The organism is Pseudomonas sp. MWU16-30317 (genome assembly GCF_020515695.1).
GTDB lineage: Bacteria > Pseudomonadota > Gammaproteobacteria > Pseudomonadales > Pseudomonadaceae > Aquipseudomonas.
The window spans coordinates 170,032-398,284 of record NZ_JAIWJA010000001.1 but is presented as its reverse complement, the minus strand read 5'-3'; the positions used below and the strand labels follow the sequence as shown (position 1 = coordinate 398,284).

The following is a 228,253-nucleotide window of genomic DNA, read 5'->3' as shown; positions in this document are numbered from 1 at the left end:
GTGTCGTAATGGCGCGCGAGCGGCGCGCTGCCAAGCTCTCGATGAGCCAGCGTCCCTTGCACCAAAGACACGGGCACACGCCGAGCATGCAGCAGGTAAATCGCGGCGCCGCCGAGCATCAGCAGGACGACCAACAGCGCAAGCACAATCCACATCGTCGGGTGGCTCTCCTCGCGGGGCGATTGTCGGGAACATACAGCCAGTGGCGATAACTTAACTATACGTCGCACGCCGCACGCCAAACGCCGGGCCCGAGACAGACGAGCCGTACTTCTGTTTGGCGGACTGTAGGCCATGGTAGTTCAAGCGCGCCACGAAAAAATATTCAGTTGAAAGACAACGCCGCCTCGGCTACAAGTTTGCCTCGGGCGCCCACCGCTGATGGGGGCGGCGTCTTTCGGATCGACACACCCACGCCGCGACAAGAATAATCCTGTCCTTGAGACCTGCGGTGTCGATCGATTTCAACCGCATTGATCCTGCAAAAAAAGGTAAACCGATGAAAGTGCTCATGCTCCACGGCATCAATCACAACATGTTCGGCAAGCGCGATCCAAAGCAGTACGGCACCATCACCCTGGCCGAGATCGACGACCAGCTGCGCGCCCTGGGCAAGGAGCTGGACACCACGGTCGAGACCTTTCAGACCAACCATGAAGGCGAGATGTGCGAGCGCATTCACCAGGGCTACCTGGACAAGGTCGATGCCGTGTTGATCAACGCTGGCGCCTGGACTCACTACAGCTACGGCATCCGCGATGCGCTGGCGATTCTGGAAGTGCCGGTGATCGAAGTGCACATGTCCAACATTCATGCCCGTGAAGAATTCCGCCATCACTCGGTATTCGGCGAAATCGTCACGGGGCAGATCTGTGGCCTTGGCGTCGACAGCTACCTGTTGGCCCTGCGCGCCGCCGTTTCGGCCAACCAGCGCAAGTAAGCATCCGCGTGCGGTCGTGCTCAGCCTATCTGGCGGCTGACGAAGTCCACGAACGCGCGACTTTTGGTGGGGGGTTGCATGCGTGGCGGCAGCAGTGAATACAGGCTCAGCCGCTCGTCAGGCCAGTCGGGGAACAGCTCGACCAGGCAGCCCTGCGCCAGCAGCGCTTCGTTGCCCAGTGCCATCAACTGGGCGATCCCCTCACCCGCCAGGCAACAACTGTGCAAGGTGTTCACGTCGTTGACCGTCAATACGCCTTCGGTGGTCACGTCCAGGCGCTGACGGCCACGATGGAACGCCCAGTCATGCAAACGCCCAAGCTCGGCATCGCGATACTGAATGCAGCGATGCTCGGCCAGCTCCTGCGGGGTGCGCGGCCGGCCATGAGCGGCCAGATAGCCGGGTGTGGCGACGGTCAGCAGCCGAGTGTCCATTAACTGACTGGCCTGCAAGTGGCTGACGGGCGGCTCGCCAAAACGCAGGCCCAAGTCGAACCCTTCGCCGACCAGGTCCCCGAGGCGTTCGCGGGTCACCAGCTCGAGCTGGACCTCAGGGTAGGCGCGCAGAAATTCCCCGATCAGAGCGCCGGACAGCAACCGCGCCAGACTAGGGTCGATGTTGACCCGCAAACGCCCACGCACTGCCGCCGCGCCGCGGGTAGTACTGTCGGCGGCTTCTTCGAGCCCGGCGAGCAACGGCATCACCAATGAATGAAAGCGCAGACCGTCCTCGGTGAGGCTCACCGTGCGGGTGGTGCGGTCGAACAAGCGGACCCCCAGGCGTGCCTCCAGCCGGGCTATGGCGCGGCTGACGCCGGGCTGTGACATATCCAGAATGTCACCTGCCGCTGCAAAGCTGCCTTGCTCGACAATGGCGACAAATACACCCATTCCATTCATTGAACGTTCGTCAAAAGCCATGACACATGCTGTTCCGTCATCAGTCAGAGGAGGGCCATGTTATCTGTTAATGGATTCTTTGCCACCCCACAATCGGCGTCGCCTGTGTGTTTCATCAGGTCGCAGGCAGATTCCTGGCCAGCGCGGAGCTCTGCTACGATGCCCCAAGCCTACGCTGACGCACCAGCGCGGCCCCGACCAGCGAGCCCTACCGCCCCATGGATTCCAACTCCTCACCGCCCCCGGCGGCCAAGCCTCACGCAAATAAAACACCGCCAACGCCGCGCAGCAGACGCACCCTGGATCTGCTCGGCGGCGGCAGCGAACCCGATCCACGCTTTACCTTGGCCAACGAACGCACCTTCCTGGCGTGGATTCGTACCGCGCTGGCGCTGATGGCGGGTGGCATTGCCGTCGAGGCCTTCACCGCCGATGTGTTCATGCCTGAATTGCGCAAGACGCTGGCCATTACCCTGCTTGTGCTGGGCATGCTTATCAGTGTCAGTGCTTGCCTGCGCTGGCTGAATGTCGAACGCGCGATGCGCCAGCGCAATCCGTTGCCCTTGCCGCTGCTGGTGCCGTTGCTGTCCATTGGCGGCGCACTGGTGACGGCGGTGCTGATCGCTTTCGTTGCTTTGCGCCAGGTGTGAGCCGCGATGACCAGCCTGCACCATGACGTCGGCCTGCAACCGGAACGCACCCTGCTGGCGTGGCGGCGCACGCTGCTGTCATTGCTGGCGGTCAGCACGTTGTTCTTGCGCTGGATCCCCCACCACGGCGCGTTTGCCTTCGGCCTGATCGGCGTGGCGATGTTCAGCGTGGTGACGATCTGGCTGGGGCAATGGCGGCGTTACCGGGTCAGCGCCCGCGCGATCAGCGAGAACCGTACGCCGGTGGCGCTGCCGGAAATCGCCGCCTTGGGGCTCGCCTGCAGCGTGCTCGGCGCGCTGGGACTCTATGTAGTCTTAAGATTTTGACCGCCGCTGTAGCGAGGGGGCTTGCCCCCATCACGGTGGATCAGACACTGCTGCAGTGATTGGCAGCCCCTATTGGGGCAAGCCGCCGCTTTTAGAGGAGCGATGAGTGACGTTGCCCCTTGGTAGCCTGCCCCAGCACGCGGGATAGCTGATCCACCGAGTAAGGCTTGTGCAACAGCTCGAACCCCGCCAGGCCACTTTCCTCAAGGACATGACTGTAGCCACTGGTGAGGATCACCGGTAGTTGCGGAAACAGCTCACCGATACGCGTCGCCAGCTCGATACCGTTGATGCCCGGCATGACCACATCGGAAAACACGACGTCGAAACGCCCCGGCGCCGATGTCAGCTCGACCAAGGCGCGCTCGGCGGACTTCACCCACACCGGCGCATACCCCAGCTCCAGCAGCGACTCGGCAGCAAAGGCGCCGACCTCTTCGTTGTCCTCGACCACCAGCACACAAACGCCCCCGCCACTCACCTGCGCCAGCTCGCCGATCACAGCCTCGGTGGCCGTGCGCGCCTGCACGCTGGGCAAGTACAAGGTGAAAGTCGCGCCTTGGCCTGGGACGCTGTGCACTTGCACGTCGCCGCCCGACTGCCGGGCGAAGCCGAAAACTTGAGACAACCCCAACCCGGTGCCGTCGCCAAAAGCCTTGGTGGTAAAGAAGGGCTCGAAGATCCGCGCCAGATCTGCAGGATCGATACCCGCCCCCGTATCGCTGATCGCCACCGCGACGAATTGACCCTTGGCCGCATGCTGCCCGGGGATCGCATCGACCTTGGCGACCGTGATCGTCACCCTGCCCTGCCCGGCCATGGCGTCTCGGGCATTGACCGCCATATTGATCAGTGCGGTATCGAACTGGCTCGGGTCGGCATGGATGAAGCACACCTCGTCCGGCAACTGCAGGTCGATGTTCACTCGCGAGCCGACCAGGGTATTGAGCATGCCGATGACGGCACTGACGCTGGCGCCGACATCAAAGGCTTCAGGCTTGAGGGTCTGGCGTCGCGCAAAAGCCAGCAACTGGCCAGTGAGGCGCGTGGCGCGGTTGACCGTCTCGGAGATCGCCTCAACGTAACGCTGGCGCCGCTCGGGCGCCAGATTAGGCCGCCCGAGCAGATCGGTGGAGGAGCGAATCACGGTCAGCAGATTATTGAAATCGTGGGCCACACCACCGGTCAGTTGCCCCACGGCTTCCATTTTCTGCGCCTGGCGCAGCGCTTCTTCAGTATCGAGCAAGGCGCGAGTGCGGCTCTCGACCTGCTGTTCCAGGGAGGCCGTCAGGGCCCGCAAGCGATGTTCGGCGCGGCGCCGCTCCACCGCCATGCGGGTTCGGTGAGCCACTTCGCGCACCAGCGCGAGATCCGCCGGGTGCCAGACCCGTTGTTCGGCATGGTTGAGGTAAAGCAGCGCCACCATGCCGCCCTCTTCATTGACCGGCATGTTGACGAAAGCCTGGGCGCTGATGGCCTTGAGTGCGGCCGCGGTGGCGGCCGTCATTGGGTCTTTCTCGGCATCGGCTATCACGATGGTCTCACCACGCTTGAGTGGTTCGATGTAAGAGCCGTAGTCGCGAAAACGCAAAACCCCGGCCAGCGTCTTGATACGCGGGGCATTCCAGTCGCGTTCGATAGTGATGGTTTCGTTGAAGGTATCGACCAGGCCATAGCCGGCCCGACTGACTTCGAGGTGGCGGCCGAGGATCTCGGCGGCGGCATACGCCAGCTCTGCCGGATCGGCCAGGTCGCGGATACGATCGCTGAGCTGCGCCAACGCCTGGCGCCGGCCCTCTTCGGCCATGCGCTCGGTGATGTCCTGAGAAATACCGGTGATGCGCAGCGCCTGGCCCTGTGCATCACGCAGAGTACGGCCGCGCACATTGATCCAGCGCAGCTCGCCCGCCGGGGTGAACAGCCGGTAGTCGATCCTGTAATCGCTGCCACCGACGACACTCGCTTGCAGCGCCGCCTGCCGGCGCTCACGATCGTCGACATGAACGGCTGCAACCAGTTGCGCGTAGCTGAAAGCTTCGTCAGGGCCACGGCGATAGTGCTCCCGACAGGTCGCCGAGGTCGTCAGGATTTCAGACGCCAGGTCGAGGCTCCAATGGCCGACGTCGCCGGCCTCCAGGGCTTCACGCAGCTCCAGCACGCTCGCCTGCAACGCGGCGGTCTGTGCGCTGGGGCTGCCCTGCTGCGCCGGGTTGGAGGGATCGAGCGCATCGTTCATCAATATCGCCGTAGTCACGCTTTCGCCTTACATGGATTAGCGGTGGCCAACCGTCGGCTCGACGGGGCCGCAAAGGTACGACCCTCAGGGCTCGCAAGCGTTCAGCGATTGTGCCGCTATGTTTGCCCATTGATAGCAACTTTCACGCAGAGCGCCCGGCGACACGGTAGACTTTTCGCCTTCGCGCCCTTTTCAGGCCTTTCCGGAGCCCGCTTCATGTCTTCTTCGCCCGCCGTGGCACCCAGCGCTGCGCCGCAAATGACGCAGGGCCTGATCACCCTGTTCGCCTTTTGCTGCGGGGCTATCGTTGCCAATATCTATTACGCGCAACCGATCATCGACCTGATCGCCCCGCAGGTGGGCCTGTCGGCCCACGGCGCCAGCTTGATCGTGTCACTGACCCAGATCGGCTATGCCCTGGGCTTGTTGTTCTTGGTGCCGCTGGCCGATCTCCTGGAAAACCGCCGCTTGATGCTCGCCACCCTGGGGCTGTCGACGCTTAGCCTGCTGGCGATCAGCTTCACCACGTCGGCGCCGGCGCTGCTGGCGATGTCGTTGCTGGTGGGATTCAGTTCGGTGTCGGTGCAGATGCTCATCCCGCTGGCCGCCCACCTGGCACCCGAACAGACTCGCGGGCGCGTGGTCGGCAGCATCATGGGCGGCCTGCTGCTGGGCATCCTGCTGGCCCGGCCGCTGTCCAGCCTGATCGCCGACCATTTCGGCTGGCGTGCGGTGTTCATGACGGCCGCCGTGGTGATGCTGGTGATCATCGCAGTGATGGCGCGAACCATGCCACAGCGCCGACCCGACCATCACGCCAGCTACGGCGAATTGTTGCTGTCGCTGTACCACTTGATGGCCCGACACGCGCTGCTGCGCCAGCGCTCCTTGTATCAGGGCCTGATGTTCGGCGCGTTCAGCCTGTTCTGGACGGCGGTGCCACTGGAGCTGTCCCGCCAGCATGGCCTGAGCCAGAGCCAGATCGCCATTTTCGCCCTGGTCGGCGCTATCGGCGCAGTGGCCGCACCGCTGGCCGGGCGCTTGGCCGACGCGGGCCATACCGCCCGAGCATCACTGCTGGCCATGGTGCTGGCACCGCTGGCGTTCTGGTTAGCACTGGTGCATCCCGCCTACAGCGTGGTGGGCCTGGCGATCACCGGCGTGTTGCTGGATTTCGCCGTACAGATGAACATGGTGCTGGGCCAGCGCGCCATCTATGCGCTCGACGCCAATAGCCGCGGGCGCCTCAACGCGCTGTACATGACCAGTATCTTTATCGGCGGCGCGGTGGGCTCGTCGCTGGCCAGCAGCCTTTACGAACGCGGCGGCTGGGGCGCAATCGTGATCTGCGGCAGCGCCTTGCCGCTGGTCGCGCTGGCCTGCCTGCTGGTCAATTCGCGCCGCCGCTAGCCGCAAGATCACCCCCCATGCGGGAGCATCAGCCCCAGGTGTGCACCAACAGGTAGGTGGCCACCGTCAGACACACGCCAGCGAACAGACGCTGCAACGCCTGGGCGGGCACCCAGGGCGCCAGCAGCCTGCCGCAGAGCATGCCGACCAGGCAGGCGGCGATAAACCCGCCGCCAGCCGCCGGGATGCTCACCCCGGTGCGCAAGGCACCCACAATCGCAACTGTCGACACCAGCGCCACCACCATCAACGATGTGGCGACGACCCCATGCACACGGATGTCGGTCAGTTGCCGAAAGGCCGGCACCAGCAAAAAACCGCCGCCTACGCCCAGCAAGCCACTCAAGAAGCCGCAACAGGCGCCCAGTATCGCCAAGGTGGCCGCGCATTTGCGCGTCCAGTGCAGGCGGCCGGTGGCAGGATCGAGCATGCAGTTCTTCTGTTGCCAGCCACCGGACTCCTCGGTGCTGCCATTTGCCTTGATCATCCGCACCGCGACGACCACCAGCACCACGCTGAACAAGGTCGCCAGGGTGGCACTGGACAGACGATGGGCGACATAGAGCCCCCATGGCGCCATCATCGCGCCCAGCGCCGCCATCAACAGCGCCGCGCGGTAGCGCACCAGGCCCTTGCGCAAGCCATCGATGGCGCCCAATGCCGCCGCGCTACCCACCGCCATCAATGCCACCGGCGCCGCCTGAGTGATAGGCCAGCCCAGGCCGAGCACCAATGCCGGTACCGCCAGCACGCCACCGCCGGCCCCGGTCAGGCCGAGCAACATGCCGATCAGGACCCCAAATACCAGCGCCTCGATCATCCCGCGTGACCCAGCCCGAGCACCCGCCCGCAATAAAGCCCGGAGAGAGTTTTCATCACCTGGATCACCTCGTGACTGGCCAGGCCGTAAAAAATGTACTTGCCTTCACGGCGGGTGGCCACCAGGCCTTCATCGCGCAGTACCCCCAATTGCTGGGACAGGGTCGGTTGGCGCACGCCGGTCATGGCTTCGAGTTCGCCGACATTGCGCTCCCCCTGGGTCAATTGGCACAGGATCAGCAAACGGTCCTCGTTGGCCAGCGCCTTGAGCAGCGCACAGGCCTTGGAGGCCGACTCGCGCAGGCGGCTGACGTCTTCGGCAGTAAGGGAAAAGTCCATGGGGATGCTCTTGTTGGCAGGCATCGGCGGATTATCTTTGAACACACTATATAAAACAATATATTGTGTTTGCCTTGAATGATCACCAGGAGCTGAACATGTCAGCGCAAATAGAGTCATTCTTCGACGCCGACTCTTCGACCTTCAGTTACGTAGTCCACGCCGGCCCCCACAGCGCCTGCGCCATCATCGACCCGGTGCTCTCCTACGATCCACGTTCGGGGCGCACCAGCAAGGTCCGCGCCGACGAGATCGCCGCCTTCGTGCGTACGCACCAGTTGCAGGTGCAATGGCTGCTGGAAACCCACGCGCATGCCGATCATCTGTCTGCGGCGCCCTATCTGCGCGCGCAACTGGGTGGGCGCATCGCTATCGGCGAGCACATCTGTCAGGTGCAGAAGGTGTTCAAGACGGTGTTCAATCTCGAACCCGAATTCCACCTCGACGGCTCTCAGTTCGATCACTTGTTCAGCGCCGATGAATGCTTTCAGATCGGTGAGCTCAAAGCCCAGGCCCTGCATGTGCCGGGGCATACGCCTGCCGACATGGCGTTCGTGATCGACGGCGACACGTTATTCGTCGGCGATACGCTGTTCATGCCCGACGTCGGCACTGCGCGCTGCGACTTCCCGGGCGGCAATGCCCATCAGCTGTACCGCTCCATCAGTCGCCTGCTGGCCTATCCGCCGGCCACCGCGTTGTACCTGTGCCACGACTACCCGCCCGCCGGGCGTAGCGCGCGCTGCCGCAGCAGTGTTGGCGAACAGCGCGCGCACAACATCCACGTACGTGACGGCATCAGTGAGGAAGCGTTCGTGCAAATGCGCGAAACCCGTGACCGGGGCTTGCCAATGCCAGTACTGATGATGCCTGCGGTGCAGGTCAATATCCGGGCGGGAGAGTTGCCTCCTGCCGAAGCCAACGGCGTGCGGTATCTGAAGATCCCGCTGGACAATCTGTAGCGAGGAGGTTTGCCGGCAACAGCGTTTTGCAAGCTGACGCAATGGGACGTGACGCGCTGCCATCGGCAGCGAGCGCCCTCGCTACAGGGCAGGGGTCATGCTCAGTTCTGCTGCGGGCATTCACCTTGTACGCGGTAGTCCAATTCGTGCTCGACGCCCTCATGGTTGAGATAGAGCATCTTGGCCTTGTCGATGCCGCAAGGGCTGCCGGTGGTGTTGTCGCTGATCACCCGGGCCACATCGAGATGGACGAATGCCGCGTCCTTGTCCATCACCGGTTTGGTCTGCGCGGCAGTGGCGGCGAACACCGAAGAAGAGGCTACCAGCGCAAGGCCGAGGGCAAGTGTCTTGAATGACAGGTTCATGGTTTATCTCCGTAAGATATCCGAGGTTGAAGCCGTTGCCTGGCACTGTAAAAGCACGGTGCATCAGGGCTGCGGTTATCAGTATGACGCCTGCCAACCCTTGGCATTGCTCCCCTAAAGTTAGTTTCACCCCTTTGACCAAGGCCTATATCAGGGTTCATCCACAGTTTAATGTGTGCACATTGCCGATAATGCCACTGGCCCTGTCGAGTAAACCGATTCAGTCGCCCACCTGACTCAGACGGTTTAACTTGACACGCCCCTAAATAAACTTTTGTTAATATTCCTTTTCATCTGTAGCAAAGGCATAACGCTCCCAAACGCCCTGTGCGCTTCAGTGCGCTATAGTCAAGGCATCACCCGCCATCGGTAATCGCCATGCCCCAGGTTGAAACTCCGCACCAACTCGCCCTGCAACTGTTTCTGCGCCAACACCCGGAAGTGGCCCACGATCTTGATCGTCTCAATCCGTTGCTGGCCCAGGTCGCCGGCCTCACCCTCCAGCAATATCGCGAGGAACGTCTGCACGAGGCCTTCGAGCAAGAAGCCGAGCGCCTGGGCCTGTTCGCCTGGGAACTGACCTTGCAATTCACCAGCTCGACTCCGCAGGCCTTCGAAGAACAGCGCCGCGAAGTTCACCGCGAAGTCGCGCAGATGGCGCATATGGGCTGGGAAGAATATTGCGAGCTTAATAATCTGCCGAAATGAACCTGGCCGGACTGGTTATAAGGCCTCTGATAAATGTTATGACCAAGGGCACCCCTGCGCTCATTGCATTTTTGTTAACATCGTCGCCCCGACGTACCCACAACAAGACATTGCCCCTTGAACTTGTCTCGCTCCCCCACATCGATCTTCGCCCAACCCGGTTTCAGCGCGTTTTTGTGTGTGCGCCTGGCCGCCGTATTTGCTCAGCAGATTCAAGCGATCGTCATCGCCTGGCATATGTACGACCTGACTCGCGAGCCGCTGTCATTGGCCTATGTGGGCATGGCGCAGTTCATTCCGATGGTCATCCTGCTGTTGCCAGCGGGCGACTTGCTGGATCGCTACAACCGCCGCCGCATCCTGCAGATCAGCTGGACCGTGGCCACGTTCTCCAGTGGTGCTCTGTTGTGGCTAACGCTCAGTGGCACCCAGGAAACCCTGCCCTACTACCTCGCCATGCTGGTGTTCGGGTGCACCCGCGCCTTCACCGGCCCGGCGCTGCAAAGTCTGCTGCCGCAGATCGTCGCCCGCGCATACCTGGCCCAGGCGATTGCCACCAACAGCATGATCATGAAGATCGCCACCATCGCCGGCCCGCTGCTGGGGGGCTTGCTATACGCCGGCATCGGCGGCTGGACCTACGGCGTCTGCCTGCTGGGCTTCGCCACCGGTGTGATCCTGCTGCAATGGGTGCCCACCACCCACACGCCACCGCCCAAGCCGGACGACGGCACCACCGCGGTTACGCGCTTTACCGCCGGGATCCGCTTCATTACCTCGCAGCCGATCATCCTCGGGGCGATCTCGCTGGACCTGTTCGCGGTATTGCTCGGCGGCGTGGTTGCCCTGCTGCCGATCTACGCCCAGGAGATCCTGCACGTGGGGCCTGAAGGCCTGGGGCTGCTGCGCAGCGGCATTGCCGTGGGCGAACTGTGCATGGGCCTGTACCTGAGCATCCGCCCGGTCAACGCGCACATGGGCCTGCGCATGTTCGCCGCCGTCGCGGTATTCGGCCTGGCCAACATGGTGTTCGCCTTGTCGAGCTGGTTCTGGCTGTCGTTCGCGGCATTGATGGTGGCCGGGGCGGCGGACATGATCAGCGTGTACATCCGTTCGTCGCTGATCCAGTTCGCCACTCCGGATGCCATGCGCGGTCGGGTGAGCGCGGTCAATATGCTGTTCATCGGCTCTTCCAACGAGCTGGGCGAATTCCGCGCCGGAGTCAGCGCCACCGCGTTGGGCACTGTGCCGGCAGCGATATTCGGCGCGGTGAGCACGCTGGTCATCGTCACCGCCTGGACCCGGTTGTTCCGCCCGCTGTGGTTGGTGCAGAACAACGAAGCAGTGCTGCCGAAAAGCGCCCCAGTCGCGGAGCAGGCTGGGGCCTAGGGGCAAGCTGCAAGCAATTTGGGGGCGTTGGCCAGGGGTGTTCCATCAGGCCTGTCTGAATGGCGTCTAGGGCGCCAGCAGCGGATGACGCTTGAGATCGTCCAGCGCCAGCGGCCGCGCGAAGTAGTAACCCTGCGCGTGCCCGGCACCCATCTCCTGTAGCAGCCGCAGCGACTCGGCATCTTCGACGCCCTCGGCCACCACCGGCAGACCCAGCGATTCGGCCATGCGCACGATAGCGCGCACGATTGCCCGGCTACGGTCGCTGGCGGTCAGTTCAAGAATGAACGACTTGTCGATCTTCAAGCCGCTGAACTGAAACTGATGCACATAGCTCAAGGACGAGAAGCCCGCACCGAAGTCGTCCAGCACCACCGACATGCCCTGCTCCGCCAACTGCTGCATTGCCCGGCGGGCCTGATCCGGCTCGGCCACCAAGGCGCCTTCGGTCAGCTCCAGGCAGATGCGCGACGGCGCTACGCCATGGCTGGCCAGCACCGCCAGGGCCTCATCGGCAAACTCCGGGCGGGTGATGCTGTAACTCGAACAGTTGACGTGCACGATTGGCCAGTGCGCATGCTCCGGGTCCGCGAGGATCATCGCCACCGCCGCCAGCATGTACAGGTCCAGGCGCCCGATCAGGCGCAAGCCCTCGAGGGCCGGCAGAAAGTGCACCGGCGCGAGAATCTGGCCGTCAGGCAGACGCCAGCGAATCAATGCTTCGAGGGCGACCAACTGGCCGCTTTCGACATCGACGATGGGCTGGAAATACGGCAGCAGCTCATCCTGGCGCTTCAGCGCATTGCGCAGCGCACCTTCGCGCTCGACCTGATCGGAGAACTCGCGGCGCAGCTCCTGATTGAACACCGCAAAGCTGTCGCGGCCGGCATTCTTGACCCGATACATCGCGGTATCGGCGTCGCGCAGCAGGTCGGCAGGCTCGTGATGGAACTCGGCATCGGCACCGACGATACCGATGCTGCAGGACGAAAACACCACATGACCGTCGATATGGAACGGCAGGTCGAATGCCTCCAGGATCCGCTCGGCGATACTCACCGCCACTTCCAGCGGCGCGTGGGGCGCCAGCACGGCGAATTCATCACCGCCCAGACGCGCCAGCAGGTCTTCGTCGCGCAGGCAACTGCGCAGGCGCGCGGCCGCCTGCATCAGCAGCTGATCGCCGAAGTGGTGACCGCGGCTGTCGTTGATCAGCTTGAAGCGATCGAGGTCGAGGAACATCACCACCAGGTCGTTGCCGTCGCCGCGAAACGCCTCCCAGGCCGATTGCAGGCGCTGCTGCAAATGGCTGCGATTGGGCAGCGCGGTCAGGGCATCGTGAGCGTTTTCGTATTGCAGGCGGGCGTTGAGTTGATCGAGTTCGCGGGTGCGGCTCTGCACCCGCGCTTCGAGCTTGAGATTGGCGGCCAGCACTGCCTCCGCGGCGCTGCGGCGGGACAAGGCCGTATCGATATGGCGGGAAACGAACGTCAGCAGTTCCTGATCGCGGGTGCTATAGCTGACCAGGCGCGAATAGCTCTGCACCACCAACACGCCGCGCACCACATCGTCATCGAACAGCGGAATGCCCAGCCACGACTGCGACCGGATCGGGTCGCTGGTGCGCTGGATCTCGCCCGAGGCCATCAACAGGCTGGCGTCGTTGAAATCGATCAGACAGGCGCGGCGCTGGCGGATCACGTACTCGGTCAAGCCGCGATTGCTGCGACGCGGAGCCGGCGCGGCGCTTTGGTGTTCGTCGACGTAATACGGGAACGTCACTTCCTGGGTGGTGACGTCGTACAGCGCGATATAGAAGTTACGCGCTACCAGCAGCTCGCCGACGATGCCGTGCAGGCGCCGAAACAGCTGCTCCATGTCGCCGCTCTGGCTGGATAGCTCGGCGATCTGGAACAACGCGCTGTGCAGATGCTCGGCACGCTCGCGCTCGGCCACTTCCTGGCGCAATGCGGTGTTGAGCTGAGACAGCTCGCGGGTGCGCTGCGAGACGGTCTCTTCAATATCGGCGCGGTGCAGAATGCGGTCCAGCGCCATGGCCACGTGGCGGGCGACCACGAGAAACAGCGCGCGGTCTTCGGCACTGTAGATGCGCGGCACATCGTAGACCTGCATGGCGATCATGCCGAACACCTCGTCAGAGGCATTCTTCAGTGGCGCGCCCATCCAGAACTCCGGCCGGTCGCCCACGCAGAAGAACCGTTGTTGCGCCTGGGCCGCAGCGATACCGGCAGCATCGATCAGCAGCGGGGCTCCGCTGGTCAACACCTGGGCAGTCAAAGACAGGTGATCGCGGTCCAGGTACTCGTAAGTCTCGGCCTCCAACGCATCGACATCGATCTTGTCGACGTAATAGGGATAGCTGATCTTGCCAGTGGCCGAATCGTACAAGGCCAGGTAGAAGTTCTCGGCGTCGATCAACTGCGCCAACTGCTGGTGCACCGCCACCAGGAACTCAGAACGCTCGCGGGTAGTGCTGGCCAGATAGATGATGTCGTAGAGCACTCGCTGGGTGATCTGCGCACGCGCCAGGGCGTCGGTCTGCAGGCGCTGCCCCAGGCGGTAGGCCAGTTCGGCCAAGGCCGGGTCATGGGTTTCACTGATCGGCGCCAGCAGCCAGCCGAGCACGAACTCGCCGCGGCCCGCCGGCCAGCGATGCAAGCGGCGCGAGGCGCAAAAACTGTCGAACTGGTCGTTGTCGATACTGGCCGGCCAATCCAGTCGCGCGTCGCCCTCACCTACCCGGTGCAGCTGTTCCCCCGCCCGATAGATCACCCAGGCCTGGGTGTGCGCACTCCGGCGCGCGGCGCGCAGCAAGACGGACAGCTCGTCGGCAGCGAACTGATCATCAAAGGTATCGATGGTCCCTGATGACAGGGAACGGGACTCGAATGGCTGTCGCGGCGAAATCATGAGCACTCCATGGCGTAACACACTCGCTGCCCATCATCATGTGCTATCACCGCTGATGGCAATAGCCGCTCAGGCTTTACATGAAATACTGTGAAACTTATTTACATAAATCCTGGGTTTTCAACAACCTTGCCCAAAAACGGCGTCGCTTAGCGCTCAACCGCTCAGCCGTCGCGCTGGTCCTGATGAGACTTGAGTACCCGCGCTCGGCTATTGGCCAGGTGCACACGCATGGCCGCTCGCGACGCGTCGAAGTCCTGGCGGGCAATGGCGTTGTAGATGTGTTCGTGCTCACGCACCAGGCGGCTGTGCGCCAGCTGGCGGTCGAGGCGCGCGATGGAGGCGGTGCTCAGGCGTGCCCGGGGGAACATGCTGGTGCCGAAATGGGTAATGATTTCGATGAAATAGCGGTTGTTGGTGGCGTGGGCGATCTGCAGGTGGAACTGAAAGTCGGAGATGATCGAGCCACCGGTATCACTGGCCAACTCGAACCGCGCCAGCGACTCGCCGATGGCGCCAAGCTGCTCGTCGGTGCGCCGCAGCGCGGCCATCCCAGCGCCTTCGACCTCGAAGCTCATGCGTACATCGATGATCGCCAGCACGTCTTGCAGAGTGACGATAGTGGTCGGGTCGAGGCGCGATATCGCCGAACCTGGCGTATTGAGGACGAAAGTACCAATGCCGCGGCGAGTCTCTACCAGACCGGCCACCGCCAGGCGTGACAGCGCGTCACGCACGACCGAGCGACTGACGCCGCCCGCATCCATGAGTTCGACTTCGCTGGGCAGCTTGTCGCCGGGCTTGATCAGGCCATCGACGATCTGCTTCGAGTAGTCATCGACCAGGGTCTGGGCCAGGTTTCGCGACTTGCGCCGCGGGCTCTTTGGATCGAGGGGTTCAAACGCCAAGGGAATCAATCTGTCAGCGGAAAAGAACCCAATCATATAGCAGCGATGAGCGCTGTGACAGCCATGGCGCACTCCATGGAACGACCCGCAGGGCCGCCGGTCCATTCAATATGACCCATGCTGCGGCGATAGAGCGCATCAATGGGACAATCGGCACAGACGATTAGACGCCACCGGTGCCGGGCAGTACCGTACAAGGCACAGGCCGTGAAGCTTTAGCTGGCAGGGCCGATACAGAGTCTGCAGCAGGCCCGTGGCACTGGCGGCGCCACAGGCGTAATCTAGAGCCATCCATAACCCCTCAGCTTTGCGGCGCGGTATGCCACCATGGCAGCCACCGCCTCGCTTCCCCGCGAAGCCTCACATCTGGAGTCAAGGTGCAGGACAGTTATTCACGCAAAATCGATTATCTGCGCATTTCGGTCACCGACCGTTGCGATTTTCGTTGCGTCTATTGCATGGCCGAAGACATGCAATTCCTGCCCCGCGCGCGCATCCTCACCCTTGAGGAAATCGAAGCACTGGCCGCGCAGTTCGTCGCTCTGGGCACTCGCAAGATCCGTCTGACCGGCGGTGAGCCGCTGGTGCGTGCCGGCATCGTCGGTTTGTGCGAGCGTCTCAAGGCCCTGCCCGGGCTGCAGGAACTGTGCATGACCAGCAATGGCTCGCAGTTGGGCAAACTGGCGCAGCCGTTGTTCGATGCCGGCCTGGACCGTCTCAACATCAGCCTCGACAGCCTCGACCCTGCGCTTTTCCGGGAATTGACCCGTACTGGCGACCTGCATCAGGTGATCGCCGGCATCGATGCCGCCCGCGCCGCCGGATTTCGCCACACCAAGCTCAACTGCGTGGTGCTCAAGGGGCGCAACGACCACGAGATCAACGACCTGCTGCAGTTCGCCCTCGATCGCGAGCTGGATCTGACCTTCATCGAAGAGATGCCCCTGGGCACCATCAGCGAGCACAGCCGCGCCGAAGCGTTCTTTTCCAGCGAGCAGGTACGCGAGCGAATCAGCGAGCGCTACACCCTGATCAGCTCCGCCGAGAGCACCTCCGGGCCCTCGCGCTACTGGCGTGTGGCCGAGGCGCCGCACAGCCGCATCGGTTTCATCTCGCCCCACAGCCACAATTTCTGCGCCACCTGCAACCGCGTGCGCCTGACCGCCGAGGGCCGCCTGCTGCTGTGCCTGGGCAACGAGCACTCCGCCGATCTCAAAGCCGTGTTGCGCGGTCACCCCGGCCAACCGCACAAACTCGAGAAGGCCATCCTCGCGGCCATGGCCATCAAACCGTGGAAACACGAGTTCCGACTCGACGATGAAGTGCAGGTAGTACGCTTCATGAACATGACTGGCGGCTGAAAAAGGGAACGTCCGGGCGTCTGCGCCGTCTGTGCCTTATACCGCCACGACGCCGAGAGTCGCCCCATGAAATCCACGCCGCTGCTGTTTCTTGTCGCTGCCGCCCTGTCGACCTACCTTTGGGCCGCAGATCCCGACGCCAATCCCAACATCGAGCAGATGCACAAGGACTATATGGCGCCGATGAGCCAGATGAGCGAATCGATGCACAAAGGGGTGATGGCCGACGACCCCGACGTCGCCTTCGCCTCTGGCATGCTTGCCCATCACGAAGGCGCCGTCGCCATGGCCAGGGTCCAGCTCAAATACGGCAAGGACGCGCAGATGCGCAAATTGGCAGAAAACGTGATCAAGACCCAGGAAGCAGAAATCGTCGAAATGAAGGCCTGGCTGGCCAAGCATCCCACCTCAGGTCACTGAGTACCGCCAGCCGCTCGCTGCATGCCCGCAAAAAGGACTCATCGCTCATGGACGCCAGCGAGATCAACGGCAACGTCGCCAAGACGCTCATCGTTATCGGTGCCTCGGCCGGTGGTATCGACGCACTCAAGCAAGTGCTGTCCAAGCTGCCGGCCGATCTCCCGGCGGCAGTCGCCATCGTCCTGCACAGCGGCCCCAACAGCCCGCGCCTGCTGGCAGACATCTGGAATCAGCACAGTAGTTTACCGGTCAGCTATGCCAGCGGTGGCGAGGCAGTGCAAGCGGGACGGGTGTACATCGCCCCGCCCGATCAGCATCTGGAGGTCATCGACGGCGGCCGACTGCATCTGGACGACGGTCCGCGGGTCCTGCATTCGCGTCCCAGCGCCGACCGGCTGTTCGAAACCGCGGTGAAGGTGTTCGGTAAGCGCACCATTGGCGTGATTCTGACCGGCGGCGACGGTGACGGCGCCGCTGGCATGCGCGCCATTCATGCCGCAGGCGGCATTGGCGTCGTGCAGGAGCCCAGCGATTCAGTCGACCCGAGCATGCCGCTGACGACCCTGCGCACCGATCACCCACGCTACTGCGTGCCACTGCGGGATATAGGTGCGCTGCTCGGTGAGCTGGCGCTGAGGCTGGGATAGCTCGTTAGCTGCCCCGGCGGGTCAGTCCTTGTAATCCGTGCCGTGGCGATCCAGTTCGCGGATCAGGGCGTTCCAGTGGCGCTGGACACCTGGCCCGGTACCGCTGCTGAATACCTTGGCTTGTTCCTCGACCTTGGCGACAACTTCGGCTGGCGGGAAAATCAGTTCGGCATTGCCAGCCGTCTGCGCGGCGATCTGGATATTGCAGGCGTATTCCAGGCGATGCAGCTGCTGAAAGGCGTGTTCGACACTGACGCCCGCCGTGAGCAGGCCATGGTTGCGCAGGATCATCACGCTCTTCTCGCCCAGGTCGGCGACCAGGCGTTCGCGCTCGTCCAGGTCCAGCGCCACGCCTTCATAGCCGTGATAGGCCACTCGCCCGGAGAAGCCCAGAGAATGCTGAGAGATCGGCAGCAGCCCACCTTTTTGCGCGGACACCGCGATACCGTCGCGCGTATGGGTATGCAATACCGCCTTGAGGTCGGGACGCGCGGCGTGGATGGCACTGTGGATCACGTAGCCGGCGTAGTTGATGCCCAGGCCGGTCGGATCGTCGACGATGGTGCCGTCGATATCCACCTTGACCAGGTTGGACGCGCTGATCTCATCGAACAGCAGCCCGAAAGCGTTGATCAGAAAGTGTTCCTCAGGCCCCGGCACCCGCGCCGAGAAATGCGTATAGATGTGGTCGGTCCAACGCTTCAGCGCGGCCAGCCGATAGGCCGCAGCCAACGTGACACGCACTTCCCATTCTTCCGCCGACACGCGGTCGCGTACGGAAGTATCGAGGGACTCGTTGCTGACGGGCAAGGCACTGACATTGCTCATGGGTATCTCCGTATTCGAGGCTATCTGCTTTCAAGGCGCTGTGAGGGTGGCCATGCATCGCTGGTCAGGCATCGATGGCCAAGCATGGAACGCAGCCTAAAGCTACGGGGCATTGAAGGAAAAGCACTTTTCGGTCTAAGCTAATCATTAAAAATTAGCATATTAAAAAACCTCTTTATGCTTATATTCGTACCAGCCGCGACACCGTGAACCTGCTGGATGGAAAACCACCATGACCGATAATTCGAACCCCGAGCGCCTTCGCACCTTTATTGGTGCCCTGGCCGAACTCATTGACCGCAATCCCAGCCAGGAGCAGTTGCTGCAACAAGGCGGCGAATTGCTGGGCCGTCTGGTCAGCGTAGACGACTGGCTGCCCGACGCCTTTGCCGTGCCGGATCCGCAGCGCTACCAGCAGTTCCTCCTGCACGCCGATTCGCGCCAACGCTTTTCAGTGGTCAGTTTCGTCTGGGGTCCAGGCCAGACCACACCCATCCACGATCACCGCGTGTGGGGCCTGATCGGCATGCTGCGCGGCGGTGAATACTCCCAGGGCTATGCCCGCGCCGCTGATGGGCGGTTGCATATCGAAGGCCCGGCGGTCCATCTGCAACCGGGGGATGTGGAGCACCTGGCACCCGACAGCAACGATATTCACCAGGTCACCAATGCCTTCGCCGACCAGGTCTCGGTCAGCATCCACGTGTACGGCGCCAATATTGGCGCCGTACGCCGCGCCGTCTATCAGCCTGACGGCAGCGAAAAACTGTTTATTTCCGGCTACAGCAACACCGTCTTGCCCAATATCTGGGACCTGTCCAAGGACCTTGCCGCCCCTACCTCCTCGACACCGGAGCACGCTACACGATGAGCCTGACTGCCACCCGATCCTTTGCCGACATACGCCGGGCCCTGCTGGCCCGCACTGAAGTGGCATTGGTCGATGTCCGTGAAGAAGATCCCTACGCCAAGGGCCACCCACTGTTCGCGGTGAATGTCCCGCTGTCGAAGCTGGAACTCGAAGTGTTCGACCGGATACCGCGGCGTGACACCGCCATCACCGTCTATGACGATGGTGAAGGCCTGGCCGAATTGGCCGTGCACCGCCTCGAAGCCCTCGGCTACAGCGATGTGCGCCTGCTGGAAAACGGTTTGCAGGGCTGGCGCGACGCTGGCGGCGAGCTGTTCATCGACGTCAACGTGCCCAGCAAGGCCTTTGGCGAGCTGGTCGAACACGAGCGCGACACGCCCTCGCTGCCTGCCGAAGAAGTACGCGCGCTGCTCGACCAGAACGCCGATGTGGTGATCCTCGATGCGCGTCGCTTCGATGAATACCAGACCATGAGCATCCCCAGCGGCATCAGCGTGCCCGGCGCCGAACTGGTACTGCGTGCCCGCGAACTGGCGCCCGATCCTAAGACCCGCATCATCGTCAACTGCGCCGGCCGCACCCGCAGCCTGATCGGCACTCAGTCGCTGATCAACGCCGGCCTGCCAAACCCGATTGCCGCCTTGCGCAACGGTACCATCGGCTGGCTGCTGGCCGGGCAGACGCTGGAGCATGGCCAGGCGCGCCGCTTCGCCGAAGTCGACGAAGCCACCCGGGCCCAGGCCGCGAGCGCTGCGCGTGAAGTGGCCGACCGCGCCAGCGTGCAACGCACGACCCTGGCGCAGTGGCAGCAATGGCAGGCCGACGCCACCCGCACCACCTACCTGTTCGACGTGCGCACGCCTGAAGAATTCGCCCTCTCGCACCTACCGTCGGCGCGCTCGACGCCCGGCGGCCAGTTGGTCCAGGAGACCGATCACTTCGCCAGCGTGCGCGGCGCGCGGATCGTGTTGGTGGACGACGATGGCGTGCGTGCCAACATGTCAGCCTCGTGGCTGGCGCAGATGGGCTGGGACGTTTCGGTCATCGACGACGCCCAGCACAGCGACTTCACCGCCAGCGGCGAGCGGCGGCCCAACGACCCCGAAGTGAGCAACTTCGAGACCATCAGTGCCCAGACGCTGCAGCAATGGCAGGCCGAGGGCAGCGTGGCCGTGCTGGACTTCACTACCAGCGCCAACTACGTCAAGCAGCACATCCCCGGCGCCTGGTGGGCACTGCGCTCGCAATTGCAGGACGTGCTCTACAACGTGCCGGACGCCGAGCGCTATGTGCTGACCTGCGGCACAAGCCGTCTGGCGCGCTTCGCCGTGGCCGAGGTAGAGGCGCTGACCGGTCAGCCGGTGTTCCTCCTCGAAGGCGGCACCGCCAGCTGGAAAGCCGCCAACCTGCCGCTGGAGGGCGGTGACCAGCGCCTCGCCGCCGCGCGTACCGATCGCTATCGCCGCCCTTATGAAGGTACCGAGGCACCGCCTGAGGCCATGCAAGCCTATCTGGACTGGGAGTTCGGTCTGGTCGCGCAACTGGGTCGCGATGGCACCCACGGCTTCAAGGTGATCTGATATTCGGGGGGCGCTGCGGCATTGGCGTCGATACGGCTGGCGCTTTCGCGGGCAAGCCTTGCTCCCACCGTATGCGACTGTCAATCCTGTGGGAGCAGGGCTTGCCCGCGAAAGCGTCAGTGGCTTCACTGTAGATCGTGTGCCGCCCCCCCTTCCATAAGCTAAGACCCCTTCGCATTTCACGGACGAACCTGAAACGCCCGCAACACATTCAGCGTCACCTGCCCCACCGAATTCGCCTCACCCCACGCGGGCAGCGCCGCACCCCAGCACACCGACCCTACCGCGAACACCAACCCACCCGCCTCGGTGCGGCGGATGCACAGGTCAGCACGGCGGCGCGGTCCTTCGTGAGGCTCCTGCTCGCCGGTGTCCAATTCATAGCTGTCGTCGAAAGACTCGGCACAGGCCAGCACTACGGTGTTTGCCGGGGTCCCCCAGTGGCGACTGGTACGGTCTATTTCATAACCGGCCGCACCGCCCAACAGGATTCCCGCAGCGTCGATGCGCTCACCCGTGACGCCCTCGAACACCCAGGCCCAGGCAGGCTCGTAACTGGCCGGCGTTCGTGCATAGGGCTGCGCCCGAGTGAACCCCATGGCCGCCGTGCCAACGCCCAGCAGACGGTGCTCGGGGCGCCCGCGCCAGCGCCACAGGCCGCCCGGTTCGCCGGTGATCGACAGATGATTTTCGCCCGGCGCGCTCTCCCAGGTGCGTACCCCGCGCTGGCCGCGGCGCACCTCCAGCGTGCCCTGCTCGTCCAGCGCCGCCACCCAGTAGAAACCGTTGCCGCCCAGGTAGGCGAGGTTGCCGGCGCCGTCGATGTAAGCCTGCAAGGCACCGAGCATTGGCGTGGTCCAGTACTCCGGATGGCTGCCGGTGATGACCCCGGTGCAGCCGTCGAGCAGGTTTGGATCGCGGTGCAGGTCATGGTCGCTGATCACCTCTACGGCCACGCCGTTGTCGGCGAAAAAGCGCAGCATGTGCAAGTCGACAGGCAAGCCGTGGGGGCCGCCGCACAAGGGGTACTGGTAGTCCTCGCGAACCGTGGTCCAGGGGCATGGCCAGGTCGCGAGGGACACGCCGGAGCCGTCCTGATGGCTGTCGTAGAGGCTCAGCCAGCGATTCTGCTGCGCAGCCCGATGGCCGGGGTCTTCGAGCTGCCACGGGTAGAGGGCTTCGGGCAGCGCCTCGTTGGCATAGGCCTGATAGGTCAAGGTCGGCAGCACGAACAGCAATCCTCGGGCGGGCTGCGCGGGTAGCACTACAAAGGCAATGTCCGCCTGCCCCGGGGCGCTTCGGACACGCAGCGCGTACACGCCGGACGGCGTCTGGGCAGGAATCCTCAGAGACAGGCTCTCGGGCCAGTCGAATGCCGGTCGATCATCCTCGTGCAGATGCACCGCCGCGTACTGCTCAGGCGCACCGCGCGGGTCATGGTAATCACCGGTCCATGCCGGCCCTCGCGCGGCCCAGGTGGGCGCGCCATGGATGATCAGCGCAGCGCGATGGCCGTGCTGATCGGCGACGCGATCGACGGGCTGGATCGGCAACGACCAGACGGAGACGCCGTCGATTCCGGCCGCAGTGATCGTGGCCACGCGGGCATTCAGCGTCGGTGAGCGCTGCGCCCAGTCGGTGGCGATATTGATGCCGTCGATGCCCCCACGGGCCCCTGAGCACTGCTGATCGCAGAGCACTCGCGCCCCCTCGGTGATGCAGATCCGTCGAACCTGCTCGTTCCATTCGAAACGCATCGTCAGCCAGATATCCCTGGGCAAGGCCACCGCCGCGAAGGCGCGCTCAGCGCCGCTGATCAGGCTCACCCCAACCTGTGGCAGATAGCGGCATTCGAAATCAGCTGTGGACAGCACCACCCGCTCGCCCTGATTGGCCGTCAGCAGCAGATCGAACGTCATCCACCCGCTCGCCTCGGCAACCGGCACCTCGATCCATGACCCTAGCTCGAAACCCTGCACGCCAGGCGCTTGCCCCATGCCTTGCAACGGCCAGCGCAGCGCCGGTTGCTCCAGTCGATCCAGGCGCACTACCTGGGTGTCGAGCACTTGCGTGACGCAGGACAGATGAAACCCCAGGCGCTCGCCGGGCCGAGCGCTGAGGGTGCTGGGGTAGCCCATGATCGGCAAACTGGAATGGTCGGTGAGTCGATGCATGCTGCGTCTCCAATAACGGCCCCGGCAGTTTCGCTGGCGCGCCGGCCAAGGTAAAGTCTCGGCCATCGTTGCTCAAGAAGAGCCGCGCGCCCCAGACAATCAATCTCGACAACGGACTGCCCCGCCATGCTCGACGTCTTCCACGCCCTGCCCTTCACGCCGCTGAACTGGGGCCTGATGCTGGTCGCCATTGCGATCGCCTATATCGTCTTCGGTATCGCCGGTTTCGGCACCGCGCTGGTGGCCGGGCCGATTCTGGTCAGGCTGATGCCGCTCTCGCAGGTGATACCGCTGCTGGTGCTGCTGGATTTCATCGCCGCTTTCGGCAATCTGCTGCCCTCGCGTCAAGCCGTGGTCGGCCGGGAGTTGCTGCGACTATTGCCCTGCATGGCGGTGGGCTGCACCTTGGGCGTGGTGTTTCTGCTCAAGCTGCAATCGGATCGGCTGCTGCTGCTGATGGGCTTGTTTCTGGTGGCCTATGCCATTTACATGCTGGCGGTGAAGGTCAAGCCGGCGCGGCTGTCGGCGTTGTGGTCGATCCCCCTGGGTACGGTGGGCGGTTTGTTCGGTGCCCTGTTCGGCAGCGGTGGGTTTCTCTACGCCATTTATCTCAGTGCGCGTCTGGAAGACAAACAGCAAGTACGGGCGACCCAGAGCGCGCTGATCAGCTGCAGCACCCTGGTGCGCCTGACCCTGTTCATCGTTGCCGGCGTGTATGCCGACTTGCGCCTGCTGGCCCTCGCCGTCTGCCTGCTGCCGGCCATGGCCGGCGGCTTGTGGCTGGGCCGCCGCCTGACCTTGCGCATGTCCCGCGAAGCCTTCGTGCGCTTGGTGACCTGGCTGGTGCTGGCCAGCGGAGTGACCTTGCTGTACCGCTATTTCAGTGGCTGATACGGGCCGGCATCACGCCAGGCGCCGGTAGCGCAGCCACACACCACCGCCTTCCTGCACCTCGGCGCTGGTCAAGGTCAGATAATGCGCATCGCGCCAGTCCTGCTGCTTGATCTCGAACGAAGCCGGGTGTTCGCCACGGCCATCGATCAGCGGCAGGATCACCACGCTGACCTCATCTACCAGCCCGGCATTGACGAACGAGCCACTGACCGCCGGACCGCCCTCGACGATCAATCGCTCCGTGCCCAGCTCGCGACCGAGTGTTTCGACCACCTGATGCAGGTCGATGTCAGTCTTGCCGGCGAAGAAATACGACACTTCGATGGACTGCAGATACGCCAGGTAGTCATCGGACACCGCTTCGGTCAGCACTTCGACCACATGGGAGCCCAGCGCCTCGTTGCTCTTCCAGGCAACCTTGCCGTGGGGGTCGATGGAGATCGCATACTTGTCCGCATCGCGCTTGGCAAACCATGCGGTGCGCGGGATCGGCGCCTTGGCCAGCCCAGTCGGATAGCCCTCGCCGTGCGCGATCTCCTCCATGGTCACCCGCCCGCAGATCCACGCATCGAAGGCAAAGCCCTCGGCGAGTTTCTCGTACAGCTCGCCTGCGGCCTTCTTGAACGGCCGGTCCCAACCGTCGGTCAAGGCGTGGCCGTCCAGAGAGGACATCATGTGACAGATAACGTAAGGCTTCATCGCGGGGCTCCGGGTCGGGATATTGATCTAATGCCGACCCGGGATCGCCCTTAATAGTTCAGCTGGCTGGATGATCTAGACCCGGCGCACGGGGCCGGGATATTGGGCAACCAGGCCATCGGAGGTCAACAGCGTAATGCCCTCGACGGTCGCTTGAGATACCAGAATTCGGTCGAAAGGATCTTTGTGAATGGCGGGCATGCCCTCTACGCCCACGGCGTGCTCGCTGGCGATCGGCAGTTCGCTGTAGCCGTTGTCCAACAGGCAACGGCGCAGCACACGGGCATCGACTTGGAAATCAGCCCGCCCCAAGCCCTTCTTGATGGCGATCTCCCAAAGACTGGCGGCACTGAAAAACAGCTCATTGCGCGGATCGTCAATCAACTCGCGCGCCAGCGCGGAAAGAGCCGGCGAATCCGCCGCTACCCACAGCAACAAGTGCGTATCAAGCAGCAGTTTCACGCCTCGCCACCGAATAGGGCTTCGATTTCATCGGCGCCCATACGATCGAAGTCATCCGGCACCTGGATTTGCCCTGCCATGAAGCCAATGCGTCTGGTCTCGCCAGCCTCTGGAGCCCCCAATGCCATAACTTTGACCAGCGGCTTGCCGGCCTTGGCGATGATGAACGACTCGCCTTTGCTTGCAAGATCGATAAGCCGCGACAAGTGAGTTTTCGCCTCGTGAATATTGACGGTATGCATAAAACCTCCAACGGACTAAGTCCGGTTAGTCTGGTCTTAATTGGCAGCATCCGCAACCACTGCGCCCGCTTCGCGCGAGCGCAGCAGATCAACGGGTCGATAGCGCCCTATTTGACGAAATTATCCACCAGCAGGTGCGCCACATCGCTGCCCCGCCCGCTCAGCACCGCCTTGGCCGAATACAGGGCCATGTTGGACACCTGCGAGAACTCCACCTTGGGCGGCATCACCAACTCTTCAGGGTTGACCTTCACGTCCAGCAGCGCCGGCCCCGGATAGGCCAGGAATGCCGCTACCGCTTGCTCCAGCTCAGCGCCTTGGGTGACCTGCTGACCATGGAAGCCGATGACCTGAGCCAACTGCGAGAAGTCCGGATTGAGCAACTCGGTGTAATTGTCCAGGAGGCCCTCGACCTTCTGCTCGATCTGCACGAAGTTCAGCGAGGCGTTGTTGTAGACCACCACCTTGATCGGCAGCTTTTCCTGCACTGCGGTGAGCAGATCACCCAGCAGCATCGCCAGCCCGCCATCGCCCGACAGCGAGATGACCTGGCGCTGCGGGTAGGCCTTCTGCAAGCCCAGAGCCTGGGGCATGGCGTTGGCCATGGTGCCGTGGCGCAGGCTGGTGAGGGTGCGGCGCTGGCCGTTGACGTTGATATGGCGCAGCAGCCAGACCATCGGCGAGCCGCCGTCCGCGGTGAACAGCGCATCGGCGCTGGCATGCTTGTCGAGCAGATGCGTCAGGTACTGCGGTGGATCAGCTCGCCGTCGGTGTGGCGCTGATCGTGAGCCAGGGTCTTGAGGGTCTTCTGCCGGACCTTCAGGCACTCTTCCAGATAATCGTGCTCGCTGCGCTCCGGGATCAGCGGCAGCAGCGCTTGCAGGGTCGCGGTGATATCGCCGACTACACCCAGATCGATCGGATGACGACGGCCCAGGTGAGCACCCTTGCGGTCGACCTGAATCACCGTGGCCTTGGCCGGGTAGAACTGCTGCCAGGCAAAGTCAGCCCCCAGCAACAGCAAGGTGTCGCAGTTCATCAGGGCGTGATAGCCCGACTCGACCCCGAACACACCGGTCATGCCCATGTTGTAAGGATTGTCGTACTCGACGAAATCCTTGGCCCGCGACGTGTGGGCGATAGGCGCCTTGAGGCGACTGGCCAACTCGACCAGGTCGTCGTGGGCACCCTCGCAGCCGTAGCCGGCATAGATGGCGATCTTCTTGCCCTTGGCGAGCAAATCGGCGATCTGCGCCAGTTCGTCGTCATTGGGCCGCAACACGGGGCGTGGTTGATGGGCGGTGAACGGGCGATCGCCTTTGACTTCCATGCTGCTGATGTCGGACGGCAGGATGATCACCGCCACACCGCCTTCATTGAGCGCGGTCTGCGCAGCCATCATGGTCACCCGGCGAGCCTGCTGCGGGGTGTAGACCTGTTCGCAGAACACCGTGCAATGACCATAGACCGCCTTGAAATCCACTTCCTGCGGGAAGTCCATGCCCAGCTCGCTGGTCACTACCTGGCTGGCGATCAGCACCAAAGGCGCGCCATTGCGTTGCGCTTCGAAGATACCGTTGATGAAGTGCAAGCCACCTGGGCCACAGGAACCGGCGCAGGCGGTGAGGCGGCCACTGATCAGCGATTCGGCGCCGGCAGCGAAGGCGGCGACCTCTTCGTGGCGCACGTGCACCCAGTCGATGTCGCTGCGGTGGATGGCGTCGGTGACGTAATTGAGGGTGTCACCCACAATCCCGTAGCAATTGCGCACACCGGCAGCGTGCAGGGTTTCGACGACGATATCGGCAACTTTCTTGGCAGCCATGGGGTGCTCCTTTCGATTTTGGCGCGACGGGTTCCATGGTTAGTGGGCCGTGCCAGACACGAGTTCAGAGCGATTGGCGCGGGTGGTCATGAAGAAAATCTCATGGCCCACCGCTGGACCGGACGTTACAGCCCCAAGTCGCTCAACCCCGGATGATCATCCGGGCGTCGCCCCAACGGCCAGTGGTACTTGCGCTCACCCTCCTTGATCGGCAGATCGTTGATGCAGGCGAACCGCCGCTGCATCAGGCCATCGGTATCGAATTCCCAGTTTTCGTTACCGTAGGAGCGAAACCAGTTACCCGAGTCGTCATGCCACTCGTAGGCATAGCGCACGGCAATCCGATTGCCCTCGAAGGCCCACAGCTCCTTGATCAACCGATAGTCCAGTTCCTTGGCCCACTTGCGTGCCAGGAAGGCTTGCGCCTGCTCGCGACCATGAACGAACTCGGCGCGGTTACGCCACTCGGTATCCGGCGTATAGGCCTGCGCCACCTTGGCGGCATCTCGGGAGTTCCAGCCATCCTCGGCCAGCCGTACTTTCTGGATCGCTGTCTCGCGGGTAAAGGGCGGCAGCGGCGGGCGTTGTGTATCGCTCATATTCGGTCTCGCTCAGAAGGGTTTGTAGGGCAGGAATTTGCCATCGAGGGTGATCACCGCGCGGCTGCCGCCCTCGGGATCGTCGACCTTTTTCAGGTCGAGCTTGAAGTTGATGGCGCTGACGATACCGTCGCCGAACTGCTCGTGGACCAGGGCCTTGAGCGTGGTGCCATAGACCTGCACCATTTCATAGAACCGATAGATCGTCGGGTCGGTGGGGATGCGCTCAGGGATGCTGCCGCGCAACGGGATGGCTTGCAGGCGAGCGATGTCGTCGTTGTCGAGGCCCAGGCGCTCGCCAACGATTTCTGCGCAGGCGGCTGGCAGGGGATGCTGCCCGAGCAAGGCCGCAGTGACATAGACCAGGCTCAATTCGGTGCCTTGAGCGAGGGCTTCCCAAGTGAGGTTTTTATCCAGCTTGGCAGCGAGGATACGTTCGGTCAGGGGTTGACGCTGGGTTTGGCTTGCATCGGCGTGCATGGTGTCACTCCTTCATCGAGATGGGTTACCTAAACCCATAGCACAGCACGTACCAACTTCATTTATCATTTAATCCATTGATAAACATAGTAATTTTAAATTTTTAGATAAACGATATTTCGTCATTAACGACACTTCGTACTAATATCGACGATATATCGTCATATCCGGCTCCCCCGCCGTTCGAGGATCACCATGAAAGCCCTGACTCCGCAACTGATCCTCGGCGCCGCCGGTGAAGGCATCTATGGCATCGACCGTCGCGGTCACGCCACCTTCGTCAACCCCGCGGCCGAGCGCATCCTCGGCTGGAGCGCCGCCGACATGGTCGAGCGCAACACCCACGACCTCATGCACCATCACCACGCGGATGGCAGACCCTATTGCGGCACCGATTGCCCGATCTATGCCGCCTTCAACGACGGCGAAGTGCACCACGTCACCCACGAAGTCTTCTGGAACCGCGACGGCCAGCCGATCCCGGTGGAATACACCAGCACGCCGATGCGCGATGGCGACGAACTGGTAGGCGCGGTGGTGGTGTTCCGCGACATCAGCTCGCGGCTCGAAACCGAGCGGCAATTGCGTCAGGCGCTCAGCGAAGTGCAGCAGCTCAAACAGCAACTCGAGCAGGAAAACGCCTATTTGCAGGAGCAGATCGCCGTGGACCAGGGTGGCCATGACCTGATCGGCAGCAGTGCCCCCTTGCAACGCATTCACCAACAGATTCGCCTGGTGGCGCCGACCGACGCCAACGTACTGATCTGCGGCGAGTCGGGCACCGGCAAGGAGCTGCTGGCCCGCGCCATTCACCAACAGAGCCTGCGCCGGGACCGCCCGCTGATCCGCGTCAACTGCGCGGCCATCCCGCGCGAGCTGTTCGAGAGCGAATTTTTCGGCCACGTCAAAGGCGCCTTCACCGGCGCCATCAACGAGCGTGTCGGGCGCTTCGAGTTGGCCCATGGCGGCACCCTGTTTCTCGATGAAGTGGGCGAAATCCCTCTGGACCTGCAAGGCAAGCTGCTGCGCGTGCTGCAGGAACAGCAGCTGGAACGCGTCGGCGACAGCGTCACCCGGCAGGTCGACGTGCGGGTCATTGCTGCCACCAACCGCGACCTGCAAAGCGAAGTCAGCCAGGGACGCTTTCGCGAGGACCTGTACTTTCGTCTCAACGTCTTCCCGATCGAGTCCGTACCCCTGCGCCGCCGGCCCGAGGATATCCCCGGCCTGGCCAAGCACTTTCTCACCCTCGCCTGCCGCCGCCTCAAGCGCCGCGAACCGGTCCTCAGCCTGGCCGATATCCAACAGCTGCAGCGCTATCCGTGGCCGGGCAACGTCCGTGAGCTGGAGAACCTGCTGGAGCGCGCCGCGATCATTTCCACCGGCGCGCGCCTGCATCTGGAAATGCCCAATGCGCCAGCGGTAGCCCATCAGCCGCTGCCCAGTCGCGCCGGCATGCGCATCCTCACACAGACCGAACAGCGCGACCTGGAGCGCGACAACCTCATCGCGGCGTTGCAGGCCTGTCAAGGCAAGATCGCGGGTGCCGGGGGCGCTGCCGAGCTGCTGAACCTGCGACCGACCACCTTGCGCTCGAGGCTGGATGCGTTCGGGTTGCAGCCGGCGGCGTTCAAGAGCAAGGGCTAGACCAAGAGCCGCCGCGGTCACGAGTTGCCTCACACGGTGTTCGCCGATCCGCCCATCGCTTCATGCGCCCGAACGATATCGGTTCAGGCGCCCGCAAGATGATCGCAACAAGGCTGGCAGCTATTGAACAACGGCGGCGCCTCTCCTATGGTTAGCGCACTTGACCGGGCGCCTCCGGTTTTTTGACCTTGCAGAGATGGATCACTCATGCGCTATTCCCCGTTCACCGACCGCATCGCCGGCAAAGGCGTCGCCGCCTGGGACATTCACCACGCCGCAGTGGTGGCCGAGCGCGAAGGGCGCGATGTGATCGTGCTGAGCATCGGCGATCCGGACTTCGCCACGCCAGCCGCCATCACCGAGGCTGCGGTTCAGGCACTGCATGCCGGAGATACCCACTACGCCGAAATTCCCGGACGTCCGGCGTTGCGCCAAGCGCTGGCCACCCGCTACGCCCGGCTGTGGCAACGGCCGCTGGCGGCCGAGAACGTCTGCACCGCAGTCGGCGCCCAAAACGCCTTGTTCGCCACCTCGATGTGCCTGTTGCAGCCTGGCGATGAAGTCATCGTTCTGGAGCCGATGTACGTGACTTACGAAGCCACCATCCAGGCGTCCGGGGCGACACTGGTGCGGGTGCCCTGCCCGGCAGCCAACGGCTTTCGGCTCGATCCGCACGCGGTCACTGCCGCCATCACCCCACGCACACGGGCGATCTTTATCGCCAACCCGAACAACCCCACCGGCGTGGTGCTCGATGCGAGCGAGGTGCATGCCTTGGCGGAACTGGCCATCGCCCACGATCTATGGGTCATCGAAGATCAGGTCTACGAAAGCCTCACCTATGGCGTGCCGCACCTCAGCATCGCTGCCCTGCCCGGTATGGCCGAGCGCTGCGTGGTCGTCGCCAGCCTCTCCAAGTCCCACGCCATGACCGGGTGGCGGGTCGGCTGGGTGATCGCCGAGCCAGGGCTGATCGGCCATATCGAAACCCTGATGCTGTGCATGACCTATGGGTTGCCGGGTTTTCTGCAGACTGCGGCCCTGGCAGCGCTTGACTGTCACGATGAAGTCACCACACAGATGCGCGCCGTCTACCGCCGTCGTCGCGACCTGGTGATCGCAAGCCTCGGTGATTGCCCCCACCTGAACGTGCTCAAACCCGATGCCGGCATGTTCGTGCTGGTGGACGTACGCCGCACTGGCCTCAGCTCGTTGGACTTCGCCTGGCGGCTATTCCACGAAACCGGCGTGGCGGTGCTGGATGCCGAAGCCTTCGGCGCACCGGCAGCGGGTTTTGTACGGCTGTCGTTTACCTTGGGGGATGACAAGCTGGCCGAGGCGTGTCGACGCATTCGCGGGTTTGTGGAGGGGCTTTGAGGGCATTGCCCTTTGCGGTCAAGTCGCAGCAGAGGCGAAAGCGCCCACGCGACGGCCCTGATACGCTGGGCGCAGCAATTCCCTGAAACCGTCACGCCTCGCGCCGCGCTGGGTCAAGGGACAAAGTTCGCCGAAAGACAGGCTGCGTCGATGCTTGAACATCGACGCAGACTCTCAGCGACCCGGTAGAAACAGCAGGGACCGGCGCCCTGTCAGATCGCCCAATCCACCCCCACGCTGTAACGTCGACCATCCAGCACTTTATGGTACTCGTCGTAGCCGATCCGCTTGTCGAACACGTTGTACACCCCGGCCAGCAGCTTGAGGTCAGGGGTCACTTTGTAAGCCGCGCCCAGGTCGACAAAGGTGTAGGCCGGCGTGTATTCAGAATCCCCATTGCGCAAATACTCCAGGCTGCTGGAGCGGTAGTTCAACCGTGTCCAGGAGGCCAGCCGGTCGGTGGTTTGCCAGTTCAGCGTGGTGTTGTACATATGCCGTGGCGTGTCGTTCAACGGCTTGCCTTTGAGCGCACCCGTCTTCTGCTCGGAGCCCGTGAAGGTGTAGTTGCTGGCCAGCGACAGGCGCTCGGACAATTGCCAATCCAGGGTCGCCTCGATGCCTTGCAACTGCGCCTCATCAATGTTGATGCGGTCACTGATGAACTTGTACGCGGTGGCGCCGATCATGCACTGGCCCGAGGCGTTGCCGGTGCTGTCTACGCAGCGCCGCTGCGAGGTGATCCGGTCCTTGAAGTCGGTGCGAAACAGCGTCAGCCCGCCGCTGACGCCTTGCTGGCCGTCCCAGATCACTGCCAGCTCCTGGCTGATGGTGGTTTCAGGTTTGAGCTTCGAATTGCCGACGATGATCGCCGGGTCGCCACCGCCACCCGTGATCTGCCCCCAATTGTCGACGGCCGCGCGGATATCGGGCGAACGATAGCCGGTGGACACCCCGCCTTTGACCGTCCACTGGCTGTCCAGGTGATAGACCCCGTACAGCCGCGGCGACCAGTGCCCGCCATAGTTCTCATCCTGATCCAGGCGCAATCCGGCAGTGAGTGCAAAGTCCTCGGTGAGGCGCCATTCATCCTCGGCGAACAGCGCCCAGGACCAGCGTGTCAGCGTGCTCAGGCCAGCGCCCGCCTCCAATTGATTGCCCAGGTCGGTCAGGTCTTCGTACAGATACTGCCCCCCGACGGTGGTGACATGACGATCGCCGAAATACGACATCTGCGAGTTGACCAGCGTGGTCCGCAGGTCCATCTCACGGCCGGGGTTGGTGCTGCGATCGGCCTGGATGTAGCTGTCGCTGTGCAACGCGCTCCAGCGCCCGGAATGGCTGAGGGCGACATGGGTGCGCGCGTAGTTGTTGTGATCGTCCTTGGTGCCCGCGCGCCCGCGGTGGCTGTCGCGCTGCTGCAACGTATGCCCGCCTTCCAGCATGAACGTGTTGAACGCGTCCGGGGTCAGCGCCAGCTTGGCGGTCCCGCTGTCAGTGGACTGCTCCTTGAAACCGCGGATGAAGCGATCCTCGTCACGCCGATTGCGTTGCCCGTAGAATTGCAGCCCCAGCAACCCGTCGATGAGCGGCCCGGCGGCGAATACATCGGTGTTGTTGGCATTGCCCGAGGCGGAGTGCTCCTGCAGGGTCAGCTCGCTGCGGACATTGCCATACCATTGTTGCGAAACCTTGCGGGTGATCACGTTGATCACCCCACCCATGGCATCGGAGCCATACAGCGACGACATCGGCCCGCGTACCACCTCGATCCGCTCGATGGCGGCCAGCGGCGGCAACCAACCCTGCTCGATGCCGGAGTTGTCGCTGTTAGGGCGCGTAGCCCGTGAGTCCTGCCGCTTGCCGTCCACCAGGATCAGCGTGTACTGCGACGACATGCCGCGAATCCTGATATCACTGGTACTGCCGCCGCCGGTGACCTCTACTCCGGGTACGTCGCGCAAGGCGTCGGTCACGTCACGGTAAGACTTGTTGGCGAGCTGCTCCTGGCTGATCACCGTGATCGACGCCGGGGCGTCCTTGAGTTGCTGGCTGAAGCCCGAAGCGGTGACTACCTGGTTGGGCAGTTCCATAGGGGTAATTTCGGCACTGACGGCCACGCTGTAAAGCGAGCAGCAGCCAAGGGCAAGGGTCGATGGAGCGAGGAGACGAGACATGGCAAATCCTGAAGGCCAGGCACCGCGAACGGCGCGAAGCCACCCATGGTAGTGAGAATCATCCGCACTAAAAGCCGATTTACGATACTTACGTTTTTCCTGGGAATGGTTTCCCCCTTGTAAATCCAAGGGCCAATTGCCACTTTTTTTGAAATTTCTTGAAACATCCCCAGCCCCCATCCCCCTTGGCCTCGAGCGCCGACAACCGGGCGCAATGTCGCACCCCAGAGCCTTTGCAGCGGTTGCGCTGAACCGGTTCAGGTGCGATAACAAAAAGGCAACCTGCTCGAACATCTATAAAAAACATAGATTCACAGGGCATCGGACGTCGACCCTCGGCGATCCTGCAACGGTTGTCATTTTGCTCGCGCGCCCCGACCGCACACCCTGTGGATCGCCGTGTCATCGAGTCTGCCCAACAACCTCATAGAGGCCATTCATTCGGCGTACGCCAACGCCGTGCAACAAAAAGGAACGTGACATTGAGCGATCAATCCACTCCGAACACCCCCCTTTCCCGCTTCTGCAAGATGCTGGGCATTCCCTACCCCATGTTCTGGGGTTTCGTCGGCTTGCTGATCTTCATGATCGGCGACGGTGTCGAACTCGGTTACCTCTCCCCCTATCTCAGTGATCACGGCATGGCCGACGACCGCATCGCGGTGGTCTTCACCCTGTACGGCGTGACCGTGGCAATCTCCTCCTGGCTGGCCGGTGCCCTTTCCAGCCTCTGGGGCCCCAAGCGCGTGATGATGCTTGGCCTGCTGATCTGGAGCGTGTTCGAAACGTTGTTCCTGATCTACGGACTGGAGAAAGTCAGCTACCCGATGATCCTGCTCACCTATGGCCTGCGCGGCTTCGGCTACCCGCTGTTCGCCTACGGCTTTCTGGTGTGGATCGCAGCCGCTACGCCGTCGCGCAAGATGGGTCTGGCGGTAGGTTGGTTCTGGGTGGCCTATGCCGCTGGCCTGCCGACCCTGGGTTCGCTGGTGGCGAGTTTCGCCATTCCACTGATCGGCGCCCTGCAGACGTTCTGGCTATCGTTCGCGCTGGTGGTGTTCGGTGGGCTGGTCGGATTGATCGGCATGCGTGAAGCCCACGGCATGCAGCGCCTCGCCCCCGAGGGCGAGAAACCGCTGCGCTCGATGACCAAGAACATCACGATCATGTGGACCAACCCCAAGGTCAGCCTGGTGGGCCTGGTGCGGATCATCAATACCTCGTCGATGTTCGGCTTCCTCATCGTGATGCCGGGGTTCTTCATGGACACCGTCGGCTTTACCCTGGAGCAATGGCTGCGCCTGCTGACCATCGTCTTCGTGTTCAACATCATCGGCAACCTGACGTCCAGCGTGATCAGCACGCGCATCGGTTATCGCAACACCATCCTGTGGCTGGGCGCAGTCGGCAGCACCATCAGTACGCCGCTGTTCTTCTTCATGCCTCAGGCGTTCCCGCACAACTTCATGCTGGCCGCGGTGTTCGGCGCGTTCTATGGCCTGACGCTGGCGTGCTTTGTGCCGTTGTCGGCTCTGGCACCGGCGCTGGCGCCGCAGAACAAAGCTGCGGCGCTGTCGGTGTTGAGCCTGGGCGCAGGCGCTTCGACCTGGGTCGGGCCCGCGGTGGTGGCGATCTTCAACGAAAGCTTCGGCCTGGGCGGTGTGGTCTGGGCGTTTACCGGGCTCTATGCATTGAGCGCGGTGATGATGACCTTCCTGCGCGACCCGGAACCGGTGCATGAGCCGGTGCTGACCAAGGCCAAGTCGCGGATCAAGATAAAAGCCCCGCGTCAGGACCTGCGCTGGGCACATGCTACCCGCGACTGAGGTAACACTCGTGTGAAGCGAGGGGGCTTGCGCCCGATGGATTTTGCAGACACCACCACGTCTGAAAGTTCATTGGGGGCAAGCCCCCTCGCTGCATTTGCGACAGGCCACACAGATTTGCAGCCCGCAGAGCGCAATGCTCAACTCCCCCTGCTAATTTGTAACAAATGGCACATAACCTGCTATAAATTTAAACAACTTTTCACTTGACCCTTTTATCCGCTAGGGATTTCCAGCACCACTGCGCAACGCTTGCCCATCGATGGTGCACTGCGCAAACCGCAAGCACGGTCACCCGACCGCAGGACCAAAAAGAGCGCCTGTTCGATAGTGAACGCCCGGCGCCAGGACAGAAGGCTTTTCACCATGAATGCCCGTACGCCGACCTCTGCAACTTCCGTCGACCTCGTCGCGCCGGCCACGGACCTGGCCGAAGCCCCGTTGTGTTTCGGCCCCTTTGCGCTGTACTCGCGCCAGCATCTGTTGTTGCGCGACGGTCAGCCGGTGAACCTCGGCAGCCGCGCCATGGCCCTGCTGGTCGCCCTCGCCAGCCGCCCGGGCGATCTGTTCGAAAAGCACGAATTGCTGGCGCTGGCCTGGCCACGGGCGGTAGTCGAGGAGTGCAATTTGCGCGCGCAGATTGTCAGCCTTCGGCGAGTGCTTGGCGCCGAGGGCAACTTCAGCTGTATCAGCACCGTGCCAGGGCGCGGTTACCGCTTCAGCGCGCCTCTGCGTGCAACGCCCAGCGCGCCGCCGGCGGCTGCAGTCGATGCGCCAATGGCTGCGACGCCCGCCACCCCGACACTGTCGCCCAGCGCCATCACGAACATGCCGCAGCCTTTGGCGCCCCTGACGATCACAAACAGCACCGCCCAAGGCATGCCCAGCGCGGTCACCGCCGTCGGCCGTGAAGCGTTGCTCGAGGCCCTGAGCACGCAGGTCCAGGTGCATCGACTGCTGACGCTCACGGGCGCCGCAGGCATGGGCAAGACCACTGTCGCCCTGGCCCTCGCCGACCGCTTGCAGCCATACTTTGCCGATGGCGTACGCTTTATCGACCTGGCCCCTATCGACGCCCCGCAACCGGTGCAGGGCATGATCGCCTGCGCGCTGGGCATCGCGACCGAAACCGCGACGCCCTTGCAGGAGCTGGCCGACACCCTGGGCGACAGCCACCTGCTGCTGGTGCTCGACAACGCCGAGCATGTACTTGAGACCACCGCAATGGCGGTAGAAACGCTGCTGCTGCATAACCCGCGCATCCATGTGCTGGTCACCAGCCGTGAGCCGCTGCGCGCTGCCTGCGAGTACGTGCATGAACTCGCGCCCTTGCCGGTCCCTGCCGAGCACCAGCGACTGCGTGTCGAGGACGTCGAGCAATACCCGGCACTACAGCTGTTCATGCAACGGGTGCGCGGCTTCGATGCCGATGTCGTCTTCAGCGCTGGCGACCTCGACGATGTCGCCTGTATCTGCCGCAAGCTCGATGGCAACCCGCTGGCCATCGAACTGGCGGCGGCGCGAGTGCGGGCGTTCGGCCTGCGAGATCTGGTCGGATTGCTGGACGGCAGCTTTCGCTTGCAGATGACTGGCCGGCGCACCGCACTGGCGCGTCAGCGCTCGTTGAGTGCTGCGCTGGACTGGACCTACGCCATGCTCGGCAGTGATGAGCAGGCACTGTTGCAACAACTGGCAGTGTTCAAGGGTTCCTTCAGCCTGGAGGCGGTCAAGGCCGTCATCGATCTCGGCCTGGACGATGTGCGCGATGCCCTGCCACTGCTCGAAAATCTGATCGACAAATCGCTGCTGAGCCTGGCCGAACACCCCCATGGCAAACGCTATCGGTTGCTCGAAACGACTCGCCTCTATGCCGTGCAAAAACTCGATGAGGCAGGCACCGGCCGCCAGGTATTCCATCGCCACGCCCTGTGGGCGCTGAAGCTCATGCACCGTGCCAACCAACAGTTGGACCGCCTGCGCCCCGAGCACTGGCTCAACCAATATGCCGTGGAGATCGACACCCTGCGCGGCGCACTGCAGTGGGCCTATGCCGACGTCGGCGATCGGCCATTGGCGGTCGAGCTGACTTTGTTGAGTGCGCCGCTGTTGTTGCGTTTGTCGCTGATCGGCGAATGCCACGAGTGGGTCAAACAAGGCCTGAGCAATGCACCACTGGCGCCCCCGGTCACGGCACGCCAACGCATGCGCCTGCTGACCGTCAGCGCCAGCTTGCTGATGCTCACCTATGGGGCCAGCAGCCAGATGCGCGAAGCCTGGGCCCAGGTGCGTATCGACGCCGACGCATTGGGTGACACCGACAGCGCCCTGCGCGCGATCTGGGGCCTGTGGAACGACCGTATCTGCACCAACCAGCATCGCCTGGCGCTGACCCTGGCCGAGCAGTTCTTGACCCATGCGCGCAATCCGTTGCAAGACGATCGGCAGATGCTCGGGATGCGGATGCGCGCCGTACCGTTGTTCTACATGGCCGACCTTGCCGGTGCTCGTCAGGCCGTGGCGCAAGCGCTGAGCTCACCGCTTTGCGCCCGCTCGCACCTGGTGGAGATGCATTTCGACCAGCGCATCGCCACGCGCTCGCTGCTGGCCCAGGTGCAACTGCTGGAAGGCAATATCGGCCAAGCGCTGCTGACTGTCGACGCCAACGTCCAGGACGCCATCAACCTCTGCCACCCCGCCAGCCTGTGGTACACCCTGTGCCTGAGCGCCATCCCTATCACCCTGATGGTGGGCAGCCTGCACAAGACCCGGCAATTGATGACCCTGCTCAAGGACAGTTCACAAGGCCGCGAGCTGCACTTGTGGCGGCAACTGGCGCGCTGTTTCGACAGCATTCTGGCGATTCGCGACGGCGCACCACAGATTGGCGTGCCGCAGCTTGGCGAAGCCCTTAACCAGCTGCGCGACCAGGGCCATTCGCCGCTCTACAGCCTGTTGCGCTGCGAGTACGCGCAAGGCCTGGCGCTGCTGGGGCTGGAGGAGCTGGGGCTGGAAATGCTCGAAGAAACCCTCACGCTGGTCCGCAGCCGCGAGGAGTTATGGTACGTGCCGGAATTGCTGCGCGTGCAGGCGCAACTGCTGCGCCGCCAAGGCCCGGCGGCCAGTACCGAGCGCTTGCAAGGCTTGCTCGCCCAGGCCGACGAATGCGCACAACGCCATGGCCTGAGTTTCTGGACCACGCGCATTGCCGCCGACACGCAGCGCATCGACGAACCGCTGCCGCTGCGCCGCCTTCAGGGCAACCTGGCAGGCTAGATCAAGCGCGCCGCCACCAGCAAGTCGGCCACCGCCTGAAAACAGTGGTCCGGGATCGGATCACCGGCCACCGCACGCCGAGCGATATCCGCTGCCAGCGCCTGGTCAGCAGCGATGGCGATCCCCAGCCCGGTAGCCTCCAGCAAGCTGGCCTGGGCCTGGGTCGGCTCGACCCGGAACACCACCACCGGCACCGGGGTTTCGCCGCGTACATAGCGCAGCCCCACCAGCCAACCGCTGCCGTCACCGATCATCAATGAGGCACGCCCCAGGCCCAGCTGGGTCGCGAAGGCCTGCATTTCCTGGCGCTGACGGCGCCGCTCGCGCTTGATCAACGGGTCGCCGTCAGTGTCCTTGCGTTCGCGTTTCTGTTCGCTGCGGGTCATCTTCATGTCCCGGCCGAACAACCAGCGCTGCATCATCACGTCCACCGCGCCGAGCAACAGAAACGCCGCCAGCACGGTAAACACAAGCGGCTTGAGCACCGCGTAAAAGGTCGATTCGATGCAGCCCGCGCCACACCGCGAGGCCTCCATCAGTGCCTGCAACGCCTGACGCCCGACCACGTAAAACGCCAGGCCCAACAGGCTGACCTTGACCAGCCCCTTGATGCACTCGACGAAGTTGCGCATCGCGAACAGGCGCTTGAAGCCTTCGCCCGGATTGATCCGTTTGAAGTCCGGCTTGATCGGTTCGACGGCGAACACCACGCCCTTCATGGTGATCAGATTGGTGAGGATCACCGCCCCTACCGTGACCGCCACCACTGGCAGCGTCAGGTCGAGCAGAATCTGCTCGGCCAGGTCGATGACCCGCGGCCAGACACCCGCGAACGGCTCGATATACAGCTGCGCGACCAGATCGACCAGCGCAGTCACCTGGGCCTGGGCGCGGGTCACCAGCAGGGCGATGCACAACGTGCACAAGAGGATGACCATGGCCGAGACCAAGTCCTGACTCTTGGCGACCTGGCCCTTGGTGCGGGCCTCGCGCAGCTTCTTGTCGGTGGCCGGCTGGGATTTCTCTTCGCTGGTATCAGCCATCGCCGCACCTCTTCATCCGCCCACGCCCGACAGCGTCTTGAGCACCTCGACGGTACCGCGAAAGGCCGCCAGCTGGTCGAGCATCACCGGGATCAAAAAGCCGATGTAAATCACCATCAGCACCGAGAAAAACAGGTTCTTGACCGGCAACGACAAATCGAAGATGTGGAAGTTGGGCGCCATGCGCGACAGGTACGCGAGCATCAGGTCCGTAATCAGCATGGCGATCAACAGCGGCGAGACCATCAACACGCCAATGCGCATCACCTGGTCGAGAATCGACAGAATCGCCATCAACGCCGAGCTGGCGAACAACGGGGTGAAGGCGGTCACCGGCCACAACTGATAGCTGTGGTAGTAGCCGCCGACCATCATGATGAACCCCCCGGACATGAAAAACAGGGTGATCAGCATCACCGTCAACAAGGTCGCCATCACACTCGACTCCCCCGAGCCACTCGGGTCGAGAAGTTGCTGCATGGTCGATCCCCGTTGCAGGTCTACCAGTTCGCCGGCCATTTCCGCCGCCCAAAACGGAATGCCGAACAGCAACCCGATCAACACGCCAATGAGAAACTCCTTGACCATCAGCCCGGCGATGAAAAACCCGTTGTGCTCGGGCATGGCGGTGAAGGCCTGGAACACCGGCAGCAGCATCGGCACCGACACCGCCAACGCCACACAGGTGCGGATCATCCCGGTGAGCCCCAGACGATTGAACGCCGGGGTGACCATTACCAGGCCCATGGCGCGGCTGGCCGCCAGCGACGCGGAGCTGATGGTCGGGTAGGCCAACTCGACGAAAGCACTGGGCAAGCCGATATCCATCGGGGCTCAGCGCGTCCACAGCGCAAAATTGTCGAGCACCTGGCTGCCCAGCGCGGCGACCTGCCCGGCCAACAGCGGTCCGACGAAGACGATCACCAGCAAGACCGCCACCAGCTTGACCACCTGCGGCAGGGTCTGGTCCTGGATCTGCGTTAGCGCCTGCAACAGGCCGACACTCAAGCCGACGATAATGGCCACCGCCAACGCCGGTGCCGACAACAGCAGCACGGTCATCAGCGCCTGTTTCATCAACGAAAGAAAAACGTCCTGCCCCATGGTGTCACCCGTAGCTAAGAATGAGCCCGTGCATCAATCGCGACCAGCCGCTGATTGCCACGAACAGGAATATTTTCAATGGTATGGAAATCAGTGTCGGCGAGACCATCGACATGCCCATGGCCATCAACACATTGGCCACCAGCAGGTCCACCACCAGAAACGGGATGTACAGCAGAAAGCCGATCTCGAAGGCGCGGGTCAGCTCCGAACTGACGAACGCCGGCACCAGCACCACCAGATCGTCGTCACGCAAATCGGCGCGGGCTTCAGGCGACCAGAGGGTCTCGGTGGCCTGCACGAAAAAGCCGCGCTCGCTTTCGTTGGCAAAGCGCGATAGATGCGCCTGTAAAGGCGGACGCAAGGCATCGCCTAACTCTTTGAGCTGTTCGACGTTCTGCATGTCCAGCTGCCGACCCTGCACCTGGTGATACATCTCGCCAATCAGCGGCGTGGTCACGTACACCGACAGGATCAACGCGATGCCATACAGCACCAGGTTGGGCGGCGTCTGTTGCACGCCCAAGGCGTTACGGATGAGGAACAGCACCACGGAGATTTTCATGAACCCGGTGAGGGTGACCACGGCCAGCGGAATCAGGCCGATGGTCGCCACCACCAGAATGATTTCGATCAGATTGGGCTGATAGCCGTTCATGGAGTGGCCAGGCTCAGCAGGCGTACGCCCAGGCCACTGCCGATGCGCACCAGCTCGCCATGACCGACGCGGCGGCCATTGATTATCAACTCGACCCGTTCGCTGTCGGTGGTCAGCGGCAGGACACTGCCGGGGCCCATCTCCCGCAATTGCGCGAGGGTCAATTCATGGCTGCCCAGTTGGCAGGTGAGCGTCAGGGGCAGGCTGTCGAGGGTGCCGTCCGTTGCTTGGAGGGTACTCATGGGGTGGTTCCTGTTCACTGGAAAAGGGACTGTTTTCAGCGGCTGGCGTAACCGTAAACGGCCGCCGTCGACTTGCACCGACGCGTGCAACCGCTCGCCGATCACCAGGCTGGGGTCGGCATCGGCAGGTTGGTCGAGCATGACCACATCGCCCGGCTGCAGGCTCTGCCACTCGGCGACGGTCAACGGCGCGTCACCGGCGTTCAGCTGTGCGGCGACGGGCAGCGTATCGAAGGCCAGAGGAGCCCTGGGGCAGCAGCGGTCGAGGACGTCGACAATCAAAGCGGCGCTGCTTGCGTCCATGACCAGGCAAGCGGATTGCGCAGCGTGGTCGCCCAGTCGCAGGGTCAGATCTAACCGCAAGTGCGCCTCGAAAGACGCGCTGGGGAGGATGCGTAGCGGCTGCTCAAGCAACGTTTCCAAGGATTCGAGCAGTGGCAGCCAGGTGTACTCGATCAGCAGGCTGGTGGCGAGGTCGACGGGGCTGGGGCGCTGCGGTGAATGCTGCGGCCCCTTCGCGGGCAAGCCTTGCTCCCACGCATCTACGCCGCTGGCAGACCGTGCACTGTGGGAGCAAGGCTTGCCCGCGAAGACACCTTCACTGCCCGCGAAAATCTCCGGCATATCCCCCGACTCTACACCGCTGTCAGGCCGTGCACTGTGGGAGCAAGGCTTGCCCGCGAAGAGGCCTTCACTGCTCGTGAAAATCTCTGGCATATCCCCCAATTGCCGAGCCACTGACCTGGGCAGGCTCAAGCCGAACCGAGCCTCGCCCAACGCGCACAGCAATAGCAGATGATCACCGTCGAGCGCGGTCTCGTCTTTGCCCCACTGGACCCTGAGTGACTGCCCCATCACCTCGCCTTGCCACGGCTGGCGACGCAGGTGCAGGCGATTGTGCAATGTGATCTCGGCAGGCCCTGACGGCCACTCTGGCACATGCAATGGGCGAACATCGGCAGACTCTGTCGGTATCCCACTGCCTGGGGCAGCGGCCCTTGCCTGTCGTGATCGCTCTGGCAATTCCTGATTCATCGCGGTGCTCCCAGTGCAGCGTGGGGCAATTCGTCATCGCGTAGCTCGACGGCGCGGCGCTGGTCTTGCAGATGCCGGTCCAGCAGGTCCTGGCACTGGTCGGCCTGCTGTTGGCGACGCAGGCGCTGCTGGCTCAAGGCGTCACGCTGTTGCTGCTGGAGCTGCAGGCCCTGTTCGATATCACCGAGGTCGGCCTGCAGGGCGTGGCGGTCCTGTTCGAGGCTGTGCAAATGCTCCTGGGCGTTTTGCCAGGCCTTTACCGACAGGCCTTCGGAGAACTTTCCATACAACGCCTCGGCTTCGCCGGCCAATGCCTGGCGATGCTCGAACAGGCGCTGGCGAGCGGCATCACGCTCGCTCTCGGCTTCGCGACACAGCTGCTGCTGGGCCGCCAGCTCTCGGGTCGCACGCTGCTCACGCAGCACCCGCAACGCACGTAATTCCCGCAATTGGTTGGCGTTCATGGCGGCGTCTCCATCAATAGCTCCTGGCAACGGACATCAAGCGAACACCTTGCGCATTTGCTCCAGCGCGTCGGCGTGATCATCTGGCGCCTGACGCAAAAAAGCTTGAATGGCGTCGTGACGGGCGATCGCCTCGTCGGCCAACGCGTCACTGCCGGCAACGTACTCGCCAACCTGAATCAACATCTCGATATCCCGCCGCCGGGCAATGAGCTCGCGCATGCGCGCCGCCAATTGCCGCTGTTCGGCACTGGCCACCTGCTCCATCAAGCGGCTGCGGCTGCGCAACACATCGATGGCGGGGAAATGGTTGCGCTGCGCCAGCTCGCCGCTGAGGACGATGTGGCCGTCGAGAATCGAGCGGGCCTCCTCGGCCACCGGGTCGCTGGCCACGTCACCATCGGTCAGCACGGTATACAGCGCTGTGATGGTGCCCGAAGGTCCCGGCCCGGCACGTTCGAGCAGGCGCGGCAAGGCCGAGAACAACGACGGCGGATAGCCTCGCCGCGTCGGCGGCTCTCCTGCCGCCAGGCCGATCTCGCGCTGGGCACGGGCAAACCGCGTCAGGCTGTCGAGCAACAGCAGCACGTTGCGCCCCTGGTCGCGGTGATACTCGGCCAGGGCGGTGGCCACATAAGCGGCACGTACACGCTCGGCTGCGGGTCGATCCGAGGTCGCTACCACCGCCACGGTGCGTGCTCGGGCCTGGGAGTCGAGCTGCACATCGAGCAGTTCGCGCACCTCGCGACCACGCTCGCCGATCAAGCCGATGACGATCACATCGGCATCACTGTGGCGAATGATGCTGGCCAGCAGCGACGACTTGCCCACCCCGGGTTCGCCGAAAATCCCGACCCGCTGCCCCTGAGCGACGGTGAGCAAGCCATCGATGGCGCGCACGCCCAACTGCAGCAGACGCTCGATCAGCTGGCGAGTGAAGGGCGCCGGCGGTTCGGCATACAGTGGGCACGCGTGCAGCAAGCCCAGAGCCGGCTCGCCGTCCAGATAGCCGCCCATGGCATCGATCACCCGGCCCAGTTGCGCGTCCCCGGCCTGCACCGCCAGGGCCTTGCCGGTGGCGGTGATCCAGGTGCGGCTGGACAGCCCTTGCAGCGAGCCGATGGGCGAGAGAATGGCCTCGTCCTCGTCGAAGCCGATGACCTCTGCGCTCAGGCGCTGCGGGTTGTCCGGGTCATGCAACTGGCACAGTTCACCGATACGCACACCGGCCAGATTGGCTCGCAGCAGGACCCCGCGGACGCTGCGCACCGTACTTTTCAGCGGCCGTGGGCGGGCATGGCCAAGACGCTCGTGAAGACACTGGATCAGCGGATCGGCGCCATCTTGCGGCTGTATCAAGGTCGTCATGGGCGTACTTCCCCGCCCTGCTCGTCATGCCCAAGCAAGCTGGCGCGAATATGCTGCAACTGCGCCTCCAGACCCAATTCAACGCGACCGACCGGGCTGCACAGGCATGCGTCGCCTGGCGCCAGCTGGTCGTCGGCGGCCACACCAATATGATCGAGCCCATCCTGGTCCAGGCGGCGGCGCAACGCGTCGACCTCGGCGCGGGGCACCTGCAAGGTCAAGGTTTGGTCGTGGCGAAACGCTGACAAGGCCTGGCGGGTGCAACGCGCGACACGCTCGTCGCTCGGCAGCTCGCCAATGATCTCCCGGGCGATGGCCACGGCCAGTTGCGCGATCGCCGGCTGCAGGGACAACAGCCAGGCATCCGCGCGGGTGGCGGTGCGTGCAAGCAAGGCGGCGACCTGCTCGTCCCCCTCCCGACGGGCCTGCTCGAAGGCCTCGCTGCGCGCCTCGCGCAGGGTCGCTTCGCTGTCGTCGCGCAGACGTCGCGCGTGCTGCTCGGCGGCCTGTACGAAGGCGTAGCCATCGATCCACTGCGCCGTCTGGGCGGCTCGCAGGATACGGACGCCGGGCTGCGGCGGCAGGCTGTTGGCGAGGTCATCAGGCAGGGACATCGGCAGGCTCCATGGAGGGTTGATCGAGGGTCGCCTGGAGTACGACGGCCAGGCGGCGGACCAGCTCGATACGTTGAGGGTCCGGGGCTTCGTTGCGCGCCTTGCCGGCCCCTTCGCAGGCAAGCCTTGCGCCCACGGGTGTATGGCGCAGATGCTGCTCGTGCTGTGGGAGCGAGGCTTGCCCGCGAAGAGGCCGACGCTGCTTGCCCACAGCCACAGAGTCTCCCACAGCGTTGGGCAACACTGTGGGAGCAGGCTCTGCCCGCGAAGTTTGCGAGTCCAGCGCCGCCTGTGGCAGGCGCAACTGCAACCACGCCTGCAACGGCGCAGGCTGCGCGGCAAACCAATCGGCCACGCAGGCCTGGCCGTCGCGATCGATGGCCACCAGCAACGCCGACGGGCTGTGCAGCAGATTCGCCGCGCCAGCCCATTCACGGTGTTGCAGCGCCAGATTGAATACCTCGGGGCCCAGTTGCTCACGCCACTCGCTGACCACCGCCCCGCGTACCTCACGGCTCAGCGCGGCGGCATGCCAGACCGCCCCACACAAGCGCGGCAAACGGCTGAAGGCCGATGGTGACAACAGCAATACCGGCAGATCGTCTTCACTGACGGGCGTCAGGCTTGCCAAGGGCGCAAGCTGGAAGTGCGCCATCAGCAGCTTCAGCAACCGAGCGCTAAAACGCGCCGACTCGGTCATCTCGCCAATGGCCCGATCCGACAGCACCTGGGCGAAACAGCCGCGCAGTGACTGGTGATCGACGAAGCGCAGCGGCTGTGCGGTCAAGGCCCGCCAGGCCAGCAGGTGGTTCATGGGGTCTGCTCCAGTGCATACAGCGTCTGCGCGCGGCGCCGCGACCACGCCTGCCAACCGACAAAGCCGCCCAGACCCAACGCCAACACCAGCAGTACACCGAACAACCAGCGCGCCCGGCTGACGTCCTGCTCGAGCATCCACAGGCCCATGAAACTCGCCATGACCGGCTGCGTGCCGCTGCTGGCGGGCATCCGTGCCTTGATTGCGGTAACCGACACGCGGTCGTAATCGAGCCCGGAAATACCGTTGGCGATCAGTGTCTTGATCTGCGGCACCAGCACATTGATGTCGGTCTGCGGGTCGTAACGCACCAGCACCGAGGCGGAGGATGGCGAGATCACTCGCTTGAGCAAGTCGTTGTCCGGCAGCACCACGTGCACCCGGGCGGACAGAATTCCGTCGACCTCGGACACGCTATGGGACAGTTCCTCGCTCAAGGCAAAGACCATCTGCGCGCGCTCCTGCACAGGCGAGGAAACCAGGCCATTGCCCTTGAACACTTCGCCCATGTTGGAAAAACTCTGCGCCGGCAGACCGGCGTCATCGAGCACCGCCATGGCCTGGGCGAAGCGCTTTTCGTCGACCACCAGCTTGAGCTGACCGTTGTCCTGAATCTTGCGTTGCGCCGGGATGCCATCGCGCAGCAACACCGCGAGCATGGCGTTGGCATCGCGCTCGCCGAGGTTAGTGTAGAGGTCGATGTCGCAGGCCTGCAGCAGGCTGGTCAAGACCACCATCAGGGTCAGGCGCAAGGCGCGGCGGGTCATGGTCATTGCCCCTTGATCAAGGTGTTGGCGGAGCCGGAAATCTGCGTGGCGCCGCGTACCACCATCTGAGTTTCGATGGAGTAGTCGAACATGCGCCCCAGCGAATGAACGATCTGGTCGATCTGGCCATCGCCGACCCGCGCTGTGGGTTGGCCCTGAGCGACGGTGACCGGCGCGGGCGGGCTTGCAGCACCCGCAGTGGTTGCCGGACTGGCGCTGGGCGCACTGCTGCGCGTCAGCGAATCGGCCTGCTGCGAAAAGGTGCGCTGGCGATCGATAAAGCCATTGAGGCGCTCCATCAGGCTGTCGCCCAGCTGCGTCGGACTCGCCCCTTGCGGCGCACCCTTGGCGGTTTCGGCCATGTGCTCGAAGAGATTCTGCGAGGCCCCAGGGGCTCCGGTCGACGCCGCCGGTGGCACGGCAGCGGCCGCGGGTGCAGCAGCAAGGCTGACTGTCATGGTAGGGACCTCGGGTTATTCTTCGTCGTCGTCCGACTGGGCGTCGTTCAGCATTTCCTGGGCCCGCGGCATGATGATGAACTGGCCGCCGACGATCACCGCCTGGGAGATCAGCTCGTTGGTGAACTCTTCATCGGTCATGTCGCTGCTCTGGGCATTGTCGACTGCGGCGTTGAACTGGGTTTCGCTGCTGGTGCTGACATCGGTGTTGGTATCGACGGGATTCACGGCCATGGGTAGTGCTCCTTTTTACGTGGTCTCTGCCGCTCGGCAGAGGGGACTGAAGGGATTCATTGCTGGCTCACCGTGCTGCCACGGAACACTCGCACGCCGCGCTCACGGGTAGCTGGGGGCGCCGGGGGCGGCACGCTGTTATCAACGTGTTGCTGGACCAGCGCCAGGTACGGCGGCGGGCCGCTGACCAGCAGCTCGTCGTGCTCGGGCCCATCGCGCTGCTCGAGACGCGGGCCGCTGACGTCGAGTTCGCTCAGGTAACCGCGCAAGGCTTGCAGCCGCGCCGGGCTGGCCTGGAACAGCCGCGTGGCGATCTCGTCATCGCTGTTGAGGTACAGCACGCTGCCGTCGAAGTACCAGGTCAACCCGTTGCTGTCGCACAGCTGGGTAAGGAAGTCGCCAGCGGTTTTGGCGTGGACAGTGCTGCGCGCCTTGCCGCGGACCTTGTCGGAGAACACCAGGGCGAAGCCGAGGTTGTGACCGAGTTCCTGCAGGGCGGCGCGCACGTCCTGCTCCACCAGCACGTAGGCGTAGGGTTCGTCGAACCATAGCGGTTGGCTGGCCGACGCCTCGCGGGCAGAACCCGCTCCCACAGGGAGTTCGGCATGCGCCATGTGGCTAAGACCGAGCAGCAGGATCAGGCAGGTGCGGATCAGGGGCAGCTTCATCGAGCCGCCCCCTGACATTCCTGAACATAGGGGTCGCTATTGCCTGCCAAGCCGATAAAATGGCCGCTTCGTTGCGTCCAAGAGTGCTGTTCATGACCCACCGCTACGCGCCTCCCCTGTTGCTGCTCGGCTCGCTGTTGTCCGGCGCCCTGCTGCTCAGCGCCTGCAGTCACACGCCCGCGCCACCGGCCGCGCCCGCCAACAGCTACCAGCGCCTGATCGGCCTGGCCGGCGACCTTGAACAACGCGGTGATCCGGCTTCGGCCGCCTCGCTTTACCAGCGTGCCACCGAGCAGCCCGAAGCGAATGTCGATACCTGGCTCAAGCTCGGCCACGCGCTGCTCGCCGCCCATGACGAACGCGGCGCCGAACGCGCCTACCAACAAGCACTGGAACTGCAGACCGACAACAGCGACGCGCTGCTGGGGCTGGGTACCGCGCAATTGCGTAGCGGCAAGCTCGATCGCGCCGTCACCGTGCTGACCCAGGCCGCCGTCGACGCGCCCCAGGCGCTGACCTTCAACCGCCTGGGCGTGGCGCAGATTCTGCGTGGCCAGGCGGCTGCGGCGCAGTCGGCGTTTCGCAGCAGCCTGAAGCTGGCACCCAACGACCTCGATACCCAATGCAACCTGGCCCTCGCCTACGCCCTCGGCGGTCAGCACGAACAGGCCCTGAGCACCATCCGCAGCGTCGGCCTGTCGCCCCGCGCCCTGCCCCGGCACCAGCGCAACCAGTTGCTGGTGACGGTGCTCGCCGGCCATGACAAGGACGCAGCGGCACTTACGCTGGAAGACATCTCCGCCAGCGAACGCCAGACCCTGCTGGTCGAGGCGCGACGCATCAAGGCCATCAAGGACCCGATCCAGCAAGCCCGTGAACTGGGGCTGGTCGACAGCGCTCACTGAGCGATTCACTTGCCGCCCCCCTGAGTGCCGGCAGCGGCCTGCTGCTCGGCCTGGCGGCGGCGCAGCTCTTCGCGGTCATAGCCGTCGATGTATATCTGCGCAGCGCGACCCACCGGTGCGGCCATGGTCGGGCCGGTGGCGCGGCCCTGAGTCAGGTCGTCGCGCTGCTCGACCATCTGCATCAGCAGCAGGTTGTTGGCGCAGCCGGGGGCCAGTAACGGCTTGAAGTCGTCCCCCAGACCAATGCTGTCTTCGGCCGGTGGCTTGAGGCATTCGCGTGGCAGCATCTGGGTACGGCCGTCGGCACCGGTGAACGCGGTGTAATCCGGTGAATAGGAAGCCGGCGGCAGATGGGTCTGGCAGCCGCTCAGGGTCAACAGCAGCATCAGCATGGCGGCTGCGCGACGGCGGGCTGCACGTTGCGCCGTTCGCGGGCAGAGCCCGCTCCCACAGGGGAGTGTGTGCATCGGATGGCCCCTCAATTTAGATAGAACCCGAACGCTCCACCGCTGCGCGGACCGGCGGCGGCGGTGGTCGGCTGCGCATCCAGTGGCGTGGCCAAGGTGCGACCGCGCACCGGCTCGACCAGATACGGGGTAATCAGGATCACCAGTTCGGTTTCGTTACGCTGGAAGCGTTTGGAGCGAAACAGATTGCCGAGGATCGGCATGTCGCCGAGCATCGGCACCTTGTCGATGTCCTGGGAGCTGTCGCGCTGGAACAGCCCGGCGATGGCGAAGGTCTGGCCGCTGCCCACCTCGACTCGGGTGTCGGCACGGCGCACGCGAAACGAAGGCACCAGGTAACCATTGACCGTGGCGGCATTGGTGGTGACCACGCTGCTCACCTCGGGGCGCACCTGCAAGGCGATGCGACCGTTGGGCAGCAGGGTCGGGCTGAACAGCAGCGACACACCATAGGGCTTGTACTCGACCCCCACCAGGTCGCGATTGACCGGCACCGGCACCGGGACTTCGCCACCGGCCAGAAAGCTCGCCGTCTGCCCGGTCATCGCCGTGATATTGGGCTCGGCCAGCACCTCCAGCACGCCGTTGCTCTGCAAGGCTTCGAGCATCGCATCGATATTGACGTTGCCCGACGCCAGGCCGGCGCTGATCACATTGGAGGCGCCGCTGGCGGCATCGGCGGCCAGCGCGCCGCCCGTCAACAGACCGAATGAAAACGTGCCGTTGTTGAACATCGCGTTCCAGTTGACGCCGTAGCGCAGCAGCTCGTTGCGCGAGACTTCGGCGAAGCGCACGCGGATATTGACCTGGGCGGAGCCGCTGTATTCGGCGCTGTTGATCGCGCTCTGCAAGCCCTGCCCTTCAGTGCTCAGCAAGGCGTTCAAGTCCGTGGCCTCGCCGACGTCCTTGACCTTGCCACGCGCGACCAGGCGGTTACCAGCGGCACTCACCTGAGTCTGGCTGCCGGGATGCAGGTTCTGCAGCGGCCGGCTTACGGCCTGGGCGCCAGCGCCCACCGCCAGGGTCAGAGCGGCGGTCTGTTCACCGTTGTCGCCCAGAGCAATCAGGCTGGTCTGCCCGGCATTTTTGCCAAAAATATAGATCACCCCGGGCGACACCACCTGCAGATCAGCGATGTTCGGGTCCGCCACCAGCACCGATTCCACCGGCGCAGCGAAATGCAGGATGCGCCCCTCGCCGGTGGCCAGGTCGAGGGTGCCGCGGGCGCCTTTGGCAATGTTGTCGCCCAAGGCTTCAGCGCTGGCCGTTAACGCCAATAGCCACAGACAGAACATCGGAATACGCAATCGAATCATGAGGCACTCGCCAGGCTAGTGACTGCGCCGCCATTGCCGGCCCGGCGCGAAGAGGTATCGACGGGGTGCAAGGTGCCGACCGCTTGCAGGTTGTATTCGCCGGCCAGTTCGCGGAACGACAGCACCGCCAGCTCCAGCTCGCCGCGCACGGTCAGGCGCCGCAGTGCGCGGCGCAATTCGGGATGGCTGAGCAGCACGCTGCGGTCGTCATCCTGGCGCTGGCCGCAGAGGCCGCGCAGTTGGGTCAGCAAGGCGCGGCCCAGGTCATCGGGCAATATCGCTTCGCGGCCTTTGTCCTGGCGGCGCACGGCATTGCGCAGTTGTTCTTCCAGGGCAGGCGCCAGCACGAAGGCGCTGATCACCCGCTGGCGATCGGCATGTTGATGGCTGATCTGCCGCGCCAAGGCCGCGCGCAAGTGTTCGGCCAAGCGCCCAGGATCGGCTTCGCGGCTGCCCCACTCGACCATCGCCTCCAGCAATGCGCGTTGATTGCGTAGCGAAACGCCTTCGGCGACCAACTGCCGCCAGGCCTCGGCAACACGCTGCAAGGGCACGGTACGCAACGCCTCCTTGACCAGCTCCGGGTACTCGGCTTCGACCCGTTCGAGCAACACGCGGGTTTCCTGGATGCCGAGGAAGTCGGCCGCGTAACGACGCAAGGTGCGTTCAAGCAGGGCCACCAGGACTTCCTCGGTGGTCAGATAGCCGATGCCAGCCTCGTCAAGGCGCGCCTGTTGTTCGCGTGGCAGCCATTGCCCTTGCTCTTTGCCCAGGGGGGCAGGTGCTGGCAGGCAGTCGAGGTCGAGCAATTGCGCATGCACGGGATCGTCCTGCAGCAGCAGGTGCCCGGCCGGCAACTCGCCTTCACGGACCGGCACGCCTTCGAGTTCGACGCTGTAGGTACCAACGCCCTGTTGGCGATCGATGCACAGGTCAGGGACAGGCACCTCGATGCCCAACTCACCGCGCAAGTCGTGGCACAACGCTTCGATGCGTTGGCGCAGGGGTTGCGGTGGCGCTTCGGCGGCCAGGGTCGTACCAAGTGTCAGGAGCACACGACTGTGCAGCGGGCGTGGGAACGCATCAGCTGGATTGAGGCCGTCGGTCGAGTGTTCGGCCTGCGTGGTGAGGCCTTCTGTGCTGGCGTCTTCGCCAGCAAGCGATGCTCCCACAGGATCGAGGGCCAGCTCGCGGGTGCGGCGCTCGCGGCGCCAAAGCACGAAGGCCGAGCCGCCGAGTATGGCCGCCAGGCTGAGGAATACCACTGCGGGGAAGCCCGGCAGAAAGGCCACGCCCAGCAGAATCAAGGCGGTCAGCGACAATGCCCGGTGGCTGGTACCCAGCTGGCGGACGATCTCGGTGCCCAGGTCGTGCTCGGTGCCCTCGCTGTTGACCCGGGTGACCACCGTACCGGCGGCGACCGAAATCAACAGCGCCGGAATCTGCGCGATCAGGCCGTCGCCGACGGTCAGCAACGAATAGGTGTGCACGGCCTGAGCGAAGGGCATGTCGCGTTCGAGCATGCCGATCAACATGCCGCCCAGCAGGTTGACCGCGAGGATCACCAAACCGGCGATGGCATCGCCCTTGACGAACTTCATGGCACCGTCCATGGCGCCGAACATCTGGCTTTCGCGCTCAAGGCGCGAACGCCGGCGACGGGCCTCGGCCTGGTCGATATCGCCGTTGCGCAGGTCGTTGTCGATGCTCATCTGCTTACCGGGCATGGCGTCCAGGGTGAAGCGTGCGGCCACCTCGGCGACCCGCTCGGCGCCTTTGGTGATGACCACGAACTGCGCCACGGTGATGATCAGAAACACCACCAGGCCGACCACCACCTGGCCGGCGATGACGAAGTCGCCGAACGCCTTGACGATGTGCCCGGCATTGCCGTCCAGCAAGATCAGGCGCGTAGTGGTGATCGACAGCGACAGGCGGAACAAGGTGCTGAGCAGAATCAGCGGCGGCAATGCCGAGAACTCCACCGAGTGATGGATATAAAACGCAACGACCAGAATCAGCACGCTCAGAGCGATGTTGACGCCGATCAGGCTGTCCACCAGATAGGTGGGCAGCGGGATGATCATCATGGCGATGGCCATGAGCATGAAAGCGACGATGATCACGTCGCTGCGTTGCGCGGCGATGCGCGCCAAGGCATTGAGGCGGGCGACGAGCATCATGCCGCCACCTTGCGCAAGGCCAGGTAATGCTTGAAGCATTGCCGTGCTTCATCACGCTGGGCGGCTCGCCACAACGCGCGGCTGCGCAACAGCAACAGCGGCGCCGACTCGCCCTCCAACCGCTGCAAACGATCCAGTGCGGCGAGTGCACGTGCGCTGTCACCGCTGTCGGTAAAGGCCAGTGCCAGGCTGTGCAGCAGTGGCCCGTCGTCCGGGGCCAGGTGGGCGGCGATCAACAGCATCACTAGCGCCCGCTGCGCCTGACCGCTGCGGCGGTAGCGCTGGCCCATGCCCTTGAGCAACTCGATGCTGTCGCGGCGATCGCTTTGTCGCTGTGGGGAGGTGCTCATGCGGGGACCTCATTCATGCGCTGTTGATCGAGCCATTGGCGGGTGTCGATTTCCTCGCCGAGCAACTGCTCGGCCAGGGCCTTGATCTGCGGTTCGGCATCCAGCGTCGGCAGCACTTCATCGAGCAGGTAGTGCAGAACCTGTACCGAGCGCGCCGGGCTGAACAGCTGGGCGCTGATTTCATCGCTACCGGCGCTGCGCTCCAGTTCGCCTTGCAGGGAGCGCCGGGTGCGCACTTCGCGGCGATTGAGCAAGGCCTCGAAACGTTGCTCGGCCCGCGGTTGCAAAGGCCGCAGGGCCTCGACCGCAGGCGTTCGTTCGCTGCTGGCGCCCTGTACGGCAGGCACATCGGGGCGCGGATCGACTTTCATGGATGGCTCGTCACAGGGTGAAGGTAAAGCGTTCGGTGCCGCGCGCGAGGATCACCTGATCGGCCTCGATGCGCTCCAGCACCCAGTCATCGGCCACTGCGGAGCCTGGGTACAAACGCTTGCCGGTATCGCTGATCACATAGGGATGGGGCCCGAAAAACACAGCCTGAAAGCGAACTCGCGGGGTCGCCGGCACGCTGCTGACGGACACCTGCGGATGCAGCACGATGGCCTGACCAAAACGCCGATCGAAGGCCTGTTGGACGCTGGTCCAGGCGCTGCGCTGTGCTGGGGTGACGCTGCCTTGAGCGCTGAGGCCGCCGTCGCGCGGACCGATTTCAATACGGGTCAGCTGCGCGGTTTGCAATTGTTCGGCCAACCAAAGCTGCGCCTGTTCGACCGTGGCCGTGTTGGTCGCTGCCAACGCCACCGGGGCCTCTGCACCTCCAGCCTTGGCCCGCATTGCCATTGCGCTGTGATCGCGCTGCAGGCTGAACGAGCCGAACGCCGCCGCGCACAGGCCCATGAACAGCGCAGCGCAAAGCCACTGGCCATGGCGGCGCGAGAGCAATGGCGCGGTGTGCGCCTTGGCTGCCGCCTCCCGCAGGCGCAGCTGCGCGGTGCCAAGCTGTAAATCGACCGGCAAGTGCGCGCGGTGTCCGTTGCCCATGGGTACCCGCAACGAACGGCCCGCCGCGTCTATAACGTGCACATCGCCACCCCGGGCCTCGATTGCCAAGGTGCCGCGCTCCAGACGCAGCAACAGATGCGCAGCAGCCACCCCGGCATCGCTGAGCAGCAGGTCGGCACCGGCGCCGCTGCCGATCAGGTACGCCGGCAGATCCAAAGCCAGGCAAACGCCCTGGTGCAGGCCCGCGGTTATTTCAAGCTGGATTGCACTCGCCGCAGCGGCTGCCTGGCGAGGTAACGAAGTCGGTGAAATCAATGCTGTCATGATCAGTCGACCACCCTGTGAGGCACGCGAGCAGTGCGAACACTGCCCGCATGAACGACGTCAGTTCTGCGGACGTTGTTTGGTCGCGTCGAGCTCTGCCTTCTTGGCAGTGGAGATCTCGGTGATCTTGGCGGACTTCTCGATCGCCATGTTGAAGGTCGCTTCCATCTTGTCGATAGCGGAATCGGCGTTGCCCGAGCTTACTGGTGGAGTATCGGCCATGGTGTATCTCCTTGTTCCAACGAGTGAGTGTATGGATCTGTCACTAGGGTCCAGGACGCTCATTTGAAGACGCTAGAGCACTGTTGAATGAAAGTGCACTGCGTCACTTTCTTGCTTATCCATGTTCAATTGAGCGTTCTGCCTCAGTGCCGGACGGATATTACTCAGAGCAACTTGCATTGCGCTGTGAAAACTTGTGAAAGCTGATATTCAATAATTATCGCTTACCATGACATCAAATAGCCGCCACTTTTAAGGCTTTAACTCTAATATTATTTTTTCGCACTTCGGGAACTTTCATAACGGCCGGATCCCTCCCCGCTTTTGCTGCGCGACGCCGTTAAGCACGGCGCCACGCCATTGCCAGAGCCTGCCGGGCGCCTGTGAAACGTTGTGAAAATAATCCGCGTCGGCTGTTCTTCACGGCGCAGGCTGATACTGTTCCAACGCCCAACATATATTGAACAGCGCAATACTCTTCGTTCAGCCGGGTTGCCCACGCGACTATTCCAGTGCCCTGCCCATGATCGGATCGAGTTTGTGTGCATGTCGTTGCCATTCACATCACTAACGTCCAACAGGAATTGCACGTATGTCCTTGAACCCCGTCGCCAACCCCGATTCGTCCGTGCCGCCTGCCGGTGCCCCCGGCGCGCGAGCACGCTTCGCCCAGGTGCTCAAGACCCGCGAACGCGAGGCTGTGCAATACCGCCCCGCCACCGCCGACGAAAAAGCCCCGGCGCTGGGCGACTTCGCCAGCATCGAAAAACCCGGCACGGTGGCAGCGGACACGGTGCGATTTACCACGCGCGACGGTGAGGCGGTGATCGTCTACAAATCCACCAGCCCGGCCCTGTATCAACAGGTGGTGGACGTGCAGCCGAAAATCCAGGGCGTGGTCGCCAGCCTGGAAGCCGGCTACAGCCTGGCTGCCAGCGACGCAGCAGCACCCGACACCTTGGGCGGATACGCGCGTATCGGTGCGCCTGACGAAGTCGGCCCGGGGCTGATCCGCTTCGAGACCAGCGACGGCAAGAAGGTCATCGTCGATCAACAGACCAGCCCCGATCTGTTCACCCAGGTCAGCGATGACTACAAGGCGCTGTCGGGGGTGTCGGCCAGCCAGAAGGAAGGCTACCGAATCGCCAACGCCGACGATCAGCCGCCCGCCAAGCTCGGCGACTTCGCCCTCGTCGGGCCGCCGGACGAGACCGGTCCGGGGGTGATTCGCTATGTCACTCAAAGCGGCGAAAAGGTGGTGGTCAGCGAGCGCGACAACCCGACGCTTTTTCAGGCCGTCAAGGACGCCTACGCCAGCCTCACCGGCTTGAGCGCCAGCGAGGCCGATGGCTACCGCCGCGCGGGCGACAACGAGGTGTGGCCGCCGGTGATGAACACCACGGTCGGGCCGCCCGACGAGGCGGGGCCGGGCACCATCCGTTATGAGCACGACGGCCAGAAGGTCGTGGTAGCCCGCGATGACAATCCGCAGCTGTTCGACTATCTGGTGTCGGTCCAGCAGGTGGTCACCGACCCCGGCAAGCGCGCAGCACTGGAGCAGGCCGTCAACGGCGGCGAGACCCTGGCCGATCGCAATACGCCGCTGCCCAAGCTCAACGACATCGTCAATTTCGGCTGGATCGAAGGCCAGGAGGACAACCAGCTCAGCTACCAGACCCAGGACGGCCAGCACATCGTGGTGTCCCGCGAGCTGACCCCAGACCTCTTCGAGCAGGTCAAGAGCGTCAAGGAGGCCTGGGGTTCGATCCATGACAGCGAAGCAGAAGGCTACAAGCTGGCAGGTGCCAATGACTTCCTGAAAAATCAGGACATGACCTTCGGCTCACCCGACGAGCTCGGCAACGGCCTGATTCGCTATGAGAACGCTGATGGCAAGTTCATCGTCTCCAAGGACGTCAACCCGCAACTGTACGACCAGGTGGTCGCCAAATGGGAAGCCTCCACCGCTGGCTCCGTGGACGATACCCGCGCCAAGTACAACCTGCCCAGCGACACCGACCTGAACATCATCGACAAAGGCACCGGGGTCAAATCCGATGAAGACGATGACAGCTCGCCGGAGCTGACCGTCGGCGAACTGGCCACCAAGGAATTGATCGACCAGTATCGCGCCGGCGTCGAGGACGGCTCCATCGCCAAGGATGATCCGCGCGCCAAGCTGGTCCGCGCCATCGAAGCCCAGGCCGCCTACCAGAATGGCCGTGGCCTGACCGGCTACGAGGAAACTCCCGGCGCGTTCGGCGGTACCTGGCGCGAGTTCGACGATCATCAAACCGAACTGACCTCGGCCGACATGCACGACATCATCGACGGCAACAAGCTGCAGGAACAGCTGTCGACGCTGTTCGCCGACCCTACCGTGCAGGCCGACTACAAGAGCAAAATGGACGACGCCCTGAGCCATGTCGGCAACAAGGACGAGATCAAGCAAAAGCTGCTGGACCTGACGTCCAACCCCGATTACATCCTCTACCTCAAGGACCTGCAGGCGCAGGGCAAGGGTCACGAAGCCCAGCAGGATCTGAGCAATACCTTATCGCAGTTGTCGTTGCTCGACCCGCAGGCCGCCGCCAAGGCCGCGCAGTCGATCCAGGCCGATGGCTTGACCAGCGACCTCGACGACCTGATGGCCGACCCGAGCAAGATCTCCGACGAGAACAAGGAACTGGCTACCAAGGACCTGTTCGGCCTGCTCAAAGGCGTGCTCAAGGGCGAGCTGGTGGACCTGCCGCGGCGCACCCAGGAAACCATCGAGAAGTTTCTCGAAGAAGGTCTGAACGACAAGCAGAAGTCTTCGGCGGTGACCAAGGCGCTGGAAGAGCTCGGCGAGGTGTACAAGAGCAAGGGTTCGATCAGCCAGGCCGACCTCGATACCGCGCTGTCCAAGCCGTACATCCCGATCGCCGACCGCGGCACCCTGGGCCAGGTGTTCAGCACCCTCAACAGCAAAGGCGTACTCGGTTCGGTGGGCGCCAGCGTCAACCTCTTTTCCGGGATTTACCAATTGGTGGGCCAGGGCGGCAAGCTCGGCGAGACACCCTTGCAGCGGCTCTCGGTGGCCAAGGACTTCATCAGCTTTGCTGGCGCCTCGGGGCAGTTCGTGCGCCTCGGCGACCATATCGCTACGGCCCTGGGCAAGGGCGGGCTGGTGGAGTTCCTCGGGCTCGACAAGACGGTGCCTGAAATCTGGGGCAAGGGCGGCATCCAGGAGCCCAAGTTCGAATTCGAGACTGACAAGCTGCCGGCTGACATGAAAGCCAAGATCACCTCGGCGCTGGATTCGGTGGCCAGTTACAAATACGGCGATGTGTCTTCGGTGCTCGGTGATGGCGCAGGCGGCTCGGCAGCGGAAAAATCGGCGTTCTCAGGGATCAGCCAGACGTTGGATGATGCAGTCAGCGCCGCCGGTGGCAGCAAGCTCGCCGCAGGCACCGCTGGGCGTATCGCCGGATCCGTGGTCAAGGTGCTGGGCCCGGCAACCGACCTGGTGGGTGGCTTCGCCGATATCGTCCTCGGTGCCTTCACCATCAAAAGCGGCATCGACAGCGGCGACCCACTGGCCAAGGCTTCCGGCGGGCTACAGATCGCCTCAGGGGCTTTTGGCGCTTCGGCTGGGGTGCTCGGCGCAGCGGGCCTGATCGGCGCTGGCGGTGCGGCCGCCGCGGCACTGACCGGGCCGTTCTTTTTGGTCGGGGTGGTGCTGGCGGTGGTGGGCGGTATCATCGGGTACTTCGTCGACCACAACAAAAAACAGAAGGCCAGCGAGCACGAAAACGACTGGTACCGCGACCTGGCAGCGGACGGCCTGCTGCAAGACAACTGGGGCGACAAGGTCGAGTACGCGCATTATTCGATCTACAACTACGGCGGCCGCGAAGCACCGGACGACGATAGCCTGTTCCGCTTCCAGGGCGCCGAATGGCAGCACTTCGACGAAACGCCGCAGAAGGGAGGCTCGTCGAGTAACCGCCTTGATGACGACCTGCATGTGGATTATGGCGACAAGCCCGAGAGCAGCGACACCAAGGAAAAGCCCGAAACCGGACCTGGCTCGTCGGGCTGGAGTGGATCCAAGGTCTGAGATAAATCCGGGGGGCTGCCCAAGCCCTTTGGACGCTTTCGCGGGTAAAGCCCGCCGGCGCTCACCCCTGGATCGCTTCCAGCAACCGCGCCTGTCGCACCGCCAACGCCTGCGCCTGATCAAGGTCGATCAAGGCAAAACGCACGCTGTCCCCCGGCAAGCGCTGCGCCAGCAACGGCAAGTCGACACTGGCGACATGAGCGATCTTCGGGTAGCCGCCGGTGGTTTGCCGGTCGGCCATCAACACGATCGGCTGACCACTGGGAGGTACCTGCACTGTCCCGAAGGGCACCGCCTCGGAGAGCAGTTCCAGTGGCGCCAGCAACGTCAGCGGCGCCCCAGCCAGGCGATAGCCCATGCGTTCCGAGTCGTTGCCAATGCGATAGACGCTATCGACCAGCGCCCGCTGCGCCTCGGCGCTGAACGCCGACCATTCACGCCCCGGCAGGAGGCGTATCGGCCGCTCGCCGGCACTCAGCGGATCGACCTGCAGCGCCGCCGGAATCTGCACCCGTGGCGCGTTGCGAAAACTCGACGCCAACGCCAGCCTGTCACCCGCTACCAACTCGCGGCCCTGTACGCCGCCCAACCCACCACGGCGAAAGGTACTGCGGCTGCCCAGCACCGCTGGCACCCGGTAGCCGCCCTGCACGGCCAGATAAGCGCGGGCGCCATGCACACGCTTGCCGAAGTCCAGCACCGTGCCTGCCTCTATCCTCACCGCTTGCCCCGGTGGCAACGGCACGCCATCGAGGCGAGCGCCCAGGTCGGCACCGGCGATCGCCAGCAGGCAAGCGCTGTCGAAGCGCAACGTCGGCCCCTGGAGCGTCACTTCCAGGCTGCTGCATTCGAGCGTGTTGCCAACCAACACGTTGGCCAGGCCATGGGCCAAGGCGTCCATCGGCCCGTTGACCGGCACGCCGAGGTGTTGATAGCCCAGCCTGCCGACATCCTGGACGGTGCTGCACAACCCCGCACGGACCACCAGAATACTCATGGCTGTGCCTCGGCCTGCAGGACCTCGAAGGTCGCGCTGTCGATGGCGACGAAGCGCACCTGATCACCGCTTTGCAGCCGGCACGGTGGCTGATGCTCGGCATTGAACATCGCCAGCGGCGTGCGGCCGATCAGGTGCCAGCCGCCCGGCGAATCGACCGGGTAGACGTTGGTCTGGCGGTTGGCGAGGCCGACGCTGCCGCGGGGCACAAGGGTGCGCGGCACGCTGCGCCGCGGCGGGTTGAGCACCGGATCGAGGATGCCGATATAGGGATGCCCCGGCGTAAAACCGACCATCAGTACATCAAGCCAATCACGGCTGTGCAGCGCGATCAACTGCTCGGCCGACACCCCGCACGCCTGTGCGGTGGCATGCAGATCAGGCCCGTACTCGCCGCCATAGCACATGGGAATTTCGATCCGCCTGGGCGCCACCGCAGGAGCGCTGCCCTGCTCGGCCAGCAACTGTTCTATCTGCCTGAGCAGCGCGGCATAGGGCGTTGCAACGCCGGCCGGCACAGGGATGTGCTCCGGCCGATAGTGCACCCCCACCGTGACCATGCCGGGCACGATATCGGTCAGCCCGACCAGGCGGCCGAGGTCGCGGGCATGGTTGAGCGCTGCTGCCGCCGAGGCGGCCTGGCGGTTGGCATGAAGACTAAGCACGCTGGCGAATTCCAGCACCAGACAGCTATCGCCCGAGGGTGCCGCGTGCCACTTGAAAGAATCGCTCATCGAGTACCTGTACGCCGAATCAGCAAGGGACGTGTCACTGCGCTTGCAGTATCTGCGCAAAACTGTGCGGGTCGACGTTGCCCCCCGACAGCACCACCGCTGCCGTGCGCCCCTCCAATGCCAGCTTGCCGGACAGCAGCGCCGCCAGTGCCACCGCGCCGCCCGGCTCGACCACCAGCTTGAGGTGCTCGAAGGCGAACGCCATGGCCTGGCGTGCTTCGTCATCGCTGACGCCCAAGGCGCCGGTCAGTTGACGACTATTGACCGCGAAGGTCAATTCGCCTGGCATCGGGCTCAACAGCGAATCGCAGATCGACCGTACCTCGCTGGGGTTGCCGACGCGCACGCCCTGAGCCAGCGAACGGGCGGTGTCGTCGAAGTCGCGGGGTTCGACCGCGTAGACTTCGATATCGGGGTGATGGGCCTTGAGCGCCGTACCGAGGCCGGCAATCAAGCCGCCGCCACCGCAAGGCGAGAGCAGCACATCGATGCGCTGCTCACCGGCCTGCTGGACGATCTCCAGCGCCGCAGTACCTTGCCCGGCCATGATCAGCGGATCGTCGAATGGCTTGACCGTGACAGCTCCCGACTCGCTCGCCAGTCGCGCGGCGATGGCTTCGCGGTCTTCGGTGTAGCGATCGAACAGCACCACCCGGGCACCGTACTCGCGGGTCCGTTGAATCTTGATCTGCGGGGCATCGGCGGGCATCAGAATGGTGGCCTGGAGACCCAGCAGGCGCGCCGCATAGGCGACGCCCTGAGCGTGGTTGCCGGACGAGAACGCCAACACACCACGCTGGCGTTGCTCGGGGGTCAGGCTGGAGAGCTTGTTGAAGGCACCGCGAAACTTGAACGAACCGGTGAGCTGCAGCACCTCCGGTTTGATCAGTACCCGGGCCCCGCAACGCTCGTTGAGCACGGCTGATTCCAGCAGTGGCGTGCGTATGGCGTGGCCGTCGAGGCGCTGGGCAGCGAGTTCGATATCCGCAAGGGTGACAACGCGATCCATGGTCGAGCTCCGATGGGGGTAGGCGATGAGGAGGTGCAAAGGCGCAGGATAACCTGAAGCCGTCAAAGGCCGACAGGCACAGATTACCCCTGCAGACACCATACACATCACATCGGCGGAGCCACTCGGACTGGCGTGGCCTCACTCCACCCCATGCTCCTCGGCAAAATCGCTCAGCAGATCATCGCGCAACGCGATGAACACGCTGTCGCTGCGCCGCCGCGGACGCGGCAGGTCGACGTCCAGCACCCGGCGGATGCGCCCAGGATGGGGCTGCATGACCACCACGCGATCGCCGAGGAACACCGCTTCGTCGACATCGTGGGTGACCAGCACCATGGTGATGCGCTCCTGAGCCCAGATGCGCTGCAGTTCGTTCTGCAGTCGATTGCGGGTCAGGGCGTCAAGGGCGCCGAAGGGCTCGTCGAGCAGCAACACCCGAGGCCGGTTGACCAGCCCGCGGGCGATCGCCACGCGCTGGGCCATGCCCCCCGACAGTTGCCGGGGATAGGCCTGGGCGAAACTCTCCAGCCCCACCAAGGCAATGTGCTCGCGTACGCTGTCCTGCTTCTGCTGGGCCGACAGCGGTGCATTCTTGAGGCCCACCGCGACGTTCTGCTCGACGGTCAGCCACGGGAACAAGCGATGATCCTGGAACACGATGCCGCGCTCCAGCCCTGTGCCGCTGATGGCTGCGCCATCGAGCAGGATGCGCCCCTGATAGTCGCCATCCAGGCCGAGAATCAGGCGCAACAGCGTCGACTTGCCGCAACCGCTGGCGCCGACGATGCTGATGAACTCTCCGGGCGCGATGTCCAGGTCGATGTCCTCCAGTACCTGCAGAGCGGCGGCATTGCCGCGTTGCGCGTTGAACTGCTTGCTGATGTGCTGCAGGGACAGGCCGTTGGCGGGCATAGCGCGAAACCTCGATCAGAATGGAAAGACTTTATTCGGCGCTGCCGTAACGCCGTTGCAAACGACGCTCCAGCGCTCGAGCCAGAGCGTTGAGGGTCCAGCCCACCACACCGATGACGACCATGCCGAACAGCACCAGGTCCATGCGAAAATGCTCGCTGCCATCGATCAGCAGATTGCCCACGCCCTCCCCCGACACCAGCAGGTATTCGGCGCCGATGGTGGCGAGCCAGGCGTACACCAATGCCAGGTAGATGCCGGTGAAGATCGACGGCAAGGCGGCGGGCAGCAGCACACCGATGATGGTCTGCCAGCGGCTGAAGCCATACACCCGCGCCACTTCGAGCAAGCCCGGCGGCACGTTGCGCAGGCCGTCGCAGGTGTTGACCACCACCGGCACCAGCGCCGCCAGCGACAGGAATACCACCTTGGACACATCGCCCAGGCCGAACCACACCGAGATCAGCGGGATCCAGGCGAACAGCGACACTTGCTTGAAGGTATTGAAGCTCGGCCCCACCAGCCGCTCGAACAACGGCGACAGACCCAGCACGCAACCGAGGATCAAGCCCAGGCTGGTGCCGATGGCAAAACCACTGACATCCCGCGCCAGACTCGCCCCCAGGCCACGCCAGAACGGCAGCGAACCAAGCTGATCCCAGGCCGTTTCGAGCACCGTAGCAGGCGACACCAGCAGGCCCGACTGACTCCAGCCCTGTTGCACCGCCAGCCACCAGACCAGTACGGCCACCACCGGCACGACCAGGCCGCGATAATCGCGCGTTCTCACCGCGCTCATGCCAGACGCCCCGCGACCGGTGCGGCGCCGGTGTGCAAACGCCGTTGCAGCAAGTCGAAACTGCGATCGATCAGCCAGCCGATGGCGCCGACGACGACTACCGACGCCATCACCAGATCCAGCTGGAACAGTTGGCGGCCGTAGACGATCAGGTAACCCAGGCCTTCGCTGGACGCCACCAGCTCGACCACCACCAGCGACAACCAAGCCTTGGTAAAGCCCAGGCGCAGACCGGTGAACAGGGTCGGCAGCGCGGCCGGCAGTACCACATGGGTAATGCTCTGCCGACGGCTGAAGCCATAGACCCGGCTGACTTCCAACAGCCCCGCGGGCGCCTGCCGGAATGCCTGCAAGGTGCACAGCGTGACCGGCACCAGCGCCGCATGGGCGATGAGTGCGTATTTGAGCGGCTCGCCGATACCGAAGATCAGCAAAGCAAAGGGCAACCAACCCAGGATGGGGATCTGCACCAAGGCATTGAACGTAGGCAGCAGGTAAGCCTCGACGGTCCGCGACAGCCCCATGCTCACACCGATCAAGGTACCCAGTCCGGCGCCCACGGCAAAACCGATCAGCACCCGTTGCAGGCTGGCACTGGTGTTGAGCCACAGATCGCCGCTGGTGGCGAGGTCGGTGAGCGTCTGCCAGACATAGGCCGGTGGCGGCAGCACTTGCGCCGACAACCAGCCACGATCGGCGCCCAGGGCCCACAGGCCAAGCAGTGTCAACGGCAGCAACCACGGCAACGCGAAGTAGATCGGCCGCGCATGCCACAGTGGGCGACGCGCCCGGCTATGACTGTTGGCCGGTTTGGCCGCAGCGGTATCAAGCGGCTGCGCCGTTGCGTTGCGCGGTGTCACTGGCAGAGTCTGGATCTGCGCGGCACGTTCCCGAGGGTGTGCCGGCAGATGCCCGGCGGTCGCTGAATGAGCACTGCTGGCCATGGCTTATTCCCCTTTCTTGGTGTCGACACTCGCGGCGGCCAGATTGGCGGCGGGTTGTTTGCCGTCAGCCGCATAGGCGGTCCAGAATTTCTCCAGGCCCTTTTTCTTCAAGGCATTGTCCAGATAGCGAGTGTCGAACCAGCCATCGATGCTCACGGGCCGGCGGATCAGTTTTTCCTCCAGCGACTGCTGAGCCACCAAGGCGTAACGGCCGCGGACGAAATCATCGATCAGGGGCGAGGCACTGTCGCGCAGCGAGAGGCCATTGAAGTCGGCCTTGATCGATGCGATGGGTTCCTGCGTCTTCGCCCATTCGGTAATCACCGCGTCACGGTTGCCTTCGTTGGAGGCCCATTGCGCGGCGTCCACCAGGGTATCGACGACCTTCTGCACTTGTTCCTGGTGAGACTTCTCGTAGTCGCCGCGCACCAGCAACGCGGCCTGACGCGTGTAGCGCGGGTCGTTCTCGGCATTGTCGTAGATGATATCGACCAGCCCTTCGTCGCGCAGCTTGAACAGCTCGCGGCCACCGAAACCGGCATCCACACCCTTGGCCGCGAGGGCCGCCAGGTTGCTGCCGGAGTCGAGGTTGATGATTTTCAGGTCGCGTTCCTTGAGGCCGTGGGCGGCCAGCAGGTTGTCCGCGACCAGTTGCAGGTTGGTCCCGCGAAACAGCCCGACTTTCTTGTCCTTGAGGTCCTCGATGGTCTTGATCGGCGAGCCCTTGGGCACCGCCAGATAGACCCTGGAACGCACCCCGGCCGCCGCCAGCAGCTTGGTGTCAAGACCATTGGCGCGGGCCACCACCTGCGGCATGTCGCCTTCATAGGCGAAATCCAGTTGCTTGTTGGACAGCGCTTCGTTGACCGCAGGCCCCGCGCCCTTGAAGAAGAACCACTGCACCTCGGTATCGGTGCCGGCGAAAGCCTTCTCCAGCAGTTGCTGATTGCGCAGGATGCTCACCGAGGAGCCACTAAAGGTCACTGGCTCGCCGCCGCCCGCCGAGGCCACGCCGATGCGCAGCACCTCGGCCTCGGCCTGGCCTGCCAGCAACGCAATCGCCAGCCCCAGCAATGCTCGGGTGTTTCGTTTCTTGCCATGATTCAACGACGGCTTGCGCACTGACATCGATAAGCTCCATCCAACGATTGAGGGTGTGGCGTTACGCAGCCAGATGCTTCTTATCGGCTTCGGTCTTCGGTGAACGGGTTTCCGGCGTCGGCTTGAGGGCCTGGCTGGGACGACCGTCGACGCCGACCGGCACATCGCCGTCGATGGTGGTGCGGCGCACGATGCGCTGGGCGTTGCCGTAATCGTTGATGGCGATATGTTGCGTGGCGCGGTTGTCCCAGATCACCACGTCGCCTTCCTGCCAGCGCCAGCGCACGGTGTTGTCGAGGTGAGTGATACGCTCATGAAACAAACGCACGAGTTGTTTGGAGTCGTGGGAGCTGACGCCCTGAATATGTTTGACGAAGTGCCCGAGGATCAAACTTCTTTCACCGGTTTGCGGGTGCACGCGAACCAATGGATGTTCGGTTTCATACACTTCAGCGGCAAATTCGGTACGGTAACGCTTGGCGCCATCTTCCTGGGTATCGCGCGGCACCGCGTAATCATAAATATTGCTGTGTACCGCGCGCAGGCTGTCGGCCAGAACTTTCAAGGGCGTTGGCAAGTCGGCATACGCAGCAGCAGTGTTGGCCCAGACGGTGTCGCCACCGTAAGGCGGAATCACCACACCGCGCAGGATCGAAATCTTTGGATAGTTGGCCACGAACGTGACGTCGGTGTGCCAGGAGTTGGCACGGGTTTCCTTGGCATCCAGGTGCAGGATGGCCGTGCTCTTCTCGGCTGAGCGCACGGTGGGATGGGGCACCTGGTCACCGAAGCGACGGGAAAAGGCTTCATGTTGCGAATCATCGAGATGTTGATCGCGAAAGAACAACACCTTGAACTTCAATAAAGCCTGCTCAATGGTGTTGAAGTCATCATCGGACAACTTTTCATCCAACTTCACACCGCTCAAGGCAGCGCCAATTTTACCAGCCACGGGATTGATCTGTATCGCCACGGTGCAACTCCTGAGTCAGGGTTTGTTGTGGGAGCGATCATAAAGACATAAAACCGAGGTTGGCTAATCACCGTTTTGCATAACTATAGACTTGGCACAAGCGACAGCCGTCTCTAGGCCGGCAAGCCTTTCCCTACGTGCCAGTCAATAAACCTGTTTTCAGTGCGGGGACAGAGCGTGCTCGCGAAGAGGTCGGCACGGCATGCAAGAACATCAGTTACTTCATTTAACGCTAACTCTATAACCAAACTGTTATTGCCGAATTATCAAACTTCGGCAATAACGGCTATAAGCATCTACAGGCAAGTCGCCAGAGCGGCAATCATCTGTTGTTTGGCAGGGGTATCGCTGTAGGCGAAAAAGTCGACCTGGGCACCGGCGCCGGCAGGGCTGACATCGGCCAGGTACTCGTTGTCACGGGTATAGACCGTCAGCCCGCCTTTGGCGCCAGGCTGGGTGTAGGCTGCCAGGTCCGCGCCGACCAGCGCCGGGTTCTGCCACGACACCGCGATGCACTGGGCGACATCCGCCGCCGCACGCTTGCCGGTGAAGCTGGCGACCACACCCCGCTCACGCACCGATGACATCGAGTGCAGCGCGCAGCCACCCAAGGTAGCCAGCGCCAGTGCCATCGCCGTTGCCTGTGTCAGAACCCGCATGCTGGAAATCCTTGCTGAAAAAGGAAAGGATTCTATGCCAGATCGCCCCTGGCAAGCACGCGCTCGACCACTTCGCGGCGGGTCGCCAGGGACGCGGCGGTCTTGCTGTGCGCAATCGCCAATACATCTGCCGGGGCGGTGTGCGGGCTGCCGCTGTCGAACGGCGGCGCCGGAGCGTACTCCAGCGCCAGTTGCAGCACCTGGGCGGCCTGCTCGCCCACCAGTTCCGCCGCCATCACCAGGCCGAAATCGATCCCGGCGGTGATGCCGCCACCGGTGATCAGGTTGCCGTCGCGCACCACCCGCTCCTGCACCGGGATGGCCCCCAGCGGCGCGAGCAATTCATGGTAGGCCCAGTGGGTGGTCGCGCGGCGACCCTTGAGCAGCCCGGCAGCGCCCAGCACCAGGGATCCGGTGCACACCGAGGTCACGTAACGTGCAGTGGCGGCCTGAGCGCGCAAAAAAGCCAGCGTCTGAGGATCTTCCATCAACGGCCCGACCCCGGCACCGCCCGGTACGCACAGCACATCCAGCGGTGGGCAAGCGTCCATCAAGGTGTCGGGCGTCAGGACCAGGCCGCTGCTCGAACGCAGCGGTGCCAGGTCCTTCCAGATCAGATGCACGGTCACATCCGGCAACGACGCGAGCACGTCATACGGGCCGGTCAGGTCGAGTTGCTGGATGTTGGGGAACAGCAGGAAACCGATATGGGTGGTCATGGCGAAGCTCCTAGGGAACAGCATCTGAGGATGACGGTAGACGAGACCCACTCTAGCGACGTAGGCTCTGGCGCATCCGCCAACCTACCCTCGGATCACGCCAAATGTCCCCTCGCCCGCGTATCGTCGATGTGCTCGCCTTCCCTAACGCACAAGTGCTGGATGTGACCGGGCCATTGCAAGTGTTTGCCTCGGCCAACGATCTGGCGCGTCAGCAGGGCCAGGCGTTGCCCTATGCGGTGCAGGTGATCGCGGCCCAGGCTGATCCGGTGATGACCTCCTGCGGCCTGGCATTGGTGGCGGCCCCCCTGCCCGCCAGCGACGCGCCCTGCGACACCTTGATCATCGCCGGTGGCTGGGGCGTCTACGAGGCGGCCTGCACCGTAGACCTGGTGGCCTGGGTGCGCGAACGCGCGCCGCACTGCCGGCGCATGACCTCGGTGTGCACCGGGGCTTTTCTGCTGGCTGCCAGCGGCGTGCTGGACGGGCGCCGCGTGGCCACCCACTGGACCCGTTGCGAGCAGTTGGCGCGCACTTACCCGGCCTTGAAGGTCGAAGCCAACCCGATCTTCATTCATGACGGCCCGGTATGGACGTCGGCAGGTGTGACGGCGGGTATCGACCTGGCCTTGGCACTGGTCGAGGCCGATCTGGGCCGCGGTGTGGCCTTGGAGGTGGCCCGGCATCTAGTGGTGTTCCTCAAGCGCCCGGGCGGCCAGGCGCAGTTCAGCAACACGCTGGCGTTGCAGCAGGACGACAGCCGCTTCGGCGAACTGCACAGCTGGATTGCCGAACACCTGACCCATGATCTGTCGGTGACCACCCTGGCGGCGCAGGCGGGCATGAGCGAGCGCAGTTTCGTGCGCCATTACCGCAGCGCCACCGGCCAGACCCCGGCTCGTGCCATCGAAGCCTTGCGCCTGGAAGCCGCGCGCCGGCTGCTGGCCGAGACCGTCCTGCCGGTCAAGCGCGTGGCCAGCCAATGTGGGTTTGGCAGCGAAGAGACGTTGCGGCGCGCGTTTGTGCGGAGCATGGACATCACCCCGGTGGAGTACCGCGAGCGGTTTGCGCTCGAAGCTTGAAGCTTGAAGCCTGAAGCCTGAAGCCTGAAGCCTGAAGCCTGAAGCCTGAAGCACTGTATACCCATACAGATAAAACTTGCCCAACCCGCCGTTTTTACTCATCCTGTGCATTCCGCTCCCCTGACAGCGATTGCCCATGCGTCTGTTCCTCTGCGAAAAGCCCTCTCAAGCCAAGGACATTGCCAAGGTGCTCGGCGCCACCCGCCGTGGCGATGGCTGCTGGCTGGGCAACGCGGTGACGGTCACCTGGTGCATTGGTCATCTGCTCGAGACCGCCCCGCCGGACGCCTACGACGAGCGCTACAAACGTTGGGTGCTGAGCGACCTGCCGATCGTGCCGGTACAGTGGAAAATGCTGGTGAAAAAATCCACCGCCAGCCAATACAAGGCGGTCAAGCGCCTGCTTGGCGAGGCCCGCGAACTGGTGATCGCCACCGACGCCGACCGCGAAGGCGAGATGATCGCCCGCGAGCTGGTCGATCATTGTCGCTATCGCGGCCCGATCCAGCGCCTGTGGCTGTCGGCGCTCGACGACGCCTCGATCCGCAAGGCCCTGGGCGCTCTCAAGCCGGGCGCCGAAACTTTCAACCTCTACCATTCGGCACTGGGTCGCTCGCGCGCCGACTGGCTGATCGGCATGAACATGAGCCGGCTGTTCACCCTGCTCGGGCGTCAGTCCGGCTATCAGGGCGTGCTGCCGGTGGGCCGGGTACAGACGCCCACCCTGCGGCTGGTGGTCGATCGCGATCGCAGCATCGCCGACTTCGTGCCCGTGGCGTACTGGGCCATCGACGTGCAGTTGCGCCGCAGCGACAGCCTGTTCACCGCGCAGTGGCAAGGTCCGCCAGACCACTGCGACGACCAGGGCCGCTGCCTCAATCAAGACAGCGCCCGCGCCGCCGCCCAAGCCATGACCCAAGCGGGCGAGGCGCGGGTCATCAAACAAAAGACCGAGCGAGTCCGTGAAGCCGCGCCGTTGCTCTTTGACCTCGGCACGCTGCAGGAGGTCTGCTCGAAAAAACTCGGCCTCGGCGCCCAGGAAACCCTCGATGTGGCCCAGGCCCTGTATGAAACCTACAAGGTCATCACCTACCCGCGCAGCGACTGCGGCTACCTGCCCCTCAGCCAGCACGCTGAAGCACCGAGCATCGTTGCCCAACTGGGCCGAGCCGACCCAGGGTTGAACGAATTGTTGCGCCACGTCGATACCAGCCGCCGCTCCAGAGCCTGGAACGATGCCAAGGTCAGTGCTCACCATGGCATCATCCCCACCGCGGCCAGCGTCGACCTCGCCCGCTTGCCCGGCAAGCACCGGGCGGTCTATACCCTGGTTCGCGCACGCTACCTGGCACAGTTTCTGCCCAACCACGAGTTTGATCGCACCCAAGTGGATCTCGACTGCGCCGGGCAACCGCTCAAGGCCGTGGGCAAGGTGATCGTCGAACCCGGTTGGCGCCGGGCCATGCCCGAGGCGGTAGCGGCCGCCGCCAAGGGCCGCGAACCTGCAGTGGTCCAGACCTTGCCGGCACTGGCCCCAGGCGATATCTGCACGGTGGCCAAGACGATCCCCAAGGACCTGTGGACGCAACCCCCGAAACCCTTTACCGAAGGCGACCTGATCAAGGCGATGAAAAACGTCGCCAAACTGGTGGACGACCCACGCCTCAAGCAAAAACTCAAGGACACTACCGGCATCGGCACCGAGGCCACCCGCGCGGGCATCATCCAGGGCCTGATCGACCGGGGTTACCTGACCAAGAATGGCAAGGCACTGGCTGCAACCCCGGCGGCCTTCAGCCTGATCGACGCCGTGCCCCGGGCCATCGCCGACCCGGGCACCACGGCGATCTGGGAGCAAGCACTGGACATGGTGCAAAGCGGCGAAATGAGCCTCGAAGAGTTCGTCACCCGCCAATCGGCGTGGATGAGCAAGCACGTGGAACGCTGCATGGGCATGCGCATGAACATCACCGCTGGCCCTGCCGGGGTCAAGCCACCGTGGAAGGGTAAACGCAAAGGCAAAGCGGGCACCTACACCGCCAAGAAGCGCGCCCCCGGCAAGGCAAAGGCTGCTGCTTCCTGAATCAACGCCTTGGTTTTGATACTGCCCTGCGCCTTGCAGGTATAAAGCCTGAACGCAGAGGACCTATACATGACTGCCCGTTGGGTCGCGGATTTTTCGCATGGCCGATGGGAGCTGGACCGCTCCTCAATCTCCAAGCACCCAAAACGCAAAAAAACCGCCATCCGAAACACGGTGGCGGCTTCTTTCCAAGGCAAGCCCCCTCGCTACAGGCTGGTTGACGCTACATGGGGCACCGCAGTATCGGTGTCGGCAACCGGCAGCTCATCATCGGGACGACGCAGCTCGCCAACGATGAACGCATAGCTGATGAACGCCCCGGCGGCATTCAACGCCACATAGATCAACGCACCATTGAACGACCCCATGGACTGCACCATATAGCCGATCACAATTGGCGTGACGATCCCGGCGACGCTGCCGAAGGTGTTGAAGATCGCGCCGTTCATGCCCGCACTGCGTTTAGGCGAAACGTCGGAGATGATCGCCCAGCCCAGTGCGCCCATGCCCTTGCCGAAGAACGCCAACGCCATGAACACCACCACCAGCACATCGGTCTGCACGTAGTTGCACAGGATCATGCTCATCGACAGCGCCATGCCAATGAAGATCGGCAACTTGCGCGCCTTGGTCAGCGACACACCCTTGCGCAGCATCCAGTCGGAAATCAGGCCACCACCGATGCCACCGATAAAACCGAAGATCGCCGGAATCGCGGCCAACAGACCCGCATTGAGGAGCGACAAGCCGCGTTGCTGCACCAGGTAGACCGGAAACCAGGTCAGGAAGAAAAACGTCAGGGTGCTGATACAAAACTGCGCGATATAGATGCCCAGAAACATGCGCTGCCCCAGCAACTCCTTGGCGCTGGCCCAGGTTTCGCCCCAGCTCTGCTTCTTGCCGGCCGACGGCGGATGCTCCTGCAGGTTGGCGCCCCCGTCGCGGATCTCCCGGAGCTCGACGGCGCTCAGCGAAGCATGGTCGACCGGTGCCTTGATGCGCCACACGAACACCAGGCCGATAGCGATACCCGCGGCGCCCATCACGTAGAAAATCCACGGCCAGCCCCAACGCGTCGAGATCCACGCCAGCAGCGGCGTGAACACCACGGCAGCGAAGTACTGCGAGGCGTTGAAGATCGCCGTGGCCGTGCCGCGCTCGGCGGTCGGAAACCACATCGACACGATCTTGCTGTTGGCCGGGAAGCACGGCGCTTCCGCCACACCGACCAGAAAGCGCAAAGCGAACACCGCGAAGAACGCCAATCCCAAAGGCATGATGGCAACGGTACCCACCGCCGCAGTGAACACCGACCAGGCAATGATTGCGATACCCAGCACCTTGACGCTGCCGAAACGGTCGATGGCCAGGCCGCCGGGCAGTTGCAGCAGCATGTAGGCCCAGGCGAACGCCGAGAACAGCCAGCCCATTTCCGCGTGGCTGAGGCCAAGTTCGTTGGAGACGCTGGCACCCGCGATAGACAAGGTCGCGCGGTCGCCCTGATTGACGATCATCATGATGAACAGTAAAGCGATCACCTCGAAGCGGCGATGCTCGGCGATATAACGCCGAAGAGAAGCTATTTTTTTCATTGTAATTCTCGATACCGGACAGCGGTGGTTAGCGCCAGGCCAGCGGGGTATCCGCGGCCTGCGCGGTGCAATGAGTCCTCAATGGGCGATCAACGACGGGTCTCACGAATGATAGCGTCGGGACGCTGCTTGACCTCAGGCCGCAACGCGGTACCTAACCCAGGCAGGGTCGGTGCCGCAGCAAAACCTGAAGTGATTTCGGGCAAATGCGTGACCAGCTCGCCGTACCAGGTCGACAGCGACGCGCGCACCACTTCCTGCAACACGGCGGTCGGTGCATGCAAGCCTAACTGCAGGCCGGCGAACAAGGCTACCGGCCCGGTGCAATCGTGGGGCGCCAGCGGCTTGTTATAGATCTGCGCCAGCGCAGCGATCTTGCGGGCTTCGGTGAAGCCGCCACACCAGACCAGATCCAGCATCAGAAAGTCCATGCTGCCGGCGTTCAGCAGATCGCGGTAAGCAGTGCCGCCACCCAGAGTTTCGCTGGCGCAGATCGGCACTCGGGTGCGGTTGCGCAAGTCGGCCAGGGCCTGGGCGTCGTCCATCTTGCACAGCGGATCCTCGACCCAGTACACGTCGAACTCTTCCAGGGCCTGGCAGATACGCAATGCCGCAGCGCTGTCCCACAGGCTGTGCAGCTCGCACATGATCTCGATGCGATTTCCCACCGCCTTGCGGATCTGGCGGAAGGCTTCGACGCCCTGCTGCACCTCGGCGAGGCTGATGGTGTTGGCGCCCGCTTGGCGGGCGAAACGGTCGAACGGCCAGATCTTCATGGCCGTGTAGCCCTCTTCCACCAGGCTCACGGCCAGGGCGCCAGCGTCGCGAGCGAAGGCCAGTTGATCGTCGTACGGCCCCTGTGCACGGTCGTTCGCGGTGATCTCCCGGCGAGCGCCTTGCTGGGTGTTGAAGTCGTAGCCGGCGCAGGTGTTGTACACCCGGATGCGATCGCGGCAGGCACCGCCGAGCGCCTCATAGATGGGGATACCGTGGCGCTGGCCCTTGAGGTCCCACAGGGCGATGTCCACCGCGCTGGCGGCACGGATCTCGGCGCTGGCGCTGTGAAAACCGACGTAGGGGGTGGTCAGCTCGAGCGAGATGGCCTCGATCTGTCGGGAATCGCGACCGATCAGCCCCGGCGCGATCAACTCGTGCACCGCCGCTTCGACGGTCGCCGCACCGCGGAAGGTTTCACCAAGGCCGATCAAGCCTTCGTCGGTCTCGATTTCCAGCCAGATCAATTTGGGCCGCTCGGGCAGCCGGAGCGTACGCACGCAGGTGATTTTCGACATCGTCAGGTTTCCTGAACTCTTGTATTTGGAAATTATTTGCACAGTCGTGACAGTGGTAACTGTTGGTAGCGTTACCATTTGATAGCAAACCTATCCCATCCAAACCAAGTCTACAAGGAGGACCATCGTCTAGCTTTGAAAAAAAGCTTGAATGGTAACGCTACCATCCCATACTGAGAGCAATTGCCACAGGCAATCCAATAACCATAAAAACCAGCAGAACGGAGAAAAGATGAGCACTAGAACCGTCATCATCCTGTGCCTAACCGTCGTGTACTTCGTGGTCATGACCTTGATCGGCTACGCGGTGCGCAGACACGCCAAAAGCAGCGAAGGCTTCACCAACGGTGGCCGCAGCTTCCCGGCCTACCTGATCGGCGCGCTGCTGCTGTCGGAATTCATCGGCAGTTCGGTCAGCCTGGGGACCGCGCAGAAAGGCTTCGAAATCGGCATCTCCGCCGCCTGGAACCTGGTCGCCCTGTCCCTGGGCTTCTTGTTGCTGGCCTACGTCATGGCCAAGAAGTACAAGGAAACCGGTCTCAACACCATCTCTGCCATCCTTGCGCAAAACTACGGCGAAGGGGTGCGCTACGCGGCATCCATCCTGACCATCTTCGCCCTGAGCATCGTCTGCGTGGCGCTCTATGCCAGCGGCGGCGCTGTCTTGGCCGCAGTACTGGACATCGACAAGAACCTCGCCATCGTACTGGTCGGCATCGTCACGGTGTTCTACGTCAGCCTCGGCGGCATGCGCTCGGTGGTGTACACCAACTTTGTGCATGCCCTGATCAAGTACATCGGCATCCTTGTGGCGCTGGTCTTCGCGCTCAAGTCTTCCGGCGGCATCACGGCCTTGCAAGCCCAGTTGCCGGCGCAGATGTTCGCCTGGGACGCCGTGGGCTGGGGGCAGATCTTCGCCTGGATGATCGGCGGCATCGGTTCGATCTTCGCCACCCAGTACGTGATTCAGGCACTGGTGAGCAGCGACGACGAAAAGACCGCCAAGCGCGCCTGCCTGTATGTCTCGAGCCTGATGATCCCGTTCGGCCTGGCCACCGCCCTGATCGGCATGTGCAGCGCCCTGCTCTATCCCGGGATCAAATCCATCGACGCGCTGCCGGTGCTGATCACCCACATGCCGACACTCGCCGCCAGCCTGGTGGTGATCGGTCTGGCGGGGGCGCTGTTCGGTGGGATCTCGGCCGGGACCCTGGCCTCGGCCACCCTGGCGATGAAAGACTTCTACAACCCGATGTTCAACAAGGAAGGTAACGATCGCAAGTCCGGGATCTTTATCCGCGTGGCAATCCTGGTGCTGGGATTCGCGCCGCTGATCCTGGCGATGTATGCCGACAAGCTGTTGATGATCGCCTTTCTCGGCAAGGCGCTACGGGCCACCTTGGCGGTGGTGGTGCTGATGTGCTTTTACGCCCCGCGCTTCGGTACACCGCGTGGTGCACTGGCCGGGATCATTCTGTCGGTGATCAGCACAATCGCGTGGTTTCTGGCGGGCAACCCCTATGGTATCGACAGCTCGTATTTCGCCCTGGCCAGCCCTTTGCTGACCATGGGAATCAGTGAGTTGCTCAAGCCTGGCCAGCCGCGCAGAGCCGAATCGCCTAGTTGATAGCCACCCCCTCGAACCCTGCCTGGGGCTGGGGTTACTGGGCTGAGGCGGTGCTGCCGCGCTCCATCAAGGTAAAGCCGATATCGATTGCCGCGTTTTGCGTCGTCTGGCCCAGCAGCCGCTCCAGCAGCATTTGCGCGGCGCAATCGCCCATGTGCTTGCCATCGATGCGCACCGTCGACAATGCCGGGAAGGTATGACTGGCGAAGTTCATGTCGCCAAAACCCATCACCGCCAGCTCCTGCGGCACCCGAATGCCACGGGCCGCAGCCTCGGTCAGTACGCCATGGGCGATGGTGTCGGAAGTGCAGACGATCATCAACGGCCGCTGCGCCGACAGTTCGATGCCGTCGAGCAGCACACTCAGCCCCGTGCGGCCGTGGGCCAGGGTCGGCAGGCCCTGGAACACCTGCTGCGGCACCTCGGTGAGGTCGCGCTCGGCCAGCGCTTTGATGAAACTGTCGGCACGCCGCAGGCCGCGTGGGTCGTTGACGGCCAGCAAGGCGAACTGCTCGTAGCCGCGCCCCAGCAGGTGGCGGGCGACCTCGCGGCCCACTTGCTCATGGGAAAAGCCCACCAGCATGTCGATCGGCTCGGGGCTCAAATCCCATGTCTCGACCACCGGCACCCCGGCAGCGCGCAGCCGATTGCGACTGGCGGGCGTGTGCAGGGTACCGGTGAGGATGATGCCGTCGGGGCGGCGGCTGAGGATCACGTCCAGCAGTTCTTGTTCTTGCTCGCTTTGGTAGCCGGAGATACCCAGCAGCACTTGGTAGCCGGAGCGGGTCAGGCGGTCGTTGATGGCCTGGAAGGTGTCGGAAAATATCGGGTTGGTGACCATCGGCAGCACCACCGCCACCAACCGGCTGCGGTTGCTTGCCAGGGAGCCGGCCAGGCGGTTTTGCACATAGCCGGTCTGATCGATGGCGCGCTGCACCTTGAGGCGGGTTTCGCTGCGCACGGTATCGGGCTGATTGAGGCAGCGCGAGACCGTCATCGGTGCCACGCCGGCCAATCGGGCGACATCGCCCAAGGTAACGCCACGGCCGGCGCGGCGGCTGCTGTCCGGAGTCTTGCCCGTCATTGTCTGTGTGTTTTCCCGGCGGTTTCAGGTGTGATTCGAGGCGCGCTGCAATCAAGCGTTCAGGTGGTGGATCGTATCAGTCGCGCAGGGTCACAGGCGAGCGGCGCTGACATCGGCCACCTTCTACCGGTATATTCAGCGCCGCCTGGCAGGCTCGCCTCGGGATTTGCGCTGTAACTCAGGGCGCCTTCGCGACCACACTTGGCGCCCACAGGTATTCGACGCCGAGGGGGCAAAGCGCACTTGCCGAGGGGCCGGCAACATTCACCCACCACCAAAGCAACATGCACGGAAGGGTCGTCTTGGATAGCGCTAAACACAAAAAAGGCCTGACTGACGTGGCCGAACTGGCCGGGGTCAGCCTGAGCACCGTCGATCGCGTGCTCAACGAGCGCGGCAGCGTTTCAGACGTCAAACGCCGCAAGGTGCTCAACGCCGCACGCACGCTGGGCCTGCGGCGCCTGCTGCCCTCACCCGTGCATGGCCTGCTGCGCTTCGACCTGTTGATGGTCGAAAGCCACACCGACCACTACCAGCGCCTGACCCAGGCCTTCCAGCGCCAGGCACGGCTGCTCAAGGCTCGCCTGGTGCTGCAACACCAGACCTGGCACGACCGCAACCCGCAAGACCTGCTCGACTTCATCAATCGTCCGCGCACTGCGCGCCAGGGGCTGATCGTGGTCGCCCACGACACCCCCGCGATCCGCGCCGCCCTGCAACTGCAGATCGCCCGCGGCGTGCCGGTGGTGTTGCTCACCAGCAGCCTGTCCGGGCTGGTGGGCGCCACCTACATCGGCATCGACAATCATGTGGCCGGGCGCAGTGCCGGGCGCCTGCTGGGGCAGTGGCTGGGGGCCTGCCCAAACGGTGGTCAGGTACTGCTGATCACCAACTCGCTGCTCTACCACGCCCACCAGCAGCGCATCGGCGGTTTCATGCAGGTGCTGCACGAGCGCGCGCCTCACCTGCAGATCAGCGCCCCGGTCGAGTGCCACGACGACGACGCCCTCACCGCCCGCGCCGTGCACCACGCCCTGGACAACGGCGCCACCCTGGCCGCCATCTACAACACCGGCGCCGGTTCCGAAGGGATCCGCCAAGCCCTGCTGGCGCGCAATATCCGCCCCGCCTGGATCACTCACGAGGCCAGCCTGCAACACGCCCGGTTGCTGCGCGAGGGCCTGCTGTCACTGGTGCTCGATCAGGATCCGGAAGGCCAGGCCGACGCCGCCATCCAGCACCTGCTGTACGCCAACGGCGATCTGGACATCCCACCGCAGATGCACCCGCAACTGCGCATCGTCATCGACGAGACCTTGCCCCACCGAGCTTCATGAAAGTTTCTTGAGGGGAACACGTCAATTGGTTAATGGCGCGGTGATATGTCGCGCCTTATCATCGCCCGCCGTGACTGGTCGGTCGCGAGGGCGCTGGCCTGCGCGTCGATCGCTACTTCCTCCCCCCAAACAGGATTCATCATGCAGCGCAGAGATTTTCTTTCATCGGCGTTGGCACTGGCCGCCGCGTCCACCCTACCGGCTGCGCGCGCCGAAGTGGTCACCGGTGGCCAGCCCTGGGAACCTGGCAAAGCCAACGTTCCGGCGCTGGCCGCCCCCCGTCAGGGTGGCCTGGCGTATTTCACCCAAGCCGAGTTCGAGACCGCCGGCGCCTTGGCCGAACGTCTGATCCCGGCCGATGACCTCAGTATCAGCGGCAAGGAAGCAGGCTGCGCCACGTTCATCGACCGCCAACTGGCCGGTGACTATGGCCGCGGCGCCACGTTGTACCGCCTCGGCAAATTCGTCAAAGGCACCCCCGAGCAAGGCACCCAATCGCCCTACACCCCGGCCGAGCGCTGGCGCAAAGGCTTGGCCGCGATCGACAGCCATTGTCAGCAAGCCTTCAAGAAAAGCTTCGTGCAACTGGACGGCACCCAGCAGGACGATCTGCTGCGCAGCATGGAGAACGGCACCCTGGCGCTGGGCGACGACGTCGAGACCAAAGAGCTGTTCGAACAGATCCTCGCCAATGTCCGTGAAGGCTTTCTGGCCGACCCGATCTACGGCGGCAACAAGGACATGGCCAGCTGGAAAATGCTCGGTTTCCCAGGCGCGCGCTACGACTTCCGCGACCTGATCGGCAAGAAAGGCCAGAAGCTGCAGATCATCCCTACCAGCTTGATCGACAACACCCTCTGACCGACCTCGGAGGCGCGCCGCCCCCTGTGTGACAGGCGTAGCGCGGAAAAATTATGTGAGCAGTGCGGTCTCCCCGACACCTGCCGTCTTGCCTGTGATTGACGAAGTATTGATGAGGTATTGTTCATGGCGAATGTACGCCCAAAAGCTGACGCGGTAATCGTCGGCCTCGGCTGGTGTGGTTCTTTGATCGCAGAAGAACTGACCCGTGCCGGACTCAACGTGGTAGCGATAGAACGCGGCCCGTGGTTCGAAACCTCCACCGATTTCCCGCCGTCGGTCGACACCGACGAATTGCGCTGGGACACGCGCCGCAGCATGCTGCTGCCGCCCGCCATCGAAACCACTACCTTTCGCAACAACCGTTCGCAAACCGCCCTGCCCACCCGCGACTGGAGCCTCAACGAGCTCGGTTACAACGTCGGCGGCTCGGGCACTCACTGGGCCGGCATGGCCTGGCGCTTTTTGCCATTCGACTTCGAGCCCTACAGCTACACCCTCAAGCGCTACGGCAAAAAGCAACTGACCGAAGGCCTGATCGTGCAGGACTGGGGCGTCACTTATGACGACCTCGAACCCTTCTATGATCGCTTCGAGAAAATCGCCGGTGTATCCGGCAAGGCCGGCGTGCTCAACGGCAAGCAGATCGAAGGCGGCAACATCTTCGAAGGCGACCGCAAAAGCGAGTTCCCGCTGCCGCCACTGGCCACCACGCGCCTGACCGATCTGTTCACCGAAGGCTCCAACAAGCTTGGCCTGCACCCCTTCATGGTGCCAGCCGGCCAGGCCTCCCAGGCCTACACCAACCCGTTGGGCGTGCGCATGGGCCCGTGCACTTACTGCGGTTACTGCCTGTACTACGGCTGCGGCAACTTCTCCAAGTCGAGCCCCAATGCCTGCGTGATCCCGGCGCTGATGCAGCGCAGCAACTTCACCGTGCTGACCGAGTCCGCTGTACTGCGCGCCAATCTCGCCGAAGACGGCAAGACTGCCACCGGCGTGACCTACCTGGACCGCAACCAGAAAGAATGGGAACAGCCGGCCGACATCGTCATCTTCTCGGCCTTCCAGATGCAGAACGTGCGTCTGCTGTTGCTCTCCAAGATCGGCAAACCGTACAACCCCGAAACCCGCAGCGGCGTGGTCGGTCGTGCCTACAGCTTCCAGACCGTGTCGGGCGCCAACCTGTTTTTCGAAGACGAGCAGCTCAACCAGTACATCGGTGCAGGCGCCCTCTCGGTGCAGGTCGACGACTACAACGGTGACAACTTCGACCACACCGGCAAGGGCTTCATCGGCGGCGCCGGGATCCTCGTGGTCGCCCGTGGCGCACGCCCGATCGGCAACGCCGACGCGGTACCGCCAGGCACCCCGCGCTGGGGCAGCGAGTGGAAAAAGGCCTACAAGCACGCCTTTCAGAACGGCACCTTCATCTTCAATCAGGGCACCAGCTTCTCCCACGACGAGTGCTACCTGGACCTGGACCCGGAGTACAAGGACGCCCACGGCGATCCACTGATCCGCGTGACCTTCGACTACAACGAAAACGATCGCCGCATGGCGAAATTTACCGAAGACAAAGCCGTCGAAATCGGCAAGGCCATGGGCGCCAAGATCGTCAATGGCTTCGACTCGGCGGCCATCAACTACGGCCCGTACCTGCCAGCCAGTGACCACACCATCGGTGGCGCGGTCATGGGCACCGATCCGAACACCAGCGTGCTCAACCGCTTCCAGCAAAGCTGGGACGTGCACAACGTGTTCGTGCTCGGCGCTTCGTCGTTCCCCAACAACGCCGGCTACAACCCGACCTCGACCATCGGCGCCCTGAGCCTGTGGACGGCCAAGGCCATTATCGATCAGTACCTGGCCAAACGCGGCCCTCTGGTGGAGATGCCAGCATGAAGCCCCGTTTTCGCATGACCCTCGCCGCCGTCGCCGTGCTGTCCATGGGCAGCGCGCTGGGCCTGTACGGCGCCCTGGGCATGGCCGATGCCGCCGACGGTATCGTCCAGCCTGGCCAGCAGAGCGGTGACGCTCAGGGCATCAAGGCCCAGCCCAACAGCGCCAAGGAAGACCCGGCCGTGATCCGTGGTCGCTACGTCGCGATCGCGGGCGACTGCGCCGCATGCCACACCGATCCGCACCAAGGCAAACCGTTCGCCGGTGGTTACGCCCTGGAAACACCGTTCGGCCAACTGCTGGCCAGCAACATCACCTCGGACAAGACCACCGGTATCGGTGCCTGGACCGAGGAGCAATTCACTCGCGCCGTGCGTGAAGGCAAGGGCAAGGACGGCGAAAACCTCTACCCGGCCATGCCGTACAACGCCTACGTGAAGGTCAGTGACGCTGACATGCATGACCTCTGGGCCTACATGCAGACCGTGCCTGCCGTCGACAACAAGGTGGTTTCCAACCAGCTGCCCTTCCCGTTCAACATCCGCCTGATGATGATGGGCTGGAACCTGCTGTTCTTCGACAAGAGCCCCTTCGTGCCGGTGGCCGGCGCCAACGAGCAGATCAACCGTGGTGCCTACCTGGTGCAGGGCCTTGGCCACTGCGCGGCGTGCCATACCGCGAAGAACTTCCTGGGTGGCGACAAGAGTGGCGCCTTCCTGCAAGGCGGCGACCTGGCCGGCTGGCATGCACCGGAAATCACCAGCAACCGTTATGTGGGCATCGGTGCCTGGACACCGGCGCAGATCGTCCAGTACCTGAAGACTGGCAGCAACGACATTGCCGTCGCTTCCGGGCCGATGGCTGAAGCGGTGACCAACTCCACCCAGCACATGACCGATCAGGACCTGCAGGCCATCGCTGCGTATCTGCAGACCCTGCCCGGCTCCTCGGCGACCAAGCCAGCGCCTTTGACGGCAACCGAAAGTGCCATGAAGCAAGGGGCGAACGTCTACTCGGCCAACTGTTCGGCGTGCCACAACAGCGACGGCAAGGGCATCAACCAACTGGCGGCCGGATTGAACAACAATCCGTCCCTGCAATCGGCCAGTGCCGCGAGCCTGATCACCACCGTGCTGCAAGGCGGTCGGGGTGCGGTCACCCTGGACAACCCAACCAGCGGCGCGATGCCGAGCTTTGCCTGGAAGCTGTCCGACCAGCAAGTCGCCTCGACCCTGACCTATATCCGCAACACCTGGGGTAACGCCGCGCCGGCAGTGACCGCAGACGACGTCGCCAAGGTACGCAAGGACCTCAAGCTACCTGGGCAGTTGAGTGCCACAAGCGCTGCGCAGTAAAGCTTGCAGTAACGCGCGCGTTGCAATACCTGCATTACAAAAAAAATGACACGGCGGCAGCCACCTGCCGCCCGTGGATCTAACACAAAAAGGGATGAATCACTATGCCTCGTCAATTGCTGCCCCTGGTGCACCCACGTTCTGCCATGGCGTTGTTTTTGTCGTTATGCGCCGCTTCCAGTTTCTGCGTCAGCGCCCAGGCGGCTGATGCCTTTGCCGTCGACTCGCCGTGGATGACCGGCGACTGGGGCGGTCTGCGCACCGACCTGCTGAACAAGGGCGTCGACATCAAGCTGGGCTACACCGGCGAGTCGGCCTCCAACGTGCACGGTGGCTACAGCCACGACCGCGTGACCCGCTACGCCGACCAATTCAACATCGGTGCCGACCTCGACCTCAACAAGCTGCTGGGCTGGAGCAATGCCAACGCCAGCATCTCCATCACCAATCGTAACGGTCACAACATCAGCGACAAGATCAGCGATCCACGCGCCACTGGCATGGGCTCGACCCAGGAAATCCAGGGACGCGGCGCGGTCACGCGCTTGAGCGAACTGTGGGTGAGCAAGGGCACCGAAGACGACGTCGTCAACCTCAAGGTCGGTCGCTTCGCGGTCAGCGATGATTTCGCCATCGAAGACTGCCTGTTCCAGGGTCTGGCGTTCTGCGGTTCGCAGCCGGGCAACTACGTCAACAGCATCTATAACGGCCCGATCAGCCAGTGGGCCGCGCGCCTGCGCTATCGCGTGACGCCTGATGTGTACTTGCAGATCGCCGCGTTCAACATCAACCCATCCGACCTGGACAACGACAACGGCTTCAAGCTCAACGGCTCGGGCACCAAGGGCACCCTGGTGCCGGTCGAGCTGGTGTGGATGCCGAAGGTCAACAATCTGCCGGGCGAGTACCGTGTCGGCTACTACCACAGCACCGCCAACGGCACCGACGTCTACAAGGACTCGAACAACCGTCCGGCGGCGATTACCGGCGAAGACTACCGCAGCGACTCGAGCCGCCACGGTTTCTGGCTGGTGGGCAAGCAGCAGCTGACTTCGGTCGGTGGCGATACCTCGCGCGGGCTGGTGCTGACCGTCAGCACCACCTTTCAGGACAAGGCCACCACGCCGGTCGACAGCTATCAGAAAGCCAGCCTGGTCTACAAAGGCCCGTTCGATGCTCGCCCGACCGACACCCTCGGTTTCGGTATCGCCCGCGTGCACGCCAGCTCGCAGTTTTTGCGTAACGCCAAGACCGCCAACGACCAGAGCGGCCTGAGCTACGACGACGCCGGCTACGTACCCGAGCAGCACACGATGTACCAGGCCGAGCTGAACTACGGCATCCAGGCGACCAAGTGGCTGAACGTGATGCCGAACATCCAGTACATCAAGAACCCGGATGGCGTGCGTCAAGTCGATAACGCGCTGGTGCTGGGCCTGCAAGTGCAATCGCAGTTCTAAGCGATTTTCGCAAGGCTTGCCGGCCTCTTCAGGGCAAGCCTTGCACCCACAGCGGTACAACGCCAGATCGGTAGACACCTGCAGGAGCAAAGCTTGCCCGCACAACTCGATCCACGCCGGGATACATAGCAACCTAGTAATTCATAGAGCACTAAATAGCCTGCTATAGAAATATCCAGAGAAAGCACCGCACCGTGATACCTGAGGAATATCTAAATGAATAGACGAGACGCCTTGATCTCGCTCGTGCAATTGACTGCACTGGGCGTGGCCAGTACCGCAGGAGCGAGTGTCATCAGTTCCCGCACGCAGATGCCCATCGGCACCGACGCCGACGCTTTGCCCAAGCCACCGCGCAAAGGTGAACTGGTCTACCTGAGCGCTGCCGAAGCCAAGGAAGTAGCGGCCATCTTCGACCGCTTGATCCCCGAAGACGAACTTGGCATGAGCGCCAGCCAGGCCGGTTGCGTCGACTTCATCGACCGCGAGCTGGCCGGCGACTTCGGCAAGGCCGCCAGCACTTACAGCCTCGGCCCCTACAAGCCAGGCACCCCGCAGCAAGGCCCGCAGTTCAAGCAAACCCCTGCCGAACGCTATCGCGCCGGTCTCAAGGACCTGGCCGCATATTGCCAGAGCCAGCACGGCAAGCTGTTCAGCGCGCTGGACGGCGACACTCAGGACACCCTGCTGCACGCCCTGGAAGACGGCAAGCTGAGCTTCCCGAGCACGCCCGCCGCGGATTTTTTCGCCCTGCTGCTGCAAAACGTGCGCGAAGGCTACCTGGCCGACCCGATGTACGGCGGCAACAAGGACATGGTCGGCTGGAAGCTGATCGGCTTCCCCGGCGCGCGCTACGACTACCGTCCCTACGTCCACAAAAAAGGCATGGCGCTGAACATCGAGCCGATCAGCCTGCTCGACAACGCGAGCTGATGCGGCACCGCTGTTGACAGCCACACCTGGCGGCCGCCCCTACCGGCCGGACCCATTTTTCGCCACTCGGTACGTACTCGACCGTCGTGCCCGGCTGCGCGCAATCAAGGATTGACCCATGGCAAACGCAAGACCCAAAGCAGACGTAGTAGTGATCGGGCTCGGCTGGTCCGGCTCCGTCATCGCTGAAGAACTGGCTCGCTCCGGCCTCAAGGTCGTGGCCATCGAACGCGGCGCCTGGCGCGACACCGCCACTGATTTTCCGCCGGCCATCGATACCGACGAACTGCGCTGGTCGACCCGCAAGGAAATCCTCCAGCCGCCCAAGCTGGAAACCTACACCTTTCGCAACAACGCCTCGCAGGAAGCCCTGCCGGTGCGCGAGTGGAGCAACCTGACCCTCGGCTACAACGTCGGCGGTGCCGGCACCCACTGGGCGGCGGCCTCGTGGCGCTTCAACCCGTTCGACTTCCAGCCCTACAGCAAGACCGTCGAGCGTTACGGCAAGCAGCAACTGGTGCCCGGCCTGCTGGTGCAGGATTGGGGCATCACCTATGACGAACTCGAGCCGTTCTACGATCGCTTCGAGCGCATCGCCGGCACCAGCGGCCAGGCGGGCGTGATCAACGGCAAGGTCATCCCCGGCGGCAATCCCTTCGAAGGCTCGCGCAGCCGCGACTTCCCGACGCCGCCGCTGGTACCAAGCCGCTGGAACGACATCTTCACGCAAAAGACCACCGAGATGGGCTACCACCCCTTCCCCGTCCCGGCCGGGACCATTTCGCGCGCCTACGTCAACGCCCTGGGCGTGCACATGGGCCCCTGCACCTATTGCGGCTACTGCCAGATGTTCGGTTGCGGCAACTGGTCGAAAAGCAGCCCCAACGCCTGCGTCGTGCCGGCCCTGATGCGCCAGCCGACCTTCGAAGTGATGACCGAGACCGAAGTGCTGCACATCAACAAGGCCGCCGACGGCAAGACCGCCACCGGCGTCAGCTTCGTCGGCAAGGACGGCATCGTCGGCGAGCAGCCAGCGGACATCGTCATCGTCGCCGCCTACCAGCTCGACAACGTGCGCCTGATGCTGCTGTCCGGCATCGGTGAGCCGTACGATCCGCGCAGCAAGACCGGCGTGATCGGCCGCAACTACAGTTTCCAGACCCTCTCCTACGCCTACCTGTGGTTCGAGAAGGAGCACCTTAACCCGTTCATCAACACCGGTTGCCTGGCGATCCAGATCGACGACTTCAACGCCGACAACTTCGACCACAGCGGCCTGGGCTTCATCGGCGGCGCCGGCATCCAGTCGCTGTCCAACAACGGCCTGCCGATCGGCATGGCCGGCGTACTGCCCAAAGGCGCGCCGACCTGGGGCAAGGGCTGGAAAAAATCCTTCCAGCACAGCTACCAGAACTGGGCGATGGTCCAGGGCCAGGGCACCAGCTATTCCCACGAAGATGCCTGGTTCGACCTCGACCCGACCTACAAGGACAACTTCGGTCGCCCGCTGATGCGCATGACCTTCGACTACAACCTCAACGACAAGCGCTCCGGCGAATTCGTGCGCAAGCAGTGCCTGAACATCGCCAACGCGGTGGGCGGTACCCATGTGGAGTCGTACAACTTCGCCGATGACCACTACACGCCGTTCCGCTCCAACGACTCGTCGCACACCATCGGTGGCGTGGTCATGGGCACCGATCCGAAGACCAGCGCCCTGAACCGCTACCAGCAGAGCTGGGACGTGCACAACGTGTTTGTCCTCGGCGCCTCGTCGTTTCCTAACAACGGCGGCTTCAACCCGACGATCACCATCGGCGCCCTTGCGCTGTGGACCGCCAAAGCGATCAAGGAGCAATACCTGAAAAACCCCGGCCCCCTGGTACAGGCATAAGGATCAGCGAGATGAAACGACAAATATTCGCAGGGTTGGCAGTGGTGGTGCTCGCGGGCGTCGGGGTGGCCTTGTACGCCAACGGCAACAGCAGCGCCGACGATGTCGCCGATAACCAGCGCATCGCCGCCGACAGCGCGGCGCCCGATGCCGCGGCGGTCAAGCGCGGCGCTTACGTGGCGGTCCAGGGCGACTGCGCGGCGTGCCACAGCGTGCCTGGCGGCCAGGCATTCGCTGGCGGTTATGGCTTGCAGACGCCGTTCGGGGTGATCAACTCGACCAACATCACCCCCGACACCAAGACCGGTATCGGCAGCTGGACCGAGCGGGACTTCTTCCGCGCCGTGCGCCATGGCAAACGCAAGGACGGGCAACTGCTGTACCCGGCCATGCCCTACAACGCCTACGTGAAGATGAGTGACGACGACCTGCATGACCTGTGGGCCTACATCCGTTCGGTCAAGCCAGTGGAAAAAGCCGCCGAGCCCAACACCTTGGGCTTCCCCTACAACATCCGCCTGGCCATGCTGGGGTGGAACCTGCTGTTCTTCAAGAACGCCCAGTACGTGCCCGACGCCGGGCAATCGGCCGAGTGGAACCGCGGCCGCTACCTGGTCGACGGTGCCGGCCATTGCGCCGCCTGCCACACTGGCAAAAATGCTTTGGGCGGTGACACCTCGGCCTACTTGCAAGGTGCCGAACTGCTGGGCGGCTATGCCCCGGAAATCACCGGCAACCCGCATCAGGGCCTGGGTAACTGGAGCAGCGCGCAAGTCCAGCAATACCTGAAAACCGGCAGCAATCACCAAGCAGTGGCAGCCGGTGCCATGGGCGAAGCGGTGGAGAATTCCACCCAGTACCTCAACGATGCCGACCTCGCGGCCATCGCCGGCTACCTCAAGTCGCTGCCGGGCTCGGGCGCCAAGGCACCGACCGCCGTGGCCGCCAGCGACCCGCTGATGAAGCGTGGCGCGCTGATCTACGAGGCCAACTGCATGGCCTGCCACAACGTGCAGGGTGAAGGCATCGATGGCATGGTCACCGGGTTCGCCAACAACTCGGGGATTCGTTCACCGAGTGCGTCGAACATGATCAGCACAGTGCTCAAGGGCGGTCGTGCGGTAGCGACCGAGAGCAACATCACTGCAGCCGGCATGCCGTCGTTCGACTGGAAGTTGAACGATGGAGATATAGCGGCGGTGTTGACCTATGTGCGTAACAGCTGGGGCAATGCGGCGCCGGCTGTGGATGCACAGGCGGTGGGCAAGGCGCGGGCTGCGTTGAAAGTCGCCGAGCCGATGTCGGTTTCGCGGTAAACCAACAGGCTTTTCGCCGCGCGTTCGGCGGCGAAAAGCCCCCCACCCGCTACAAGGCGCGCTCACCCAGATCCTGCGCTAACCGCACCAGGTAACCATCCGGATCCTGGACCAGAAACTGTCGCTGCCCGACCTCCCTCTCCCCCGCCCGGTACCACTTCTCTTCACAGGCCATGAACAGCGGCCAACGCACCTTGCCAAGACGTTCAAGAATGGCATCGACATCGGGCACTTCGATCTGAAAGTTGACGCCACGACCGAAGGGTGCGAGCAAGTCATCCGTCAGCCATTGCCGTGCGGCTGGCCGGCGCTCCTCGAGCATAATCTGTACACCCAGCAGGTCCAGATAGGCGAACCCCTCTTCGGGGCGGTCATAGGCGATCGTGAACCCCAGCAGCTCGGTCCAGAAATACAGGCTCTTGGACAAGTCAGTGATGATGAGCTCCGGCACCAGTTTGTTTCTGACGAGCATGTTTTATCGTTCCTTGATGAGTAAAATCTCAGCGCAACCGACTGGGACTCACCCCCAGCCGCTGCTTGAACACCGTCGCCATATGCGCCTGCGAAGCGAACCCGCACGCCAGCGCTATATCCGCCAGGCCCCTTCTCGGATCCTGCAACAACACTCGGGCGCGGGCCATCCGCCGGTCGATCACATAGCTGTGCGGGCTCTTGCCCACGGCGGCCTTGAAGGCACGCATGAAAAACCCTTCGGACAACCCCAGCAGCCCGGACATGGCCTGCACGGTCAGCGAGCCCTGCAGTTGAGCATCGATGAATTCGTCAAGCCGTTGCAAGCGCTGGCGCGTCATCGATCCGCGCGGAGCCACTGGCTGCCGCACGCCGCCTGCCCGCTCCGACAGTGCCAACGCCCAGGCCTCCCAGTCATCCTCCGGCGAGCCGCGCAGCAACGCCGCGCGCATGCGTTGTGCCAAGGCAATCGCTGGTTGATCGATCACATCGTTGAACGCCTGCTCACCCAGCAATAGCGCGCCATCGGTGCGGATCACTCGCAGGTATTCGCCACCCTGTTGCGAGGCGGAAAACACATCGCACCCCGCGGGCACCAAGGCCAGGCCATTGGGTATCGCTTGGAAAGGTCGCACCCGGTCGCTGGCGATGGCATGCACGCCGCGCTGGCTGTCGAAGGCAAAGCCGATGGCTGCCTGGGGCGCCACGTAGCGGGCTTCGTAGGCCGACCCTGGCAGCAATTCGATTGCCCACGGCCCCGCTTCAGCGCGGTGCACCGGTGGGTAAACGGGCAATGAAGGAATAGCGGTCATGCTCGGCATCTTACTCGCGGTCGGCGCAAAAGATCAGGTCAGTTTTTTGAAAGCCTCACTGGGGGTCGCCGCCCTAGAGTAGACGAAACCGCACAGAGAACTCCCCATGCACGGACTGACCCGCAACGATATCGAAGACGCCGCCCGCCAGGTCTACCAAGTGATGCCCGCCACCGCGCAATACGCCTGGCCCTTGCTGGCCGAGCGTCTGGGTTGCATGGTCTGGGTCAAGCACGAGAACCACACGCCGACTGGGGCCTTCAAGGTACGCGGCGGCATTACCTTCATGCATTGGCTCAAGTGCACGCATCCGCGAGTGCGCGGCGTGGTCAGTGCTACCCGCGGCAACCACGGCCAGAGCCTGGCGCTGGCGGCAAGAGCCCTGGGCCTGCGGGCACTGATCGTGGTGCCTCGGGGCAACTCGGTGGAAAAGAACAATGCCATGCGCGGCTTCGGTGCCGAGCTGGTGGAATGTGGTCGGGACTTCGATGAAGCGCGCGAAGAGGCCGCGCGCCTGGCTGTGGCGCAGGACCTGTATCTGGTACCGCCCTACCACCGTGAACTGGTGCGAGGCGTGGCTACCTATGGGCTGGAGCTGTTCAACGCGGTCCCTGACCTGGATACCGTTTACGTGCCTATCGGTTGTGGTTCGGGGGTGTGTGCGGTGATCGCGGCCCGTGATGCGTTGGGGCTGAAGACCGAGGTGGTGGGGGTGGTGTCCAGCGAAGCGGCGGCGGCCAAGCTGTCATTCGAGTCAGGCCAGTTGCAAGAAACCGCTACCGCCAACACCTTCGCCGACGGCATGGCCGTACGCAAGCCGATCCCCGAAGCGCTGGCGATCTACAGCGCGGGTGCCGCACGCCTCCTGGCGGTCAGCGACGAAGAGGTCGCGCACGCGATGCGGGTGTATTACACCGATACCCATAACCTGGCGGAAGGTGCAGGCGCAGCCGCGCTGGCGGCACTGATGCAAGAGCGCAACAGCCAACAGGGAAAAACCGTCGCCGTGATATTGTCGGGCGCGAATCTTGATCGGTCGGTGTATGCCCGGATCCTGGCTGATCCACGCCACCACTGAGCACCGCTCCCAGAATCAGCCCTGCCCTGATACCCGTGGGAGCGGGCGTGCGCGTTCGGCGGCGAAGGCATCAGCGGCGCCGCGTCTCTTCAGAATCAATCGTGGTGGAGCTGCCATTCGCCGCCGAACGCGCAAGCCCGCTACCCCAATATTGTTCACATCAGGCAGCACTCGAATCTTTCGCCACCGCCAGCTCATCGATCAACGTCTGCCCACCCTGATACCTCGCCAGATTGGCGACGAACTTTTCCAACAGACTCTTGCGCGTTAGCCAGCTCAGCGCACTGGTGTGCGAAGACAACTGAATCTGCGCATGGTTATAAAACGGATGCCCCTTCGGCAGCGGCTCCGGTGCGGTGGTGTCCAATGTGGCGAAGCCGGCTTGCCCGCTTGCCAAGGCCGCCAGCAGGGCATCGTCGTCTACCAGTTCACCACGGGCGACGTTGATCAGGTGCAGCCCCGGCTTGGCATGGGCCCAAGCCTTGGCGTCGATGATCTTGTAGGTCGATGGCGTCGCCGGCGCCACCAGCACCACATGATCACTGACCGCCATCAACTCGGCGATCGAGCCCACCAGGCGTACCCCGGCCACCGGCGAGGGGTTTTTCGATTGCCTTACCGCAACCACTTGCGCCCCCAGAGCCAGCGCCTTTTGCGCCAGCGCCTCGCCAATCGCGCCGAGACCGACCAGGCCCACGGTAGAGCCATACACCGTGGCCGTGCGCCGCGACTGCCATTGCAAAGGGCTGTTGACCCACAGGTTGGGCAAGTCCTTGCTGACCGAGAGGATCGCCGCCAGGCAGTACTCGGCGATCGAATGCGCGGCTACACCTCTCGCGGTGCTGACCCGCGCGCTCTGCAAAAACCACGGTGGAAAGATATCGGTGCCCGACGACACCAGCTGGATCCACTTGATGTGCTGCGGCCAGTTGGCCGGTCGCTCCAGTGTATGGCGGTGCGGACCTTTGCCGATCGGCGAAGCCAGCAGGATTTCAGTGTTGTCGGGGATGTCCACCGAGCCCCAGGGCAGGCGCTGAATCTTGCGGCCCAGGCGCTGTTCGAGGGCATCGTTGAAATCGTCTTCGAGGTGACTGGTGATTACCGGTCCTGTCATTGCACTGCTGCTCCATCAAGTGAACTGATCAATCCGTCAGTTCCGCCAGCCCCAGGTGCTCGCGCAAGGTCGAGCCCTCATAGGCGGTACGGAACAGGCCCTTGCGCTGCAGATGAGGGATCACGCTCTCGACAAACTCGCCGAACGAGCCCGGCAAGAACGCAGGAGAAATCACGAAGCCGTCGCAGCCGCCTTGCACGAACAACTCGGCCAACTGGTCGGCCACCTGCGCGCCGGTTCCCACCAACTGCGGCACCCGCACACTGCTGGCGAAGGATCGGCCCAAGGCTTCGAGCGTCAGGTCCGGGCCCTGGGACAGGAGCTTTTCCGCCGCGGCGGCATGCACCAGCGGCGAACGGGCGACCTCGCCGACGGTAGCGCTCAAAGCGAAAGAAGACAGGTCGACGTTCAATTGCGAGGCCAGGGTGACGAGGCCCAACTCCGGTCGTGCCAAGGCGTTGTGCTTGTCGCGCTTGGCCCGTGCTTCGGCCTCGCTGCCGCCGATAAAGGGCATCACCGCAGTCAGTACTTTCAGGCTGTCGGCACTACGGCCTTGCTGCACCACCTGGCTGCGCACGTCCTCGCGAAACGCCTGCATGGCCTTGAGGTGCGGATGAATGGTGAAGATCGCCTCCGCCCAGCGCGCCCCGAAGCGCCGCCCCCGCCCCGAAGAACCGGCCTGAATCAACACCGGCCGACCCTGCGGGGTGCGGGGGATATTCAGCGGGCCTTCGACGCGAAACCACTCGCCCTGATGCTTGACCGGGTGAATCTTCGAAGGATCGGCAAGAATGCCGCGCTCGCGATCCAGCAGCAGCGCATCACGCTCCCAAGTGCGCCACAGCTTCAAGGCGACTTCGACGAATTCGTCCGCACGGTCGTAGCGCAGGTCGTGCTCCAGGTGCTTGTCCTTGCCGAACAGACGCCCTTCGCTGTCGTTCATGGAGGTGACGATATTCCACGCCGCGCGGCCTTTGGACAGGTGATCGAGGGTGGCGAACTCGCGGGCGATGTGCGCGGGCTCGTAATAGGTAGTCGAGCGCGTCGCTCCCAGGCCCAGCTTGCGCGTCTGGCCGACCAGGTAGGAGAGGATCGGCAGCGGGTCGAGCCGGGTGGCGTCCTGGGCGCCGTAGCGCAGGGCGGTTTCCCGCGAGCCGCCCATCTGGTCCCCCACCGCCAGGCGATCGGCGAAGAACAGAAAATCGAACAGCCCTTCCTCCACGACCCTCGCAGTGCGCGCGTAGTACTCGGGGTCGAGGTAGTTGCCGACGGTCTGCGGATGGCGCCAGACGGCATGGCTATGGATCACCGGACCCGAGAGCAGGAAGGCGGACAGGTGAATCTGGCGGCTCATGGGCGGCTCCAGCGACAGGCTTATAAAGTGCCGGTCAGTATAAAAACCCAGGAGAAATACAGAAGAACCGTATAAGCCTAAGCTTATTCCATAAGCATAAAGAATCTTATAAAGCCATCTACATGCATTTTTTTTATTATATTTTTATGCTTAAACAGCCTTGGACGCCTGCCGAGTATCGCCTATAGGATCGCCTTCACTCACGCCCTGAGGTGACGACTGAAAGGAAGATCTATGTGGCAAAGCGTAATCACGCGGCTGTTCAGCAGCGTTCTGGTGTTGTGGCTCAGCGTAACGGCGGCCTTCACCGCCCTGCACTCCCTGCCAGGCAACATCGCCGATATCCTCGCCGGCGATAACGAATACCCCGGCTTGCGCGAAGCCATCGCCGCCGAATGGGGGCTGGACAAATCCCTCCCCGCACAATACCTCGATTTCCTTGGCCGCCTGGTGCATGGCGACCTTGGCACCTCCTATGTGATGCGCCAATCGGTGGGGGCCATTCTCGGATCGCAACTGTGGCCTACGGTGCAGCTGGCGCTGACGGCAGGGGCATTGGCGGCGATTTTGGCCATTACCGTCGCGCTGCTCACCGCCGGGCGTAGCGCCCTGGGCCGCAAGATCGCCTCGTCACTGGAATTGGTGATGACCTCCATGCCGGTGTTCTGGATCGGCATCCTGCTGTTGATGCTGTTCTCCTTCCACTGGCGCTGGTTCCCGGTGTCGGGGGCCAATGGCTGGCAGTCGCTGGTCTTGCCCGCCGTGACCCTGGCGCTGCCCACCGCTGGGATCCTTGCACAAGTATTGCGCGAGGCCATGGAGAAAGCCCTCGAGCAGCCCTTCGTGACCACCCTGCGCGCTCGCGGCCTGAGTGAAACCCGACTGCGCTTCAGCCACGTGCTGCGCCATGCCTTGCTACCGATCGTGACTCTGGGCGGTTGGCTGGTGGGAGGCCTGCTCGGTGGCGCGGTGATCACCGAAAAAGTCTTCGGCCGGCCCGGTCTCGGCACCGTCACCCTCAACGCCATCACCAGCCAGGACGTGCCGGTGGTGTTGGCCGTGGTGCTGGTGGCGGCCTTTATCTACGTAGCGATCTCGACGCTGCTGGATGTTCTGTATCTGCTCATCGATCCGAGGCTCAGAAGCCAATGACCCAGACTGTCTCCACCTTCGCGTCGGATGAAGCCGGCGCTATTGCAGCAGCCCCGTCGACGCGCCGCAAACCGCCTCTGGGCGTAGTGCTGAGCGCGGCGTTCTTGCTGGCGCTGGCCATCGCCCTGGTCGTGCCGTTCTGGCTGACCGGCTACGATCCACTGTCGGGCGACGTCACCATCGGCCTGCAGGCACCGAGCCTGGTGCACTGGTTCGGCACCGATCGGCTCGGCCGCGACGTGTTCGCCCGCGTAGTCTACGGCACGCGCTATTCGCTGCTGATCGGCATCGCCGGCATGCTCCTGAGCCTGGTGGTCGGCACCCTGTTGGGTTTGCTCGCCGGCATGAAAAACCGCTGGCTCGACGAAGTCGCCTCACGCCTGTTCGACATGCTCTCGGCCTTCCCTAACGTGTTGCTGGCCTTGCTGGTGATCGCCCTGATCGGCCCTGGCTTGATGAACGTCGCAGTGGCTATCGGTATCGCCGGGATTCCCAAGTTCGGGCGCCTGATCCGCAGCCAGACGCAACTGGTGCGCAACGCCGATTACGTGCGCCATGCGGTGCTCTACGGGCAGTCGCGGGGCAAGGTGTTCCTGCGCCACTTGCTGCCCAACGTGCTGGTGGCCATTCCAATCGTGGCGACCATCGATATCGGCAGCTCGATCATCGCCGTCTCCGGCCTCAGCTTCCTGGGTCTTGGCCCGCAACCACCGACACCGGAATGGGGCGTGATGCTCGCCGAAGGCCGTGACGTGCTGCGCGTGGCCTGGTGGCCGAGCGTGTTCCCCGGCGTGGCCATCACCCTCACGGTGATCTCTTTTACCGTGGTCGGCAGCTACCTGCAGCGCCGCTTCGAAGGGAGGCTCGCGCCATGACCCAGGCCTTGGTAGACATCGACAACCTGAGCATCAGCTTTCCGGCCCTGCACGGCGATACGCCGCTGGTGCGCGGTTTGAGCCTGAGTATCCAGCCCGGCGAATGCGTGGCCCTGGTGGGCGAATCCGGCTCGGGCAAGAGCCTGACCGCGCGCAGCCTGTTGGGTCTGGCCGGTGATGGCGCCGTGGTCAAGGCCAGGACCTTGCAAATCGCCGGTCGCGATGCCCTGACTTTCACCGAGCAGGATTGGCGCCAGATCCGCGGCCGCTGGGCCGGGCTGGTGATGCAAGATGCGCTGGTGTCGCTGGATCCTTTGCGCACCATCGGCCAGGAGGCGGGCGAAGTCCTCACCGTGCACGACTTGCTCAAGAGCAGTCGCGAGGTGGAACAGCGGGTGGTCGAGGTGTTCGCGCAGGTCGGCATCCCCGAAGCCAGGGAGCGCGCCGGTCAATATGCCCATCAACTGTCCGGCGGCCTGCGCCAACGGGCATTGATCGGCGCCGCCATCGCCGGCGAGCCAAGCCTGATCATCGCCGACGAACCGACGACCGCCCTCGATGTGACCGTGCAACAACAAGTGATCGCGGTCTTGGCCGACCGCGTGGCCCGTGGTGCCGGGCTGCTGATCATCAGCCACGACCTGGCATTGGTGGCGCAGATCGCCGACCGCGTTTACGTGATGCACAACGGCGTGGTGGTCGACTCCGGGCCGGTGGCGCAAGTGCTCACCCGCCCGCGCCACGACTACACCCGCCAACTGTTGGCGGCGACACCGAGCGAACAGTCCCGTGGCACCCGCCTGAGTTCGGCGCGGGTGCTGCCGGCCGCCGACGAGACTCAACCGTTGCGCATCGAGCGCAGCGCCTTGCCGAGTCGGCATATCGATCGACAACAGGTGGTGCTGCACGTCGACAACATCAGCAAGCACTATCGGCGCGGCGGTTTCGGCCGCCGCAAGGAGAGTTTCACCGCCTTGCACAGCGCCTCGTTCAGCGTGCACAAGGGCGAAGTGCTGGGCATCGTCGGTGAGTCGGGCTCCGGCAAGACCACCTGCGCCAACATCGTCCTCGGCCTGCTCGAACCCGACAGCGGCAGCGTGCAGCTGCTCGGCCAGCCATGGAGCCAGGTGCCCGAGGCGCAACGCCGGCCATGGCGGCGGCAGATGCAGTACATCCCGCAAGACCCGCTGAGCTCGTTCGATCCGCGCTACAGCGTGCTGCAGATCATCGCTGAAAACCTCCACGCCCAGGATCGCCAACGCGAGCGAGTCACCGCCCTGCTCACCCAGGTCGGCCTCAACGGCGCCTATCTCGATCGCCATCCCCGCTCGCTGTCCGGTGGTCAGCGCCAACGCATCGCCATCGCCCGTGCACTGGCGGCAGAACCCGCGCTGATCATCTGCGATGAACCGGTGTCGGCGCTGGACGTGTACGTGCAAGCGCAGGTACTGGACCTGATCAGCGAGTTACAAGCCGAGCGCGGCATCGCCCTGCTGTTCATTTCTCACGACCTGGAAGTGATCCGCCACGTTAGCGATCGCGTGCTGGTGTTCCATCAGGGCGAGGTGGTCGAGCACGGCACGGTCCAGCAAGTCTTCGACGCCCCGCAACATCCCTATACCCAACGTCTGTTGTCGGCACAGCCGACCGTGGCCGCTTCACCTGCTTGCGCTTAAGGACATCATGAGAGCACCCCTTCCCCTGCTTTGCCTGGCCGTTGCCATCAGCCCATTACTGGCCAGTTGCGACAACCCTTCAGAACCCGCCAAGAGCGTCGCCAAAACCGAGAACAGCGTGGTCAAGCCCCGCGACGGCGGCGATATCACGTTTGGCGTGACCACCGAACCGGTGTGCTTCGATCCGCACAACTCGTCGCAGCAGAATGCCTTCCTGGTGATCCGCAACTACATCGACTCGTTGGTCGGCAAGCAGGCCGACGGCACGTTCGCGCCCTGGCTGGCGAAGAGCTGGCGCATCTCCGACGATGGCCTGAGCTACAGCTTCACGCTGCGTGACGACGTGACCTTCAGCGACGGCACGCCATTCGATGGTGAGGCGGTCAAGGCCAACCTCGACTGGACCAGGGATCCGGCCCACACCGCCAACGCCGCCGCCTTTCTGGAGTATTACGATCACACCGAGGTGGTCTCGCCCCATGAGGTCAAGATCGTGCTGAGCAAGGCTGACTCGGCGTTCCTCGAGTCACTGTCGAGCGTCAAGCTGGGCTTTTTGTCGCCCAAGACCCTGGCCAAGGGCGGTGACCTCTGCCAAGGCGGTCCGAACCTGGTGGGCACTGGCCCGTTCGTGTTCGACCAGTACACGCGCGGCCAGTCGGCGCGCTTCGTCAAGAACCCCAACTATCACTGGGCGCCGGCCTATGCCGCGCATCAAGGCCCGGCCTATTTGAACTCGGTCACCTATCGCTTCCTGCCCGAATACGCGGTACGTGCGGGGGCCTTGAGCTCCGGGCAGGTGGACCTGATCGAAGGCGTACAGCCCACCGATCGCGCGCTGTTCGAGAATGCCCAGGGCTTCCAGTTCCTCACCGGGCCGTCGGCAGAGACATCGTTCACGCTTAACCTCAACTACACCGCCGCGCCTACCGATGACGTGCGTGTGCGCCGGGCACTGCGCGATGGCTTCGACCTGGAAGCGATCGTCAAGAACATCTACCTGGGCACGGTGCCGCGCGCCTGGTCCAACATCGGCCCGGACAACACGGCCTACAACAAGGGCCTCAAAGGTTCCTGGGGCAACGACGTGGCAGGCGCCAACAAGCTGCTCGACGACGCTGGCTGGACCGGCCGCGACGCCGAGGGCTATCGAACCCGCGATGGCCAGCGCCTGCGCATCGAGGTGGGCTACCCGCAGCCTTATGTGCGCGACAACCGGGATCTGTTGATCCAGCAGATCCAGGCGGCGGTAAAGAAGAACCTGAACCTGCAGCTGGACCTGCGCATCATCAGTTCGGGGGAATGGGTCAAGTCCATCGCCGACGGCACCTGGCATGTCTATCCCAACACCCTCAACCCATCGGATGCGGCGCTGTCGCTACGTGACGTGCTGGGTGGCAGCGGGTTTTTGTATCGCGGCATCAAGACGCCGGACCCGGAGATCGTCGGTCTGATCGACCAGGCCCGAGCGACCACCGACCTTGCCAAACGCCAGCCGATCCTGGATCAGATCCAGAAGCTGGCGGTGGACAAGGCCTACGTCATCCCGCTGTTCGCGCCCAACTATCAGCTCGCGGCGCGCAGTACGTTGCACGGGTTGAATTTCGAGGTGCAGCTGGATGCGCCGTCGAATTTGTATGACGTGTGGAGTGAGGAAAAGGCCAGATAAGGGCCTGTTTGTGGGGTGAGCTCGAGGGCCCCTTCGCCGCCGAACGCGCACCCTTGCTCCTACAATGGTGCGGTGTACCTGTGCAAGCAGGGCCGGCCCCTTCGCGGGCAAGCCTTGCTCCCACAGGTGTACACCGCACCATTGCGGGAGCAAGGGTGCGTGTTCGGCGGCGAAGGGGCCGGCCCTGCAAGCGCAGAATCACCAGCGATACGCCACCTTGGCGTAGTAGAACGCCCCGCTATACCCATACGGCGAGTACGTGCTGTATGCGAGATTGCCGCCACTGTTGCTGTACGCGTTGAGCTTCTCCGGGTACTTGTCGGTCACGTTGTCGCCACCCAGGGTGAACAGCCAGTTGCGGTAGCGATAATCCAGCGACAGATCGAGGATCCACGCCGCCTTGAAGGTCTGGTCGTTGACTTCACTGGCCTGATAGCTGGTGAACGAGCCGTAGCGCACCAGGTTGCTGTGCAACGTCCAGGCGTCATAGGTGAAATCGTTGCCCAGGCTCAATTTGTGCTGCGGCGTGGTATCGCCCAGCAGCCCGTCTTTCTCCCGTCGATCGACGCGCAGCAGGTTCTGCCCCAACTGATCGAGAATCCCCGGATTGGCCGCCACGTGGGTGACCTTGGTGTGGTTGTAGTTGTAGCCCACCGTGCTGTTCCAGCGCACGCCGCTGTCCAGTTGATAGCGATAGTTGGCCACCAGGTCGATGCCGTTGGTGCTGGTGTTCACCGCGTTGGTGAAGTACCGCGCCGTGGTGTAGTTGATGTTGCCGACGCCGTTGGCCTGCAGGTAATTGATCGCGTCCTGATTGAGGCTCAGGTTGGACGACAAGGTGATCCGGTCACGGATGTCGATGCGGTAGGCATCGGCGGTCAGGGTCAGGTTGTCGGTGGGTTCGAAGACCACGCCCAGGCTGTAGTTGCGCGACTTTTCGGGCTTCAGGTCTTCGGCGCCGAGCAGCTTGGCGACCTTGCTGTTGGACGCGAAGGTACCGGCCTCCTGCACGGTATTGCCGATCAGTTGCGACGAGGTGTAGGCAAAGTTCTGCTGGGCCAGCGACGGCGCGCGGAAGCCCGTCGACACGCTGCCGCGAATCGCCACTTTCGGGGTCAAGGCGAAGCGCCCGGACAGCGAGCCGCTGGTGTTGGAACCGAAGTCGCTGTAGTCCTCGTGGCGTGCTGCCGCCGAGACACTCAAGCGATCGGTCAGGTCGGTTTCCAGATCCAGGTACTGGGCAAAGTCATGCCGACTGTAACTCCCGGCATCGGCATCGCGAAAGCCGCCCAACCCGGAGCTGCCGGTCAGGTAATAGGACGCGGGGTCCCCTGATTCGATCTGGTAATCCTGATGCAGGTACTCCGTACCAAAGGCCACGTTGACCGGATTGGGCAAAAAACCGACGTTGAATTCACGCGACAGATCCAGGCTCAGCTGCTTTTGCGTATTGCTCAGCGTGCCGTTGTAGAACGAGCGCGGCGTGGCCAGGCCCAACGAGGTGTTGATGGTGCGGGTGTTGATTTCGTACTGGTTCTGGCCGTAGTTGGCAGACAAGTCGTAGTGCCAGTCGTCCAGCCACTCGCCCCGCACGCCGACCACCAGCGAGCGATCCTCGAGGGTGCCGCGAATCAGCGGCAGGTAGCCATTGGGGTAGAGCGCGGGCAGGTTGTTGGAGGCATTGCTGGCGCGGTAGAACGCGGCCGTTTCACCACGGCGCTTGCTGTAGCCGCCAAAGCCGTAGAGTTGCGCGGAATCGTTGAGGTCGAACTCGCCGTTGAACCACAGCTTGCCTTCATCGGTGGCGGGCTCGCCCTGGCGGAATACACGCTGGCCATAGGTGGTGGAACCAACGCTGGCACTGCGGTAATCGTCGCCGGCGCGGTTGGTGTAATCGTTGTCGGCACCTTCGGCGGAGAAGTTCAGGAAGCCCCGGTCGCCCAGCGCGATACCGGTGTTGCCGCTCAGCTGACGCTGGATGCCGTCACCCTTTTTGTAGCTGCCGTACTTGGCGGAAATCTCGCCGCCGTGGTTGGCATCCTTGAGGATGATGTTGATCACCCCGGCAATCGCATCCGAGCCATAACGGGCCGCAGCGCCATCGCGCAGCACTTCGATATGGTCGATGGACGACAGCGGGATCGCGTTCAGATCGGCCGGTGCCGAGCCGCGCCCCACGGCGCCGCCAAGGTTGACGAACGCCCCGGTGTGGCGGCGCTTGCCATTGACCAGCACCAGCACCTGATCGGGCGACAGGCCGCGCAGCTGTGCCGGACGCGCCAGTTCGGCACCGTCGACCAGGCTGGGCCGGGGGAAGTTGATCGAGGGAATCAACCGCGCCAGCACCGTGCCAAGTTCATCGGAACCACTGCTGCGCAGGGTGTCGCCGCTGATCACATCGATAGGCGACAGCGAGTCGCTGGCAGTGCGCTTCAGCACCCGGGTGCCGGTGACGATGACCGTGCTCAGGGGCTTGGCTTCGGTATCGTTGCCCACCTCGGCGTCGGCCGCCCAGGTGCTGTTGCACAGCAGGCTGGCGGACATGATGGCGAGGGACAGAGGGGTCTTGCGGAAGGGTCGCATGAACCGATTTCCTTGATTCCAGACCCGGCACTTCGCTGTGCCGGGGGCAGGAGCGGTCCGCTGGCAGCGGTCGCGAGCATCCTTGCGAATTGATTGAGTTCGGCCGTCCGATCGATATAGCTTATCGATACTAAATATTTAAATTAAGAAACATTTAGACATATCCTTATGTATCGTCCTGCGGCCTCTACGCCCCGCACTGACAACCGTTATAACCATGGACCAAAGGTTTATTAGAATCCGCTACCCGGCGCCTATTACAATCCCCCCGGCAAGGAATGCCTCACCCAGAACAAGGAACGCTGTTCATGTCTGCTGCCAATCCCCGCCGCAATCCCTGGCTCGCGCTCATCGGCGTGGCCATCGCCAGTTTCCTCGGCTGTATCGATTTCACCATCGTCAATACCGCTTTGCCGGCCTTGGGTCAGGAACTGGGCATAGCCCTGACCCGGTCACAGTGGCTGATCACCGCCTTCGTCATGGCTCTGGCGGCCTTCATGGTCACCGCCGGGCGCCTGGCCGATCTATTTGGGCGTCGGCGCATGATGCTCGGTGCCATGTTGCTGTTCGGGATCGCCTCGCTGGCGGCCGGACTGAGCGCCAGCCTCGCGGCACTGGTGCTCTGGCGGGTCGTGCAAGGCCTGGCGTGCGCGGTGCTGTACACCGCCTCCACGGCCATCGTCGGCCATGCGTTGTTCGATGCACGGCAACGGGGCAAGGCCATTGGCCTGCTCTACAGCGCCAACGGTCTGGGCCTGGCGATCGGCCCGGTAGCTGGCGGGCTGATCGTTGCGGCTTGGGGCTGGCGCTGGGTGTTCCTGCTCAACGTGCCGTTGATTCTGATCGGGCTGGCGTTGGTCTGGCGTCATGTCGAGGAATCCGCTGCTGCGGATGACGGTCAGGGCCTGGATCTGGCCGGCCTGTTGTTATTGACCCTGACGTTGCCGTTCTGGGTGCTGGTGCTGGTACGCGGCGGCAGTTGGGGCTGGTCATCACCCACCACTCTCGGCCTGCTGGCCTGGGCCGCCCTACTGCTGGTGATACTGATAGTGGTCGAGCGCCGGGTAGCAGCGCCCTTGCTGCGCTTTGATTTTCTCGCCCGCCCGGCCTTCAGCGGCGCCTGCCTGGCCACCGCGGGCCTGGCGTTTTTCTATTGCGCGGCGTTTCTGTTGATGCCGCTGTATCTGGCCGATGTACGCGGCCTGTCCAGTGCCGCCGTTGGCCTGCTGTTGTTGCCGACCACAGCGGTGCTGGCACTCTTGTCACCCTGGGCCGGGCGCTGGGCCGATCGCTTCGGTACGCGGCCGGTGTTGCTCGCCGGTTTCGCCCTGCTGGTCGCATCCGCCTTGTTGCAAAGCGGCTTCGACGGCCACAGCCCTTGGTGGTGGGTGATACTCGCGTTCATACTGATGGGGGCCGGCTGGGCCTGCATCCTCGGCCCTTCGACCCTGGCCGCCATCGCCGCCGTGCCGGGCGACGCCAGCGGCGTGGCGATGGGCATGTCCTGGACGCTGCACAACCTCGCCGGCGCTCTCGGGCTGGCAGTCTCCACCTTGGTATTGCAGCACGTCAGCGGCGACTTCGTGGCCGGCTATCAGCAGGTGATGACGGTCTTGGCCAGCGTCAGTGCGCTGGTGTTGCCGAGTTTGCTGGTGCTGCTGCGAAAAGGTCCGGTGGGGTGTGCGCAAGCGACCGCATGAGCGGTCACCCGCCACTTCATATCCACGAACAGCTACTCGCTCACACCCGGACACCCATGAACCTGATCGAAGCAGCAAAAAACCTCCCCCACGCCTGGCGCTCGAAGATCCTTGGGCGCACCGCAGGCGCCAACTTAAAGGTCATCCGCATGGACGAAGCCGGGTGGGTGCTGTGCGGTCTGATTGCTGGAAAAAGCCTGGGCGCTGCGGTCGAGCTGAGCATGGAGTACAGCCCGGCAGCGCCCTTTGGCGGTATCGCGCCCGCCGACGCCAGTGATGCATTGATCAACCTGGTCAAGACCCGATTGCGTTGACCGACGGTTTGCTACCCTGCCCTGCCTCCACTGTACCCTTTATCTCCAGCGATACCGGCTCGCGATTGACCAGCCGCACCCGACGGATCTCGACCACAGGCCAATGTCGGGGCGAGCCTGGATGGCGGCGTGGGCAACCTCTGAGCGCATCTAGCGCACGAGCTTCTGATCGGCAATCACGAAGCCGCGGTAGTTGTCATCGATGAACTTCTTCACTTCCGGCCCCGTGAGGTAACTGGCAAGCAGCTTGACCCGTGGATCGTCCAGCTGCTCGTTGCGGGTGTAGATCAGGTTGGCGTAAGGGTTATCGGTGGTGTGCTCACGCACCAGAGCCTTCGACGGGTCGATACCGTTGGACAAGGCCACGTCGCCGTTGATGAAGCTCGCGTCGGCGTCCGGCAATGCCTTGGCGCGCAGCACTGTGTCGGTGGGGATGAACACCAGATGGCGCGGGTTATCGTCGATCGATTTTTCGCTGACGGCGACCGCCGCTGGCGAGCTGTCGAGCTTGGCGACGTTGAGCTTGATCAGGCCCAGGTCCTGGAGGATGAACAAGGCACGCGGCAGGTTGGTCTGCTCGTTGGGAATGAGGATTCGCGCGCCGTCAGGCAGCGCCTGCGGGGTCTGGTATTTTTGCGAGTACAGGCCGAAGGCATTGAGCAGCACCGTGGCCTTGCCGTCGAAGTTGTCGAGCTTGGGATGGGCGGCCTTCCAGGCGTTGACGTATGGCTGATGGCCGGTGAAGTTGACGTCGGTATCGCCGTTGGCCAGCAACTCGTAGGAGTCAAGGGTGCCGCTGCCGCCACTGGTGGTCAGCTTGAGCACCAGCCCCGTGCCGTCGGCGTCGGCGAGCTTCTGTACGTAGCGCACGATGTCGCCCTGGGGCGAGGCCGTCGCGTAGATCTTCAGCGGGGTGCAGGGCACCACCGTGCCCTTGTTCACTGTCGTGGCTTGCTCGGCAGCCTGGGCCTGGCCCTTGGCAAACAGCCCGGGAACGGCCAGCGACACACCGATGCCAATGGCCACGAGGGCGGCGGCGAACACGCCAAGGTGAGCGGGTTTGAATCTTGGGTCAGCCATGTAGAGTCCTGAAAAGTAGTCGATGATTGAGGCTTAACGTTTGTGTTTTCGGGCGCGGATCCACAGGTCGCCGCTGATCTGGATCACCTGCACGATGATGACCATGGCGAACACCGAGATGAACATCAGCTCGCCATAGAAACGCTGGTAGCCGAACTCGATCGCGAAGTCCCCTACCCCGCCTGCTCCCACGGCGCCGGCCACCGCCGTGCCCTCGACGGTGCCGACGAGGATGATGGTCATGGCGTTCAACAGCCCCGACAACGACTCGGGCAACAGCACGCGAAACACCAGTTGCCACTGGGTCACGCCCATCGCCCGCGCCGCTTCGATGCGGCCTTGATCGATCTCGCGCAACGCCGCTTCGACCAGCCGCGAGAAGAACGGACTGAAGCCCAGCACCAGCGGAATGATCGCCGCCACCGGCCCCAGGGTCGTGCCGACCGCCGCGCGTGTGACCGGAATCAACAGCACGATGAGGATCAGAAACGGGATAGAGCGGCCGACGTTCACCAGCGTGGTCAGCAAATAATAAAACGCCGGTTTCGGCGTGACCGAGCCGGGTGCGATCAAGTACAGCGTGGTGCCGACCGTAAGGCCGACGACAATGATGCTCGGCCCGGCGATGGCGACCATGTACAGCGTCTGCAGCAGGGCCGCCCAGAAGTCCGGAAGGTAGGTTTGCCAAGTGAGGGTATTCATCGAGCGCTCTGCCAGGGGTTACACATTCACCGTGACCAATTCCTGCGCCAGCAACTCGCGCACCCGCGCGACGTCGAACGACGCCTGCGGATCCCGGGAGCTGAAGCGCACCTTGAAGCGCGCGATCGGTGTGTTGCCGAGGCTGTCCATGCGCCCCGAGAGAATGGAAAAATCCAGGTGCAAGGCGTTAGCCACCTTAGACAGCAGGTGCGTCTGGCTTTCCGGGTGCTCGAAGATCAGGTCCACGGTGTCCGGGCCGTTCTGCCACGCAGCCTTTTCGTCGAGCGGCAGCAGGTGATCCTTGAGCACCGAGCGCTCACGCTGGATCACCTCCTTGAGCGCCCCGGCCTCGGTGATCGCGCCGTGCTCGATCAGCACCACGGCGTCACAGGCATAGCGGATCACGTCCCACGAGTGGGTAATCAGGATGACAGTGAATCCGTAGGCCTGCTTGAGCTGGGCCAGCAGGTCGAGGATGGTCTGGGTGGTCTGCGAATCCAGGGCGCTGGTGGCTTCGTCACACAGCAACACCTCGGGATGGGTGATCAGCGCTCGCGCAATGCCGACCCGCTGCTTCTGCCCACCGGACAACTGCGAGGGGTAGTGATCTTCGCGATCCTGCAGGCCGACCCTGGCGATCAATTCCCGGGCGCGAATTCGCCGCTCGGCCAGCGGCACACCACGAATGGCCAGCGGGAAGGCGATATTTTCCAGCACCGTCTTGCCGTGGAACAGGTTGAAGTGCTGGAAGATGGTCGCCACTTTCGAGAGGTATTCGCGCTGGTCCTTGCCATCGAGCTCGGCCAGGTCGCGGCCATTGAACGCGATGCTGCCGCTAGTGGGCGTTTCGAGCAAGTTGAGCAACCGCAACAGGGTGCTTTTACCGGCACCCGAAGTGCCCACCACGCCCAGAAACGCGCCCCGTTCGATGTCCAGGTCGATCCCGCCAAGGGCCGGCACCGAGGCATCGCCAAACACCTTGGTGACACCGGCCAGGCGGAAAATCGGGTCACTCATTCATACACCCCTCACTTGGCAGTGATCACTGCCAGTTTGGTGATCCCGGCTTTCTCGATCACGGCCATGGCCTTGGCGACTACGCCATAGTTGACGCCGTTGTCCGCTTGCAACTGAATGCGCACGTCCGGGTCCTTGGCCTTGGCCCCCTGCAGGCGGAACTGCAGTCGGTCGAGATCGATCTGCTCCTTGGCGATGAACACCTGGCCCTTGTCGTCGATGCTCACCACCACCGGGTCTTTCTGCTCGACCGGCGCCACGGCATCGGTCTTGGGCAGGTTGATGGGGATGGCGTTGGTCAACAATGGCGCGGTGACGATAAACACCACCAGCAGTACCAACATCACGTCCACCAGGGGCGTGACGTTGATTTCGCTCAGTACTTCGTCGCTGTCCTGGGTCGAAAAGGCCATTTCAAACGGCCTCCTTCACAGGGCGGCTGGCGCCGGCTTTCGGGCCGGTCGGCAGGCTGATCAAGCGGAACTGGCTCTTCTGCGCGAGGCTGTAGAAGTCATGGGCGAAATCGTCGAGGTCGGCAGCGGTCAGCTTCAGGCGGCGCAAGAAGTAGTTGTAGACCAGCACCGCAGGCACCGCGACAGCGATACCCACACCGGTGGCCACCAAGGCCGCACCGATGGGCCCGGCAACGGTTTCAAGGCTCGCCGAGCCGGCCGCGCTGATACCCTTGAGCGCCGACATGATGCCCCACACGGTGCCGAACAGGCCGATGAAGGGCGAAGTGCTGCCGATACTGGCGAGGATGGCCAGGCCGGTCTCCAGCGAGCGCCGCTCACGGACGATTTGCTGGCGCAGGGCGCGTTCGAGACGGTCCTGATGATTGATGGCCTGACTCAGATCGGCCGCCGCAGCTTCCGGCACCTGAATGGCGTTGTAACCCGCCAGTGCCACGCGAGCAGCTGCACCGGGTTGCTCATGAGCGAGCACGGCGGCGGAATCGAGGCTCGAGGCGGCCCAGAACTGCTTGTGGAACTTGCGATCCTGCGACTTCAGGCGGGTGAACTGCGAACCCTTGAGCAGGAACAGGCCCCAGGTAGCGACGGAGAACAGAATCAACAGCCAGATGACGGCGGATTCAATGGAAGCGAATGGCGAAGCGATCAGGTTCATGGCAATACGTCCTTGCTGATTCATGGATTCGTGGTGGCGGCGCTCCTTTGGTGGTGGTGGCCCGCAAAGCTGTAGTGAGGGGCTTGCCCCCGGAAATGAAATCTATCGAAGCTTGAAGTCGATCGGCACGCTGACCCAACCGGCCTGCGGTACGTTGCCTTGCTTGGCCGGCACGAAACTCCAGCGCTTGACCGCTGCCAGCGCGGCCTCGTCGAGCTGGGTACGACCGCTGCTCTTCTGGATCTGGATGTCGCCGGGCTGACCGCTGGCCAGTACTTGCACGCGCAGCAACACGGTGCCCTCCCAACCGCGGCGCATGGCCAGGTCCGGGTATTGCGGCGCCGGGTTCTTCAAATAGCCGGCGGTGGCCGATGGTGGCGTGACAGGTGCGGGTGCCGGCGGCGTGGGCGGTGCCGGGGCCGCTACGGGCGCAGGCGCTGGTACGGGTTCGGCAGGCTTGGGCAAAGGTTTCTCGACCGGTTTGGCCACGGGCTTGGGCACCGGCTTCACGACCGGCTTGGGCTTGGGCTTGGGTTCCGGCTTGGCGGCCATCTCGTCCACCACGGGCGGTGGCGGCGTCTCGGCCACGGGCGGCGCGGGGGCCGGCGGTGGTGGCTCGACCACCGGCGGTGCCGGTGGCGCTGGCTGGGAGAATTCGATGGTCATGGGCGGTACTTCAGGCGGTACCACCGGCAAGGTTGGCGTGGGCGTGCTGTTCAGCCAGTAGATCACCGCACCGTGCAGCACCAGAGCGAACACCCCGAGCAGGATGCCCTCGCGCTTGCTGAGGATTGGCCCGGGAGCGCGCTGCAGGCGCAACGTCCAAAGCGGTTCGCGAAATACATTGCCCAGCGCCAACAGTTCGGCATTGGCTGGCTCGCGCCAAAGCGTGCGAGTCGCGCTGGCAGCGGTCGGGACATTGCCCATCGGTTAGCTCCTGCTCAATGGAATAAAAGGAGCGGTGCCGATGCACGCCTCTTTGTCGGCGACCGCTCAAGGCCGCGATAATCGGCGGTAAACGTCAGCACTTAAAGGAATATTTAATTCTTTCCTTATGCTTTTTAAAAAACGGCAGGAGTGCCAGATCGAGATGTAAACGCCCGATAATTGCTAACTCTTTATAGGCAACTTGTTTATGCGTAAAACGCATTTGGCGTCCCTGGCCCGCACCCCCCAACCCGTGCAATTGGTAATAACCAAATGCAAACTCAGTATTTATGGTTCTAATTCCGGCACGGGTACTCTTCGAGCACGAATACCGACCTCTCGGAGCGACACCATGACCCGCGCGACCAACATCGTTGACCTGGCACTGCACCGCAAGCGCAGGAATGCTCAGCAAATGGGTCGTGCCCTGTGGGCGCTGTACGAACAACGCGCCGGCCTCGCGACGCAAGCCCAGCCTCAGCCTCTGCACATTGGCGAAGCGCCAAGGCACGCCTGATCGTGACAGTACCTAGCGGCTTCATTGACACCAGTAGTTCACGCAGCAACGTCGAACCCGACCTCGACACCCGCAACGCCGACACGGCAGCCGACCCGATCGGCCAGCGAGTCGCCAGCAACCTGCAACGCCTGCGCAGCAAACGCCTGCTTTCGCTCGACGGCCTGGCCCGCACCAGCGGCGTCAGCCGTGCCATGCTCGCGCAGATCGAAACCGGTCGCAGCGTGCCGTCGATCAAAGTGCTGTGCAAGATCGCCAAAGGCCTCAAGGTGTCGGTGGCGGCTTTCCTCGAACACCGTGAATTCGAAGGCGTGGCGGTATTGCCGGCGCGCGAGAGCAAGCGCCTGGTGAGTGCCGACGGTGCCTTTGTGACACGTGCGCTTTTTCCGTACGACGTGGCGCGCCAGGTGGAGTTCTATGAACTGCGCCTGAGTCCGTTGAGTGAGGAGGTGTCGGTGGGACACGGGCCCGGGGTGCAGGAAAACATCGTGGTGTCACAGGGCGCACTGGAGATCACCGTCAACGATGAGCGCTACCTGCTCTCCACCGGCGATTCGATCCTGTTCTACGCCGACCAGCCGCACAGCTATCGCAATCCGGTGGACAGCGAAGCGGTGGCATTTCTGGTGGTCACCCACCCCGAACGCCGCGACTGAATGCAACGAGGGAGCTTGCTCCCGATTCGTCATACCTGCCACGCGCGGTGGGCCAATGATGGTGAATCGGGAGCAAGCTCCCTCGCTACAGTGATTGCGTCGCTATCAGCAGGTGCAGCACATCATCGGCATGCCGTTGCAGCTCATCATCATCGGCATGGCGCAGTCGTTCATCATCTTGTTCATCAGGGCGCAGCAATTAGCGAGCATGTCCATGCTCATGCCTGGCATCGGCATCATCTTGCAGGTCATGCCGGTAGCGGTTTCGGCGCATTCCATCATGCACATCATCATTGGCATCATCATGCCCATCATCGGCATCATCATGCCGTTGTTCATCATGCTGCCTTTCATCATCTCCATGTTGTTCATGGCGGCGCTGCTCATGCACATCATCGACATGTTGGCGCACTGCGTCATCATCGGCATGCCGCAGTTCATCATCATCTGCATCATTTGCGCGTTGTTGCGGAACATCGCCATGTCCATGCCAGCGGCCGGCTGCATCGTGCACATCATGCAGTCGTCCATCATTTCGCACGTCATGGTCGCCATCATCATCGGCATGCCCATCATTGGCATCATCGGCATGTTGGCGCTCATAGGCATCTGCATTGCGTTCATCATGTTGAAATCCTCATTCAAGTCGAGAGTGGCTGTTGCGATGAGGGGCATTCTAGGCATTGAACGAGGTGCGACAAGCTGTCGCCGGGACGGCGCGTAGAAGTGCGGCGACGCTAAAAAACAGGTCACTGCACATAATTCCCATGCGATAACAGACTTTATGACGCTATAGAGACTTTATTGAAAGTCAGCGCAGCCAAATCGACACCATGGATATGCCATTACAGTCCAAGCTAATAACCTTCTTCACCAATCGATCTAAGCCCGGTCTGGATAAGTCACGGACACTCGCCGAGCACCTGCGCCAACCAGGCGATCACTGGCCGAAACCGCTCGGTGTCACGGTATTCGGTCGGATAGGCCAACCAGATTTCTCGCTCGACCTGGGGGATATGCTCGTGCAACTCCAGGCCGGGGTCGGCCAGGTAATGGGGCAATAACGCGACACCTAGGCCGGCCCGCACGGATTCGCGCACAGCGAGCAGATCGTTGGCGGTAAAGGCGAATCGACGCCCCAGGGTTTTCGGCCATTGCACCTCTGGCAGCGCCAGGCCGCTGTGCTCCGTCAGCCCGCACAGCGGCCCATCAGCGCTGGCCGAGGTCGCTGCGGCCCCGTACATGCCAAAGCGTACCCGCCCGACTTTGAGGGCCACCATGTCCGCCTCCTGGGGCCGTGCCAGACGCACGCCGATATGCGCGCGACGCTTGGCCAGGCTGGTGATGTGGTCGCCCAGTTGCAAGCACACTTCGATCTGCGGGTGAGCGCGGTACAGCCCTGGCAGGCGGGGTGTCAGGTAGTGGCTGCCCATGGCGGCGGTTGCCGCGATCCGCACCTCGCCGGTGCCCCCCTGGCTGCTCGCTTCGGTTTCGCGCAGCAGGCGGTCGGCGGCTTGCTCCATCTGCAGGGCCGCGGCCAGGGCGCCGTGGCCATGACTGGTCAGGCGAAAGGTGTTGTCTTCACGGGTCACCACCGGCTTGCCGAGGGCCTGCTCCAGGCGGCGGATACGGCGGATTACCGTGGCATGGGTGAGGTCCAGCTCGCGGGCACAGGCGGAGTAGCTACCGCTGCGCATCAGGGTCGACAAGGTCAGCAGATCGTCCCAGGACATTGAGCTTTTTTGCACAGCGGCTGTGCCTTTTCAGGGAATGGCCGTACAGCTTAGCCTGCCTCAGGATAGGCGCCTAGCACCCCTCACCTGCCTTTAAAGGAAGCTGTCATGCCTACGCCCTTTACCCTGCTTGACCTCGCGGGTGCCAGCCGCGCCCCCGCCGCCTGGGACGCCGCAGTACTCATACTGATCGATCATCAGCGCGAATACATCGACGGCACGCTGGCGCTGGTCGGGATGCCGGCGGCGGTGGCGCAATGCGTTCAACTGCTGGCACAGGCGCGGGCCAATGGCACCCCGGTCATCCATGTAGTGCATCGCGGCAGCGTCGGCGGCGTGTTCGATCCGGAGGGCCCGTCTGGGGCGATCATCGACGGCCTGACGCCGCTGGCGGATGAGGTCATCGTCAGCAAGGCTTTTCCCAGTGCCTTTGCAGGCACTGACCTCGCCGCGCAGCTTGAGACGTTGGCGCGCAAGGAGCTGATCGTCGCCGGTTTTCAGACCCACATGTGTGTCAGCTCCACAGTGCGCGCGGCACTGGACCATGGTTATCGAGTGACCCTGGTGGCCGACGCCTGCGCCACCCGCGACTTGCCCGACCCGCTGGGCGGCGCCGCGCTAAGCGCCGAGCAACTGCATCGCAGCACCTTGGCGGCATTGCACGATCGCTTTGCGACAGTGGTGGCGGATGTAGGGGCATGGGGCTGAAATTTGCAGCGATCTGACGGCCCTCTTCGCCGCCGAACGTGCAGCCTTGCCCCCACGGTGTACGACGTCAGTTCAGCCGACTCTGTGGGAGCAAAGCTTGCGCGCCAAGCCTTTGCAGGTTGTGCTATTCCCCCGACTGGACCGCAGCCGCCGGCACACTGCCGGGCCGCCGGGCGCACATGATCGCCGCCACGCCCAGCAGCGCCGCCGGTACGGCGTAAATCCAAACCGGCGCCATGATCGGCAGCAACAACCCCGCCAGCACCGGCCCGGTGCCCGCGCCAATGTCGCGCCAGACCGAGCGCGACACCAGGGCCTGGACTCGCTCCGGCCCCGGCGTGCGCATCGCCACGATCGGCGCCAGCAACGGCAATTGCAGGGCCCGCAGCACCACGATCACCGCCGCACCGCCCCACACCCAGCCCAGGCCGAAGCCGACCAGCGCGGCGCAGGTCATCAGCGACAGCACCACCAGCATGCGCTCGGCACCGAACTGATCGGCCAGATGACCACCCAGCGGGCTGAGCAGAATCTCGCCCAGATAGCGCACCGCCAGCAAGCTGCCGGCAACCAGCACCGCGCCGCCGGGCAGCACGTCGCCCCCCAGGTAAGACAAACCGATAATGAACAGGCCATCGAGCGTCAGCCCTTCAAGGAACGACCAGCTGTCCAGGCTGTTGGGCAACTTCAGGCCGCGACGCCTGGCGGGCATGGCATGGGGCAAGGTCGGCAGACCACGGGTGACCAGCAATCCAGCGAGCGCCGCGAGGGCGAACACCCAGAACACCGAGCGTGGGCCCCAAAAGTGCGCGAACACCGCCGCCAACGGCAGCGCCACCACCGGCCCCAGTGCCGAAAAGGCGCGCGAACGTCCCGAACGTCGCGCCGCTCCCGCCGGGTCCGCAGTGGCCAGCGCCTGGGTCGACAGGCTTAACGCCGCAAAGCACAGCCCCCACAGCAGCCGTAGCGGCAGCAACATCCACAACCCGGACAGACTCGCATTACCCGCCGCACATACGGCAGCGCCGAGCACCGCCAGGGTGCAGGTGGCGCGGTCGCCATGGCGCGCATAGAAGCGGGTGACGTAGCCGTAGCCGACAATGCGAATCAAGCGGTTGGCCGCCAACAGCAAGCCGGCCTGTGCCAGGGTCACGCCGAATTGATCGGCGTACATAGGCAGCAGCAGATACAACACGGCGTCGGCCGGCAACGCCAGCGTCAAGGCCAAGGCGGCAAGACGTGAATGACGGTCGACGGTGGCGGTGGGAACAGGCACGGCGGTGGGAGTAGGCATACGCGGATGCTGCACCTTCGTGGCGAACGCGACAAACGAGATTAATGTTAAGCATATGTGACAAAATCGCACGCATGAGCCTCTTATTGCCTCCTCTCAATGCAGTCCGCGCCTTCGTGGTCGCCGCCCGGCACCAGAGTTTCACCTTGGCCGCTGGTGAATTGCATGTCACCCACAGCGCCATCAGCCGCCAGATCAAGACGCTGGAAACGCACCTGGGCGTGCGCCTGTTCGAACGGCGCGTGCGCCAGGTCAGCCTGACGGTCGAGGGCATGCGGTTCTACTCCCAGGCCGACGCCGCCTTGCAGCAACTGCTCGTCGCCACCGAAGCAGTCATGGCCCCGACGCCATCGCGCGTGGTACGAATCAACGTGCGGCCATCGTTCGCGGTGCGCTGGCTGATCCCGCGGCTGCCGGATTTCGTCGAGCAATACCCTGGCATCGAACCTCATGTACTGACCAGCACCCTGTCCCCGGACAAGGCCGACGAGCGCTTCGACGTGGCAATCCGCCGTGGCCACAGCAACTGGCCTGCGACCATAGAACTGCGACCCTTCCTTGAAGATGAAATCTGCCTGGTGGTGTCCCCCACCCTGCTCGCCAGCCATCCACTGGCGCAACCGGGCGCGCTGACGCAACTGGTGATGCTCTGGTCGAAGACGCGCAAGGGGGATTGGCAGAGCTGGCTGGCGTCATCCGGTGCCGGCAACCTCAAACCGGCCGGGCAGATGCAATTCGATCACGTGCATTTTGTGGTGCAGGCGGCCATCGACGGGCTGGGTTTCGCCGTGGTGCCGACCTCGCTGGCAGCCAGCGCTATCGCGGCGGGCCAATTGCTGTGCCCGTTCCCGGAGCAGCGCCTGGCGGTCAATCGCTATTACTACGGCCTGGCCCCGGATGCGGTGCCGCAGGCGCAGTTTTTCTCGGCCTGGCTGCAGGGTTATCTCTGATCGAGGCCAGCGGCTGGCCGTCATAAAACCCGTGGAGAATCCTCACGCCACCTTGGCGATGTTGCTGGCGACACCCCGCAGATCGAGGATCGACGCCGCCAACCCATCGAGGCGATGCTCGATGGAGTCGATTTCGGCCAGGTTATCGATATATCGGCTGTGCCGAAGATAGCGGGCATGCCCTTCGAGCATTCTCGACAGGCCCGCCAGATGGGCGGCGGTGTCTTCAAGGTCGTGCTGAATGATGTCCAAGCGCTCGATCTGCATTGCATGTGCTCCCAAAGCCAGGGTGCTGCGCAAGTCCACGACATCGGAGGTCATGAACGGCATTCAGCTGGTTATTCTGTATATCGACCTCCCTGGCGATCTCTCGATTAAATATTGGTATCCACATCATGTACATATTTTTACATTAGGCGATACAACCAATAAAGATGGAACGAACAATTCCTCAAGGCGCTCCACTTTAATGACTATTCGATGCAGCACTGCTCACGGCGATGCTGCACTGTTCATTAAAGCAGCCGAGGAGCCTGGCATGCCTGACGACAACCAATATTCGATGCAAAACCCACTGACTCAATACCCGCAGCCACCATTTCCCAAACAACCACAGTCGGCGCCAGGCACGGTCCACGACCTGCAACCGGCCGCCGACCACGGCGAGACCAGCTATAAAGGCTTTGGACGCCTTGCGGGGCGCCGTGCACTGATCACCGGCGCCGACTCGGGGATCGGCCGCGCGGCCGCTATCGCCTTTGCCCGCGAAGGCGCCGATATCGTCCTCAATTATTTGCCCGAGGAAGAAGCCGATGCCCGTGAGGTGGTGCAGCTGATCGAGGCCGAAGGCCGCAAGGCGATCAGCGTACCGGGCGACCTCAAGGACGAGCAATTCTGCCAAAGTCTGATCGACAAGGCGGTCGCCGGACTCGGCGGCCTGGACATCCTCGTCAATGTCGCCGGCAAGCAGACGGCGCAACAGGACATCGCCGAACTGACCACTGAACAGTTCGACGCGACCTTCAAGACCAACGTCTACGCGTTGTTCTGGTTGTGCAAGGCGGCCCTGCCGCATCTGCCGGCGGGTGCCACCATCATCAACACCGCATCGATCCAGTCGTATCAGCCATCGGCCACGCTGCTCGACTACGCCTCGACCAAGTCGGCCATCGTCGCCTTCACCAAGGCCCTGGCCAAGCAGGTCATCAGCAAAGGCATCCGTGTCAACGCCGTGGCTCCGGGCCCGTTCTGGACCCCGCTGCAGCCGAGCGGTGGCCAGCCCCAGGACAATATCCCCGATTTTGGTTCGGAAACGCCGATGGGCCGCCCAGGCCAACCCGCCGAATGCGCGCCGATCTACGTGCTGCTGGCCAGTCAGGAATCGAGCTACATCACTGGCGAAGTGTTTGGTGTGACTGGCGGCAATCCGCTGCCTTGAACCCACGATTGCGATTGACGCCCTGATAAAAGACGTCTCACTAAAAAGGAGTTTGACCATGCTGAAATTTCTCGGCGGTACCGTCGGCATCATCTTTCTGATCGGTTTGATCGTGGTGATTGCGCTGTTCAAGTTTATCTTCTGATGAGCTGAACCCTCCCCCGCCCGATACCCCAGGGGCGGGGATTCACGCCGACAGCTCCGGTCGGCGTGCCTGCCTATCCTCAAAGACGCTCGCCGCAGCATTGGCCTTAAGCAAAGCTGCGCCCGGGCTTCGGCAAAAGTGAATTCTCCCGCTCGGCCACAAACGCGACTATGGCGGCAGCGCCTCCAATCCATCGATTATATTTTGAATGCCATTCTGCATTCGGAATTCATGCGCCCGAGCGCTTGCCCGGAAACAACGCCCGCCCTATAAAAGCCGAGGTCTGGCTCAAGGCAACCCCCATGCGCTCCAACTCTTCCCGACTGTGCTGAGCACCGATACCGATGCCGGAGATCACCAGGCGCGGCTGATCATGGTGGTCGGTGATCGCACTGGCGACAAGGCTGACGCCGCGATACAGGTTGCCCTCATCGATCGCCCAGCCGCTCTGCAGCGTGGCCTGGGCCTCACGCATGTAGGTTTCGAAGGTCGGTGGATTCTCCCATTGCAGCCGAGCGAAACGACGACGCATCTCCTCCTCGGGCACCTGGCGCAAGGCAGCGATACACCGACCACTGGCACCGATCAACTCGGGCAGGCGGGTATTGAGGCGCACGTCGACGTGAGCTGCCGTGGGGATCGCGCGGCCGATGGCGTGAATGTGATTGTCGCCAGTGACCTGCCAGAGGATCACCAGAATGCGGTAATTGAGGCTCAACCGATCAAGCTCGGGCTGGATCAGGTCGGCATAGCTGTAGCCGATCAGACTCACTGCCAACTCGGACAGCCCGAGGCCCAGGCGGTAGGTCTTGGCGTTGTCATTGAAGGACACCAACTGCTCGTTGGTCAGGGTGCGCAGGATATTGAAGGCGCTGCTGGGGCTGATGCCCGTGGCCCGGGCAATGGCCGCTACACCTTCAGGGTCGGGGGTGCTGGCCAGATGGCGGAGGATCTGGATGGCGTTGACTACAGCGCCGACGTCCTTGGTCGCGGGCCGGGCATTTTTGTCTAACAAGTCGTCGGTCATTTTATTCAGCATTCGGATTGACATTCTCTATGTTGAATATATGCTCACTTCAACACGTGGTATAGCGTGACGCACAACAATAACAGGAGGGCGCATGACTCATGCACCGCAACCTCTGCCAGACAGCCCTCTCGGGCCAGAGGCGCAATACCAGGCGTATCTGGATCAAGGCCGCTTCATGCTGCAGTTCAGCCCAAGCGCCGGCCGCCATGTGTTCTACCCCCGGATAGCGGTGCCCGGCAGCGGTGAGACCGATCTGCACTGGGTGGCCGCCAGCGGGCTGGGCACACTTTACGCGATCACCGTCAATCATTCTCGCCAAGGCAGCCACAACATCGCACTGGTTGACCTCGACGAGGGGCCGCGAATGATGTCGCGCCTGCAGGACTGTGACACCGCGCCCATCGGTAGCCGCTTGCGCGCCGAGATCGTCGAACTGCATGGACAAGCCGCCGTGGTCTTTCGCGTGCTGACCGAGGAGACACCCTCATGACCCGCCCGTTGCGCGGCCAGACCGCGATCGTCGGCATCGGCCAATCCGGCATCGGCAATGCCCCCGGTTACAGCGCCATGGAATTGCTCGGTCAGGCAGCCGTCAACGCCGTGGCCGATGCAGGCCTGCTGATGAGCGACATCGACGGCTTGTTCTGCGCCACCAGCGTCAATGCCTTTCCAACGCTGTCGGCTGGCGAGTATCTGGGGCTGCGCCCGACCTTTTTCGACGGCACCAATGCCGGCGGTTCGAGTTTCGAGATGCACTTGCTGCAAGCCACCCTGGCGCTGCAGGCCGGCCTGTGCAGTGCCGCGCTGATCTGCTACGGCTCCAATCAGCGCAGCGGTGGCGGCAAGCTGGTGTCAATGAGCGAGCCGCAGTGGCACGAGACCCCTTACCAACCGCGCCACCCGATCACCGCCTACGCCTTGGCCACCAGCCGTCACATGCACCAATACGGCACCACCCGCGCCATGCTTGCCGAGGTCGCCGTGGCCGCCCGCGGCTGGGCCAACCTCAACCCTGACGCCCATGCCCGTGGCCCGTTGAGCATCGACGATGTGCTGGCCGCACGCATGGTCAGCGACCCGCTGAGCACCGCCGATTGCTGCCTGGTCACCGATGGCGGCGGCGCCTGCGTGATGGTGCGTGCCGACCGCGCCCGCGATCTGCCCCGCGCGCCCGCTTACTTCCTTGGCGCCGCCGGCGCGCAATGGCATCGCTCGATCGTCGCCATGCCCGATTTGACGGTGACCGCCGCCAGCGAAAGTGGTCCGCGCGCCCTGGCCATGGCCGGTATCAGCCACACCGATATCGACCTGGCGATGCTCTACGACGCCTTCACCATCAACACCATCCTGTTTCTCGAAGATTTAGGCTTCTGCCCCAAAGGCGAGGGCGGCCGCTTCGTTCAGGACGGCCGTATCGCGCCGGGCGGCTCGCTGGCGGTCAACACCAACGGTGGCGGCCTGTCGTGCATGCACCCCGGCATGTACGGCATGTTCCTGATCCTTGAAGCGGTCCGGCAGATTCGTGGCGAGGCCGGCGAACGCCAGTTGGCCAGATCCGACATTGCCTTGCTGCACGGCAACGGCGGCACGCTGTCGAGCCAGGTCACCGCCATTCTCGGGAGCGCAGCAACGCTCTGACTCCGCCAGCCCCCTTCACAGGTGACGACATGCACGACAATAAAAACAATGCAGATGACCGCGACCGGTCACGATTCGACAGCCTCACTCCCCTGCTGCAACCGCGTTCGGTGGCCGTGGTGGGCGCTTCCTCAGATCCGACCCGCATCGGCGGGCGCCCCATTTCCTATATGTTGCGCCAGGGATTCGAGGGCGTACTGATGCCGGTCAACCCCAACCGCCAGGAAGTCCAGGGCATCCGCGCCTACGCCAGCGTCGCGGATCTGCCCCAGGCGCCGGATACCGCCATCGTCGCGGTGCCCGCCACACAGGTGCTCGACACCCTCAGAGCCCTGGGTGAACGTGGCACCCGGAGCGCGCTGGTGTTCTCCTCAGGCTTCAGTGAAGTGGGCGGTGATGGCGTGGCGCTGCAGGATGCCTTGGTGCTCGAGGCGCGCCGCCACAATATGCGCCTGCTCGGCCCCAATACCGCGGGTGTGTTCAATGCCAATCTGGGCTACTACGGCACCTTCGCCTCGGGCCTGGAGCGCGGCTTCCCGTTGCCAGGCCGCGTTGGCATCGCTTCGCAGTCCGGCGCCTACGCCGCGCACATGCTCGGCCTGTCGCGGGCGCGCGGGCTCGGCACGCCGTTGATGATCTCGACGGGCAACGAAGCCGATATCACTCTGGGCGAAGGGATCGGCTGGCTGGTCGACAGCCCCGACGTCGATGTGGTCATGGCCTACGCCGAATCGATCCGCGACGTCGACAGCTTCATCCATGCTCTGGAAGCGGCGCACCGGGCGCGCAAGCCGGTGATCCTGCAAAAAGTCGGGCGCAGTGCGCTCGGCCAGCAAGCGGCGATGTCCCACACGGCGTCGCTGGCCGGTGACGACAAAGTATTCAAGGCAGTCCTCGGCGATTACGCCGTGTTCCTTGCCGACAGCGGTGCGCAGATGCTCAATATCGCCTACGCCGCCACCCGGCGCATCTATCCGGCCAGCAACAGCCTGGGCATGGTCACCATCAGCGGCGGCGCCGGCATCATCGTCAGCGACGCCGCCGAGGACCTCGGCCTGCCAATGCCGCCCATGCCCGTCGCCGCCCAGGCCAAGCTCAAGGAACAGCTATCGTTTTGTTCGCCGATCAATCCGGTGGACTTCACGGCCCACGTGCTCAATGACATTTCCCTGGCCGGCAGCTTCACCGAGAGCCTGATCAGTGATGGCGGCTACCGCTCGGTGCTGGCGTTCTTCAGCCAGGCCGGCACCGTGCCGTCGATTGCGCCACGCTTGTGCGCGGAGCTGAAAAAGGTCAAGGATGCTCACCCCGAGACGCTCTTCGTGGTCTCGCTGATCGGCGACGCACAGCAAGTGGTGCCGTACGAGAACGAAGGCTTCGTGCTGTTCGAGGATCCGACCCAGGCGGTCACCGCCATTCACGCCATGGGCCAACTGGGCGAGGCCTTCGACCGCCTGCTGCCGAGCAAGCCCGACCTGCCCGCCGTGCACCTGCCACCCGGCAAACTGAGCGAGGCCGAGGCCAAGACTCTGCTCGGCGAATTCGGCATTGCCAGTGCCGCCGAAAAAGTCGTCGACAGCGCAGCCGAGGCGGCCCGTTTCGCCAGCCAGATCGGCTACCCGGTGGTGATGAAAATCTCTTCGGCCGATATCCTGCACAAATCCGAGATCGGCGGCGTGCTGCTCGATATCGCCGGCCCGCAGGCGGCCCAGGAGGGCTACGCAACGTTGCTCGAACGCGCCGCCCGGCACGCCCCCGATGCGCATCTGGACGGCATCCTGGTGGCCCGCCAACTGAGTGGCGGCGTCGAGTGTTTCATGGGTATCCAGCGCGACCCGATGTTCGGCCCGGTGGCAGTCTTCGGCCTCGGCGGGATCTTTGTCGAAGTGCTCAAGGACGTGGTCCTGCGGCGCTGCCCGTTCGACGCCACTGAGGCCGAGAAGATGATCCGCAGCATCAAGGGCGCGCCTCTGTTGCTGGGTGCCCGTGGCCGCCCACCCGTGGACATCGACGCCTTGGCGCAGATGCTCGCGAAGCTCTCCGAGTTCGCCTGGCGCGTGGGCGACAGCCTGCAATCGGTCGACCTCAACCCGGTGTTCGCCATGCCCGCCGGCCAAGGCGCGTTCGCCGCCGATGCGGTGATCATCAGCCAAGAGGTGCCCCATGCCACTCAATCCTGAGACTCTGCTGAATTACCCCATCCCGGATGTGCACCAGCACCTGAGCCGCCAGGACACCGCCTTTTATGCATTGTCGGTGGGCATGGCCGCAGACCCGCTCGACCGCAAGCAACTGGATTTCGTCGACTCGGCCCGCGATTTTCAGGCCCACCCGTGCTTCCCCGTGGTGCTCGCCTACCCCGGCTTCTGGCTGGGCAATCCAGCCACCGGCGTCGATGCGCTGAAACTGGTGCTGGGCGAACAACGTATCGAATGGCACAAACCCATTCCGGTGGCTGGCGAGATCATCGGCCGCACCCGCGTCACCGGGCTGGTCGACAAAGGCCCCGGCAAAGGCGCCCTGCTCTACAGCGATAAACAACTGGTGGACGCCGCCAGCGGGGAAGTGTTCGCTATCACCTCCAGTACCACCTTCCTGCGCGGTGACGGTGGCTGCGGCGCGCCCAGCGGCCCGGTGCGTGCCGCGCATGCGATGCCCGAGGGTACGCCCGACTGCGTGATCGACCACCCGACCCGCCCGGAACAGGCGCTCTACTATCGACTCAACGGTGATGACAACCCCCTGCACGCCAACCCCGACGTGGCAATTCGCGCTGGCTTCGAACGGCCGATTCTGCATGGACTGTGCACCCTGGCGATCTCGTTTCAGGCGCTGTTCGAAGTCCTCGCCGACTACCGCAGCGACCTGCTGCACAGCCTCGAAGTGCGCTTCAGCGCGCCGGTGTACCCAGGCGAAACCCTGCGCACCGAAATCTGGAACGACGGCTCCTTCCGCGCCCGAGTGGTGGAGCGCGATGTCGTGGTGCTCAACAACGGCAGATTGGTGTTGAACAGATCAGAGTTGAAGAAGGAGCATCGCTCATGAACCAGGCCCTGAATACGCCCGACGATTACGAACGCCTTGAACGCCTCAATATGATTCGCGACAGCGCCGCGGCTGTGGTGCCGCGTGACGGCGATCTGTCCCGCATCCGCGCCCTGCGCTTCACTGCGCCGCACGCACTGCGCGGCCCGTGGCAGGCCCTGTGCGAGCAAGGCTGGACGGGCTTGAGCCTGGCCGAAGCACGTGGCGGCAGCGGCCTGGGCCAGGCCGAGTCGATTGCCCTGCTGGAGGAACTGGGCCGCGGCCTGGCCCCCGAGCCGCTGATCGACGCCACGTTGGCCGCCGCGCTGTTGCCTGCCGATTTGCTGGCTGCGCAACTGAGCGGCACGCACCTGACGCTGCCCGCCGGGCTGCACCAGCGTGCTAGCGTGCAGTACCGCGACGGTGCCGTGAGTGGCGAGCTGCACGACGTGGCCCTCGGCGCCTGCGCCGATGCCTTCGTGCTGAACACCGATCACGGCCTGGCGTTGGTCGATGTGCGCGCCGGCGGGGTAGAAATCCAACAGGCCGCCACTCAGGATGGTGGCCACAACACCCGCTTGAAATTCACCCAGGCACCGGGGCGCCTGCTCGACATGTCCGCCGCCACCCTGCAACAGGCGCTGGACCAGGCCACCCTGGGCACCGCCGCCTATCTGCTCGGCTGCATGCAAAGCGCCTTCGAACGCACCCTCGACTACCTCAAGGTACGCCGCCAGTTCGGTCATGCCATCGGCAGCTTCCAGGCCCTGCAACACCGTTGCGTCGACCTCAAACTGCAGATCGAATTGAGCCGAGCGATCATCACCCAGGCCGCCGTACGCATCGATGAAGGCATCGCCGCCGACGCCCGCCAACGCCAGGTCAGCGCTGCCAAGCTGCGCAGCAGCCGCGCGGCATTGCAGGTCTGCCGCGAGGCGATTCAGCTGCACGGTGCCATCGGCTACACCGACGAAGCCGACATCGGCCTGTTCCTGCGCAAGGCGTTGGTGCTGATCAATAGCGGCGGCACGCTGGAACAGCATCAGGCGCGTTACATCCACCAGGTATTCGCCGAGGTGCAGGCATGAGCCAGGCCATCCTCGAAGAAGACCGCGGCCGCACACGCATCCTCTCGATCAACGTCCCGCAGCGGCGCAACTCGGTATCCCTGGCCTTGCGCGAGCAGCTGTGCGCCGCCCTGGTCCGCGCTGAGCAGGAAGCGAACGTGCGCTGCGTGATCCTCACCGGCGTCGACGGCAACTTTTGCGCAGGCGGCGATATCACCGACATGCACGTCACTGATCTGGCCGCCGGCCGTGAACGCATGCGCCGCAGCCACCGTTTGATCCGCCAGATGGTCGGCATGAGCAAGCCACTGATCGCCGCCGTCGAGGGCTGGGCCGCCGGTGCCGGGCTGTCGCTGGCCATGGCTTGCGACACCGTCGTGGCCGGTGCTGGCGTGCGCTTCGTCGCCAGCTTCGGCCAGGTCGGGCTAATGGCCGACATGGGCGTGCTGCACACCCTCACCCAGCGCATCGGCCGCGGCCGCGCGCGCCAGGTGCTGCTCTATGGCGAGAAATGGGACGCCACCCAAGCCGACAAGCTCGGCCTGATCGACCACCTGGTGCCCGTCGGCCAAGCGCTCGAAGTCGCCCTGGGCCGCGCGCAGGTGCTGGAGAAACTCGCGCCGTTGCCGCTAGCGTTGACCAAGGCGGTGCTTGCCGAGGGGCTCGACGCCCAACTGGACCGCGAACTGGAGCTGCAAAGCCAGCTGTTCCTCAGCCGCGACCACGCCGAGGGCAAGGCGGCCTTTTTGGGCAAGCGCCCTGCCGAATTCACCGGAGCCTGAACCATGACCGATTACAACGCATTGGACGACAGCCATTTCCGCGCCGAGGTACGCGGCTGGGTGCAGGCCAACTACCCGGCCACCAAGCGCAACCCGCGCAAACGCATGGGCACCGAGGAGAGCCGCGAGTGGTATCAGCTGCTGTCGAAAAAAGGCTGGCTGGCCCCCGGCTGGCCGCCGGAATACGGTGGCATGGGCCTGAGCGCGGCCAAGCAACTGATCATGATGGAAGAGATGGAAAGCCACGGCTGCGCACGCTTGCCCGACAGTGGTCTGACCATGCTCGGGCCGATGCTGGTGCGCTATGGCAGCGAAGAGCAGAAGGCCTTTCATCTGCCACGCATCCTCAGTGGCGAACACCTCTGGTGCCAGGGCTACAGCGAGCCCAATGCCGGTTCGGATCTGGCCAGCCTGCGCACCGAAGCCGTGGATGAGGGTGACCATTGGCGCGTCAGTGGCCAAAAGATCTGGACCACCATGGCCACCGAATCCAACTGGATCTTCATGCTGGTGCGCACCGATCGCACGGCCAAGCCCCAGGCCGGCATCAGTTTCCTGCTGGTGCCGCTGGACACTCCCGGTATCGAGGTGCGGCCGATCCTCAACCTCGACCTGCACGACGAGTTCGCCGAGGTGTTTTTCACCGACGTGAAAGTGCCCAAGGCCAACCTGGTCGGCGAGCTCAACCAGGGCTGGAGCATGGCCAAGGCACTGCTGGGTTTCGAGCGCATCTTCCTCGGTTCACCCAAGCAGTCGACTCACTCGCTGGATCGTCTGGCGCGCCTGGCCAAACTAAATGGCGCCTGGCACCAACCGGTGTTCCGCCAGCGCTTCGCCGACCTGCAGCTCGACCTGGACTGCCATCGCGCGCTGTACGAATCGTTCGCCGACGCCCTGCGCCGCGGGCAGCCGCTGGGGGCCGAGGTGTCGATGCTGAAGATCTTCCAGTCGGAGCTGTTCCAGCGCATCAACGAACTGGCACTGCAGACCGCTGGCGAATCGGCAGCCCTGCTCGACCCGATTCCGGAAGACGCCGCGCTGTATCCCGCCGGGCTGTTCATCCAGTCGCTGTGCGCGACCATCTACGGCGGCAGCAACGAGATCCAGCGCAATATTCTGGCCAAGCAGGTGCTGGATCTGCCGGCCGCGTGATTGTCATATTGCATAACTACAAGGACACCCAATCATGAGCACCTCCCCATCGATTGAAGGCAAAGTCGCAATCGTCACCGGCAGCGGCAGCGGTATCGGTCAGGCGATCGCCCTGGCCATGGCCGCCGCTGGCGCCAAGGTCGTGATCAACGACATCGGTGTATCGCTGCAAGGCGAAGGCGGTTCCAACAGCCCGGCCATGCAGACCCAGGCCCTTATCCGCGAAGCCGGCGGCGAGGCAGTGATCAACACCGACAGCGTCTCGGAATGGGCCAACGCCAAGCGCATCGTCGACTGCGCGCTGGACTCGTTCGGCCGCGTCGACATCGTGGTCAACAACGCCGGCATCCTGCGCGACGCCATCTTCCACAAGATGAGCCCCGAACAATGGCTGGCCGTGATCAACGTGCACCTCAACGGCAGTTTCTTCGTCAGCCGCGCCGCCGCCGAGCATTTCCGTGAACAGCAAAGCGGTGCCTTCGTGCACATGACCAGCACCTCGGGGCTGGTCGGCAACGTCGGCCAGGCCAACTATTCGGCGGCCAAACTTGGCATCGTCGGCCTGTCGAAAACCATTGCGATGGACATGCAGCGTTTTGGCGTGCGCTCCAACTGCATTGCACCCTTCGCCTGGGGCCGCATGACCAGCTCGATTCCCTCCGACACGCCTGAGCAGAAAGCCCGGGTCGAGCGCCTGCAGCAGATGACCCCGGACAAGAACGCACCGCTGGCCGTGTACCTGGCCAGCGACGCGGCCAAGGACGTCAGCGGCCAGGTGTTCGCCGCGCGCAACAACGAGCTGTTCCTGATGAGCCAGAGCCGGCCGCTGCGCAGCGTGCAACGCAGCGACGGCTGGACCCCGCAGCAGATCGCCGAGCACGGCATGCCGGCCCTGCGCGGCAGCTTCCTGCCGCTGGACGCCAGCGCCGACGTGTTCTCGTGGGACCCGGTATGAGCACCTTCAAGACGCGCTTCACCGAGACCTTCGGCATCCAGCACCCGATCATGCAAGGCGGCATGCAATGGGCGGCCAAGGCCGAGCTGGTTGCGGCGGTGGCCAACGCCGGGGCGCTGGGCACGCTGTCGGCACTGACGCAACCGACCCCTGAAGACCTGGCGCGGGAGATTCAGCGCTGCCGAGACCTGACCGATCGCCCCTTCGCGGTCAACCTGACCCTGCTGCCGACCCTCAAGCCGGTGCCCTACAGCGAATACTGCGCGGCCATCATCGAAGGCGGCGTCGGCATCGTCGAAACCGCCGGCAGCAACCCGCAGGAGCACATTGACGTGCTGCGAGCCCACGGCGTCAGGGTCATCCACAAATGCACCTCGGTGCGCCACGCCCTCAAAGCGCAGACGTTGGGGGTGGATGCGGTGTCCATCGACGGCTTCGAGTGCGCCGGCCACCCCGGCGAGGACGATGTGCCAGGGCTGGTGCTGATCCCGGCGGCAGCGCAGCGTTTGAGCGTGCCACTGATCGCCTCCGGGGGTTTTGCCGATGCCCGTGGCCTGGTCGCCGCACTGGCGCTAGGCGCGGACGCGATCAGCATGGGCACGCGTTTTTTGTGTACCCGGGAGGCGCCGGTGCATGACCACGTCAAAGCCACGTTGGTGGCCAACGATGAACGCAGCACCGACCTGATCCTGCGCAGCCTGCGCAACACCGCGCGGGTCGCGCGCAACGTCATCAGCCAGGAGGTACGGGCCATGGAGGCGCGTGGCGCCAAGTTCGAAGAGCTCGCGCACCTGGTTTCAGGTCAGCGTGGTCGCCAGGTCTACGCCACCGGCGACGCGGATTTCGGCGTGTGGTCGGCCGGGCTGGTGCAAGGCCTGATCGACGACATCCCGACCTGCCAGGCCCTGGTGCAGCGCATCGTCGACCAGGCCCGGCTCCTGATTACCCAGCGCCTGCAAGGCCTGCTGGTGGAGTAGACACAACACGCCTCGCAGCCCTTCAACAAGAGAATAAAAATAATGGACATGCTCGCTGCTTCAACGCCCGTCAAGGCTATCGCCACGCACACCAAAGCCATCGTCTTCGTGTTCTGCTTCCTCGGCCTGCTCGCCGACGGCGCCGACCTCATGCTGCTGTCCTACAGCCTCGGCAGCCTGCGCCAGGAATTCGGCCTGAGCAGCTTCGAAGCCGGCAGCCTGGGCAGCATCACCCTCGCCGGCATGGCCATTGGCGGCATCTACGGCGGCTGGGCCTGCGACCGCTTCGGCCGGGTCAAGGTGGTGTTCTGGACCACCCTGGTGTTCTCCATCGGCACCGCGATGCTGGGCTTCACCCACAGCTACCTGCAGTTCGCCGGAGTGCGCTTCTTCGCCTCACTGGGGCTCGGCTCGTTGTTCGTGGCCTGCAACACGCTGATGTCCGAATACGTCTCGACCAAATACCGCACCACCGTGCTCGCCACCCTGCAGGCCGGCTGGACCGTAGGCTACCTGGTGGCGACGCTGCTGGCCGGCGCGATCATCCCCGAGCATGGCTGGCGCTGGCTGTTCTTCATTGCCATCGTGCCGGTGGTGCTGGCGCTGTTCGTCAAACCGCTGGTGCCCGAGCCGCCCGCCTGGCTGGCCGCCCAGGCCGAACGCCAACGCTTCAAGCGCGAAGGTGGCGGTGTGGTGGTGAAGAAACCTGACTCGCTGAAGATCCTGTTCGCCGACAAGGCCGCGCGGCGCATGCTGATGCTCTGGACCCTGACTGCAGGCTTTTTGCAGTTCGGCTATTACGGGGTCAACAATTGGATGCCCTCGTATCTGGAGCAAGAGCTGCACATGAACTTCAAGGCCATGACCGGCTACATGGTCGGCACCTATGCGGCGATGATCGTCGGCAAGGTGTGCTCCGGGGTGCTGTCCGATGCGCTCGGACGGCGCAATTCGTTTGTGTTCGGGTGTATCGGCACGGCGCTGCTGATTCCGGCGATCGTGTATCTGAATTCACCGGGGAATATTCTTTATCTGCTGGTGTTCTTCGGGTTTATCTATGGGATTCCGGTGGGGGTGGTCGCGACCTATATGACCGAGAGTTTCGAGACGCGGGTGCGGGGCTCCGGGGTCGGTGGCGCCTACAATTTCGGCCGGATTGGGGCGGCATTTGCGCCGGCGATCATCGGGCTGCTGGCCGCGCAGGTGTCGATTGCCGCAGGCATGCTCGTGATGGGGGTGGCGTATGTCATCACTGGTCTGATCCCGGCGTTTTTCATTCGGGACAAGATTCATGATCCGCAGAAAGCCTGAGTGCAGATGCGAGATACCCGAACGGGCGTCGCCTGCCATCAGCTTTGGGAATCTAGACCCGCCGCGACGGCGTTGCCCGCAAGGCACCTTTGTGAAGCCAACCGTGCAACTCGGTTGCACGCTGGAGAAGACTTTCCTCATAGTCCCGCCCCGACATGCTCCAAGGAAGTCAGCGATGAAGATCGCTGGCGATCACATCAGGAAACAACGGTGCCCATCGCTGAAAAACTGCCTGCGTGGAGGCTGGCCCAACGCGACCTAATGCCCGAGCGCTCGGCCACTGCCAAAGCCCTGGATTACAGCCTCAAACGCCGGGTAGCGCTGACGCGCTACCTGCAAGAGAAGCATCCGTTCCATCACAATGATTAGCGGTGTTCGACATGCCCCAGCGTACTCGCGTGCAGGGCCAATGCTGTGCAGGCCGACGGCCATGGCCCTGCGCAAATTTCACGAGGATCCGGCACGGGCTTGGTCGGTGGCACAACTGGCAAGGGAGGCTGCACTCTCCCGATCGGGCTTTTTCGAGCGCTTCAGCCGTATGATGGGAGTCTCGCCCATGACCTACCTTTTGACATGGCGCATGGCTCTGGCCAAGCAATGGTTATGTCAAGATAAAATGGCTGTCAGCGAAGTGGCGCAGCGTACAGGCTATGGTTCGTCGAGCACCTTTACCGTCGCGTTCACCCGCCATACAGGGGTTTCACCGGCTAGGTATGGAAGAACGAAGACACCGGTTATAGCGGCTGGGTAGCCTGATGGCGAGTACGCCCTCTTCCCAAGATGTCTGCGACTCTAAAATTGGACAGCTAGCACCTGCCCGAAGGTGAGTAAGCAGATGTCGGACGGAAGCGATGCTTAGCAGCGGCGAACTACACACCATAGGAGGTCGCGCAGTAGATCCAAAACCTTAGGGGCGGCACTCGAATACCTCGGGGACGCACTGACTTGGAATATGCGTGCGAACGGACCATTAGTCCTCTTAAACGATGGCTCTGTCGCTCAGGCCGCTAGCGCTTCATAAATTCTTATAACCAAATATCCACACACGCGACTTTTTCGCAGGTTGACGCCAGCGCAAGGTGTGGCGGTATGCTTGGCATCGACTTCCTGCGGCCTGCCCGGCCGCATACCGCGAACCAGGAGTTTCTGTCACATGAGCAACGCCCCCTACGTCCCGCCCAAGGTCTGGAGCAACGACACCTCGGTCGGCGGTAATTTTGCCAGCATCAACCGCCCGATCGCCGGGCCGACCCACGAGAAAGTCCTGCCGGTCGGCAAGCACCCGCTGCAGTTGTACTCGCTGGCCACGCCCAATGGCATCAAGGTCACCATCCTCCTCGAAGAGCTGCTGGCACTCGGGCTCTCCGAGGCCGAGTACGATGCCTGGCTGATCCGCATCAATGAAGGCGATCAGTTCTCCAGCGGCTTCGTTGATATCAACCCGAACTCCAAGATCCCCGCCCTGCTCGACCGCAGCGTCGAACCGCCGATTCGCGTGTTCGAATCCGGTTCGATTCTGCTGTATCTCGCGGAGAAATTCGGCCGCTTCCTGCCTACCGATGCGGCTGGGCGTACCGAAGCGCTGAACTGGCTGTTCTGGCAGATGGGCGCTGCACCCTACGTCGGCGGCGGTTTCGGACACTTCTATGCCTATGCACCGGAGAAGTTCGAGTACCCGATCAACCGCTTCACCATGGAAACCAAACGCCAACTCGATGTGCTCGACCGCCGTCTGGCCGAGAGCGAGTACCTGGCGGGTGACAGCTATTCCATCGCCGACATCGCCGTGTGGTCGTGGTACGGCAAGCTGGTGCGCGGCGATCTGTATTCGGCTGCGGAATTTCTGGATGCCAAGAGTTATACCCATGTGCAGCGCTGGGCAGAAGCCATTGCCCAGCGCCCGGCGGTGATTCGCGGTACGCGCGTGAACCGGACATGGGGGGATGAGGCGACTCAGGTGCCGGAACGGCATGATGCGGCGGATCTGGATTGATATCGGGCAATCGAGGCCTGGCATCACATCGTAGCGGCCCATGACTACGAAATCAGCGCGCTGTTCTCAAGCGCATTAACACGCCGTTTTGCGATGATCGTCCAGCGAATGGCACAGCCATGGAAGGCCTCCACCGCGTCGAATTGCCCTCGAAAGAGGGCTCACCCAGGCGGCGGCCGGTAAAACTCGTCGTGTTCCTTGCGTCCAAATCAGCGGTCAAACGCCGCCTGACGTAAAAGTCAGAACAGTACGGCAAAAAATTCCCTGCCCGGCGCCCCCTCGTGAAACCTTAATGTCATATGATGTCCAACCACCACAATCAACACCCCAAGGCCGCCACCCTACCGCGACCTTCCCCCTGCTCCCTCCTCAAGAGGCTCGCCCCACCATGCTCAAAGCTGCCGAGTTAGTCGTCAAGTGTCTGGAAAACGAAGGCGTTGAATACGTTTTCGGTATCCCAGGTGAAGAAAACCTCGACCTGCTGGACTCGCTCTCGCGCTCGTCCATCAAGTTGATCCTCACCCGCCACGAACAGCCCGCGGGCTTCATGGCCGCCACTTACGGGCGCCTGACCGGCAAGACCGGCGTGTGCCTGTCGACCCTCGGCCCTGGCGCGACCAACCTGGTGACCGCCGGTGCTTACGCGTATCTCGGCGGCATGCCGATGATGATGATCACCGGGCAGAAGCCGATCAAGAAGTCCAAGCAGGGGCGTTTCCAGATTCTCGACGTGTGCGGGATGATGGCGCCGCTGACCAAGTACACCCACCAGTTGGCCTCGGCGGACAACATCCCTTCACGTATCCGTGAAGCGATTCGCCTGGCTGAAGAAGAGAAGCCAGGCTCCGTGCACCTGGAGTTGCCGGAAGACATCGCCGCCGAATTCACCGACAGCACGCCCATCGCCCCGAGCCTGAGCCGTCGCCCGGTGGCCGAACAGAAGGCCATCGAGGCCGCCGTGGCCAAGCTCCAAGCCGCACGCAGCCCGGTGCTGGTGATCGGTGCCGGCGCCAACCGCAAGATGACCGCGCGGGTGCTGCGCCAGCTGATCGAGAAGACCGGTATCCCCTTCGTCACCACGCAAATGGGCAAGGGCGTGGTCGACGAGCGTCATCCACGCTTCCTCGGTAACGCCGCGCTGTCGGCCGGCGACTTTGTCCACCGTGCGTTGGAGTCCGCTGACCTGATCGTCAACATCGGCCATGACGTGATCGAGAAGCCGCCGTTCTTCATGGTCCGTGGCGGCACTGAGGTGGTTCATGTGAGCTTTCGCTCCGCTGAAGTCGACCCGGTGTACTTCCCGCAGATCGAAGTGGTTGGCGACATCGCCAACGCGATCTGGGAGATCAAGGAAAAGATCGAAGTGCAGGACAGCTGGGACTTCGAGCGCATGCTGACCATCCGCGAAGCCAACGAGGCCCATGTCGCGCTGGGCGCCGACGACGGGCGTTTCCCGGTGTACCCGCAGCGGCTGGTGGCGGACCTGCGCTCGGTGCTGCCGTCCGATGGCATCGTCGCGCTGGACAACGGCGTCTACAAACTGTGGTTCGCGCGCAACTACAAAGCCTACATGCCTAACACCGTGCTGCTCGACAACGCCCTGGCGACCATGGGTGCCGGCTTGCCGTCGGCTATGGCGGCGCGCCTGGTGCACCCGGACACCCCAATCGTGGCGGTGTGTGGCGATGGCGGCTTCATGATGAACAGCCAGGAAATCGAAACCGCCGTGCGCCTGAAGATGAATCTGGTGGTGATCATCTTGCGCGACGACGGTTACGGCATGATCCGCTGGAAGCAGCAGCAGATGGGCTTCCAGGACTTCGGCCTGGACTATGGCAACCCGGATTTCGTCAAGTATGCGCAGAGCTATGGTGCGTTCGGGCATCGGGTTGAAAGCGCCGAGGCGTTCGCGCCGTTGGTGACGCAGTGCCTGCAGACGCCAGGGGTGCATGTGATCGATTGCCCGGTGGATTACTCGGAAAACGATCAGATTCTGCATCGGGATATTCAGGCGCTGAGCGCAGCTGTTTAAGCTTCCTGTACAACACCCGCCGCAACGGCGGGTGTCTGATCGAATCCGCTGAAAGCAACCTGCCGTATCTATGCTCCGCGCCCTAGCGCCGCACCAGCATCTGCGGCCCCAGCGCGGCCAGCTCGGTGATGCCCAGCAAACCCAGATCACGGCTTACTTCATCGACGATCAAGCGGATGGCATGGGCCACCCCGGCCTGCCCACCCACGGCGCTGGCGTAGTTGAACGGCCGCCCGATAAACGCGGCCTTGGCGCCCAGGGCGAGGGACTTGAGCACGTCGGTGCCGCGCCGGATGCCGCTGTCGAGCATCACCGTCATGCCGTCGCTGGCGGCGATGATCTCGGGCAGCACATACAGCGGCGGTACCGTACCGTCGAGCTGCCGACCACCGTGGTTGGAGACGATCACGCCGTCGATGCCGATCTCTTTGCAACGCGCCGCGTCAGCTGCCGTCAGCACGCCCTTGATGATCATCGCGCCTGGCCACTGCTGGCGGATGTCACGCACATGGCCCCAGTGCAGATGGCCGCGATCGGTGAAGTCGCGCATCACGCTCGACGACATTACCGGCGCGCCACGGGTGGCGTAGTTGTTTTCGAAATACGGCATGCCATGGTGGATCAGGGTGCGCAAGAAGGTTCCCAGCAACCAGCGCGGGTGGGTCACGCCTTGGCAGGCCAGCGCCAGGCTGGGTCGCAGCGGCGTGGAGAAGCCAGCGCGCACGTTGTTTTCGCGGTTGGCCTTGACCGGGGTGTCGACGGTGATCACCAGCGTCTGCACCCGGGCCTGCCGCACACGCTCGATCAGCGGCGCAATCTGCGTAGCGTCGCCCGGCAGATAGGCCTGGAACCAGGTGTTAGGGGCCGCCTCGAGCACCTCTTCCAGACGAATCAGCGAGGAGCCGCTCATGATGAAAGGCACATTGGCCTCGGCCGCCGCCTGCGCCAGCGACAAGTCGCCGCGATAGCCTGTGAGCGCGGCGATGCCCATGGGCGCGATGCCGACAGGAGCAGCGTAGCGATGGCCAAACAACTCGGTCGTCAGGTCCCGCTGGGACACGTCGACCAGCACGTTGGGCTTGAGGAAGTAATCGTTGAACACCGCGCGGTTGGCCAGCAGCGTCTGATTATCCTCAACGCCGCCCTGCACATAGGCGAACAGCGGCTTGGGCAAGTGTTTGCGCGCAGCGGGTTCGAAATCGTCCAGCGAAAGGTAGCGGGAAAGGCGTGTGGTCATGGTCGCGGCTGCCGAGTCAAACGAGCGGCGACTATAAAGGGCGTGGGCGGCGGCGCTAAATAGCGAGATGGCATATGGATATATTCAGCGATGGGCAGCCGCCTCCGCCATCAGCCATTCCACCACCGTGCCCAGCGCGGTATCCGCGGCGACGGGCTCGGCGGTGACCATGTAGAAACCGTGGCGCGTATCCAGCGGATAGTGGTCGTCCAGCACGCGCACCAGTCGGCCACTGCTCAGGGCCGACTCGACAAACAGCTCGGGCACCAAGGCGATCCCCATCCCCTGTTCGGCGGCGTCCAGCGCCAGGCTGGTCTGGGAAAACGACGGCCCGGCGAACGGCATACCGGGGTGGCCATAGGTCTCGAACCAGCGCTTCCAGTTGTCGTGGCTGTCGGTGATCAGGGGAGCGCGCGCCAGGTCCTGCGGTGTGTGCCAGGTCTCCAGCCCTTTCAGGCCAGGGGAGCAGACGGCGATGGCGCGCCCCGGCAGGAGAAAGCGCGCTTCGCCTTGGGCAAAAGGCGGCGTGCCCCAGCGGATCGCCATATCGACCCCGCCGCGGCCGGCGAACGGGCGGATGACCTCGGACGCGTCGATCCGTAAGGCAATATGCGGGTGCTTGAGGCCCAGACCGGGCAAGCGCGGGATCAACCAGCGGCTGGCAAAGGTGCCGGTGGTGCTGAGCGTCAACTGATGGGCATCGCTGCCGTCGTGCGCTGCCAGCAGTTCACGGGTGGCGTCCTCGACCATACTCAACGCCAGGCGCACGCGGCTGATGTATTGCTCAGCCGCCGGGGTGGGCGACAGACCACGAGGCAAACGCGTGAAGAGTTGCACGCCCAGCTTGCTCTCCATGGCGCGCACCTGCTGCGCGACTGCGCCTTGGCTCACATAGAGCTCCTCTGCCGCGGCACGGAAGCTGCCCAGCCTCGCGGTCGCCTCCAGCGCCAGCAGGTGATTGTGGACCGCGAAGGCGGCGCGGCGCCCTTCCGGATGGCTCATTGAGGACCCTACCCTGTAGTTTTTCTACTGCAATACCTGATTAATCATGGTGAGTGAATTTACAGTAATTCGGGCCTAATAGACGCAACTCCCACTCCAGAGGCAACCCTCATGACAGACCACAAAGTAGCGATTATCACAGCCGGTGGCAGTGGCATGGGCGCTGCCGCCGCCCGTCAGCTGGCCGCCGACGGCTACCGTGTAGCTATTCTGTCGTCTTCAGGCAAGGGCGAAGCGCTCGGCAAGGCACTGGGCGGCATCGGCATGACCGGCTCGAACCAGTGCGTCGATGATCTCCAGGCGTTGGTCGACAAGGTCACGGCGCAATGGGGCCGGATCGACGTACTGGTCAACAGCGCCGGCCACGGCCCGCGCGCACCGATCCTGGAGATCCCTGACGAGGACTGGCACACCGGCCTGGACGTGTATTTTCTGCCAGTGGTGCGGGCTACCCGACTGGTCGCACCCGTCATGCAGCAACAGGGGGGCGGATCGATCGTCAACATCTCCACGGCCTGGGCATTCGAGCCCAGCGACCTGTTCCCCACTTCGGCAGTGTTCCGCGCTGGCCTGGCCTCCTACACCAAGATTTTTGCCGACAGCTACGCCAAGCATAACGTGCGCATGAACAACGTTCTGCCGGGCTGGATCGACAGCTTGCCGGGCACGGATGAACGCCGCAAAAGCGTGCCGATGGAACGCTATGGCACCGCTGAAGAAGTTGCCAGCGTGATTGCGTTTCTGGCGGGCGCAGGCGCGGGTTATATCACCGGGCAGAACTTGCGGGTCGATGGAGGGGTGACGAGTTCGGTTTGACGATCGAGGCCTGGGGCGCAGCAATTGCGCCGGACCTGAATTCAAGCGTGCCGGGGTGTCGAAACTAAAGCCTTGCAGGATCGGGCCGATAGCAAAACATCCTCGTCCGAGCCCGCACCTATGCCCCGTAGAACCCGTGCCCTGCTGATAACGCTGCTACTCTCGATCGGCCTCTATCTGGTCGCCAGCGGTGACTGGAAAGTGCCGTTCAAGAGTTACGAGGTCTATACGCAGACGCGCAACGAGTGGCACACGCTCTGTACCGAATGTTCGAAGCGCGCGCTCGCCACGTTGCGCAAGACTTACGGAGACAGCGCTGACATGACCTGGACCGTACAAGTAGGTTGGCATCAGGACGAGGACATCAAGGTCACCCGTACCCTCATCCTTACCCGCAGCTGTGGCGCTATGGATAACGAGCAGCTGTTGCGCGATGCGCTGCGTTACACCCACGAAGAAGGCATGCGCTGGCCCGACAAAGTGGAATACAACTACGCCTGCCGTTTCGATGCGCCCGCCTCTTTGGGAATCAGCGTCACCGCCTTGGCGCAAGGCATCGCGCAACAGGTAAAACCGCAATCGCCCTGCGGCGGCGCCAATATCGGCAGCTTGCAACCGGGCAACTCTGAATCGGTGCAAACGCTCTTTGGCACGGATGGCAGCGTGGATTTGCACTACAAGGTTGGTTTCGCGGGCGATGTGACAAGTGTGCAACTGAAAGGGCGGCCCTTGTTCAATCAGAAAGCACCCAACGCAATGCTGCTCAGTTGCGCTGCGCGCATCGTGCTGGATACTCTTCAACCCAAGGTCGACCACCAGGCATTGCTCACCGAGATCGAACATGTCTGGTACGTGGCCGGCAGCAGCGACACGTTCGGGCCTGGGCCTGGGTTTCCCGTGCTAGTGCGCGCCGAGCCTATGATGCTGACCTTCACCCCTGCAGCGTCGAAACCCCGATAGGCGCCACTCAGGGCGGGGTCATCCCGTGAGCGATTGCCCAGTACGACGTCGACCATGACGGTAGACAATACAGGGTGCCGTGCGCATTGTCGTAGCAGTGAACAGCCCGGTATCATTCAGCCTTCGCCGCGTTGTCGCAGGCTGATATCCGGGCACGCATCGATCGGGATGCTGATCACTCATGGAGATGTCGATGTCGGTACCCATTCTTGCCGCCGCCCAATGCGCCGTTCGGGCCGGCGATATCGAGGCCAACCTGGCGCTGCACCAGAAATTCATGCGCCGCGCACAAGGACTCGGCGTCGGGTTGCTGGTATTTCCCGAGTTGTCCCTCACTGGCTATGAGCCGACCCTGGCTGACGCCTTGGCCCAGGACGCGCACTGCGCGCTGTTGGCACCCTTGCGAGCACTGGCCAGGCAGGCTTCGATGACCACCGTGGTGGGCTTGCCGTTGCGCTCGCCCGATCACGAGAAACCGCTGATTGCAGCGTTCATGCTGCATGCGGATGGTTCGCTGGGGATCTACACCAAGCAGCACCTGCATCCGGGCGAGGATCAATACTTCAGTGCTGGCAACGGCGGCGACTTGCTGCAGCTGTACGAGGTGCCCATCGCCCTGTCGGTGTGTGCCGACTTCAGTCAACCGCAACATGCACAGCATGCCGCAGCACGGGGAGCACAGCTGTATGCCGCGAGCGTGCTGATCGGCGAAACCGGCTACCCACACGACAGCGCGCTGTTGCAGTCCTACGCTGAACGCCACGCCATGGCGGTGCTCATGGCCAATCACGGCGGCCCGACCGGTGGCTGGGCCGCGGCTGGGCGCAGTACGTTCTGGGATGAGCGCGGTCGGTGCGTTGCGTCTACCCCTGGCACGGGCAATCGTTTGCTGGTGGTTTCCAGGCAATCCGAAGGATGGGCGGGGCTTGACGCGCCGTTGAGTGATCCCGACGCGTGAACGTCGCGTGGCAGCGATTCTGCACTGCGCATGAATCTTGCTAACCGATACCGACGACGAGCTAAAAAATACTTGAGGCAACCTGCATGAGCGACCACGACTTACAGCATCTGCGCGCCGAAATCGACAACCTGGATGAAGAGCTCATCAGGATTCTTGGGCTGAGGTTCATCGCGACTGAAAAAGTCGGCCATATCAAGGCCGCGCAGAGCCTGGCTGCGGTAGATCCTGCTCGCGAAGCCGCGCAGGCACAACGGTATTGCGAATTAGCAGCACACTGTGGATTGAGCGAGCAACTGGTGCAAAGGGTGTTCAGGGCAGTGATCGATGAAGTGGTGATCAATCATCAAGCCATCCGCGACCGTGCGTTGAAATAGGTCGCAGGCTGCTACCGACTGATCTTCAACGCCTTGCGCCGCGCGTGCTGCTCCAGCGCCAACTCGATCAAGCGGCTGACCAACTCGCTGTAACTCATCCCCGCCGCCTGCCACAGCTTTGGATACATGCTGATGCGGGTAAACCCGGGCAACGAATTGACCTCATTGATCAACACCTGGCCGTCCTCGGTGAGAAACACATCGACCCGCGCCAGCCCGGCGCATCCCAGCGTTTCAAACGCCTCTACCGCCAAGGCGCGAATACGCTCGCTGACGTCGGCGCTGATATCCGCCGGCACCACGACCTGGGCCGCCTGGTCGTCGATGTATTTGCTGTCGTAGGAATAGAATCCGTCGCGCACCACTATTTCACCGCAACCGCTGGCGATCGGCTGATCGTTGCCAAGTACGGCGCATTCGATTTCCCGGCCGGTTATGGCGGACTCCACCAGTACTTTCTCATCAAAGCTCAAGGCCAGTTCAATCGCCGCATCATATTGCGCTGCATTGCCGACCTTGCTCACACCGACGGAAGAACCCTGATTCGCAGGCTTCACGAACAACGGCAGCCCGAGCTTCTGTTGCGCCAGCTCGAAGGGCATGCGCGCGGCATTGGCGCGGCTCAAGGTAATGAACGGCACCACGGCAATCCCGGCGTCGCGCAGCAAGCGCTTGCTGATGTCCTTGTCCATGCACACTGCCGAACCCAGCACGTCGGATCCCACGAACGGCAAATCCGCCATGCGCAACAAACCCTGCAGGCAACCGTCCTCGCCCAGGCTCCCATGGACGATGGGGAAGATCACATCGACGTGGCCGAGCAAGGCTTCGCTGCCGGTCTCCAGCAATTGCTGGCTGGCTTTGCCGGGCACGATCGCCAACTCGCGATTGGATTGGTTGAGCGCAATCAGCGCCGGGTTTTCCTGGTTGATGAGGAAGTCCGAACTGTCGTTGAGATGCCACTGGCCGGTCTTGTCGATGCCGATCAGCACTGGCTCGAAACGTGACCGGTCGAGGGCATCGACGATGTTGCGGGCGGACTGCAACGAAACTTCGTGCTCGGCCGAACGGCCACCAAAAATAATACCTACCCGCAGCTTGCTCATGACCGGCCTCTGTTTTGGATCGGTCAAGGACCTCGACGGACCTGGCCGACGTGACGATTGGATCAGCTTAATCGCTTCTGATAAAAGAAGCGCTTGTGCTCCGCCGGGAAACTGTCGAGATGCCCGAACTGAGTAAACCCATGCTTCTCATAAAAAGCCGGCGCCTGGAAATCGAAGGTATCGAGCCAAATGCCGACGCAGCCCCGGTCGCGCGCAACCTCCTCGGCCATGTTCATCAAGCGTGAGCCCGTACCCTGCCCTCGCGCTTGCTCCGGTATGGCGAGCAACTCGATAAACAACCAGCCATGAAAGATGTCGCCATACAGCCCGCCAATGATTTCGTCGGAGAGTTCGTCTCGCACCAGCAAGGCGATAGTCTGCGCGTTGGGATCACCCAAGTGGGAATGATTGAACGCCCGCAGCGGCTTGAGGATCGCCGAACGCTCCACTTCCCCAGGGTTGACCGCCATTTCGATACGCGTATTCATTGGCTAATCCTTTAGGTAGAAGTGACTGTTTGTCGGCGCATCAAAACATCCTTCAGGTCCATAAGGCGAGACCCGATCCAGATCATGTTCGGCCCCGGTGTCAGCACCATCCCCAAGGCACCCAGCGCGAACATCAGCAGCCTCGAAACGTGCGGCATATCCAATTCCCTATGAAACATCAGTTTTGTTCGATGAGCCCTTTGATCCGTACCGCCAGCCCTTCCACCGAAAATGGCTTGGTCATGATATGCATGTCGGCATCCAGGCTGCCATCGCCGATCACCGCCTGCTCCGCATACCCGGTAATGAACAGCACCTTGAGCCTAGGCCGCGCATGCCGCGCCAGGTCGACCATCTGCCGACCGTTCATGTTGCCAGGCAGCCCGACGTCGGACACCAACAGATCGATGCGCACATCGGACTCGAGAATCCGCAGCCCGGACACGCCATCCGACGCTTCGATGGCATGGTAGCCCAACTCTTCGAGAATCTCGGTGACCAACAGCCGCACCGTCGGCTCGTCATCGACGACCAGCACGGTCTCACCGTCGACCGCGCGGGGCATTTGCGTCAGTTGCAAAGGCTCGTCGAGCTGTTCTTCGCCCAGATGGCGCGGAAGATACAGGCACAGGGTCGAGCCCTTGCCTGGTTCGGAATAGATCTTCGCCTGCCCACCTGACTGGCGAATGAAGCCGTAGATCATCGACAGGCCCAGGCCAGTGCCCATGCCAATGGGCTTGGTCGTGAAGAACGGCTCGAACGCCCTTGCGGCGACATCGGCGCTCATGCCGCTGCCATTGTCCGATACACACAGCGACACGTATTTGCCAGGGGCCAGATCGAAAGCCGCGGCCGCCCTGGCATCCAGGGTGTGGTTGCTGGTTTCGACCGTCAAGCGGCCACCGTCCGGCATCGCGTCACGGGCGTTGATGCACAGGTTGAGCAAGGCGTTTTCCAGCTGGTTGGGGTCGACGTGGGTGGTCCAGATCGCGTTGCCGGTAAGCATCCGCGTTTCGACCGCCGGGCCCATGGTCCGCGCAATCAGATCGGCCATCTCGGCCACCAGACGGTTGATGTCGGTGGCCCTGGGGTCGAGAGTCTGGCGCCGTGAGAAAGCCAGCAGGCGGTGGGTCAGCGAAGCCGCTCGGCGGGCCGCACCGTGGGCCGCGCCGAGGTATTTATCAAGCTCATTGACGCGGCCTTGAACAATGCGGTTCTGCATCATTTCCAGGCTGCCGGAAATGCCGGTCAAGAGGTTGTTGAAGTCGTGGGCGATGCCGCCGGTGAGCTGCCCCACCGCTTCCATTTTCTGCGACTGGCGCAGTTGTTCTTCGGAGCGCAGGAGGTCTTCGGTGCGCGCGACGACGGCCTGCTCCAGTGACGCGTTGAGCTGGCGCAGATCGTTCTCGGCCTTGCGTCGGGCGATGGCGCTGTTGGTGCGCTCGGCGATATCGCGCACCAGCCGCGACTCGGCTTCTTCCCAGGGATGGGCTTCGTTGTGCAGCACGCAGAGGGCGGCGATAGGCACACCCGCCTCCATCAGCGGGATGTTGATCATCGATAGCGTGCGGCTGCCCGAGCGCAATGCCGTGCGCGAATCGCCACGGGTGTCGGCGTTGAGTAATACCCGCGACGGTAAAAACGTGCCGAGCAATTCTTCATAATCTGGCCTGGCGCGATCGGCCGCATGATAATCGCCGATCACCACCGGCCGCTCGCCCGCGGCGATCGAAACGTAACAGGCGGCGTCGGCCTTCAAGGCCTCGACCACGGCGGCGGTGGCCGTCTTGGCCATCTCGGCCGGGTCCTGCATGTCGCGCAGCTGGTCGGTAAACTCCAGCAACACCTGACGCCTGCCCGCCGCAGCATGGGCCTCGGTCACGTCCTGGAAGATAATCGTGAAGCGGTCGCCACCCAAGGGGTGAACCCGACCCTCGAACCAGCGCCGCAATTCGCCAACCTGGTGATTGAACGCCGCCGATCGCTGGCTGGCCACGGCCTCGGCTGCGGCCCTGATCCAGAAGCCTTCGATGTCAGGGAATACCTCACGCAGCGTTTTGCCCCTGGCGACTTGATGGTCGATGCCTACGTTGCGACCCCAGGCCGGGTTTACATCGAGGAACCGCCAGTCGGTGGCAGTACCGGCGGCATCGCGCACCAACTCGGCGAGGATGAAGCCGTCGTTGAGCTTCTCGAAAATCCCCCGCCACCAGGCCTCGCTCTCGCGCAGCGCCTGCTCGGCCAGATACTGCGCGCTCTTGTCGTTGAACAGCACCGCGACCCGGTCGGTACCGTCGTTCAAGGCAATTGCGTGTACGGCAAACCAGCGATCCAGAGCATCGGCGCGGTTTTCAAAGCGGATCGACTCGCCGCTCCTGGCCACCTGGCCGTAGATATCGAACCAGTGCTGGTCGTGCTCCGGGACCAGATCGCGCATCCACCGCCCTTGAGCCCCTACCAGCCCGGTCTGGCCCTCGAATGCACGGTTGGTCTCGATAAACAGGTAATCGCAGGGGCGCCCTTGCTCATCGAATTTCATCTGGATAATGCAGAAACCTTCGTCGATCACATCCAGCAGCTGTTGGTACTGTTGCTGACTTTGCGTCAGGTCCATGGGGCCGGGAGCCACGACCTCGGGCTGCATGCGGCGCAATTGCGCGCGGAGGCGATCGATCTCTGCCTGAAGAATCTCTGTTGGAATTTGACTCATGGAGCGTCCCGGATGTCCCTGTGGGCGTGACATTGAGGCATAAGCACCTGCAGATGTGATCACGGTGGGTGGCGGTAGTTCGAACAGGCGCAGCTCCCTGCCGACTGCCAATAACCTTGCAATGCAACACGCTACCGTACCGTGCGTCAGCTGGCCACAGGATAGGGTCAACTTCTGATTGAACGGATCAACGTCTGGCTGTTCTGAACTGATGCGCCCACTGCACATCACCGCTTCGACCGGAGCTAACGCCGAGATTTTGCCGAATGCGCATCCTGCTTGTAGACGACGACCCCATCCTGGCCTTGCTGGCCGAAATCGCCCTGGAAGAAGATGGGCATCAGATCGTCGGCCCTGCCTACGACGCCGAAGAGGCATTGCGGCTGACTGAAACCAACGCGATCGACCTGGCGCTGGTGGACATCAACCTCAGTGGCCATGACGAGGGGGTCGACCTCGCGCAACTGTTGCACGAGCGCTTCGACGTATTCTCGCTGTTCGTCAGCGGCCAGGTGGACGTCGCCAAGGCCAACACCCGTTACGCCGTCGGCCTGCTGGCCAAGCCGTACACGCCCCACGACCTGTCGCGCAGCGTGCACATCGTGCATGCATTGGTCAAAGGTGAACTGCCGCTGACACTGTCGATACCCTCGCCGCTCACCCTTTTTACCGATTCCACCGGCTTATACGCACCTCTTGATGGCAGTACTCTTCATGGTAGAACGCAACATGACCGAATCCGAGCACGCTAGTCATTACGCCGCCCTAGGGGAAGCCGAATTCCGTGAGCTGGCGGACAATGCGCCGGTGATGATCTGGCGCTCGAGCGAAACGCCCTTGCGCGACTGGTTCAATCGGCCCTGGCAAGCTTTCGCCGGCAAGAATCACGAGCAACTGCTGGGCTACGGCTGGGCCGAAGACCTGCACCCGGACGACTTCAACCCCAGCGTGACGCTCTACCAGGAAGCGTTCGAAGCGCGCCGGGCCTTCACGCTGCCGTACCGCCTGCGTCGCCAGGACGGCACGTATCGCTGGTTCCTGGACAAGGGCGCACCCTACTACCGTCACGGCGAGTTCGCCGGGTTCTTCGGCAGTTGCACCGACATCACCGACCAGAAAGACCTCGAAGCCCACCAGCAAGTCCTGTTGGCCGAGCTGGACCACCGGGTCAAGAACAATCTGCAGCTGATTATCGCCTTTTTGCAGATGTCCAAGATTCGCGCCACGGGGGACGAGGCCAAGGAGCTGCTGGAGTCGGCCATCGGGCGCATTCAAGGCGTCGGCGCGGTGCAAGCTGAATTGCATCGCAGTGCCACTGGTTTCGTCGACCTGGCGGTGTACCTGCCCAATCTTATCCGGGCCTCGATTCAGGCCGAAAGCGGCAACCATGCCGATCTGCGCGTCGAAGCCGAGTCGATCAACGTGCCTTTCAAGCTGGCGTCCGATCTGGGCCTGATTACCAACGAGCTGATCACCAACGCCATCAAGCACGGCGGCACCGCAGCGCCCGCCATTCGCTTCGCCGTCAGGCGCCTGGACGGCGGCCTGTTGCAGGTGTCGATCGGCGATTCAGGCAAAGGCTTTCGCGCCGATCAACTGAGCAGCGGCGGCGCGACCGGCAGCTCGCTGCGCGGCCTGGGCCTGATCGGCGCGCTGGCCAAACGCTGCAACGCCGAGCTGACCCGTACCAACGATCAGGGCGCACTGGTGACGGTGATCCTGCCCCTGCCGTGATCAATGCGCGGCAGCGAACCGATGCGCCGGGCGCGGCAACCCCAGGTGATCGCGCAAGGTCCGGCCCTCGTACCGCTCGCGGAACAACCCGCGCTGACGCAGAATCGGCAACACGCCATCAATGAACAGCTGCAAGCCCTCGGGGAAATGCGACGGCATCAGGTTGAAGCCGTCAGCGGCCTCGCCTTCGAACCAGGCAATCATCTCGTCGGCCACCTGAGCCGGGGTGCCGATCACGATCTTGTGGCCACGGGCGCCGCCAGCCAGATAGCAGATCTGCCGCAGGGTAAGGCCATCACGGTGGCTCATGTCCAGCAACAGCTTGGCGCGGCTGCGCATGTTCTGGGGCAGAGGCAGGTCGGGCAGCGGCTGATCGAGGTCGAAACCGCTGAGATCCTGCCCCAGCCGATCGCTGACCAGCAGCAGGGCGGCGTCCAGATCCGTCCATTGCTGCAGCTGCTCAAAGCGCGCCTGCGCCTCGGCCTGGGTGGCGCCGATGATCGGCATGATGCCCGGCATTACCAGGCAGTGCTGCGGATCGCGACCATGGGCGACCACCTGGCGCTTGAGATCGGCATAAAATTGCTGCGCCCCTGCCAGATCCTGCTGGGCAGTGAACACTACTTCCGCGACCCGCGCCGCCAGGCCCATGCCCGGCCCCGATGAACCGGCCTGGATCAACACCGGATGGCCTTGCGGGCTGCGCGTCAGGTTCAGCGGCCCGGCGATATCGAAGTATTCGCCCTTGTGGTCGAGGCGGTGCATCTTTTGCGCATCGAGGTACACGCCAGTCTTGGCATCACGGACATAGGCGCCGTCTTCGAAGCTGTCCCACAGGCCGCGCACCACGTCGACGAACTCCTCGGCCACGGCATACCGCTGCGCGTGATCCGGATGGGTGGCGCGGGTGAAGTTTTCGGCGCTGTCGTAGCCGGTGGTCACCACGTTCCAGGCCACACGCCCCTCGGAGATGTGATCAAGGGTGCCGAACTGGCGCGCCACGCTGTAGGGCTCGCCGTAGGTGGTCGAGGCCGTCGCTGCCAGCCCGATGCGCTCGGTAACCGACGCCAGTGCGCCGAGCAGGGTCAGTGGCTCGAAGCGCACGATCATCGAGGGGTGCTCCTGAGCCGTCGTGACCAGCTTGTCGCCAAAGAACACCATGTCCAGGCAGGCACGCTCGGCGGCCTCGGTCAGTTGCCGGATCAGCTTGAAATTCTCGCTGCCGCTTTGCGCGCCGGGGTAGCGCCAGCCGCTGAAATGGTGACCGGCAGCTTGAATGAACAGGCCCAGGCGCATCTGGGAAAGTGTTTGGCTCATAGGGGTCTCGGCAGAAAACAGTGATCGCGGGGAGCGCGGCCTGGGGCGCGCTAAAACAGCGCTAAGCTTAGACGCGAAAGTTATTAAGAGTCCGCATAAAACAGGCGGGCAATAATAAGGAAAAGCGCGACGACGCGTCTACCGTAATGACGTAGCGGGAGGCCGACGCTCATGGTTTGGATAGCACTTCAACGCCGCATGGCAGTCTGTAGATACACACCGCCCTGGAGATTCACATGACTACTGGCAAGATCATCGTCCACCACCTCAACAACTCGCGCTCGCAACGTATCCTCTGGCTGCTCGAAGAGCTCGGCCTGCCTTACGAGATCAAACGCTATCAGCGCGATGCGAAAACCAATCTGGCACCGCCCGAACTCAAGGCGATCAACCCGCTCGGCAAGTCGCCGGTGATCGAGGATGGGCCGCACACCTTGATCGAGTCTGCCGCGATCATCGATTACCTGATCCGCCGCCACGGTGACGGCCGCTTGCAGCCCGATCCGGCCACCGCCACCTACGACGAATACGTGCAGTGGCTGCACTTCGCCGAGGGCTCGTCCATGCTGCCGTTGATGCTCAACCTGTACGTGGGCCGCCTCGGTGAGGCAGGTGCGCCGCTGCATCCGCGCATCCGCTCGGAGCTGGCCAACTACCTTGGTTACCTCGACACCGCCTTGGGCCTGACCCCGTATCTGGTGGGCGAAGAGTTCAGCGGCGCCGACATTCAGATGAGCTTTATCGGCGAAATCGCCAAAGCCCAAGGCCTGCTCGCGCCCTACCCCAACCTCACCGCCTGGGTCGAGCGCTTCCAGGCCCGCCCGGCGTACAAGAAGGCCATCGAACAAGGCGGCGAGTACAGTTACTCCAAATAGTCGGCTGAACCCTCTGGCCCCTTCGCGAGCGGGCTTTGCTCTCACAAAGTGAACTGTGGGAACACAGCTTGCCCGCAAAGGGAGCTTGAAAAGCGACGCAAATAGCGCGCAAAAAAAAGGTGCGCCGGTCATGGCGCACCTTGTCTACATCAGCAACGAATCAATTCCACGGGCGATCGCCGTGTTCGTCCTTGATGCGGGTCGGCAGGCCCATCACGTCCAGCGCCTTGAGGAACGGCTCGGCCGGCAGTTCCTCGACGTTGACCATGCGCTGCACATCCCATTCGCCACGGGCGACCAGCAAGGCTGCGGCCACGGGCGGCACGCCCGCGGTGTAGGAAATGCCCTGGCTGTCGGTCTCGTCGAAGGCCTCTTCGTGATCCGCGACGTTGTAGATGAACACCTCGCGCGGCTGCCCATCCTTGGTGCCCTTGACCAGGTCACCGATGCAGGTCTTGCCGGTATAGCCCGGCGCCAGCGACGACGGATCGGGCAGCACGGCCTTGACCACTTTCAGCGGCACGACCTGCAGGCCTTCAGCGGTGGTGACCGGCTGCTCGGACAGCAGCCCGAGGTTTTTCAAGACGGTGAACACATTGATGTAGTGCTCGCCGAAACTCATCCAGAAACGCACGTTGGGCACGTCGAGATTTTTCGACAACGAGTGCACTTCGTCGTGACCGGTGAGATAGAGGTCCTGCGCACCGACCACCGGCAGGTCGTCGGTACGTTTGACTTCGAACATGGTGTTGCTGGTCCACTGGCTGTTCTGCCAGCTCCACACCTGTCCGGTGAACTCGCGGAAGTTGATTTCCGGGTCGAAATTGGTGGCGAAATATTTGCCATGGGAGCCAGCATTGACGTCGAGAATATCGATCGAATCAATGCGGTCGAAATACTGCTGCTGCGCCAACGCCGCATAGGCATTGACCACACCCGGGTCGAAGCCCACGCCGAGGATGGCGGTGATGTTCTTGCGTTGGCACTCTTCGAGGTGATTCCACTCGTAGTTGCCGTACCAGGGCGGCGTTTCGCAGACTTTGCCCGGTTCTTCGTGGATGGCGGTGTCGAGATAGGCGACGCCGCTATCGATGCAGGCACGCAGCACCGACATGTTGAGGAAGGCGGAGCCGACGTTGATGACGATCTGCGATTCGGTCTCGCGGATCAACGCCTTGGTCGCTTCGACATCCAGCGCATTGAGCGCGAAAGCCTTGATATCGGCCGGCTGCTTGAGGCTGCCCTTGGCCTTGACGCTGTCGATGATGGCCTGGCACTTGGAGATGTTGCGCGACGCGATAGCAATACGACCGAGCTCGTCGTTGTGCTGCGCGCACTTGTGGGCCACCACCTTGGCGACACCTCCTGCACCAATGATAAGAACGTTCTTCTTCAATTTCTTTACTTCTCCTCAGGCTGCCAGCTCAGGAAAGGCTGGACAGATAGTCTGCAAAACCAAACTCACGTACGACTTCGACTGTACCATCGAGTTGTTTCACTACGATGGACGGCATCTTCAGGCCGTTGAACCAGTTCTTCTTGACCATGGTGTAGCCTGCCGCGTCGACGAACGACAGGCGATCGCCAATCTGCAACGGCGCCGGGAATTGATATTCACCGAAAATGTCACCGGCCAGGCAAGACTTGCCGCACACCATGTAGGTGTGTTCACCCTCGCTTGGCGCGAGCTTGGCGTTGAGGCGGTAGATCAGCAGATCGAGCATGTGTGCTTCGATGGAGCTGTCCACAACGGCGAGGTGCTTGCCGTTGTAGAGGGTGTCGAGCACGGTGACTTCCAACGAAGCGCTCTGGGTGATGGCGGCTTCGCCCGGCTCCAGATACACCTGCACGCCGTATTTCTGGGAGAAGGCCTTGAGGCGCGCGCAAAAGGCATCCAGTGCATAGCCCTCGCCCGTGAAATGAATACCGCCGCCCAGGCTGACCCACTCGACCTTGTGCAACAGGTGGCCGAAGCGCTCCTCGATAGTGCTGAGCATCTGGTCGAACAGGCCGAAATCACCGTTCTCGCAGTTGTTGTGGAACATGAAGCCGGAGATCTGCTCGATGACCGCTTCGACCTTGACCGGATCCCATTCGCCCAGGCGGCTGAACGGCCGCGCCGGATCGGCCAGCAGGTAATCGGAGCTGCTCACCTGCGGGTTGACGCGCAAGCCGCGCACCTTGCCCTCGGACGCCTCGGCGAAACGCTGCAGCTGGCCGATGGAGTTGAAGATGATCTTGTCGCAGTTGGCGAGCATCTCTTCGATCTCGTCATCGGCCCAAGCGACGCTGTAGGCGTGGGTCTCGCCGACGAACTTCTCGCGGCCGAGCTTGAGCTCGTACAACGACGACGACGTAGTACCGTCCATGTACTCCTGCATCAGGTCGAACACCGACCAGGTGGCGAAGCACTTGAGCGCCAGCAGCGCCTTGGCGCCGGAGTGCTCGCGCACATAGGCGATCTTCTGCATGTTGCCCAGCAGCTTCTGTTTGTCGATGAGGTAGTACGGCGTCTTGATCATTTCGAGACCCCCGGCATGGCCAGCAAAAAAAAGGATGCGAATTGTGCCTTCCCTCGGGCGAAAAAGCTGCAAGTTTTAAGCTGCAAGCTGCAAGCGGTAGGTAGTTGGCTATGAGCTTCGGGCTTGTAGCTTGTAGCTTGCAGCTGCTTCAAAGCTGCTCCAAAGCTGCTTCAAAACCCAAGCGTAGCCGACAGCAGATAGGTACGCGGCGTCGATAGCGTGAGCCCGGGCTCGCTGTCGTCGGAGGCGCCCGCCGAAGACCAGTAGCGGGCATCCATCACATTCTCGACGCTGCCGCGCAGGGTCACGTCCTTGCCGTCGACCTTGAAGGCGTACCGCGCGCCCACGTCGAAGCGGCGCCAGGCCTCGATCTCCTTGGTGTTGGCCTGATCCAGATACTGTGAACTGGAATAGATACCGCGCCCAGTCAGGGTCAGGCCGGAGACGGCGGGCACGTCCCACTCGGCGCCCAGGTTGATGTTGTACTCGGGCGTGGCCGGGGCGCGATTGCCGTCGTAGCTGCCATTGGTGGTGTGGGTCAGCTTGCTGTCGATGTACATCACCCCACCGAGCAAGCGCACGCCCTCGAGCGGCTCGCCGAAGAGGCTCAGCTCCACGCCCTTGTTCTCGCGCTTGCCATTGGGCCCGAAGCGCCGTGAGGTGGTGTTGGTCTCATAGGCCGGCTGGCGGATGCGGAACGCTGCGGCAGTCAGGGCGAAGGCGCCCAGATCGTACTTGGCGCCGACCTCGATCTGGCGGCTGATGAACGGCGCGAAGATCTCGTCCTCGTTGATCGAGGTCGACGGCGCGATCTTGCCCTGGCTCAGGCCTTCCATGTAGTTGGCGTACAGCGACAACCGCTCGGTGGCCTTGAACAGCAGGCCTCCCGAGGGCGAGAGCTTCTCTTCGTCATAGGCCGTGGCACCCTTGATGCCGTTGGTCCAGTCGTCGACCTTGACCCGCTGCCAGCGACCGCCCAGGGTCAGCAGCACGCGGTCGTCGATGAAGCCCAAGGTGTCGGACAGCGCCACACCCGTGAAGCGGTTCTCGGTATAGACCTTGTCGTCCTGGCGGGTGGCGTTGATCGGCGTGGGCGTTTGTACGGGGTCATACAGGTTGCTGGGCGAGGCGCCATAGCGCGCGCCACCGTTGGTGAAATCCATGTAGAAGTCGCTGAAGGCCAGGTTGACCTCATGGCTGACGGGCCCGGTGTGGAACCAGTTGCGCACGCCCGCGGTGGCAGTACGCACGTTTTCGTCACGGGTGAAGTCGCGCGGCAGCACGCTGAAATCCCCAGCATCGTTGGTGACGGACACGGCATGACGCAGAAAGTCATGGTTGCTTTTGCGCGCGCCCACGCCGCCATAGACCATCACCGAATCGTTGACATCGAACTCGCCATTGAGCGTGCCGAAGGTGTCATTGGTGCGTGCCTGGCTCCAGGATTGCGCATAGTTGCGGTGCACATCGTCGGCATCCGGGACCTTGGCGTTGGCACCGATCTGCACACGCTCCTGAGGCGAATCGGTGGCGCGTTCGGTGTGGCCGATGTCGGTCGACAGACGCAGCCGCTCACCGCGAAAGTCCAGGCCCAGCACATACATCTGCCGGTCGACGCTTTGATGATCCCACTCGGTGTCGCCGGCCTGCTTGACGCCGTTGAAGCGCAGGCCGAACTGGTTTTCATCGCCGAAACGCCGACCGATGTCCACTGCCCCGCCGACCTGACTGTCCGAGGCATAGCTGCCCGTGAACTCGGTGATGGGTCTGTCGGTGGCACGTTTGGGCACCACGTTGATACCGCCGCCGACACTGCCGCGCGGCGATATACCATTGATCAACTGGCTGGGGCCTTTGAGCACGTCGACCCGATCGGCCATTTCCATATCGATGGTGTAGGTCGGCAGGACGCCGTACAGGCCGTTATAAGAGACGTCACTGTTGAACAGGCTGAAGCCGCGAATGGTGAACTGTTCGTAACGCCCGCCCGCCGGGTTGGTGGCGCGCACCGAGGGGTCACTGGCGATCAGGTCGCCCAGGGTGCGCGCCTGTTGATTCTTGACCGTCTCGCTGGTGTAGGTGGTCATGCTGAACGGCGTCTCCATGAAGTCGCGACCACCCAGCAAGCCTTGGGAACCGCGTCGGGCCACCTGACCGCCGGCGTAGCGCTCGCCGTCATCGGCCGGCGCGCCAGTGGTTGCACCAAGAATGCTGGTCGGGGCGATCTCGACCGCGTTCGCGCCCAGGGGTGCGGGCACCAGGGTGTAGGCCGAAGCGCCCACCGCCTGCAACTGCAGGCCACTGCCCTGCAGCAGGTTGGCGAAACCGGCCTCGACGCTGTAGCTGCCGGACAACCCCGGCGTACGTCGACCGCTGACCAGTTGCGGGTCCACCGACAGGCTCACCCCAGCCTCGCCAGCGAAGCGCGTCAAAGCTGCACCCAGGTCACCGGCGGGCACGTTGAACGTGCGGCTATCGGCAACGGCCAGTTGCGAGGCGACTGACGCGCTTAGGGTGCCACCGCCGAGCAACAGGCTCAGGCACAAGGTGCGACAGGAAATCGATGACGCCAGTCGGGGCCGACGGCGGGTCAGTGCGGGCATGGATGCGCTCTCTTCAGGATTCACTTACCTGCAGTGACAGCCGAGCGCAAAAAAGGGGACAGCGTTGATGAAAAAAATCGACGCCCTGGGCTCAAGGGCGTCGATATCAGCAGCGTACGGCGCCTGGACCCATGGCCTCAAACCACGAAGCGGTTGACCAGGCGATTAAGGTTGACCGCCAGCTTGGACATCTCGCCGCAAGCGGTTGCCGTCTGGCTGGCGCCGGCGGAACTCTGCACGGTCAGTTCGCGAATACTCACCAGGTTGCGGTCGACTTCGCGGGCCACGTGGGCCTGCTCTTCGGACGCTGTGGCAATCAACAGGTTGCGTTCATTGATGCGCACGATGGCCGCCGCGATCTGGTCCAGCGAGGTACTGGCTTCCTGAGCGACGTCCAGAGACTGCGTGGCCAGGGTCTTGCTCATGTTCATGGCGTTCACCGCCAGCTCGGAATCAGCCTGGATGCCGCTGATCATCTGTTCGATTTCCTGGGTCGACTGCTGGGTGCGATGGGCCAAGGCGCGGACTTCATCGGCCACCACGGCAAAGCCGCGGCCCTGCTCCCCTGCCCTGGCTGCCTCGATCGCGGCGTTGAGGGCGAGCAGGTTGGTCTGCTCGGCGATGGCGCGGATCACCTCGACCACCTTGTTGATGCTCTGCGCCCGCGTCGACAGCGCCTGGATCTGATCGCCGGTATTGGCGACGTTGCCGCTCAGGCTCTGGATCGACTTCAAGGTCTGCGCCACATGGGCCAGGCCGGTCTGGGTGAAGCCCTGGGTACGTTGCGATTCGTCAGAGGCCGACTCGGCGTTGCGGGCGACCTCGTCCACCGCCGCGCTCATTTGCGTCACCGCCGTGGCCGCCTGGTTGACCTCGTCGTTCTGGCTGACCATGCCACGGCTCGACTCTTCGGTGACGGCGGTCATTTCTTCGGCGGCGGACGCCAACTGAGTCGAGGATTCGGAGATCTGCAGGATGGTGTTGCGCAGGTTTTCCTGCATCTGCGCCAGGGCTTTGAGCAGGCGCCCGGCTTCGTCGCCGCCACTCACCAGCACTTCACGCGACAGGTCGCTGCCGGCGATGCGCTCTGCCACCGACAGCGCATCGGTGATGGGTGCGGTGATGCTACGGGTCAGCAGCACGGCCAGGCCGATGGTCAGCACCACCACCGCGGCGATCAGGCCGATGACAAAGGTCAGGCCGTCGCTGTACAGCTTGGCGGCCTCCTTGCCCGCTGCGGTAGCGCCGTCGTTGTTGTAGGCGATCAGCTTGCCGATCACCCCTTCCAGGTCATTGGTCAGGGGCTTGATGTTGGCGTTGATGAAGGCCAGCGACTGGGTGCTGTCGCCAGTTCGGATCAACGGTTCGAGCAGGTCCAGCTGGCGCGTATATTTCTCGAGACCATCCTTGACCGACAGATAGATAGCGCGTTCACGATCATCGCTAACCAGTGGTTCGTATTGTTTGACCGCATCCAGCAGTTTCTCTCGAAAACCGGCCATATCGGCCAAGGTCTTGTCGCGTACCTGGGCATCCGTGCTGCTGCTGGCGCGCAGGCTTTCAAGGCGCATGCGCAACAGTCCGGCGTTGATCAGGCCACCTTGGCGAACACTGGCCATCCAGTTGGTTTCGACATCATTTTCGGCGTCCCGCAGTTCACCCATCTGGGTCACCGCAACGCCACCCAGGACGAATACCAGGGCAATGATCAAGGTGAAGAACAACGCTGCACGTGGAGCGAGGTTGAGATTTCTCAAGCGCATACAAGATCCCCTATCGGCCATTTTTATACAGGCACTGCCAGGCAGGCAAAATGCCCTATCAGGCTATCGGCGTGCGGAGCGGATCTTGAACCACGACAGACAAGTGGTAATGCGCTAAAGGGCCGGCAGCTAGCGCCCGACCGCAAACCTGTCGCACTGAGGAGGTGATGATAGGGATCTGGCGCGATTTCAATAATCGCACCATGAATCGCGCCAAAAACTGGCGCGATTCTTTAAATTGCGCCAGAATCGCGCCAAACCCACCTCGAATCGCGCCAACTGACCATGTCAAATGCCGAAGAATTGCAAAAAACCATCCTGCAAGCCCCGTCCGGCCTGACGTTGGCCGAGTTGCTTGCGCAGCATCCAAACCTGGCTCGGCGCACCGCGCAGCGCCTGCTGAGCCAAATGGCGGATGAAGGCGTGATCACGACACACGGCGAAGCCCGTGCGCGCCGTTACATGGTCCTCGGCCCTCGCGCCCTGAGTGAACAGACCGACAGTTTTCCCAGAGCCATACCGCTTTCTGTCGATAGTACTGACATCCTCGATTACATCGACCAGCCTCTAGAATCCCGCAAACCCGTGGGTTACCAGCGCGAATTTCTCGACGCCTACATCCCCGGCAGCACTTGGTACCTGTCTGAACCGTTAAGGCGGCAGTTGCACAACATCGGGCGCACGTCCCGCACCGAGGCGCCCGCAGGAACCTATAGCCGGGCGATACTCAATCGGCTGCTGATCGACCTGTCTTGGGCTTCCAGCAATCTGGAAGGCAATACTTATTCACGACTGGATACCGTAGAACTCATCGAGCATGGCAGGGCAGCGCGAGGCAAGCCGCTGTTGGAAACGCAGATGATCCTGAATCATAAGGCCGCAATAGAACTGCTGGTCGAGAACATCGACACGGCCGAATTCAACCGCTATACGCTAATGAATTTGCACAGCGTCCTGGCGGAAAACCTGCTGCCGAATTCCGCTGATGAAGGGCGTATCCGTCAACATGCGGTGGATATCGGTAAAAGCGTCTACCGTCCGTTGTCGTCACCACAGCCAATCGATCAGTTGCTGGATGAATTATTGGCCAAGGCCAACCAGATTACCGACCCATTCGAGCAGTCGTTTTTCGTGATGGTCCACCTGCCCTACCTCCAGCCTTTCGCCGACATCAACAAACGCACCTCGCGGCTTGCGGCCAACCTGCCACTATTTCGCGCCAATCTGTGCCCGCTGACGTTTCTCGATGTACCCGAGATCGCATACAGCCGCGCCACCCTAGGCGTATATGAGCTGACCCGCGTGGAATTGCTGCGCGATCTCTACGTATGGGCCTACGAGCGCTCAGCACAAGAGTATCTGGTCATCCGCCAGGAGCTCGCCGAACCAGACCCTGTTCGGCTTGCCTGGCGAGACCTGATCAAGCGTACTATCCGCGAGATCGTGCTGAGCCCGGACCACGACCCATTAGGCATCATCCACCAATGCGTTGCGGAACAAGTCCCAGTGCTGGAACAGGATAACGTGGAGGCAGTCATCATCGGTGAGTTGCGACGGCTGCACGAAGGTGTACTCGCCCGCTACCGGTTACGGCCTTCGGAGCTGGCGATTTGGAGAAAAAGACAGGAGTAAAGCGGTGCCCTCCCCGTCGTGAAGGGGTCTTATTGTAATGATTGAATTCAGCGCTCCGAATCGCGCCAACCTGCCCGTTGCTCCCTACCCCACCACCCCAACCAACGCCCTGCGCTGAGCCTCATCCAGTAATGGCCCAAACCCCGCGCCGGCATTCTCCGCCATATAACGCGGGTTACCGGTGCCCGGAATCACACACGTCACCGCTGGATGGGACACCAGAAATTTCAACGCCAACTGTGACCAGCTACTGGCCTGCACCTCCTGCGCCCATCCCGGTAACGGCACGGAGCGCAACCGCGCAAGCAGCCCACCGCCGCCAAACGGCCGGTTGCAGATCACCGCAACGCCGCGCTCCTGACAAAGCGGCAGCAGGCGATTTTCCACGGCGCGATCGTCCAGCGCATAGTTGATCTGTAAAAAATCCAGCGGTTCGGACCTTAATAGCGACTCGACCTCGGTATAGGCCGACGCAGTGTAATGGCTGATGCCGATGTAGCGGATGCGGCCCTGCCGTTTCCATTCGCGCAAGGTGGGCAGATGGCTTTGCCAATCCAGCAGGTTGTGGATCTGCATCAGGTCGATTCGCTCGGTCTGTAGCAGTTGGAACGACCTTTCCATCTGCGCTATCCCTTCAGCACGCCCCCGGGTCCAGACCTTGGTGGCCAGGAATGGCGATGCCCGCACGCTACGCGCCGTCAGCAATTCACCGGTGGTCTGCTCGGCTCGGCCATACATGGGCGAACTGTCGATCATCGAGCCGCTATTGTCGAACAGCGCGTCCAGCACCGCCGGCAGGTTGCGGTAGTTGCCATCCGCGGGCGCAACGTCGAAACCGCGATAGGTGCCCAGGCCGATCACCGGCAGCGGCTCCTGGGTGGCGGGAAGGGGACGGGTGAGCATGCGGCGGGCTCCTGAAGAAGTAGAGGGGTTTGCCAACGCCGAGCCCGCGAGCATGACACCGGCCAGTTTGATCAAGGCTCGGCGGGTGAAGGCTACTGAATGATCGCTGCGGCGCATGTTCTAGCCCTGAGTGAAACAGGTTGTGCACAGCATAGACCGCGCATGGCAGTGCAGTGGCTACCTGCGACAAGTGTGTGGCCAGGGGCGCTGCGTGGGAACTGTGGAGTGGTCCTTTGCTGCGGGCCTATGCGGCTCGCCCTCCCCATTGGCTCTTCGCCTAGGCTCAGGGTACCCGCGTTCCGGCACCTGAAGAGAGGGCCCATCGGGGCGTGCCCCTCGCCAGTGCGTCGAAGCGCGGGCACCCTGAGCCTAAGCGAAGGGCCAATGGCGGGGGCCGCAACCCCAAGGCCGGCTCGAAAGCAGGACCACCCTGATCCCCTAGCCAGCGACAAATCATCCCAGCAATACGTCTATCGGACGGTGGAACAATTGCACCAGCAACCCTGACGATTCAGCCTCTACGCTCGAAACAAGCCGCTCAGACACTCCCCTCGCTTTCCACCACCAACACCCTCGCCGGACCGACCGGATGGGCGACGTGCGCGGTACCGACCGCGGCGTAAAAAATGTCGCCAACTTGCAGGAATGTCGAACGCTCGACTCCCTGTTCCATGAAGCGCATTTCCACCTGCCCGTCGAGCACTACAAACACCTCTTGTCCATCGTTGACATGCCATTTGTACGGCTGGTCCGTCCAGTGCAAACGCGTGGTGATGCCGTTCATGTTGGCAATATCCAGCGCCGCCCAAGGCCGCTCGCCAGTGAAGTCTTTGCTACGAATGATCTTCACAGAGGATTACCTGCTTCAAGGTAAATGACGGGCCGATTACTCGACCGCTCGAACCGGCTGCAACTGCATGCGAATCGCCCAGGCCAGCAGCACGAACACCCCCGCCAGGTAGCCGACATACTGGATACCGATATGGTCGGTCACCAGGCCGCCACACATCGCACCGAGCATGATACCGACGTTGATCGCCGCCACGTTCACCGAATTGACGATCTTGGCATCGGCCCCCGCCCGGCGGATCACGTCCATGCCGTTCATCATGCTCGCCCCGGCATGGCAAAACCCCGCTGCCGCCACGAACAACGGCACCAGCCACAGGCTCGCGCCAAACACCGAGACGCCGATAACGGCGACGGCCAGGGTCAACAACACCCGCTTGAACATCCCATCGAGCGGATTGGGCACACGTTTGGCCAGCAGCAGATTGCCGACGATATCCGCCACGCCGTACAACGCAAGCACCAACGTCACCTGCGCAGCAGGAAAGCCGGTGTGACGGGTCAGCAGCGTGGCGAGGAAACTGAAGACGGTCATGATGCCGGCGAACATCAGCAGATAACTCAGCAATGCCAAGGCGATGTCCCTTTTCCAGATCACGCTGAGGCGCCCGAGCAAGTTCTCTTGCGCCTGCGTGCGCTCACCCTCGGGCGGGCGCACCCAGCCGATCACCAGCACCAACGCCAAGGCGCTCAAGCCCGCCATCAGGCCCATGGCGTGCTCCCAGGTCCAGGCGTCACTCACCCACTTGCCCAGCGGCACCCCGACCACCGAAGCGATCGAAATGCCGATCAACACCCGGGAAATCGCCAGGCTCTGGGTATTGGCCGTGGACAACGCCGCGGCGGCCACGGTGGCGTTGGTCCAGAAGATCGCCACGCCGACACCGCCGAGCGCGCGACCGGCCAGCAGGATGGGGAAATTGTCGGTCATCGCGCAAACGGTGTTACCCAGAAACAGCGCCACGCAGGCCCAGATCAACAAGGCACGCATGCTGACTTTATGGGTGAAAGCGGCGATTAGCGGCGCGCTGATGCCCATGCCCAAAGCGAACGCCGTGACCAGCGCGCCGGCACTGCCGACGGTGATCTGCAGACTGGCGGCAATTTGCGGCAACAGGCCGGCGACGATGAACTCCGATGAGAGCATGACGAACGAGGTGAAGGTCAACACGTAAATGCGGGGGTTGAGCGAGTGATTCATAGGAAACTTAGCGTCCGGTGCCTGATCAAGATGCAAGAGAGAACGCAAGCCTACCTGACACGAGCCATCCTTGCAGATGGAATCGCCAGTGCTAGGCTAATGGAACAACAACAAACAAAGGACGCCACACGATGTACGCCCACAAGGATCTGCAAGATTGGCAAGCCGCCTGGACCATGTTCAATGAAGAAATCACCTGTTCCCAGTGCGCCGCACGACAGCCGAGCCGGCTCTCCAACACCGACTTCATTCACTCCCCCACCTGCTCCCGCGCGGGCAAGGGTCAGCGGCCATGGGAAGACCTGATGACCATGCTCATCGTGCCGCTGCCGCAAGCCGTGGGGGCATGACACTCAACCCTCCATCCTGAACACCAGACTCGGCGCCTGCCCTGGCACGTCGTCAAGCTCACCGTCGCGGTGCATGCCGATCTTCTTCAGCACCCGCACCGGGGCCGATGAGCTGGCCTCACCGGCGCATGGATCTGCAGGTCACCCTGAATAGGTCGACGCCACAGCAGTCATAACGTCGATCGATGCATGGCTTTCTCCAATCCGGCCACCGTTCAGGCCTGCGTCTGCGACAACACGTTGGGCGATGCACGCATACTCGACAACACATCCCCCACCACAAAGCACAGCAGGCTGACGCCCAGTACCGGCAGGCAAATGCCCACCGCCACCGCCGCAGCGATTACTCCCAGTCGCCCCACTGGCGCCATCTGCCGCCAGGCATCGAACAGCGTCAACTGCGGCGCGAGGGTCGGACGGCGTCGCCACCACATCAGGTAACCGAGCACCACCATCACCGCCAAGCCACTGGCAAACGCCACCAGCAACAGCTGATTGGCCAGGCCGAACAAGGCACCCATATGCGCGTCGATGCCCCAACGAGTGAGCTTGGCTGGCAGCGAATATTGCGCGAAGCGCACCTGATCGATCACTTTCAAGCTCTGCGGATCGACCGCTACGGCGTCCACATGGGTCGGCCAGCGCCGATCGATCTCATTCACCACCCAGGCTGTATCGGCGCTCTTGGCCGGGCGGATCTCCACCTTGGCCGCATCGATCCCGGCGCTGCGGGCACTGCTCAGCACGCTGTCGAACAATGCCGCATCCAAGGCAACCGACGCGCCATGGGCGGCCATGTGCATATGATGTTCGGCGTGCTCGTCCATGGGCATTTTCATGCTCGCGGACATGCTCGAGGCGTGGCCCAGCGATGTCGCCACACTGGGCGTCGACCAGCCATACCAGGCCCGCAGCACACCGATGTTATCGCCTGCGTACTGCGACCAGGTCAGCCCCGTGGCGGAGAAAAACAGCAACCCCAGCGCCAGCCACAGCCCGGCGCTGGCATGCCAGCCACGCAGGCTACGCGCGCCGGGCCTGGCTCGCGCGCGGTTGACCGCCCACAACACCAGCCCACCCAGTACCGCCACCCACAGCCACGACGCCGCCAACTCGCTGTACAAGCGGCCAACATCCCCCAGCAGCAAACCGCGGTGAAACTGATCGATCCAGGTGCGCAGCGGCAACACACCGCTGGTGCCATAGACGGTCATGTCACCGCGCACCGCGCCGTTGACCGGATCGATAAACACCGCGCGATTTTCGGATTCACCTAATGTCGGCGCGCTGAACATCACCCGCGTGGTATCCCCCGCCTTTGGCGCCGGGCGCACTGCAGCCACCGTCAAACGGGCATTACCGATCTGCGCCTGCGCGATGGCGACCTGCTCGGCCAGCGTCAGGTTCGGCCCGCGACTGCCGCTGTGCAGCGCATCGGCATAAAGATGTTCTTCGATCTGCGGTGTCAGGGCATACAGCACCCCGCTCAACGCCGCGACCAACAGAAAAGGCCCGACAAACAGGCCGACGTAAAAATGCAGCCGCTTGAGCAATGCCACGACGGCCCCCGGCGCAGGGGAAGAGATTTGAGCAGACATAAGCACCCATCCAGCATAAAAAACAGCCGGCACGGCAGCGAACTGCCAGCCAGACACCATTGGTTTATCAAGCATGTACCCGCGCATTGACAGCGCGAGGGGGGCTAAGGCGCGCGGGGGTTGAGGGCGGGAAAGAACAACCGGAAGGACGACACCGGCCAACGCTCATGAAGCGCGGCGGGTATTTGCCGCAAGCGAATCAGCCAGCCCAGGGCAGCAAAGACCACCATGGCCATGGCCAGAATGCCAGCGAAGGTACAGGCCCCGAACATGGATTTCAGGCTGTCATGGCTGCTCTTTGTGGCAGGCTCCATGGCGGGCTGCATCGGCATCGGCATGTCCATTTGCATCCCGGCATGGGCATCGACCGTGGACGCCGCCTCATCGTGCGGCGTGCTTTGCTCGGGCGCAGCGTCCATCCCCATCATCAGCCCATGGCCGATGCTGCAGGCGAGGCCGTTGAACAGGACGAAGGCAAACAGCATCCAGACAAGCGGCAGGCGGTGGGCGCGCAAGGAATTCATGGGCGCGAATGTAGCATTCTGACAATGCGGCGCCTAGCAACGGATTGTTTGAAGGGCTGGCGGCAAAAGCATAAGCGTTGCCCTCTACGTTGTCTGGGCGGGCCTTTTCGCGGGCAAGCCTTGCTCCCATAGGTGTACCACTCGGGATCTGTGCCCACCGTGGGAGCAAATCTTTCACAGGTGTATGACTCAGGGACTGCTGGCACCTGTGGGAGCAAAGCTTGCTCGCGAAAGCGGTGTCGATGGCAGCGCCTACTTCGGATATGCGACACGCTTGATGGCGCGCTCGGTGCTGGCCTGCGCAGTAGACCTGTCGTCAACTCCCGCGCTGATGCGCCGCCTCAGTCTATAACCCTAGTTATAAATTCTTTTAAACAAGCGACAGAGCAAAAGCGCTAAAGTGCAAACACACCCATCGCCCAAAGGGTGTATCTGCTGGAACCCTCAACGACCTATCCCAACTCCCCGCAAAACTCAACCTTCTGCGCGAAACTCACCATTGCATAAAAGGGTGATGATCGCTGCCCTTGTTCAAGGGACAATCCGGATCATATCTCGCACGCTCATGACAGTGACTTCAGTCTCGACGGCGTAACCTTTTTCCTGATTCCAGGCGGCGCAATGAACACTCATCATCTTGAAGCTTTCCAGCTGCTGGAAAAGGCCAGCAATATTCTCCATTGCCGCATTGCCTCGCAGTTGTTGCAATGGGAGCTGAGCGTCGTGCAATTTCAGACCTTGGAGTTGATCGTCTCGCGCAAGACCGTGACCCCCAGTCACTGCTCCCACGCGCTGAATATCTCCACGTCGGGTGTTACTCGGATACTGGACCAGTTGGAACGCCGATCACTGCTGCGCCGCGAGAAAGTCGGCCACGACCGCCGACTGGTGTACTTGCGACTCACCCAGTCGGGGCTGAAGATGTTCCAGCAGGCCTCGCAGACGTTGAACGATGGTTGCAAGGATATCGCCATGCGGTCCCCTCTGGCAGAACTGGCGGCGTTGAATGACGCGCTAAGAAAGCTGTCGCAAGCGATGCAAGCCCCGACCCTGAAGACCGCCCCGCAGCAGGTGCCAGAGCCCCGCCCGCTCAAGGCGCTGCGCGCGGGCTGATACGTGCACACGCAGCTCCCATCCCACTGACGCATAGCCGCATCAGGTTACTTCTTGTCCTCGCTATTGCCGTTTTGCATCTGCACTGACGCCTTGCTGGTGTCAGTATTGGCCTTGGTCTTGTTGTCGTCGTTCTGGAAGCATCCATGCAGCGCCAACAGGCTGCAGAACGTTATGCATGCATAGGTCTTTTTCATGACTGTCTCCTGCCTTATCGAGTGAACGCCAAGCTGCCATTCACAGTTTCACGTGCTGTCGAAACGTCTGAAACCTGCCGATTGCAAACAAGTCGAGTGTCAACGCCGCACGGAACTGCTGGCGCGAAACAAAGGCCTGTTCGTCGAAACCTTCCAGACCGTGACGAAAATCCCCCATTGCGAATTTTGCCGCCATGGGTGTTTTGCGTATGTACATGGCAGGCCTCTTTCCTGACGTGGTACTCCTATGAAAATCGCCGGCCCGCAGTTGCACAGAATATCTTTCAATTCAATGACGAATGGTCGGTCAGCTCGGCCAACTCCAGCGCGTTGCCAAGCGCCGCACCGCTGGCGGTGTTGTCGAAGATGCACCACGACTGGGCTCCTGCACGTGCGGGGGCAACCAGCTCGGCCGCGAGCGACTGTATCTGCGAGGTGTCGTAACTGTCGTGATAGATGCGCGGCGATCCATGCAGACGCCAGTAGCGCAATCCTGACCAGCCAGCGGGAGTCGAATCGCCGCTCAAGCGCGACGGGTCGACGGCGGCCCGCGCGATACGCTGCGCTTGCAGCAGTGGCTCGGCGGCCGCCCACGAGGCATGCCGCGGCTCCAGTACCACGCCGCCAGCGAACCGCTGACGAAGTGCGGCGAAAAAAGCCTCGGCCGCCGCTTCATCGAACGTCAAGGAGGGCGGCAACTGCACCAGCAGACAGCCCAGCTTGGCCCCGAGGCCAGAGCACTGGGAGATGAACAGGTCGAGGAGTTGTTCGCAGCCCTGCAGGCGCTGACTGTGGGTGATCAACTTGGGCGCCTTGACGCTGAAGCGAAAATCATCAGACACCGACTCGGCCCAGCGTACGTAGGTCTCACGGCGATGGGGCCGGTAGAACGAGCTGTTGATTTCAACACCGCCCAGGCGCGCGCCGTAACGCTGCAGATGCGTGCCTTGCGCCGCAAAGTGCGCGGCGTACTCACGCGACAGGCTCCAGCCGGCGCAGCCGACTACTGCAATTGGGCGCTCGGACTGCACGTTACTCGGGCTCTTCGCTGCCATCTATCCCGGCGATATCTGGGTCGTCAGGGCTCGCTTCATCAGCATCGTCATTTTGCGGATGCTTGCCTGGATCGTTCACATAGGGCAGGCCATTCGGGCCTTTCTCTTCATTGCCTTCGGTTTCAGGGGTCATGGGCTTCTCCGTGATGCATCGATTAAGAGGATGCACTGCATTGGAAGAAGCCCGCGGCCAAACGTTCAGTCGGCGCGCAGGTGACGCTACCCCAGTGCCAGACGCGCTTGCTTGCTGCGCAGATCGGCCACGGGATTACGCCCGGCGAGCATCCAGGCGTGTTCCCCATCATTCCAATACAGCACGTTAAGACCGTTGCGAACCTCTTCGGCCGGGGCGTGCGGCGCGTCGGCAGATCGCACGAAACACAGCGCCAACGGCCCGTACTGCTGATCGAGGTACACCAGTTGCGCGATCAGGTCGACGTCGTAGCGCAGCACCTGGGCGCGGCGCAGGTGCGCCCCGGGCAGGCTGATCCACGCAGGTGTCAGGGCAATCCCCAACTGCTCGCCGACCCGAGCCAGTTGCGGCGCCTGAGTAGCGGCGCTGGGGTCGAGACCTTCCAGCGTCTGCTCGGTATAGAGCGCCATGTACTGGGCCACCGAACCGCGCCAGCTGCCGTTGGCGACCCAGTGGGTGGATTGCCAGCCGTGCCAGGTGCGGTCCGCCACTACGCCGGCGACCACGCAGGCTGCCGCACCGGCCAGCAAGCGCCGCCGCGACCACGAACTCGCCACCGGCGTGGCCGCAGCGACAGGTGGCAGGCCGCCGAGCATGGCCTGCAAGTGCGCCAGCGGTGCGGCGTCGAGCAGCGGTGCAAAACCTTCCGGGATGCCCACGCAGCCCTGTTCAAGGAAGGTCAGGCGTTGCGCGATGGCCGGTTCGCGCTCGCGCAAGGCCTCGATGCGCGCCGCGTCGCTGGCGTCCAGTTCGCCATCCAGAAACGCCACCAGCGTCGTATCCGAAGGGAGTTCAAGGCGTGTTTGTGTCATGGTTGGCCACCTGAAAGGTGCTGTGCAAGGTTCATGTGTTCCGCCAGGCGTATGCGCGCGGCGGCCAGGCGGCTCATCACCGTGCCGATGGGAATCTGCTGGATATCGGCGGTTTCCCGATAGCTGAGCCCTTCCACATAGGCCAGGAACACCGTCTCGCGCTGGGCCTCGGGCAGTGCCTGAATCTGGCGCATGACCTGGCTGGCGAGAATCTGGTTTTCGACCGCCAGGCCCTCGTCACCGGCAGCCAGGCTGTCGCTGTCAACGAAACCCTGCCCGTGACGCACGCGTTGTGAGCGAACTTCGTTGAGCCAGATGGAATGCAGGATCGAAAACAGCCAGCGATCCAGGCGTGTACCGGGCCGATAATGCCCTGCCCGTTCAAGCGCCCGCACGCAAGTGGCCTGGACCAGGTCATCGGCGACATGGCGCTCGCGCGACAGCACCCATGCGTAGCGCCACAGCCTGGCCAAGCAAGGGGAAAGGCCCTGGCGGACGTTGTCGGTACTGTAGGGCTCGGGCGGTTCGATCGGCACAGGGTCTATTCCACGCAGGCTTGAGGCAGGGCTCGGCGCAACTATCGGCGATCGGCGATCAGCGCCCAGGCCACATCCGCACCAGCACGCCATCCTTTAACCAATAATGATGGGCCAGTGCCACGCAGGCATGCAGCCCCGCCAGGATGATCAGTGCCCAGGCGACATTTTCATGCAGCCCTCCCAGAGTGTGGCGCCAGTCCGGGTTGGGCGCCATCAGCGATGGCACGCTGAACACGCCAAAAAACTCGAACGCCTCACCCTGGGCCCAGCGGAACATGAACCCCAGCACGATCTGCGCCAGCAACAAGATATACAACAAAGCGTGCCCGGCCTTGGCTGCGAGCCCGGCCACCCCCGGCAGGTGAGACAGGCGGCGACCTTGGGTGAGGCGCCACAGCAGCCGCCCGATGATCGCTACGGCCAACAGAATCCCCATGGAGATATGCAACGCTTGCAGGTTATGCCGCAACGGCGTGCCTTTGGCCAGGAACGACCAGATCTGCGCACTGGCGAACAAAGCGATCACCAGTACGGCAGTGACCCAATGGAAGAACATCGTGGCGTGATCATAACGTTCACGCGGGGTGAGCAAGGGCTTGGCGGCGAGCATCAGGGGCGACCTTATGGAGGGGTGACCCGTAGTGAACACCTGGGGGCGGGACTTTATTCGTTCGCCACTAAAAAACTTTCCACCGCTGGCAGGAGTCAGCGGGCAACCGAGCCGCGACCACCGAGCCCGCGGCGGTCTCCCTGACCTCCCGCAGGCTGCGGCCTGCATCAACGCACGATCGACGGCACGCCTCAGTGAAAGAAATACCAGCCGACATAGGCCGCAAAAGCGACGTACAGCAGGGCAATCGCCATCAGGTTGCGCGAATCGACTTCGCCCTTGCGGAACATGAACCAAGTGATCGCTACCGAGAACGCTGTTACAACACCAGAGGCGAACAACGGTGTATCGAACAGCCACGGCGTATAGAACAGACCCAACGCACTGGGAATCGTCGCCTGAATCATCATGGCGCCAGAGATATTAGCCAAGGCCAAGCGCTCTTTGCCTTGTTTGATCCAGATCAGCGCGTTCATGATTTCCGGCAGTTCCGTAGCCACCGGGCTCAACAACAACGCCACGATATGCGGTGAAATACCGAAGAGAACGCCGATATGTTCCAACTGCGAAACGAAGATATGCGAGGCCGCGCCAATGACACACAAGGCAATGATCGATTGCAATGCCGCCCAGCCCATCGACGCGTTACCGGGGCGTATCTTCAGCGGTTCCAACTCTTCCTCTTCAGGAGCAGTATCGGCGCTGGTAATTTCTCGCCAGACATATACGCCATAGGCGGCCAAGAACAATATGCCCAACCAGGGTTTGATAGCGAATGCCACCAGACCAAGGCCGACCTTGAACACGAAAATGACCAGAAACGCCAGTTGATCGTTGGCCAACGCCTTGCGATCGACGCGGACCAGAGTGTCGCCACGCGCGAGCTTGCGACGGTTGAGCCAGAGCGCAAAACCGACCACGGCATAGGCGATGGTCGCCAGCACCAAAGGGCCGCCCATGGCCGAGCCAACGCCAATGTCCTTCTGTTCAGGAGTGGTGCCGAAGGCAACTGCGGTGAAGGTCACGGCACTTTCCGGCAACGCCGTGCCAAAGGCCGCCAGTACAGTGCCCACCGCTGTGGCACCCAGTTTCATATGGCGGCCGCACCATTCAATGCCATTGACGAAGAATTCGCATGACAAGTAAATAATCGCAGCAGAGGCGAAGAACAGCACTAGGGTTAAAATCATCAGACGCACAGACCGGGCAAGCAGATTACCAATGGCACACGGCATGGCTTACCCGGTCGGTAAACACGCAGTGGCCAAAGGTCTCGCCGGGCATATTCAGACTTGACTGAATATGCTGATCACGCCATGAAGCAAGGGGCTTCAATTATGTTGACGTGAACTCTTCAACCGGGCGGTTGAAGATAGCTACTCCCCAATGACAAGGGCGCGCATTATTCCAGCGAGCAGATGATATTGCAAGCGCATTAAAGATTGATCGACTTGTCATATAAACGTCATCAAATTTAATTGAATAACACTCAATCGCATTGGCACTTCAGGCCGTTTAATACCGATCAGTGCCCTGCTCCGCCAGGGTCGCGGCGGCGAAAATGAATTTTTCGTTAGTGGGTTGTCTGGGCGATTGCGCTGGGTATACTCCGCGCAGATTTTCAATACGGAGACCCTCAGTGGGCACTTGTTCGAGTGACAGACGTCAGCCGGTTCGCGGAACCGGAATCAGCTCAGCGATCTAGCCCGCAGGTCTCCTGCCGTCTTTCGCCGAGCGTGAAAGGCGGTACCTTCAGCGCATTGTCAATGCGCCTGTAGTCACCCCTTCTCTTCTGACTGCGCAGTCTTGCGACTGGCGGATCATTCATGGGCGCGCGTGTTTTGCGTCGCGTCATGGACTCGCCTCAAGTGTCCGCCCAAGGTCTCTTTGCCCGCCCTCTGGTTGTTCGGGGAAATACCATGCGCCAAAACCGTCAAAAAGCCTGTTTCGCCTTTCTCCTGCATCCCCTGCGCTGGATGCAGGGCCGCTCGATGAGTGGCGAGGCCGTACCCGAACGATTACCCCATTCCAGTCAGCCATAAAGGCCCGTTGAAACCATGTCCGAAGACCCGTATTTGAGCTGGCCTGCGTGACCACCCCGGGTGGTCGCGTGGGCGCCACCTGGAGTTGATCACCATGAAATACGAACTGTTGAAAGAATTCTTCCAGAGCCTGCTGCGCTCTCGCCGTCAGGCCCAGCATTTTCGCCGCGGCACCATCCTGGAGAGCATGAGCGGCACCGGCGTCAGCCGTGAAGTACCCAAGACCCTGGCGAGCTCGCTGGCCGAAGCGGCGCAGGCCGTTCCCGCCGAGCTGGTCGCGCGCATGGACGCCCATGAAGACGGCCTGACCGAGGCGCAGGCCACTGCGCTGCGGGCCATCCACGGTGCCAACGAAGTCCAGCACGACAAGCCGCTGACCTGGTATCGCCACCTCTGGGACTGCTACAAAAACCCGTTCAACATGCTCCTGACCTTGCTCGCTATCGTGTCCTTCGCCACCGAAGACATGAAGGCGACCGTGGTCATTTCGAGCATGGTGCTGCTGTCGACCTTCCTGCGCTTCTGGCAGGAGATCAAGTCCAACAAGGCCGCCGACGCGCTCAAGGCCATGGTCAGCAACACGGCCACGGTCTTGCGCCGGCCCTCGCCGTCCGCCGAACCGGACGCCGCGCAGGCGCCTGCGCCCAAAGCCATGGGCAAACCGGGGCGCATCGAGCTGCCGATCAGCCAGTTGGTGCCCGGCGACATGCTGGTGCTGTCGGCCGGCGACATGATCCCGGCCGATTGCCGCGTGCTGACCGCCAAGGACCTGTTCGTCAGCCAGGCGGCCATGACCGGTGAATCGATGCCAGTGGAGAAGTTCGTGGTGCAGCCCGGCGCTGCCTCGATCAACCCGCTGGAACTGGACAACATCCTGTTCATGGGCACCAACGTGGTGTCAGGCTCGGCCATCGCGCTGGTCCTGGCGACCGGTCAGCACACCTATTTCGGCGCCCTGGCGCAGCGGGTCAGTGCGGTGGACCGCGCACCGACGGCGTTCCAGGCCGGCGTCAACAAAGTCAGCTGGCTGTTGATCCGCTTCATGTTCGTGATGGCGCCCTTGGTGATGTTCATCAACGGCTTCACCAAGGGTGACTGGACCGAAGCACTGCTGTTCGCGCTGTCCATCGCCGTCGGCCTGACCCCGGAAATGCTGCCGATGATCGTCACCTCGACGCTGGCCAAGGGCGCGGTGGTGCTGTCACGCCAGAAAGTCATCGTCAAGCGCCTGGACGCAATCCAGAATTTCGGCGCCATGGATGTACTGTGCACCGACAAGACCGGCACCCTGACGCAGGACAAGATCTTCCTCGCCCGCCACGTCGATGTCTGGGGTGAGGAGTCCGACGCGGTGCTGGAAATGGCCTATCTCAACAGCTACTACCAGACCGGCCTGAAGAACCTGCTCGATGTCGCCGTGCTCGAGCACGCCGAAGTGCACAGCGAACTGCAGGTCAGTACCGCCTTCACCAAGGTCGATGAAGTGCCTTTCGACTTCGTGCGCCGGCGCATGTCGGTGGTGGTCGCCGAACATGAACATCACCAGCATCTGCTGATTTGCAAAGGCGCGGTCGAAGAAGTGCTGGAAGTCTGCACGCGCGTACGCCATGGCGAGATCGACGAGCCGTTGACCGAAGCACTCTTGAGCCGGATTCGCCAGGTCACCGCTTCGATCAACGAAGAGGGCCTGCGCGTGGTCGCCGTCGCGGCGCGTCATACCTCTCAGGCGCAAAGCGTCTACGGCCTGGCCGATGAACAGGAGCTCACCCTGATCGGTTATGTAGCGTTCCTCGATCCGCCCAAGGAAAGCACCGCACCGGCCATCAAGGCGCTGGCCGAACACGGCGTGGCGGTGAAGATCCTCACCGGCGACAACGAACTGGTCACCGCCAAGATCTGCCGCGAAGTGGGCCTTGCCCAGCAAGGGCTGCTCAAGGGCGGCGATATCGAGGGCATGACCGACGCCCAGCTGGCCCAGGCCGTGGAGACCACCAACGTCTTCGCCAAGCTGACCCCCGCCCACAAGGAGCGGATCGTGCGCATGCTCAAGAGCAACGGCCATGTGGTCGGTTTCATGGGTGACGGCATCAACGACGCCCCGGCCTTGCGTGCGGCAGACATCGGCATCTCGGTGGACACCGCCGTGGACATCGCCAAGGAAGCCGCCGACATCATCCTTCTGGAAAAAAGCCTGATGGTCCTTGAAGAGGGCATCCTCGAAGGGCGCCGCACCTTCGCCAACATGCTCAAGTACATCAAGATGACCGCCAGCTCGAACTTCGGCAACGTGTTCTCGGTGCTGGTCGCCTCGGCATTCATCCCGTTCCTGCCGATGCTGCCCATGCACCTGCTGGTGCAGAACCTGCTTTACGATATCTCGCAGATCGCCATTCCGTTCGACAACGTCGATGAAGAGCAGCTGCAGAAACCCCAGCGCTGGCAGCCCGGCGAGATTGGCCGTTTCATGGTGTTTTTCGGGCCGATCAGTTCGGTGTTCGACATCACCACCTTCCTCATGATGTGGTACGTGTTCGGGGCAAAGACTCCCGAGCATCAAACCCTGTTCCAGTCGGGCTGGTTCATCGTCGGCCTGCTGACCCAGACCCTGGTGGTGCACATGATTCGCACCGCCAAGGTGCCGTTCATTCAAAGCCGCGCGTCGATGCCGCTGATGATCATGACCGGGGTCATCATGGCGGTGGGGATCTTCCTGCCGATGGGCCCGCTGGCCGAGTACTTCAAGCTGCAGGCATTGCCACCGCTGTACTTCGCCTTGCTGCCGTTCATCCTGATCGGCTACGTGGCACTGACCCAGGCGATGAAAGGCATCTACAGCCGTCGGTACGGCTGGCAATAAGGCTGCGTTCGAAGCGGGTACGGATCATAAGTCCGTACCTGTTTTTATGCCTACAGCCGAAAGTGCTGGTGGAGACTCTGCGCCAGCAGCTCGATTGCCTCATCGTTTTTGGCCGAGGCCGAGCGCACCAGCACCACCTCGTGCTCGCCGATGTCTGGCATACCTTCGAGCACCGTCATGGCCGCCGTCACCGCCTCGCGGTCCATCAAGGCGACGGCCAGGCCGGCCTCGACACAAGCGCGAACCGCCTGGGTCGACGGGCTGTCGAGCACCACTCGCCAGCGTCGACCGGCGCGCTTCAGGGATTCGAGCAGGGCCTGTCGATATGGGCAGTCTGCGGCGTACAGCGCTACCGGCAGCGGATCGGGCCAGGCGCTACTGGCCGAGGCCGCCGTCACCCATACCGGCGTCGTCACCGCCAGCACGTGCGCCACCGGGCTGCCTTGGCCGCGGGGTTGCGACATCAGTGCCAACTGCAATTTGCCGCGCTGGACCCACTGGTTGAGGGTGTAGCTGGGCGCCGTCTTGACCTCCAGCACGACGTTGGGCCAGGCCGCAGTGAAGATCGGCAGGATGTCGCGGATGACGTGGGCGGCGTATTCATCAGGCACCCCGAGGGTGATGCGCCCGGCCAGGCGCGTGCCCTGCAACTGCGCCAGCACGCGGTCATGGGTGTGCAAGAGTTCTGCTGTGGCGGCCAGCAGGCGCTTGCCCAGCGGCGTGAGCGCCACCGACTGGTTGTCGCGATCGAGCAGGCGCCCGCCGGCCACCGCCTCAAGTCGCTGGACGTGGACGCTGACGGCCGCAGGGCTCTTGTGCAACTGCTGGGCAGCGGCGCTGAATTTGCCCAGGCGCACCACGGCGTGAAAGGTGCGCAACAGCTCGATATCGAGGATGGCGTTCATACTTCACCTAACGTGAATAACTGGTGCAGGTAATTTTGATTTATCAGACTACACCCCTTGGGTAGCCTGTGGCTATGAACTCGACCTCAGCACTGCCCTGCCCGCGTCCCCCGGTGAAGCTCCTCTATCGCCTGCCCTTGCCGCTGCTGGAGCTCGGCCTGGTGGTGAGCTGGAGTTCCGGTTTTATCGGCGCGCGGTTTTCCATCGACTACGCCCCCGCGCTGCTGGTGGTGTTCTGGCGCTGCGTGCTGGTCACCTTGGCGCTGCTGCCCTTCGTCATTGGCACGCTGAAAAGCACGCCGCTAGTGGTGTTGTTGAAAAACGCCGGCATCGGCTTGCTGGCCATGGGTGGTTATTTGCTGGGCGTGGTCCAGGGCGTTGCCTTGGGCGTGCCGGCCGGGCTTGCGGCGCTGCTGGCCGACCTGCTGCCGGTGGGCATGGCGCTGCTGGCTGCGGGCGTATTGGGCCAGCGACTGCACTGGAGCGTGTGGGCAGGCCTGGGCATTGGGCTGGTGGGCGTGGTGGTGGTCGCTCACGACGCCCTGGCGCTGGGCAACGCGCCGCTGTGGGCCTACGGCCTGCCCTTGCTGGGCATGGCGTCACTGGCCGTGGCGACGCTCTGGCAGAAGCGCTTGCAGGCTCACGAATCGCTGGGGTTGCTGGCCAATCTGTGGTTGCAGTGCGCGGTATCCGCGGTCGCCTTCGGGGCAGTGGTGGCCAGCCAGGGCAGCCTGCTGCCACTGCCGACCACAGGGTTTGCCCTGAGCGTACTGTGGACCGCGACCCTCGCCACCCTGGGCGGCTATGGGCTCTACTGGCTGTGCGTCAAACGTTCCTCACCGACACGAGTCGCCAGCGTGCTGTACCTCAGCCCGGCGGTCACCCTGCTGTGGGCCTGGGCGGTGTTCGACGAGCCGCTGTCGTGGCTGATGCTGGTGGGCACGGCGGTGTCGGCGGTAGGCGTGTGGCTGGTGGTGCGCGGTGAGACATCCGCGCGCTGACGTAGCGCAAAATACCTCGGCCAAAGCGCAGATTGATCGATTTTCGACCAAACCCGCCGAACGCTTGATCCCTATGGCTTACAGACAGTTATCCACAGACATACTCAAGTATTTCGTGGACAACATTGCCTCATAAAACAACTATTTGCGGTGCCGTGCTCATCTCTTGCCGTGGTCCGCAGCGCCGTCAAACCGGGGGATCGTGTTCCGCCCCAAGTGCCCATTCAGCGCCCCGCGCTAGGGAGCATAAGCGGCGGAGTCAGAACGCCTGCCGGTGAGCTCTTCGATCAACAAGACCATCGACGCCGTGTACTCCACGTTGGCCCGCGTGACGATTTCAAAGGGTTCACTAGTGGATTGAATGGTCAGGGCCAGCTTGACCAACATGCCGTGATCGAGCGCCATCTGCGCGACATCGATCGGCAGGACGGCCACCAGATTCTGATCGTTGAGCAACAGCGACAACGTGGTGAAGGTCGAAGAGGTTTCGATGGCATAGAGCGGAAAACTCAAGCCTGACTGGCGAAACTCACGTTCCAGCGTCAAGCGCATGGGCATATTGACCGGGAATACCACCCAGCGGCTGTCCATCAGGTCCGCCAGCTGCAACGCCGGTGCGCTGGCTAGCCGATGGCCCGGATTGGCCACGACCACCAGCGGTTCCTGTGCGCGAAAGCGGGTTTGATACGCCGTCGGGCGCGGGCTGATGCTGGTGCGACAGATGGCGACATCCAACCGTCCCTGGTCCAACAGACTCAGTAACCGCGAACTGGTGTCCTCGACGATGGCAATCGACAGCTCCGGCTGTTTGGCGCGAAGGCGCGCCAGGCTGTCCACCAGCGTCGGCACGGCGCCCATGATGGTGCCGACGGCAAGGCGTCCACCGTGGCCTTGGAGGATGCCGACCATTTCCTCGCGAAGGTGCTCAAGGTCGGTATGAATCAAACGCGCATAACGAATCACGCAGCGGCCCAGGTCGTTGGCTTCCAGGCCTTTGCTGGTGCGCTCGAAGAGGCTGGAGCCAAAGGTCGTTTCGATCTCCTGCAACGCTTTGGTGGCGCCCGGTTGCGACAACGCCATGAGCTCGGCAGCCTTGCGCACCGAGCCATGCTCTTCGAGGGCAATCAAGAGACGAAGTTGTTTGAGCCTCAGGCGAGAAACGATGGACGAGAAGGACGGCAGCATGGGTATACCTGAAAGTTATCGCTCGGGTCGTAGCTCTCATTAGGCAGCAACAGCCTGGAAATTTAAAGTGGCCTTGACGATAACGACAAGTCGAAGCCCCACCCAGCGTTTGATCCACACCGCTGGCAGGCCTTCAGGCAGGCACGCGTTTCATAATAATCATAAGAGTGAGATGAAAATGACCATTGGCAACGCTCAGGTCGTCAGCGCTAGTGCATCGACGACCGCGACAAGTGCTCGTCCAACCACCGTGCGCTGGAGGATTTTCTTGCTCCTGCTGCTGCTCTCGGCCATCAATTACATCGATCGGGCCTCGCTGTCGGTTGCACTGCCACTGATTTCTGCTGATTTCGACATAACGCCGGCGTTGGAAGGATTGATGCTGAGTGCGTTCTTCTGGTCGTACGCACTGATGCAGATCCCGGGCGGCATGCTGCTGGATCGTTTCCAGACCCGCAACATCATTGGCATTGCCACCATTGGCTGGGGTCTCTTTCAGACCTTGGCCGGCGGCGCGCACAACTGGATCACGTTGCTCATTACACGGATCGGCCTGGGTGTTGCCGAGTCGCCGATCATGCCCGCTGGACCCAAGCTCAACGGCGCCTGGCTGACGCCCAACGAACGCGGCCGCGGTGCAACGCTCGTCGACGGCGGCGCGCCACTGGGTACGGCACTGGGGGCCATCCTCATTGCCGGGTTGATCACCTGGCTGGGCTCCTGGCGGATCGCTTTCGTGATCGCGGGCGTTGGCACCATGGTCGTGGGGGTGTGGGCCTGGTGGTACATCAGAAACCACCCCAGTGAACATCCTAAAGTGAATGCGGCCGAGCTGGCTTATATCACTGACGCCAATGACGCGGCCAAACGCGCCTCGGGCGGGCGCAAGGCGATCCTGAAAGAACTGCTCAAGAGCCGCTCGGTACTGGCAATGTTCGCCGGCTACGCTTGCTACAACAGCGTGTTCTACGGCCTGCTGACCTGGATGCCGAGCTACTTGCACAAAGTCCATGACCTGGACATCAAGGCCATGGGCGGCGCTACCTTTCTGATCTTCATGTGCGGGTTCATCGGTGAGCTGTGCGGTGGCTGGCTGTCCGACAAATGGAAGGCTGCCGGCGGTCGACCCAACACCGTCATGCGCAGCATGTTCGCAGGCTCCGCCGCAGTCGCCGCGCTCTGTATTCTCGCTGTGGCTTACAGCGCGAATGCAGTCGTGGTCATCACACTGCTGTGTGTCGCGCTGTTTTTCATTCGCTGGTGCGGCATGTACTGGTGCTTGCCAGCCATCCTGGGCGGACAGTCCAAAGCCGGAGTGTTGGGCGGAAGCATGAACTTGTGCGGCAACATGGTCGGGGTAATCGTACCTATCTTGATCGGCCTGATCGTTCAATACACCGGTTCATACTTCCTGGCGTTGATCTTCTTCGTCGTCATGGCTTCAGGACTGATGCTGTTCTCCAGCCTGATTGATTATCGCGAGCGTGGATTGGCCTGACGCGTCCGGCCCGACTCCAGTGCGCAACCTGAAAACCGAGGGAACCGTCATGCAACTTATAACTACAACAGGCAGTGAAACCACCGCCAATGCCGTGATCAGACTCAACGTGCTGGACGATGTATTGATCGCGCGACAACCGCTCACCACCGGCCTGGAGCTCAAAGCCGAAGGCATTCAGGTGCAGGAACCGGTGCCCTCGGGCCACAAGGTCGCTGCGCGTCATATCGATGCGGGGCAACCGGTGCGCCGCTACGGCCAGATCATCGGCTTCGCGAGCCAGCCCATCGAGGCGGGGCAACACGTGCATGTGCACAACGTGGCGATGGGCGATTTTTCTCGGGATTATGCCTTCGGTGTCGATGCCAAGGGCCGCCCTGCGCCCACCGCGGAAACGTTCATGGGCATCGTGCGCGCGGATGGTCGCGTGGCGACTCGCAACTACATCGGTATTCTGACCTCCGTCAATTGTTCGGCCACCGTGGCGCGCGCCATTGCCGACTACTTCCGCCGCGACATTCACCCTGAAGCGCTGATCGAATACCCCAACGTCGATGGCGTCGTGGCACTCACCCATGGCGTCGGCTGCGCTGTGGATCCTGGGGGCGAGGCATTGGCCATGCTGCGCAGGACGCTGGGCGGTTATGCCATCCACCCCAACTTTGCTTCGGTGCTGATGATCGGGCTGGGCTGCGAGACCAACCAGATCTCCGAATTGCTGGCCGCTCAGGGCCTGAAAAGCAGCGATTCATTGCGCACCTTTACCATTCAGGGCACGGGCGGCACCTCAAAAACCATCGCCAGTGGCATTGCTCAAGTGAAGTCGCTGCTGGCCGAAGCCAACCAGGTCAAGCGTGAACCGGTCAGTGCCAGGCACCTGATCATCGGCCTGCAATGCGGCGGTTCGGACGGCTACTCGGGCATCACCGCCAACCCGGCGCTGGGCAATGCGGTCGATCGCCTGGTGGCCGCCGGCGGCACCGCGATTCTTTCGGAAACGCCAGAGGTCTATGGCGCAGAACACTTGCTGACGCGCCGCGCCGTGAGCCAGCAAGTCGGGGAAAAGTTGATCGCGCGTATCCATTGGTGGGAGGCGTACTGCAAGCGTATGGATGCCGAACTGAACAACAATCCATCAGCGGGCAACAAGGCCGGTGGCTTGACCACGATTCTGGAAAAATCCCTCGGCGCCGTGGCCAAGGCGGGCTCCACCGACCTGGTGGATGTCTACGAGTACGCGCAGACCGTCAAGGCCCATGGCCTGGTGTTCATGGACACTCCAGGCTATGACCCGATCTCCGCGACCGGTCAGGTCGCGGGCGGGGCCAACCTGATTGCCTTCACCACCGGTCGAGGTTCGGCGTATGGGTGTGCGCCCTCGCCCTCCATCAAGCTCGCCACCAACAACCGCCTGTGGGAAACCCAGGAAGAAGACATGGACGTCAACTGCGGCGGGATCGCCGACGGCACCATGACGATCGAGGAACGCGGCGAATATATCTTTCGCATGATGCTGCGCATCGCCTCGGGTGACAAAAGCAAAAGCGAACAGCACGGCTACGGTCAGAACGAATTCGTGCCGTGGCAGATCGGGGCGATCACTTGAGTGATGGGGTGTCGGGTCGATTGAAATACTCCGATCGAGGCTCACCTGACTCAGTGCGACGACACGTAGATCGAGGCCGTGGTCGGTGCCGGCAAGGCATAAGTGGCCTTCATCCACTCGATCTCCGCTAGCGGTGTACGGCCGAAAAAGCGCTTGAATTCGCGGCTGAACTGCGACGCGCTTTCATAGCCGACGTTGAACGCCGCCGAGGACGCGCTCATGTCGTGGCGCAGCATCAGCAAGCGCGCCTGATGCAAGCGCGTCGACTTCACGTATTGCATCGGCGAGGAGTCGGTGACACTGCGAAAGTGCAGGTGAAAGTTGGGCACGCTCATGCTCGCCTCCTGGGCCAGGGATTCGACGTCCAGGTGCTGCTGATAGCAGGTGTGGATCTTGCGGATGGCGCGGGTGACCTTGCCGAAGTGCCCTTGGCGATTGAGCGCCGCGCGCATCGACCCGCCCTGCTCGCCCGTGAGGATGCGGTAATAGATTTCCCGCACCAGCGCCGGCCCGAGAATCTGCGCATCCAGCGGCTCGCTCATGGCTTGCACGAAGCGCAGCGTCGAAGCCCGCAACGAGTCATCCATCGGCGAGGCGTACATCCCCTTGGGCGGCGCTGAGCTGGCACCCAGCACCTCGTCGACCTGCAGCAGCAACTCGCTGGCAAGCTTGAAATCCAGACGCATGTACAACGCCAGCATCGGCTCGGCGGCGCTGGCATCGGTCTCCATGGTGAAAGGCACCGGCACCGACACCACCAGATAATGCTGAGCGTCGTAGATGTACACCTCATCGCCCAGGTAGCCACGCTTGCGGCCTTGGCAGAGGATCACGATACCGGGGTCGTACAACACTGGCGTGCGCGTCAGCGGCCGGTTGGAACGCAAAAAGCGCACATCGTCCAGCGCGCTGAGGTTGTAGCCTTCCAGCGGCGCGAGCTGCTCGAGCAAGCGCACCAGGGTCGTCGTGTACGGGTCATGCTCATTCATGGCGTGGCCTCAGGCTGACACTTGACCATCGGTGGAACGGGTCAGCGCTTCCCATTGATCGATTTCGCTGGCGGCGCGGCTGAGTTCGTCGCGCACCAGCCCCAGCGCGTCGCTGCCCAGCAGCAGATGGGCGGGCGGTGTCGGGCTGGCGATGATCTGCAACATGGCCTGCGCGGCCTTTTGCGGATCGCCCAATTGCTTGCCGCTCTTTGCTTCGCGTGCCTGGCGGATCGGGTCGAAGCTGGCATCGTAGTCGGCGATGCTGCGCGGTGTGCGCTGCATTGAACGGCCGGCCCAATCGGTGCGAAACGATCCCGGCGCCACCGCAGTGACGAAGATGTTGAACGGCCGCAACTCTTTGCTCAGGGTATCGGAGATGCCCTCCAGGGCAAACTTGCTGCCGCAATAATAGGCGATGCCGGGCATGGTGATGGTGCCGCCCATGGACGTAATATTGAGAATATGCCCGCCGCGGCGTTGGCGAAAATACGGCACGAAGGCCTTGGTGACCGCCACGGCGCCGAACACATTGACGTCGAACTGACGGCGCATCTCCTCCAGGGATGACTCTTCGAAGATCCCTTCATGGCCATAGCCAGCATTGTTGACCAGCACATCGACCGGGCCGTGGGTGGCTTCGACGTCGGCGACCACTGTATCGATGCGGGCGAAATCGGTGACGTCGAGGATCACGCCATACGCCAGCTCCGGGGACAAGGCCTGGAACGCTTGCAAGGCGGCGTCGTTGCGCACCGTACCGATGACGCGATGGCCGGCGGCGATGGCTTCTTGCGCCAGGGCATTGCCGAAACCGCTGCTGACGCCGGTGATGAACAGGGTTTTGTGATCGCTCATGGGGAGGCTCCAATCGGATGGGGTGGCGATCAGAGTAGTCAGGATCAGGGCGGGCAGAAATGCCGGTTTATCTATGAGGCTTGCCTATTTCTATCAGCGTAGGCGCTCGAGCGGCGGTATCGATTCGAGCCCACAACTGACCGCACAGCAACACCTGATCAGCAGCACTGTTTGCACAGCAACAGCAATGCGCTCCACAGTGCGCTATCCGCTTGATTCCAAAGGGCTTACTGACCGGCACAGGAATTGCTCCATGCAAGCCTGCACGTCTGCAGATCATCACACCTCCACCGCGCCCTGCCATCTGAGCATCCTGCGACTATCCAAGGATCACACAATGAGTCTCGACATCTTCTGGTTCCTGCCCACCTCCGGCGATACCCGCTATCTGGGCAATTCCGCCAGCGGCCGGCCGGCAACCAGTGGGTACATGCGCCAGATCGCCGTGGCGGCGGATCAATTGGGCTTCGACGGTTTGCTGATTCCGACGGGCGCCAGTTGCCTGGACCCGTGGGTCACGGCCGCCAGCCTGGTGCCAGTGACGCAACGCATCAAGCTGCTGGTGGCCTTGCGTACCTCGTTGGGCAACCCCACGGCGTCGGCGCGCCAGGTCGCCACGCTGGATCAGGCCAGCGGCGGTCGGCTGTTGCTCAATGTGGTGCCGGGCGGCGATCCGGTCGAGCTGGCGGCTGATGGCGTGTTCTATAGTCATGACGAGCGCTACGAGGCGTCCGACGAATACCTGCAGATCATCCGGCGTCTGCTGCAAGGCGAGCGAGTGGACTTCGAGGGCAAGCACCTGAAGGTCCAGGGCGCGCGCAATTTCTTCGAGCCGGTGCAGCGCCCGCACCCGCCGCTGTATTTCGGTGGTTCGTCACCTGCGGCCCATGAACTGGCGGCCAAGCATGTCGACACCTACCTGACCTGGGGCGAGCCGCCGGCCGCCGTCGCCGAGAAGATTGCCGACGTACGCACCCGCGCCGCCGCCCATGGCCGCACCGTGCGTTTCGGCGTGCGCCTGCACATCATCGTGCGCGAGACCGACGCCAAGGCCTGGGCCGCCGCAGACGAACTGATCAGCCATCTCGACCCGGCCAGCATCGCCGCAGCCCAGGCCAACTACGCCGGCATGGACTCCGAAGGCCAACGGCGCATGGCGGCATTGCACGGCGGGCGCCTGGATCAACTGGAGGTGTCGCCCAATTTATGGGCGGGCGTCGGCCTGGTTCGCGGCGGCGCCGGCACCGCGCTGGTGGGCGATCCTGAGACCGTGGTTGCGCGCCTTTTGGAATACGCGGCACTGGGCGTCGACAGCTTCGTGCTGTCGGGCTATCCGCATCTGGAAGAAGCCTATCGCGTGGCCGAGCTGCTGTTCCCGTTGTTGCCCGGCAAGCAGAAGGTCACGGTGGATGGCGCCATGACCGGTGGTGCGTTCGATGTGCGGGCCGGGCGCAACGATTGACGCCCGGCGCGTGTCAGTCAGCTCTGCAGATCAATCACCACACGCCCTTCGATCTGCCCTTCGCGCATGCGATCGAACACGGCGTTGACGTTCTCGAGCTTTTCCGTCGACACCGTCGCCTTGACCTTGCCTTCACCGGCAAAATCGAGCGCCTCCTGCAGGTCCTGGCGGGTACCGACGATGGAGCCGCGCACAGTGGTGCCATTGAGCACCATGTCGAAGATCGAGATCGGGAAATCACCCGGTGGCAGGCCGTTGAGGGCGATGGTGCCGCCGCGACGGGTCATGCCGATGGCCTGTTTGAAAGCGATCGGCGATACCGCGGTGACCAGCGCACCATGGGCACCACCGATCTCTTTCTTGAGATAGGCGGCCGGGTCCTGCTCGCGCGCGTTGACGACCACCTCGGCGCCCAGGCGCTTGGCCAGGTGCAGCTTGCCGTCGTCGATGTCCACGGCGGCGACGTTGAGGCCCATGGCCTTGGCGTACTGCACGGCCATGTGGCCGAGGCCGCCGATACCGGAAATCACCACCCACTGCCCAGGCTTGGCCTCGGTCATCTTCAGGCCCTTGTACACGGTGACGCCTGCGCACAGGATCGGCGCGATCTCGATAAAGCCGACGTTGTCCGGCAGGCGCCCGACATAGCCGGCATCGGCCAGGGCGTATTCGGCAAAGCCGCCATTGACTGAATAGCCGGTGTTTTCCTGCTTCTCGCAAAGGGTTTCCCATCCGCCCAGGCAGTGTTCGCAATGCCCGCAGGTGGAGTACAGCCAAGGCACACCGACACGGTCGCCTTCCTTGACATGGGTCACCCCTTGGCCGACCGCAACCACATGGCCGACGCCTTCGTGGCCCGGAATGAACGGCGGATTGGGTTTGACCGGCCAGTCGCCCTCAGCGGCGTGCAGGTCGGTGTGGCAGACGCCCGAGGCGGCGATCTTGACCAGCACCTGGCCGTAGGCGGGCGTAGGGACCGGGACTTCACGGATTTCCAGCGGTTTGCCGAAGGCGTGAACGACCGCAGCTTTCATGGTCTTTTGCATGGGTGGCATCCTTTTCTTGTGGTTATGAAGGGCGTGCGCCGATGACTATAGTCGGCAAAAATTGCCCCGCCCCCCCTACCTTTGGCTAACGACCCCATGCTCCAGGCAGCCATGGCGGTTCGATGAACCCACCGAAACCGGCGCGCCAGCGCGCGAGTGGGCGAGCAAAAAACCGAACCGGGGCGTACGTCCCGCAGTCGCATGAACAAGAGCGGCCAAGACGTATCAGGGCCGAAATCGCGTCCTGCGCCGGACTGTCCCACTGGAGAAGCAAATGCTCGCCCACAGCCAACAAGGTCAAGGCTCACCCGCCTTCGTGCTTCTGCATTTCCTCGGCGGATCGCATCGCACCTGGTTCCCCACCCTGCCCTATCTCGACGAGCACCATTACTGCGTTGCCTTGAACACCCCGGGCTTCGGCGACGCCGCCGAGGTACCGGGCTACAGTGTCAGCGCCATGGCCGACCAGGTCGACGCCACGATCCGTGAGTTGGGTCTGACTCAGTGCATTGTGGTGGGGCACTCGATGACCGGCAAAGTCGCACTGGTGCTCGCCTCGCGTCGTCCCGAGTATCTGGCCGGATTGATTCTGGTCGCGCCCTCGCCGCCCACCCCGCAGCCCATGAGCGATGCCGATCGCGACAGTCAGCGCGCCTACACCAAGACACGCTTCCAGGCTGAGGATTTCGTCGACCAGGCCAGCGCTCACCCTCTGCCGGAGGCTATCCGCGAGGTGGCCATCGCCGATGCCCAGCGGGTCAATCTGGTGGCCTGGCGTGCGTGGGTCGACCGCGGCAGCCGCGAGGACTGGAGCGAGCGCCTCGGCGTACTCGACTGCCCGACGCTGCTGATCTGTGGCGCCGATGACCAGCAGGTCCCAGGTGCGGAGGAGCAGCGCCGCACGACCCTGGCGCACCTGCCCAATCATCGCGTCGAGATCATCCCCGGGGCCGGGCACTTGATGCCGTTGCAGACACCCCAAGCATTGTCACGGCTAATGCTCGACTTTGCTCAGGAGATCGTGCAGGCCGCCCATGTGGATTGATCGCCAGCCTCAGGTTTGCGCCGCACGAGATGGGCGACCAAATAGCACCGCAGGCTGACTATCCAGGTGAGCCTGTGACTGGCGCCATTGCACTTGGGTGAGCAGGCCTTCGGACAGCACCCGCCACTCATCGATACACCGGGTCAGATACTGCTGGCGCTCCCTGAACAGCTGACCGGATATCTTCCCTTGGGATGACATATCCAGCAGCCGTTCATGGGCGTATCGGACGTTCAGCTGCGCTTCGAGGCTGGCTGAACGGTATTGCTCGAGAGTGTACATAACGATCCTGGCAGAGGATTGCGCGCAGCGTGCGCTTTATTGCCAGCGTTTGCATACCTTCGTATCAGCGAGGGAGCAGTCTGGGGGGACCAAAGGCTACTTGTGCACCGCCGACTTGTCGATCATCTGCTTGATGGTGCCGTTGGGAATATTCACCAGCACGTATTTGTCCTTGATTTCGACCCACTGCTCGTTCTCCCCCGGCGCAGCCAGGTGGCGTTTCTTCCAGTCGCCCAGCGCCAACTCCTTGCGCTTGTATTCATCCGGGGCCTTGTCGCCCTCTTTGATCTCATGAGAGCCGACCCCAGGCCGATCCAGGGTGACGCTAGTGTCGGTTGCAGCAAAAGCGGGGACGCCCAGGCTGAACAGAGCCAGCAAGGCGAAAGGCGCGAAGTATCGTTTAACGGTCATGACAGAATTCCTTTGGCATCGGGGGTACAGCCACCACTGCGGCGGCCCGGTCGATTTCACGACTCTCCAGCTATCGACCCGTACGCCGCGCAATATTTCCATCTATTTGCGTGCAATCGCCGAATTCCATGCGCCGATATCGGTTCCATCAGGCCGTCAGATGAAGAATTTGTTATACGAATCAATGCCCCACAGAGAAATTTTCGCTTGCCGCCCCGGTCTGAACTGTATTGGTCATTCAGAGTTAAACCCATGACATTCAGTAATTTTTCACAGGCCCTGGCCATCAAGTCAGGCAGCCCTCGCACTTTTGCCACCGCCATCGTGCTGATCGTGGTCTGGGCGGCCACGGGGCCGTACTTTCACTACAACGACACCTGGCAGCTGATCATCAACACCTCGACCACCATCATCACGTTCTTGATGGTGTTCCTGATTCAAAACACGCAAAACCGCGACAACGACATCTTGCACATCAAGATCGACGAATTGCTGCGAGCCACCAAGGAAGCGCAGAACGCCGTATTGAATCTGGACGAGCTGGACGAGAAGGCCCTCAAGACCATTCGCAAGGAATACCGCAAAGTCGGGGAAAACGAAACGATCGAGGTGAGCGAGTCCGAAACCCGGCTTGAATAGCGGACTGCGCCCATCGTCAACACTCACATCAAAGCGCTGGCTCCAGCACCCCCGCCGGTTGCGTCTGCAACTGACTGATCAACGCCTGCCCCGTGGCCACCGCCTGGATCACCTGCTCGCCGATGGAATTGGATTCCCAGCTGGCGCCTCGCAGCGGGTGGCCGACTGCGAATAGCCCGGCCACCTGGGCGCCATCGACCTGCACTTGCCCGGTGATGCCGTCGGCCTCGATACCGAATCCGGTGTCGTGGGGGCGGACCAGCTGGTTGGCGAGCAAGTCGCGAACCAGCGGATCGCTGGACTGCCGCCAATCGAATTCATAACCATGGGCATCGACTACGCGATCCACCTCGAAGGTCTGCGCTGCGCTGCTGCCTCGCGGGCGCCACGTCACCTGCACCTGCCCGGAGGGCTGCACGGCCAGCTTGAGCAATTGCCCAACCTTGCGCTGCAGGCGCCCGGCCGCGACCACGGCGTCCAGGCGCTGCCCGGACTCAGGCGCGGCGCGGTGCAGAATGTTTTCCCAGTAAGGACGCAGATACCGGATGAAGCGCAGCTTGTCGGCCACCGTTGCCCGCAGCCACATGGCCGGGACGTGGGGGCGGATGGCCAAGGTGATCTGTTGGCCGTGCACGCCACGTTGGCGGATCTGCCGACGCGCCTGTTGCGCATGGCCGACCAACGTCGCCAGGGTCGACGGCAACGCCCGGGGATCGAGCACATCGGGCCACACCGGCACCTCCTCGCGCGTCTGCACCAGCACGCCACGGCGTGACAACACGCTGTACTCACCGCCAAAGCCGGCGTCTTCAGCGCTGATGATGCTGTCCAGGGCGGTCAGGCTGCTGCCCAGCACCAGCAGGCGCTGGTCGCGGGCCACGGCCTGCCAGGCGTCCTGCTCCCAAAGCCGGCTGATCACCTTGTTCGCTGTCGCCTCTGCCGGGCCTTCTACCGCCAGGCGCGCGCGAGGGTGCAGACCGGTGGCCAACACCACCGCATCGGCATCCACCGGACCTTTGTCGGTACGCACCTGATAGCGCTTGCCCTGACGACTCAGGCCGATGGCCCGCGCCTGCAGGTGCTCGAACGTGACTCGATCACCCTGCTCGGCCAGCACCTGCGCCAGCGTTTCCTGCACGTAGGTGCCGTAGAGCCAGCGGGGCGGGAAGGACTCCTCGAAGGTGGCGCCGGCGGGCAAGCTCCATCCATGGCGCGCGGCATTGGCGCGCAGCCATTCGACCAGGTGCAGCGGCTGCTCCGGCACTATGCCGAAACCCTGCGCCAGGCCGTTGACCAGATGATGGGGATTGTCGGTGCTGTAGGCGATACCGCGGCCAAGCTGTGCCTCGCTGCCGATGATGATCAAGCGAATCGGCGCGGTGCTGGACTGGATCAGGCGCAAGGCACTGACCACACCGGCAAAGCCGCCGCCGATGATTGCAAGGGTGGATGGATGGCTGCTCATGACGTCCCTGACAGGTAGTGATCGATGCGCTGGGATCATAGAGACACAGCGGATTGGCAGGTTAGTTTTGTTTGTTCTATCGATATGTAGCTCGGCATGTAGCTCTGCATGTAGCTCGGCCGATCCACGGCTGATCAGAGGAGGTCCGGATCGGCAGGGTATGGGAGAGCTGAAGACAACGTGACGAATGTGTCATTCAGCGCGTTTGCGCAAGCGGGCCGGGGTATCTGCGGACATCGTGGTCGGGCAGCGGCGAATAAATAATGAATTTTCCAAAATCGCGCTAGGTCCAGATTTAGGTACACAGTTCGTTTGACCTGTAAAAAGCGACGAGGTAAGCACCATGACTATCGAAGCAGAAACACTCGTACAACTGACCGACACCCTCAAGCAACGCGGCCTGATCCGGGTGTGCGATGTGCACTTCATCCGGGCGCCCTATCGGCATGATCATCGCTGGATCTGCAGCATAGAATAGGGCGTTGACTGCGTCGGATTGCGCCGCCGCTCTACCGCGAGGGAGATCGGCATAGGGCCGGGAACACCCGCCACCGGCCCCGGTCGGATGACAGGAGTTCTCAAGGCAGTATTCATGGCATCCCTCCCCCCGTCTCGACAATGGCCGCTGGCACTCGCGTGCATGCCCGGTTTGATAGCAATCATGGTCACCGGCCTGTTGTCCGGCCAGCACCTGTCCGTGTGTTTGCTGGCACTCAGTGGCGCTTTTACAGTCGGCTTTGGCGCATTCAAGAAGCTCACCGACTATCCCCTGGCGCCGATGCTGAGCGTCGCCGTGGGAATGGGCGCGGCCGCGTGGTTTGGTTCGCTGCTGGGTAACCATTTCTGGCTGTTGTGCCTGGCGGCGGCACTGATGGCAGCAATCTGTGCCCTGATGTCGGCGATCGACGACGCGCTGTGGTGGATCACCCTGCAGTGGTCGATCGCCTTGCTGGTGGCCGGCGCCTTCCCTGGCGATGTGCAGGCAGCTGATCATCGGGCCATGTTCATCCTGCTCGGCGCGGCGGTTGAAATCGCCACTTTCGTGCTCTGCGCTTGGTTTTTGTCAGCGACTCAGGGGCTGCTCGCCCATCACAGCTTGCGGGCCAACCTGGCCGAGCTGCGCACCAGCGTGCTCGGGCGTTTTCGCCTACAGCGCTATGGCGCGTATTGCGCCTCGGTGGTCGTCCTGTGCCTGTTGCTGGTCCACCACATGGGCCTGCAACACGGCTATTGGGCGCCGATGACTGCGCTGGTGGTACTCAAGGCGCACCCTACCGACACACTCAAACGCGGCGTGGCGCGAATGGTCGGCACACTGGGTGGATGCCTGCTCGCCGCCGGGCTGGGGGGCTGGGGGATCAGTGGCGCGGGCATGGGCGCCGTCGGCCTGCTCTGTGCATTCATGGCCTACGGCGTGCAAGGCGGGCGCTACAGCTTGTTCACCCTGTTCGTCACCGCCACGGTGATCACCACCGCAGCACTGGGTGGCGCGCCCGAGTGGCAGGCGGCGGTGGACCGGATGACCGCGACCTGCATCGGCGGCGGCCTGGCGATCGTATTGCTGAGCCTCGAAACCTGGCTGGGCGTGCATCTGGCACGGCAGCGAAATGAGCGCCAAGCTGCCTGATACCGCGTCCAGTGCGATCAGAATAAACTTGCGCACACGGTTGACGCAGTAGTCCTCAGGCCGTGGCTTATTACCATGCCTTCACATATGCGATTGCCTGGGTATTGGCATCAGGCTATTCAAAGCTATTCAAAGCTGACGCGAAACAACCGACTCAAGGGTGAACCTTTACCCGTTCAAGCCCGGGCTCCAACCATTCTTAAATATCATCGCCGCGGGCTATCGAGTTTTTCGTTTCACTATTTAATCAACTAAGCGACTACTAACCGCAGCAAATAGTCGCGAATCATCAATGGGTAAAATCATTGCAGCGCAAGCCTACCAGAACCTTAAACCTAATATCAACTAGGTTTATGTAGAGCAATAATATTCTAACCAATCCCATTTATTTGATTATTAATTGCTATTATTTTTGATAGGTTAGGTATTTTTAGCCAATACAGGCGACAAACCGACATCAAACCCTCTCCGCCATAGCCATCCACCCCCCTCGCCTCCGGTTTTTTTCGCTGTATTTTTTCGTACAACAAAAATATCTTTGCGAGCAATGAACTTTAAAGTGCATCATCGGGACTTAAGCTTCGACCTACTTCGGGACAACCCCTGCCCCAGGTCGACCCATTGAAGCCTCTTCCACTGATCGAGACAGTATCGATGATCCGTCCCATGCTGCCTGTAGTGGGCGCAATATTACTTTGCGCCCAAAGTTTCTCCGTGCTCGCTGCAGATTCAACTTCTGCATCCTCGACTTCCACTTCCGGACAGAATCTCCGAGAGCAGGTAGAGGCTCAACGCGATCAACTTTCGGGCGTATCCAAGATCACCCAGACCGCCCAGAAAAGCTCTGCAACTCTGCTGGATGCACCCGTGGCCACTGACGATGCCCCGACCCAGGTGCAACAGCCATGAACCCTGCGTGCCCTGCCCTTTCGTTCGCTACACCTAAAAGGACCTATGCCGTGTCCGCTTTCAAACAGACCTTGGGCCTGAGCCTGCTGGCCTTCAGCATTGGCCAGGCCAACCTGGCGTTGGCCGAAGTCACGCCCGCCACCGGTAACGCCGTCGAGGCCCGCGTCAGCTCGATCCTCGACAACATGAGCCAGTCGGAAAAAATCAACTTCACCCGCGTCAACGACGGGCACATGATCCCGTCGCTGCTCAAGTGGGGCATCCAGGGCACGATCGCCTATGACTCGTCCATGGGCGTGCACGTCAACAACGCCACCTTCGGCGCCGCGTACCCGTCGCAGTCGGCACTCGCGGCGACCTGGAGCATCAACCGCGCCAAAGAGTTCGGCCTGGCCATCGCCTACGAAACCCGTATCTCCGGCGGCCAGCAGATGCTCTCACCCGGCGCCAACCTGTACCGCACCCCGTACGGCGGTCGCTCGGCCGAGTACCTGAGCGGTGAAGATCCGTTCCTCGGCGCCGTCCTCGCCCCGGCAGTGGTCAACGCCATCCAGGCCCAGGGCATCCAGGCCAGCGGCAAGCACTACCTGGCCAACGAACAGGAAGCCAACCGCCAGGCGCTCAACGTCATCGTCGACGAACGCACCCTGCGCGAGCTGTACCTGCCGGGCTTCGAATCGATGGTCAAGAACGCCAACGTCGCTTCGATCATGTGCGGATTAAACAAGATCAACGGTGACTATGCCTGCGAAAACCACCACCTGATCACCGAGGTGCTCAAAGGTGAGTGGGGCTATCAAGGCATGGTGATCAGTGACTTCAACGCCATCCATGATGCCTTCAAGGGCGCCTGGGCCGGCACCGACATCGACATGCCATCGGGCCTGCAATTCACCGAAGCCAACCTGATGCCGTACCTGTGGAGCGGACAGCTGACCCAGAACGTCATCGACGACAAGGTCAAGCGCAACCTGCGCGGGATCGTCAGCTACGACCTGCAGGAACACCCGAACACCGCGCAGACCCTGGTGCACACCGAATACGGCGCCCGCGCGGCGCTGGATACCGCGCGCGAAGCCATCGTGCTGCTGCGCAACGAAAACACCAGCACCGGCAAGCCCCTGTTGCCATTGGCCAAATCCGCCAACATCGCGGTGATCGGTGACTGGGCCGCCCAGGCGCCGGCCTCACCGTTCGGCACCGCCAACTCGCCGCCCAACAGCTACGTCACCGAGCTGAGCGGCTTGCAGCAACTGGCCTCGAGCAGCGCGAACGTCACCTACCTGTCGGACCTGAGCCTCAACCCGCAGGCGTCGGTGTGGTACCAGCCGGCCACCGGCAGCAGCGGCATCAGCAACTCGGGCGTCAAGGCCGAGTACTACGCCAACACCAGCTTCTCGGGTGATCCGGCGCTGACCCGCGTCGAACCCGGCGTGAACTTCAACTGGACGACCAGCACCAACGTCACCAACGCCGGCACCACTGCGGTGTCTGGTTTCACCCCGACCGCCGGCGCCTTCTCGGCGCGCTTCACGGCCAAGATCAAGCCGACGGTTTCCGGCGTGCAGGTGTTCAAGGTCCGCGCCGACGGCCCCTACAAGGTCTGGGTCAACGACGAACTGGTGATCGACAGCGACGGCGTTCCGCACTCCGGCGACGTGGTCAACGCCATCGTCACGTCCGGCAAGACCGCCGCGCTGGTGGCGGGCAAACAGTACACGGTCAAGCTCGAATACCGCCGCTCTGCGGCCAACTTCACCCCGGCACTGGGCGGCCTGGCGGGCGTACAGATGAGCTGGGCAGCGTTGCGTCCACCCAAGGACCTGGCCAAATACGATGCCGTGGTCGTGGCCGTCGGCACCAACTACGAAAACGAAGGCGAAGGCTCCGACCATGGCTTCGATCTGCCCGATCAACAGGCCGAGCTGATCAGCTACGTGGCCAAGGCCAACCCCAACACCATCGTGGTCATGCACGGCGGCGGCGTGGCGAACATGCAGCCGTGGGCGAAAAAAGTCGGCGCCTCGCTGCAAGCCTGGCTGCCGGGCCAGCAAGGCGGTCAGGCACTGGCCGAGATCCTCTACGGCAAGGTCAATCCGTCGGGCAAGCTGCCGGTCACCATCGACAAGAACATCGAGGATAACGCCAGCTACGCCTCTTATCCGGACCCTGCGGCGTACCGCGGCGACAGCGCCCTGACCAGCATGACCTACAGCGAAGGCCTGTACCTGGGCTACCGCGCGTATGACAAGAACCACACCAAGCCCCTGTACCCGTTCGGCTTCGGTCTGTCGTACACCACGTTCGGCTACAGCGACCTGAAACTGTCGTCCAACGTGCTGACCCCTGGGGCCACGATCAACGCCAAGTTCACCCTGACCAACACCGGCGACAAGGCCGGCTACGAAGTCGCACAGCTGTACGTGCAACCGGTCAACGCGGCGGTCGATCGCCCGGAGAAAGAGCTCAAGGGTTTCACCAAGGTGTACCTCAAGCCTGGCGAGAGCAAGACGGTGAGCATCCCGCTCGACTCGCGCTCGCTGGCCTACTACGTGGAGAACACCGACAGCTGGAACGTCGATGCCGGCAAGTTCAAGATCCGCGTGGGTACCGACTCCGACGACCTGTCGCTGAGCCAGACCTTGACCACGCTCTATCCTGAGCAGTTGACCACTCGCGACAGCAACCCGCTGCCGATCCCGCTGCGCAAGGCAGTGCAGGTCAACACCGCGCAAACCTACTAAGGGTGTGAGGGCTCACGGACGAGCCCTTCAGCCGGCCTTGAGATCCCTGGCCAAGCGCTGCAGGTAGACGTCGAAGACCGCCATGACGTCGACACGCTTGCGACCCCTGAGCCATTGGATCTGCAAGCCATCCATCATTGAAAAGATCTCCTGGGCCAAGGCTTTCACGTCGACGCCCGGGCGTATCTCCCCTGCTTCGACCAGCGATGCCAGGTGCGCCTGCGCATGGCCGTGGACGATCTCGAACTTTTCCTGATACCAGGCAAACGCCGGATGCTTGTCCGAGAGGCTTTCGGTATTGATCATCACCGAGGCCTGGCATTCGCGCGCGTCCTCGACGCTGAAGCTCATGCTCAGCTTGAGAAACTTCACGAACCCTTCCACTGTCGGCGCGGTATCAAGATCGCCGAAGCGCTCGACCACGCGTTCGTCGCGCCGATCAAGCATGGCGCGCAGCAGGGCAACCTTGTTGGGAAAGTGGTGCAGCAAACCGACGGTGGTGATCCCGGCGATATCGGCGACATCGCGCATGGAAGCGCCCAGGTAGCCGTCGCGGGCGAACACTTCGGTGGCCGCGTCGAGCAAGGCCATACGGCGCATTTCGCCTTTTGGCGCGCGGCGGCGCTTTGGTGCGGGGGACGCTGGAGCGTCGTTTTGAGTATCCGTCACTGGCATTGAATTCCGTTAACTGTTGGCCGTACTGACTGCTCGCTCTGGCAGCGGCCCGATCTTAGGGTCAAGGGCCGCCGAGCACGGGCTCGCGCGCCTGAAAAAACCGCCGTGCCTGAACCGCAGCCGTCAGTATCGCCAACAGCGCCACCAGCGCGTTGCCGCACCACATCGCGACAAGCGCGCCGCTGGCGCCGTACCACTGGCTACCCGCGTACACGAACGGCACGGTGCCCAAGGTACCGCGCAACCAGCCAAACGCCGGGACCCACCAGGCGCGGGACAGGGTCAGGAACATCGATTGGGCGACGAAGTCCAGCCCGTAAAGGATCCACAGCCCCGCCCCGAACCGCGTGAACGCTAAAAACATGGCGCGCCCGTCGTCCACCAGGTGGAAGTAATCGGCGATCCAGGGCCCGAACACTATCAGCAAAAGCCATATCGACAAACCATAGCCCACCACCAGCCTGCGGATCACCCGAATGGCGGTACGCACGCGCCCATCCAGCCCGGCCCCCAGGTTTTGCGCCAGCACCGGCACCAGGGCGCTGGGCAAGGCAAAGAATGCGCAATAGCCGAACTGCAGGATCCGATCGATCACCGCCATGCCCGCCAAGGCCGAAGCGCCGAGCCCCGTGAGCACCAGCATCAGATAGGTGATGCCCACCGGCATGGCGAGGTTGGCGAGCATGGCCGGCAATGCGATGGGCCAGGTCAGGCCGACATGCAGCTTGAGGTGTTTGAAACGCACGGCAGGCGACACGCCGATATGCCGCCGTACCAACGCCAGGCCGAGGGCCAGCGCCACCACAGTGGACACCCCGTAAGAAATCGCCGCCCCCTCCAGCCCGAAGCCGAACGCAAAGATGAACAACGGGTCGGCCAGCGCCAAAGTGATTGCCCCTGCCAGCGGCACCAGCAATGCCGCACGCACATGGCCTTGGGCCCTGAGCATCTGCGCGCACAGTTGCATGGCAGCCGCCAGCACGCTGCACGGCAGTACGATGGCGATAAAATGCCGGGCGCGCTGATAGGTGTCGGCATCGGCCCCCAACCACTGGCCCAGGTGCGCAACCGCCAACCACTCGATGACCGCGACCCCGGCAGCGACACCCAGCACCATCAGCAACAGGTGCGTGACCCACTGCGCCAGCGCCCGCGACGCATGCTTGCCGATACGCGCGGACAGCACCGCACCGGCTGCGGTGACCACCCCGGAGGCGAAGGCACTGTTGATGAACATCAGCATCTTGGCCAGGCCGACGGCCGCCAACGCGACCTGATCGTCGAGCCTGGACACATAGATCAGGGTAAAAATATCGACCAGAAATACCGCGAGCAGGCTCACTGCGCTGGTACTGGCGGTCTCGATCAGATGGCCAGCAACAGAGCCCTGGGTAAATCTGGCGCGGGCAAGCGTCATTGTCGGTACTCGAACTGAAGAGGCTGGCAAGGCATTCACGGTGCCCGTTTTCGGGCCTGCGGGCCTTGCCGAACGCCCGCGCGGTGCGAACGATACGCCAGTGCCCGAACGGCGGCCAGCGCAGATCGACCAAAGACCATACGCAAGGCCCAATGTCCTGTTATGGTGACGCGTCCTCAGGCAGGCCACGCTGTCCATACCTCATCAAGCCGGCTTGCCATCCCCACGTCTTCACGCCGCACCTTCGCGGTAACCTCGCATAGCCTTGCGCGTCCATCCGGGCCTCTGACTGCCCCTGCTTCACTGTGGCCGACTGAAAACCTCACTGCATCGATCCGCCTGCCGATTGCAGCGCCCAGCCGTACCCACCTGAAAACCCTTGGAGTTCGCGCCATGCTCGAGCACACCCCGCAGGTACGCAGCGCCCCCCCAATCGACGCCGCACTCGACGCCGCACTGGCCGACTGCGCCGACGAGCCCATTCGTGTACCCGGTGCCATACAGCCCCACGGCCTGTTGCTCAGCCTGGCCGGCCAGCCCCTGCGGATCCAGCAGGTCAGTGCCAATTGCGCTGGCGCATCAGGGCTCGACTGTGACGCGCTGCTGGGGATACTCCTGTCGTCGTTGATACCGGCGCATCAGGCGCAATTGATCGAGCAGGCGTATGCCCAAGGGCCGAGCGCCGATGGCGACCCCATCCGCGTCAGTTTTGGCGAGGCCGACTATAGCGCTGCGCTGCACCGCCATGAACACCTGCTGATCATCGAACTCGAGCCCTTCGTGCAGCCGGCGCAGGAGCAATCAAGGACCATCACCCGAGTGCTGCGCAACTTGCAGGCCGCCAGCACCCTGGAGACGCTGTTCGATATCAGCGTGCACGAGATTCAAGCGTTGACCGGTTATGACCGAGTCATCATCTATCGCTTCGAACCCGAGGGCCACGGCAAGGTGGTGGCCCAAGCACTGACCGGCAGCCTGCCCAGCTACAGCGGGCTGAATTTCCCGGCCTCGGACATCCCCGCCCAGGCGCGGGCGCTGTATCGCCTGAACTGGATCCGGGTGATCCCCGATGCCACCTACGTGCCGGTGCCGCTGGTGCCTGTGCTGCGACCGGATACCGGACAACCGCTGGACTTGAGCTTCTCGACCCTGCGCAGCGTGTCGCCGGTGCACTGCGAATACCTGAAGAACATGGGCGTGCAGTCCTCGATGAGCATCTCGCTGCTGGAGGACGGCGAACTCTGGGGGCTGATCACCTGCAGTCACCCTGCCCCGTTGCTGGTACCGCGCGAATACCGCGACGCCTGCGCCCTGATCGGCCAACTGCTGTCGGTGAAGATCTGCGCCATCTTCGCCAGTCAGATACAGCAGGGTCGCGAAGGCAAGGTTCTGATGCTCGGGCAGTTGGCCGAAGCCATGGCCAGCGCCGACCGGGAAATCCTCGCCGGGCTGGCGACACGCGCCGACTTGCTGCAATCCCTGCCCCAGGCCACTGGCGTGGCGGTGCTGATCGAGGATGACCTGCAGTTGTTCGGTAGCTGCCCGACGCCCGCGCAGGTCCGCGTCTTGCACCAGTGGATCCGCGATGTCGGTCTGATCCGCAAAAAGCTCAACGAGCGCACCCAGGGGCTGCAAGGTCTGGGCCTGTTCCATAGCGCAGCACTGCAACAGGAACACCCGCCCGCTGCGGCTTACCGAGACGTGGCCAGCGGCGTCATCGCTTTCGTGCTGCCCAAGCCCGTGGACAACGCAGTGATATGGTTCCGCCCGCAGCTCACCTCCAGCATGCAGTGGAGTGGCAATCCGGCCGACCACCTGCGCCCTGGGTCTGTCGGCGCGGCGAGCCAGCGCCTGCATCCACGGCAATCGTTCGACGTGTGGGAAGAACAGGTCGTCGGCATCGCCCAACCGTGGTCCCGAGGCGATCTGTATGCCGCCGAGGATATTCGCCGTTCGGCGCTTGAGCGCGACCTGGAACGCCAGGTGCGGCGCGAGCAAGAGGCCGTGCGCATGCGCGACGAACTGGTGGCGGTGGTCTCCCATGACCTGCGCAACCCGATGTCGATCATCATCATGCAATGCGGGATGATGCAACGCTGGGCGGTCAGCGACAGCTCACTCGAAAACCGCCACATTCGCCGCGCCCTGGGCACCATCGAAAACGCCACGACGCGCATCAACAGCCTGCTCGAAGATCTGCTCGACACCGCCAGGATCGAAGCCGGCCGCTACCAGCTGTCCCGCCAGCCGCTGAGCGTCACCGGCCTGCTGGAAGAAACCTGCGCGTTGCTGGTGACCCTGACCAACGCCAAGCAGATCGAACTCAATTGCACGGCGGCCGACGGCCTGGTGATCGATGCCGATCCGGAGCGCATTTTCCAGGTGCTGTCCAACCTGGTCGGCAATGCGATCAAGTTCACGCCGCAGGGCGGCACCATCGATATCGATGTGATTGCCGACGGCGGTGATGTGCTGTTCAAGGTGGCCGACAACGGCATTGGCATCCCGGCGCAGAACCTGACGTATATATTCCAGCGCTATTGGTCGGTCAAGGAAGGCAATCCGCGTGGCAATGGCCTAGGGCTGTATATCTCGCAAGGCATCGTCGCGGCCCACGGCGGTCGCCTGTGGGCCCATAGCGACCCCGGTTGCGGCAGCGTCTTCACCTTCAGCGTGCCCGCTCACTCAGGGCCGGTGACCGCTAACGAACGGGTGGTACTCAAGCAGAGCGGTACTACCGCGCGCCTGGCCCAGTCGATTTCGGGCAAGCTCGAGCGCCAGCAACTGGAGGATCGCGCCACCCGCGCAGGGTTACTCAACGAGCTCAATCATCGGGTGAAAAACACCTTGGCGACCGTGCAGGCGATTGCGTCCCTGACCGCCAGCAACTCCGATTCACTGGCGACGTTTCGGCAGAGTTTCGATGCCCGCCTCCTGGCCCTGAGCCAGGCCCATGATGCCCTTGCGCGGGCAGAGTGGCTGTCCAGCGAGCTGGAGGATTTGATTGCGCAACTGCAGCGAACCGACGGGGGCACCCGTCGGATCCTGTTGCTCGGCGACCCGGTCACGCTGGAACCCAGAACCTCGCTGTCGCTGTCGATGGTGTTTCACGAGCTGATGGCCAACGCCGTGCAGCATGGGGCGCTTTCGGCGCTGCACTCATCACCGGGTGGACACATCACCCTGACTGCCACCTTGAACGCCACCACGAGCCCCCGCACCTTGAAACTTCACTGGCTTGAAGCCGACGGGCCGCCCGTCGCCGCAACCACCTTCGAAGGTTTCGGCTTTCGACTGATCCGCCGCAGTATCGAGCGCGAGCTCAATGGCACAGCCCAGGTGCGGTTCGCCGCCACAGGGCTGAGTTGGTGCATGACCCTGCCCTGGCTAGAAAAAGCGGACGGCGATTCATGAGCCTGTCGGTCAATGAGCAACTGCTGCGCCCCAAAGTGTTTATCGTCGAGGACGAGACCATGCTCGCAATGCTCATCGAGACCATGCTCGAAGAGCTCGGCTACGCGACCGCCCGCCATGCCAGCACCCTGAGCGAAGGGGTGGAGTACGCCCGCACAGGGGATTATGACCTGGCGATTCTGGACATCAATATCATCGGCGGCACGTCGTTCCCGATCGCCGCCGAGATTGCCCATCGAGGCATCCCGTTCATCTTCTGTACCGGCTATGGCCGGCTGGGCATTCCTGAGACGTGGGCGGATCGCGACTGTGTGGCCAAGCCGTTCAGCATGGGGCAGCTGAGCGATGCGTTGAATGAACTGCTGCCGCCCGGCAGTGGCCATGGCTGAGCCTTGTGCAAACGGCATGCGCAGACCGAGTTCAGGCCAACCATCGGCTGATGCGCGCACAACTCAGCACTGGCCACACAATCAAGCGCCCACCAGATACTCCTCATAAAACGCCAACGTCGCCAGGTTCTTGTCCTTGGCCTCGAACATGATGTCGAACCGTGGCAAGAACTGTAGCGCGTACTCATTGGTCCAGCGGTTCCACATGCGGTCGCTATGGGCGTAAAGGTCGCGCTTGTTCACCGCCTCGAGCAACGCCGGCATCTCGAGCTTGTGCTCGGCTGAAAATCCCAGCGCCTGCAGGTGCTCAGGCGGCTGCGAGTAGTGCATGGTCGGGCGTACGCCGCGCCAACTGTCGATGATGCGCTCGACGCGCGGATCGTCTACCGCGATGTAGTCGTTCTCGTTGATCCAGCAGTGGTGAATGTCGAGCACCACGGGCGCCAGGTCGGCCAGTTGCAGACAGTCGTCGACGCCGTAGGTCTTTTCTTCGTTCTCGAAGGTGATGCAGTTGCGCGCCACCTCGGAGAGCTGCGACCAGATGCCCCGGATACCTTCGGCCCCCAGGCGGCCGGCGATGTGCACGTTGCATTTGAGGTCCTGGAAACGCACGCCGTAGCCCATCATGCGGATCATGTCGGCGTGGTATTCGAATTCGGCGAGGCTGTTTTCGACCACCTCGGGCCGGTCCGAACCGAGCACGCAATATTGCCCGGGGTGGAACGACAGGCGGATCTGCGCCTGGCGCGCCAGCGCGCCGATGGCGGCGAAGCCTTCGCCGAGCCAGGCTTGAATGGCCGGTTGCCGATAGAAGTCGCGAACCTTGACGTGGCTGTAGAACGGCAGCAAATCGCTGCTCAGGCGCACCATGCGCAACGGCGCGGGCAGCTCGGCGGTGTAGGCCAGCAGGCGCAGCTGCGCCGCGAGGTTGTGGGTTACCACCTCGATCAGCTTGTCCTGGGCCACCTGCGGCGTCACGCTGTCCATCCAGCGCAAGGTGGTGGTGCGCGGGTTGAAGGGCGTCTCTGCCAGTTTCAATTGGCTGGCCGACAGGTTCCGCTCAGGGTGGCGGTACATGCAGGCGAAGCCGATACGGGGGTAAGTCATCGAAAGTCCTGTGGCGCGCAGAGATAAAGTTCAGGTTCAGACAACCTGCGCGCCCAGAGTACTCATTCACGCCCGACAGCCAAAGTGTTAAGTCGCGCTTGCGACCTTGGGCCCATCAGCCGCCGGGGCAATTTCCACGCGCTCGAAACGTCCCGCGAGCACCACGTAGGCAAAGATACCGATCAGACCATGGGCGGCGACGAACCAGAGTGCCGAGTTGAACGAACCGGTCGCGGCCACGAAGAAGCCGATCACCACCGGCGTGACGATCCCGGCGATATTGCCGATGCCATTGAACACCCCGCCGCTCAAGCCGACCATGCCTTTGGGCGCGGTGTCGGACAGCACCGCCCAGCCCACCGCAGCCAGGCCCTTGCCGAAGAACGCCAGGGCCATCAAGGCGATCACCATCCAGTTGGCATCGACGTAGTTGGCCGACACCAGGCTGCTCGCCAGCGCCATGCCGAAGACGAAGGGCGTCTTGCGTGCCCGTGACGGATGCATGCCCCGGCGAATCAGGTAGTCGGACACCACGCCGCCGAGCACGCCACCGGAAAACCCGCAGATCGCCGGCAACGCCGCCACCCAGCCGGCCTCCATGATGGTCATGCCGCGGCCTTTGATCAGGTAGATGGGAAACCAGGTGATGAAAAAGTACGTCAACGCGGTGATGCAGTACTGCCCCAGATAAATCGCCCACAGGGTGCGGTTATTGAACAGCTGCATGACTTCAGCGGCCTTGAGTTTGGGCTTGATCGCCTTGCGATTGGCCTCCAGGTCCACCAGCGCGCCGCCTTCACGCATGTAGGCCAGTTCCGACTCGCGCAGGTGCGGATCGCTCAGCGGTTCGCGGTACAGCACGAACCAGAACACCGTTGCCACCAGGCCCAGCACACCCATCCACAGGAACACGTGCTCCCAGCCCAAGGTGTGGGTCAACCATGCCATCAGCGGCGCGAACACCACCACCGCCATGTACTGCGCCGAGTTGAACAACGCCGACGCGGTACCGCGCTCGCTGGTCGGGAACCAGCACGAGACGATACGGTTGTTGGCCGGGAACGCCGGCGACTCTACCAGCCCGAGCATGAAGCGCATGCCGAACAAGGTGATGGCCGCCGTGGAGCCGACCAGCCCGATCCAGCCGACGGTGCCTTGCAGCATCGTGAACACGGACCATAGTGCCAAGCTGCAGCCATACACGCGCCGGGCGCCGAATTTGTCCAGCAGCCAACCGCCAGGGATCTGCCCCAGCGCATAGGCCCAGGCAAACGCCGAAAAGATCATCCCGAGCATGATCGGATCGAGCCCCAGGTCCTTGATCACGCCGGTACCGGCGATCGACATGGTGGCGCGGTCGGCGTAGTTGAGGACGGTGACGATAAAGATCAGCGAGAGGATGACGAAGCGGCGGCGGCCCACCTTGGCCTCGGCGATCGGCACCGCCAGGGAAGCGGTCTTGGCATTCATAGGGCTCTCCGGCCCCCTGCATGGAGGGCTGTGTTGTTATGACTGCGGGCACGTAAAGCCCGCAGATTGCAGCCAGAGTAGGAAAAGTGGTGATGCGCGTCTAACATAGACACTGAATCGATCAATACAAGAATTGAATCATGGAACTTCATCAACTGCGTTGCTTCGTGATGGTCGCCGACGAGTTGCATTTCGGGCGCGCCGCGCGCCGCCTGTTCATGACCCAACCGCCCCTCAGCCGGCAGATCCAACTGCTCGAGCGTTCGCTAGGGGTGACCTTGCTCGAGCGCAGCAATCGCAGGGTCAAGCTGACCATTGCCGGGCAGCACTTTTTGCGCGATGCCCGCCACGTACTGGCCTATACCGAGCAGGCCGCCGACAGCGCGCGGCGCCTGGAGCGCGGCGAGGTCGGCCAGTTGCTGCTGGGCTTCACCGCCGTCAGCAGCTACCGCATGATCCCCGGCTTGCTGGAGTGCGCGGATACCGCGCTGCCGGATGTGCGTGTGGACTTGCGCGAGATGGTCTCCGGGGCGCAGATCCAGGCGCTGGAGGCGAACATGCTGGACATCGGTTTTGTGCGCTGGTCCAGCTCCGCAGCGGACTTCCATTATCAACTCATCAGCCAGGAACCGCTGCTGGTGGTCATGGCCAACGAGCATCCATTGGCGGCGCATGCCACGATCGCGATTGCGGACCTCGATCAACAGCCTTTCGTGATGTATTCGCCAGACGAAGGCCGTTATTTCCATGACTGCATCGCCGGCCTGTTCGCCATGGCCGGGGTCAGCCCGCGCTACCGCTACTACCTGGGCCAGACGCACTCGATTTTGGGGCTGGTGCGCGCGGGCCTGGGGGTCGCCATCGTCCCCGCTGCGGCCCGTCATCTATACCCCGGCCAGCTGCAATTTCGCCGCCTGCGCGATGCCGACCCGATGGCGCAGATCTACATGGTCTCGCGCCAGGACAACGACAACCCGGCGGTGGCGCCGTTTATCCAGATGGCCGGGGCGTATTTCGCTGGCGCGCAACGCATGACCGGCGAGCCGCACTTCCCCGACCCGGCGTGATCAGAAAAGTATCAGCGCGACGTCAACGCGATACTAGTCACATGCGGCAGTGGCCACGTATGGTTGGCGCTGCGCCAGACTGCCCCCATAGAAGCCGTACCGCGATAGAAAAGGTGCCCTTGAGCCCTTGCTGAGCAAACGCACCTCGAACCCAGGAGAACAAGAAATGGCATTGCCCCATGTAGTCGTCTTCGGTGAAGCCTTGACCGACATCGTTCAAGGCGCCCCCGGGCAGTGGCAGGGATACCCCGGCGGCGCGCCGTGGAACGTTGCCCGAGGCCTGAGCCAGCTAGGTGTGAGCAGCGCCTTTGCCGGCGCCATCAGCGGTGATTCGCTGGGTGATGAAATCGCGCGCCTGTCCCGTACGGCGGGGTTGGATATGGACTTCATCCAGCGCGTCGACAGCGATCCGCTGGTGGCCATCGTCGCCTCCAGCCACCCTCCCCGGTATTTTTTCGCCGGCGAATCGGACCTGCATTTCGACGGCGCCAAGCTGCCACAAGGCTGGCTCGATGCCGCGCAACTCTGCCACTTCAGCTGCATCAGCCTGGCGCGTCAGCCGCTCGGCGACAAGCTGGTCGCCATCGCCCGGCAGGCGCACCAGGCCGGCAAGCAGATCAGCTACGACCCCAACTGGCGCAACCTGATGGACAGCGCCTACCGCGAGCAGACCTTCCCAACCATGGTTGCGCTGGCCACCATCATCAAACTCTCGGACGAAGACTTGCGCCAGATCTATCCCGGCCTTACCGAGCACCAGGCGCTGGCCGAACTGCGGGCGCTGAACCCCAAGGCGCAGATCCTCTTCACCCGCGGCGAAAAGGGCATGGTGCTGCATACGCTAGAGGGCGAGTACGAACAGGCAGCCATCAAGGTCGAGGTGGTCGATACCGTGGGCGCCGGGGATGCCAGCATGGCCGGCTGGCTGGCCTCGGGGTTGCTGGGCATCAGCGACTATCAGGAGCGCTTGCGTTTTTCGGCGGCCTGCGCGTCGGTTTCGTGCAGCCAAGCCGGGGCGCATGCGCCGACTACGGCCGAGGTGAGGGCGTTGCTGGGCTCAATTGCCAGGTGAGGTTTGCGTTGCTGCAGGCGGCCTCTTCGCCGCCTAACGCGCAACCTTGCTCCCTTGGATGTACGACGTGGGAGATTCTAGGGTGCTGGGCAAGCAGGACCGGCCCCTTCGCGAGCAAGCTTTGCTCCCACGGGTGTACGGCGCTGACGCGGCATGCACTTGTGGGAGCAAGGTTTGCCCGCGAAGGGGCCGGCAAGGCTTGCACCACTCCCCAATCCAACAAGACACAGGCAAATTGAAACCGGTTTCAATTTGCCTCACAAATGGTTACATTTGCGCCGACCGATTTCGCGGCTGATTGCCGCAGCCTTGGTTCCAAGTCCTTGCGCACGCCACTCTAATAATATCCCCATAAAAACATGCCAACGTCGCCGCATCGCCTGAACCGCTGATGAGGATCCACCATGTCCGATCGAGAAGACAACCCGCGCCGGGAGTTCCTGCGCAAGACCCTGACCCTGATCCCCGTTGTCACCGTCGCCAGCACCGGGCTGGGCATGGGCGCCCAATCGCTGCTCGCCGCCCCTGCCGCACCCGAGCACAAGGTGCCACCTACTCCCCCTAAAGACGACTACCAACCCAGTTTCTTTACTGCCGAGGAGTGGGACTTCATCCAGGCCGCCGTGTCGCGCATCATCCCTGCCGACGAGCTTGGCCCTGGCGCTTTGGAAGCCGGCGTGCCGGAATTTATCGATCGCCAGATGAACACTCCGTTCGCCACGGGCGCACTGTGGTACATGCAAGGTCCGTTCGTCACCGATGCGCCCGCCGAGATGGGCTATCAACTGCAATTGGTGCCGCAACAGATCTATCGCCTCGGCATCAAAGCCGCGGAGGCCGCTTGCAAAGCGCAACACGGCAAAACGTTTTCTGCACAAGACAGCGCTACCCGAGACCAGTTTCTCAGCAAGATCGAGTCCGGAGAGCTGCATTTCGACGAAGTGCCCGCCAAGGCATTCTTCAGCCTGCTGGTGCAGAACAGCCGCGAAGGCTTCTTCAGCGACCCGGTGCACGGCGGCAACAAAGGCATGGTCGGCTGGACCCAGATCGGCTTCCCTGGCGCACGCGCCGATTTCATGGATTGGGTGGAGCGCAACGAAGCGTATCCCTTCCCGGCCGTTTCCATTCGCGGCGAGAGGGCATGAGCGTGGCGACCGTATTGAAGAAAGTAGACGCAGTGATCGTCGGGTTCGGCTGGACTGGCGCCATCATGGCCAAGGAACTCACCGAGGCAGGCCTCAACGTGGTGGCGCTGGAGCGCGGCCCGATGCAGGACACCTATCCCGACGGCAACTACCCGCAAGTCATCGACGAGCTGACCTACAGCGTGCGCAAGAAGCTCTTCGTTGACGTGTCCAAAGAGACCGTCACCGTGCGCCACACCGTCAACGACGTGGCCTTGCCCAACCGCCAACTGGGCGCCTTCCTGCCCGGCAAGGGCGTCGGCGGCGCCGGCCTGCACTGGTCCGGCGTGCACTTTCGGGTCGACCCGATCGAACTGCGCATGCGCAGCCACTACGAAGAGCGCTACGGCAAGAAATTCATCCCTGAAGGCATGACCATCCAGGACTTCGGCGTCAGCTACGAAGAACTCGAGCCGTTCTTCGATTACGCCGAAAAAGTTTTCGGCACCTCGGGCCAGGCCTGGACCGTCAAAGGCCAATTGGTGGGCGATGGCAAGGGCGGCAACCCGTATGCGCCGGATCGCTCTAACCCCTTCCCGCTGGTCTCGCAGAAAAACACCTACTCGGCGCAGCTGTTCCAGAAAGCCGCCCACGACATCGGCCTCAAGCCCTACAACCTGCCGTCGGCGAACACCTCGGGGCCGTACACCAACCCCTATGGCGCGCAAATGGGCCCGTGCAACTTCTGCGGATTCTGCAGTGGCTACGTCTGCTACATGTACTCCAAGGCGTCGCCCAACGTGAACATCCTGCCGGCGCTGCGCCCGCTGCCCAACTTCGAGCTACGCACCAACGCCCACGTGCTGCGCGTCAACCTCGACAGCACCAAGAGCAAGGCCACCGGTGTCACCTACGTCGATGCCCAGGGCCGCGAAGTCGAGCAACCCGCAGACCTGGTGATCCTCGGTGCGTTCCAGTTCAACAACGTGCGCCTGATGCTGTTGTCCGGCATCGGCAAACCCTACGATCCAATCACCAACGAAGGCGTGGTCGGGCGTAACTTCGCCTACCAGAACATGGGCACCGTGAAGGCGTTCTTCGACAAGGACACCCACACCAACAACTTCATCGGCGCAGGCGGCAATGGCGTGGCCATCGACGACTACAACGCCGACAACTTCGACCACGGGCCGCACGGCTTCGTCGGTGGCTCGCCGATGTGGGTCAACCAGGCCGGCAGCCGACCGATCGCCGGCACCTCCAACCCGCCGGGCACGCCGGCCTGGGGCAGCGCCTGGAAACAAACCACCGCCGAGTACTACACCCACCAGGTGTCGATGGACGCCCACGGTGCGCACCAGTCGTACCGCGCCAACTACCTCGACCTCGACCCGACCTACCGCGATGCCTACGGTCAGCCGCTGCTGCGCATGACCTTCGACTGGCAGGAAAACGACATCAAGATGAACCAGTTCATGGTCGACAAACTCAGCAAGGTCGCGCAGGCCATGAATCCCAAGTCCATCGCGCTGCTGGGCAAGAAGGTCAAGGAGCACTTCAACACCGCGGCCTACCAGACCACTCACCTCAACGGTGGCGCGATCATGGGCACCGATCCGAAAACCAGCGCGCTTAACCGCTACCTGCAGTGCTGGGACGTGCATAACGTGTTCGTCCCCGGCGCCTCGGCGTTCCCGCAAGGCCTGGGCTACAACCCTACCGGGCTGGTGGCCGCCCTCACCTACTGGTCGGCGCGGGCGATCCGCGAGCAGTACCTGAAAAACCCCGGCCCGCTGGTGCAGGCATAAGGAACGATGACCATGAAGAACCTGTTTATCGCCTCCCTGCTGCTGAGCGCCAGCCTGCCTTTGATGGCCGCCGAGAGCAACGACCCGCTGGTCAAGCAAGGTGAATACCTGGCCCGTGCGGGCGACTGCGTAGCCTGCCACACCGCCAAGGGCGGCAAGCCGTTCGCCGGTGGCCTGGGCATGGAAACGCCAATCGGCACGGTGTACTCCACCAACATCACCCCGGACGCCACCGGCATCGGCAGCTACAGCTTCGATGACTTCGATCAGGCCGTGCGCCATGGCATCGGCAAGAGCGGCAGCACGCTCTACCCGGCCATGCCCTTCCCCTCGTATGCCAGTGTCAGCGATGACGACATGAAGGCCCTGTACGCTTACTTCATGCACGGCGTCGAGCCGGTGGCGCAGGCGAACAAGGACACCGACATTCCGTGGCCGTTGAGCATGCGCTGGCCACTGGCGATCTGGCGCCAGATGTTCGCGCCAAAGGTCCAACCAACCCCTGCACCGGCAGGCAGCGACGCGGTGGTCAACCGTGGCGCCTACCTGGTCGAAGGCCTTGGCCACTGTGGCGCTTGCCACACGCCGCGGGCCATCACTATGCAGGAAAAAGCCCTCAACCCCGCCGACGGCAGCCAGTTCCTGGCCGGCAGCGCGCCACTCGAAGGCTGGATCGCCAAGAGCCTGCGCGGTGACCACAAGGACGGCCTGGGCAGCTGGAGCGAAGATGAGCTGGTGCAGTTCCTCAAGACCGGCCGCAGTGACCGCACCGCGGTGTTCGGCGGCATGAGCGATGTGGTCGAGCACAGCATGCAGTACATGAGCGACGCCGACCTGACCGCCATCGCCCGCTACCTCAAGACCCTGCCGGCCAGTGATCCGAACGACAAACCGCATGTCTACGATCCGAAGGCCGGCGACGCCCTGTGGAAAGGAGACGACAGCCAGCGCGGTGCCTCGGTGTATATCGACAACTGCGCGGCCTGCCACCGTACCGACGGCCATGGCTACACCCGGGTGTTCCCGGCACTGGCGGGCAATCCGGTACTGCAGGGCAGCGTCCCGACCTCGCTGATCCATGTGGTGTTGGCCGGCGGCACCTTGCAAGCGACGCACACCGCGCCATCGACCTTCACCATGCCGGCGTTCGCCTGGCGCTTGAGCGATCAGGAAGTCGCTGACGTGGTGAGCTTCATTCGCGGCAGCTGGGGCAACCAAGGCGCGCCCGTCAGCGCGGCGGACGTTGCCAAACTGCGCACCAGCGACATGAAGCACACCTCTGGCGACGATCTGGGGCAAGTCACCCAGCATTGATCGCTGTAGCGAGGGGGCTTGCCCCCTCGCTACAGGTTTGGATCGTGATATCACCTCCTCCCCGCGTGATGCCCAGCAGGTCGTCACGACGCCATGCGAATCCGCACCCGTGGCTACGAGCTGACCGGCGTGAAGGGAATACTGTAAAGCGCAGGCGCACGGTTGGCCCGGTCGAACAGGGTAACAGCCAAGCCATCGTCATCGCGCTGAGTATGCAAATAGCCTGCGGTCAATACTGCGCAGCGTCCTGCCCCGGCGCCCTTGAGAAAGTACAGGCGCTGTTGCTCAACCACTTGCGCGAGTTCGACTTCGAGCCCGCAGGCCCACGGCCCACCGAACCGAATGGAGCCGGCAAGCGTGCCGGGCGCTGCGTCGGCGCGCAAATTGAGGACGACCGGGACAGGACGCGCCTTGTCTTCGAGCACGCCCTGGAAGTTTTCGGCTCCTGCGGACGCCGAGAACAGTGTCGCCAATGCCATAACGCCGATCAGGGTAGAAGTAAAAAGCCTCATGCAAACGCTCCTTGTCAGTGATGTTTGAGGTTCAAGGGATGGGCGCGTTGGCCGCCCATTGGATAAAATTGGCCGCCCATTGGATAGAAAGTGACGCCACTTCACCGCCCAGCCAAACGAGCAACACGAGGGTGAACAGCCAGAAGCCACTCCTCATGCCTCTTCGTCGTGTCCGGGGCCGACAGATCGGCGCCACGTCCGTCGAGTCGATCAGGCCGCGCAACCGGCTGCTCTGCTCAGCCGACAGCACCAGCAATATCGAGTGGTCAGTGTGTGGGAGCATGACGAGCGCTCGCGTAGTGGCCGAACATCTCGCCGTTCAGGCGCACGGTGATAGCCGCCGCGTCGCTACCGGGCACCTCGATGCGCAGCTGATGCACCCGCTGCCTGACGCCTGGTACACGCCCGACCCGCAGCGCCAGGGTGCCGCAGGCATCGATGCACTCCACGGTCGCCGCCATCTCGACCTCCATCGCCGCGACCCGAGTGCCGGGCCATGTTCGGGCACAGTTGCGCTGCGCGCGGGTCAACTCGCCACCCAAGGCATGAGCCAGATCGTCCAGGGCCAGCATCAGGACTGCCCGCCATCATCGGGCAGCCAGTACGGTCTGCGCGCAAAACCGACGTGGTAGATCTGCGCCTGCAGCACGACCTGGTGCTCGCCAATGTTGAGCAGCGAAAAATTCTTCTCGATACCGATGATGCGCCCGCGCGGGGAATCGCTCAGGCAGCGGTTGAGCAAGGCAAGCTCATCTTCTACTTGGGCTTGCGAGCTGAGCTTCTCGGGATCGGTGCTGCCGACCACGATGCGCTTCACGTATCCTACGTCCGTCAAATCGAACATTGCGTGTCTCCTCCATGGCAGATGGCTGACCGTCAGCGCGATGCCGCCCAACGCTGGCGGTCAGGTCAACGATCGTGTTTATGCCGTTATCTGGGTGATGCTCCTTGGCGCTACCGACTGGGCGATCATGCCCATTACCCGCGCCAGCCCTTCGGGCATGCCGTTGTCGGCGGCATGCACCTGCACGTGATACTTGGCCGACTGGTCAGTGGATCGGGTGTTTTCCTTGTGCGAGGAAATCGAGCCCGAAATAGTCACCTTGGCGCTGAAAGGGCCCCAGCCGATCTTGGCTTCAGCCGACATTGCTCCCTGAGTATCGGTCGCCTCTCGAAATTGCGACGCGTTTTTCACCTCCATATCGAAGCTCACATCGACCTTGTTGATCGACAGGTTCGGTACCTTGACCACGGCGAGCAGCGGTACTTCCAGCTCGACCGTCTCCATCGGATTTTCCCCGTCGGCAGCGGGCACGCTCTGCGAGGGTCGGTCGAAGCGGAACATCACGTTACGCACCCCGCCCACCCCGCTCGGATCCGCGCCATCGGACGCCGGCGGCAGGAAGCCCACCACCTTGATGAAATCCGCCGTGGCATTGGCCAGGCGTACCTGCGCATCACAGGCGGCCGTCAGCGGAGCGCCGATCAGGTCGCCCATCGGCAGACCACGGAATTGGTCACCCATTGAAAAGTCAGTCATTAGCATCTCCTTGCTGTTCAGATTAATTGATCCAGGTTTTGCACCAATCGAGCCATGCCTTCGGAACACGGCTGGGTCTCGACTCTGAGGGTGACGTGCGCAAGCGGCCCGCCTTCCCCATTTCGACGAACGCCGAGATCGACGTTCAAAGGTGTGTGCGCCGCGATTGGCCAGGCCGCAGCGCTTTCATCCGTTGCGTTCTGGTCAGTAGTGCTCTTGGCCACAGGCGCCGCCGGCGAAGCGGAATCATCGCCACCGTTATCTGCGCAAAGGCCCACGTCGAACGAAATTTCCATGTCTTTGACTGCCAGCAACCGCGGGCCAATCAGTGACAGCAGTGGCACACGCACCAGCCGCTCTTCCCCCGGACACGCATCAGGCGACGACGACGGCAACCTGACTTCGATGCTCACCGGGCGGTTGTCGTCGTCGAAGTACTGGCGCACGGTGGACACCTGGACGCGCTGCATCTTGTCCTGCGCTTCGGCGACCGCGCCGGCGATGCTCTGGATGAGCAGGTGAAGAGCTTGATTGGCCACGGGTGACACTCCTTGTTGTCGAGTGCGTTCAGGATAGGCACAGGCCGCGGCACGGGCTTGGACGTGCGTCCCGCGAACTTGTACAGGCGTCCCGGATTGCCAGTTTTTCAACAGCTGATCAGCTCGCGCACCCAATGCGCGAAGGGGCAGCGGTTGCCCGGTTTGACCTGCAGACCGGAAAACACCGACGGGTCACCGCGCTGCATGGCGGTACGCGCCGCCCGCGGCGACAAGCCGAAGGCCTTGCGAAACAGGCGGCTGAAATGGGCTTCATCGGCGAACCCGTGCTCACACGCCAGGTCGACGATATGCCGCCCGCTGTTGGCGACGTCGCACAGTGCCAACAGACATCGGCGCAGCCGGCGCTGGCGCAGGTAATGACACACGCCGCCAAGCCTCTCGAAGGCCCGATAGAGCTGGCTGCGCGACACCCCCAGCTCCTTGGCCAGCGTTACCGGAGCGAGGTCTTCGCGGTGCAGGTTCTGCTCGATATAGGCCCGCACCCGGCGGCCTAGGTCGACATGCAAGGTCGAGGGCGCCGGCGCTTGACGAGCAGCGGTCTGGCCGAAGCAGGCCGCCACCAACTCGATAATCGGCCGCGTCAGCCTGAGCGCCTCATGCATGACCAGCCGCGGCGCCGCAGCGGCCAACGACACCAACAGCACAGACAAGAACTCGCCGGCGGCCGAGTCGCGGCGCAACACCCGGCCATGCAATTGCTCGGCGTCATGTAGCAGTGGCGCCAATGCCGTGCGCGGAATCAACAGGCTCACGCCCTCGCTGGCGGTCGTACGGAAGTCGGCCGGCTGGGCCAGATCGAGCATCACCATGTCCGAAGCACGCACCCGCAGGCCGTTGCCTGCCACCAATCCGCGCTGCAGCGGCAGGTGCAACAGATAATGATCGAGGTCACACCAGCCCAGCCGCACACTGTCGCGGTAGTAGCGGGCCCCATCGAGGCGCCCGCGGCACAACAGGAAGCGGTTGAAATGGTAGACCGTCAGGCAGGCTGAAAACCCCTCCCCCTCGGCGGCGTTCGCTTCGAACAGCGCCTCGATGGTCAGCCGCCAGGCGCGCAGGCGCTGATCGCACGGCACATCGAGCGTCGTGCTGTGAAAGCTGGGAATGGCTGCGCTACCTTGCGCGTTGTCGTGGCTGTTACCTTGAGGAAAGAAATCGAAGTCCATCGTACCGGCTCATCTATGGTCGAGTCGGCGGATTGATTCATGAAGAGCGGCGATGAAACATAGGAGCGCATTTCCCTGTTGCACTGCACGCTGATACGCAGGCTCAGGTTCGGCATCGGCCAACGTCGGTCCACGGGTCGATGCTGAGCAGGCCGGCATGCAGGTCGTCGATGCCCGGTATAGCGCAAGCTACAGAATAGCGCTGGCAAGCAAGGACTGCCGGGCCTCGAGTCGATACCCGGCCAGACTGCCCTCAGGTCGCCGCCAATACCCCGCGGCGCACCTGATCGCGTTCGATGGATTCGAACAGCGCCTTGAAATTGCCCTCGCCAAAGCCGTCATCGCCCTTGCGTTGAATGAACTCGAAAAACACCGGCCCCATCAGCGCTTCGGAGAATATCTGCAACAACAAGCGCGGTCGGCCGTCCTGCGAACTGCCATCGAGCAGGATACCGCGCGACTGCAAAGCATCCTGCGGCTCGCCGTGATCAGGCAGTCGCCCCTGCAGCATCTCGTAGTAAGTGGCGGGCGGCGCGGTCATGAAGCGCATACCCAGGGCCTTGAGCGCGTCCCAGGTCTTGATCAGGTCGTCGGTGATAAAGGCCACGTGCTGAATGCCCTCGCCGTTGAACTGCATGAGGAATTCCTCGATCTGCCCGGCGCCCTTGGACGACTCCTCGTTCAACGGGATGCGGATCATGCCGTCGGGGGCGGTCATGGCCTTGGAGGTCAGGCCGGTGTATTCGCCCTTGATGTCGAAGTAGCGGATCTCGCGAAAGTTGAACAGGGTTTCGTAGAAGTTCGCCCAGTAGGCCATACGGCCGCGGTAGACGTTGTGGGTCAGGTGGTCGATCAGCTTCAGCCCGGCGCCTTGCGGGTGACGGTCGACGCCTTCGATGAATTCGAAATCGATGTCGTAGATCGAGGTGCCTTCGCCGAAGCGATCGATCAGGTACAGCGGCGCGCCACCGATCCCGCGGATAGCCGGCAAGCGCAGCTCCATGGGCCCGGTGGCGATCTCGACCGGCTGGGCGCCGAGCTCCAGCGCGCGTTTGTAGGCAAAATGGGCGTTGCGCACGCGAAAGGCCATGCCACACACCGAGGGGCCGTGCTCGGCGGCGAAATACGCGGCCGGGCTGCCAGGCTCGTGGTTGACGATGATATTGATCGCGCCCTGACGGTAGAGCGTCACCTGTTTGGAGCGATGCTGGGCGACTTTGCTGAAGCCCATGATCGCCAATACAGGCTCCAGGGTGTTGGCGGTGGGCGAGGCGAATTCGATGAATTCGAAGCCCATCAGGCCCATGGGGTTTTCATAAAGATCAGTCATGGTTGATTTCCGGTAGGCACAAGAAGAGTAGAGAGCGTTCCTATCTACCGATCCTCTGGCGGCGCACAGGGAATGCCCCGCACACTGCGCGCCAAAAAGTCACCGTGGATCAACTGCAAACCTAGAACCTTCATGGATTCTTTTATCCTTATGGGCGTAATGAGCTTACGTCTGGGCAATGTCCGCCGTTTGCAGCGTGCTGTCAAACGAGTAGCTGGACGCCATCGGTCAGCGTACCTTGCGCCAATCGATCTTTTATTGAGATATTATAAATCTTATCAATCTTTTTAAGAGAACGTAAATGGACCTCGCCTCCCTGGAAATCTTCCAGATCGTCGCCGCTGAAATGAGCGTCACCAAGGCGGCCGCGCGCCTGGGGCGGGCACAATCCAATGTTTCAACGCGCATTCAGCAGTTGGAAGAATCACTGGGCGCCGCGCTGTTTTCGCGCGAAGGCAAGCGTATGGCGTTGACCGAACAAGGCCGGGTGTTAATGGACTATTCAATGCGCCTGCTGGCATTGGCCGATGAAGCCCGGCAGGCCATGCACCCGACTCAGCCGAACGGCACCCTGCGCATCGGCGCCATGGAAAGTACTGCGGCCACGCGCCTGCCAGCGGTAGTCGGCGCGTTCCATCGACAATGGCCCGGCGTGGACCTCAAGGTAAGCACCGGCCACTCCCTGGGGCTGCTGCGCGCACTGGACGACGGCCTGATTGATTGCGCCTATATCGCCCTGCCCCCACACGAGCACGGCTCGGCGCAAACGCTGCTGGCAGCGCAAAACCTCGACGGGCGGGCGGTGTTTCGCGAGCAGATCATGCTGTTGATTTCAGCCGCGCGGCCCACTCTCGTAGCGCCAGGCGATGCCCCATTACGCCTGGCCGCGTTCAAGGCTGGCTGCACCTATCGAGCACTGGGGCAGCGCTGGATTGCAGACCAGTGGCCGGACGGCGCCCAGCGTCTGCACATCGAGGATGTGACCTCCTACGACGAAATGATCGCCCGCGTCGCCGCCGGGCAATGTGCGAGCTTCGTCCCCCAAAGTGTGCTTGAGCGTAACGGCCCCATGGCCGGCATCCAGGCCACTCACGCGCTGGACGTGGACACATGGCTCGTCCACCGCAACGGTTACGCCACCCCGGCGTTCGCCCAGCTCAGCGCCCTGAGCGGGCAATCGCCAACATCCATCGCCTTGCCAGAAAAGGGGACCCTGCAATGAACACCCACGCCCTTCTCCAACAGCTGCACATCGATCACCCGATCATCCAGGCACCGATGGTCGGGGTCTCCACGCCGGAGCTGGCGGCGGCGGTGTCCAACGCCGGCGGTCTGGGCTCCATTGGCCTTGGGGCCAGCACTGCCGAGCTTGGCCGGGCGCTGATCGACAAGACTCGCGCCCTGACCGAGCAGCCGTTCAACGTCAACCTGTTCTGCCATGCGCCAGCGCGTTTCGACGACGCGCGCAATGCGGCCTGGCTGGCGCATCTGCGGCCACTGTTCGAAGCGCTGGGGGGCGAACCACCGACGAACCTGAAAGAAATCTACACTTCGTTCCTTGCCGACAGCGCCATGTTGCAGATGCTGATTGAAGAACGGCCCGCGGTGGTGAGCTTCCACTTCGGTGTGCCACCAGCGGAGTCGGTCCAGCAGTTGCAGGCGGCGGGCATTTTCACTCTCGGCTGCGCGACGACGCTGCACGAGGCGCAGGTCCTCGCCGATCATGGCGTCGATGCCATCGTCGCCCAAGGCGTCGAAGCCGGCGGCCACCGGGGCGTGTTCGATGATGCACCCGGTAAGGACGCGCAGTTGGGCCTGTTCGCGCTGTTGCGGCTGATCACCACCCACCTCGACCTGCCAGTGATCGCTGCCGGCGGCATCATGGACGGCGCCGGCATCGCGGCTGCCTTGCAGCTAGGCGCCAGTGCGGTGCAGTTGGGCACCGCGTTTATCCTCAGCCCGGAATCATCCGCCACGCCCGCGCACCGGGCGGCGTTAGGCAGCGCGCGGGCCAGCGACACGCGCATCACCAGCAGCGTCTCCGGGCGCCCTGCCCGGGGCCTGGTCAACCGGCTGTATCTTGAGCACTCGGCAACCCACCCGCCCCTGCATGCCGAATACCCACTCGCCTACGACGCCGGTAAAGCGCTGCACGCGTTGGCCGCGAGCCAAGGCAGCAACGACTTCGCCGCTGAATGGGCCGGGCAAGGCGCGCCGCTGGCCAGGGCAATGCCTGCCGGTGAGTTGGTGGCGGTGTTGATGAAGGAATATGCCGCTGCGACCGCTCGCTGAAGCCAGCATGCCAGTGACGCGATAGCCTCGCCGCGTGCCGTCAATCCGCGCCGAGCGGCCCGTCTGCGGCAACGGTGCGATCGACCAGACGGATACTGTCGCGCCCGCCGCGCTTGGATTCGTACAGCGCGGCATCGCCCTGCTCGATCAAAGCCGCCAGGCTGGCAGGCGGCTGGTCGAACAGACTGACGCCGATGCTCAAGGTCACGGCGGCGGGCGTCGCGAACGCCTGCGCTGCGGCCTGATGGAATCGCGCGCGCAGTGCACCGCCCAGCTCGACGACAGCGTCAAGGGAGGCGTTACCGAGCAACAGCACGAACTCGTCACCGCCCAGCCGTGCCGCCAGTGCACGTTCGGGCAGCAACCGGCGGATCATCTCGCTCAGCTCGACCAGCAGGCGGTCGCCGGCCGTATGGCCGTAGAGGTCGTTGACCAGCTTGAAGTTATCGATGTCGATCAGCAGCAACGCACCTGGGCGGCCCGTCCCGACCTCGGCGAACACCCGTGGCGCCCTGACTTCGAGGGCGCGGCGGTTATACAGGGCCGTCAACGGATCGCGGGCGGCCAGCCGGGCGATGTGTCGCTCGCGCCGGTAGCGTTCGGTGCCGGTCATCGACAGCGCGATCAGCATGATCGCCATGACCCCCTCGACCAGGGAAATACGAATGATCTGTCCACCAAAGGTCGCCAGGTCGATCAACGTGCCGGGCAGCGCCGCCGTGATGGCTTTGACCAGATAGAAAACCCCATGCAACAGCAGGACGTAACGCAGCTGCACCGCTCCCACACTCAGTGACTTGCCGTGGGGCCGCAGGAGCAGGCTGGCCCGCAGCATCAACAGCGCCACCAGCGTGGAATTGACGATCAACATGACCGTCGACCAAAGCGGCCCACCCGGCAACAGCAGCATCGCCACCCAGAGCGCGAAGATCAGATACCAGCCCCGCCCCAGACGCGCCTGGGTGAAACGCGCCACCCCCAGCAAAAACAGCCAGTGAGCCGTGACCAGCAGGCCATTGGCGAACCAGATACCGATCAGCAACAGGCCGCTGCTGCGCAGCAAGGCCAGGGTCGAGCCCACGCTGATGAGGGCGAAGCCGGCGCTCCAGAGCAGTAGCGAACGCTCGCGTACGCTGCGCCACTCCACCGCCAGGTACAGCGCGGCAGCGGCTGCCAGGGCGATGGAGAGGGTCAACATGGTGAGGGGGTCGAGCGCCATTGCTGATCAGCCTGTCAGGACTACGATGGAGAGGTTTCAAGTGTAAGGGGTTTGGCGCGCCTCCAGAACACCTGCGACATCAAGGCCGCTTTATCAAGCGCGGGCCCTATCAGCAATTCTGACACCCCCATCAGGAATGCAGATTGGACCTGGGCGCCACTCTGCGCTTTAGTAATAGTCGTCATACCTCTTGCCTGACAGAACCCTCTCTATGTAAGGGCCCTTAGATGCCAAATGTTCTTGATACCTTCCGCCTCGACGGCCGCCTCGCCTTGATCACCGGCTCCAGCGCCGGCATCGGCCTGGGCATTGCCCGTGGCCTGGCCCAGGCCGGCGCCCAGGTGGTGCTCAACGGGCGCAACCAAAGCACCTTGCGCGACAGTGCCGCGCTGTTGGCCGCAGAAGGCCTGAAGGTGCACACCCAGGCCTTCGATGTGACCGACAGCAGCGCCATCCAGGCCGCCGTGGCCGACATCGAAGCGCGCCTGGGGCCGCTGGAAATCCTCGTCAACAATGCCGGCATGCAGCGCCGCGGCCCCTTGGAGGATTACAGCGAGCAGCATTGGCGCGAACTGCTCAGCACCAACCTGGACAGCGCGTTTCTGGTGGGCCAGGCGGTGGCACGGGTGATGATCCCGCGCCAGCGCGGGCGCATCATCAATATCTGCTCGGTGCAAAGCGAACTCGGCCGCCCAGGCATCGCCCCGTATGCGGCCAGCAAAGGCGCGCTGAAAATGCTCACCAAGGGCATGGCCATCGATTGGGGGCCCCACGGCCTGACCATCAACGGCATCGGCCCCGGTTACTTCAAGACCGAACTCAACGCCAAACTGGTGGCCGACCCCGAGTTCAGCGACTGGCTGGTCAAGCGCACCCCCAGCCGCCGTTGGGGTGACGTCGCCGAACTGGCCGGCGCTGCGGTGTTTCTGGCCAGCGACGCGGCCAGCTTCGTCAACGGCCATATTCTTTATGTCGATGGCGGCATCACCGCTTCGCTCTGACGCTGAACACCAAAACAATCGGAGAGCCTCATGCACGCCATTGTCTGCCACGCTTCGAAAGACCTGCGGGTCGAACCTCAACCTCAACCCCAGCCCCTGGCCCCCCACCAGCTTCGCGTGCGTATTGCCCGGGGCGGTATCTGCGGCTCTGATCTGCACTACTACCAGCACGGTGGTTTCGGCGCCGTGCGCCTGCGCGAGCCCATGGTGCTGGGCCATGAAGTCTCTGCGGTGATCGACGCCGTGGGCAGCGACGCCGGGCCGCTGCGGGTCGGCCAGCGGATTGCGGTATCGCCATCCCGGCCTTGTGGGGGGTGCCGCTTCTGCCAGCAGGGCCTGCCCAATCACTGCCTGCACATGCGCTTTTACGGCAGCGCCATGCCGTTCCCGCATATCCAGGGCGCGTTCCAGGAGTCACTGGTGATCGACACGCATCAGGCCCACGTGCTGGCCGATCATGTCAGCCTGGCCGAGGGTGCCATGGCCGAGCCGCTGTCCGTGGGCCTGCATGCCATCCAGCGCGCCGGGGCGATCTTCGGCAAACGCGTGCTGGTGACCGGTTGCGGTCCCATCGGCAATCTGTTGATCGGCAGTCTGCGCGCCGCCGGTGCCGGGCAGATCGTCGCCGTCGACCTGGCCGCCGGGCCGCTGGTCTGCGCCGAAAAGATGGGCGCCAACCGCACCCACAATCTGGCCATCGAGGCCGATGCGTTGCAGCGTTACACCGTCGACAAAGGCTTTTTCGACGTGATGTTCGAAGTCTCCGGCAGCGCCCAGGCCCTGCGCAACGGCCTGGAGTGCGTCGCGCCGCGCGGCGTGGTAGTGACCGTCGGGCTGGGCGGCGATGTATCAGTGCCGTTGAATTTGCTGGTCAGCCGCGAGATCGATCTGCGCGGCACCTTTCGTTTTCATCCGGAATTCGCCCAGGCCGTGGACTTGCTCAACCGCAAGATCATCGACGTGCGTCCGATGATCTCCCACACGGTGCCCTTCCAGCAAGCGGTCGAGGCGTTCGAACTGGCCTCGGACAAGAGCCGGGCGATGAAAGTGGTGCTGGATTTTGGCGTGGAGGACTGACTGAGCAACTGAAAAATTCGACGCGCACTGCACGGGCGTGCACTCCTGAAGAAGACGGGTTGTCAAAGGGTGTAAATAGTTTCACCTGGCATTTCGTTCAGAACCCTCTCGCTCAGTCGATAGGCTAGTAGGTGATGTCACAATAATGTCATCGCCTTGCATTTTTCACCCCGATCAAAACGAGAGAATTGAAAAATGACCTTCCTGAACGACATCAAACTGGCGACCAAACTACTCACGGCGTTTGTGCTTTGTGCGTGCATCACGCTCGGCGTTGGTTTCGTCGGGCATCTGGGCATCAGCTCGATCAGCGCCAATCTCAAGGATATTCTCACCAACAGCCTTGTTTCGATCGAATACACGAGTAATGCGCGGGCAAACGCCATCGCTCACTATCGTGACGTGCACAAGATCCTCCTGCTGAAGTTGACCCAAGGCACGCAAGCCGACATCGACGCAGCCATTGAGTCGATGAACAACAATCAGCAAGACGTCGAAAGCCAGTTCAAACAGTACCGCCAGACGCCCCTGGAAGATGACGAGCGCGTCGCCGGCGACCAGTTCGAAAAAGACTGGCCCGCCTATATAGCCCTGGCCAACCAGATGACTCGGGATGTCCAGAGCGGCAATATGGACGCCGCGCTTCGGACGTTCCAGACGCAGATAGAGCCTGCCTACACCAGCGTCAACAATGAGTTGAAACTGATCATCGCGTCCAACAAACGGCAAGGCACTGAAGCGGGCCAGGCTGCGCAGGCGACGGACGATCATGCGAACCTGATGCTTGCCCTGGGCGTGCTGATCGCGTTCGTGCTCGCGATCACTATCGGTTTGATCATCACTCGAGCCATTACCCGCCCCATCAATGGCGCACTGATAAGTGCCCGACGCATCGCCGAAGGTGATCTGACCTTCGCTATCGAGGGTGGCGGCAAAGACGAAATCGGCCTGCTACTCGGCGCGTTCGCCACGATGCAAGGAAACTTGAAGTCGACCATCCGCGAGATTGCCAATGCCTCGGATCAACTGGCCGCGGCCGCCGAAGAGTTGAGCGCGGTCACCACCGAAAGCTCCCAGGGCCTGACTCGCCAGAATGACGAAATCCAGCAAGCCGCCACAGCGGTCAATGAACTGACAGCCGCCGTGGAAGAAGTTGCCCGCAACGCGGTCAGCACTTCGGACGCCTCCGAGCAGACCAGCAAGGACGCGTTGACCGGCGGTACTCAAGTCAGGAAAACCATCCAGTCGATCAGCGTCATGGCCACCGGCATCGGCGACTCCACTCAGAAAGTCGAGCTGCTGGCCGGTCAAATCCGGGAGATCAGCAAGGTCCTGGATGTGATTCGCGCCATTGCAGAACAAACCAACCTGCTGGCCCTCAACGCGGCGATCGAAGCGGCGCGGGCCGGGGAACAAGGCCGGGGCTTCGCGGTGGTGGCGGATGAGGTGCGCGCCTTGGCACACCGTACCCAATCCTCGACCGGTGACATCGAGACCATGATCAACGCGGTCCGCACCGGCGCGGATGCGGCGGTGGTGGCCATGAGCAAAAGCCAGGTGCTGGCCGGCGAAACCCAGACCGAAGCCGCCGAAGCGGGCTATGCACTGGAGCGCATCACCGCCGGGGTTTCGCAGATCAACGAGCGCAACATGGTGATCGCCAGCGCGTCGGAGGAGCAAGCGCAGGTTGCGCGTGAAGTGGACCGCAATCTGGTGAATATCCAGGACCTGTCGACCCAGAGCTCAAGCGGTGCGCGCCAGACCAACGAGTCGACCCTGGAGCTTTCCCGCCTGGCCGTGTCGTTCAGGACGCTGGTGAGCAAGTTCAAGATCTGACGGGGTGTCCCCAGGCGGTTGCGACAGCCCTGTCGCGCTTTTACTCTGGGAGCCCTTACACTGTCCGGCATGATGAAAAAGGAGATTTTCATGCTGGATCTGATCGGCGACATCCACGGCTATGCCGAGCGCCTGGAAGCACTGCTGCAAAAGCTCGGCTACCACAAACGCGGCTCGGCCTGGCGCCACTCCGAACGCCAGGCGGTGTTCCTCGGCGACTATGTCGACCGCGGCCCGCAGCAACTGCATACCGTCAATATCGTCCGCGCCATGGTCGATGCCGGCTCGGCGCAAGCGATCATGGGCAACCATGAATACAACGCGGTAGGCTTCGCCACCCTCGATACCGAACGGCCCGGCGACTATCTGCGGCCCAGAAGCGAGAAGAACAGCCATCAGCACCAGGCCTTCATCCGCGAGGTGGCGCTCGAGTCCAGGCAGCATAAAGAGCTGATCGCGTGGTTCAAGACCTTGCCGGTCTATCTGGACACCGGCGAGATTCGCGCGGTGCACGCTTGCTGGCATCAGGGCTATCTGGATGCGCTGGCGCCATACCTGAACGCCGATCACTCGATCAAGGACAGCGCCTGGCCGATCTTGCACGACAGCGATTCACTGGCCCATCGAGCCGTCGAAACCGTCCTCAAAGGCACCGAGGTCCAGTTGCCCGACGGCGTCTTCTACACCGACAAGGACGGCGTGCAGCGGGACACCACGCGTACGCGCTGGTGGGACCGCGCCGCGCAAACCTATGCCGGCGCGGCGATCGTCGACGAGCAATTGCGTTCGCGGCTACCGCAGCTGCCACTGCCCCAGACGCTGCTGTACAACTACGACGAGCTGCGCCCGGTGTTCATCGGCCATTACTGGGCCAGCGGTACGCCGCGCATTCACACGCCGCATATTGCCGTGCTGGATTACTCCATCGGCAAGGGCACGCCGGACGGCAAGCTGTGTGCTTATCGCTGGAGCGGTGAGGCGACGCTGTCCAATGACCATTTCGTCTGGGTGGATGGGCCGCCTGACGTGCATCGATAGCGCCTGCCGGCCGACTGGCGCAATCGTCAGTCGCCCACTAACGTACTGCTTGAGACCGTCAATCAGGGCCCCCACGCGAGGGCCTTTCTTTCGCCCGACAGGATGTTTTGCCATGGCAACCTTTCTCGCCGGTGGTCGCCGCCTGGCGACCACCGTGCTGCTCGTCGCCCTCGCCGCCTGCAGCCAGGCGCCGAGCACCGCGCCTGTTCAACCGGTGCAGGTCACTGTCGTCGCCATCAACGATCTGCATGGTTATCTGCAACCCAATCCCTGGACCTACAAGGACGCCGCTGGCACCGAGTACACGCTCGACGCCGGGGGTATCGCCACCTTGGGCGGCATGCTCGACCAACTGCGCGCGCAGGATCCGCAACTGTTGTTCGTCGGTGACGGCGATCTGATCGGTGCCAGCCCGGCGATCTCGGCCATGTGGGCCGATGAGCCGACCCTTGAAGCCTTGCATGGCATGGGGCTGCTGTTGAGCAGCGTCGGCAACCACGAACTCGACAACGGCAAGGCCGAGCTACTGCGCCAGATCAACGGTGGCTGTCAGTCCTCGCGACCACAAAAAGCCTGCAAGTTGCGCCCCGACTACCCCGGCAGCGGCTTTCCCTACATCGCCGCCAACCTGATCGACACCGCCACCGGCAAGCCGCTGCTTGCGCCCTACCGCATCGAAGAAAGCCATGGCGTCAAGGTCGCCTTTGTCGGCGCCGTGCTGCGCGACGTGGCGCAGATCGTCAGCCCCAAAGCCATGCAAGGCCTGCAAGCGACCGACGAGGCAGACGCCATCAACCGGGTGATTCCCGAGCTCCTGGCCCAAGGGGTGAACGCGATCATCGCGGTGATTCACCAGGGTGGCAGCACCCCGGAGCGCTTCGATCAAAGCGATTGCAGCCAGCTCAGCGGCGCTATCATCGACGTTGCCCAGCGCCTCGATCCTGCCGTCGACGCGCTGCTCAGCGGCCATTCCCATCAGGGCTATCTGTGCAAGGTCGGCCATCTTTCGGTCACTCAAGGCAGCTCCTACGGCCACCTGTTGACCCGTCTTACGCTGCAAGTCACGCCGGGCGCGCACCATGTCACGGCGGTGACCACCAGCAACCTGCTGGCCGATCCGCAGCTTTACACCCCGGATGCCAAGATGGCCGCCTTGCAGCACGAAGTCGAAGCGCGCAGCGATGCCATCCTCCTGCAACCGGCCGGCCGTATCGCTGTGCCCTTGGTGAGTCGCCGCCTGGACCGCAACGGTGAATCAGCGCTGGGCGATCTGGTCAGCGACTCGCAACTGGCCATGACCCGCCCCTGGGGCGCGCAGATCGCCTTCATGAACGTCGGTGGCATTCGTAACGATCTCGAACAGGCGCGAGGCAAGGGGCTCACCTATGCCCAGCTCGCCAGTGTGCAGCCGTTCGACAACACCCTGGTGCTCATGGACCTTACTGGCGAACAGCTAGTGGCGCTGCTCAACCAACCGTTCAGCGCCGCGGCCTTGCATCTGTTGCAGGTGTCCCAGGGGTTCAGCTATCGCTGGGACGCCAGGCGCCCGGCCGACAGCCGTGTGGTGCCGGGCAGCGTCATGCTGGATGGCAAGCCACTGGAGATGAAACGCAGCTATCGCGTGGTGTCCAATGCGTTTCTCGCCGCAGGTGGGGATCGGTTTTCGGTGTTCAAGCAAGGGACCAGGGTGGTGGACAGCAAACTGGTCGACCTGGAGGCAATGCTGCAGTACCTGCGGATCAACGAAGCGAAGCACGTTGCCGTGGGAGCGACGCACAGTGCCGGGCGGATTGTGCGGGTCGATTGAAGATGCACAAGGCCACATAGGCTGATAGCCACCAGAGGGGCACTTCTAATCTGTCACCATTCTCTGCTAGCCTCAGCCGCCAGATCAGCATGAACAGGTGGATCGAATGGCTTTCGTGAACGAGTACGTGAAGGAAATCATCGAGCTGGAAGTGGCGTTGTTTCATGCCCGGGCGCGGCTCGAGGCCACCGCCGATGACGAGGCGCTTCACGATTTGCGCATTTGCATCCGGCGTATTCGCAGCCTGCTCAGCCCGCTGCGCTCCATCGCGGCCACAAGCTCGTTGCGCGAAGCGGCGGCACAGGTGGGCCGGCTGACCACGCCGACGCGGGATCTGGAAGTCATGGCCATCGAGTTGCAGGCACGCGGTATGCCCGCCGAGGCCGCCGCGCGAAGAGCCCGGTTGCAGGCGGACTACAAGGCCATACTTGACGATGCCGCACTCAAGCGTCTGTTCGTCGCGCTGGACAACTGGCCGTCGCTGTTCCGCGCCGAAGACGCCGGGCGCGACTCTGCCAAGCTCAAGCGCCTGATCGGCAGGGCCCTGACCAAGCAGATCGACAAACTCCATGCAGCCTTGAACGACCCGCAGTTCGACCGCCATGAATTACGAATACTGGTAAAACGCTCGCGCTACCTGACCGAAGCCTTCCCGCATTTATCGCCCTTGTCGAAAAATGCCGCCAAATCGCTCAAGGCCGTGCAAGCCGCACTGGGCTCTTGGCATGACCATTTCCAATGGTGCCTTAAGGCCAAGGAGCAAGCCGACCTGCAACCGCTGGAGCAGATATGGCTGCAGGCTTCAGTACAAGAACTGGCGCAGGCCGAAGCCGAGATAAAACGCCTGCAACGGCTGCTGCCGGACATCCGCAAAAAACACCGGGCCGCCCCCGTCAGGCAGCCCGCTCGATAACGTCCAGCAGCTCGACGAACCGCTGGGCACCGAATGGTGACCTAACCCCCTACCGCTTCTGGCCGGGCGAAGCGCAAACAATCACGCCCCGCATGCTTGGCGGCATACAACGCGCTGTCTGCGCTGCCGATCAAGGCGTCGGCACTGATCTGCGGCGCAGTGGCAGCGGCAATGCCAAGGCTGATGGTGACGCGCGCACCCTCACCCAATGCCGGGTGCGGCATCTGCAGGGCAGCGACTGCCGCTTGCAAGGCTTCGGCCAGGACCCTGGCCTGGCTGGCATCCGCATCCACCAACAGCAGCAGAATTTCTTCACCGCCGAACCGAAAGGCCAGCGCGCCAGCGTCCTCGGCCGTCTGCTGGACCGCTTCGCTGAGGCGCTTGAGGCACGCGTCACCCTGCAAGTGGCCGTAGCTGTCGTTGTAGGCCTTGAAGTGATCGATATCGAGCAGAATGGTCGCCACGGGCGTGGGTGCGGCCTGGGCCTGTTCCCAAACATCCATCAGGACCTCGCCTTGGTAGCGCCGATTGAACAGTTGGGTCAGGGAATCGGTTCGCGCCAGACTCATCAACTGTTTTTGCAACAGCCGGCCACGCAAAGAGAACAGATAACTGAAGCGCTTGCCGCGCTCCATGAAGTAAGTGGCCATCACCAGCAGCGCGGCCGTCGAGACGAACAGCAACGCGTTGGACTGCCAGATGATGAAGTCCGCGAAGTGCGCCAGGTAAGTCGTCACCAACTGAATGACCACCATACACAGCATGGCCCAGGCGGCGTAACGCAACGGCATCTGCTGGATCATGGTGCAATAGACCATGATCAACACCATGCCCAATTGAAAATGCATGCGATAGGGGCTGTCGCTGTAGATCATCACCACCAGGGGCATTAATGACGACAACACCGTGCCCGTGGCCGCGACCGTTTCAAGCGCCCAGCGTGATTTCAGGCGCTGAAGCAATACCAGCAAGCCGATGATCATCGGCGTGATCAGGCACACCCGGCCCAGCGCCACGTACGCGAACATGTCGTGCAGCGTCAGCCAATCGCTGAGCATGAATACGTTGTAGACCAACCCACCGATGATGCCGATGGTGGTCAGAAACTGCAGCCGCTGTTGATGGGTGTCGGCTTCGTAACGGTGCTCCAGCTCACTGTCGAATCGCAGTCTGCGGACACCCGATGCAATGGCTTGCTCGACCTGTGCAAGGAGGCGCGGATCGTCAGCAGTGGAATGATCAGGAACGCTGAAAGGCATGGGACACCGGGCAGGAAGCTATGAATCAGGGTACGACAGCCCGAATGATATCTTAGTGCCATCATTTGACAAGAATATGTCGATTAGAGGTCAGCCCAGGTTGTATCGGCTGTGGCAGGCAGGACCCTTGCCGTCACCGGTCTCTATCAAGGCCTTGGGTCGAGATCCCCCACGGGAGCTGCGTGCGCAGCATTGGCGGGTGAACATTACTGCCCGCTCAGACGGGAGATGGACGACGAGCTGCGCGCTGACCAGCCGACAGGCGGTACCCCCGGCAACCGTTGAGCCTCTACAGACGGACGGTATTCAACACCCCGCATCCGGCTGTTTCCCAGGCCACATACATCAGCCATGCGATATACCAGCATCCAAAATCATGAATACGAACTGATGTTCCTACGCGATTAAGCTTCCTGCGCGGGCGGTAGCGGCCAGCGCCTGGCCAGTCAGGCCGCCCCACCCATCACAACAATACATCTGCCAACGTCAGGAATTGCCATGCCCCCCGCCCCCTCGCTTACACCCGCCACTGCCGGGAGTCACCCTACGAACACTCCCCACTACATCGCGGGCCAATGGGCCGCTGGTCAAGGCGACGAAGCCATCGTGGTCCATGACCCCAGCACCACCCGGCCCTTCGCCGAACTCCAGGGCGCCAGCCTGACGCAAGTGGATCAGGCCGTCGCCGCTGCGCGCGCCGCCTTGCCTGCATGGCGCGCCTTGAGTGGCGCCGAGCGTAGCGGCTATCTGCGCCGCTTCGCCGAGCAGATCGAGCAACGGCGTGGCGAGCTGCTGGCGCTGCAGATGCGCAACAACGGCAAACCGGAACACGAAGCCAGTATCGATATCGACGACGCCGTAGCCACCTTTAACTACTATGCGGTGCTGGCCGAGCAGCTTGATGCCGGCCAGGACAGCGACGTGCCGCTGGCGGTGCCGGGCTTTGTCGCACAAACGCGGCGCGAGCCAGTCGGCGTGGTGGCCTTGATCGTGCCCTGGAACTTCCCGCTGGTGACCAGCGCCTGGAAGCTCGCCCCGGCGTTGGCCGCAGGCTGCACCCTGGTGCTCAAGCCGTCCGAAGTCACCCCGCTGATCGAACAAGCCTACGGGCAGATCAGCGACGCCATCGGGCTGCCGGCGGGCGTGTTGAATATCGTCATCGGCGCACGCCAGGTAGGCGCAGCCCTGAGCAGTCATCCTGGCCTGGACAAGGTCTCCTTCACCGGCAGCAATGCGGTGGGTAGCCAAGTGATGCACGCCGCCGCCGAGCAGTGTCGGCCGCTGACCCTGGAGCTGGGCGGCAAGTCGGCCATCGTGGTGTTCGACGATTGCGACCTCGACCAGGCAGTGGAATGGATCGTCGCCGGAATCTGCTGGAACGCCGGGCAGATGTGCTCGGCCACCTCCCGATTGGTGGTGCACGAACGCATCAGTGACGCTCTGCTGCAACACCTGGCCACGGCTTTCGAGGCGCTCAAGGTGGGCGACCCGGCTCAGGGCCAGGTCGAGATGGGCCCACTGATCAGCCAGGCGCAATGGGCGAAGGTCAACGACTACTTCGCCCTCGCCCAGACCGAAGGCTTGCGCTGTCTGGCCGGCGCCAAGGCAGTGGAACAACCCGGCTGGTTCGTACGCCCGACGCTGTATGCCGACGTGCCAAGCGGCAGCCGCCTGTGGAACGAAGAGATCTTCGGGCCGGTGCTCTGCACCCAGCGCTTCAGCAGCGAGCAGCAGGCCATCGACATCGCCAACGACAGCCGCTTCGGCCTCGTTGCCACGGTGATCAGCAGCGATCTGCAGCGCGCACAACGCGTAGCGGCGGCGCTGGAGGTCGGGCACGTGTGGATCAACTCGGTCCAGGCGGTGTTCGTCGAAACCTCATGGGGCGGCACCAAGGCCAGCGGCATCGGCCGTGAACTGGGCCCCTGGGGGTTGTCGGCGTATCAGTCGGTCAAGCACGTGACCCGCTGCCTCGGCTAACGGCCATGCGCTAGGCGCGATGCACCGCCAGCAGATCATCGATAAAGGCCCGCACCGCTTCGCTCTGCGGGTGCCCGACATGGGTGATCAGGCGGTGCTGCACGTCATAGCGCAGCGGCGTGTCGCCCAGCTCGCGCATCTGCCCGCTGGCGATCCACGGTTGAGCATAGTGCGCGGGCAGATAGCCCAGGTGGGTGCCCGCCAACACTCCATGCACCACCGCCTCCATATGATGCGCAGTCGCCGATGCACGCCGGGGCACTATCGGCAGCACCTGGCTGGCCGACAGAAAACCGTGGCGGATCCAGTCGGCGTCCTGCAGTTGCGCGGTATCGGGCTGCGGGACCGCGAACAGCGGATGCAGACGACCGCAGAACACGCCGATCGCTTCGCTGTACAGGGCTTGGTAGTCGAGCGTCGGCAACTCCCGGCTGAAATATGACACCGCCATATCCAGTTGACCGTCGATCACCGCGCGCTCGAGCTCGGTGGGCGAATTGACGTGGATGTGCAGATGGGTATCGGGCTCGCGCTGGTAGAACCGCGCGATGGCCGCATCGATGCGCGCGGTGGGCAGGGTCGCGATGTTATCGGCCACGCCCAAGTACAGATCGCCCACCAGACGCCCCGACAGCCCCTGAGCCTCATCGCGAAACGCATCCACGGCACCGAACAGTACGGCCGCCGCGTCGAGAATCCGCTGGCCCTTCTCGGTCACCCGAAAGCCACCCTTGCCGCGCTCGCACAGACGATAGCCCAGGCGTTTTTCCAGCCCGGAGATGTGCATGCTGATGTTGGACTGGCTCATGTTGAGCTCGGCCTGGGCGGCGCTGAAGCCGCCGCACTTGACCACTACGGTAAAGATCCGCAGCAGGCGCAGGTCCATATCGGCGACGTTTCTCAACACGGTGTCTGACTCATTGACGATGACCACACGGGGGAGCGAGGCATTCAATGCCAGGGCAGGCAGCGTGTCAATTGCGCGTTCCAACGCGATTAGTTGATGAATCCCTGAAGTGATTATTTGCCCCCACCGATTTGCCCCGCCCGCGGTACTCGCCAGAATCCCCGCAGACAATCACAACAGCCATTACCGAGGCCCACCGTGCAGCAATCCTCCCAGACGCAAGCCCCCCATACACACGAACAGGTACTCCAGGCCGCCGCCGATCTGGTCAGTGCCTTCGCCAGCAACGACACCGCGCGCTACTTCGCCAGCTTCAGCCCTGAGGCCACCTTCGTATTCCACACCCTGCCCCAGCCGCTGTATACCCGCGCCGAATATGAAGCCGTGTGGGCGCAATGGCAGGCCGAGGGTTTCGCCGTGCTGGAGTGCCAGTCGAGCAACGGCCATGTGAGCCTGCAGGGTGAGGTGGCGATCTTCATCCACGATGTATCGACGCGCCTGCGCGTCGCGGGTGAGGAGTTGCAGTGCGAAGAGCGCGAGACCATCGTTTTTCACTATCGCGAGGGGCGCTGGCTGGCCTGTCACGAGCACCTGTCGGTGGCCAGCGCCGCTTGATTGCAGGCGTACGGCTCCCCCAGCGAGCCCCAATGGTGATCGTGAATAGACCACCAGCGCAGTGCGGACAGGCTGGGTGACTACCCCGGCGACCTTCTAGCGCAACTGAAACGGCGCCGGATCGATCGGCGAGGCATCACCGCTCATTTGTGCGGCCAACAGCTTCGCGCTGCCCAGTGCCAAGGTGAACCCGAGCGCCCCCTGCCCGACGTTCAGCCACAGGTTGTCGAACCCCTCGGCACGGCCGATGATCGGCTTGCTGTGCGCGGTACTGGGGCGCAGACCGGCCCAGGCCTGAGCATGCTCGAGGTCCAGTTGCGGGAAGGTCTCGGCGACCTGCTGCTTGAGCAAGGTGATGCGCGCCGGGTCGACATCTGCCCCGCTCACGCCCATGTCGACCATCGCCGCAATGCGCAGGCGCCTGCCCAGCGGCGCGTAGACCACCTTGCGCGCGGCGTCGGTCACGCTCAGGCGCGGTGCAGGCAGGGATGGGTCCAGCGGCACGCTCAGGCTGTAGCCGCGCAAGCCGTACAACGGCAGCGACAGCCCCAATGGCTTGAGCAACGGCACACTGAACATCCCGGCGGCGACCACCACGGCATCGGCCGCGATGTCCCCCTCGGCGGTGCGCACGGCGACCACTCGCGACCCTTCGCGCACCAACCCCTGCACCTCGACGCCCAGGGCCAGGCGCACGTCAGGCCTGTGCGCCAACAAACTCTGCAGCCCCTGACAGAAGCGCAGGCAGTCGCCGGTCGCCTCCCCCGGCGTGTGAATGCCTCCGGCCAACTGGCTGCCGATCGCCGCGAGCGTCGGCTCCAGCGCGACGCATCCCGGGCCGTCCAGCAGGCGTTGATCGGCGCCGAGCGAGCGTTGCCAGTCGACCATCGGCGTGGCGGCGGCCAGCGCCGCCGAGTCGCGATACACCACCAGCTTGCCGGTGCGCGTCAGATCGAAATCCAGCGGATGGGCGGCCAGCAGTTCATCCAGCGCATCGCGGCTCAGGTACGACAGGCTGAGCATCTCGCCGATGGTGCGGCGCACCTGTGCCTGTGTGCAGGCACGCAGAAACGCCAGGCACCAGCGCCACTGGGCCGGGTCCAGACGCGGCCTGAAACGCAACGGCGAGTCTGCGCCGAGCAACCATTGCGGCAGCTTGCCTATCACCCCCGGTTCCGCCAGAGGCGCCACGTAGCTGTAGCTCAACTGCCCGCCATTGGCGAAGCTGGTCTCTTGGGCGACCTCGGCGTGACGATCCACCAGCGTGACCTGCAGGCCCTTCTGCGCCAGATACCAGGCACTGGCCAGCCCCACCACACCTGCTCCTACCACCACTACTTGCACAGTGTTCTCCTTTGAATCACGTCTGAAGATGGGCGGCCTTAGCAAGGGGTTATGGCCGACAGTCGATTTAGTCATGGCAATATGAAGCGAGGGTGGTTAGCGTTGTCCGTCCACACCGCATCCCCACCCCGCATCAGGAGTTGCCATGAGCATCCAGAGAATTTCCGTCAATCCACGCCTCAGCGGCGCCATCCTCCACGGTGGACTGGCCTGGTTGTCAGGCCAGGTGCCAGACGACCGCACCGCCGATTGCGCCGGCCAGACCCGCCAGGTACTGGCCAAGATCGACGCCCTGCTCGCCCAATCGGGCAGCGACAAAACCCGCTTGCTGAGCGCGCAGATCTGGCTCAAGGACATAACCGCCGATTTCGCTGCCATGAATGAAGTCTGGAGCGAGTGGCTGCCCGAAGGCGCCGCGCCGGCCCGTGCGACTATCCAGGCCGACCTGGCCTCGCCGGACGTATTGGTCGAGATCATGCTGACCGCTGCCACCGGGGTCTAACCCGCCAACGCGACAGGCTGGCGCTTGAGCAAGCGCCCCTGGCGCCCCTGCACCCGGCCGTCTTCATAGCTGACCACGCCGTTGACCACCACCAGGTCGATGCCCGGCGCCTGGCGGCACGGATCGCTGTAAGTGGCGATGTCCTCGATGCGCTGCATGTCCACCAACGTCAAGTCGGCGAAGGCGCCCTCGCGCAGCACGCCACGGTCTTGCAGGCGAAAGCGTGCGGCCGACAGCCCGGTCATCTTGCGCACCGCTTCGGCCAGATCGAACAGCTTCAAGTCCCGGCAATAATGCGCCAGCACCCGAGGGAAAGTGCCCCACAAGCGCGGGTGCGGATTAGGGTCATTGGGCAGGCCGTCGGAGCCGACCATCGACAGCGGATGAGCGAGAATCCTGCGCACATCGTCTTCGCTCATCATGTGGTAGATGGCGCCGGCCGGGCGCAGCCGCTCGGTGGCCTGCCACTGCGATACGCCCCACTGCTCGGCGATGTCCTTGAGGGTCTGGCGGGCCATCTCCGGGTGCGGCTCGGACCAGGTGATGAGAATTTCCATCTGCCCGTCGACACGCCAGGCATCCAGCGTGGTCGAGCTAGCCGAATAGGGATAACAATCGCAGTTACAGGACTGTTGGCTGGCAGCCTTCTCCAGAGCGGCCAGGGCCAAAGGCGCCCGACCCCAGTTACCGGCGCCGGCGCATTTGAGGTGGGAAATCACCAGGTCCGCGCCCGCGTTGCGCGCCGTGGTGAACGATTCCTGTAGCGAGTCGAGCAAGCCATCGTGCTCGTTGCGCATGTGCGTGGTATAGAGCGCACCGTGCGCACCGATGATATCCACCAGCGCCTGCATCTCCGCCATGGGCGCCTGTTTGGCGTTGGTGTAGGCCAGCCCGGAACTGAGCCCGATGGCCCCGGCATCCAGTGCCGCTTCGAGCGCCAGGCACATGGCGTGCAGCTCGTTGTCATACGCGGCTCGATCCAATTGCGCCATGACGTTGGAGCGCAGCGCGGTGTGGCCGATCAAGGCGGCGACATTGACGCTCGGCACGGCCTGTTCGACCGCATCGATGTAACTCTGGAAGGTCGGATAGACGAACGCCTCCCGAGTGCCGAGCAGATTCATCGGGTCAGGTGGGGCACCGCGCAAGGTCACCGGGGAGGCGCTGATGCCGCAGTTGCCGACGATCACCGTGGTTACCCCCTGAGAGATCTTGGCGAGCATCTCGGGGGTGCGAATGACGTTGGTATCATCATGGGTGTGCACGTCGATAAAACCCGGCATCAGGCAGCGTCCGTTGCCATCGATGATCCGTTGCGCGTGATAGCCGCTCAGATCGCCAAGGGCCACGATGCGATCACCCTGAGTGGCCAGGTCGGCGACATAGGGTGCGGCGCCAGTGCCGTCGACGATCGTCACGGCGCGAAACAGCAAATCGAAAGTCATGCTCAAATCCTCTGGCCTGCTGCAAAATCCCAGCCCTTGCCGGGCACCGCGTCCATCAACTGCTGGGTATAGGGCTGCTGCGGATCGCCGAGTACAGCCGCCGCCGGGCCGTACTCGATGACCTGCCCGCGGTGCATGACCAGCACGTCGTCACACAATTGCGCGGCAACGCGCAGGTCGTGGGTGATGAACAGAATGGCCACACCCATGCGCTGTTGAATGGCTTGCAGCAACTCCAGCACTTGCGCCTGCACCGAAACATCGAGCGCCGAAACGGCCTCGTCGGCGACGATCACGTCCGGCTCCATGGCCAGGGCGCGGGCAATAGCGATGCGCTGGCGCTGGCCACCGGAAAACTGATGTGGAAAGCGCTCGATGGCGTCGGTGGGCAGCCCCACCAGCTCCAGCAGTTCCTGAGCACGCGCCCAGGCCTGCGCGAAGGAGACGCCGTGGTTCATCGGCCCTTCGACCAGGCTCTTGCCGATGCTCAGGCGTGGATTGAGCGAGCGATTAGGGTCCTGGAAAATCATCTGGATGCGCTTGCGATGGGGCTTGAGGCTATGCGCCGACAACTCGGAAATATCCTTGCCGGTGACGCGGATTGCGCCATGGGTCGGTGCCAGCAGGCGCATCACGCAGCGCGCCACGGTGGATTTGCCGGAGCCGCTCTCGCCGACGATGCCCAGGGTGCGGCCACGCTTGAGGGTGAAGGACACCTCATGCACCGCCCGAGTCCCTTCACGGGGCTTGCCGAACCAGCGCCACGCGCCCCCTGCTGGCGGATAGACCTTACCCAGTTCGCTGACGTCGAGCACCACTTGCTGGCTGTTGACCGCGCTGCGCGCCGCGCGCGGCGCCAGGCCCGGTACCGCCGCCAGCAGGGCTTTGGTGTAGTCCTCACGGGGCCTGGAGAGTACCTCTGCCACACTGCCTGACTCGACGATACGGCCCTGGCGCATCACGCACACGCGGTCGGCGATGTCCACCACCACGCCCATGTCATGAGTGATGAACAGCACCGCCGTACCGTGTTTTTGCTGCAGCTCGCGGATCAGCTTGAGGATCTGCTGCTGCGTAGTGACGTCCAGCGCCGTAGTCGGCTCGTCGGCGATCAGCAAGCGTGGCTCGAGGACCAGTGCCATGGCGATCATGATCCGCTGGCGCTGGCCGCCACTGAGCTGGTGCGGATAGGCCGCGTAGATGCGCTCGATGTCCGACAGGTGCACCTGGGTCAGCGCATTCATCACCTGCACGCGACGCTCGGCGGCGCCCAGCACGGTGTGGGTCTGCAGCACTTCGTCGATCTGCCGCCCCACGCTGAGGACCGGATTGAGAGCTGTCATCGGCTCCTGAAAGATCATCGCCATGCGGCTGCCGCGCAGTGCCTTGAGCCGAGCATTGCTGACCTGCAGCACGTCTTCGCCGTCCAGCAGGATCCGCCCGCTGGCGGCGCTCAGCGCGCCCTTGGGCAACAGGCCGAGGGTCGCCAGCGACGTCACCGACTTGCCCGAACCGCTCTCGCCTACCAGACACAGGGTTTCCCCGGCACGGATATGGAACGAAATATCCTGCAGGATCGGCGTGCCGTCGGCGCTGTTCACGCAGAGGTTTTCGACCCGCAGGGTGTCGCTGAACTGATCGCTCATGCCTTGCCCCTTTGCTGCATACGGGGGTCGAGCGCATCCCGTGCGGCGTCGCCCAGCAGGTTGATCGACAAGATGCACAACGACAGCGCCAGCCCGGCCCACAGCACCAGCGACGGCTTGAGCTGGAAGTACACCCGACCCTCGGCAATGATGTTGCCCCAGGTGGGGATTTCGGTGCCGATGCCTGCGCCGAGGAACGACAAGATCGACTCGGTGAGGATCGCCGATGCGCAGATGTAAGTGCCCTGCACGATCAGCGGCGCCAAGGTGTTGGGCATCAGGTGGCGGGTGAGGATCTTGAACGTCGAGGTGCCCATCAACAGGGCGGCCTCTACGTAGGGTTCTTCGCGCGTCGACAGCACCCGCGCGCGCACCAGGCGCACCACCTGGGGGATTTCGGGCACCATGATGGCGATCATCACGGTCCAGATCCCGGCACTGCTGAGGGACACGATAGCGATCGCCAGCAAG

General features: G+C 63.1%; 206 protein-coding genes, 5 pseudogenes and 1 riboswitch (2 of these 212 running past the window's edge). Of the genes and pseudogenes, 95 read left to right on the top strand and 116 right to left on the bottom strand.

Annotated features, from left to right (window positions below; genetic code table 11):
- Window positions 1–155 carry the start of a PHB depolymerase family esterase gene (locus LIX93_RS01860; protein WP_226502313.1) on the bottom strand. The gene continues 760 nt to the left of window position 1, outside the view, so only the first 155 of its 915 coding nucleotides appear in the window; it begins with the start codon at window positions 153–155; the stop codon falls past the left edge of the window.
- A 344-nt stretch (window positions 156–499) separates the two neighbouring features.
- On the opposite strand from LIX93_RS01860, the gene aroQ reads away from it, so the two are divergent.
- Window positions 500–940 (top strand): type II 3-dehydroquinate dehydratase, encoded by a 441-nt coding sequence (aroQ, locus tag LIX93_RS01855; RefSeq protein WP_226502312.1) that lies wholly within the window; start codon window positions 500–502, stop codon window positions 938–940.
- Between the two features lie 20 nt (window positions 941–960).
- Here the strand turns inward: aroQ and LIX93_RS01850 are convergent, their stop codons facing one another.
- Window positions 961–1,830, bottom strand: coding sequence for a LysR family transcriptional regulator (locus LIX93_RS01850; RefSeq protein ID WP_226502311.1), 870 nt, complete (start codon window positions 1,828–1,830; stop codon window positions 961–963).
- Between the two features lie 227 nt (window positions 1,831–2,057).
- Between LIX93_RS01850 and LIX93_RS01845 the strand changes: the two genes are divergently transcribed.
- Window positions 2,058–2,489, top strand: coding sequence for a DUF202 domain-containing protein (locus LIX93_RS01845; RefSeq protein ID WP_346015207.1), 432 nt, complete (start codon window positions 2,058–2,060; stop codon window positions 2,487–2,489).
- Window positions 2,490–2,495: 6 nt separating this feature from the next.
- The gene (locus LIX93_RS01840) at window positions 2,496–2,816 is read left to right on the top strand and encodes a DUF202 domain-containing protein (RefSeq protein ID WP_226502310.1); all 321 of its coding nucleotides are present in this window, start codon (window positions 2,496–2,498) and stop codon (window positions 2,814–2,816) included.
- A gap of 91 nt (window positions 2,817–2,907) precedes the next feature.
- On the opposite strand, the gene LIX93_RS01835 is transcribed toward LIX93_RS01840, so the two are convergent.
- Complete coding sequence (locus LIX93_RS01835) at window positions 2,908–5,070, bottom strand: ATP-binding protein (RefSeq protein ID WP_226502309.1); 2,163 nt, start codon at window positions 5,068–5,070, stop codon at window positions 2,908–2,910.
- A 198-nt stretch (window positions 5,071–5,268) separates the two neighbouring features.
- Here LIX93_RS01835 and LIX93_RS01830 point away from each other — a divergent pair, with 198 nt between their 5' ends.
- Complete coding sequence (locus LIX93_RS01830; RefSeq protein WP_226502308.1) at window positions 5,269–6,462, top strand: MFS transporter; 1,194 nt, start codon at window positions 5,269–5,271, stop codon at window positions 6,460–6,462.
- A 28-nt stretch (window positions 6,463–6,490) separates the two neighbouring features.
- Here the strand turns inward: LIX93_RS01830 and LIX93_RS01825 are convergent, their stop codons facing one another.
- Both LIX93_RS01825 and LIX93_RS01820 read right to left on the bottom strand, forming a co-directional pair.
- On the bottom strand, window positions 6,491–7,282 hold the full coding sequence (locus LIX93_RS01825; RefSeq protein ID WP_226502307.1) for a sulfite exporter TauE/SafE family protein: 792 nt from the start codon (window positions 7,280–7,282) through the stop codon (window positions 6,491–6,493).
- Complete coding sequence (locus LIX93_RS01820) at window positions 7,279–7,620, bottom strand: metalloregulator ArsR/SmtB family transcription factor (RefSeq protein WP_226502306.1); 342 nt, start codon at window positions 7,618–7,620, stop codon at window positions 7,279–7,281. Before LIX93_RS01820 ends, LIX93_RS01825 begins: the two co-directional genes overlap by 4 nt.
- A gap of 98 nt (window positions 7,621–7,718) precedes the next feature.
- Here LIX93_RS01820 and LIX93_RS01815 point away from each other — a divergent pair, with 98 nt between their 5' ends.
- Window positions 7,719–8,582, top strand: coding sequence for an MBL fold metallo-hydrolase (locus tag LIX93_RS01815; RefSeq protein WP_226502305.1), 864 nt, complete (start codon window positions 7,719–7,721; stop codon window positions 8,580–8,582).
- A 101-nt stretch (window positions 8,583–8,683) separates the two neighbouring features.
- Here LIX93_RS01815 and LIX93_RS01810 read toward each other — a convergent pair whose 3' ends face one another.
- Window positions 8,684–8,947, bottom strand: a complete 264-nt coding sequence (locus LIX93_RS01810) for a DUF2790 domain-containing protein (RefSeq protein ID WP_226502304.1) — start codon at window positions 8,945–8,947, stop codon at window positions 8,684–8,686.
- 378 nt (window positions 8,948–9,325) lie between these two features.
- Here LIX93_RS01810 and LIX93_RS01805 point away from each other — a divergent pair, with 378 nt between their 5' ends.
- Both LIX93_RS01805 and LIX93_RS01800 read left to right on the top strand, forming a co-directional pair.
- Window positions 9,326–9,655, top strand: a complete 330-nt coding sequence (locus tag LIX93_RS01805) for a DUF6388 family protein (RefSeq protein ID WP_226502303.1) — start codon at window positions 9,326–9,328, stop codon at window positions 9,653–9,655.
- Between the two features lie 123 nt (window positions 9,656–9,778).
- Window positions 9,779–11,044, top strand: a complete 1,266-nt coding sequence (locus tag LIX93_RS01800) for an MFS transporter (RefSeq protein ID WP_226502827.1) — start codon at window positions 9,779–9,781, stop codon at window positions 11,042–11,044.
- A gap of 66 nt (window positions 11,045–11,110) precedes the next feature.
- On the opposite strand, the gene LIX93_RS01795 is transcribed toward LIX93_RS01800, so the two are convergent.
- Both LIX93_RS01795 and LIX93_RS01790 read right to left on the bottom strand, forming a co-directional pair.
- Window positions 11,111–13,975, bottom strand: a complete 2,865-nt coding sequence (locus tag LIX93_RS01795) for an EAL domain-containing protein (protein WP_226502302.1) — start codon at window positions 13,973–13,975, stop codon at window positions 11,111–11,113.
- Window positions 13,976–14,139: 164 nt separating this feature from the next.
- Window positions 14,140–14,883 carry a FadR/GntR family transcriptional regulator gene (locus tag LIX93_RS01790; protein ID WP_226502301.1) on the bottom strand — a complete coding sequence of 248 codons (744 nt, stop codon included), beginning with the start codon at window positions 14,881–14,883 and terminating at the stop codon, window positions 14,140–14,142.
- A gap of 377 nt (window positions 14,884–15,260) precedes the next feature.
- Here LIX93_RS01790 and moaA point away from each other — a divergent pair, with 377 nt between their 5' ends.
- The 3 genes from moaA to LIX93_RS01775 all read left to right on the top strand — a co-directional run bounded on the left by moaA (window position 15,261) and on the right by LIX93_RS01775 (window position 17,311).
- Entirely contained in the window at window positions 15,261–16,244 is a 984-nt protein-coding gene (gene moaA / locus LIX93_RS01785; protein ID WP_226502300.1) for a GTP 3',8-cyclase MoaA, read from the top strand.
- A gap of 66 nt (window positions 16,245–16,310) precedes the next feature.
- Window positions 16,311–16,664 (top strand): DUF305 domain-containing protein, encoded by a 354-nt coding sequence (locus LIX93_RS01780; RefSeq protein ID WP_226502299.1) that lies wholly within the window; start codon window positions 16,311–16,313, stop codon window positions 16,662–16,664.
- A gap of 47 nt (window positions 16,665–16,711) precedes the next feature.
- Window positions 16,712–17,311 (top strand): chemotaxis protein CheB, encoded by a 600-nt coding sequence (locus tag LIX93_RS01775; protein ID WP_226502298.1) that lies wholly within the window; start codon window positions 16,712–16,714, stop codon window positions 17,309–17,311.
- Between the two features lie 21 nt (window positions 17,312–17,332).
- Here LIX93_RS01775 and LIX93_RS01770 read toward each other — a convergent pair whose 3' ends face one another.
- Window positions 17,333–18,139 carry a class II aldolase/adducin family protein gene (locus LIX93_RS01770; protein ID WP_226502297.1) on the bottom strand — a complete coding sequence of 269 codons (807 nt, stop codon included), beginning with the start codon at window positions 18,137–18,139 and terminating at the stop codon, window positions 17,333–17,335.
- Between the two features lie 232 nt (window positions 18,140–18,371).
- Here LIX93_RS01770 and LIX93_RS01765 point away from each other — a divergent pair, with 232 nt between their 5' ends.
- Together LIX93_RS01765 and LIX93_RS01760 are read left to right on the top strand one after the other, a co-directional pair.
- Entirely contained in the window at window positions 18,372–19,010 is a 639-nt protein-coding gene (locus tag LIX93_RS01765) for a cysteine dioxygenase (protein WP_226502296.1), read from the top strand.
- Window positions 19,007–20,590, top strand: coding sequence for a rhodanese-related sulfurtransferase (locus LIX93_RS01760; protein WP_226502295.1), 1,584 nt, complete (start codon window positions 19,007–19,009; stop codon window positions 20,588–20,590). The genes LIX93_RS01765 and LIX93_RS01760 overlap by 4 nt, the downstream gene beginning before the upstream one ends.
- 179 nt (window positions 20,591–20,769) lie before the next feature.
- Here LIX93_RS01760 and LIX93_RS01755 read toward each other — a convergent pair whose 3' ends face one another.
- Complete coding sequence (locus tag LIX93_RS01755; RefSeq protein ID WP_226502294.1) at window positions 20,770–22,764, bottom strand: N,N-dimethylformamidase beta subunit family domain-containing protein; 1,995 nt, start codon at window positions 22,762–22,764, stop codon at window positions 20,770–20,772.
- A 126-nt stretch (window positions 22,765–22,890) separates the two neighbouring features.
- Here LIX93_RS01755 and LIX93_RS01750 point away from each other — a divergent pair, with 126 nt between their 5' ends.
- Entirely contained in the window at window positions 22,891–23,655 is a 765-nt protein-coding gene (locus LIX93_RS01750) for a sulfite exporter TauE/SafE family protein (protein ID WP_226502293.1), read from the top strand.
- 12 nt (window positions 23,656–23,667) lie between these two features.
- Here the strand turns inward: LIX93_RS01750 and LIX93_RS01745 are convergent, their stop codons facing one another.
- From LIX93_RS01745 to cynS, 6 genes and pseudogenes are all read right to left on the bottom strand, one after another.
- On the bottom strand, window positions 23,668–24,357 hold the full coding sequence (locus LIX93_RS01745) for a dihydrofolate reductase family protein (protein WP_226502292.1): 690 nt from the start codon (window positions 24,355–24,357) through the stop codon (window positions 23,668–23,670).
- Window positions 24,358–24,432: 75 nt separating this feature from the next.
- Window positions 24,433–24,819 carry a type II toxin-antitoxin system VapC family toxin gene (locus LIX93_RS01740; RefSeq protein WP_226502291.1) on the bottom strand — a complete coding sequence of 129 codons (387 nt, stop codon included), beginning with the start codon at window positions 24,817–24,819 and terminating at the stop codon, window positions 24,433–24,435.
- Entirely contained in the window at window positions 24,816–25,061 is a 246-nt protein-coding gene (locus LIX93_RS01735) for a type II toxin-antitoxin system prevent-host-death family antitoxin (RefSeq protein ID WP_226502290.1), read from the bottom strand. The genes LIX93_RS01740 and LIX93_RS01735 overlap by 4 nt, the downstream gene beginning before the upstream one ends.
- A 107-nt stretch (window positions 25,062–25,168) precedes the next feature.
- A pseudogene (locus LIX93_RS01730) lies at window positions 25,169–26,886 on the bottom strand (thiamine pyrophosphate-dependent enzyme).
- 125 nt (window positions 26,887–27,011) lie between these two features.
- The gene (locus LIX93_RS01725; protein ID WP_226502289.1) at window positions 27,012–27,485 is read right to left on the bottom strand and encodes a nuclear transport factor 2 family protein; all 474 of its coding nucleotides are present in this window, start codon (window positions 27,483–27,485) and stop codon (window positions 27,012–27,014) included.
- A gap of 12 nt (window positions 27,486–27,497) precedes the next feature.
- Window positions 27,498–27,965 carry a cyanase gene (gene cynS, locus LIX93_RS01720; protein WP_226502288.1) on the bottom strand — a complete coding sequence of 156 codons (468 nt, stop codon included), beginning with the start codon at window positions 27,963–27,965 and terminating at the stop codon, window positions 27,498–27,500.
- Between the two features lie 213 nt (window positions 27,966–28,178).
- Here cynS and LIX93_RS01715 point away from each other — a divergent pair.
- Window positions 28,179–29,612, top strand: a pseudogene (locus tag LIX93_RS01715) (sigma 54-interacting transcriptional regulator); the annotation flags it as partial.
- Between the two features lie 207 nt (window positions 29,613–29,819).
- Window positions 29,820–30,977: pseudogene (locus tag LIX93_RS01710) on the top strand (aminotransferase class I/II-fold pyridoxal phosphate-dependent enzyme); the annotation flags it as partial.
- 224 nt (window positions 30,978–31,201) lie between these two features.
- Here the strand turns inward: LIX93_RS01710 and LIX93_RS01705 are convergent.
- The gene (locus tag LIX93_RS01705; RefSeq protein WP_226502286.1) at window positions 31,202–33,163 is read right to left on the bottom strand and encodes a ligand-gated channel protein; all 1,962 of its coding nucleotides are present in this window, start codon (window positions 33,161–33,163) and stop codon (window positions 31,202–31,204) included.
- Between the two features lie 482 nt (window positions 33,164–33,645).
- Between LIX93_RS01705 and LIX93_RS01700 the strand changes: the two genes are divergently transcribed.
- Window positions 33,646–34,989: an MFS transporter gene (locus LIX93_RS01700; protein ID WP_226502285.1), complete on the top strand. Its 1,344-nt coding sequence runs from the start codon at window positions 33,646–33,648 to the stop codon at window positions 34,987–34,989.
- Between the two features lie 366 nt (window positions 34,990–35,355).
- On the top strand, window positions 35,356–38,262 hold the full coding sequence (locus LIX93_RS01695; RefSeq protein WP_226502284.1) for a winged helix-turn-helix domain-containing protein: 2,907 nt from the start codon (window positions 35,356–35,358) through the stop codon (window positions 38,260–38,262).
- On the opposite strand, the gene LIX93_RS01690 is transcribed toward LIX93_RS01695, so the two are convergent.
- The 13 genes from LIX93_RS01690 to LIX93_RS01630 form a co-directional block, all read right to left on the bottom strand.
- On the bottom strand, window positions 38,259–39,305 hold the full coding sequence (locus LIX93_RS01690) for an EscU/YscU/HrcU family type III secretion system export apparatus switch protein (protein ID WP_226502283.1): 1,047 nt from the start codon (window positions 39,303–39,305) through the stop codon (window positions 38,259–38,261). The two genes, LIX93_RS01695 and LIX93_RS01690, sit on opposite strands and share 4 nt — an antisense overlap.
- A 12-nt stretch (window positions 39,306–39,317) precedes the next feature.
- A complete protein-coding gene (sctT, locus tag LIX93_RS01685; RefSeq protein WP_226502282.1) occupies window positions 39,318–40,133 on the bottom strand; it encodes a type III secretion system export apparatus subunit SctT in 816 nt (271 codons plus the stop codon).
- 6 nt (window positions 40,134–40,139) lie between these two features.
- Window positions 40,140–40,409: a flagellar biosynthetic protein FliQ gene (locus LIX93_RS01680; protein ID WP_226502281.1), complete on the bottom strand. Its 270-nt coding sequence runs from the start codon at window positions 40,407–40,409 to the stop codon at window positions 40,140–40,142.
- Window positions 40,410–40,413: 4 nt separating this feature from the next.
- On the bottom strand, window positions 40,414–41,067 hold the full coding sequence (gene sctR / locus LIX93_RS01675; protein ID WP_226502280.1) for a type III secretion system export apparatus subunit SctR: 654 nt from the start codon (window positions 41,065–41,067) through the stop codon (window positions 40,414–40,416).
- A complete protein-coding gene (sctQ, locus tag LIX93_RS01670) occupies window positions 41,064–42,212 on the bottom strand; it encodes a type III secretion system cytoplasmic ring protein SctQ (protein WP_226502279.1) in 1,149 nt (382 codons plus the stop codon). Before sctQ ends, sctR begins: the two co-directional genes overlap by 4 nt.
- Window positions 42,213–42,340: 128 nt before the next feature.
- Entirely contained in the window at window positions 42,341–42,808 is a 468-nt protein-coding gene (locus tag LIX93_RS01665) for a hypothetical protein (RefSeq protein ID WP_226502278.1), read from the bottom strand.
- Window positions 42,809–42,844: 36 nt separating this feature from the next.
- Window positions 42,845–44,176, bottom strand: coding sequence for a FliI/YscN family ATPase (locus tag LIX93_RS01660; RefSeq protein ID WP_226502277.1), 1,332 nt, complete (start codon window positions 44,174–44,176; stop codon window positions 42,845–42,847).
- Window positions 44,173–44,790, bottom strand: a complete 618-nt coding sequence (locus LIX93_RS01655; RefSeq protein ID WP_226502276.1) for a FliH/SctL family protein — start codon at window positions 44,788–44,790, stop codon at window positions 44,173–44,175. Before LIX93_RS01655 ends, LIX93_RS01660 begins: the two co-directional genes overlap by 4 nt.
- A complete protein-coding gene (locus LIX93_RS01650) occupies window positions 44,777–45,604 on the bottom strand; it encodes a hypothetical protein (RefSeq protein WP_226502275.1) in 828 nt (275 codons plus the stop codon). The genes LIX93_RS01655 and LIX93_RS01650 overlap by 14 nt, the downstream gene beginning before the upstream one ends.
- Window positions 45,601–46,380, bottom strand: coding sequence for a type III secretion inner membrane ring lipoprotein SctJ (gene sctJ, locus LIX93_RS01645; protein ID WP_226502274.1), 780 nt, complete (start codon window positions 46,378–46,380; stop codon window positions 45,601–45,603). Before sctJ ends, LIX93_RS01650 begins: the two co-directional genes overlap by 4 nt.
- Window positions 46,377–46,832, bottom strand: coding sequence for a hypothetical protein (locus tag LIX93_RS01640; protein ID WP_226502273.1), 456 nt, complete (start codon window positions 46,830–46,832; stop codon window positions 46,377–46,379). The genes sctJ and LIX93_RS01640 overlap by 4 nt, the downstream gene beginning before the upstream one ends.
- Window positions 46,833–46,847: 15 nt before the next feature.
- The gene (locus LIX93_RS01635; RefSeq protein WP_226502272.1) at window positions 46,848–47,066 is read right to left on the bottom strand and encodes a hypothetical protein; all 219 of its coding nucleotides are present in this window, start codon (window positions 47,064–47,066) and stop codon (window positions 46,848–46,850) included.
- Between the two features lie 56 nt (window positions 47,067–47,122).
- Window positions 47,123–47,722: a type III secretion protein gene (locus LIX93_RS01630; RefSeq protein ID WP_226502826.1), complete on the bottom strand. Its 600-nt coding sequence runs from the start codon at window positions 47,720–47,722 to the stop codon at window positions 47,123–47,125.
- A 104-nt stretch (window positions 47,723–47,826) separates the two neighbouring features.
- Between LIX93_RS01630 and LIX93_RS01625 the strand changes: the two genes are divergently transcribed.
- Entirely contained in the window at window positions 47,827–48,639 is an 813-nt protein-coding gene (locus tag LIX93_RS01625; RefSeq protein ID WP_226502271.1) for a tetratricopeptide repeat protein, read from the top strand.
- Between the two features lie 5 nt (window positions 48,640–48,644).
- On the opposite strand, the gene LIX93_RS01620 is transcribed toward LIX93_RS01625, so the two are convergent.
- The 7 genes from LIX93_RS01620 to LIX93_RS01590 all read right to left on the bottom strand — a co-directional run bounded on the left by LIX93_RS01620 (window position 48,645) and on the right by LIX93_RS01590 (window position 54,503).
- Complete coding sequence (locus tag LIX93_RS01620) at window positions 48,645–49,031, bottom strand: hypothetical protein (protein ID WP_226502825.1); 387 nt, start codon at window positions 49,029–49,031, stop codon at window positions 48,645–48,647.
- An 86-nt stretch (window positions 49,032–49,117) separates the two neighbouring features.
- Window positions 49,118–50,401 carry a type II and III secretion system protein family protein gene (locus tag LIX93_RS01615; RefSeq protein WP_226502824.1) on the bottom strand — a complete coding sequence of 428 codons (1,284 nt, stop codon included), beginning with the start codon at window positions 50,399–50,401 and terminating at the stop codon, window positions 49,118–49,120.
- A gap of 17 nt (window positions 50,402–50,418) precedes the next feature.
- Window positions 50,419–52,605, bottom strand: coding sequence for a type III secretion system export apparatus subunit SctV (sctV, locus tag LIX93_RS01610; RefSeq protein ID WP_226502270.1), 2,187 nt, complete (start codon window positions 52,603–52,605; stop codon window positions 50,419–50,421).
- Window positions 52,602–52,955, bottom strand: a complete 354-nt coding sequence (locus LIX93_RS01605; RefSeq protein WP_226502269.1) for a type III secretion protein — start codon at window positions 52,953–52,955, stop codon at window positions 52,602–52,604. Before LIX93_RS01605 ends, sctV begins: the two co-directional genes overlap by 4 nt.
- On the bottom strand, window positions 52,952–53,326 hold the full coding sequence (locus LIX93_RS01600; RefSeq protein WP_226502268.1) for a hypothetical protein: 375 nt from the start codon (window positions 53,324–53,326) through the stop codon (window positions 52,952–52,954). The genes LIX93_RS01605 and LIX93_RS01600 overlap by 4 nt, the downstream gene beginning before the upstream one ends.
- A gap of 10 nt (window positions 53,327–53,336) precedes the next feature.
- Entirely contained in the window at window positions 53,337–54,281 is a 945-nt protein-coding gene (locus tag LIX93_RS01595; RefSeq protein WP_226502267.1) for an FHA domain-containing protein, read from the bottom strand.
- A gap of 60 nt (window positions 54,282–54,341) precedes the next feature.
- Window positions 54,342–54,503 carry a hypothetical protein gene (locus tag LIX93_RS01590; protein WP_226502266.1) on the bottom strand — a complete coding sequence of 54 codons (162 nt, stop codon included), beginning with the start codon at window positions 54,501–54,503 and terminating at the stop codon, window positions 54,342–54,344.
- A 592-nt stretch (window positions 54,504–55,095) separates the two neighbouring features.
- Between LIX93_RS01590 and LIX93_RS01585 the strand changes: the two genes are divergently transcribed.
- Window positions 55,096–58,605 (top strand): hypothetical protein, encoded by a 3,510-nt coding sequence (locus LIX93_RS01585; RefSeq protein ID WP_226502265.1) that lies wholly within the window; start codon window positions 55,096–55,098, stop codon window positions 58,603–58,605.
- A 61-nt stretch (window positions 58,606–58,666) separates the two neighbouring features.
- Here LIX93_RS01585 and LIX93_RS01580 read toward each other — a convergent pair whose 3' ends face one another.
- From LIX93_RS01580 to LIX93_RS01535, 10 genes are all read right to left on the bottom strand, one after another.
- Entirely contained in the window at window positions 58,667–59,602 is a 936-nt protein-coding gene (locus LIX93_RS01580) for a biotin-dependent carboxyltransferase family protein (RefSeq protein WP_226502264.1), read from the bottom strand.
- Complete coding sequence (gene pxpB, locus LIX93_RS01575; RefSeq protein ID WP_226502263.1) at window positions 59,599–60,336, bottom strand: 5-oxoprolinase subunit PxpB; 738 nt, start codon at window positions 60,334–60,336, stop codon at window positions 59,599–59,601. The genes LIX93_RS01580 and pxpB overlap by 4 nt, the downstream gene beginning before the upstream one ends.
- Window positions 60,337–60,370: 34 nt before the next feature.
- On the bottom strand, window positions 60,371–61,345 hold the full coding sequence (locus LIX93_RS01570) for a threonine/serine dehydratase (RefSeq protein WP_226502262.1): 975 nt from the start codon (window positions 61,343–61,345) through the stop codon (window positions 60,371–60,373).
- A gap of 141 nt (window positions 61,346–61,486) precedes the next feature.
- Window positions 61,487–62,260, bottom strand: a complete 774-nt coding sequence (locus LIX93_RS01565; RefSeq protein WP_226502261.1) for an ABC transporter ATP-binding protein — start codon at window positions 62,258–62,260, stop codon at window positions 61,487–61,489.
- Between the two features lie 31 nt (window positions 62,261–62,291).
- Complete coding sequence (locus LIX93_RS01560) at window positions 62,292–63,059, bottom strand: ABC transporter permease (RefSeq protein WP_226502260.1); 768 nt, start codon at window positions 63,057–63,059, stop codon at window positions 62,292–62,294.
- Window positions 63,056–64,003, bottom strand: a complete 948-nt coding sequence (locus LIX93_RS01555; RefSeq protein ID WP_226502259.1) for an ABC transporter permease — start codon at window positions 64,001–64,003, stop codon at window positions 63,056–63,058. Before LIX93_RS01555 ends, LIX93_RS01560 begins: the two co-directional genes overlap by 4 nt.
- 3 nt (window positions 64,004–64,006) lie before the next feature.
- Window positions 64,007–65,131, bottom strand: a complete 1,125-nt coding sequence (locus tag LIX93_RS01550; RefSeq protein WP_226502258.1) for an ABC transporter substrate-binding protein — start codon at window positions 65,129–65,131, stop codon at window positions 64,007–64,009.
- Window positions 65,132–65,165: 34 nt separating this feature from the next.
- Window positions 65,166–66,077, bottom strand: a complete 912-nt coding sequence (locus LIX93_RS01545) for a TauD/TfdA family dioxygenase (protein WP_226502257.1) — start codon at window positions 66,075–66,077, stop codon at window positions 65,166–65,168.
- Between the two features lie 296 nt (window positions 66,078–66,373).
- Window positions 66,374–66,736, bottom strand: a complete 363-nt coding sequence (locus LIX93_RS01540; protein WP_226502256.1) for a hypothetical protein — start codon at window positions 66,734–66,736, stop codon at window positions 66,374–66,376.
- A gap of 32 nt (window positions 66,737–66,768) precedes the next feature.
- Window positions 66,769–67,455, bottom strand: a complete 687-nt coding sequence (locus tag LIX93_RS01535) for a DJ-1/PfpI family protein (RefSeq protein ID WP_226502255.1) — start codon at window positions 67,453–67,455, stop codon at window positions 66,769–66,771.
- Window positions 67,456–67,559: 104 nt separating this feature from the next.
- Between LIX93_RS01535 and LIX93_RS01530 the strand changes: the two genes are divergently transcribed.
- Together LIX93_RS01530 and LIX93_RS01525 are read left to right on the top strand one after the other, a co-directional pair.
- On the top strand, window positions 67,560–68,537 hold the full coding sequence (locus tag LIX93_RS01530; RefSeq protein WP_226502254.1) for a GlxA family transcriptional regulator: 978 nt from the start codon (window positions 67,560–67,562) through the stop codon (window positions 68,535–68,537).
- Between the two features lie 136 nt (window positions 68,538–68,673).
- Window positions 68,674–70,620, top strand: a complete 1,947-nt coding sequence (locus LIX93_RS01525; protein WP_226502253.1) for a DNA topoisomerase III — start codon at window positions 68,674–68,676, stop codon at window positions 70,618–70,620.
- Window positions 70,621–70,826: 206 nt separating this feature from the next.
- Here the strand turns inward: LIX93_RS01525 and LIX93_RS01520 are convergent, their stop codons facing one another.
- Both LIX93_RS01520 and LIX93_RS01515 read right to left on the bottom strand, forming a co-directional pair.
- The gene (locus tag LIX93_RS01520; RefSeq protein ID WP_226502252.1) at window positions 70,827–72,212 is read right to left on the bottom strand and encodes an MFS transporter; all 1,386 of its coding nucleotides are present in this window, start codon (window positions 72,210–72,212) and stop codon (window positions 70,827–70,829) included.
- Between the two features lie 89 nt (window positions 72,213–72,301).
- Window positions 72,302–73,504 (bottom strand): mandelate racemase/muconate lactonizing enzyme family protein, encoded by a 1,203-nt coding sequence (locus LIX93_RS01515; RefSeq protein ID WP_226502251.1) that lies wholly within the window; start codon window positions 73,502–73,504, stop codon window positions 72,302–72,304.
- Between the two features lie 232 nt (window positions 73,505–73,736).
- Here LIX93_RS01515 and LIX93_RS01510 point away from each other — a divergent pair, with 232 nt between their 5' ends.
- Complete coding sequence (locus tag LIX93_RS01510; RefSeq protein ID WP_226502250.1) at window positions 73,737–75,131, top strand: sodium:solute symporter family protein; 1,395 nt, start codon at window positions 73,737–73,739, stop codon at window positions 75,129–75,131.
- 34 nt (window positions 75,132–75,165) lie between these two features.
- Here the strand turns inward: LIX93_RS01510 and LIX93_RS01505 are convergent, their stop codons facing one another.
- The gene (locus LIX93_RS01505) at window positions 75,166–76,215 is read right to left on the bottom strand and encodes a LacI family DNA-binding transcriptional regulator (RefSeq protein WP_226502249.1); all 1,050 of its coding nucleotides are present in this window, start codon (window positions 76,213–76,215) and stop codon (window positions 75,166–75,168) included.
- A gap of 302 nt (window positions 76,216–76,517) precedes the next feature.
- Between LIX93_RS01505 and LIX93_RS01500 the strand changes: the two genes are divergently transcribed.
- From LIX93_RS01500 to LIX93_RS01465, 8 genes are all read left to right on the top strand, one after another.
- The gene (locus LIX93_RS01500; RefSeq protein ID WP_226502248.1) at window positions 76,518–77,552 is read left to right on the top strand and encodes a LacI family DNA-binding transcriptional regulator; all 1,035 of its coding nucleotides are present in this window, start codon (window positions 76,518–76,520) and stop codon (window positions 77,550–77,552) included.
- Window positions 77,553–77,693: 141 nt separating this feature from the next.
- The gene (locus tag LIX93_RS01495; protein WP_226502247.1) at window positions 77,694–78,413 is read left to right on the top strand and encodes a gluconate 2-dehydrogenase subunit 3 family protein; all 720 of its coding nucleotides are present in this window, start codon (window positions 77,694–77,696) and stop codon (window positions 78,411–78,413) included.
- A gap of 126 nt (window positions 78,414–78,539) precedes the next feature.
- Window positions 78,540–80,318, top strand: coding sequence for a GMC family oxidoreductase (locus tag LIX93_RS01490; RefSeq protein ID WP_226502246.1), 1,779 nt, complete (start codon window positions 78,540–78,542; stop codon window positions 80,316–80,318).
- Window positions 80,315–81,670 (top strand): cytochrome c, encoded by a 1,356-nt coding sequence (locus LIX93_RS01485; RefSeq protein WP_226502245.1) that lies wholly within the window; start codon window positions 80,315–80,317, stop codon window positions 81,668–81,670. Before LIX93_RS01490 ends, LIX93_RS01485 begins: the two co-directional genes overlap by 4 nt.
- Before the next feature lie 104 nt (window positions 81,671–81,774).
- The gene (locus LIX93_RS01480) at window positions 81,775–83,130 is read left to right on the top strand and encodes a carbohydrate porin (RefSeq protein WP_226502244.1); all 1,356 of its coding nucleotides are present in this window, start codon (window positions 81,775–81,777) and stop codon (window positions 83,128–83,130) included.
- A gap of 216 nt (window positions 83,131–83,346) precedes the next feature.
- On the top strand, window positions 83,347–84,063 hold the full coding sequence (locus LIX93_RS01475; RefSeq protein WP_226502243.1) for a gluconate 2-dehydrogenase subunit 3 family protein: 717 nt from the start codon (window positions 83,347–83,349) through the stop codon (window positions 84,061–84,063).
- Between the two features lie 118 nt (window positions 84,064–84,181).
- A complete protein-coding gene (locus tag LIX93_RS01470) occupies window positions 84,182–85,957 on the top strand; it encodes a GMC family oxidoreductase (protein WP_226502242.1) in 1,776 nt (591 codons plus the stop codon).
- 11 nt (window positions 85,958–85,968) lie between these two features.
- A complete protein-coding gene (locus LIX93_RS01465; protein WP_226502241.1) occupies window positions 85,969–87,273 on the top strand; it encodes a cytochrome c in 1,305 nt (434 codons plus the stop codon).
- A gap of 49 nt (window positions 87,274–87,322) precedes the next feature.
- On the opposite strand, the gene LIX93_RS01460 is transcribed toward LIX93_RS01465, so the two are convergent.
- Complete coding sequence (locus LIX93_RS01460; protein ID WP_226502240.1) at window positions 87,323–87,745, bottom strand: VOC family protein; 423 nt, start codon at window positions 87,743–87,745, stop codon at window positions 87,323–87,325.
- Between the two features lie 28 nt (window positions 87,746–87,773).
- Window positions 87,774–88,556 (bottom strand): helix-turn-helix transcriptional regulator, encoded by a 783-nt coding sequence (locus LIX93_RS01455; RefSeq protein ID WP_226502239.1) that lies wholly within the window; start codon window positions 88,554–88,556, stop codon window positions 87,774–87,776.
- Between the two features lie 106 nt (window positions 88,557–88,662).
- On the opposite strand from LIX93_RS01455, the gene LIX93_RS01450 reads away from it, so the two are divergent.
- On the top strand, window positions 88,663–89,634 hold the full coding sequence (locus tag LIX93_RS01450) for a threonine dehydratase (RefSeq protein ID WP_226502238.1): 972 nt from the start codon (window positions 88,663–88,665) through the stop codon (window positions 89,632–89,634).
- A gap of 160 nt (window positions 89,635–89,794) precedes the next feature.
- Here LIX93_RS01450 and LIX93_RS01445 read toward each other — a convergent pair whose 3' ends face one another.
- Window positions 89,795–90,748: an NAD(P)-dependent oxidoreductase gene (locus tag LIX93_RS01445; protein WP_226502237.1), complete on the bottom strand. Its 954-nt coding sequence runs from the start codon at window positions 90,746–90,748 to the stop codon at window positions 89,795–89,797.
- A 28-nt stretch (window positions 90,749–90,776) separates the two neighbouring features.
- The gene (locus LIX93_RS01440) at window positions 90,777–92,102 is read right to left on the bottom strand and encodes an LLM class flavin-dependent oxidoreductase (RefSeq protein ID WP_226502236.1); all 1,326 of its coding nucleotides are present in this window, start codon (window positions 92,100–92,102) and stop codon (window positions 90,777–90,779) included.
- Between the two features lie 234 nt (window positions 92,103–92,336).
- Between LIX93_RS01440 and LIX93_RS01435 the strand changes: the two genes are divergently transcribed.
- Genes LIX93_RS01435 through LIX93_RS01420 form a run of 4 tightly spaced genes read left to right on the top strand, consistent with a single transcriptional unit; the run spans window position 92,337 to window position 97,471 of the window.
- Window positions 92,337–93,254, top strand: coding sequence for an ABC transporter permease (locus LIX93_RS01435; RefSeq protein ID WP_226502235.1), 918 nt, complete (start codon window positions 92,337–92,339; stop codon window positions 93,252–93,254).
- The gene (locus LIX93_RS01430; protein ID WP_226502234.1) at window positions 93,251–94,129 is read left to right on the top strand and encodes an ABC transporter permease; all 879 of its coding nucleotides are present in this window, start codon (window positions 93,251–93,253) and stop codon (window positions 94,127–94,129) included. Before LIX93_RS01435 ends, LIX93_RS01430 begins: the two co-directional genes overlap by 4 nt.
- Window positions 94,126–95,805, top strand: a complete 1,680-nt coding sequence (locus LIX93_RS01425; RefSeq protein ID WP_226502233.1) for an ABC transporter ATP-binding protein — start codon at window positions 94,126–94,128, stop codon at window positions 95,803–95,805. The genes LIX93_RS01430 and LIX93_RS01425 overlap by 4 nt, the downstream gene beginning before the upstream one ends.
- A gap of 7 nt (window positions 95,806–95,812) precedes the next feature.
- Window positions 95,813–97,471: an ABC transporter substrate-binding protein gene (locus LIX93_RS01420; protein ID WP_226502232.1), complete on the top strand. Its 1,659-nt coding sequence runs from the start codon at window positions 95,813–95,815 to the stop codon at window positions 97,469–97,471.
- Between the two features lie 198 nt (window positions 97,472–97,669).
- Here the strand turns inward: LIX93_RS01420 and LIX93_RS01415 are convergent, their stop codons facing one another.
- Window positions 97,670–100,054 carry a TonB-dependent receptor gene (locus LIX93_RS01415; RefSeq protein WP_226502231.1) on the bottom strand — a complete coding sequence of 795 codons (2,385 nt, stop codon included), beginning with the start codon at window positions 100,052–100,054 and terminating at the stop codon, window positions 97,670–97,672.
- Window positions 100,055–100,362: 308 nt separating this feature from the next.
- On the opposite strand from LIX93_RS01415, the gene LIX93_RS01410 reads away from it, so the two are divergent.
- The gene (locus LIX93_RS01410) at window positions 100,363–101,754 is read left to right on the top strand and encodes an MFS transporter (protein ID WP_226502230.1); all 1,392 of its coding nucleotides are present in this window, start codon (window positions 100,363–100,365) and stop codon (window positions 101,752–101,754) included.
- Between the two features lie 56 nt (window positions 101,755–101,810).
- The gene (locus tag LIX93_RS01405) at window positions 101,811–102,068 is read left to right on the top strand and encodes a hypothetical protein (protein WP_226502229.1); all 258 of its coding nucleotides are present in this window, start codon (window positions 101,811–101,813) and stop codon (window positions 102,066–102,068) included.
- Between the two features lie 150 nt (window positions 102,069–102,218).
- On the opposite strand, the gene LIX93_RS01400 is transcribed toward LIX93_RS01405, so the two are convergent.
- The 6 genes from LIX93_RS01400 to LIX93_RS01375 all read right to left on the bottom strand — a co-directional run bounded on the left by LIX93_RS01400 (window position 102,219) and on the right by LIX93_RS01375 (window position 106,922).
- Complete coding sequence (locus LIX93_RS01400; protein ID WP_226502228.1) at window positions 102,219–103,148, bottom strand: MetQ/NlpA family ABC transporter substrate-binding protein; 930 nt, start codon at window positions 103,146–103,148, stop codon at window positions 102,219–102,221.
- Between the two features lie 33 nt (window positions 103,149–103,181).
- A complete protein-coding gene (locus tag LIX93_RS01395) occupies window positions 103,182–103,850 on the bottom strand; it encodes a methionine ABC transporter permease (protein ID WP_226502227.1) in 669 nt (222 codons plus the stop codon).
- Window positions 103,851–103,868: 18 nt separating this feature from the next.
- Window positions 103,869–104,867 (bottom strand): methionine ABC transporter ATP-binding protein, encoded by a 999-nt coding sequence (locus LIX93_RS01390; RefSeq protein ID WP_226502226.1) that lies wholly within the window; start codon window positions 104,865–104,867, stop codon window positions 103,869–103,871.
- Between the two features lie 11 nt (window positions 104,868–104,878).
- Window positions 104,879–105,280, bottom strand: a complete 402-nt coding sequence (locus LIX93_RS01385) for a biopolymer transporter ExbD (protein ID WP_226502225.1) — start codon at window positions 105,278–105,280, stop codon at window positions 104,879–104,881.
- Between the two features lies 1 nt (window position 105,281).
- The gene (locus tag LIX93_RS01380; RefSeq protein WP_226502224.1) at window positions 105,282–105,995 is read right to left on the bottom strand and encodes a MotA/TolQ/ExbB proton channel family protein; all 714 of its coding nucleotides are present in this window, start codon (window positions 105,993–105,995) and stop codon (window positions 105,282–105,284) included.
- Between the two features lie 102 nt (window positions 105,996–106,097).
- Window positions 106,098–106,922 (bottom strand): energy transducer TonB, encoded by an 825-nt coding sequence (locus LIX93_RS01375; protein WP_226502223.1) that lies wholly within the window; start codon window positions 106,920–106,922, stop codon window positions 106,098–106,100.
- Between the two features lie 352 nt (window positions 106,923–107,274).
- Between LIX93_RS01375 and LIX93_RS01370 the strand changes: the two genes are divergently transcribed.
- Window positions 107,275–107,439 (top strand): hypothetical protein, encoded by a 165-nt coding sequence (locus tag LIX93_RS01370; RefSeq protein WP_226502222.1) that lies wholly within the window; start codon window positions 107,275–107,277, stop codon window positions 107,437–107,439.
- 98 nt (window positions 107,440–107,537) lie between these two features.
- Window positions 107,538–108,095, top strand: a complete 558-nt coding sequence (locus tag LIX93_RS01365) for an XRE family transcriptional regulator (protein WP_226502823.1) — start codon at window positions 107,538–107,540, stop codon at window positions 108,093–108,095.
- A gap of 105 nt (window positions 108,096–108,200) precedes the next feature.
- Here LIX93_RS01365 and LIX93_RS01360 read toward each other — a convergent pair whose 3' ends face one another.
- Window positions 108,201–108,722, bottom strand: coding sequence for a hypothetical protein (locus tag LIX93_RS01360; RefSeq protein ID WP_226502221.1), 522 nt, complete (start codon window positions 108,720–108,722; stop codon window positions 108,201–108,203).
- 275 nt (window positions 108,723–108,997) lie between these two features.
- Window positions 108,998–109,828: a LysR family transcriptional regulator gene (locus tag LIX93_RS01355; RefSeq protein ID WP_226502220.1), complete on the bottom strand. Its 831-nt coding sequence runs from the start codon at window positions 109,826–109,828 to the stop codon at window positions 108,998–109,000.
- Window positions 109,829–109,936: 108 nt separating this feature from the next.
- On the opposite strand from LIX93_RS01355, the gene LIX93_RS01350 reads away from it, so the two are divergent.
- The gene (locus LIX93_RS01350) at window positions 109,937–110,536 is read left to right on the top strand and encodes a cysteine hydrolase family protein (protein ID WP_226502219.1); all 600 of its coding nucleotides are present in this window, start codon (window positions 109,937–109,939) and stop codon (window positions 110,534–110,536) included.
- A 124-nt stretch (window positions 110,537–110,660) separates the two neighbouring features.
- Here the strand turns inward: LIX93_RS01350 and LIX93_RS01345 are convergent, their stop codons facing one another.
- Window positions 110,661–111,830, bottom strand: coding sequence for an MFS transporter (locus tag LIX93_RS01345; RefSeq protein ID WP_226502218.1), 1,170 nt, complete (start codon window positions 111,828–111,830; stop codon window positions 110,661–110,663).
- Between the two features lie 74 nt (window positions 111,831–111,904).
- Between LIX93_RS01345 and LIX93_RS01340 the strand changes: the two genes are divergently transcribed.
- Window positions 111,905–112,780, top strand: coding sequence for a LysR substrate-binding domain-containing protein (locus LIX93_RS01340; RefSeq protein ID WP_226502217.1), 876 nt, complete (start codon window positions 111,905–111,907; stop codon window positions 112,778–112,780).
- A 42-nt stretch (window positions 112,781–112,822) separates the two neighbouring features.
- Here the strand turns inward: LIX93_RS01340 and LIX93_RS01335 are convergent, their stop codons facing one another.
- Window positions 112,823–113,101: a hypothetical protein gene (locus LIX93_RS01335; protein ID WP_226502216.1), complete on the bottom strand. Its 279-nt coding sequence runs from the start codon at window positions 113,099–113,101 to the stop codon at window positions 112,823–112,825.
- A gap of 217 nt (window positions 113,102–113,318) precedes the next feature.
- Between LIX93_RS01335 and LIX93_RS01330 the strand changes: the two genes are divergently transcribed.
- Window positions 113,319–114,218, top strand: a complete 900-nt coding sequence (locus tag LIX93_RS01330; RefSeq protein ID WP_226502215.1) for an SDR family oxidoreductase — start codon at window positions 113,319–113,321, stop codon at window positions 114,216–114,218.
- A gap of 374 nt (window positions 114,219–114,592) precedes the next feature.
- Here LIX93_RS01330 and LIX93_RS01325 read toward each other — a convergent pair whose 3' ends face one another.
- A complete protein-coding gene (locus LIX93_RS01325; protein WP_226502214.1) occupies window positions 114,593–115,378 on the bottom strand; it encodes a helix-turn-helix domain-containing protein in 786 nt (261 codons plus the stop codon).
- A 106-nt stretch (window positions 115,379–115,484) separates the two neighbouring features.
- Between LIX93_RS01325 and LIX93_RS01320 the strand changes: the two genes are divergently transcribed.
- The 14 genes and pseudogenes from LIX93_RS01320 (at window position 115,485) to LIX93_RS01255 (ending at window position 130,324) form a co-directional block, all read left to right on the top strand.
- Window positions 115,485–115,883 (top strand): OB-fold domain-containing protein, encoded by a 399-nt coding sequence (locus LIX93_RS01320; RefSeq protein WP_226502213.1) that lies wholly within the window; start codon window positions 115,485–115,487, stop codon window positions 115,881–115,883.
- Entirely contained in the window at window positions 115,880–117,031 is a 1,152-nt protein-coding gene (locus LIX93_RS01315) for a thiolase (protein WP_226502212.1), read from the top strand. The genes LIX93_RS01320 and LIX93_RS01315 overlap by 4 nt, the downstream gene beginning before the upstream one ends.
- A gap of 29 nt (window positions 117,032–117,060) precedes the next feature.
- Window positions 117,061–119,211: an acetate--CoA ligase family protein gene (locus LIX93_RS01310; RefSeq protein ID WP_226502211.1), complete on the top strand. Its 2,151-nt coding sequence runs from the start codon at window positions 117,061–117,063 to the stop codon at window positions 119,209–119,211.
- Complete coding sequence (locus tag LIX93_RS01305) at window positions 119,195–120,076, top strand: MaoC/PaaZ C-terminal domain-containing protein (RefSeq protein ID WP_226502210.1); 882 nt, start codon at window positions 119,195–119,197, stop codon at window positions 120,074–120,076. The genes LIX93_RS01310 and LIX93_RS01305 overlap by 17 nt, the downstream gene beginning before the upstream one ends.
- The gene (locus LIX93_RS01300) at window positions 120,073–121,143 is read left to right on the top strand and encodes an acyl-CoA dehydrogenase family protein (RefSeq protein WP_226502209.1); all 1,071 of its coding nucleotides are present in this window, start codon (window positions 120,073–120,075) and stop codon (window positions 121,141–121,143) included. The genes LIX93_RS01305 and LIX93_RS01300 overlap by 4 nt, the downstream gene beginning before the upstream one ends.
- On the top strand, window positions 121,140–121,904 hold the full coding sequence (locus LIX93_RS01295) for an enoyl-CoA hydratase-related protein (RefSeq protein ID WP_226502208.1): 765 nt from the start codon (window positions 121,140–121,142) through the stop codon (window positions 121,902–121,904). The genes LIX93_RS01300 and LIX93_RS01295 overlap by 4 nt, the downstream gene beginning before the upstream one ends.
- A 3-nt stretch (window positions 121,905–121,907) precedes the next feature.
- Window positions 121,908–123,056, top strand: coding sequence for an acyl-CoA dehydrogenase family protein (locus LIX93_RS01290; protein ID WP_226502207.1), 1,149 nt, complete (start codon window positions 121,908–121,910; stop codon window positions 123,054–123,056).
- Between the two features lie 34 nt (window positions 123,057–123,090).
- Complete coding sequence (locus LIX93_RS01285) at window positions 123,091–124,011, top strand: SDR family NAD(P)-dependent oxidoreductase (RefSeq protein ID WP_226502206.1); 921 nt, start codon at window positions 123,091–123,093, stop codon at window positions 124,009–124,011.
- Window positions 124,008–124,988: a nitronate monooxygenase family protein gene (locus LIX93_RS01280; protein WP_226502205.1), complete on the top strand. Its 981-nt coding sequence runs from the start codon at window positions 124,008–124,010 to the stop codon at window positions 124,986–124,988. Before LIX93_RS01285 ends, LIX93_RS01280 begins: the two co-directional genes overlap by 4 nt.
- A 42-nt stretch (window positions 124,989–125,030) precedes the next feature.
- Window positions 125,031–126,299: an MFS transporter gene (locus tag LIX93_RS01275; RefSeq protein ID WP_226502204.1), complete on the top strand. Its 1,269-nt coding sequence runs from the start codon at window positions 125,031–125,033 to the stop codon at window positions 126,297–126,299.
- Between the two features lie 159 nt (window positions 126,300–126,458).
- Window positions 126,459–126,641 (top strand): annotated as a pseudogene (locus LIX93_RS01270) (transposase); the annotation flags it as partial.
- An 88-nt stretch (window positions 126,642–126,729) separates the two neighbouring features.
- Complete coding sequence (locus LIX93_RS01265; protein WP_226502203.1) at window positions 126,730–127,050, top strand: AraC family transcriptional regulator; 321 nt, start codon at window positions 126,730–126,732, stop codon at window positions 127,048–127,050.
- A 402-nt stretch (window positions 127,051–127,452) separates the two neighbouring features.
- Window positions 127,453–128,292, top strand: coding sequence for a glutathione-dependent disulfide-bond oxidoreductase (gene yghU / locus LIX93_RS01260; RefSeq protein ID WP_226502202.1), 840 nt, complete (start codon window positions 127,453–127,455; stop codon window positions 128,290–128,292).
- 388 nt (window positions 128,293–128,680) lie between these two features.
- Window positions 128,681–130,324: an acetolactate synthase large subunit gene (locus LIX93_RS01255; protein WP_226502201.1), complete on the top strand. Its 1,644-nt coding sequence runs from the start codon at window positions 128,681–128,683 to the stop codon at window positions 130,322–130,324.
- Window positions 130,325–130,406: 82 nt separating this feature from the next.
- Here LIX93_RS01255 and LIX93_RS01250 read toward each other — a convergent pair whose 3' ends face one another.
- Window positions 130,407–131,561: an alpha-hydroxy acid oxidase gene (locus LIX93_RS01250; RefSeq protein WP_226502200.1), complete on the bottom strand. Its 1,155-nt coding sequence runs from the start codon at window positions 131,559–131,561 to the stop codon at window positions 130,407–130,409.
- 84 nt (window positions 131,562–131,645) lie between these two features.
- A complete protein-coding gene (locus tag LIX93_RS01245; RefSeq protein WP_226502199.1) occupies window positions 131,646–132,563 on the bottom strand; it encodes a LysR substrate-binding domain-containing protein in 918 nt (305 codons plus the stop codon).
- Window positions 132,564–132,674: 111 nt separating this feature from the next.
- On the opposite strand from LIX93_RS01245, the gene LIX93_RS01240 reads away from it, so the two are divergent.
- The 4 genes from LIX93_RS01240 (at window position 132,675) to LIX93_RS01225 (ending at window position 135,674) form a co-directional block, all read left to right on the top strand.
- Complete coding sequence (locus LIX93_RS01240) at window positions 132,675–133,379, top strand: SDR family oxidoreductase (protein WP_226502198.1); 705 nt, start codon at window positions 132,675–132,677, stop codon at window positions 133,377–133,379.
- A 120-nt stretch (window positions 133,380–133,499) separates the two neighbouring features.
- Window positions 133,500–134,339 (top strand): hypothetical protein, encoded by an 840-nt coding sequence (locus LIX93_RS01235; RefSeq protein ID WP_226502197.1) that lies wholly within the window; start codon window positions 133,500–133,502, stop codon window positions 134,337–134,339.
- A 193-nt stretch (window positions 134,340–134,532) separates the two neighbouring features.
- The gene (locus LIX93_RS01230; RefSeq protein ID WP_226502196.1) at window positions 134,533–135,297 is read left to right on the top strand and encodes a carbon-nitrogen hydrolase family protein; all 765 of its coding nucleotides are present in this window, start codon (window positions 134,533–134,535) and stop codon (window positions 135,295–135,297) included.
- A gap of 86 nt (window positions 135,298–135,383) precedes the next feature.
- Complete coding sequence (locus tag LIX93_RS01225) at window positions 135,384–135,674, top strand: chorismate mutase (RefSeq protein ID WP_226502195.1); 291 nt, start codon at window positions 135,384–135,386, stop codon at window positions 135,672–135,674.
- Between the two features lie 11 nt (window positions 135,675–135,685).
- On the opposite strand, the gene ddlA is transcribed toward LIX93_RS01225, so the two are convergent.
- From ddlA to LIX93_RS01205, 4 genes and pseudogenes are all read right to left on the bottom strand, one after another.
- The gene (ddlA, locus tag LIX93_RS01220) at window positions 135,686–136,780 is read right to left on the bottom strand and encodes a D-alanine--D-alanine ligase (protein WP_226502194.1); all 1,095 of its coding nucleotides are present in this window, start codon (window positions 136,778–136,780) and stop codon (window positions 135,686–135,688) included.
- Window positions 136,781–136,842: 62 nt separating this feature from the next.
- A complete protein-coding gene (locus tag LIX93_RS01215) occupies window positions 136,843–137,268 on the bottom strand; it encodes a GNAT family N-acetyltransferase (RefSeq protein WP_226502193.1) in 426 nt (141 codons plus the stop codon).
- A gap of 65 nt (window positions 137,269–137,333) precedes the next feature.
- Window positions 137,334–137,426: pseudogene (locus LIX93_RS01210) on the bottom strand (LysE family translocator); the annotation flags it as partial.
- Window positions 137,427–137,446: 20 nt separating this feature from the next.
- Window positions 137,447–139,978 carry an ATP-binding protein gene (locus LIX93_RS01205; protein ID WP_226502192.1) on the bottom strand — a complete coding sequence of 844 codons (2,532 nt, stop codon included), beginning with the start codon at window positions 139,976–139,978 and terminating at the stop codon, window positions 137,447–137,449.
- A gap of 266 nt (window positions 139,979–140,244) precedes the next feature.
- On the opposite strand from LIX93_RS01205, the gene LIX93_RS01200 reads away from it, so the two are divergent.
- Window positions 140,245–140,730, top strand: coding sequence for a response regulator (locus LIX93_RS01200; protein WP_226502191.1), 486 nt, complete (start codon window positions 140,245–140,247; stop codon window positions 140,728–140,730).
- Window positions 140,708–141,712, top strand: a complete 1,005-nt coding sequence (locus LIX93_RS01195) for a histidine kinase dimerization/phosphoacceptor domain -containing protein (protein ID WP_226502190.1) — start codon at window positions 140,708–140,710, stop codon at window positions 141,710–141,712. Before LIX93_RS01200 ends, LIX93_RS01195 begins: the two co-directional genes overlap by 23 nt.
- Here LIX93_RS01195 and LIX93_RS01190 read toward each other — a convergent pair whose 3' ends face one another.
- Complete coding sequence (locus LIX93_RS01190) at window positions 141,713–143,029, bottom strand: LLM class flavin-dependent oxidoreductase (protein WP_226502189.1); 1,317 nt, start codon at window positions 143,027–143,029, stop codon at window positions 141,713–141,715. It abuts the gene before it with no gap.
- A 236-nt stretch (window positions 143,030–143,265) separates the two neighbouring features.
- Here LIX93_RS01190 and LIX93_RS01185 point away from each other — a divergent pair, with 236 nt between their 5' ends.
- Window positions 143,266–143,904 carry a glutathione S-transferase gene (locus tag LIX93_RS01185; RefSeq protein ID WP_226502188.1) on the top strand — a complete coding sequence of 213 codons (639 nt, stop codon included), beginning with the start codon at window positions 143,266–143,268 and terminating at the stop codon, window positions 143,902–143,904.
- Window positions 143,905–144,064: 160 nt separating this feature from the next.
- Here LIX93_RS01185 and LIX93_RS01180 read toward each other — a convergent pair whose 3' ends face one another.
- From LIX93_RS01180 to LIX93_RS01165, 4 genes are all read right to left on the bottom strand, one after another.
- The gene (locus LIX93_RS01180; protein ID WP_226502187.1) at window positions 144,065–145,300 is read right to left on the bottom strand and encodes a saccharopine dehydrogenase family protein; all 1,236 of its coding nucleotides are present in this window, start codon (window positions 145,298–145,300) and stop codon (window positions 144,065–144,067) included.
- 28 nt (window positions 145,301–145,328) lie between these two features.
- Window positions 145,329–146,426 carry a carboxynorspermidine decarboxylase gene (locus tag LIX93_RS01175; RefSeq protein WP_226502186.1) on the bottom strand — a complete coding sequence of 366 codons (1,098 nt, stop codon included), beginning with the start codon at window positions 146,424–146,426 and terminating at the stop codon, window positions 145,329–145,331.
- Window positions 146,427–146,596: 170 nt separating this feature from the next.
- Window positions 146,597–149,029, bottom strand: a complete 2,433-nt coding sequence (locus LIX93_RS01170) for a TonB-dependent receptor (RefSeq protein ID WP_226502185.1) — start codon at window positions 149,027–149,029, stop codon at window positions 146,597–146,599.
- A 137-nt stretch (window positions 149,030–149,166) separates the two neighbouring features.
- Window positions 149,167–150,792, bottom strand: a complete 1,626-nt coding sequence (locus LIX93_RS01165) for a methyl-accepting chemotaxis protein (RefSeq protein ID WP_226502184.1) — start codon at window positions 150,790–150,792, stop codon at window positions 149,167–149,169.
- Window positions 150,793–151,077: 285 nt separating this feature from the next.
- On the opposite strand from LIX93_RS01165, the gene LIX93_RS01160 reads away from it, so the two are divergent.
- Window positions 151,078–152,424 carry a Fic family protein gene (locus LIX93_RS01160; RefSeq protein WP_226502183.1) on the top strand — a complete coding sequence of 449 codons (1,347 nt, stop codon included), beginning with the start codon at window positions 151,078–151,080 and terminating at the stop codon, window positions 152,422–152,424.
- 84 nt (window positions 152,425–152,508) lie between these two features.
- On the opposite strand, the gene LIX93_RS01155 is transcribed toward LIX93_RS01160, so the two are convergent.
- From LIX93_RS01155 to LIX93_RS01145, 3 genes are all read right to left on the bottom strand, one after another.
- A complete protein-coding gene (locus LIX93_RS01155) occupies window positions 152,509–153,327 on the bottom strand; it encodes an aldo/keto reductase (RefSeq protein WP_346015206.1) in 819 nt (272 codons plus the stop codon).
- 538 nt (window positions 153,328–153,865) lie between these two features.
- Window positions 153,866–154,177 carry a cupin domain-containing protein gene (locus LIX93_RS01150; protein ID WP_226502182.1) on the bottom strand — a complete coding sequence of 104 codons (312 nt, stop codon included), beginning with the start codon at window positions 154,175–154,177 and terminating at the stop codon, window positions 153,866–153,868.
- A gap of 36 nt (window positions 154,178–154,213) precedes the next feature.
- Window positions 154,214–155,377: an MFS transporter gene (locus LIX93_RS01145; protein WP_226502181.1), complete on the bottom strand. Its 1,164-nt coding sequence runs from the start codon at window positions 155,375–155,377 to the stop codon at window positions 154,214–154,216.
- Window positions 155,378–155,508: 131 nt separating this feature from the next.
- Here LIX93_RS01145 and LIX93_RS01140 point away from each other — a divergent pair, with 131 nt between their 5' ends.
- Window positions 155,509–155,727, top strand: coding sequence for a hypothetical protein (locus LIX93_RS01140; RefSeq protein WP_226502180.1), 219 nt, complete (start codon window positions 155,509–155,511; stop codon window positions 155,725–155,727).
- 215 nt (window positions 155,728–155,942) lie between these two features.
- Here LIX93_RS01140 and LIX93_RS01135 read toward each other — a convergent pair whose 3' ends face one another.
- Window positions 155,943–157,325: a PepSY-associated TM helix domain-containing protein gene (locus LIX93_RS01135; RefSeq protein ID WP_226502179.1), complete on the bottom strand. Its 1,383-nt coding sequence runs from the start codon at window positions 157,323–157,325 to the stop codon at window positions 155,943–155,945.
- Between the two features lie 104 nt (window positions 157,326–157,429).
- Window positions 157,430–157,849 (bottom strand): DUF2946 family protein, encoded by a 420-nt coding sequence (locus tag LIX93_RS01130; RefSeq protein WP_226502178.1) that lies wholly within the window; start codon window positions 157,847–157,849, stop codon window positions 157,430–157,432.
- 621 nt (window positions 157,850–158,470) lie between these two features.
- On the opposite strand from LIX93_RS01130, the gene LIX93_RS01125 reads away from it, so the two are divergent.
- Window positions 158,471–158,962, top strand: coding sequence for a MarR family transcriptional regulator (locus LIX93_RS01125; protein ID WP_226502177.1), 492 nt, complete (start codon window positions 158,471–158,473; stop codon window positions 158,960–158,962).
- A gap of 47 nt (window positions 158,963–159,009) precedes the next feature.
- Here the strand turns inward: LIX93_RS01125 and LIX93_RS01120 are convergent, their stop codons facing one another.
- From LIX93_RS01120 to LIX93_RS01085, 8 genes are all read right to left on the bottom strand, one after another.
- Window positions 159,010–159,159, bottom strand: coding sequence for a hypothetical protein (locus LIX93_RS01120; RefSeq protein ID WP_226502176.1), 150 nt, complete (start codon window positions 159,157–159,159; stop codon window positions 159,010–159,012).
- A 40-nt stretch (window positions 159,160–159,199) separates the two neighbouring features.
- Window positions 159,200–159,376 (bottom strand): hypothetical protein, encoded by a 177-nt coding sequence (locus LIX93_RS01115; protein ID WP_226502175.1) that lies wholly within the window; start codon window positions 159,374–159,376, stop codon window positions 159,200–159,202.
- A 67-nt stretch (window positions 159,377–159,443) separates the two neighbouring features.
- The gene (locus LIX93_RS01110) at window positions 159,444–160,190 is read right to left on the bottom strand and encodes a DUF72 domain-containing protein (protein WP_226502174.1); all 747 of its coding nucleotides are present in this window, start codon (window positions 160,188–160,190) and stop codon (window positions 159,444–159,446) included.
- A 1-nt stretch (window position 160,191) separates the two neighbouring features.
- Window positions 160,192–160,347 (bottom strand): hypothetical protein, encoded by a 156-nt coding sequence (locus LIX93_RS01105; RefSeq protein ID WP_226502173.1) that lies wholly within the window; start codon window positions 160,345–160,347, stop codon window positions 160,192–160,194.
- Window positions 160,348–160,433: 86 nt separating this feature from the next.
- Window positions 160,434–161,219 carry a hypothetical protein gene (locus tag LIX93_RS01100; RefSeq protein WP_226502172.1) on the bottom strand — a complete coding sequence of 262 codons (786 nt, stop codon included), beginning with the start codon at window positions 161,217–161,219 and terminating at the stop codon, window positions 160,434–160,436.
- Window positions 161,216–161,755, bottom strand: a complete 540-nt coding sequence (locus LIX93_RS01095; protein WP_226502171.1) for an RNA polymerase sigma factor — start codon at window positions 161,753–161,755, stop codon at window positions 161,216–161,218. The genes LIX93_RS01100 and LIX93_RS01095 overlap by 4 nt, the downstream gene beginning before the upstream one ends.
- Before the next feature lie 58 nt (window positions 161,756–161,813).
- A complete protein-coding gene (locus LIX93_RS01090; RefSeq protein ID WP_226502170.1) occupies window positions 161,814–162,368 on the bottom strand; it encodes a cytochrome b in 555 nt (184 codons plus the stop codon).
- 191 nt (window positions 162,369–162,559) lie between these two features.
- Window positions 162,560–163,603, bottom strand: a complete 1,044-nt coding sequence (locus LIX93_RS01085; protein WP_226502169.1) for a sodium:calcium antiporter — start codon at window positions 163,601–163,603, stop codon at window positions 162,560–162,562.
- 44 nt (window positions 163,604–163,647) lie between these two features.
- Window positions 163,648–163,765: riboswitch (yybP-ykoY riboswitch) on the bottom strand.
- 739 nt (window positions 163,766–164,504) lie between these two features.
- Here LIX93_RS01085 and mgtA point away from each other — a divergent pair.
- Window positions 164,505–167,267 (top strand): magnesium-translocating P-type ATPase, encoded by a 2,763-nt coding sequence (gene mgtA, locus LIX93_RS01080; protein WP_226502168.1) that lies wholly within the window; start codon window positions 164,505–164,507, stop codon window positions 167,265–167,267.
- A 50-nt stretch (window positions 167,268–167,317) separates the two neighbouring features.
- Here mgtA and LIX93_RS01075 read toward each other — a convergent pair whose 3' ends face one another.
- On the bottom strand, window positions 167,318–168,172 hold the full coding sequence (locus LIX93_RS01075) for a LysR family transcriptional regulator (RefSeq protein ID WP_226502167.1): 855 nt from the start codon (window positions 168,170–168,172) through the stop codon (window positions 167,318–167,320).
- A 74-nt stretch (window positions 168,173–168,246) separates the two neighbouring features.
- Between LIX93_RS01075 and LIX93_RS01070 the strand changes: the two genes are divergently transcribed.
- The gene (locus tag LIX93_RS01070) at window positions 168,247–169,173 is read left to right on the top strand and encodes a DMT family transporter (RefSeq protein ID WP_226502166.1); all 927 of its coding nucleotides are present in this window, start codon (window positions 168,247–168,249) and stop codon (window positions 169,171–169,173) included.
- Between the two features lie 237 nt (window positions 169,174–169,410).
- Here LIX93_RS01070 and LIX93_RS01065 read toward each other — a convergent pair whose 3' ends face one another.
- On the bottom strand, window positions 169,411–170,358 hold the full coding sequence (locus LIX93_RS01065) for a LysR family transcriptional regulator (protein ID WP_226502165.1): 948 nt from the start codon (window positions 170,356–170,358) through the stop codon (window positions 169,411–169,413).
- A 178-nt stretch (window positions 170,359–170,536) separates the two neighbouring features.
- On the opposite strand from LIX93_RS01065, the gene LIX93_RS01060 reads away from it, so the two are divergent.
- Window positions 170,537–171,856, top strand: a complete 1,320-nt coding sequence (locus LIX93_RS01060; protein ID WP_226502821.1) for an MFS transporter — start codon at window positions 170,537–170,539, stop codon at window positions 171,854–171,856.
- 49 nt (window positions 171,857–171,905) lie between these two features.
- Window positions 171,906–173,462 (top strand): altronate dehydratase family protein, encoded by a 1,557-nt coding sequence (locus LIX93_RS01055; protein ID WP_226502164.1) that lies wholly within the window; start codon window positions 171,906–171,908, stop codon window positions 173,460–173,462.
- Between the two features lie 50 nt (window positions 173,463–173,512).
- Here the strand turns inward: LIX93_RS01055 and LIX93_RS01050 are convergent, their stop codons facing one another.
- A complete protein-coding gene (locus LIX93_RS01050; protein WP_226502163.1) occupies window positions 173,513–174,451 on the bottom strand; it encodes an AraC family transcriptional regulator in 939 nt (312 codons plus the stop codon).
- 9 nt (window positions 174,452–174,460) lie between these two features.
- Window positions 174,461–175,306 (bottom strand): oxidoreductase, encoded by an 846-nt coding sequence (locus LIX93_RS01045; protein ID WP_226502162.1) that lies wholly within the window; start codon window positions 175,304–175,306, stop codon window positions 174,461–174,463.
- Between the two features lie 337 nt (window positions 175,307–175,643).
- On the opposite strand from LIX93_RS01045, the gene ssuD reads away from it, so the two are divergent.
- Window positions 175,644–176,768 carry an FMNH2-dependent alkanesulfonate monooxygenase gene (gene ssuD / locus LIX93_RS01040; protein ID WP_226502161.1) on the top strand — a complete coding sequence of 375 codons (1,125 nt, stop codon included), beginning with the start codon at window positions 175,644–175,646 and terminating at the stop codon, window positions 176,766–176,768.
- Window positions 176,769–176,785: 17 nt separating this feature from the next.
- Here the strand turns inward: ssuD and adhP are convergent, their stop codons facing one another.
- Window positions 176,786–177,814, bottom strand: a complete 1,029-nt coding sequence (adhP, locus tag LIX93_RS01035; RefSeq protein ID WP_226502160.1) for an alcohol dehydrogenase AdhP — start codon at window positions 177,812–177,814, stop codon at window positions 176,786–176,788.
- A gap of 274 nt (window positions 177,815–178,088) precedes the next feature.
- On the opposite strand from adhP, the gene LIX93_RS01030 reads away from it, so the two are divergent.
- Window positions 178,089–178,859 (top strand): alpha/beta hydrolase, encoded by a 771-nt coding sequence (locus LIX93_RS01030; protein WP_226502159.1) that lies wholly within the window; start codon window positions 178,089–178,091, stop codon window positions 178,857–178,859.
- Between the two features lie 9 nt (window positions 178,860–178,868).
- Here LIX93_RS01030 and LIX93_RS01025 read toward each other — a convergent pair whose 3' ends face one another.
- Together LIX93_RS01025 and LIX93_RS01020 are read right to left on the bottom strand one after the other, a co-directional pair.
- On the bottom strand, window positions 178,869–179,141 hold the full coding sequence (locus tag LIX93_RS01025) for a hypothetical protein (RefSeq protein WP_226502158.1): 273 nt from the start codon (window positions 179,139–179,141) through the stop codon (window positions 178,869–178,871).
- Between the two features lie 96 nt (window positions 179,142–179,237).
- On the bottom strand, window positions 179,238–179,552 hold the full coding sequence (locus LIX93_RS01020) for an RcnB family protein (RefSeq protein WP_226502157.1): 315 nt from the start codon (window positions 179,550–179,552) through the stop codon (window positions 179,238–179,240).
- Between the two features lie 252 nt (window positions 179,553–179,804).
- On the opposite strand from LIX93_RS01020, the gene LIX93_RS01015 reads away from it, so the two are divergent.
- The gene (locus tag LIX93_RS01015; protein WP_226502156.1) at window positions 179,805–180,191 is read left to right on the top strand and encodes a low affinity iron permease family protein; all 387 of its coding nucleotides are present in this window, start codon (window positions 179,805–179,807) and stop codon (window positions 180,189–180,191) included.
- Between the two features lie 28 nt (window positions 180,192–180,219).
- Here the strand turns inward: LIX93_RS01015 and LIX93_RS01010 are convergent, their stop codons facing one another.
- Window positions 180,220–181,656: an FAD/NAD(P)-binding protein gene (locus tag LIX93_RS01010; protein ID WP_226502155.1), complete on the bottom strand. Its 1,437-nt coding sequence runs from the start codon at window positions 181,654–181,656 to the stop codon at window positions 180,220–180,222.
- Between the two features lie 343 nt (window positions 181,657–181,999).
- Between LIX93_RS01010 and LIX93_RS29505 the strand changes: the two genes are divergently transcribed.
- The 4 genes from LIX93_RS29505 to LIX93_RS00995 all read left to right on the top strand — a co-directional run bounded on the left by LIX93_RS29505 (window position 182,000) and on the right by LIX93_RS00995 (window position 186,936).
- A complete protein-coding gene (locus LIX93_RS29505) occupies window positions 182,000–182,134 on the top strand; it encodes a hypothetical protein (RefSeq protein ID WP_260524621.1) in 135 nt (44 codons plus the stop codon).
- 114 nt (window positions 182,135–182,248) lie between these two features.
- Window positions 182,249–183,283 (top strand): FUSC family protein, encoded by a 1,035-nt coding sequence (locus LIX93_RS01005; RefSeq protein WP_226502154.1) that lies wholly within the window; start codon window positions 182,249–182,251, stop codon window positions 183,281–183,283.
- 666 nt (window positions 183,284–183,949) lie between these two features.
- Window positions 183,950–184,192 carry a hypothetical protein gene (locus tag LIX93_RS01000; protein WP_226502820.1) on the top strand — a complete coding sequence of 81 codons (243 nt, stop codon included), beginning with the start codon at window positions 183,950–183,952 and terminating at the stop codon, window positions 184,190–184,192.
- A complete protein-coding gene (locus tag LIX93_RS00995) occupies window positions 184,189–186,936 on the top strand; it encodes a glycoside hydrolase family 3 C-terminal domain-containing protein (RefSeq protein WP_226502153.1) in 2,748 nt (915 codons plus the stop codon). The genes LIX93_RS01000 and LIX93_RS00995 overlap by 4 nt, the downstream gene beginning before the upstream one ends.
- A gap of 27 nt (window positions 186,937–186,963) precedes the next feature.
- On the opposite strand, the gene LIX93_RS00990 is transcribed toward LIX93_RS00995, so the two are convergent.
- Both LIX93_RS00990 and LIX93_RS00985 read right to left on the bottom strand, forming a co-directional pair.
- The gene (locus LIX93_RS00990; RefSeq protein ID WP_226502152.1) at window positions 186,964–187,611 is read right to left on the bottom strand and encodes a TetR/AcrR family transcriptional regulator; all 648 of its coding nucleotides are present in this window, start codon (window positions 187,609–187,611) and stop codon (window positions 186,964–186,966) included.
- 61 nt (window positions 187,612–187,672) lie between these two features.
- On the bottom strand, window positions 187,673–189,028 hold the full coding sequence (locus LIX93_RS00985) for an MATE family efflux transporter (RefSeq protein ID WP_226502151.1): 1,356 nt from the start codon (window positions 189,026–189,028) through the stop codon (window positions 187,673–187,675).
- Between the two features lie 393 nt (window positions 189,029–189,421).
- On the opposite strand from LIX93_RS00985, the gene LIX93_RS00980 reads away from it, so the two are divergent.
- Window positions 189,422–192,442: an ATP-binding protein gene (locus LIX93_RS00980; protein WP_226502150.1), complete on the top strand. Its 3,021-nt coding sequence runs from the start codon at window positions 189,422–189,424 to the stop codon at window positions 192,440–192,442.
- The gene (locus LIX93_RS00975; protein ID WP_226502149.1) at window positions 192,439–192,831 is read left to right on the top strand and encodes a response regulator; all 393 of its coding nucleotides are present in this window, start codon (window positions 192,439–192,441) and stop codon (window positions 192,829–192,831) included. Before LIX93_RS00980 ends, LIX93_RS00975 begins: the two co-directional genes overlap by 4 nt.
- An 81-nt stretch (window positions 192,832–192,912) precedes the next feature.
- Here the strand turns inward: LIX93_RS00975 and uvsE are convergent, their stop codons facing one another.
- Together uvsE and LIX93_RS00965 are read right to left on the bottom strand one after the other, a co-directional pair.
- Window positions 192,913–193,938 carry a UV DNA damage repair endonuclease UvsE gene (gene uvsE / locus LIX93_RS00970; RefSeq protein ID WP_226502148.1) on the bottom strand — a complete coding sequence of 342 codons (1,026 nt, stop codon included), beginning with the start codon at window positions 193,936–193,938 and terminating at the stop codon, window positions 192,913–192,915.
- 87 nt (window positions 193,939–194,025) lie between these two features.
- Window positions 194,026–195,408 carry an MFS transporter gene (locus LIX93_RS00965; RefSeq protein ID WP_226502147.1) on the bottom strand — a complete coding sequence of 461 codons (1,383 nt, stop codon included), beginning with the start codon at window positions 195,406–195,408 and terminating at the stop codon, window positions 194,026–194,028.
- A gap of 140 nt (window positions 195,409–195,548) precedes the next feature.
- Here LIX93_RS00965 and LIX93_RS00960 point away from each other — a divergent pair, with 140 nt between their 5' ends.
- The 5 genes from LIX93_RS00960 (at window position 195,549) to LIX93_RS00940 (ending at window position 201,793) form a co-directional block, all read left to right on the top strand.
- Entirely contained in the window at window positions 195,549–196,475 is a 927-nt protein-coding gene (locus LIX93_RS00960) for a LysR family transcriptional regulator (RefSeq protein ID WP_226502146.1), read from the top strand.
- Between the two features lie 166 nt (window positions 196,476–196,641).
- Window positions 196,642–197,547, top strand: coding sequence for a carbohydrate kinase (locus LIX93_RS00955; protein ID WP_226502145.1), 906 nt, complete (start codon window positions 196,642–196,644; stop codon window positions 197,545–197,547).
- A 404-nt stretch (window positions 197,548–197,951) separates the two neighbouring features.
- The gene (locus LIX93_RS00950) at window positions 197,952–198,692 is read left to right on the top strand and encodes a gluconate 2-dehydrogenase subunit 3 family protein (protein WP_226502144.1); all 741 of its coding nucleotides are present in this window, start codon (window positions 197,952–197,954) and stop codon (window positions 198,690–198,692) included.
- A gap of 2 nt (window positions 198,693–198,694) precedes the next feature.
- Window positions 198,695–200,479, top strand: a complete 1,785-nt coding sequence (locus LIX93_RS00945; protein ID WP_226502819.1) for a GMC family oxidoreductase — start codon at window positions 198,695–198,697, stop codon at window positions 200,477–200,479.
- A 12-nt stretch (window positions 200,480–200,491) separates the two neighbouring features.
- Window positions 200,492–201,793, top strand: a complete 1,302-nt coding sequence (locus LIX93_RS00940) for a cytochrome c (RefSeq protein ID WP_226502143.1) — start codon at window positions 200,492–200,494, stop codon at window positions 201,791–201,793.
- A gap of 113 nt (window positions 201,794–201,906) precedes the next feature.
- Here LIX93_RS00940 and LIX93_RS00935 read toward each other — a convergent pair whose 3' ends face one another.
- The 7 genes from LIX93_RS00935 to hppD form a co-directional block, all read right to left on the bottom strand.
- Window positions 201,907–202,305: a hypothetical protein gene (locus LIX93_RS00935; RefSeq protein WP_226502142.1), complete on the bottom strand. Its 399-nt coding sequence runs from the start codon at window positions 202,303–202,305 to the stop codon at window positions 201,907–201,909.
- A gap of 266 nt (window positions 202,306–202,571) precedes the next feature.
- Entirely contained in the window at window positions 202,572–202,877 is a 306-nt protein-coding gene (locus LIX93_RS00930) for a hypothetical protein (RefSeq protein WP_226502141.1), read from the bottom strand.
- Window positions 202,877–203,149 (bottom strand): hypothetical protein, encoded by a 273-nt coding sequence (locus LIX93_RS00925; protein WP_226502140.1) that lies wholly within the window; start codon window positions 203,147–203,149, stop codon window positions 202,877–202,879. Before LIX93_RS00925 ends, LIX93_RS00930 begins: the two co-directional genes overlap by 1 nt.
- A gap of 78 nt (window positions 203,150–203,227) precedes the next feature.
- On the bottom strand, window positions 203,228–203,845 hold the full coding sequence (locus LIX93_RS00920; protein WP_226502139.1) for a DUF2589 domain-containing protein: 618 nt from the start codon (window positions 203,843–203,845) through the stop codon (window positions 203,228–203,230).
- Window positions 203,846–203,862: 17 nt separating this feature from the next.
- Window positions 203,863–204,384, bottom strand: a complete 522-nt coding sequence (locus tag LIX93_RS00915) for a DUF2589 domain-containing protein (RefSeq protein WP_226502138.1) — start codon at window positions 204,382–204,384, stop codon at window positions 203,863–203,865.
- A 107-nt stretch (window positions 204,385–204,491) separates the two neighbouring features.
- Window positions 204,492–205,571 carry a helix-turn-helix domain-containing protein gene (locus LIX93_RS00910; protein ID WP_226502137.1) on the bottom strand — a complete coding sequence of 360 codons (1,080 nt, stop codon included), beginning with the start codon at window positions 205,569–205,571 and terminating at the stop codon, window positions 204,492–204,494.
- A gap of 253 nt (window positions 205,572–205,824) precedes the next feature.
- Complete coding sequence (hppD, locus tag LIX93_RS00905; RefSeq protein WP_226502136.1) at window positions 205,825–206,901, bottom strand: 4-hydroxyphenylpyruvate dioxygenase; 1,077 nt, start codon at window positions 206,899–206,901, stop codon at window positions 205,825–205,827.
- A 301-nt stretch (window positions 206,902–207,202) separates the two neighbouring features.
- Between hppD and LIX93_RS00900 the strand changes: the two genes are divergently transcribed.
- Entirely contained in the window at window positions 207,203–208,123 is a 921-nt protein-coding gene (locus tag LIX93_RS00900; protein ID WP_226502135.1) for a LysR substrate-binding domain-containing protein, read from the top strand.
- Window positions 208,120–209,193 carry a nitronate monooxygenase gene (locus tag LIX93_RS00895; protein WP_226502134.1) on the top strand — a complete coding sequence of 358 codons (1,074 nt, stop codon included), beginning with the start codon at window positions 208,120–208,122 and terminating at the stop codon, window positions 209,191–209,193. The genes LIX93_RS00900 and LIX93_RS00895 overlap by 4 nt, the downstream gene beginning before the upstream one ends.
- Window positions 209,194–209,233: 40 nt before the next feature.
- Here LIX93_RS00895 and LIX93_RS00890 read toward each other — a convergent pair whose 3' ends face one another.
- On the bottom strand, window positions 209,234–210,412 hold the full coding sequence (locus LIX93_RS00890; protein ID WP_226502133.1) for a GGDEF domain-containing protein: 1,179 nt from the start codon (window positions 210,410–210,412) through the stop codon (window positions 209,234–209,236).
- Window positions 210,413–210,639: 227 nt separating this feature from the next.
- Here LIX93_RS00890 and LIX93_RS00885 point away from each other — a divergent pair, with 227 nt between their 5' ends.
- From LIX93_RS00885 to LIX93_RS00860, 6 genes are all read left to right on the top strand, one after another.
- Window positions 210,640–211,413 carry a glucose 1-dehydrogenase gene (locus LIX93_RS00885; RefSeq protein WP_226502132.1) on the top strand — a complete coding sequence of 258 codons (774 nt, stop codon included), beginning with the start codon at window positions 210,640–210,642 and terminating at the stop codon, window positions 211,411–211,413.
- 30 nt (window positions 211,414–211,443) lie between these two features.
- Complete coding sequence (locus LIX93_RS00880; protein ID WP_226502131.1) at window positions 211,444–212,490, top strand: L-idonate 5-dehydrogenase; 1,047 nt, start codon at window positions 211,444–211,446, stop codon at window positions 212,488–212,490.
- Window positions 212,491–212,685: 195 nt separating this feature from the next.
- Complete coding sequence (locus LIX93_RS00875; protein ID WP_226502130.1) at window positions 212,686–214,326, top strand: methyl-accepting chemotaxis protein; 1,641 nt, start codon at window positions 212,686–212,688, stop codon at window positions 214,324–214,326.
- Between the two features lie 90 nt (window positions 214,327–214,416).
- On the top strand, window positions 214,417–215,364 hold the full coding sequence (locus tag LIX93_RS00870) for a metallophosphoesterase (RefSeq protein WP_226502129.1): 948 nt from the start codon (window positions 214,417–214,419) through the stop codon (window positions 215,362–215,364).
- A gap of 112 nt (window positions 215,365–215,476) precedes the next feature.
- Window positions 215,477–217,171, top strand: coding sequence for a bifunctional metallophosphatase/5'-nucleotidase (locus LIX93_RS00865; RefSeq protein ID WP_226502128.1), 1,695 nt, complete (start codon window positions 215,477–215,479; stop codon window positions 217,169–217,171).
- Between the two features lie 106 nt (window positions 217,172–217,277).
- Window positions 217,278–218,084, top strand: a complete 807-nt coding sequence (locus LIX93_RS00860; RefSeq protein ID WP_226502127.1) for a CHAD domain-containing protein — start codon at window positions 217,278–217,280, stop codon at window positions 218,082–218,084.
- A 41-nt stretch (window positions 218,085–218,125) separates the two neighbouring features.
- Here the strand turns inward: LIX93_RS00860 and LIX93_RS00855 are convergent, their stop codons facing one another.
- Window positions 218,126–219,343 (bottom strand): diguanylate cyclase, encoded by a 1,218-nt coding sequence (locus LIX93_RS00855; protein ID WP_226502126.1) that lies wholly within the window; start codon window positions 219,341–219,343, stop codon window positions 218,126–218,128.
- A 498-nt stretch (window positions 219,344–219,841) separates the two neighbouring features.
- On the opposite strand from LIX93_RS00855, the gene LIX93_RS00850 reads away from it, so the two are divergent.
- The gene (locus tag LIX93_RS00850; protein WP_226502125.1) at window positions 219,842–221,323 is read left to right on the top strand and encodes an aldehyde dehydrogenase family protein; all 1,482 of its coding nucleotides are present in this window, start codon (window positions 219,842–219,844) and stop codon (window positions 221,321–221,323) included.
- Between the two features lie 10 nt (window positions 221,324–221,333).
- Here LIX93_RS00850 and LIX93_RS00845 read toward each other — a convergent pair whose 3' ends face one another.
- Window positions 221,334–222,230, bottom strand: coding sequence for a LysR family transcriptional regulator (locus LIX93_RS00845; RefSeq protein WP_226502124.1), 897 nt, complete (start codon window positions 222,228–222,230; stop codon window positions 221,334–221,336).
- 198 nt (window positions 222,231–222,428) lie between these two features.
- On the opposite strand from LIX93_RS00845, the gene LIX93_RS00840 reads away from it, so the two are divergent.
- The gene (locus tag LIX93_RS00840) at window positions 222,429–222,845 is read left to right on the top strand and encodes a nuclear transport factor 2 family protein (RefSeq protein ID WP_226502123.1); all 417 of its coding nucleotides are present in this window, start codon (window positions 222,429–222,431) and stop codon (window positions 222,843–222,845) included.
- A gap of 96 nt (window positions 222,846–222,941) precedes the next feature.
- Here the strand turns inward: LIX93_RS00840 and LIX93_RS00835 are convergent, their stop codons facing one another.
- On the bottom strand, window positions 222,942–224,189 hold the full coding sequence (locus tag LIX93_RS00835; RefSeq protein WP_226502122.1) for a D-amino acid dehydrogenase: 1,248 nt from the start codon (window positions 224,187–224,189) through the stop codon (window positions 222,942–222,944).
- A gap of 145 nt (window positions 224,190–224,334) precedes the next feature.
- Here LIX93_RS00835 and LIX93_RS00830 point away from each other — a divergent pair, with 145 nt between their 5' ends.
- Window positions 224,335–224,691 carry a RidA family protein gene (locus tag LIX93_RS00830; RefSeq protein ID WP_226502121.1) on the top strand — a complete coding sequence of 119 codons (357 nt, stop codon included), beginning with the start codon at window positions 224,335–224,337 and terminating at the stop codon, window positions 224,689–224,691.
- Here LIX93_RS00830 and LIX93_RS00825 read toward each other — a convergent pair.
- The 3 genes in view from LIX93_RS00825 to LIX93_RS00815 are tightly spaced (at most 2 nt apart) and all read right to left on the bottom strand, a layout consistent with a single transcriptional unit that may run on beyond the window.
- Window positions 224,688–226,136: a D-aminoacylase gene (locus LIX93_RS00825; protein WP_226502120.1), complete on the bottom strand. Its 1,449-nt coding sequence runs from the start codon at window positions 226,134–226,136 to the stop codon at window positions 224,688–224,690. The genes LIX93_RS00830 and LIX93_RS00825 overlap by 4 nt on opposite strands.
- 2 nt (window positions 226,137–226,138) lie before the next feature.
- The gene (locus LIX93_RS00820) at window positions 226,139–227,782 is read right to left on the bottom strand and encodes an ABC transporter ATP-binding protein (RefSeq protein ID WP_226502119.1); all 1,644 of its coding nucleotides are present in this window, start codon (window positions 227,780–227,782) and stop codon (window positions 226,139–226,141) included.
- Window positions 227,779–228,253: the 3' portion of an ABC transporter permease gene (locus tag LIX93_RS00815; protein ID WP_226502118.1), read on the bottom strand. The gene runs 401 nt beyond the window's last position; 475 of the gene's 876 nt are visible here — the last part of the coding sequence; the start codon falls outside the window, past its right edge — the gene reads right to left on this strand; its stop codon occupies window positions 227,779–227,781. Before LIX93_RS00815 ends, LIX93_RS00820 begins: the two co-directional genes overlap by 4 nt.

Excerpts from the sequence above, each read along its gene's own strand:
- aroQ (WP_226502312.1), top strand. The coding sequence starts at position 500 with ATGAAAGTGCTCATGCTCCACGGCATCAATCACAACATGTTCGGCAAG.
- LIX93_RS01850 (WP_226502311.1), bottom strand. The coding sequence starts at position 1,830 with ATGGGTGTATTTGTCGCCATTGTCGAGCAAGGCAGCTTTGCAGCGGCA.
- LIX93_RS01845 (WP_346015207.1), top strand. The coding sequence starts at position 2,058 with ATGGATTCCAACTCCTCACCGCCCCCGGCGGCCAAGCCTCACGCAAAT.
- LIX93_RS01840 (WP_226502310.1), top strand. The coding sequence starts at position 2,496 with ATGACCAGCCTGCACCATGACGTCGGCCTGCAACCGGAACGCACCCTG.
- LIX93_RS01830 (WP_226502308.1), top strand. The coding sequence starts at position 5,269 with ATGTCTTCTTCGCCCGCCGTGGCACCCAGCGCTGCGCCGCAAATGACG.
- LIX93_RS01825 (WP_226502307.1), bottom strand. The coding sequence starts at position 7,282 with ATGATCGAGGCGCTGGTATTTGGGGTCCTGATCGGCATGTTGCTCGGC.
- LIX93_RS01820 (WP_226502306.1), bottom strand. The coding sequence starts at position 7,620 with ATGGACTTTTCCCTTACTGCCGAAGACGTCAGCCGCCTGCGCGAGTCG.
- LIX93_RS01815 (WP_226502305.1), top strand. The coding sequence starts at position 7,719 with ATGTCAGCGCAAATAGAGTCATTCTTCGACGCCGACTCTTCGACCTTC.
- LIX93_RS01810 (WP_226502304.1), bottom strand. The coding sequence starts at position 8,947 with ATGAACCTGTCATTCAAGACACTTGCCCTCGGCCTTGCGCTGGTAGCC.
- LIX93_RS01805 (WP_226502303.1), top strand. The coding sequence starts at position 9,326 with ATGCCCCAGGTTGAAACTCCGCACCAACTCGCCCTGCAACTGTTTCTG.
- LIX93_RS01795 (WP_226502302.1), bottom strand. The coding sequence starts at position 13,975 with ATGATTTCGCCGCGACAGCCATTCGAGTCCCGTTCCCTGTCATCAGGG.
- LIX93_RS01780 (WP_226502299.1), top strand. The coding sequence starts at position 16,311 with ATGAAATCCACGCCGCTGCTGTTTCTTGTCGCTGCCGCCCTGTCGACC.
- LIX93_RS01775 (WP_226502298.1), top strand. The coding sequence starts at position 16,712 with ATGGACGCCAGCGAGATCAACGGCAACGTCGCCAAGACGCTCATCGTT.
- LIX93_RS01770 (WP_226502297.1), bottom strand. The coding sequence starts at position 18,139 with ATGAGCAATGTCAGTGCCTTGCCCGTCAGCAACGAGTCCCTCGATACT.
- LIX93_RS01765 (WP_226502296.1), top strand. The coding sequence starts at position 18,372 with ATGACCGATAATTCGAACCCCGAGCGCCTTCGCACCTTTATTGGTGCC.
- LIX93_RS01760 (WP_226502295.1), top strand. The coding sequence starts at position 19,007 with ATGAGCCTGACTGCCACCCGATCCTTTGCCGACATACGCCGGGCCCTG.
- LIX93_RS01755 (WP_226502294.1), bottom strand. The coding sequence starts at position 22,764 with ATGCATCGACTCACCGACCATTCCAGTTTGCCGATCATGGGCTACCCC.
- LIX93_RS01750 (WP_226502293.1), top strand. The coding sequence starts at position 22,891 with ATGCTCGACGTCTTCCACGCCCTGCCCTTCACGCCGCTGAACTGGGGC.
- LIX93_RS01745 (WP_226502292.1), bottom strand. The coding sequence starts at position 24,357 with ATGAAGCCTTACGTTATCTGTCACATGATGTCCTCTCTGGACGGCCAC.
- LIX93_RS01735 (WP_226502290.1), bottom strand. The coding sequence starts at position 25,061 with ATGCATACCGTCAATATTCACGAGGCGAAAACTCACTTGTCGCGGCTT.
- LIX93_RS01725 (WP_226502289.1), bottom strand. The coding sequence starts at position 27,485 with ATGAGCGATACACAACGCCCGCCGCTGCCGCCCTTTACCCGCGAGACA.
- cynS (WP_226502288.1), bottom strand. The coding sequence starts at position 27,965 with ATGCACGCCGATGCAAGCCAAACCCAGCGTCAACCCCTGACCGAACGT.
- LIX93_RS01705 (WP_226502286.1), bottom strand. The coding sequence starts at position 33,163 with ATGTCTCGTCTCCTCGCTCCATCGACCCTTGCCCTTGGCTGCTGCTCG.
- LIX93_RS01695 (WP_226502284.1), top strand. The coding sequence starts at position 35,356 with ATGAATGCCCGTACGCCGACCTCTGCAACTTCCGTCGACCTCGTCGCG.
- LIX93_RS01690 (WP_226502283.1), bottom strand. The coding sequence starts at position 39,305 with ATGGCTGATACCAGCGAAGAGAAATCCCAGCCGGCCACCGACAAGAAG.
- sctT (WP_226502282.1), bottom strand. The coding sequence starts at position 40,133 with ATGGATATCGGCTTGCCCAGTGCTTTCGTCGAGTTGGCCTACCCGACC.
- LIX93_RS01680 (WP_226502281.1), bottom strand. The coding sequence starts at position 40,409 with ATGGGGCAGGACGTTTTTCTTTCGTTGATGAAACAGGCGCTGATGACC.
- sctR (WP_226502280.1), bottom strand. The coding sequence starts at position 41,067 with ATGAACGGCTATCAGCCCAATCTGATCGAAATCATTCTGGTGGTGGCG.
- LIX93_RS01665 (WP_226502278.1), bottom strand. The coding sequence starts at position 42,808 with ATGAACGCCAACCAATTGCGGGAATTACGTGCGTTGCGGGTGCTGCGT.
- LIX93_RS01660 (WP_226502277.1), bottom strand. The coding sequence starts at position 44,176 with ATGACGACCTTGATACAGCCGCAAGATGGCGCCGATCCGCTGATCCAG.
- LIX93_RS01655 (WP_226502276.1), bottom strand. The coding sequence starts at position 44,790 with ATGTCCCTGCCTGATGACCTCGCCAACAGCCTGCCGCCGCAGCCCGGC.
- LIX93_RS01650 (WP_226502275.1), bottom strand. The coding sequence starts at position 45,604 with ATGAACCACCTGCTGGCCTGGCGGGCCTTGACCGCACAGCCGCTGCGC.
- sctJ (WP_226502274.1), bottom strand. The coding sequence starts at position 46,380 with ATGACCATGACCCGCCGCGCCTTGCGCCTGACCCTGATGGTGGTCTTG.
- LIX93_RS01640 (WP_226502273.1), bottom strand. The coding sequence starts at position 46,832 with ATGACAGTCAGCCTTGCTGCTGCACCCGCGGCCGCTGCCGTGCCACCG.
- LIX93_RS01635 (WP_226502272.1), bottom strand. The coding sequence starts at position 47,066 with ATGGCCGTGAATCCCGTCGATACCAACACCGATGTCAGCACCAGCAGC.
- LIX93_RS01625 (WP_226502271.1), top strand. The coding sequence starts at position 47,827 with ATGACCCACCGCTACGCGCCTCCCCTGTTGCTGCTCGGCTCGCTGTTG.
- LIX93_RS01620 (WP_226502825.1), bottom strand. The coding sequence starts at position 49,031 with ATGCTGATGCTGCTGTTGACCCTGAGCGGCTGCCAGACCCATCTGCCG.
- LIX93_RS01615 (WP_226502824.1), bottom strand. The coding sequence starts at position 50,401 with ATGTTCTGTCTGTGGCTATTGGCGTTAACGGCCAGCGCTGAAGCCTTG.
- sctV (WP_226502270.1), bottom strand. The coding sequence starts at position 52,605 with ATGATGCTCGTCGCCCGCCTCAATGCCTTGGCGCGCATCGCCGCGCAA.
- LIX93_RS01605 (WP_226502269.1), bottom strand. The coding sequence starts at position 52,955 with ATGAGCACCTCCCCACAGCGACAAAGCGATCGCCGCGACAGCATCGAG.
- LIX93_RS01600 (WP_226502268.1), bottom strand. The coding sequence starts at position 53,326 with ATGAAAGTCGATCCGCGCCCCGATGTGCCTGCCGTACAGGGCGCCAGC.
- LIX93_RS01595 (WP_226502267.1), bottom strand. The coding sequence starts at position 54,281 with ATGACAGCATTGATTTCACCGACTTCGTTACCTCGCCAGGCAGCCGCT.
- LIX93_RS01590 (WP_226502266.1), bottom strand. The coding sequence starts at position 54,503 with ATGGCCGATACTCCACCAGTAAGCTCGGGCAACGCCGATTCCGCTATC.
- LIX93_RS01585 (WP_226502265.1), top strand. The coding sequence starts at position 55,096 with ATGTCCTTGAACCCCGTCGCCAACCCCGATTCGTCCGTGCCGCCTGCC.
- LIX93_RS01580 (WP_226502264.1), bottom strand. The coding sequence starts at position 59,602 with ATGAGTATTCTGGTGGTCCGTGCGGGGTTGTGCAGCACCGTCCAGGAT.
- pxpB (WP_226502263.1), bottom strand. The coding sequence starts at position 60,336 with ATGAGCGATTCTTTCAAGTGGCACGCGGCACCCTCGGGCGATAGCTGT.
- LIX93_RS01570 (WP_226502262.1), bottom strand. The coding sequence starts at position 61,345 with ATGGATCGCGTTGTCACCCTTGCGGATATCGAACTCGCTGCCCAGCGC.
- LIX93_RS01565 (WP_226502261.1), bottom strand. The coding sequence starts at position 62,260 with ATGCCCGCCAACGGCCTGTCCCTGCAGCACATCAGCAAGCAGTTCAAC.
- LIX93_RS01560 (WP_226502260.1), bottom strand. The coding sequence starts at position 63,059 with ATGAGCGCGGTGAGAACGCGCGATTATCGCGGCCTGGTCGTGCCGGTG.
- LIX93_RS01555 (WP_226502259.1), bottom strand. The coding sequence starts at position 64,003 with ATGGCCAGCAGTGCTCATTCAGCGACCGCCGGGCATCTGCCGGCACAC.
- LIX93_RS01550 (WP_226502258.1), bottom strand. The coding sequence starts at position 65,131 with ATGTCAGTGCGCAAGCCGTCGTTGAATCATGGCAAGAAACGAAACACC.
- LIX93_RS01540 (WP_226502256.1), bottom strand. The coding sequence starts at position 66,736 with ATGCGGGTTCTGACACAGGCAACGGCGATGGCACTGGCGCTGGCTACC.
- LIX93_RS01535 (WP_226502255.1), bottom strand. The coding sequence starts at position 67,455 with ATGACCACCCATATCGGTTTCCTGCTGTTCCCCAACATCCAGCAACTC.
- LIX93_RS01530 (WP_226502254.1), top strand. The coding sequence starts at position 67,560 with ATGTCCCCTCGCCCGCGTATCGTCGATGTGCTCGCCTTCCCTAACGCA.
- LIX93_RS01525 (WP_226502253.1), top strand. The coding sequence starts at position 68,674 with ATGCGTCTGTTCCTCTGCGAAAAGCCCTCTCAAGCCAAGGACATTGCC.
- LIX93_RS01520 (WP_226502252.1), bottom strand. The coding sequence starts at position 72,212 with ATGAAAAAAATAGCTTCTCTTCGGCGTTATATCGCCGAGCATCGCCGC.
- LIX93_RS01515 (WP_226502251.1), bottom strand. The coding sequence starts at position 73,504 with ATGTCGAAAATCACCTGCGTGCGTACGCTCCGGCTGCCCGAGCGGCCC.
- LIX93_RS01510 (WP_226502250.1), top strand. The coding sequence starts at position 73,737 with ATGAGCACTAGAACCGTCATCATCCTGTGCCTAACCGTCGTGTACTTC.
- LIX93_RS01505 (WP_226502249.1), bottom strand. The coding sequence starts at position 76,215 with ATGACGGGCAAGACTCCGGACAGCAGCCGCCGCGCCGGCCGTGGCGTT.
- LIX93_RS01495 (WP_226502247.1), top strand. The coding sequence starts at position 77,694 with ATGCAGCGCAGAGATTTTCTTTCATCGGCGTTGGCACTGGCCGCCGCG.
- LIX93_RS01490 (WP_226502246.1), top strand. The coding sequence starts at position 78,540 with ATGGCGAATGTACGCCCAAAAGCTGACGCGGTAATCGTCGGCCTCGGC.
- LIX93_RS01485 (WP_226502245.1), top strand. The coding sequence starts at position 80,315 with ATGAAGCCCCGTTTTCGCATGACCCTCGCCGCCGTCGCCGTGCTGTCC.
- LIX93_RS01480 (WP_226502244.1), top strand. The coding sequence starts at position 81,775 with ATGCCTCGTCAATTGCTGCCCCTGGTGCACCCACGTTCTGCCATGGCG.
- LIX93_RS01475 (WP_226502243.1), top strand. The coding sequence starts at position 83,347 with ATGAATAGACGAGACGCCTTGATCTCGCTCGTGCAATTGACTGCACTG.
- LIX93_RS01470 (WP_226502242.1), top strand. The coding sequence starts at position 84,182 with ATGGCAAACGCAAGACCCAAAGCAGACGTAGTAGTGATCGGGCTCGGC.
- LIX93_RS01465 (WP_226502241.1), top strand. The coding sequence starts at position 85,969 with ATGAAACGACAAATATTCGCAGGGTTGGCAGTGGTGGTGCTCGCGGGC.
- LIX93_RS01460 (WP_226502240.1), bottom strand. The coding sequence starts at position 87,745 with ATGCTCGTCAGAAACAAACTGGTGCCGGAGCTCATCATCACTGACTTG.
- LIX93_RS01455 (WP_226502239.1), bottom strand. The coding sequence starts at position 88,556 with ATGACCGCTATTCCTTCATTGCCCGTTTACCCACCGGTGCACCGCGCT.
- LIX93_RS01450 (WP_226502238.1), top strand. The coding sequence starts at position 88,663 with ATGCACGGACTGACCCGCAACGATATCGAAGACGCCGCCCGCCAGGTC.
- LIX93_RS01445 (WP_226502237.1), bottom strand. The coding sequence starts at position 90,748 with ATGACAGGACCGGTAATCACCAGTCACCTCGAAGACGATTTCAACGAT.
- LIX93_RS01440 (WP_226502236.1), bottom strand. The coding sequence starts at position 92,102 with ATGAGCCGCCAGATTCACCTGTCCGCCTTCCTGCTCTCGGGTCCGGTG.
- LIX93_RS01435 (WP_226502235.1), top strand. The coding sequence starts at position 92,337 with ATGTGGCAAAGCGTAATCACGCGGCTGTTCAGCAGCGTTCTGGTGTTG.
- LIX93_RS01430 (WP_226502234.1), top strand. The coding sequence starts at position 93,251 with ATGACCCAGACTGTCTCCACCTTCGCGTCGGATGAAGCCGGCGCTATT.
- LIX93_RS01425 (WP_226502233.1), top strand. The coding sequence starts at position 94,126 with ATGACCCAGGCCTTGGTAGACATCGACAACCTGAGCATCAGCTTTCCG.
- LIX93_RS01420 (WP_226502232.1), top strand. The coding sequence starts at position 95,813 with ATGAGAGCACCCCTTCCCCTGCTTTGCCTGGCCGTTGCCATCAGCCCA.
- LIX93_RS01415 (WP_226502231.1), bottom strand. The coding sequence starts at position 100,054 with ATGCGACCCTTCCGCAAGACCCCTCTGTCCCTCGCCATCATGTCCGCC.
- LIX93_RS01410 (WP_226502230.1), top strand. The coding sequence starts at position 100,363 with ATGTCTGCTGCCAATCCCCGCCGCAATCCCTGGCTCGCGCTCATCGGC.
- LIX93_RS01405 (WP_226502229.1), top strand. The coding sequence starts at position 101,811 with ATGAACCTGATCGAAGCAGCAAAAAACCTCCCCCACGCCTGGCGCTCG.
- LIX93_RS01400 (WP_226502228.1), bottom strand. The coding sequence starts at position 103,148 with ATGGCTGACCCAAGATTCAAACCCGCTCACCTTGGCGTGTTCGCCGCC.
- LIX93_RS01395 (WP_226502227.1), bottom strand. The coding sequence starts at position 103,850 with ATGAATACCCTCACTTGGCAAACCTACCTTCCGGACTTCTGGGCGGCC.
- LIX93_RS01390 (WP_226502226.1), bottom strand. The coding sequence starts at position 104,867 with ATGAGTGACCCGATTTTCCGCCTGGCCGGTGTCACCAAGGTGTTTGGC.
- LIX93_RS01385 (WP_226502225.1), bottom strand. The coding sequence starts at position 105,280 with ATGGCCTTTTCGACCCAGGACAGCGACGAAGTACTGAGCGAAATCAAC.
- LIX93_RS01380 (WP_226502224.1), bottom strand. The coding sequence starts at position 105,995 with ATGAACCTGATCGCTTCGCCATTCGCTTCCATTGAATCCGCCGTCATC.
- LIX93_RS01375 (WP_226502223.1), bottom strand. The coding sequence starts at position 106,922 with ATGGGCAATGTCCCGACCGCTGCCAGCGCGACTCGCACGCTTTGGCGC.
- LIX93_RS01370 (WP_226502222.1), top strand. The coding sequence starts at position 107,275 with ATGACCCGCGCGACCAACATCGTTGACCTGGCACTGCACCGCAAGCGC.
- LIX93_RS01360 (WP_226502221.1), bottom strand. The coding sequence starts at position 108,722 with ATGATGAACGCAATGCAGATGCCTATGAGCGCCAACATGCCGATGATG.
- LIX93_RS01355 (WP_226502220.1), bottom strand. The coding sequence starts at position 109,828 with ATGTCCTGGGACGATCTGCTGACCTTGTCGACCCTGATGCGCAGCGGT.
- LIX93_RS01350 (WP_226502219.1), top strand. The coding sequence starts at position 109,937 with ATGCCTACGCCCTTTACCCTGCTTGACCTCGCGGGTGCCAGCCGCGCC.
- LIX93_RS01345 (WP_226502218.1), bottom strand. The coding sequence starts at position 111,830 with ATGCCTACTCCCACCGCCGTGCCTGTTCCCACCGCCACCGTCGACCGT.
- LIX93_RS01340 (WP_226502217.1), top strand. The coding sequence starts at position 111,905 with ATGAGCCTCTTATTGCCTCCTCTCAATGCAGTCCGCGCCTTCGTGGTC.
- LIX93_RS01335 (WP_226502216.1), bottom strand. The coding sequence starts at position 113,101 with ATGACCTCCGATGTCGTGGACTTGCGCAGCACCCTGGCTTTGGGAGCA.
- LIX93_RS01330 (WP_226502215.1), top strand. The coding sequence starts at position 113,319 with ATGCCTGACGACAACCAATATTCGATGCAAAACCCACTGACTCAATAC.
- LIX93_RS01320 (WP_226502213.1), top strand. The coding sequence starts at position 115,485 with ATGACTCATGCACCGCAACCTCTGCCAGACAGCCCTCTCGGGCCAGAG.
- LIX93_RS01315 (WP_226502212.1), top strand. The coding sequence starts at position 115,880 with ATGACCCGCCCGTTGCGCGGCCAGACCGCGATCGTCGGCATCGGCCAA.
- LIX93_RS01310 (WP_226502211.1), top strand. The coding sequence starts at position 117,061 with ATGCACGACAATAAAAACAATGCAGATGACCGCGACCGGTCACGATTC.
- LIX93_RS01305 (WP_226502210.1), top strand. The coding sequence starts at position 119,195 with ATGCCACTCAATCCTGAGACTCTGCTGAATTACCCCATCCCGGATGTG.
- LIX93_RS01300 (WP_226502209.1), top strand. The coding sequence starts at position 120,073 with ATGAACCAGGCCCTGAATACGCCCGACGATTACGAACGCCTTGAACGC.
- LIX93_RS01295 (WP_226502208.1), top strand. The coding sequence starts at position 121,140 with ATGAGCCAGGCCATCCTCGAAGAAGACCGCGGCCGCACACGCATCCTC.
- LIX93_RS01290 (WP_226502207.1), top strand. The coding sequence starts at position 121,908 with ATGACCGATTACAACGCATTGGACGACAGCCATTTCCGCGCCGAGGTA.
- LIX93_RS01285 (WP_226502206.1), top strand. The coding sequence starts at position 123,091 with ATGAGCACCTCCCCATCGATTGAAGGCAAAGTCGCAATCGTCACCGGC.
- LIX93_RS01280 (WP_226502205.1), top strand. The coding sequence starts at position 124,008 with ATGAGCACCTTCAAGACGCGCTTCACCGAGACCTTCGGCATCCAGCAC.
- LIX93_RS01275 (WP_226502204.1), top strand. The coding sequence starts at position 125,031 with ATGGACATGCTCGCTGCTTCAACGCCCGTCAAGGCTATCGCCACGCAC.
- LIX93_RS01265 (WP_226502203.1), top strand. The coding sequence starts at position 126,730 with ATGGCCCTGCGCAAATTTCACGAGGATCCGGCACGGGCTTGGTCGGTG.
- yghU (WP_226502202.1), top strand. The coding sequence starts at position 127,453 with ATGAGCAACGCCCCCTACGTCCCGCCCAAGGTCTGGAGCAACGACACC.
- LIX93_RS01255 (WP_226502201.1), top strand. The coding sequence starts at position 128,681 with ATGCTCAAAGCTGCCGAGTTAGTCGTCAAGTGTCTGGAAAACGAAGGC.
- LIX93_RS01250 (WP_226502200.1), bottom strand. The coding sequence starts at position 131,561 with ATGACCACACGCCTTTCCCGCTACCTTTCGCTGGACGATTTCGAACCC.
- LIX93_RS01245 (WP_226502199.1), bottom strand. The coding sequence starts at position 132,563 with ATGAGCCATCCGGAAGGGCGCCGCGCCGCCTTCGCGGTCCACAATCAC.
- LIX93_RS01240 (WP_226502198.1), top strand. The coding sequence starts at position 132,675 with ATGACAGACCACAAAGTAGCGATTATCACAGCCGGTGGCAGTGGCATG.
- LIX93_RS01235 (WP_226502197.1), top strand. The coding sequence starts at position 133,500 with ATGCCCCGTAGAACCCGTGCCCTGCTGATAACGCTGCTACTCTCGATC.
- LIX93_RS01230 (WP_226502196.1), top strand. The coding sequence starts at position 134,533 with ATGTCGGTACCCATTCTTGCCGCCGCCCAATGCGCCGTTCGGGCCGGC.
- LIX93_RS01225 (WP_226502195.1), top strand. The coding sequence starts at position 135,384 with ATGAGCGACCACGACTTACAGCATCTGCGCGCCGAAATCGACAACCTG.
- ddlA (WP_226502194.1), bottom strand. The coding sequence starts at position 136,780 with ATGAGCAAGCTGCGGGTAGGTATTATTTTTGGTGGCCGTTCGGCCGAG.
- LIX93_RS01215 (WP_226502193.1), bottom strand. The coding sequence starts at position 137,268 with ATGAATACGCGTATCGAAATGGCGGTCAACCCTGGGGAAGTGGAGCGT.
- LIX93_RS01205 (WP_226502192.1), bottom strand. The coding sequence starts at position 139,978 with ATGAGTCAAATTCCAACAGAGATTCTTCAGGCAGAGATCGATCGCCTC.
- LIX93_RS01200 (WP_226502191.1), top strand. The coding sequence starts at position 140,245 with ATGCGCATCCTGCTTGTAGACGACGACCCCATCCTGGCCTTGCTGGCC.
- LIX93_RS01195 (WP_226502190.1), top strand. The coding sequence starts at position 140,708 with ATGACCGAATCCGAGCACGCTAGTCATTACGCCGCCCTAGGGGAAGCC.
- LIX93_RS01190 (WP_226502189.1), bottom strand. The coding sequence starts at position 143,029 with ATGAGCCAAACACTTTCCCAGATGCGCCTGGGCCTGTTCATTCAAGCT.
- LIX93_RS01185 (WP_226502188.1), top strand. The coding sequence starts at position 143,266 with ATGACTACTGGCAAGATCATCGTCCACCACCTCAACAACTCGCGCTCG.
- LIX93_RS01175 (WP_226502186.1), bottom strand. The coding sequence starts at position 146,426 with ATGATCAAGACGCCGTACTACCTCATCGACAAACAGAAGCTGCTGGGC.
- LIX93_RS01170 (WP_226502185.1), bottom strand. The coding sequence starts at position 149,029 with ATGCCCGCACTGACCCGCCGTCGGCCCCGACTGGCGTCATCGATTTCC.
- LIX93_RS01165 (WP_226502184.1), bottom strand. The coding sequence starts at position 150,792 with ATGCGCTTGAGAAATCTCAACCTCGCTCCACGTGCAGCGTTGTTCTTC.
- LIX93_RS01160 (WP_226502183.1), top strand. The coding sequence starts at position 151,078 with ATGTCAAATGCCGAAGAATTGCAAAAAACCATCCTGCAAGCCCCGTCC.
- LIX93_RS01155 (WP_346015206.1), bottom strand. The coding sequence starts at position 153,327 with ATGCTCACCCGTCCCCTTCCCGCCACCCAGGAGCCGCTGCCGGTGATC.
- LIX93_RS01145 (WP_226502181.1), bottom strand. The coding sequence starts at position 155,377 with ATGAATCACTCGCTCAACCCCCGCATTTACGTGTTGACCTTCACCTCG.
- LIX93_RS01140 (WP_226502180.1), top strand. The coding sequence starts at position 155,509 with ATGTACGCCCACAAGGATCTGCAAGATTGGCAAGCCGCCTGGACCATG.
- LIX93_RS01135 (WP_226502179.1), bottom strand. The coding sequence starts at position 157,325 with ATGTCTGCTCAAATCTCTTCCCCTGCGCCGGGGGCCGTCGTGGCATTG.
- LIX93_RS01130 (WP_226502178.1), bottom strand. The coding sequence starts at position 157,849 with ATGAATTCCTTGCGCGCCCACCGCCTGCCGCTTGTCTGGATGCTGTTT.
- LIX93_RS01125 (WP_226502177.1), top strand. The coding sequence starts at position 158,471 with ATGAACACTCATCATCTTGAAGCTTTCCAGCTGCTGGAAAAGGCCAGC.
- LIX93_RS01120 (WP_226502176.1), bottom strand. The coding sequence starts at position 159,159 with ATGAAAAAGACCTATGCATGCATAACGTTCTGCAGCCTGTTGGCGCTG.
- LIX93_RS01115 (WP_226502175.1), bottom strand. The coding sequence starts at position 159,376 with ATGTACATACGCAAAACACCCATGGCGGCAAAATTCGCAATGGGGGAT.
- LIX93_RS01105 (WP_226502173.1), bottom strand. The coding sequence starts at position 160,347 with ATGACCCCTGAAACCGAAGGCAATGAAGAGAAAGGCCCGAATGGCCTG.
- LIX93_RS01100 (WP_226502172.1), bottom strand. The coding sequence starts at position 161,219 with ATGACACAAACACGCCTTGAACTCCCTTCGGATACGACGCTGGTGGCG.
- LIX93_RS01090 (WP_226502170.1), bottom strand. The coding sequence starts at position 162,368 with ATGCTCGCCGCCAAGCCCTTGCTCACCCCGCGTGAACGTTATGATCAC.
- LIX93_RS01085 (WP_226502169.1), bottom strand. The coding sequence starts at position 163,603 with ATGCCGTGTGCCATTGGTAATCTGCTTGCCCGGTCTGTGCGTCTGATG.
- mgtA (WP_226502168.1), top strand. The coding sequence starts at position 164,505 with ATGAAATACGAACTGTTGAAAGAATTCTTCCAGAGCCTGCTGCGCTCT.
- LIX93_RS01075 (WP_226502167.1), bottom strand. The coding sequence starts at position 168,172 with ATGAACGCCATCCTCGATATCGAGCTGTTGCGCACCTTTCACGCCGTG.
- LIX93_RS01070 (WP_226502166.1), top strand. The coding sequence starts at position 168,247 with ATGAACTCGACCTCAGCACTGCCCTGCCCGCGTCCCCCGGTGAAGCTC.
- LIX93_RS01065 (WP_226502165.1), bottom strand. The coding sequence starts at position 170,358 with ATGCTGCCGTCCTTCTCGTCCATCGTTTCTCGCCTGAGGCTCAAACAA.
- LIX93_RS01060 (WP_226502821.1), top strand. The coding sequence starts at position 170,537 with ATGACCATTGGCAACGCTCAGGTCGTCAGCGCTAGTGCATCGACGACC.
- LIX93_RS01055 (WP_226502164.1), top strand. The coding sequence starts at position 171,906 with ATGCAACTTATAACTACAACAGGCAGTGAAACCACCGCCAATGCCGTG.
- LIX93_RS01050 (WP_226502163.1), bottom strand. The coding sequence starts at position 174,451 with ATGAATGAGCATGACCCGTACACGACGACCCTGGTGCGCTTGCTCGAG.
- LIX93_RS01045 (WP_226502162.1), bottom strand. The coding sequence starts at position 175,306 with ATGAGCGATCACAAAACCCTGTTCATCACCGGCGTCAGCAGCGGTTTC.
- ssuD (WP_226502161.1), top strand. The coding sequence starts at position 175,644 with ATGAGTCTCGACATCTTCTGGTTCCTGCCCACCTCCGGCGATACCCGC.
- adhP (WP_226502160.1), bottom strand. The coding sequence starts at position 177,814 with ATGCAAAAGACCATGAAAGCTGCGGTCGTTCACGCCTTCGGCAAACCG.
- LIX93_RS01030 (WP_226502159.1), top strand. The coding sequence starts at position 178,089 with ATGCTCGCCCACAGCCAACAAGGTCAAGGCTCACCCGCCTTCGTGCTT.
- LIX93_RS01025 (WP_226502158.1), bottom strand. The coding sequence starts at position 179,141 with ATGTACACTCTCGAGCAATACCGTTCAGCCAGCCTCGAAGCGCAGCTG.
- LIX93_RS01020 (WP_226502157.1), bottom strand. The coding sequence starts at position 179,552 with ATGACCGTTAAACGATACTTCGCGCCTTTCGCCTTGCTGGCTCTGTTC.
- LIX93_RS01015 (WP_226502156.1), top strand. The coding sequence starts at position 179,805 with ATGACATTCAGTAATTTTTCACAGGCCCTGGCCATCAAGTCAGGCAGC.
- LIX93_RS01010 (WP_226502155.1), bottom strand. The coding sequence starts at position 181,656 with ATGAGCAGCCATCCATCCACCCTTGCAATCATCGGCGGCGGCTTTGCC.
- LIX93_RS29505 (WP_260524621.1), top strand. The coding sequence starts at position 182,000 with ATGACTATCGAAGCAGAAACACTCGTACAACTGACCGACACCCTCAAG.
- LIX93_RS01005 (WP_226502154.1), top strand. The coding sequence starts at position 182,249 with ATGGCATCCCTCCCCCCGTCTCGACAATGGCCGCTGGCACTCGCGTGC.
- LIX93_RS01000 (WP_226502820.1), top strand. The coding sequence starts at position 183,950 with ATGCTGCCTGTAGTGGGCGCAATATTACTTTGCGCCCAAAGTTTCTCC.
- LIX93_RS00995 (WP_226502153.1), top strand. The coding sequence starts at position 184,189 with ATGAACCCTGCGTGCCCTGCCCTTTCGTTCGCTACACCTAAAAGGACC.
- LIX93_RS00990 (WP_226502152.1), bottom strand. The coding sequence starts at position 187,611 with ATGCCAGTGACGGATACTCAAAACGACGCTCCAGCGTCCCCCGCACCA.
- LIX93_RS00985 (WP_226502151.1), bottom strand. The coding sequence starts at position 189,028 with ATGACGCTTGCCCGCGCCAGATTTACCCAGGGCTCTGTTGCTGGCCAT.
- LIX93_RS00980 (WP_226502150.1), top strand. The coding sequence starts at position 189,422 with ATGCTCGAGCACACCCCGCAGGTACGCAGCGCCCCCCCAATCGACGCC.
- LIX93_RS00975 (WP_226502149.1), top strand. The coding sequence starts at position 192,439 with ATGAGCCTGTCGGTCAATGAGCAACTGCTGCGCCCCAAAGTGTTTATC.
- uvsE (WP_226502148.1), bottom strand. The coding sequence starts at position 193,938 with ATGACTTACCCCCGTATCGGCTTCGCCTGCATGTACCGCCACCCTGAG.
- LIX93_RS00965 (WP_226502147.1), bottom strand. The coding sequence starts at position 195,408 with ATGAATGCCAAGACCGCTTCCCTGGCGGTGCCGATCGCCGAGGCCAAG.
- LIX93_RS00960 (WP_226502146.1), top strand. The coding sequence starts at position 195,549 with ATGGAACTTCATCAACTGCGTTGCTTCGTGATGGTCGCCGACGAGTTG.
- LIX93_RS00955 (WP_226502145.1), top strand. The coding sequence starts at position 196,642 with ATGGCATTGCCCCATGTAGTCGTCTTCGGTGAAGCCTTGACCGACATC.
- LIX93_RS00950 (WP_226502144.1), top strand. The coding sequence starts at position 197,952 with ATGTCCGATCGAGAAGACAACCCGCGCCGGGAGTTCCTGCGCAAGACC.
- LIX93_RS00940 (WP_226502143.1), top strand. The coding sequence starts at position 200,492 with ATGAAGAACCTGTTTATCGCCTCCCTGCTGCTGAGCGCCAGCCTGCCT.
- LIX93_RS00935 (WP_226502142.1), bottom strand. The coding sequence starts at position 202,305 with ATGAGGCTTTTTACTTCTACCCTGATCGGCGTTATGGCATTGGCGACA.
- LIX93_RS00930 (WP_226502141.1), bottom strand. The coding sequence starts at position 202,877 with ATGCTGGCCCTGGACGATCTGGCTCATGCCTTGGGTGGCGAGTTGACC.
- LIX93_RS00925 (WP_226502140.1), bottom strand. The coding sequence starts at position 203,149 with ATGTTCGATTTGACGGACGTAGGATACGTGAAGCGCATCGTGGTCGGC.
- LIX93_RS00920 (WP_226502139.1), bottom strand. The coding sequence starts at position 203,845 with ATGACTGACTTTTCAATGGGTGACCAATTCCGTGGTCTGCCGATGGGC.
- LIX93_RS00910 (WP_226502137.1), bottom strand. The coding sequence starts at position 205,571 with ATGGACTTCGATTTCTTTCCTCAAGGTAACAGCCACGACAACGCGCAA.
- hppD (WP_226502136.1), bottom strand. The coding sequence starts at position 206,901 with ATGACTGATCTTTATGAAAACCCCATGGGCCTGATGGGCTTCGAATTC.
- LIX93_RS00900 (WP_226502135.1), top strand. The coding sequence starts at position 207,203 with ATGGACCTCGCCTCCCTGGAAATCTTCCAGATCGTCGCCGCTGAAATG.
- LIX93_RS00895 (WP_226502134.1), top strand. The coding sequence starts at position 208,120 with ATGAACACCCACGCCCTTCTCCAACAGCTGCACATCGATCACCCGATC.
- LIX93_RS00890 (WP_226502133.1), bottom strand. The coding sequence starts at position 210,412 with ATGGCGCTCGACCCCCTCACCATGTTGACCCTCTCCATCGCCCTGGCA.
- LIX93_RS00885 (WP_226502132.1), top strand. The coding sequence starts at position 210,640 with ATGCCAAATGTTCTTGATACCTTCCGCCTCGACGGCCGCCTCGCCTTG.
- LIX93_RS00880 (WP_226502131.1), top strand. The coding sequence starts at position 211,444 with ATGCACGCCATTGTCTGCCACGCTTCGAAAGACCTGCGGGTCGAACCT.
- LIX93_RS00875 (WP_226502130.1), top strand. The coding sequence starts at position 212,686 with ATGACCTTCCTGAACGACATCAAACTGGCGACCAAACTACTCACGGCG.
- LIX93_RS00870 (WP_226502129.1), top strand. The coding sequence starts at position 214,417 with ATGCTGGATCTGATCGGCGACATCCACGGCTATGCCGAGCGCCTGGAA.
- LIX93_RS00865 (WP_226502128.1), top strand. The coding sequence starts at position 215,477 with ATGGCAACCTTTCTCGCCGGTGGTCGCCGCCTGGCGACCACCGTGCTG.
- LIX93_RS00860 (WP_226502127.1), top strand. The coding sequence starts at position 217,278 with ATGGCTTTCGTGAACGAGTACGTGAAGGAAATCATCGAGCTGGAAGTG.
- LIX93_RS00855 (WP_226502126.1), bottom strand. The coding sequence starts at position 219,343 with ATGCCTTTCAGCGTTCCTGATCATTCCACTGCTGACGATCCGCGCCTC.
- LIX93_RS00850 (WP_226502125.1), top strand. The coding sequence starts at position 219,842 with ATGCCCCCCGCCCCCTCGCTTACACCCGCCACTGCCGGGAGTCACCCT.
- LIX93_RS00830 (WP_226502121.1), top strand. The coding sequence starts at position 224,335 with ATGAGCATCCAGAGAATTTCCGTCAATCCACGCCTCAGCGGCGCCATC.
- LIX93_RS00825 (WP_226502120.1), bottom strand. The coding sequence starts at position 226,136 with ATGACTTTCGATTTGCTGTTTCGCGCCGTGACGATCGTCGACGGCACT.
- LIX93_RS00820 (WP_226502119.1), bottom strand. The coding sequence starts at position 227,782 with ATGAGCGATCAGTTCAGCGACACCCTGCGGGTCGAAAACCTCTGCGTG.